The following is a 182,209-nucleotide window of genomic DNA, read 5'->3' as shown; positions in this document are numbered from 1 at the left end:
CTCGGGGGCATGCTGGCCGACACCGCGGACGTCACGCTGATCGGCCGCCCGGCGGCGATGGCCGCGATCGAACGGGACGGGCTGACGCTGACCGGCCCCGGCGACGCACGGCGGGAGGTGCGCGGGCTGACCGTCGCCACCGGCGCGGCCGCCGCCGGGACGGCGGACTTCGTGCTGGTGACGGTCAAGTCCGCCGACACCCGCGCGGCCGCGCTCGAGCTGGCCGGGCAGCTGGCACCCGACGCGGTGGTGATCAGCTTCCAGAACGGCCTGCACAACGCCGAGGAGCTGCGGGCGGGTCTGCCGGGCCACCGGGTGCTCGCCGGGATGGTGCCGTACAACGTGGTGCGCAGCGGTCCGGCCGCCGTGCACCAGGGCAGTGGCGGTGCGCTCATGGTCGAGGACGGGCCGGCGGTCGGCCCGTTCGCGGCGGCGGCCCGGGCGGGCGGGCTGAGTCTGGCGCTGCGCGCGGACATGCCCGCGGTGCAGGCGGCGAAGCTGCTGATGAACCTGAACAACGCGGTGAACGCGCTGTCCGGCCTGCCGCTGCGCGAGGAGCTGGGCACCCGGGCGTACCGGTCCTGTCTGGCCCGGTGCCAGCGGGAGGCGCTCGCGGCCTTCCGGGTGGCGGGCATCAGGCCCGCCCGGCTCGGCCCGGTGCCGCCGCAGTGGACGCCCCGGGTGCTCGGGCTGCCGGACGCGCTCTTCCGGCGGGTGGCCGCGGCCGCGCTGCGGATCGACGCCCGGGCCCGCTCGTCGATGTGGGAGGACCTGCAGCGCGGCCGTCCGACCGAGGTCGATTCGCTGCAGGGCGAGGTGATCGCGCTCGCCGCGCGCTGCGGGCTGTCGGCGCCGGCCAACGCGTGCCTGGTCGCGCTGGTCCGCGAGGCCGAGCGGGCCGGGCCGGGCGCCGCCCGGCGGTGGTCGGGCCCGGAGTTGCTGGCGGCGCTCGACGGGGCGGATGTTTGACAAACTCAACCTTTCAGGCCTAGCGTCGCCCGCGTTGTTTCATGCGATGAACCATTGGGCGGACACGCCGTCCCGAGGCGCCGCGAGACCCGCATTCCCGGAGAGGGCGTTCATGACCCCGCACGACCACGGCACGGCCGTCGCCGCCGAGACCGCCCGCTTCGTCGCCACCGTGCGGCACGCCGACCCGTCGCTCCCGGTGCCCGGCTGCCCGGGGTGGACCCTCGCCGAGCTCGTCCGGCACGCCGGCAGCGTGCAGCGCTGGTTCTCCGTCCTGCTCCGGCAGCGGATCCAGGAGCCCCCGCGCAGCCGCGACGTCGACCTGCAGCTGCCCGAGCTGCCGGAGGACTACCCGGCCTGGCTGGCCGAGTCCGCCGAGCAGGCCGCCGCCGTCTTCGCGCAGACCGACCTCGACACGCCGATGTGGGCCTGGGGCGCCGACCAGCACGCCCGGTTCTGGGTGCGCCGGATGCTGTTCGAGACCCTCGTCCACCGGATCGACGCCGAGGTCGCGCTCGGCCTCACCCCCACCGTCGACCCGGCCCTCGCGGCGGACGGCGTGGCCGAGTTCCTCACCAACCTGCCCTTCGCCACCCTCTTCGCGCCCAGGACGGCCGAGCTGCGCGGCGACGACCGGACCATCCGCTTCACCCGCACCGACGGCGCGGGCGACTGGCTGGTGCGCCTGCGCCCCGACGGCTTCGCCCTCGACCCGGACGGCGCCGGCGCGACCGCCGACGCCACCCTCCGGGCCACCGCCGCCGACCTGCTGCTCGTGCTCTACGGCCGGCTCGACCGCACCGCCGACGCCGTCGAGGTGTCCGGCGACGACGGGCTGCTGGCCCACTGGTTCGCCAACTCCGCCTTCTGACCGCGGCCGTGGCCGCGCCGCCCGCCGCCCCCGGTCAGGTGGGCGGCGCGGCGTCCGGGGGTCCGCCGTCCCCCGCCCAGGAGCGGTAGGCGGCGACCGCCGTCGACAGGGTGGGGAAGATCCGGTCCGCGCCCACGGACTCGCTCAGGCCGTACGCGTCGAGCTCGTCCCGCAGGTCCTGCTTGACCCGGGCCAGGGCGAACACGATGCCGCGGGCGGCCAGTTCGAGCCGCAGGGCGTCCAACGAGTCCAACGCGGTGATGTCCACCTCGACGTTCGCCTCGGTGTTGAGGACGAACCACCGTACCGGCTCAGGCTGTTCGGCCAGCGCGACCAGGGCGCGGCGGTGCAGGTTCTCCGCGTTGGCGAAGAACAGCGGGGAGTCGTAGCGGTAGATCAGCAGACCGGGGACGGTCCGCGCCTCGGGATAGTCGTCGACGTCGTGCATCCCGGCCACGCCCGGCACCAGGCCGAGCACCGCGTCGTGCGGTCGCGCGACCCGGCTGAGCAGCTCGATCACCGACAGTCCGACCGCCACCAGCACGCCGTAGAGGATGTCCAGGCTGAGCACGCCGATCATGCAGCCGAGCGCCAGCAGCAGTTCGCGGCTCCGGAAGGCGGCCAGCCTGCGGAAGCCGGCGAGGTCGATCATCCGCAGCGCGGCGAACACCACCAGGGCGCCCAGCACCGCGTCCGGCGTGTCGTGCAGCAGCGGGCTGAGGAACAACAGCACGGCGACCACGCCGAGGCCGGCCGTGAGCGCGTACGCCTGGCTGCGGCCGCCCGCGGACTCGGCCAGCGCGGTACGGCTGGCGCTGCTGCTCACCGGGAAGCCCTGGAAGAAGCCGGCGCCGAGGTTGACCGCACCGAGGCCCAGCAGTTCCTGGTTGGCGTCCAGCCGCCCCTCCCCGCCGGCCTTCTCGAAGGCGCGTGCGGTGAGGATGAAGTCGGTGTAGCCGACCAGCAGGATGCCCAGCGCGGGCAGTACCAGCCGGTTCAGCTGGGACAGGTCCGGCAGCTTGGGGACGGGCAGCCCGGCCGGGATCTCGCCGATCACCGCGATGCCGTGATCCTTGAGCGAGAACCCGGCCGAGATCGCGGTGCCGAGGACGACGGCCAGCAGCGGGCCGGGCAGGCGCGGCAGGAAGCGGGCCACCAGGAGGAGGAAGAGCAGGGTCGCGACGCTGAAGGCGACGGTCGGCAGGTGCGCCTCGGTGATGTCCGAGACGAACGACGTCAGCTGCGGGAAGAAGCCCTCGCCGCGCACGTCGATCCCGGTGAGCTTGGACAGCTGGTCGACGATCATGATCAGTGCCACGCCGGCGAGGTAGCCGATCAGCACCGGCCGGGAGAGCAAGTCGGCGACGAAGCCGAGCCGGGCCAGCCACGCCAGCACGCACAGCAGGCCGACCACCACGGCGAGGCTCGCGGCCAGGACGGCGTAGCGGCCGGTGTCGCCGCCGGCCATCGGGCCGACCACGGTGGCGGTCATCAGCGCCGTGGTCGACTCGGGCCCGACCGACAGCAGCCGGGACGAGCCGACGAGGGCGTACAGCACGATGGCGGGCAGGATGGCCCACAGCCCGGTGACGGGCGGCAGCCCCGCCACGCTCGCGTACGCCATGACCTGGGGCACGAGGTAGGCCACCACCGTGACACCGGCCAGCAGGTCGCCCCGCAGCCAGTCGCGCCGGTAGCCGCGGAGCACCGCGAGTCCCGGCAGGGTGGGCACGACGCGGCGCCATCCTGGGTCGGGTGCACCGGCAGCCATGGTTCTCCTCAGGGACTCCGGGACACCGTCACGGGCGGGTGGCGACCGGCGCCGCGGCGCGGGCGGTCGGCGATCTGCGCGCCAGCAACTTGCCCAGCTCCCACAGCAGCAGGAACGCGACGGCGGCCAGCAGCGCCCAGCCGAACTGCCGGGCGTTGATGTCGGTGGTCCCGAGGATGCGGTGGAACGCGTCCATCTGGGTGACCAGCACGGCCAGCACGAACTCGGCCAGGGCCGCCCGGTTCATCTGCTTGCTGTCGAAGGTGTCGGCGCTCAGCGCGGACGCCCGCTCGCTGCGGCACTCGAAGGCCGCCACGATCAGGCAGAGCGCGAAGGCGGTGAACGCGATCGAGTTGCCGACGTGCGCGCTGTGGTAGTGCGCCTCGCCCAGCTTGGTCAGCCCGAGCAGGGCGACCGTGACGGCCAGCCCGGCGAGCCCGACGGTGACCATCACGGACCCGGTCAGCACCGTCTCCCCGCGTGGGCGCGGGGTGCGCCGCATCAGACCGGGACTCTCCCGGTCGAAGCCGAGGGCGAAGCCGAACGGGGCGTTGACCACGAAGTGCACCCACAGGACCTGCGCCGGGGTGAACGGCTCGCCCGCGGCGATGTTGAGGATCGCGGCGCCGAGGAAGGTCAGCACGAAGGTCACCAGCAGCACCAGGACGAACCGGATGTACTTGGTGAGGTTGTCGTAGAGCTTCCGGCCCTCCTCCACGGCGTAGACGATGGTGGCGAAGTTGTCGTCGGAGAGGACCATCCGGCTGGCGTTCTTCGCCGCGTCGGTGCCGCTGCCCATGGCGATGCCGATGTCGGCGGCCTTGATGGCCGGCGCGTCGTTGACGCCGTCGCCGGTCATCGCGACCACGTCGCCCTTCTGCTTGAGCGTGGCGGCGAGCAGCACCTTGTGCTCGGGCGCGACCCGGCCGACCACGCCGATGCCGTCGATCCGGGCCAGTCGCTCGTGCTCCGGCAGGGCGGCGAAGTCGGCGCCGAGGACGGCCTCGCCGTCGATGCCCAGTTGACGCGCGATGGCCGCCCCGGTGGTGACGTCGTCGCCCGTCACCATACGGACCCGGATGTGCGCGGCCTGCGCGCTGGCCACCGCCGCCCGGGACTCCTCGCGCGGCGGGTCGACCATGGCCACCAGGCTGGTCATCCGCAGGCCGTCGACGAGCGCCAGCAGGTCGCCGTCCGGGTCGAACTCCGCCGGGTCCAGGTCGCGGACGGCCCCGGCCATCACCCGCAGTCCTTCGCCGCCCATCCGCTCGACCTGCGCCTGGGCGCGTCCGCCGAGGTCCGCGTCCCAGGGGACGACCGCGCCGTTCGAGAGCGCGGTCGCGGCGCGGGCCGTCACCGCGGGGGCCGCGCCCTTCACGAAGCACCGCACCACCGGCCGGCCGTCCGCGTCCTTGGCCTCGTTGAAGCTGGCCATCAGCTTGTAGCTCGGGTCGAACGGCAGTGTGGCGAGGCGGGGGAAGCGCTCCCGGGTGGCCTCGATGTCCAGCCCGGCCTTGTGGCCGAGGACGAGCAGGGCGCCCTCGGTCGGATCGCCGACGACCTGGCCCTCAACCAGCTTGGCGTCGTTGGCGACGAGGTAGGGCAGGACGGCCTCCTCGATGCTCGGGGCGGAGCCCGCAGCGTGGTGGATCCTCCCGTCGAGGCGGTAGCCGGTGCCGGAGACGGTGTAGCGGTCCGTCGGACTCAGCACCTCCACCACCGTCATCTGGTTCATCGTCAGGGTGCCGGTCTTGTCGGAGTTGATCGCCGAGGTGAAGCCGAGCGTCTCGACGGACGGCAGCTCCTTCACGATCGCGTTCCGCTTGGCCAGGTTGAGGCTGCCCACGGAGAGGATGACCTGGCTGACCGTCGGCAGCGCCTCCGGGATGGCCGCGATGGCCAGCGAGACCGCGCTGACGAAGAGGGCGTCCCACGCCTGGTCGCGGCTGCGGCCGAGCGCGAACATCACGATCATGGTCAGGCCGGCCGCCGCGGCGATCCACAGCGTCAGCGTGTTGAGCTCCCTGGTGAGCGGCGACTGCTCCTTCTCGGTGGCCGACAGCATCCCGGAGATCTTGCCCAGTTCGGTGCCCTCACCCGTGGCGGTGATGACGAGCAGTCCGCTGCCGTGGGTCACCGGGGTGTTCATGAAGGCCATGTTGGTCTGGTCCCCCGGGCCCAGCCGCTCGCCCGTCAGCGTGCCGGCGTCCTTCGCGGCGGGGACGCTCTCACCGGTCAGCGCCGACTCGTCGATCTGCAGCGCGCTGGCCTCGACGATCCGGCCGTCCGCCGGGACCTCGTCGCCCGCCCGGACGACCACCACGTCGCCCACGACCAGCTGCTCGGCCGGGATCTCCGCCTCCGTCCCGTCCCGCCGCACCCGCGCGGTGGCCTTCATCATCGACCGCAGCGCGTTCATCGCGCTCTCGGCCTTGCCCTCCTGCCGCAGCCCGACGACCGCGTTGAACAGGGTCAGGACGATCAGCAGGATCGCGGTGGTCCACTCCTTGATCGCCAGCGAGACCACCGCCGCCGCCACCAGGATGATCTGCATGTAGCTGCGGTACTGGTCGAGGAAACGCAGCCAGTCCGGCCTCGGCTTCTCCTCGGGCAGCGCGTTCGGCCCGTGCGCGGCGAGCAGCTCGGCCGCCCGGGCCGCCGTCAGCCCGGTCGCCGGGTCCACGCCGAGCACGGCCGCGACCTCCCGGGGAGGCCGCGCGTACCAGGGGTCCGGGGGCTCCTGCGGTCCGGGCAGGCCGGCCTGCTCCGCCATGGTCACTCCTCAAGGTCCGGGAACTCGACGTCGCGCCTCAGCCGGCGCGGTGCTCGGCCGCGTACGGGTCGCGCGCGGCGCCCCTGGGGGCCTCCCGCTCCAGGCGGCGCTTGGCGGCCAGGAGTTCCTTCCGGGCGTCGTCGTCGACCGTGGGGTACTGCGGATCGATCCCGATCAGCGTGTGGGCGAGCACCGCCGCCGCGCAGATGCGCGCGAACCACTTGCGGTCGGCCGGCACCACGTACCAGGGCGCCCACGGCGTGCTCGTGGCCGACAGCATCTCGGAGAACGCCTCCTGGTAGTCGTCCCACCGCTCGCGCTCGCGGATGTCGGCCGCGGAGAACTTCCAGTTCTTCTCCGGCAGGTCGATCCGCTTCAGGAAACGGGTGCGCTGCTCCTCCTTGGAGAGGTTCAGGAAGACCTTCACCACCTTGATCCCGTTGTCGGTGAGGTAGCGCTCCCAGTCGTTGATCTCCCGGTAGCGGCGGTGCCAGACCCCGTGGCCCTTGGCCTCCGCGGGCAGCTTCTGCCGGTCGAGGTTCTCCGGGTGGACCCGCACCACCAGGACCTCCTCGTAGTGCGACCGGTTGAAGATCCCGATGTCGCCGCGCGCCGGCAGCCGCCGCGCGTACCGCCACAGGAAGTCGTGGTCGAGCTCCTCCGCCGAGGGCACCTTGAAGCCGCTCACCGTGACGCCCTGCGGGTTCACCCCGCTCATGACGTGGCGGATCGTGCCGTCCTTGCCGCCGGCGTCGAGCGCCTGGAGGCAGAGCAGCACGCCGTAGGTGTCCTGGGCGGCCAGTCGCGACTGGTACTCCGAGAGCAGCGAGACGCCGCTGCGCAGCAGCTCCGCGCCCTGCCGCTTCTTCAGGCCCGCCTTGTACCGGGGGTCGAAGTCCTCCGCCAGGTCCACGCTCGAACCCGGCTTCACCCGCAGCGGCTTGACGAACTTCGCAATGCGCTTGGCCGTCCGTGCGTCCGACATCGCCCGTACCACGTCCTCTCGGGAGAGTGCTACGTGCCACGCTGCGGCCGTCGGGTGGATGCGGCAATCCGGCGGCATCCTTCCGGGTCGGCCTGCCCGTGCGGCCCGGCGCCGGCGCGGCGGCGGTGCGGCGGCGGTGCGGCGGCGGTGCGGCGGCGGCCCGGTGGCGGTGCGGCCGCCGTCCTCCGACGGCCCCGGGTCGCCCGTCCGGTGCCCGTGTGTGGCGGCACCGGAGAGCGGGGCCGACGATGGGCCTGTCGTGCGTACCCCCTCTGACCGGAGACCATGATGGCGACCCTGACGGTATGGCGCTTCCCCACCGCGGCCGGAGCCGACGAAGCCCTCGGAACACTGAAGAAGCTGCAGCACCAGGAGCTGATCAAGGTCCAGGACGGAGCCGTGGTCAGCTGGCCGGACAACGCCAGGAAGCCCAAGACCCGCCACCTGAGCGACATGACCGGCATGGGCGCCCTGGGCGGTGCCTTCTGGGGCTTCCTGCTCGGGCTGATCTTCTTCGTCCCGATCCTCGGCGCGGCGGTGGGCGCGGCCGGCGGCGCGCTGGGCGGCCACCTCGCCCACCTCGGCATCGACGAGGACTTCATCAAGCGGCTGCGGGACAAGGTGACGCCCGGCACCTCCGCGCTGTTCGTCCTCAGCACGGACGCCGTGCTCGACGCCGTCCGGTCCGCGTTCGCGGGCCTGCACGCCGAACTCCTGGAGACCAACCTCTCGGCGGAGGAGGAGGCCCGGCTGCGCGAGGCGTTCACCGAGGGCGAGTGACGCGAGGCGTTCGCCGAGGGCGAGTGAGGGGCCGGCCCGCCGAGGACCGTCATCCGGTCCGGGCGGCGGGTCCGCGGCGCGCCGTGACCGTGGACGGGCGGCGCGCGTCGTGATCGGGGGCGACCCGTCGGCACCCCGGGCGCACGAGATCGCCCGGCTCCGGGTGCGCGCCGTCGGGCGGACCGGTGCGCCGACGGCTGCGCCGGACGAGCGCCGGGAGGAATCCGGCCACGAACGGGGTTCCCGGGGGTGATCGTGTGCCACCGAACGGAACACACCGACCGGGTGACGATCGCGGCACCGCCGCCGGCCGCCGCGGTCCGGCGCTGCGGCCGGCGATCCGGCGCCGTTGATCACCGCCCGGGCCGCGCGACCTGCGTCCCCGTGGAACGGCCCTGCGACGGGGCGGAGTCACCCCTGCACCCGGAGCGATCACGGCTGGTGGGGGGCCATGCCATTCATCCCGATCAATATTCCGGTGGGATATTCGGCCAAACATCCCGGAGCCACTGGCGTCCGGCCGAACGCTGACCGCAGACTCTCCCCGGACCGCTCACCAGTTGCCCCGGCCTCCCACCCGAGGCCTTCACACGGGCGATCCGCCTCTCCCAGGTTTCTCCCCCGGCCCAGTGGTGCCGTGCGCCCGGACGACGGTGCGCGGCGACGCTGCTCGACGCCTCCTGGAGGATTCCGATGGACATGCGCTACGAGGCGTACTCCTACGCCGACCCGCTCTTCTACGACTCGCCGGTCCGCTGGGCCACCCTGGAGGAGTTCCCCGCGGCGGTCGAACCGGCCCCGGCCGGCTGGACGCGCAACGCCCGCGAGGTGTGGGTGGGATTCCAACCCGTCGACCTCCGGCTGCCCGAACAGGGCTGGAAGATCCACGTCTCGGCGTGCATGGACAACGCCCCACGGATCCTGGACGTCGTCCGCACCCACTGCTTCGCCCACCGCGTGGCGTTCAAGTTCCTGCGCAGCCCGGCCCTGGTCCAGACGCAGAACGCGAAGTACGCCCCGCGCGGCTCCAGCGGCAAGTTCATGACGCTCTACCCGGTCGGCGACGACGCGCTGGAGCGATGTCTCACCGACCTCGACGCCTCCCTCGCCGGCGAACCCGGACCGTACATCCTCAGCGACCTCCGCTGGCGGGAGGGACCGCTCTACCTGCGCTACGGCGGGTTCGTCGAGCAGTTCTGCCGCACCGAGACCGGCGAACTGGTCCTCGCCTTCCGCGAACCCTCCGGCGCGCTGCGCCCCGACGTCCGCCGGGCCGTCTTCGAGGTGCCCGAATGGGCACCGGTGCCCGCCGTCCTCGCCCCGGCCCTGGCCGACCCGGCGCGCACCGGCCCGGGCGACTTCCCGTACGCGGTGGAACGGGCCCTGCACTTCTCCAACGGCGGCGGCATCTACCTCGGCCGGCACAACGACGGCGGCCCGCAGGTGGTGCTGAAGGAGGCCCGGCCGCACGCCGGCCTGGACCAGCGCGGCGAGGACGCCGTCCGGCGGCTCGGCCGCGAACACGACGTGCTGCGCCGGCTGAGCGGCCTCGATGCCGTACCGGACGCCCTCGGGTACCTCACCACGTGGGAGCACCACTTCCTGGTCCAGGAGTACGTCGAAGGCGAACCGCTGCACCGCTGGTTCGGGCTGAACTACCCGCTGGTGCACCCGGAGGCGGACGACGCCGCCGTCGAGGACTACCGCGCCGCGGCGCTGCGCATCCTCGACGGCGTGACCGAGGGCCTGCGCGCCATCCACGACCGCGGCATCGTGTTCGGCGACCTCCACCCGCGCAACCTGATCGTCCGGCCGGACGGCAGCATCGCCTTCGTCGACTTCGAACTCGCCTCCCCCGTCGACGAGTTCCTCCGGCCCGCGCTCGGCGCGGCCGGCTTCGCGGCCCCGCCCGGACTGACCGGATTCGCGGTCGACGAGCACGCGCTGGCCGCCATCCGGCTCTGGCTCTTCCTGCCGCTCATGCCGCTGACCGTCCTCAGCCCCGGCAAGGCGGGCGCGCTCGTCCACGCCGCCCGGCAGCGGTTCGGGCTGTCCCCGCACCTGCTGCCCGACCCGCCGGCCCCCCGGGACGCGTCGGCCGCGTCGACCTCGGGATCATCGACCCCGGGCGCCGTCGGAGCTCCGGGCCACGCCTTCGAGGAACTGCTGGACGGCGGACCCGACAGCTGGCCCCGGCTGCGCGCGGAACTCACCGCCGCCATCACGGCCGCCGCCACACCGGACCGCACCGACCGGCTCTTCCCCGGCGACCCGGGCCAGTTCACCCACGACGGACTGGGCCTGTCGTACGGCGCGGCCGGGGTGCTCTGGGCCCTGCACACCACCGGCGCCGAGATCGACCCCGACCACGTCCGCTGGCTGACCGCGGCGGTGCACCGGGAACCCTGCCGGTCCGGCCTGTTCATCGGCGCACACGGCGTCGCCTACGTCCTGGACCTGCTCGGGCGGCGCACCGAGGCCCTCGACCTGCTGGAACGGCTGGGCAAGGACGACGCCGACGGCCTCGGCCCCGACCTGGCCGGCGGCCTGGCCGGAGTCGGCCTGACCCTGCGCCACTTCGCGCAGGCCACCGGCGACCGGGCCCTGCACGAGGCCGCCGTGGACGCCGCCGAACGCGCCGTCACCAAGCTCGGCCTCCACCTGCCGGACGGCGCGGCCACCGGAGCCGGACCCGCGACTGCGGCCCGGACCGGGTTGCTGCACGGCCCCACCGGAGCCGCCCTCCTGCTGCTGCACCTCTACGAGGACTCCGGCGACACGGCGCTGCTGGACCTCGCCCGGCGCGCCCTCGACCGCGACCTGGCCCGCTGCGTCCTCGCCGAGGACGGCACCCTCCAGGTCGACGACGGCACCCGGGTCCTGCCCTACCTGGAGTCCGGCAGCGCCGGCATCGCCGCCGTCCTCCACAGCTACCTGCGGCACCGCCCGGACGCCGAGCTCGCCGAGCGGCTGGAACAGATCCGCGGCGCCGCCCGGCCCGAGTTCATCGTCCAGTCCGGCCTGTTCAACGGACGGGCCGGCCTGATCGCCCTGCTCCGGCAGGCCCAGGGCGGGGGCACCGCGCACGCGGAGACGATCCGCCGCCACATCCGCCGGCTCGCCTGGCACGCCATCCCCTACCAAGGCCACCTCGCCTTCCCCGGCGAGCAGTTGCTGCGCCTCTCGATGGACCTGGCCACCGGCAGCGCCGGTGTGCTGACCGCGCTCGGGGCGGTGTTCGCGGACACTCCGGCCCTGCCGTTCTGGCCCGGCGCCGCGGGCCCGGACGGACCCCGCGCGAACCTCGCCTGACCAGCCCACCGCGCCGGACCGGCCGGACCGGACCGCCGTCCCGACCGACCCGACCGTTCCGACTGCTTCGCAGGGCACGCCGAGCGCCGCCTCCGGCCGGCTGCCCACCCTGCGGCGTCATCCGCCGCCCACGAGTTCCGGCGACAGCCGGGAGCACCGCACCACAACCCGATGGGAGTTCACCATGTCGATCCTGAACCTGCAGGCCCTGGAGACCGTCGAGGAGACCGTCGAGTACCGCTCGGTCCTCAGCTCGCTGAGCGCCGTCAACTGCACCAACAGCACGGTCAGCACCCTGCTCTGCCTCTGAGCAACCGCCGGCCGCGGGCGCGTCCCGCGGCCGGCGTCCGAGGCGGGCCGGCCCCGTGGGTCCGGGGCCCGGCCCGCCGAGGACGCCGCCGGGCCCCGGTCACGCGACCGGGGCCCGGTTCCCGTTCCAGGCCCCTTCCCGGCCTCTCCCCTCCCCTCCCCTCCCAGGCCCGGTCCCGGTTCCCAGGTCCGGCGAGGCACCCGTCCGGAGGTCACCCGTGCCGACCGAACCCTCCCCACCTGCGGCGCTCCGCACGGATCCCACCCACCCGGCGCCCGTGCCGCCGCCGCAGCCGAAGCCGCCGCCACCCGGCCCGGTACCGCACGGCGGTCCGCCCCGAGACGGGAAACAACGGACCACGGGGCTGCGGCAGGTACTCGGCCTCACGCACCGCCGGTCGGCCGTCATGGCCCTCGCCGTCGCCACCAGCACGGGCGCGACGCTGGCCCTCCCCGCCGTACTCGCCCACGCCGTCGACGCGGCGCTGTCCGGTGCGGGCGGCGGGGGCGTCCTGTCGCTGGCCGGGACGCTCGCCCTGCTGGCGGGCTCCGAGGCCGTCGGCCAGTGCGCCGGCCCCGCGATCTCCGCCGAGGCCACCGCGCGCCTGCGCGAGCACACGGTGCGCCGGGTGCTCGCCGGCAGCCCGCTCGGGGCGCAGCGGCTCCCGGTCGGCGACGTCGCGGCGCGACTGACCGCGAGCGCCCCGCAAGCCGCCCTCGCCGCTCCGGCCGTGGTCTACTCCGTGGCGCAACTCGCCATGGCAGCAGTGGCCCTGGCCGCCCTGGCGGTGCTCGCGCCGACCGCCGCGCTCGCCTTCCTCGGCACCGCCCCGCTCGGGTACGCGGCGATCCGCCGTCAGCTGCGCCGGACCACCCGGCTCGGCGAGGGCTACCAGCAGGCGCAGGCCGACATCGCGGTCCGGCTGCTCGACGCCGTCTCCGGCATCCGCAGCATCGCCGCCGCCCACGCGGTGGACCGTGAGATCGCGCGCGTCCTGCGCCCCGTCCCCGCGCTGTCCCGGCACGGGCGGGAGCTCTGGGACAGCCAGCGCCGGATCGCCTGGTGCTCCGCCCTGCTCGCCCCGGCGACCCAACTCGCCGTCCTGGCGGCCGCCGGAGCGGCGGTGGCCGCCCACGCCCTGTCCGTCGGCGGGCTGCTGGCCGCGCTCGGCTACACCGGCATCGGGCTCGGCGGGTTCGGCGCCGCCCAGAGCCTGCTCGACGTCTCCCGGGCCCGCGCCGGAACCGCCCGGCTCACCGAGGTGCTGGACGCCCCGGTCCGCGCCCCGGGCACCCGTCCGCTTCCGCCGGCCACGTGCGGTGGCGGGCGCCTGGAGCTGCGCGGGGTGGTCGTCCACGGGCCCGGCGGCCCCGTCCTCGACCGGCTCGACCTGACCGTCCCGGCCGGGAGTCGGATCGCCGTGGTCGGCGCCGACGACGCCGCCACGTCGGCGCTCGCCGCCGTCGCCGCCGGCCTGCTCGACCCGGACGAGGGGTCGGTGCTGCTGGACGGCGTCCCGCTGCCCGCCGTCCGCCCGGACGAGCTGCGCACGGCCGTCGCCTGCGCCTTCGCCGATCCCGTGCTGCCCGGCCGGACGGTCGCGGACGCCATCGGCCTGGGCCTGGTGCCCGGCCCGGCGGAACGCCTCCGGCGGGCCGCCCGGGCAGCCGGGGCCGACGTGTTCGTCCGTCGTCTCCCGGACGGCTACCGCACCCCGATGAGCCGGGCCCCGTTCTCCGGCGGGGAACGCCAACGGCTCGGAATCGCAAGGGCGTTGGCCCGCGACGCCCGGGTGCTCGTGCTGGACGACGCGACCTCCTCGCTGGACGCGGCCACCGAGAACCGGGTGCTGCGGGCCCTGCGGGACGAGGCCGGCGACCGCACCCGGCTGGTGGTCACCCGGCGGGCCGCGGTGGCCGCGCAGGCCGACACGGTGGCCTGGCTCCGCGCGGGCCGGGTCCATGCGCTGGCCACGCACGACGCGCTCTCCGCCGTGCCCGGCTACCGGGCCCTGTTCGGCGGCGGGCCGCAGGACTGACGCCGTCCGGCTTTCCGGCCCACCCGCGCCCGCCGTCGCCCGCCGTCGCCCGCGGCGCGTCACCCCACACCCGAGAAAGGTGCCTCGATGTCCCCGTCCGCCACGCACCGACCGGATCGACCGCACCGACCGGCCCTGCACCTGCTGCGCTCGGCCCTGGCCCGGAGCCGGCCGGCGGTGCTCCGGCTCCTCGCCCGGTCACTGCTCTCGGCTGCGCCGGCCCTGGTGTCGGGCAAGGCGCTGGCGCTGGCGGTCGACCGCGGCTTCATCGCCGGCCGGCCGGCCCAGGCGGCGGGCTGGCTCGCCCTGTTCGCCGTGGTCTCGCTGGCCGGCGCGTGGGCGTCCCGACAGGCGTACCCGTGGCTTGCCGAGGTGGTGGAGCCGATGCGCGACCGGCTGTTGGGCGGGGTGGTGTCCGGCATGCTGCACGACGCCGCCGCCACACCCGGCCGACCGGACGGTTCGGGGGCGGTCGCGGTCGCCCGGCTCACCCGCCAGGTCGAGGTGGTCCGGGACACCGTCGCGGGACAACTGCTGGTGGTGTCCCACTTCGCGCTGACGGCGGTCGCCGTGGTGGCCGGCAGCGCCGCCCTCGCCCCGGCCGCCGCCGCACTGATCGCGGGCCCGCTCCTGCTGTCGCTGATCGCGTTCGCGGCCCTCGCCCCGGTCACCGCCCGGCGCCAGCGCGAGGCCTTCGCGGCCGAGGAGGAGCTGGCCCGGTCCTGCGCCGACGTCCTGCGGGCACTGCGCGACCTGGTCGCGTGCGGCGCCCGGGACGAGGCCGAGCGCGAGGTGCTGGCCACCGTCGCGGCGAACGAGGCGGCCGGCCTGGCCCTCGCCCGGCTCGCGGGCGCGCGCCGGCTGGTCGTGTCCCTCGGCGCGCACCTCCCGCTGCTGCTGGTCGCCCTGTCGGCGCCGACCCTGGTCGGACGGGGGCTGACCCCGGGCGCCGTGGTCGGCGTGCTGGCGTACCTGACGGGCACGCTGGAACCGGCCCTGCGGCTGCTGGTGCAGGGCGCCGGCACCTCCTGGCTCCGGCTGGCGGTGGCCGCCGACCGCCTCGCCGGGGCGAGCCGTCCGGAGCCCGCCGCGGACGGAACGCCCGAGCGCGGTGCGGCGGTGCCCACCGGCGGCTCCCCGGACGGCACCGGCCCCCTCCCCGCGGACGGTTCCGTCGAACTCTCCGGCGTCTGCTTCGCCTACGGCGCCGACGCGGACCCGGTCCTCGACCGTCTCGACCTCGCCCTGCGCGACGGCGAGCACCTCGCCGTCGTCGGCCCGTCGGGCATCGGCAAGTCCACGCTCGCCGACGTCCTGGCCGGCGTCGTGGCCCCGGACCGCGGCCGGGTGCTGCTCGGTGGGGTCGCGCCCGCCCGGCTGACGGGCCCGGACCTCGCCCGGGCCCGGGTCCTCCTCCCCCAGGATCCGTACGTCTTCACCGGTACGGTCGCGGAGAACCTCCGGTGGCCGGCACCGCACGCCTCGACGGCGGCCGTGCTGAGGTCGGTCGACGCCGTCGGCGCGCGGTCCCTGGTGGAGCGGCTGGGCGGACCGGACGGGCAGCTCGCCCCGAGCGCCCTGTCACCCGGCGAACGCCAGCTGATCGCGCTGGCCCGCGCCCACCTCTGCGAGGCGCGCCTCGTCATCCTCGACGAGGCGACCCGCCACCTCGACGCGGCCGCGGAACGGCGGGTCGACCAGGCCTTCCGCACCCGGCCCGGCACGGTCGTCACCATCACGCACCGTCTCGGCCCGGCCGCTCGCGCGGACCGGGTCCTGTTCCTGGACGGGTCGCAGGCCCGGCTGGGCACGCACCGCAGCCTGCTGGCCGAGGTGCCCGCCTACCGTCGGCTGACCGGCGCCCCGGAGCCGGACGGCGTCACGGCGCCGCCCTCCGGCGGGAGCTGACGGGCCGAGCGCGGTCGCCGGCGGCCCGCCGACCCCGCCCGGTGCCCGCGCCCGTCGTTCAGCAGCCCGGCCGGATCGTCAGCTCGCTCAGCGTGCCGTCCGCGGGGAAGTCCAGCACGCCCACCACGGCCGCGGCCACGGACTCCGCGGCGAGGCAGATGCCCGGGTCGTACGGCAGACCGAGCGCGCCGTGCAGCCTGGCCTGCATGGGGGTGTCGACCTCGCCCGGGAAGACCGTCGTGACCCGCACGCCGTTGCGGTACTCCTCCGCCCGCAGCGACTCGGCCAGCGCCCGCAACGCGAACTTCGAGGCCGCGTAGCCCCCCAGGCCGGGCGGCGCGTGCAGCCCCGCCCCGGAGTTGACGAACACCACCCGGCCCGCGGCCGCCCGCAGCGCGGGCAGCACCACGCGCGTCAAGGCGGCCGGGGCCACGCAGTTGACCGCCAGCATCCCCTGCCACACCGCCGGGTCGAGGTCCGCCACCGTGCCGGGCTCCAGCGTGCCGGCGACGTGCATCAGCGAGTCCAGCCGCTCCGGCAGCTCCTGCTTCCCGAGCACGGCCGCCAGGGCCGTCGGCTCCGCGAGGTCCGCCGCCAGGGTGCGGCTCCCCGGGAAACGCGACCGCAGTTCCTCCGCCCGGGCCTCGTCCCTGGCCAGCAGCCAGAGGTCCTCGCCCCGCTCCGCCAGCACCCCGGCGACCGCGGCGCCGATTCCCGAGCCCGCACCGGTGATGAGATGAACGCCCATGCCGGCCCCCTTACCCACCGTGACCGCGTCGGAACGGCGATTTCCCGCCGTCCTGGCCAGCCGTGCCCCGGGGCACCGGAACCGTCGCGCCGTCAGCCCGTCGGCGCGTCGGCCGGTCAGCCGGTCAGGAGCCCGACCCCGGGGCCGCGCCGGGAAGTCAGCCCGCCACGGGCCGTTCGGCCGTCGGGGCGGCACCCGAACCTGCACCGGCACCTGCACCGGCACCGGCGCCGGCCAGGGTGACGGGCAGGCCGGCCTCGATGCGGTTCAGCAGCCGGCCGCCGTGGACGCCGGGCGCGTCGAAGCCGCGCAGGTCGTCGGGGTCGTCGTCGGCGCCGGCCAGGACGTCGGGCACGAGCACCGTCTCGGCGGGGCGGGCCGTTTCCGCGGCGGCGGGGGCGAGGTAGGCGGGGGCGAGGACGGGGCCGTGCAGGGTGCCTGCGACGAGGTCGGGGGCGAACTCGGCGGACAGCACCGTGACCCGGGCGTGCAGGTCGCCGTGGAGCATCACCAGCTTGTCGGTCATGTTGCCGACGAAGGCCTCGACGTGGACGTCGCCGCGGACGAGGAGTTTGGCGTCGCCCTCCAGGTAGACGGCGGCCGCCCTGAGGTCGCCGAGGACGACCAGGGCGGGGCAGCCGTCGTCGGTGTTGAGGACGGCGCCGGTGACGTCGAGGTCGCCGTCGACGATGTAGCCGGTGCCGTCCGGCTCGGCGGCGTCGAGGTCGAGGTGGCCCTCGATCGCGAGCGCGCCGGCATGGACGTCGTACTGCTCCTCGTAGAGGTTCCCGTAGGAGGAACGGGGCAGGCCGCGGCGCTCGAAGAGGGCGACGGCCTGGTCCCAACTGTGCGGTGTGGTGGTGAGGTTCATGCGCCGAACTGTGTCATGCGGCACTGTCAGCGGAGGCGCCGCGGAACGGATCCGCCCGGTGGCGGGTGCCACCGGGCGGATCGACCGGCCGCTGAGATCAGCCCGCGCGATCGGGCCCTGCGATCGGCCCGCGCGATCGGCCGGTGATCAGGCGGTCGGGGCGAGGGTGCCGTCGAAGGTGGCGGCCGCGAGGCCGAAGGACAGCGTCATGCCGATGCCGGAGGTGACGGAGATGGCGCGCACCCCCGGTGCCAGGTCGCGCACCAGCAGGGGCCCGCGGGGGCTGCTGGCGTAGATGCCCTGCCAGCGTTCGAGGACCCGCAGGCGCTCCACGCCCAGGACCCGGGCGACCGCGTCGGTCAGCAGCTCGTGGGTGCGCTCGTCGACGAACGGCGTGGTGGTGGCGTCGTAGTGGTGCGAGTCGCCGACCAGCACCGTGCCGTCCGGGAGCCGGGTGAACATCACGTTGGCGCCGATGTCCAGCAGTTCGCGGCTGTGGCCGAGGACCTCCTCCCGCAGCCGGGCCGCCGAGGGGCGGCTGGTGAAGGCGTCGTAGCGGAGCATGGACGTGGCCGTCAGCACCGCGGAGGAGGTGCGGAACCCGACCGGGGCGGCGGCCCGGGCCATGGTGAGGCGGCAGCGCTGGATCTCGTGGTCCTCGGCGATGTCGGGGAACAGGTAGTCGAGGTCGTGGCCGACGCAGATCAGGATCCGGTCACCGTGGACCGGCCCGCGCGTGGTGTGGACCGTCCCGGGCTCGACGCCGGTGACGGCGGTGCCCCACAGGACCCGGCCCCGCGGCTGCTCGGCCACCCAGCGGGCCAGGCCGGGCGCCGCCTCGCGCGGGTTGACGCGCAGGTCGGCGGGCAGGAACGCGCCGCCCACCAGGTCGTCGGCGGCACCGTCCGCGCGACCGAGCAGCTCGGCGGTCTGCGCGGCGGTGCGCAGCTCGACGGCGTCGCCGCCGCGCTCGTCGTGCAGTTCCTCCAGGACGGCCGCCTCGGTCGCGGAGCGGGCCACCACCAGGGTGCCGGCCTCCTCGGCCCAGATGCCGGCGGTTTCGGCGGCGCGCAGCCAGCCGGGCCGGGAGCGCTGGGCGAGGGCGAGCAGGTCGCCGTCCTGGGCGCTGATGCAGCAGTGGCCGAAGTTGCGGACCGAGGCGCCGACGGGCTGCCGGTCGCGGTCGACGACGGTGACGGACAGCCCGTTGCCCAGTGCCTCGAAGGCGTGGGCGAGGCCTATGATGCCGGCGCCGACGATCACCACGTCGCTGCGGCCGGGAGTGCCCGGTGTGCGCGTACGGGAGGAGGCGGGGGCGGTCGTGGGTGTGGTGCTGCTGCTCATGGCTCCAGGTTCCGGGTTCGTCGGCATCGCCGTCAAGACATGTATGTACAAGTTACCGTCTGTTCACCCACGCGACGGCCACCGGTGAAGACTGGCTGACAGCAGAAACGACCAGGTGGGCCCGCCTTGAGAAGTTCCGCCCTCGGGTGTCATAGTCGACTTGTGAAGACAAGTGACGAGCTTCCGCTCCACCAACGGCTCGGCGCCGAGTTCCAGCGCCGCATCGAGTCCGGCGAGTGGCCCGAGGGCCTGCCGGTGCCCAGCGAGTCGCAGCTCTGCGCCGAGTTCGGTACCTCCCGCGGCCCGGTCCGCCAGGCCCTGGCCATGCTGCGCCACGAGGGCAGCCTGGTCGGCGGCCGCGGGAAGCCGCCCGTCGCCCGCCGCACGGCGCCCTCCCAGCCGTTCGGCACGTTCCTGTCCTTCACCCAGTGGGCCCGCACCATCGGCCGCGAGCCCGGGCAGCGCACCATCGAGGTGGCCCGCCGCCGGGCGTCCCCGGAGGCCGCGGCCCGGCTCGGCCTCGCCGAGGGCGCACCCGTCGTCGAACTCGTCCGGCTGCGACTGCTGGACGACGTCCCGGCCATGCTGGAACGCTCCACCTTCGTCCACGAGGTCGGCCGCATCCTGTTCGACTTCGACCCGGACCGCGGATCCGTCTACGAGGAACTGCTGCGCCGCGAGGTCGATCTGCACCGCGCGCGGCACACCATCGACGCCGTCGCCGCCGAGCCGCCCGACGCCGAACTCCTCCGGGTCGCCGTCGGCGCCCCGCTGCTGCGCGTCCGGCGGCTCACCACGTCGAGCCTGGGCGTGCCGCTGGAGGACGCGGACGACCGCTACCTGCCCGCCATGGCCACCTTCACCATCGAGAACACCATCGAAGGCCGTACCGTCATCGGCCGCTACCGCACCGAAGAGGACTGACACCGTGATCGAGCTCGCCGCCCTGGACATGGCCGGAACCACCATCGACGAGGCGGGTGCCGTCTACCGGGCGCTGCGCACCGCCGTCGAGCGCACCGGAGTGGCCGTCACCGAGGCCGACCTCCAGACCTGGATGGGCACCGACAAGCGCGAGGCCATCGCCGCCCTGGTCCGCATAGGCGGAGGCACCCCCACCCCCGAGCTCGTCGAGGACGGCTACGCCGCCTTCACCGAGTTCCTGCGCGAGGCCTACCGGGCCACTCCCCCGCAGGCCGTCCCCGGTGTCGAGGACGCCCTGGCCGAGCTGCGCCGACGCGGCATCAAGGTCGCCCTGACCACCGGCTTCAGCGACGACGTCGCGTACCCGCTGCTGGAGTCGCTGGGCTGGTCCACCGGCGAGGGCGGCAACCTCGACGCCGTGGTCACCTCGGACGAGGTCCCGCGCGGGCGTCCGGCCCCGCACATGATCCACCGGGCGATGGAGAAGACCGGGGTGATCGACACCCGCCGGGTGCTGGCCGCCGGCGACACCGTCGTCGACGTCGAGGCCGGCGCCAATGCCGGGGCCGGCGTGGTCATCGGCGTGCTGACCGGGGAGCTCACCCGCGACGACTTCGAGGGGCACCCGCACACCTACGTGCTGGACAGCGTCGCCGACATCCCGTCGCTCCCCGAGGCCCGCCCGACGGCCTGACCCCACCGCCTGATGCCGGTGTCGGGCCGCTGGAGCCGTGAGCCGCCGGGGCGTACGCCCGGGCGGCTCATGCTTCTTCCACGGCTGCGGCCGGGGCGGCGGCCCGCCGGGGCCGCCGCGGCGGACGCCCCGTCAGGACGGACTGGTGGCCAGCAGCGCGGTGGTGGTCACCTTGTTGTCGCACTCGGCGAAGAGCCCGTCGTCCAGGGCCACCTGGTGCGCTCCCGCGCCCGGCAGGCCCAGCACGAGGGTGGGGTAGGCGACCGGCGTGGCCCCGGAGGCGCAGCTGCCGTCGCCCTCGCCCTGCACCTGGACGAAGGTGAGCTTCACCCAGGCCTTCCCGCCCGGGGCCACCCGGACCGGGGTGGCGGAACCGGTGTGGGTCACGGCGAGCGGGGCGTTGCGGTCCGGGGAGCCGTTGGCCGCCCCGGCCACGGTCGGGAAGCCCTGCAGCGTGCACGGGTGCGCCGAGGTGTTGGTGAACGCGACGATCGCCGCTCCCACCCCGGTGCCCGGGGGCCGCTGCTGCGCCTGGTGGGCGTCGACCTTCAGGTCACCGGCCGCGCAGGCCGGAGCCGCGCCCGCGGACGGCGATCCGGCGGTCGGCGTGGTTCCGGTGGCCGGTGCCCCGGACGCCGTGGTGCCCTTGGTGGGGGCCGGGTGCGTGGCACTCGGCACGGTCGAGGCGGTGGCCGCCGCCGTCGGCGCCGCGGTCGGCGCCGCAGCCGGCCCGGGCCCGTCGCCCCCCGGCCCGCAAGCCGTGATCAGCAGAGCTGCGGTGGCGGCCGAGACGACGGCGACCGCGGCTCTTCGGGTCTGCTTCCCGTACTGCGTGTCCTGCATGGTTCCCCCGAGGGATGGAGATGGAGCGGTGCCGGCCCGGTGCGGGCACCTGCCCCGTACACACCGCCGTCCCGGTTCCGGTTCCCCTGGCGCCCGGGTGTGACAGGACGGTGACGGAACCGGGAGGCAACCGTCGCATGGTGACGACCGGCCAGGCCGTCAGTCCCGGGGTTCGGGCAGCGCGGGGTACGGGACGAAGCTGCTGCTGTGCTCGTCGACCGCCAGCGGCCGGCCGATCGCGGGCGCGGCCCGCTGCGGGCAGGCGGGGCGGTCGCACACCTTGCAGCCGAGGCCGATCGGGGTGGCCGCCCGCTCGTCGCCCAGGTCCAGGCCCGCCGAGTAGACGAGCCGTCCGGCGTGCCGGATCTCGCAGCCGAGGCCGATGGCGAAGGTCTTGCCGGGGCGGCCCCAGCCGCCGGGTGAGCGGGTGACGGCGCGCGCGGTCCAGAGGTAGCGGCGGCCGTCGGGCATGGCGGCGACCTGGACGTGGACCCGGCCGGGCGCGGCGAAGGCCTCGTAGACGTTCCACAGCGGGCAGGTGCCGCCGGTGCGGGAGAAGTGGAAGTCGGTGGCGGACTGGCGCTTGGAGACGTTGCCCGCCCGGTCGACCCGGACGAAGGAGAACGGCACCCCGCGCAGCCGGGGCCGCTGCAGGGTGCTGAGCCGGTGGCAGACCGTCTCGTAGCCGACGCCGAAGTGGTCGGCCAGGTATTCGATGTCGTAGCGCGCGGACTCGGCCTCCGCGTGGAAGGCCGTGTAGGGCAGGACGAGGGCGGCGGCGAAGTGGTTCGCCAGGCCGATCCGGGTGAGCGACCACGCGGTGGAGCCCTCCGGGCTGTCCTCGGCCGCGAGTTCGGACAGCAGCGGGTCGTGTTCCAGGTAGCCGAGCTGGGTGGCCATCCGGAAGGCCTGCTGCCCCGGGCGCAGCCGGTCCGACAGGCTCAGCACCCTGGTGCGCGGGTCGTACCGGTGCAGGTGCTCGCCCCCGGCGGCGATCCGGACTCCGTGCGCGCCGGCCAGCCGGTCGGCCAGCGCCGCTCTCACCTCGCCCCGCCGGAGGTCGATGCTTCTCGCCAAGTCCTCGGCTGCGGTGTCGAGTTCGTCGACGTAGTTCCGGCGGCGGTAGAAGAACTCGCGGACCTGCTCGTGCGGGGTGAGGGCGTCGGCCGCCGGGCCGCGTTCCCCGGCGAGGACCGCGAGTTCCTCGGCGACCGCGCGGCGGCTGCGGCCGAGGTCCATCAGCAGCCGGGCCACGGTGGGCAGTCGGGCCGCGAGTTCGTCGAGCTCCCCGGGGGTGACCCGGCCTGCGGCGAGCTCCTCGCCGAGCGCGTCGCGCAGTTCGGCGGTGAGCCGGGCGCTGTCCGGCGGGGCGAAGTACCCGACCTCGACCCCGAAGGCCTCGGTGAGGCGCAGCAGGACCGGGACGGTGAGCGGGCGGGCGTCGTGCTCCAGCTGGTTGAGGTAGCTGGGCGAGAGGTCGAGCAGCCGGGCGAGGGCGGCCTGGCTGAGGCCCCGCTCCTCGCGCAGCCGGCGCAGCCTGGCGCCGGCGAAGGCCTTCCCCATGTCGCTCCCTCCACTGCGCGCCCTGGGCGGATGCGGCGGGGGCAGCCTATCCGCCGGGGCCGGGGCCGGATCGTCGCAACCTTCGCAGATTTGCTGCCGATCGTTCGCAGAAGTTGGCAACGGTCCACCGGTGACGGCGGTTCCGTGAGCTGCCAGAGTCGGTGGTGCGGCCGGGAGGTGCGCAGGACAGCAGCGGTACACCGGGTCGGTCGCGGCCGGGCGCGCTGTCCGGGCGTCCACGTCTCGCGGTGTTCCACCGCCGCCCGGCACCACCCGGCCGCCCACTCGCCCTCGCGGTGAGGTGTGTCACATCCTTCGCAACGAGCACCCTCGGGGAGCAGACCCATGACTCAGTCGGTTCGGCGGCAGCAGGAGCAGCAGGCGGCGGAGCTGGCCGCCCGGTGGGCGTCCGACCCGCGGTGGGCGGGCATCGAGCGCACGTACACGGCGGCCGACGTGGTCCGTCTGTCCGGCACGGTGCGCGAGGAGCACACCCTGGCCCGGCGCGGCGCCGAGCGCCTGTGGCGGCAGTTGCACGAGCAGGACTACGTCCACGCCCTCGGCGCGCTGACCGGCGGCCAGGCCGTCCAGATGGTGAAGGCCGGACTGCAGGCGGTCTACCTGTCCGGCTGGCAGGTCGCCGCCGACGCCAACCAGGCCGGGCAGACCTACCCCGACCAGAGCCTCTACCCCGCCAACTCCGTGCCCCAGGTGGTGCGCAGGATCAACAACGCGCTGCTGCGCGCCGACGGGATCGACGCCGCCGAGGGCAACGACGGCCCGGACTGGCTGGTGCCGATCGTCGCCGACGCGGAGGCCGGCTTCGGCGGCCCGCTGAACGCCTTCGAGCTCACCAAGGGCATGATCGCCGCCGGCGCCGCGGGCATCCACTACGAGGACCAGCTCGCCTCGGAGAAGAAGTGCGGCCACCTCGGCGGCAAGGTGCTCGTCCCCACCGCCCAGCACGTCCGCACGCTCAACTCGGCCCGCCTCGCGGCCGACATCGCCGACGTGCCGACCCTGGTCGTCGCCCGCACCGACGCGCTCGCCGCCAACCTGCTGACCAGCGACGTCGACGAGCGCGACGCCCGGTTCTGCACCGGCGAGCGCACCGCCGAGGGCTTCTACCGGGTCGAGCCGGGCATGGCACCGGTGATCTCCCGCGGCCTCGCCTTCGCCCCGTACGCGGACCTGATCTGGGTGGAGACCGGCACCCCGGACCTCGCCCAGGCCCGCGAGTTCGCCGAGGCGATCAAGGCCGAGTACCCGGACAAGATGCTGGCCTACAACTGCTCGCCGTCCTTCAACTGGAAGGCCGCGCTGGACGACGACCGGATCGCCAAGTTCCAGCGGGAGCTGGGCGCGATGGGCTACCGCTTCCAGTTCATCACCCTGGCCGGCTTCCACGCGCTCAACCACTCGATGTTCCAGCTGGCCCGCGGCTACGCCGAGCACGGCATGACGGCCTACGTCGACCTGCAGGAGGCCGAGTTCGCCGCCGTGCCGGACGGGTACACCGCGGTGAAGCACCAGCGCGAGGTCGGCACCGGCTACTTCGACCTGGTCTCCGCCGCGCTCAACCCGAACGCCGAGACCCTCGCGCTGACCGGCTCCACGGAGGCCGAGCAGTTCCACTGAGCCACCCCGGCGGGCTCGTCGGGGACGAGCCGCCGCCCACTCCGCCCGGGGCCTCGTCGAGGGACGAGGCCCCGGGCCCATCTTCCTGGAGAACCGGATGAGCCAGCCCAGCCGTATCGAGATCCTCGGCGAGCCCGAGGACCGCTTCGAGGAGGTCCTGACGCCCGAGGCGCTCGCCTTCCTCGCCCGTCTGCACGACGGGTTCGCCGCCCGTCGCACCGAGCTCCTCGCCGAACGCGCACGCCGCGCCGCCGCGCCGGCGGCCGGCGGCGCCCTGGACTTCCTCCCGGAGACCCGCGCCGTCCGGGAGGACCTCGGCTGGCGGGTGGCCGGTGCCGGGCCCGGCCTCGCCGACCGCCGGGTGGAGATCACCGGCCCGCCCGAACGCCGGATGGCCGTCAACGCCCTCAACTCCGGTGCCAGGGTGTGGCTCGCCGACTTCGAGGACGCCACCTCTCCCACCTGGCACAACCTCGTGACCGGCCAGCTCAACCTGATGGACGCGATCGACCGCCGGATCGACGACACCACCCCGGAGGGCAAGCGCTACTACATCGGGAACGACCCCGCCACCATCGTGGTCCGCCCCCGCGGGTGGCACCTGGACGAGCAGCACCTGCTGATCGACGGACGCCCCGCGATCGGCGCGCTGGTCGACTTCGGCCTGTACCTCTTCCACTGCGGCCGGCCGCAGATCGCGGCCGGATCCGGCCCGTACTTCTACCTCCCCAAGCTGGAGAACCACCTCGAAGCCAGGCTCTGGAACGACGTGTTCACCTACGCACAGGCCGAGTTGGGCATCCCGTACGGCACGATCCGGGCCACCGTCCTGATCGAGACCGTCACCGCCGCCTTCGAGATGGACGAGATCCTCCACGAGCTGCGCGACCACGCCGCCGGACTCAACGCCGGCCGCTGGGACTACCTGTTCAGCCTGATCAAGAACTTCGCCCACCACGGCCCGCGCTACGTCCTGCCCGACCGCGCCACCCTCACCATGACCCAGCCCTTCATGCGCGCCTACACCGACCTGCTGGTGCGCACCTGCCACCGGCGCGGCGCCCACGCCATCGGCGGCATGGCCGCCGCCATCCCCCAGCGCGACCCCGCCGCCAACGAGGCCGCCCTGACCAGGGTCCGGGCCGACAAGGAACGCGAGGCCGGCGACGGCTTCGACGGCTCCTGGGTCGCCCACCCCGGCCTGGTCGCCACCTGCCGCACCGCCTTCGACGCCGTCCTCGGCGACCACCCGCACCAGCTCGACCGCACCCGCGAGGACGTCGAGGTCACCGCCGCCGACCTGCTGGGCGTCCAGCGGCTCTCGGCCGGCCTGCCCACCGAGCAGGGCCTGCGCGCCAACGTCGCCGTCGCCCTGCGCTACCTGGTCGCCTGGCTGAACGGCTCCGGCGCGGTCGCCGTCTTCGGGCTGATGGAGGACGTCGCCACCGCCGAGATCGCCCGCTGCCAGATCTGGCAGTGGCAGCACCACTGCACCCGGCTGACCGGCGGCTCGCTCGCCACGCCGGACCTCGTACGGCGGCTGATCGACCGTGAGCGGGCCGCCCTGCTCGCCGAGGGCGCCGACCCGGCACCGGTGGACGACGCGGTGCGCATCCTGACGGACACCGCCCTCGGCGCGGAGCTGCCCGCCTTCCTCACCACCGACGCCTACGCCCGCCACCTCGTCCGCACCACCGCACCGGTCAGCTGAAGGGCATCCTCATGAACGACATCCGCCGCGTGGCCGTCGTCGGCGCCGGACAGATGGGCTCCGGCATCGCCGAGGTCTTCGCCCGCGCCGGGCTCGACACCGTCGTCTGCGAGAACGGCCGGGAGGCCCTGCGCGCCGCCCGGGCCCGGATCGACCGCTCCCTGCACCGCGCCGTCGACCGCGGCCGGATCAGCGAGCAGCAGCGCACCGACGCCTGGGCCCACCTGCTGTTCGCCGACGACCCGGAAGCGCTGGCCGACCGCCAACTCGTCGTCGAGGCCGTCGTCGAGGACAAGCGGGTCAAGACCGAGGTGCTCACCACCCTGGACAAGGTGCTCGTCGCCGAGGACGCCGTCCTCGCCACCAACACCTCCGCCATCCCCCTCACCCGCCTCGGCATCGCCACCGGCCGGGCCTCCCACGTCCTGGGCCTGCACTTCTTCAACCCCGCACCGGTCATGCCGCTGGTGGAGCTGGTCTCCTCGCTGCACACCGCCCCCGCCGTGGCCGCCCGGGTCGAGGGCTTCGCCCGGGACACCCTCGGCAAGCACGTCATCCGCTCCCGCGACCGGGCCGGCTTCGTCGTCAACGCCCTGCTCGTGCCCTACCTGCTCTCGGCGATCCGGATGGCCGAGGCCGGCCACGCCACCCCCGAGGACATCGACGCCGGCATGGTCCACGGCTGCGCCCACCCGATGGGCCCGCTCGCCCTCGCCGACCTCATCGGCCTGGACACCGTCGAGGCGATCGCCCGGTCGCTGTACGAGGAGTACAAGGAGCCGCTGTACGCCCCGCCTCCGCTGCTCTCCCGCATGGTGGAGGCCGGACTTCTCGGCCGCAAGAGCGGGCGCGGGTTCCACGTCCACCGGACGGCCTGACGGCCCCTCGGCACCAGCCGCAGTCCGCCGTCCGCCATTCGCCGTTCACCGACGGCGTTCGTGACCGACGGACCCGACCGAGCCCCGGAGTACGCGCCGACCGCGCGCCCTCCGGGGCTCCGTGCCGTCCGAACCGCCGGAGCGAACCGCCCGGGCGGGCGTGGAAGTCCCGCCACACGTCCGGATGGTGAGACTCCGTCACCGTTCGGCGCGCCCGCGCACGGCGCCGTCCGGGGCCGGGCCCCGAGCTGCGCCCGGCGGCTCCCCCGCAGGTCACCGCGGGGTCAAGGTCCGGTCAAGGATTTCGCCGGACCGGCGGCGGGGGCCTATCCTGGGGCCGATTCAACAGACACCTCGTTCGGTGAGGCGTCTTCACGGACACAGGCCACTGATCCCACCCGTCGAGAGACGCTCCGGATCAGGACAGGTCTCCCCGGCCCAAGGGGTGACCCCAAGTGGCTTCCCGTCGCTCACGACCAGCGACCAGGGACACGCCGTGGAGTGCCAAAGCTCTGACGAGTGGGGGTGCACCCGGCGGTGACGCCGGTCTCCCCCTGCCGTGCCGCCGCGACCCCGATGCGCGGCCGAGACCGGGAGGGAGGCGTGATGGACGGAAGTCCTGGCCATAGTCGGCCCATTCCCGTGTCGTCCTCGCCGTCCTTCCGCCGTCCGAGGCGCCCCCTCCTGCCCTGACCGACCCGGTCCGGCCCCGCCGTCCCGTCCCGCCCCGCGCGGGACGCCTCGGCGTGCGCCCGGAACGGCCCGCGCGGTCGGGGCACGCCGTGGCGCGCCGTCGGGCGGCCCGCATGCCCCGAACCGTCCGGGGCGAGGGGGTCTTCCTCATGGCTGCCACCACCCTGTTCACGTCCGCCACGGCCCGGCTGCGCGATCGCACCGTCGACGCCGAGCACCGCACCACGGTCTCCCGGGCCGTGCGTTCCTCGCTGGTCTCGCTCGCCGGGCTGATCGGCGGCCCGGTCGCCAACCAGGCCGGCGAGGAGATGGGCCGCGTCGTCGACGTGGTCGCCCGGCTCTACGGGCCGGAGCCGTACCCGCCCGTCACCGGTCTGATCATCCGGATAGGCCGCCGCCGCGCCTTCATCGCCGCCGACGCCGTCGACCGGATCCTGACCGGCCGGGTACGGCTGCGCACCGCCCGCGTGGACCTCCGGGAGTTCAACCGCAGGCCCGGTGAGGTGCTGCTCGCCCGCGACGTGCTGGACCATCAACTCGTCGACGTCGACGGCGTGCAGGTCACCCGCGCCGCCGACCTCTACCTGGCCCCGCTGGCCGCCCGCACCGTCCTGGTCGGCGTCGACGTCTCCCTGCCCACCCTGCTGCGCCGCCTCGGCCCGCGCCGCTGGCAGATCCGCCCGACCCCGGAGCGCGTCCTGGACTGGCAGTCCGTCGCACCGTTCGGCGAACAGGCCACCCACGGGCCCGCCGAGGTGCGGCTGCGCGCCTCCCGCTCCGCGCTGCACCGGCTGCGCCCGGCCGACCTCGCCGACATCCTGGAGGACCTCGGTCGCCACGAACGCCAGCAGCTGCTGGGCTGGTTGGAGCCCGAGCAGGCCGCGGACGCACTGGAGGAGATGGAGCCCGCCGAGCTGGAGAACCTGCTCCGCGAGGCCCCGCCCGAGCACGCCGCCCGGCTGGTCGACGAGATGGAGCCCGACGAGGCCGCCGACGCCCTGCGCGACCTCGACCCCGGCGAGCGCGAGACCCTGCTCGCCCGGATGACCGCGCCCGGGGCGGCCGAGCTGCGCGCCCTGCTCACCCACCGCGAGGGCACCGCGGGCGGCGCGATGACCACCCTGCTGGTCACCGCCCGCCCCGCGCACACCGTCGCCCGGGTCCGGGCGGAGCTCGCCGCGCAGGCCGACCATCGCACCGACATCGACGCGGTGGCCGTACTGGACGACGACGGCCGACTGCTCGGCGACCTCCCCCTGTTCGACCTGGCCGTGGCCGAGGACACCACGGTGGTCGCCGATCTGGTGGCCTGGCTGGCCCAGTTCGGGCCGCCGGTGACCGTCCCGCCCGACACCCGGCTCGCCGAGGCCGCCGATCGCCTGATCGCGGCCCGGGCCACCTCGCTGCTCGTGGTCGACGACACCGGCCGCCCGCTCGGCCGCGTCCTGGCCGACGACATCCTCGACACGCTGCTGCCCGAGCGCGGGCGCCTGCACTTCCGGAGGCTCCTCAAGTGACCCGCGACCTCGACACCCGCGGCCTCGACACCCGCGACCCCGACACCCGGCCGGGCCCCGACACCAGCCCGGACGTCGCGCACGCGGCCTCGGCGCCGTCCGCCCCGACCCGCCGCCGGGGCATCCGCCGGCTGGCCGCCGTCGCGATGATCGCCGGCCCCGGCCTGGTCGCCGCCAACGCCGGCAACGACGCCGCCGGCATCGCGACCTACGCCAGCGCCGGGTCCCAGTTCACGTACGGCACGCTGTTCTTCATGGTGCTGGTCACCGTCGCCCTGGTCATGGTGCAGGAGATGGCGGTCCGCCTCGGCGCCCACACCGGCAAGGGGCTGGGCGCGCTGATCCGCGAGCAGTTCAGCCTGCGCCTGACCGCCCTCGCGGTGTTCTGCCTGCTACTGGCCAACACCGGCCTGGTGGTCAGCGAGTTCGCCGGGATCGGCGCGGCGTTCGAGCTGCTCGGCGTGCCCAAGTGGGCGGTCGTCCCGCCGGCCGCCGTGCTGCTCTGGTCGCTGGTGCTGTTCGGCTCCTACAAGTGGGCCGAGCGCATCTTCCTGATCATGTCGCTGGCGTTCTTCGCCTACCCCGTCGCCATGGTGCTCGGCAGCCCCGACTGGGGCCGGGTGGGCGAGCACCTGGTCGTCCCGCACCTGGAGCCCGGCAAGGACTTCATCCTGCTCGCCGTCGCACTGATCGGCACCACCGTCAGCCCCTACATGCAGTTCTACGCCGCCGCGGGAGTCGTCGACCGGGGCGCCAAGCCCGCCGACTACAAGCTGATCCGGGCCGACGCCGTGCTCGGCGCCGTGTTCGCCTGCGTGATCAGCCTGACCATCATCATCGCCACCGCCTCGGCGATCGGCGGCAGCGGCCCCCTGGAGTCCGCCGCGCAGGCCGCCGAGGCGCTGAAGCCGGTGGCCGGGCACGGCGCCGAGCTGCTGTTCGCCTTCGGTCTGATCGGCGCCTCCGCACTGGCCGGCGCCGTGGTGCCGCTGTCGGCGAGCTACGCCGTCGGCGAGGCGGCCGGTGTCGAGCGCTCCGTCTCCCGCAGTTTCCGCGACGCGCCGCTGTTCCTCGGGGTGTTCACCGCCCAGATCGCCCTCGGCGCGGTGGTCGCGCTGACCCCGGTCGACGTCATCCAGCTGCTGATCGGCACCCAGGTCCTGCAGGGCCTGATCAGCCCGATCGTCCTGGTCTACCTGCTCGTGCTGACCAACCGCCGGGCCGTCCTGGGCGAGGCCGCCAACGGCCCGCGCTACCGCATCGCGGCCACCGCCGTGGTCGTCGGCGTGGCCGCCATGTCGACGATCCTGCTCGTCCAGACCGTCCTCGGCTGGTTCGGCCTCGGCTGAGCCGGCCCGTGCGGGCCCCGCCGGCAGCGGCCGGCGGGGCCCGCACCGTCGTCCGCGATGCGGGCAGCCGAACCCCCGCGCAGAGATTCTGACGGATTGTCATGACTGAAACACCGTCCGGCCGGGCATAACGAGGTCAGCCCACCGACGGGCCCAGCCGACGCTCCCCCACGAGCACGGCCGGGCCCTTGGCCGGCGCCCGGGCCTGGATGCGACTCCCCCCACGGAGTGGCAACCAGGCCCGCATGGTGTTCAACCAGCGATACGCAGCGTACATGCCACGTCCACTCAACGCTACCGCGCTGCACATCCGGACATCCGGCGATCCCGTCGACGCGTCCGATCGAGCGGGCGGACGACCCCTGACCACGGGTCGGATCGCCCCGACCGGGTCACGACGCGGGCACGACGCGGGCACGACGGGGCCACGACGCGGGCACGATGCCGCCACGACTCCACCGTGCGAGAACCGTCGGCGGGCCGCAACTCCCCTTGCCCGCCCGGCACTCCGCGTCCCGCGTTCCCGCGTCACGCCCCTTCCGGCCACCACCCTGGGAGAGCCATGTCGACCGTCGCACGCACCCGCCCCGTACGCCTCCTGCTCGCCGCCCTGGCCGCCCTCGCCCTGCTGCTCTCCGGCGCGGCCGGCGCGACCCCCGCGAGCGCCACCACCACCGGCCTGGACGGCGCCTGGGCCTGCACCGTCCCGTCCGGGTACGTCTACGACCAGGTGTCGATGAACCGCACCTGTAGTGGCGGCGGGAGTTGGAACTCGCCGCAGTTCCACCTGCGCACCCCCGTCGACGGCCTGACGGCCTGCGTCAGCGCGCCCGGCTTCGTCTATGACCAGATCACCTGGGGGCTCGCCTGCAGCCAGCAGACCGGCGTCCAGTCCAACCAGTACCACCTGCGCACCCCGGTCGACGGCCTCACCGCCTGCGTCGGCACCCCGGCCTTCACCTACGACCGGCTCACCTGGGGCCTCGCCTGCAGCCTCCAGCAGGGCGTGCAGTCCAACGCCTTCCACCTCCGCACGCCGGTCAACGGCCTCTGGGCCTGCGACGTCCCCAAGGGCTTCACGTACAGCATGACCACCCAGAACACCGACTGCAGCCTCTACCAGGGCGTCCCGTCCACCAAGTTCCTCCTGCTCGGCTGAGCGGGCCGCGACGCAGGACGGGAGCGGGAGGTCGGCCGGGCCGGCGTCCCGCTCCCGTCACCACGTGTGCCGACCGGCGGCGGGCTATTCCAGCAGCCGCCGCCGGATCCGCGCCATCACGTCCGCGCGGGCGTACCGGCCGTCGTCGGCGGCGTGCAGGTGGCTGCCGATGCGCAGGGTCACGGTGATCAGGCAGCGGGCCTCGACCTCCTCCTCGTCGGGGCAGAAGGAGGAGTACAGGGAACGGAGGTACTCCATGCGGCGGTTGTCCACCCGCCGCAGGCGCTCGGCGACGGCCGCGTCCCGGCGGGCCCACTCGCGGACCGCCAGGTCGGCGGTCATGCCCCGCACCGGCCCCTCGGAGGCGGCGACGACCGCGAACAGCCGGTCGAGCCGCGCCCTGGCGTCGCCCCCGCCGCCCTCGACCTCCTCGATCACACCCTCGGCGACCTCGTGCTCCCAGGTGTCGAGCATCTCCGAGAGCAGGGCGTCCCGGTTGCGGAAGTACCCGTAGAAGCCGCCCTTGGTGACCCCGAGGGCCTGCGCCAGGACCTCCACCCGGACGGCTTCGGGCCCGCCCGCGACAAGCGCCCGCAGGCCCTCCTCGATCCACTTCTGCCGTGGCGTGCGGATCGCGCCCATGCCGTGCTCCTCCTCGCGTCGGCAGCGAGTATACGGCAGCGTATAAAGGACCCTATGCTGGATCTATACGCCACCGTATAGATTGGGGTCCGCCCGTGAGACTTCCCCGAACCGCGCACACCGACCGCCCCTGGCGGATCCACGGGATCGCCGGCGACTTCAGGGTCGAGGACGTGTGGGTGCTGCCCACCCCCGGCGGACCGGACGACCTCGACCGGCTGGTGCGCCAGTTCGCCGAGGGGATGACCGGCGGGATGTTCGGCGACAGCGCCGCCTCCCGGGCGCTCTTCGCCGTCCGCCACAAGCTCGGCGCCCTGTTCGGCTGGGACGAGCCCCGCGCCGGCACCCGGCCGCCCTCCCTCCGCGACCGCCTGCCGGCGGACCTCCGGGACGGGCCCCGGGGCCCGGACCTCGGCACGTCCGGGTTCGTCTCCCTCTACCAGCTGGACGACGAGTGGGCCGCCGAACTGGCCAACCGGACCGTGCACGCCGTGCTGCACCTCGGCTGGGTGCCGGACGGAGCGGGCGGGTACCGCGGCCGGCTGGCCGTCCTGGTGAAGCCGAACGGGGCGCTCGGCACCCTCTACATGGCCGCCGTCAAGCCCTTCCGGCACCTCGTGGTGTACCCCGCCCTGCTGCGCTCCGTCGGCCGCACCTGGCAGGCGAACGCCCCGGGCACGAAAGCGGACTGACGGCGTGCCGACGGGCCCGACCGGCGACGCACGGCCGCCGGTCGGGCCCCTCCCCGCACGGATCAGGACAGGTAGTCCTCCAGCCCGCCGTCGCGCCGGATGTCCAGCGTGACGCAGTGGAAGCCACCGCCGAGCACCCGGGAGTGCCGCAGCCGGTGCGGCAGGACGGTGATCCCGGAGTGCTCCAGCAGCTTGATCAGGCTCTCCTGGCCGGACTCGACGATCGCCGTGTCCGGGGACACCATCAGCAGGTTCATGCTGATCCAGCTCTCGCTGAGCGCGTTCTCGGGCGTGTCACCGGTGGGCTCGGCCGGCGGGCACCACAGGATGTCCCAGCCCCGCAGCGGCTCCGGGACGGTCTCCGGGCTGATCCGCTCCGGGTTCAGCAGCACCAGCCCCGGCCGCAGCAGCGCGATGGTGCTGTCGATGTGGGTGTAGCCGTAGATGTCGCGCAGCGGGTGCAGCCGCAGGCCGCCGTCGCCGAGCAGGCCGAGGGTGGATTCGAGCCACTGCAGGCCGAGTTCGTTGCCGCTGCGGGAGACCTGGTAGAACACGTCCCGGCCGAGCCGCAGCACGTTCGCGGCGTCGAAGACCGGCTCGGCCTCGCCCAGCAGCGGGAGCCCGTCCGCGTCGAACTCGAAGAGCTCGTCGCCCAGCTGCGGCCGGGGGGCGGCCAGCCAGCGCGCGCCGCGGCGCAGGTAGTCCTGGAAGAGGCCGCGCAGCCCGAAGACCTCGAAGTAGCGCTGCCGCATCGGGCTCGCCACCTCGATCACCGTCTCGCCGACCACCAGGGTCAGGTCCCGCGGGCAGTAGGAGTGGAAGCCGCCGTCGGCCTTCCACAGCGGCGAGGCGAACTCGGCCGCGTGGTCGACCGCCTCGGGCTGGTGGACGGTGACGCCCAGGCCGCGCAGGGTCGCCACCAGCGCGTCCAGGTCCTCCTCGGTCTCCTCCACGACCTGCTGCGAGTAGGGGCCGACCTCAATCGAGGCGAGGTCGGCGGCACTGGTCTTCGGGAAGCAGGACAGCCAGGAGGACGGCTCGGTCTGCTCGGGCAGTCGGGCGCCGACGGCGGTGCCGACCACGACCTCCCGCAGTGTGGTGAACTCGTCCCAGCTGTGGACCGGACGGGCCGAATTGGACATGACTCCCCCTTGACACGGGTTTTAGGGACGGGCACTGCTCTGGCCCGGACGGGCACGGCAGGACGGTGCGGCCGGGCGGTGGGGCAGGACGGTGCGGCCGGGTGGGCGCCGAACAGCCGCGGACCCCCCGCGGGGCGAGGCCCCGGGAATGCGCGGAAACCGGCCGTGGACATCGGTGCGGATCGCCCGCCGAACCGTCTCCGGTCGAGCGCGGCGTACGGGAAATCACCGGCCGGGCAGCCGAATTCGCCTTTCGACGGGCCGGGATCGATCGTCAAGCTACCCGGCCGGAAGACGGCGGCGCAAGGACCGTGATCGGCACCGAACACGCCGCCGCGACGAACCACCGATTGATCCGTCCGTTGTTCAACTCCCTTGTCCCGGTGCCGATCAACGGCCGGTCGACGCTCCCCACCCGGGCGCCGGTCCGCATTCGGGCGACGGTCCGCATCCGGGCGACGGTCCGGACCCGGGCGACGGTCCGGACCCGGGCGACGGTCCGGACCCGGCTCGCGCGGGAGCGGCCGGGCGCCGCGGCGGGCGACCCGCCGCTCACCACCGCCAGGCCCGGCGGATCCGGCTCCCGCCCGCCAGGGCCAGCAGCGCCCCGCCCGCCGCGGCGACCGAGGCCACCGCCAGGTTCTGCCGCTGCGCCCGGCGCCGGTCGGCGGCGGCCGCCCGCTCCGAGGCCGCCAGGAAGGCCCGCTCCACCCCCGCCGCGGCCAGTTCGCCGGCGGCCACCCGCCGCCTGAGCTCCTCCAACCGGACACCCCGGTAGAGCAGTTCCGGATCGCGGTCGGCGGCCGCCCAGCCCCGCGCGGCCGCGGTGAGCCGGCGCTGCTCCCCCAGCGCCTGCTGGCCCTCCGCCAGCCACCCGCGCAGTCTCGGCCAGGCCTGCGGGAGGGCGTGGTGGGACAGCTCGACGGTGTCCCGGTCCACCACCACCAGCCGCGCCCGGACCAGCCGTTCCATCACCTCCGGTACACCGGGATCGTCGAACTCGGCCCGCCGGACGGGCTTGCGGGTGCCCTCGTCGGCTCCCGGCACCAGCTCGTCGCAGGGCGACAGCCCGTCGTCCGGCGCCATCGTGCCCGCGCCCTCGCCGGGACCGGGCAGCTCCCCGCCGAGCAACTCCCCGCCGAGCCGCAGGAACACCGCCCGCGCCCGCGCCCGGTCGGCCGCCTCCAGCCCGTTGTACAGCGTCTCCGCCGTCCGGGCCAGCGCTCCCTCGAAGCCTCCCGTGGCCTGGAACCCGGCCAGGGTGAGCGCGTTGCCGCTGCGCCGCCGCCAGGTCTCCAGCAGTGCCGCGGACAACAGCGGGAGTGCGCCCGGCTGTTGTGCGGCGGTCGAGATGAGGACGGCCAGCAGGGCGCCCTCGACGGTACAGCCGGCCCGTAACGCCGGTTCGGTGATCGCCCGCCGCAGCTCGTCCGGCGCCGGACGCCCGACCGCCAGCACGCCGTGCCGACCGGCGTCGGCCAGCCCCGGGTACGCGGCGAGCAGCGGCCCGCTGTGGTCCGAGCGGACCACCAGCACCACCCGGCAGCGGGCCGGCGCCCGCACCGGCAGCCCGGCCCAGGCCTCGACCGGACCACCCGCGGCCGTCGCCACCAGCGCGTCCAGGAAGCGCGCCCGCTCGGCGGCGTCCCGGCAACGGGTGAGCAGTTGCTCGCCCTGGTCCACCACCAGCACCGGGTCGCCGCCCGTCGGTCCGGACGCGTCGCGCGTCGCCTCCCCGGCTCGCTGCCCGAGCCGGGCGAGCGCGAGCGCGTACGCCTCCATCGGTCGTTCGCCGGGCGTCAGCAGCGCCACCGGGACACCGCCGCCCGGGGCCGGGGCCCTCCCCGGGCCGCCCCTGGCCCCGCTCCGCCCGGCGGCCCCGCTCCTCCCGGCTGCCGCAGCGACCGCGGGCGAGCCGCCGAGCCGGGCCAGCAGACCGGCTCTGACCAGCGAGGACTTGCCCGCCCCGGACGGTCCGGCGAGGATCACCAGACGCCGTTCGGCCAGCAGGGCGACCAGCCGGTCCAGCAGCGCCTCGCGGCCGAAGAACCGCTCGGCGTCGACCGCCTCGAACGCCGCACCGCCCGGGTAGGGGGCGCGTCCGGCGTCCTGGGCGCGCCGCCGGACGGCGGCCTCGGCGGCCAGTTCGGCGGCCAGTAACTGCCACCGGTGCCGCCACTCCCGCACGTCCCCGCCGCAGGCCTGCACGTAGGCGAGGGTGACGGCGAGGCTGGGCAGCCGCCGACCTCCCGCGGCCACCGACAGGCTGGCCGCCGAACAGTGCGCGCGGACGGCGAGTTGACGGTACGGCGGACTTCCGGCGCGCTCCCGCAGGGCCCGCAGATCGCCCGCGAACCGCAGCAGTGGCGCGTCCCCGGGGTCCAGAGGACTTTCCCGACGCGGCACGACGCCCCCCTTCTTCGGTGAAGTGGTGTCCTGAACCTTCGAGTGCTCACGAGTCGACGCGCGTCGCACGCGGCTCGTGTCCATCCCCCGGTGATTCATCATGCACAGGACGGTTGGCGTCAAACAATGGTGCGTACGGGTCGGTTGTTCCGAGTTGATGTTCAATGTCCAGCCGTACGGCGCCGAACAAAGCCGGTGGGATAGAACCGGGACCCGCAGCCTTCGCTGACTTCGGAGACATCCATGAAGTTCACGCGGTACTGCCGTTCCCTACTGTCCACACCCGCGATGGCGGTGGAGCGGTACACCAAGAGCCACCAGTCCGGGGCCGATATCGCCATGGTCGATCTGGAGGATTCGGTCCCACCCGCCCGGAAGGAGGAGGCCCGCCGGCTCGCCGAGGAGTTCTTCGCGCTCCCGTCGACCAAGCTCGCGCGCAGTGCGGTGCGCATCAACACCCTGTCCGGACCGGACGGTCTGCGCGACCTGATCGCCATCACCCGGTACCGCGTCAAGCCGGACCTCGTGCTGGTCCCGATGGTGGAGTCGCCCCGCGACATCGAGATCGCCGCCGGCGCGCTCGGCCCGGACTGCCCGGAGACGGAGTTCCTGGCCGTCGTGGAGACCCCGCTGGGCATCGAGCACGCACCCGCCGTCGCGGCCGCCGGGCACCGGCTGCGCGGGCTGGTCTTCGGCTCGGCCGACTACGCCTTCGCGGTCGGCGCCCGGCTCTCCTGGGAGGCGCTGGCCCACGCCCGCGCCCGGGTGGTCAACAGCGCCCGCGCCGCGGGGGTGGAGGCGATGGACGCGCCGTTCTTCGAGGTCACCGACCTCGCTGGGCTGCGCCGGGAGGCCGGGCTCGCCCGGGACTTCGGGTTCAGCGGCAAGATCGCCGTCCATCCGCGCCAACTCGCGCTGATCAACGAGACGTTCAGCCCGGACGAGGAGCTGCTGGCGCGCGCCCGCCGGGTGGTCGCGGCGGGTCTGGAGAACGGCCGCTCGGTCACCGTGGTGGACGGGGTGATGGTCGGCATGCCGTTCTTTGAAGCCTCGCAGCGCCTGATCGAGCAGTTCGACCCGCCGAGGCCCGACGGCCCGCCGAGGCCCGACGACTCTCCCCGGACGGCCGATTCGCCGCGGCCGGCCGGTCCGCAGCACCCGCCGGGCGACCAGCCGGGCGACCGGCAGGGCCACCACCCGGGCCACCCGCCCACCGACACCCCGAACCACGCGACGGAGAAGTGACGATGACCGAAGAATCCATCCTCGGCCCGCGCCTGTACCGCAACGCCGAGGCCATGCTGGCCAGCGCCGACCCGGTCTGGCAGGCGGCCGCCGCCAACGGCCTGATCGGCATCACGGTGGACTCGGAGTCCAACAACCGGCTGATCGTGCGCGAGACCGGCCACGAGTTCGCCAACATGGTCTCCTGTGCGTACCTGGGCCTGAACAACCACCCCTCGGTCGCGGCCGGCGCGGTGGACGCCCTCGCCGAGTCCCGCAGCACCTGGCTGGTCACCTCCACCACCCGGATCCGGCACAACCTGCTGGTGCGCCTGGAGGAGGAGCTGGGCGAGCTGTTCGGCGCGCACATCCTGCCCGGAGCGTCCTGCACCGCGCTCACCGCCGGCATCCTGCCGCTGATCGCCTCCGGCCACCTGGACGGCGACTGTCAGGGCGGCGGCGGACCCCGGGTGATGGTCTTCGACCGCTTCTGCCACTTCTGCATGGCGTACGTGAAGCCGATCTGCGCGGACGAGTCGCTGGTGCTGACCTGCCCGCACAACGACCTGAACTACCTGGAGGACATCTGCCGCAAGTACCCGCGGGTCGCCTACGTGGCCGACGGCGCGTACTCGATGGGCGGCGCGGCGGCCCTCGACGGACTGCTCGAACTCCAGGACCGTTACGGGCTGTTCCTCTACATCGACGACTCCCACTCGCTGTCCATCATGGGCGAGCGCGGCGAGGGCTTCGTCCGCTCCCGGCTGGAGATGAACCCGCTGACCGTCATCGTCGCCAGCCTCGGCAAGGGCTTCGGCACCGGCGGCGGCGTCGCGATGCTCGGCAACCGCGAGCAGTTCGAGTTCCTGCACCGGCACGCCGGCCCGGTCGGCTGGTCGCAGAACGTCGCGCTGCCGCTGGTCGGCGCCTCGCTGGGCAGCGCCGCCATCCACCGCTCGCCCGAACTGGCCGAACTCCAGGCGAAGTTGAACCAGAACATCGACCTCTTCGACGAGCTGCTGCCCACCACCTTCGCGGGCAACGGCCTGCCGGTGCGCCGGGTCGACGTCGGCGACGCCGAGCGGGCGGTCAAGCTGTCCGCCCAGCTCTTCGAGCGCGGCTTCTACAGCTCCGCGGTGTTCTTCCCGATCGTGCCCAAGGGCGAGGCCGGGCTCCGGCTGATGATGCGCGCCGACATGGACGAGCGGCTGATCCGCGAGTTCGCCGGCCACGTCAAGGAACTCACCGCCGATCTCTAGGACCTGGGGGAAGCCGCCATGGACGCAACCGAGCCCGCCGGCTACCGGCGGATCGGCGAGCGCCGCTACCGCGAGGTGGTCGGGCGCTACTACGAGGAGTTCGAGGTCGGCGAGGTGGTCGAGCACCGCCCCGGGCGGACCGTCACCGAGCTCGACAACGTGCTGATGAGCATGCTGAGCATGAACGACGCCCCGCTGCACATCGACGCCGCCTACAGCGCGCACACCCCCTGGGGGCGGCCGATCGTCTCCAGCCTGGTGACGCTCAGCATCGTCGGCGGGATGACCGCCCGCTCGACGAGCGGGCGCACCATCGCCAACCTGGGCTGGGAGAACATCCGGATGACCCACCCGGTGTTCACCGGCGACACCCTCTACGCGGAGACCGAGACCCTCGCCAAGCGGCTGTCCAAGAGCCGCGAGGGGCAGGGCATCGTGAGCTGCCGCACCACCGGGACGAAGTCCACCGGCGAGGCCGTGGTGGTGTTCGAACGCAGCTTCCTCGTCCCGCTGCGCGGCCACGGCCTGGACGAGGTCGCCGGGTACTGACCGCACGCGGGCCGTCCCCGCGGCACCGACCGTACGCGGGGCACCGACCACGCGCCGGGCCCGACAGAGCGCTGTCGGGCCCGGCGCGCATGCCGCCGCTCCGGGCTCGCCCGCCGCCGCTCAGTCCTCGCGGTGGACGTCCACCAGCACCTTGCCCATGGTCTCCCGCGCGGCCAGCGCCCGGTGCGCCCCGGCGATCCCGGACAGCGGTACGGTCCGGTCGATCCGCGCCACCAGCCGCCGCTCGGCGGCGAGCCGGAACAGGTGCTCGGCGATGCCGGCGAACAGCACCCGGTCCGCCAGGACGTGCTGGAGCCAGAAGCCCGCCAGCCCCGCCGAGCGGTCGGCCAGCTCGTCCACCGAGAAGCTCTCCTCCGGCCCGCCCCGGGCCCCGACCGACAGCAGCCGCCCGAACGGCGCCAGGGCGGCAAGCCCGGCGCGCAGCACCGGGCCGCCGACCAGGTCCACGAACAGGTCCACCCCGCCCGCCCTCGCCAGCCGCTCGGCGAGGTCGGGCTCCGCCGGGTCGAGGGCCGCGTCGGCGCCCAGCGAGCGCGCGAACTCCCGCTTCTCCGGCGTGGAGGCGAGGGCGGTCACCCGCCCCGCGCCCAGCTCCCGGGCCAGCTGCACCGCCAGGTGCCCGACCCCCCCGGCGGCGGAGGTCACCACGACGCTCTCGCCCGGCCGCAGCCGCCCCGCCAGGGTCAGCGCGCCGTACGCCGTCGCGCCCTGTTCCAGCAGTGCGAGCGCCTGTTCGTCGTCGACGCCGTCCGGCACCTCCACCGTGTGCGCCGCCTCGGCGCCGGCCACCCGGGCGTACCCGCCGCCGGCGCGCAGCAGCGCGGCGACCCGCCGCCCGTCCCCGCGCCGCCGCCCGACCACGTCGGCGCCGAGCACCGCCGGCAGCGGGTAGCGCGCGTACTCGCCGGTGCGGCAGTGCAGGTCGGCGTAGTTGAGCCCGGCCAGGGTGACGTCGATCAGCACCCGGCCCGGCCCGGCCTCCGGTTCCGGCACCGTCTCGGTGCGGAACTCCTCCGGCCCGCCGTAGCGGTGGATCACCGTCGCGCGCATCCCGTCCACGGCCGCCTCGGGTCTCATCCGGCGAACAGCGCGAGCAGCCGGGCCTCCAGGGCGCGTGTGGCTTCCGGGGTCCCGGCGACCACGCAGTACATCACCGAGCCGTCGGCGGGCGCGAAGTCGCAGCTGTAGAGCACGCCGGTGCCGGTCTCCGGGTCGAAGGCCAGCCCGGCCTCCTCGATCGCCGCCACGGCCGCCGCGAAGGACGGCACCTTGAGGCCGGCGAGCTCCAGGATGTAGCGCGAGTCGCGGTGCTCCTCGCGCAGCAGGCGGCCGAAGTAGGCGTCGTGCAGGTGGCTGGAGCCGGTGAGCCGCCCGTTGGTCTCGTGGAAGTAGATCTCGCCCTTGGGGGTCAGCACGGCGTCCGCGCTGACCGTGCCGCGGTAGCCGATCACCCGCAGCGCCTCGCACAACCTGGCGCCCTGCGCGACGAGTTCGGCCCGGACGTCGGTGTCCGGGGTGACCGGCGGGGTGATCTCCCCGACCACCACCGGCTGCATCACCATCTCGCCGCAGCCGGCGAGCACCACGGCCGCGTCGTCGATGAGGAACTGTGCGTACAGCGCCGTGGAGTCGGTGAAGTACCGCTCCACCACGACCCGTTGGCCGCGCCCGCCGGTCAGCCAGGTCCACCGCTCGGCCACGTACGCGGCCACCGCCGCGCGGTCCGGCAGCGGGACGACCCGTTCGGCGCCGGCCGCCACGTCCACCCGCTCGTCCCGGCAGAGGACCTCGTTGCCGAACCCGCCCGCCTGGAACTCGACCTTCACCATCACGCTGTGCCCCTGCGCCAGCAGGTCCTCGACGGCCGCCTCGACCTCGGCGGGCGAGCCCGCCACCCGCCCGGGCGGGATCGGCACGCCGGTACCGGCCGCCACCGCCCGGAACCCGGCCTTGCTGTTGACCAGCGCGTTGCCGCCCTGCGCGGCGAACGGCTGACCGGGCATGGCGTGCGCGATGCCGAGCGCGGCCGCCAGCTCGGCCACCGCGCCGTTCGGCGAGATCGCCAGCACCTCCTCGACGGTGTGCCCCGCCAGGACGCGGCGCAGCTCCGCCCGGAAGCCCGGGTCCGCCAGGCGGTCGGTGGTGAGCATCTGGTCGCCCTCGGCGCCCGGCGGCGGCACCACGAAGGTCAGACTGTCGGCCCGCACGCCGGTCAGCCCGGTGACGTACGCCAGGTACTCCGGGTCGGGGCCCCAGGGCAGCACCAGGACATCGCCGTCCTCGGCCCACCAGAGCATCCGCTGCGCCCCGCACCCGGCGAACCGCTGCTCCAGCGGCGTCATCCCGGTGAGGTCCCCGACCATCTCCTCGGTGCGGTTGTTCGCGATGCAGAGCGTCGTCATCTGGTGGACTCTCCCGGCGTTCGGCGCTGTTGCGGCCCTGGTCCCTCGCACGGCACGGGTGTGGCGTGCGCTACTGGTGTAGCGCACCGGGGTTGTTCTGGTTCGGCCCTCGGTCATTGAACAAAACGCCGAACAACCGGGGAGTCGGGCACCCCCGGAGGGCCTAAGCCCGGGTGCGGAGGCGGCCCGCGCTGCGGAGCCTGGTGCTTGACGCATCCCCACGCACCTGTCCCCAGGCACGCCCGGTCGGGCGGAGTCGGGCGGAGGAGGCTACCGATGAGCGCTGCGGACGTGCCCGCGGACGATTCCGGACGGTCGAGCGACACCCGGGCCGCGGAAGCGGCCCGGGCGGCGGTCGGTTCGCAGAAGATCACCTGGCTGACGCTGGCGCTGATGACCACCAGTTCGGTCGCGAGCCTGCGCGCCTCGCCCACCATGGCCGTGTACGGCCTGGCCTGCGTCTTCCTCTACCTGCTGCCGGCGGTCGTGTTCCTGATCCCGACCGCCCTGGTGTCGGCGGAGCTGGCGTCCGGGTGGAGCGGCGGGGTCTACAACTGGGTGGCGCAGGGTCTGTCGAAGCCGCTGGGATTCCTGGCCGTGTGGTGCCAGTTCGCCATGACGATCTTCTACTACCCCAGTCTGCTCGCCTACGTCGCGAGCACCATCGCGTACGTCATCAACCCGAGCCTGGCCAGCAACGGCGCCTACACGGCGATCGTCATCGTGGTGGTGTACTGGACCGGCGTCTGGGTCTCCTCCCGCGGCACCAACGCCGTCGCGGGGCTGGCCTCCTGGGGGCTGGTCATCGGCACGCTGATCCCCGGCACGCTGCTGGTCGTCCTCGGCTTCGTCTTCCTCGGGCAGGGCAACCCCTCGGCGGCGCCGATGGACGCCTCGCACTTCTTCCCGCAGTGGACGGGCATCGCCAGCCTGGTGCTGATCGTCAACAACTTCCTCAGCTACTCCGGCATGGAGATGAACGCCGTCCACGTGAACAAGCTGCGCGACCCGGCCAAGGAGTTCCCGAAGTCGATGTTCCTGGCCATGGGCATGGTGCTGTTGATCTTCATCCTGCCGGCCCTCGCCATCAGCTGGGTCATCCCGGCGGACCAGCTCAGCCTCACCGCCGGGGTCATGCAGGCCTTCGACGCCTTCTTCCAGTACTTCCACATCGGCTGGCTGGTGCCGATCGTCGCGGTCGGGCTGTGCGCCGCCTCGGTGGGCGGCATGCTCACCTGGCTGGCCGGGCCCTCCAAGGGCCTGCTGCTGATCTCCCGGCAGGAGGGCTACCTCCCGCCCTTCCTGCAGCGGCTCAACGCGCACGGCGTCCAGCAGAACATCCTGGTCACCCAGGGCCTGGTCACCACCGTGATCGCCCTGCTGTACGCGCTGATCCCCGACGTCTCCAGCGTGTACTGGATCTTCTCGGTGATCACCACCCAGGTGTACCTGATCATGTACCTCCTGATGTTCCTGGCCGCGATCCAGCTGCGCCGCAAGCAGCCCGACCACCCGCGCGGCTACCGGGCGCCGCTGCTCACCACGATCTGCGTCGTCGGGTTCATCGCCTCGGCGCTGGCCATGGCGATCGGCTTCGTACCCTCCTCGCAGTTCGGCGGCAGCAGCGTCTGGGCCTACGTCGCCATCGTCGGCGGCGGCCTGCTGCTGCTCGGCCTGGTCATCCCGTTCGCCTTCCTCAAGGCCCGCAAACCCTCGTGGCGCCGCCCCGACGCCTCCGACGCCCAGGTGGAAGGGGGTGCCGCATGAGCCCCACCCGGATGGCCTCGCAGCACCGGTGGATCTACATCGGCGCGATCGTGGTGCTGGTCGGTCTGGTGATCGCCGCGCTGCTCACCTACACCCAGCAGAAGGCCACCAACGAGGCCCACCGGAAGGCGAACCAGCTGAACGACGCCCTCGTCGCCAAGGGGTTCGCCTCCCGCAACACCGGCAACATCGCGGACACCCTCGGCACCGACGGCGGCGCGGCCTGCAACGACCCCGTCTCGGCCCTGAAGCGCGGCCTCTGGCTCGTCCAACTGTCCAACGGCGCGGGCGGACCGGGCATCCGTCCGATCATCGCCGACAAGATGGTCCTGGAGGCGGGCGCCGAGGTGATCAAGGTGTACTGCCCGGAGAAGCTGGCGGACTACCAGCACAGGATCGACGACCTCAAGACCTCGGACGTCATCAACGACTGAGGCCCCGAGCGCGGGACGTGCGGCCCCGGCCACCCGTGGTTTGCGGTGGCCGGGGCGACGCGTCCCGGATTCGGGAACTCAACGCCGTTGCAGGGAACGGACGTTGTCGCCGAAGGTCCAGCCCTTGGAGCCGTCCCAGTTGACCGACCAGGTCATCAGCCCCTTCAGTGCACCGCCGAAGGCGTTCCACGCCTGCCCGACCGAGCCCGGGTCCAGGTAGCCGCCGCCCGCACCGGGCTGGGCCGGCAGGCCGGGCACCTGCTTGTCGTAGGGCACCTTGACGGTCGTGCCCTGGATGGTCAGGCCGTTGTTCAGGCACGTGGTCTGCACGGTGAAGCCCTGGACGGTGCCGGCCTGGTAGGAGTCGCCGGAGCAGCCGTACATGCTGCCGTTGTAGTACTGCATGTTCAGCCACCACAGCTGCCCGTTGTCGGCGTACTTCTTGATGATCGGCAGGTAGGCGCCCCAGATCGAGCCGTAGGTGACGCTGCCGCCGGTGACGTACGCGGTCTCGGGGGCCATGGTGAGGCCGAAGCCGGCGGGCATCCGGGCGAGCACGCCGTCGATGATGCGCACCAGGTTGGCCTGGGAGGCGGACAGCGTGCCGATGCTGCCGCTGCCGGACAGGCCGGTCTCGATGTCGATGTCGATGCCGTCGAAGTTGTACTTCTCGAGGATCGGGACGACGGTCGCCACGAACCGGTCGGCGACGGCGCCGGAGCTCAGGTCGATGCCGGCGGCGGCACCGCCGATCGACATCAGGAGGGTCGCCCCGGCCGCCTTGGCCTGGCACATCTCGGCGGGGGTCGAGACCCTGACGTTGGCGTCCATGCCGTCCTGCCACAGGACGGTGCCGTCCGAGAGGATCACCGGGAAGGCGGCGTTGATGACGTTGTAGCCGTGCGCGGCGATCCGGCTGTCGGTGATGGGGACCCAGCCCATGCCGGGGTGGACGCCGTTGGCGGCGCCGTCCCAGTTCTCCCAGTAGCCCTGCAGGACCTTGCCCGACGGCCTGGGCTTCGTGGGGCAGGTGTCGCCGCCCGGCGGGGTGGTGGTGGGCGGCGGCGTGGTCGGGGGCGTCGTCGTGGGCGGCGGGGTGGTCGGCGGCGGCGTGGTGGGCGGGGTCCTCGTGGGCGTGGTGGCGGTCGGCGTGGGGCTGCTGCCGCCGGGGCCGGTGAGCGACACGTCGTCCGCGTAGTACGCGGGCTGCCCGTACCAGCCGTGCAGGTAGACGGTCACCGAGGTGGTGGTCGGCCCGGTGGTGAAGCCGACGCTGAGCTGACCGTACGAGGCGTTGTTCGGCGTCCAGGTGGACGCGGCGCCCGTGATCCCGGTGCCGGTGGCGCCCAGGTAGACGTAGCTGCCCTGGACGTAGGCGCTCAGCGTGTACGGGGAGTTGGGCTGCACGCTGACGGTCTGGGTGCACTGGGCGTCGTCCGAGCCGGCCGGCGTGGCCTTGAGCGCGGAGGCGCCGGAGTGGACCGGACTGCTGACGGCCGTACCGGAGCCGCCGGAGCAGGTCCAGTCGGAGAGACCGTTCTCGAACCCGGGGTTGGCCACCAGGTCGGTGGTGGCGGCCCCGGCCGTGACGGAGCCGGCCACGGCGATGCCGGCGCCGATGAGGGCTGCGGCGCTCGCCCCGGCGAGCGAGCGCCGGAGCAGGGTCGGCCCGTGCTCGGTGCGGCCGGACCGGTTCACCCGCGGTGCGCGGTGCACGGCCGCCCGCTGCGGGCGCGGCGCGCGGCGGGCCGGCTCGCTCCCGGCCCGGTCGCCGTCGGGGCGGCCGGGGTCCGGACAGGGGCGGGAACCGCCCGACGGGCGTGGCGTACGCGACCTCCGACGGAACATGCTGTGCTCCCTTCCCGCCGAGCGCCATGGACATGACCAGCGCGTGGGGGCGTGACGCCCGGCTCTGGGTGAGGTGGGGACATGTGGGGCTGTGCCGGACGGGATCGTAGGAGGGGCGGCATGACCCGTCAATAGGTCTGGACCAATTGAGGGGATCCCGCCGGACGGCGGCAGCCGGACCACCGGGGAGCGGAACCATCCCCGGAAGCGGAACCGGGCCCGGAAGCCGAACCGGGGCACGGGAACCCGACCCGGCCCGGGAACGGGACCGGGCCCGCCCCGACGTGGGGGCGGGCCCGGGGACCGTCGGACCGTCAGCCGGCGGCCACGGTGGCGGCGGTGGCCGCCGTGGCGACGGTCACCGCGGTGATGGCCGCGATGGCGACGTGCATGTTCCGGATCGCCTGGCCGACGGACTCGCCCGCCCAGTCACCCGCGGCGATCTCCCCGAAGCGCAGCTCGACCCGCGCACGCGGGAGGTCGGGGAACGCCAGACCGTGCAGCCGGGCGGCGTGCAGCAGGGCTATCAGGGTCGCGGTGCGGACGTCCGGCGTCACGTGGTGCCGGATCACGGCGGCCAGCCGCTCGCGGAGTTCACGCTCGACGGAGCCGTCCGCCTCCGGGTAGCGACGGACCGGGAAGAGGCCGAGGACCCGGTGGCGCTCCTCGACGACCAGACCGCGTTCGCACAGCCGCTGCACGGCGGATCGGACCGCCACGGGGTGATCCTTGGTCAGCCAGTCCGCCGCCTTCGCCTTGCCGGGGGCCTTGCGCTCGACCCACCCGGCGAGCCGCTCCAGGCAGTCGTCGAGCAGCGGGTCGCCGGTCGGGGTCCGGTCGGTGACGGCGAGCCGGCCCTCCTCGACCGCGATCCGCCCGGCCAGCGCGAGATCGGCGAGCAGGCCTCCCGCCGCCGCCCATCCGGCGCTCGAACCGTCCTTCGCCACGCCGGACTCGTCGTCCAGCGAGAGCAGCATCAGCTCCTCGGCGAGGGTGACGTGCATGTGCATTCCTTTCCCTGTGCGAACCGGTCACCCCGCAGCGGCTCGACGGCCGCCGCACCCGGGTGTCCTCAGCCAGGAACGCGCGCACCGGCAGCCCGGTTCCCACCCTCCCGGGCCGAGCCCCGCAGCCTACCTGGGAACGGCGATCTGCTGGTTGACGAAGATCAGGCCGCCGTCGTCGGTGACGACGTCCGGGCCCTGGTGCTCGCCCATCGGCACCGTGAAGTCGACCTTGCCCCGCTCGAACACCAGGCACATGCTCGACCCGCCGTAGCTGAAGTAGCCGAGCTCGTCGCCGCGTTCGACCCGGTCGCCCGGCCTGACGGCGATGGTGACCGAGGAGATCTCGGTGATGCCGACGGGGACGACACAGACCCGGCCCATCGACGACCCGGTGTCGATGACCACGATGCCCCGGGTGTTGACCGACGCCCCGTACCCCTGGGACAGCGTGCCGGAGCTCAGGTCCACCGTCGGGTTGTACAACTCGCTGAACGTCAGACCGGGGACGTTCTCCACGTACTCGACCACACCGGCCACGGGCGCGTGCCACCGGTGGTAGTCCGCGCCCGACAGGAACGACTGGAGGACGTCGCCGCCCACGAACCTCGCGGTGTCCGGGTAGTCGCTCAGCATCATCCTCAGCGAGTACGGCTGCGCCTTGACGGTGATGTCCGGCACCTCCTCCCGGACGTTCGGGTAGATCCGCACCACCGTGCCGTCGTTGGGGGAGATCACGGCCCGCGGGTCCTCGGCCATCGGGCGGAACTCCGGCTTGACGCGCCGGTGGAAGAAGTCGTTGAACGAGGTGAACCCGCCGTAGGGGTCGTCGCGGTCCACCTCGAACTCGTAGAGCTTGTACTGCTCGGAGGCGGCCCGGCCCAGCCAGCCGTCCGGGCCGGGCAGGACCTCGCGGCTGTCCTTGCTGTCGAGGAACCCGCACCAGTACGTCAGGATCCCGGTCAGGCGCCGGTTGAACTCCTCGTGCCGGAAGGTGTCCCAGCCCGAGGGCACCGCCATCATGTGGCAGAAGAGCGCCGACAGCGGGAAGAAGACCTGGTCCCCGAGGACGGGCGTGTACTCCGGCGCGCTCTCGCAGACCACGTCCAGGCAGTTCAGCAGGTCGTCGATGGTCCGCACCGTCCGGACGTCGCCGTCGGCGTCCACCGGGAACAGGTCGAGCACCTCCTTGATCGTCTGCGTGACGAGGGTCCTGAGGACCGGGTCCGCGTCCAGCAGGTCGGCGAGGTCCGCCACCGGGGGGAGGTGGGCCCCCGTCCGGCCCCTCGCCCGGTCCAGCAGTCTCCCGTGCCACCGGTCCACCGCGCTGCGGTTGCGCGGCAGGAAGCCGGCCGCCCGGCCGTAGGAGTTCTGGTACCGCGTTTCGAGTACTGCTTCGCTGATGGCCATGCCACGACTCCTCGTCGTCGGTCGATCCGCCGGCTCTCCGCCGGCGGCACGGGCCCGGTGGGTCCCGCCCTGCCCGTCGCGGGCCCGGGTCGGCATCGTGGTGCCCGGCCGGCCGCCTTCCGCGCCGCCGGTCCTCCTCGCCCCCGTGCCCGTGCCCACTCTCGGCGCGTCGGCCGGGGGTCGCGATCGGTCATGCTCCATTGCCGGGCGACGATCCATCCGAGCGGCGGATCCCGCGACCGGCCGGACCGCTGCCGGACCGCCGCCCGGCAGCCACCGGACCGCCGTGCGTCCCGTGTCGGCTCCGGACCCACCGCCTCCCGGCCGGCTCCCGGCTCCCGCCCGACGACCGCCTCCGGCCGCCGGTGAGCCCGGTGCGGCCCCGGGCGTACCGGTCCGTTTCGGCGCCCCGGCACCCCGCGATCTAGCATGAAACGAGACATTCGGCTCGATACCCGGCACCAACGGGTGAGGAGGCCGCCATGGCGCAGTACGGCAGCGGCGGATTCGGGGAGCTGAGCGGTTCCCGGTACCCGCCGATCTCCGAGCACGGCCTGATCGGTGACCTCCGTACGGCCGCGCTGGTCGCCACCGACGGCACCATCGACTGGTACTGCTGCCCGCGCTTCGACGCGCCCAGCGTCTTCGCGTCCGTCCTCGACGCCGACCGGGGCGGCAGCTTCGAACTGTCCGCGGACACGCCCTCCCGCACCCGCCAGTTCTACTTCCCCGACACCAACGTCCTGATCACGCGGTTCTTCGCCGCGGACGGCGTGGCGGAGATCCAGGACTTCATGCCGGTCGTCGACGAGTCCCGCGAGGCGGACCGCCACCGGCTGATCCGGCGGGTGATCTGTGTCCGCGGGGTGCTGCCGTTCCGGGCGAAGGTCGCCCCGCGCTTCGGCTACGGGACGGAGCCGCACACGGTCGAACTCGGGGACGGCCACGCGGTGTTCCGCTCCCCCTCGTTGTCCTTGGCGCTGACCGCCACCGTGCCGATCGAGTCCGACGGCACGGACGTGTCCTCGCACTTCAAGCTGCTGGAAGGCGAGTCCGCGGTCTTCACCCTCGACCGGGTGAGCGTCGAACTGGGCCCGCGCGCCTGCCCCGCCTGGGAGGCGGAGCAGCAGTTCGAGGCCACCGTCCGGTTCTGGCGCCACTGGCTGCACCAGTCGCGCTACCACGGACGGTGGCGGGAGATGGTCCACCGCTCGGCGCTGGTCCTGAAGCTGCTCACCTACGCGCCCACCGGCGCGATCGTCGCCGCGCCGACCACCAGCCTGCCCGAGCAGGTCGGCGGCGAGCGCAACTGGGACTACCGCTACGTCTGGGTGCGCGACGCGGCCTTCTGCATCTACGCCATGCTCCGCTTGGGCTTCACCTCGGAGGCCGAGGCGTTCATGGGCTTCATCTCCGAGCACGGGATCATGCGGGGCACCAAGGACACCGGCCCGCTGCAGATCATGTACGGCATCGACGGGCGCTGCGAGCTGCCCGAGCGGGAGCTGTCCCACTTCGAGGGCCACCTCGGCTCCGCGCCGGTGCGGGTGGGGAACGCCGCCACCGGTCAGCTCCAACTGGACATCTACGGCGCCCTGATCGACTCCGTCTACCTCTACGACAAGTGGGGGCAGCCGATCAGCAGCGGCCACTGGGACGAGGTCGGCGGCGTGGTGGACTGGCTCTGCGAGCACTGGGACCAGCCCGACGAGGGGATCTGGGAGACCAGAGCCGGCCGGCACGACTTCGTGTACTCGCGGCTGATGTGCTGGGTCGCGCTGGAGCGGGCGATCCGGATGGCGAACCGGCGCGGCCTCCCCGCCGACCTGCCCCGCTGGCGCCAGGCCCGCGACGCGATCTACCGGCAGATCATGGACCGGGGCTGGTCGGACGAACGCGGCGCGTTCGTCCAGGGGCTGGACGACCGGGTCCTCGACGCGTCCCTGCTGATGATGCCGATGGCCAAGTTCATCTCACCCACCGACCCCAAGTGGCTCGCCACCCTGGAGGTGCTCACCTCGGACCTGGTCTCCGACTCCCTGGTGTACCGCTACGACCCGGCCGCCAGTCCGGACGGCCTCCAGGGCGCCGAGGGCACGTTCTCGATCTGCTCCTTCTGGTACGTCGAGGCGCTGGCCCGGGCGGGTCGGCTGGAGGAGGCCCGGCTGGCCTTCGAGAAGATGCTCACCTACGCCAACCACGTCGGCCTGTTCGCGGAGGAGATCGGCCGCACCGGCGAACAACTCGGCAACTTCCCGCAGGCGTTCACCCACCTCTCGCTGATCAGCGCCGCCTTCAACCTGGACCGCGCACTGGGCTGACGGCCGCCTCGCGGGAGCCGGCACCGGTGTCACACGAGTCGTCCGCCGTCACACGAACCACACCCGACCCGCGCAGAAGCCTCGCGCCGCGCGGGTGTCGCGGACCGGCCCGATCTGCGTACGCTCGCATCCGATCCGGCCCGGCCTGCGGGCGGCGTGGCAGTCACCACCGGGATCCAGGTCATGCCGCACCTACCGAAGAGATCCCATGAGTTACTGCACGCCCTGCCGACGCCACCTCAACGGCGCGCTCTCCTGCCCCGGCTGCGGCCGGGCCGCCGAGCCCACGACCGGGGAGGCCGCGGGCCGGCCCACGCCGCCGGGCGAGACCCCCGCCGACGCGTCCGCACCGCCACGCCGGTCGGCGCGGCGCTCGGCTCAGCAGTCGGGTCGGCGCTCGGCACGGCGGTCGGCCCGGCGGCGGGGCGGCCCGCCGCGGGGAACGGTGCTGGCCGTGTCGGCGGCCGGGGTGGTGGTCTGCGGGCTGGCCGCCGTCCTGCTGACCGGCGGCAACTCGGACGGTGCGGTGGCCCCGGCGTCCGCGGGCGCCGAATCACCCTCGCAGAACACCGCCGCCACCCCCGGCGCCCCGGCCTCACCGGCGCCGGCCACCACGACGGCCACGGCCACGGCCCGCCCCCAGCCGTCGGCCACCACCACCCGGCCCAAACCGTCCGGCAGTACCGCCCCGGCCACGGCGTCCCCCTCGGGCCCGGCCGGGTCCGCCGCGCCGGTTCCGGCGGACGCACCCGCGAAGCCCGCCCCGAGCACGACCACACCGGCCACCGGCTCCGTCCCGCCGCCCTCCCCCACCCAGCACCCGACCGGCCCGACGGCCACACCGAGCTGCACCCGTCTCCTGTTCTGGTGCACCTGAGCCCCGTGGGCTCCGGTGTCCGGCCGTACTGGCGTCCCAGCGTCGTTCAGCCCGGCCCGGCGAGGTCGGCGTGGACGGCGAGGACGGCCAGGTAGCGGCGGTGGACGTCGTCGCGGTCGGCCGGTTCGCTCACCGACTCGCGACTGAGGCGTTCGATCATCTCGGCCTGGGCGAGGAGCACCTCCCGCTGCTGCTCGGTCGTCGTCTCCGACATGATCTCCACGAGGGCGTCGAGCTGGCGGATCAGCACCGCCGGCATGCCGACGGCGGCCTGGCGGATCTTCTCGAAGGCGCGCTGGACCAGCCGCTCGTAGCTCACGGGGGCGGTCATCACCCGGATGTGCCCGCTCTCGTCCCGGTGGACCGGGTTCGGGTGCCAGCCGGCGGCGACCCGGCACAGGCCCTCGCCGAGCCAGTCGACGCAGGTCAGGGTGGTGAAAGTGTCGTTGACGGCATTGGACAGCGCCCGGATGGCGATCTCCACCAGCTGGTCGACGGCGAAGGCGATGTCCTGGGCGAGCGTCCGGGTCGAGCCGGTGACGTGGGCACGGGCGAAACTCCGGGCCACCTCGGGCGCCGCCTCGGCGGGCCAGACCGTGGCGAGCTGGTGCCCCTGCACCAGGAAGTGCCCGGGCCGGTGGTCCAACCGGATGACGGCATCGAGCTCCGCCGCCATCCGCACCAGCGTCCGGTGCCGGACGAACTGCAGGTAGCCGCTGGCCGGCGCCGGGACGGCCGCGCCCGAGCTGTCGAGCCGGGCATGCAGTTCGTCCGCGGACGGCCCGGTGGTGACCACGCCGACCCGCTCCGGTTCGCCCGCCCCCGCCTCGATCGCCTCGGACAGCTCCGCCGCGATGCCGGCGATGACCCGGGGCAGCTGGATGGACGTGGCGATGTGGTGGATGAAGTAGATCAGCACGGCCAGGTCGGCCATCACCAGCGCCATGCAGACGGTGATGGACAGGTGCGGCACGAGGTCGCCGTGCGAGGCCGGTCCGATGACGACCAACGACAGCATCACGTACACGAACGTACCGACGAAGGTGCCCAGGGTCAGCTGGGTGGTGCGGTCCCGGATGAAGGTCCGCAGCATGCGCGGGCCGAACTGGGTGGAGGCCAGGGTCAGCGTCACGATCATGATCGAGAACACCACGCCCACGACGGTGATCAGGGCCGCCGCCATGGCCGCGAGGATCTGGCGGGCGGCATCGGCGGCGCCGCCGATGACCCAGGACGGCAGTTCCAGGTCCCCCCGGTAGGCGGCCCGGTCCAGGGACCAGGTGACGACGAACAGCAGCACGGCGAGCCCGACCTCCAGGATCGGCACGACCCACAGGTTCGTCCGCAGCGCCTCCCGACGCCACTGCGCCTCCAGGTGGACCCCACGGATCACGCCGCCACCTCCCGTCCCTCCGGCCCGGCGCCGGCCGGACGAATCCACCCTAAGCACTCGGACGCGCAGGTGACGGGAGAGCGAGGGTGGAGACCTGGGCGCGGCAGGTGCCGGGGGCGGGACGGAGGCCCGGGTGGTGTCAGGCGGACGGGGCGCGGCGGGCGATCAGCATGTCCTGGGTGTGGCCGATGGCGTAGGTGCCGTCGGGGCGGGCGAAGTGGTCCTGGACGTAGGCGGTCAGGGCGGCGCGGGAGGGGCGGGGGTCGAGGGTGGCGAGGTCGGCGACGTTGACCATGAACTCGGCGACGTCCACGGCCTCGGCGAGGTGGGGCGTGCGGTAGTGGAGGTCGAGGGTCTCCAGGGTGACGTCGTCCGCCGGGTGCCGTTCGCGCAGGAGGTCGACGAGGGGGCTGAGGTCGTAGCGGACACCGGTGAAGTGGGCGGCCATCCTCATGCACGGGCTCTCGGGGTTCTGCAGGACGACCAGCAGGGTCCCGCCGGGGGCCGTCCAGTCGAGGGCGCGGGTGACGGTGGCGGGCCAGTCCGGCTCGGGCACGTAGTAGAGCACGTGCGAGAGGTGGACGAGGTCGGCCGGCTCGGGCGGCCGGACCCGGTCGAGCCGGTCCGGGAGGACGAGGGCGTCGGGGCAGGTGGTGCGGAGCTTCTCGCGCATCGCGGCGCTGGGCTCGACGGCCACCGTCCGGTCGAAGGACCGGGCCAGGTGGGCGGTGGTGCGGCCGTCGCCCGCGCCGAGGTCGAGCAGGACCCGGCGGTGCGGCAGGGCGGCGACGAGTTCGCTCAGCCGGGCGTGGGTGAGGGGCTTCTCGTCTGTCCCGGCGAGGAACAGCTCGAACACCCTGCGGTAGTCGGCGCTCGCCACGTCCAGCACGCGGACCGGATCCGCGTCCCTCGTCCTCGTCTCCACCGGGCGGCCTCCCTCTGACAGCGTACGGGCGCGCTCATTGCACCCCGGGCCACGGCCGCGCGGGTGCAGGGACGTTCCTGCCCGCGTGTCGCGGGACGGCGCCGGAGGGTGGGTCTGCGGTTCCCTGGGAGCAACGGTCCCTTCCCGCGCCCGGCGCGCCCGCCGACGATCTACGGCATGACCACCACCACCCCGGACCGCACCCGGCCCGCACCCGCACGACCGCGGCCCGACGGGCAGCACTTCCGACCGACCGTCATCGCCGTCGCCACCGCCTCCCTGATGCTGCCGTTCTCGGTGACCGGGGCCGCGGTGGCCCTGCCGAGCATGGCGTCCCAGCTCGGCGCGTCGGTCGGCGGCGCGCAGTGGATGCTCAACGCCTTCAACATCGGGTTCGCCGCGCTGCCGCTCGCCGCGGGCGGCGTCGCCGACCGGTACGGACGGCGACGGGTGCTGCTGGGCGGGATCATCCTGGTCGGGACGATGTCGCTGCTGGTCGCGCTCGCGCCGTCGATGGCGGTGGTGGACGCGGCCCGCGCCCTCCAGGGCTGCGGGGCGGCCGCGGTGCTGGCCGCGGGGGCGGCGGTGCTGGCACACGGCACCTCGGGCCCGCGCCGGCGGCTGGCCTTCGGGATCCTGGGCACCTCCTTCGGTACGGGGCTGGCGGCCGGGCCGCCGCTCGCCGGGGCGCTGGTGGAGGGGCTGGGTTGGCGGTCCGTGTTCCTGCTGGTCGCCGCGATCTCGCTGCCCGCCGGCCTCTGCGCGACCCGCGCGCCGGAGTCCCGCACACCGCGGGCCCCCGGTGCCGGCCGACCTCCCGGCGACCTGGCCGGGCCGGTCCTGTTCACCGCCGGGCTCGCCGCGCTCGCCTTCGGGTTCGCCCGGGCGACCACCGACGGGTGGGCGGCGCCCGCGCCCCTGGGCCTGTTCGCGGGCGCCGTCCTGCTGGTGCTGCTGTTCGCCGCCGTGGAACTCCGGCGCGGCGACCGGGCCCTGTTCGACGTCCGCCTCTTCGGCCGACCGGAGTTCCTCGCCGCGGTCTGCCAGCCCTTCACCGTCACCCTCGGCTTCGTCGTCCTGCTCGTCTACCTGCCCACCTATCTGCAGGGCACGGCGGGCCGCAGCACCCTGGACAGCGGCCTGCTCCTGCTGCCACTGACCGCGCCCGTGCTGCTGCTCCCGCTGGTCGCCGGCTGGCTGGCCGACCGCACCTCGGTGCGGGCCGTCCTCACCGCCGCCTCGTCGCTCATCGCGCTCGGCGCCCTGTTGCTGACCACGCTGGACGACGGCGCCTCCTGGGCGGGGCTCGCGCTGCCGCTGCTGCCGTTCGGCGCGGGTGTCGGGCTGGCCTTCGGCGTGATGGACGACGCGGCCGTCGGCACCGTGCCGGTGGAACGGGCCGGGGCCGCCGCGGGCATCTTCAACACCCTGCGGATCACCGGGGAGTCGGTCGCCGTCGCGGGCGCCGCGGCCCTGCTCACCTCGCTCACCGCGGCCCGGCTGCGCGCGGGCGGTCTCGGCGGCGCCACGGCGGCCGACCTCGCCGGGCGGGCCGTCGTCCAGGGCCAGGTGGACCCCGGCCGGCGGGACGCCGTGGCCGCGGGCTTCACCGGCGCGCTCCACACCGCCGGCCTGCTGCTCGCCGTGCTGTCCACCGTCGGGGCCCTGCTCACCTGGCGGGCGCTCAGGCCGGGTTCGCGGCCGTGACGTCGGCCCGGTCGGCCTCGGCGCGCCCGGCGATGTCGGCGATGCCTGCGCTCCCGGCGAGCCCAGCCGCCCCGGCGATGCCGGCGGCCCCGGCGAGCTGCCGCAGCGCCTGTTCCGCCGGGCTGCCGGGGGCGGCCGTGTAGACCACCAGGAGGTGCCGGCCGGGGCCGGGCGCCTGGAAGGTCTCGTAGCCCAACTCCACCTCGCCGACCGCCGGGTGGTGGAGGAGCTTGCGGCCGTGGGACTTCTCGTGCACGTGCCTGCTCGCCCACAGCGTGCGGAACTCGGCGCTGCCCAGGGAGAGTTCGCCGATCAGCCGAACCAGCTCCGGGTCGTGCGGCCGGCGCCCCGCGGCCATCCGCAGGACGCCGACCGTGGTGCGCGCGGCCTCGTCCCAGTCCGGGTGGACCTCCCGGGCGCGCGGGTCGAGGAAGATCCGTCGGGCCATGTTCCGTTCGTGCGGCGGGAGTCGGGGGAAGTCGGCGAGCAGCGCGGCCGCGAGCGCGTTCCACGCCAGGACGTCGTTGCGGTCGTTCATGATGACGGCCGGGGTCAGCGGCATCGCCTCGACGACCAGCCACAGGGCCTGGCGCAGCGCCCCTTCCCTTCGTTCCTCCCCCGGCCCCTTCCCGGAGTCCCTCCCGGCTTCCTGCCCGGCTTTCCTCCCGGCCTCCCTCCCGTCGCGCACCGCCGTGCGGCGCTGCGGCCGGGCGAGGTCGCGCAGGTGGGCACGTTCGGCGGGGCCGAGCAGCAGGGCCCGGCCGAGCGCCGCGAGGACCTCCTCCGACGGGCGCTCGGCGCGTCCCTGCTCCAGGCGCACGTAGTAGTCCGTGCTCAGGCCGACCAGTTCGGCGACCTCCTCGCGACGCAGTCCGGGCACCCGTCGGCGGCCGGTCGGGGGCAGGCCCACGTCCCCGGGCGACACCAGGGCCCGCCGGGCCCGCAGGTAGTCGCCGAGGCTGTTCGCGGTCATGATCGAGTCGGCCATGCGTGTCAGTATCGCCGCACGTCCCGGTGGTGCGGGGCCCGGAGGGTGGCCCCGTCACACCCACCCTCGCCCGTACCCTCGCGCCCGCGCCCCCGCCCGTCCGCTCCCCCGCGCTAATTCGTTGGCCCGCGCGCGACGGCCGCTCCTACAGTGTCCGCCGGATCAACCACTCTCACAGGAGCCCCGGCCATGCGCGTGCACTACCCCCGGACTCCACATCTGCCCTGGTCGCCAGGGGCGGCGGCGGACGACGTACGGACCGGGGACCTCACCGCGCTGGCCGGTACGGAGGTCGTCGTCACCGAGAAGCTCGACGGCGAGAACACCACCCTCTACCCCGACGGCCTGCACGCCCGCTCGCTGGACTCGGCCCACCACCCCTCCCGCGCCTGGGTGAAGGGCCTGCAGGGCCGGATCGGCGGGCGGATCCCGGACGGCTGGCGGATCTGCGGCGAGAACCTGTTCGCCCGGCACTCGATCCCGTACACCGACCTGGAGAGCTGGTTCTACGGCTTCTCGGTCTGGACGGACCGTGACCACTGCCTGGACTGGGACGACACCGTCCGCTTCCTGCGCCGCCTCGGCGTCCCGGCGCCCCGGGTGCTGTGGCGCGGCCGCTACGACGAACGGGCCCTGCGCGCCCTGAGGTTGGACCTGAACCGGCAGGAGGGCTACGTCGTCCGGACCGTCCGGGGCTTCGACCGGGCGGAGTTCGGTGAGCGGGTCGCCAAGTGGGTCCGCCCGCACCACGTGCGCACCGACACCCACTGGATGCACGCCGCCGTGGTGGAGAACGGGCTCGGCCCCAGTGCCGCGCTGTGGTCCGTACGGTCCGGCGCGCTGCCCGAACTGCCCGCCCTGGCCGCCGCGTTGGGGGTTCCCGAGCTGTCCTGCCCACCGGCGGAGCTGGCGGAGGTGTCGGCCCGGCTGGACGAGCTCGGCCGCGGCGGGGACGCCCGGCTGGCCGGGGTGCTCGCCACCGCGCTGCGTGCCGGACGCCGGCAGTCCCCGGCGGCGCAGCTGGCCCGGCCGCTCGGCCTGCCGCTGGCCCGGCGGGTCGCCGACCTGGTCGCGCTGCACCCGGGCCTGCACCAGCCGTACCCGGACGAGGACCGCCGCACCGGGCTGGTCCGGCTGTCCTGCGCCGCCGACCTCGGAGTGCTGCACGCCGTCGCCGCGGCGGCCGCCCCGGGCGCGGCGGAGCGCGAGCAGGTCGCCTGGTCCGCGCTGCACGCCGAGGACGCCGGGCTGCTCGACGGCGACGGCGGGCCGCTCGCCCGGCTGCGCGGCGGTCTGCGCGAGGCCCTGGCCGGCCTCGACCGGGACTCCGCCGACCGCTGCTGGGCGCAGGCCCGCGAGGCGTACGCGCGCGGCCGGATCTCCACCGCGGAGGAGGCCGTCGCGGCCACCTGGCGCCTGCGGGACGGCCGCTTCCCCCGGCTGCTGCACCTGTGCGGCCCGTCCGGCAGCGGCAAGAGCACCTTCGCCGCCGGGCTGACCGGCGTCGGCGCCCGGATCAGCCTGGACGACCTGCGCGCCGCCCGGGGCTCGCGCGCCGACCAGCGCGACAACGCCGTGGTGCTGCGCGAGGGCCTGGCCCGGCTGGACGCCGCCCTCGCCGCACTCACCGCCCCGGGCGCCGACGGCGCGGGCCCCACCGTCGTCTGGGACGCCACCTCCCTCAACCGGCAGCAGCGCTCGCACGTCCACGCCGTCGCCCAGCGCCGCGACGCCCTGGTCACCCAGGTGGTGCTGGTGGTCGACGAGGACGAACTGCTGCGCCGCAACGCCGTACGGCCGCACCCGGTGCCGGCCGACGTACTCACCGCACAGCTGCGCCGCTTCAGCCCGCCGCACGCCGGCCAGGCGCACCGCACCTGGTACGTCGGCGCCGGTGGCACCGTGGAAGACACGGCGGGCACGCTCGACGCCGAGGAGGACTGATGCGTCCCATCGAACAGATCTGCCAGCGCATCCGCTGGGACGCCCGCTTCGACCCCGCCCGGTTCACCCTGGGCGTGCGCCAGCGCGACGACCGCACCGAACGCGTCCCGCTGGAGGCGTTCGCCGCCTCCGGTGACATCCCCTGGCACCGGGTGCACCGGGTCGAGGCCGACGGCGTGGTGGTCTGGGACCGCGCGTCCGGCGTGGACGTGCTCGACACCACCGAGGCCGGGCGCCGCACCGATCCGCGCCGCCTGCGCTCGCCCTTCTTCGCGGCCACCACCCCGTACGCCTGGCGGCCGGACGACGGTCGGCGGTCGGGCGCCGACCGCGGGCGGGAGGACCAGCGCCGGCCGAGCGCCGACCGGCGGTCCGACCCCGACCGGCGGCCGGACGACGGCTGGCGGGCCGCCCCCGCGGAGGCCGCCCACGCTGCCGCCCACACCGCGGCCCACGCTGCCGCCCCGGGTGCCGCCCACTCCGCGGCCCCGGCGGTCACCAGCCTGCGCGCGGTCACCTGGAACACCCTGTGGGACCGCTACGACACCGACCGGATCGCCACCGCCCGCCGCCGTCCGCTGCTGCTCGCCGCACTCGAAGCCGCCGACGCCGACGTCATCGCCCTGCAGGAGGTCGAACCGGCCCTGGTCGCCCTGCTGCTGGCGGCACCCTGGGTCCGCGCCGGGTACACCCTGAACACCGACCCGCTCGGACGGGACGTCGACGAACACGGCCTGCTGCTGCTCAGCCGGCTACCGGTCCTGGAGGCCGGGCAGCACACCCTGGGCCCGCACAAGGCCGTCACCGCGATCACCGTACGGACCGCCGGCGAACCCCTGACGATCGCCGCCGTCCACCTCAGCAGCGACCACTCGCCGGACGGCGCGGCCCGCCGCGAGGCCGAACTCGCCGAGCTGGCCGAGGGCCTGGGCGGCGTAGAGGGCGAACTGCTGCTGCTCGGGGACTTCAACGACGCCCGCTCCGGCACCTCCGGCCCGGCCGCCGCACTGGGCCTGCGGGACGCCTGGACACAGGTGCACGGACCGTCCGACGACACCCCCACCTTCGACCCGACGGTCAACCCGCTCGCCGCCGTCTCCTCGCTGACCGGCCGCCCGGGCCGGATCGACCGCGTCCTGCACCGCTCCGACAGCACCCGCGTCACCGCCGCCGGACTGCTCGGCGACCGCCCGACCGCCGACGGGCTGCACCCCTCCGACCACTACGGCGTCCTCGTGGACCTCGCCCTCGGCGGAGCGGGCGGGGCCGACGGTGGGACGAGCGGAGCCGACGGCAGGGCGCCGGACTTCCTCGCCGCCACGCCCACCGCCCGCACCGCCGTCGCCTGGCTGCCGCCCGAGGACCTGTGGCCGCCGATCCAGCGGCTGCGCACCGCGCACGACCCACAGCTGCACCGCTGGCCGCCGCACGTCAACCTGCTCTTCGGCTTCGTCCCGGAGGCCGAGTTCGACCGCGCCCTGCCACTGCTGGGGGCGGCCGCCGCCGAGGTGGCCCCGTTCACGGCGCGGCTGGAGGGCGTGCACACCTTCGGTCACCGCGAGGACGCCACCGTCTGGCTCGACCCGGCCGCCGCCTCCGCCGAGCCCTGGGCGGCACTGCGGCACGCGCTGGAACGCCGCTTCCCCCGCTGCCGCGGCCGTGCGGAGGGGTTCACGCCGCACCTGACCCTCGGGCGCAGCACCGACCCGCAGCGGGTGGCCGCCGACTGCGCGGCCGGGCTCGGCGGGGTCTCGGCCCGGGTCGGCGAGCTGGTGGTGCTCTCGCGCCGGGGCGCCGAGCCGATGCGGCCGCGCGCGATGATCGCACTGGGGACGGGCGAGGTGCGCCCGGTGCCCGAGGAGGGGACCGTCTCGCCGCAGCCGGAGCCACCCCGACGGGCTGCCACCGCCGGGGCGTTGGCCCGGCGCATCGCGGCGGCGCTGCCCGAGGGCGCGGTCCACGTCGTCGGCTCGCGGCGGCTGGGCTGTCAGCTGGACGGGGCCGACCTCGACCTGGTGGCGGCGCTGCCCGGCCCGGCCGACCTGTCCGGCGTCCGCGCCCGGGTCGCGGCCGCGCTGCCGGACGCCAGGCAGCTGCGCGAGGTGCGCGGCGCCCGGGTGCCTGGGCTGCGGCTGGCGGCGGACGGCCTGGACGTCGATCTCGTCGTCGTCTTCACCGGCTCGCTGGATCCGGCCCGCGCCGTCGACCGGCGGGCGGAGCTGGGCGAGGCGGAGGCCGTCGCGCTGAGCGCGGTCACCGATGCCGAGGCGATCCTGGCGGCACTCGGCGACCGGCACGACCGCTTCGTCCGGCTGGCCCGCCAGGTCAAGGCGTGGGCTCGGGCCCGCGGCCTGGACTCGGCCCCGTTCGGCCAACTGCCTTCGCTCGCCTGGTCGGTGCTCGCCGCGCGCACCGTCCTGGACGCGGAGGACGCGGAGGACGCCAAGGACGCGGACACCGGGGACACCGCGGACACCAGGGACACCGGGGACCCGGACGGCGACCTCTTCCGGCGGTTCACCGAGACCTGGGCGAGCTGGGACTGGGCCCGACCCGTCTCCCTGGCAGGCGACCTGACCGACCGGCAGCAGAGCCCGGTCACCATCCTCACCCCCTCCTCCCCCGTCCGCAGCTGCACCACCCAGGTCGGCGCGGACACCCGCGACCTGCTCGCCGAGGAGCTGTACGGCGCCTGGGAGCTCACCACGGAGAGCGCCGACCCCTGGCCGGCCCTGCTCGCCCCGCCCCCGCTCCACCGCCGGCACGCCGCCTGGGCCGTGGTCACCGCCGAGGAGGAGTCCGTCGGGCTGGTCCGCGGCCGGCTCCGGACGCTCCTGGCCGCGCTGGAGGAGGCCGGCGGCACTCACCTCCACGCCTGGCCGCAGCCCTACCGGACGTCCGACGGCCTCACCCACTTCCCCATCGGACTCGGCCCCGCCACCACCGCACTCACCGCCGACCGGCTCGCCCCGCTCGCCACCGCCTGGTGCCGCCACCTCCCCGGCGTCCGCGTCAAGCAGGTCGAGGGCGGTGCGGTCCCCACCCTCACCCGCTGAACCACCGTCAGCCCGCCGCCGGGCCCTCGGTCCGCTTGACGATTTCGCCCGAGACACCGTCAGGAGGGCGCCCAGAGGGCGCTGTTAGCCTGTTTGGCATGATCGGGAAAGGCAACAGGGTTCGGATACCCGGCTTGTCGGCGCCGAGCGGTCCGCAGCGCGCCCTCATCGTGGCGAGCTTCGTCAGCCGGGTGGGCAACGGGCTGTTCAACACCGCTTCGGTGCTCTACTTCACACTGGTGGTGCACCTGCCCGCCGCCCAGGTCGGGGTCGGCCTCACGATCGCCGGACTGGTCGGGCTGCTGGCCGGGGTCCCGGCCGGGAACCTGGCCGACCGGTACGGTCCACGGACGGTCTGGCTGACGGCCCTCGCGATGCTGACGGCGACGATGGCCGCCTTCGTCCTCATCCACGACTGGGTCACCTTCACACTCGTCGCCACCCTGGACCGACTGGCAGCGACGGCGGCCGGCGCCGCGGGCGGCGCGCTCGTCGCCCGGGCCGACGGTGAGCGCCCCGCGGCCTTCCGGGCGAGACTCCGCACCTTCGTCAACCTCGGCGTGATCCTGGGCAACCTCGGCGCCGCCTTCGCCGTCTCGGTCGGCACCCGCCCGGCGTACACCGCACTCATCCTCGCGAATGCCGCCAGCTTCGCCTGTGCCGGCCTGATCGCCCTGCGCGGCGTCCCGAACTACCGGCCGCTGCCCCGGCCCGAGGAACACCACCGCGCGGCCGTCCTGTCCGACCGCCCGTTCGTGTCCTTCGTCGCGCTCCACGGCGCGATGGGCCTGCACTACCAGGCCGTCTCCCTGCTGCTGCCGATCTGGCTCTCCGCGCACACCGACGCGCCCCGCTGGACGGTGGCGGCGGTCTCCGCGGTCAGCAGCGGGGTGTGCGTGCTGCTCCAGAGCAGGATCGGCTCCCGGGTGGAGACCCCGCGCCAGGGCGGTCGGGCGTTCCGCCTCGCGGGGTTGGCCTTCCTGGTCAGCTGCCCCTTGATGGCCCTGACCGCGGACGTCCCGGCCTGGGTCGCGCCGGGGCTCGCCGTCCTCGCCGTCGGCGTGCACAGCCTCGGCGAGGTGTGGGAGTCCTCGGGCGGCTACGCGCTCGGCTTCGGCCTCGCCCCCGACCACGCCCAGGGGCAGTACCAGGGCCTCCTCGGCGTCGGCTTCAACGCCGGTCAGGCCCTGGCCCCGGTGGTCCTCACGACGGCCGTCCTCGGACTCGGGCACACGGGCTGGCTGCTGCTCGGCGCGTTCTTCGCGGCCCTCGGCGCAGCCGCCCCGCCGGTGGCCGCCTGGGCGGAACGCACCCGCCGCCCGAGCCCCGGCACGGCCTGCACGACACCCGGCCGCCCCGACGAGACCCGGCTGCCCGACCCCGCCTAGCTTTCCCCGCCGCAACGCCGGACGGATCAGCGCCGCACGGAGCCGCACGAGCAGATCCGAAATTTTTATTGCGCAACTTTCCTTTCGGACCTACCGTGGGCGCATGTCACCGAAGCCGGAGACCAACCGGATCACCGACCTGTCCCGCCTGAAGGCGTTCACCAACCCGCTGCGGATACAGCTCTACCGCCTGCTGTACGCCGCGGGCAGCGCCACCGCCTCGCAGCTCGCCGACCAGGTCGACCAGGCCCCGTCGCTGGTCAGCTACCACCTGCGCAAGCTCGCCGAGCACGGCTTCGTCGCGGAGGCGAGCGGCCGGAGCACCGACGGCCGGGAGCGGTGGTGGCGGGTCGCCTCCGAGGAGGGCTGGGGCTTCCGGGAGTCCGATCTCTCCGGGACGCCCGAGGGCGCCGCCGTCGCCGGCACGGTGGCCCGCGGCCTGGTGGACTCCCGCGCCGCCCAGTACCGCGCGTACCTGGACCAGAGCGCCGCCTGGGGGAAGGAGTGGACGGACGCGGCCTTCGGGTCGGAATGGCTGCTCGACCTCAACGCGGCCGAAGTCGCCGAGCTGAGCGAGGAGTTGCAGGACCTGTCCCGGCGCTGGCGGGAGCGCGGCAAGGCCGCCAGGGCGGCCGGCGACACCGAGGGCCGGGAGCACGTGTCCGTCCACCTGTACGGGTTCCCGTTCCGTCCCTGACACGCCCCCCGGCTCGGACCACCTCACCGCCCCATCGTCCCGCCTCGCCCCCGCCACGACGAACCGGAGCCCACCATGGCCGTCGCGGAAGCGACCCACCCTGTCCAGGCTGCCGCGCCGCCCGCCCACCGCGACGCCAACGTGCTGCGCTGGCTGGCCGCCCACACCGCCTCGCTGGTCGGCGACAGCGTCTACTTCGTCGCCCTCGGCTGGTTCGCCCAGCGGGCCGCCGGCCCCGCCGAGGTCGGCCTGGTGATGGCCGCCGGGGCGCTCCCCCGCGCGGTGCTCATGCTCGGCGGCGGCGTGCTGGCCGACCGGCTGGACCCCCGACGGGTACTCCTCGGCAGCGACGCCGTGCGCTGTCTGCTCATCCTCTCCGTGGCGGCCGCCATCGCCCTGACCACGCCCGCGCTGTGGCTCCTGGTCGCGGTGGCGCTCGTCTTCGGCGCCGTGGACGCGCTGTTCGTCCCCGCCGTCGGCGCCCTCCCGCCCCGGATCACCGGCCCCGACCAGCTGGCCCGGGTCACCGGGATGCGCTCGCTGTCGATGCGCCTCGGCCAGATCGCGGGTCCGCCGATCGGCGGCCTGGCCATGGGCCTGGGCGGTCCGGCCGCCGCGTTCGGCGTCGCCGGGCTGCTCTTCGCGCTCTCGCTGCCGCTGCTGCTGTCGCTCCGGGTCCGGCCGCTCGAAGCACCGCCCACCGACACACCAGCCGCCGACGCACCGCCCACCGGAGCGCCATCCGCCGCAGCGCCGTCCCGGCCCGGCACCGCGCGGGCGGACCTCCTCGACGGGCTGCGCTACCTCCGTCGGCATCGCCTGATCGGCCGGCTGGTCGCCGTCTGCGCCGTCTGCGAGCTCGGCCTCGCCGGCACCCTCAGCGTCGGCCTGGTGCTGCTCAACGCCGAACGCGGCTGGGGCCCGTCCGGCTTCGGCTGGATCGTCGCCTGCTTCGGCGCCGGGGCCACCGCCGGCGCCGCGCTGCTCGCCGTCGTCGGGCGGCTGCCCCGGGCCGGCCTGACCATGACGGGCGCCCTGTTCGTGGCCGGTACGGGCGCGGCCGCGACGGCCCTGGTCCCGAGCCTGTGGACCACTGCCGCGCTGGCCGCGCTGGTCGGCGTGTGCGCGGGCGTCGTCAGTGGCCTGGGCGGCGCGCTCGTTCAGACCACGACGGACCCCGCCTTCCTCGGCCGGGTCACCTCCGTCGTGACGGTCGCCACGCTCGGTCTCGCTCCGCTCGGTTACCCGCTGGTCGGCGCCGGCATCGGCGCCTGGGGAGCAGCGCCGGTCTTCGTCGCCTGCGGGGGCCTCTGTTGTCTGGGCGCAGCCGTCGCGCTGGCCTCCGAGCCGGTCCGGCGTGCCGAGCTGCCCGGGCGGCAGAAGTCCGACGATCGGACCGCGCGATAGGGTCCGCCCCATGTGGGAGGGACTGGACACCATCGACTGGGCCGGGCTGCGGCACAACTACGGCTCCGCCGACGACGTGCCCGCGCTGCTCCGGCGCTGCGCGGGCCCGGACCGGGAGGACGCCTGGGACGCCGCGGGCGACCTGCACAACCTCCTTTTCCACCAGGGCGGTTGGGTTTGTTCCGCCGCCTCGGCCGCGCTGCCGTACCTGGTCCGGCTGGCCGCCCGGCCGGAGGTCCCGGCCCGGCGTGAACGGCTGGAGCTGCTGGACCTGTTGACGAGGCTGAGCGGTGAGGCCGTGCTCGTCACCGAGGCGCAGGTCGATCCGGCCTGGGGCCCGGCCTGGGAACGGGCGCTGCCCGAGGTCCTGGGGCTGCTGTCCGATCCGGACCCCGCGATCCGCCGGGCCGTCGCCGATCTGCTCGGCAGCTGCGGCAGCCCCGGGGCGCGAACGCTGCCCGCCCTCCTGACGCGGTGGGAGGCGGAGGAGGATCCCGCCACCCGCCTCGACCTGGTGATCGCCCTCGGCCACGCCGCCCGCCGGGAGCCGACCGCAGGGCTGTCCGACCGGACCACCGCCCTGCTGCGCGGGCTGCTCGACGGGCCGGAACCGCAACTGCGGCTGGCGGCCGTGCACGCGCTGGCCCCGGCCGATCCCGGGCTCGCCACCCGGCACCTCGGCCTCGTCCTGGACGCGGTCCGTGACCCGAGCGTGGAGCTCTGGCGGCAGACCAGCACGGCGGACTGCGGAGTCGTCGGCGTCCAGGGCTGGACGGCCGACCTGCTCCCGGGCGCCTCACCCTCGTACGTCCTCGGCCTGCTCGCCGACCACCCCGACCCGGAGCAGCGCGCCGGTGCACTGGGCCAGGCCGGCGGGCTGCTCTCCCGGTGGCGCTCGGCGGTGCCCGCCGTGCTGCCCGCCGTCGCGGCGCGCCTGGACGATCCGGACACCGAAGTCCGCTACCGCTCGGTCGAGTTGATCGCCTGCCTCGGCAGCGCCGGGGCCGACCACGCCGACGCGGTGGCCGCGCTGCTCGACGACACCGCCACCCGGAGCACCCGGACGGGCGAAGCCGTCCGCGAGGCGGCGGTGTGGGCCCTGGCCCGGCTCGGCGACCCGCGCTGCGTCCCCGCCGTCGTCGACCTGGTCGCCGCGGGCGGCCGCGCCACCGCCTTCGGCACCGCCGCCGTGCACCACACCCGGTACGGCACCCACCACTACTCGGAACTCCCCGGCATCCATGAGCTGCTGACCCCGCTCCGGGAGCACGCCGACGCGCTCCTGCCGTCGATCCGCGCCCACCTGCGCAGCGCCCACCTGCGCAGCGCCCGCCTGCACAGTGCCCGCCCCACGCTGGCCCGGCCGCTCTGCGAGGTGCTCGCGGCCTGGGGGCCGGCCGCCTCGCCCGCCGTGCCGGAGCTGCTCGACCTGCTCGCGGACGCCGCGACCTGGGCTCCGGCCGCGACCGCGCTGGCCGGGATCCGGCAGCCGGCCGGCGAGGAAGCCCTCGCCCTGCTGCGCGCCCGCACCACCGCCGCCGCAGGCGCCACCGCCACCGGGACGGACGCGGAACTCGCCGCCTGGGCCTACTGGCAGCTCGGTGGCGAGCCCGAACCCGCACTCGCGGTGCTGGGCCCGGCCGCGACCGACGGCAGCTTCGTGAGCCCCGCGCTGCGCAAGCTCGCCGACCTCGGCCCGCACGCCGCCCCGTACGCGGACCGGCTCCGCGCCCTGGTCGCCGACCCGTACGACTGGGTCAGCGTCGAGGCCGCCCACGCCCTGTGGGCCGCCACCGGCGACACCGACACCGCCGTGCCCGCCCTGCTCGACGCCTGCCGGAGCCTCCCCACCGGCACCTACTACCCGGCCATGCTGCAGGCCGTCCGCCACCTGACCCGCATCGGCGCGGCCGCCCGCCCCGCCGCCACCGTCCTGGCCGAGGCGCTGCCCCGCGACGAACGCTTCGGCACCTCCGGCGCCTGGCGCGCCTTCGTGGACGACGAGACCATCCGCGCCGCCGTCACCGAGCTGTGCCGGGTCACAGCCGCAACGCCCCCGCCGGCGGCCGCATCCGGCGCCCGTACGGGGTGAGCGCCAGCACACCGGCTCCGCGCACCGGCGTTCCGGGCCCGAGCGACCGCGGGTCGAGGCTCAACTCGCCCGCCAGGCGGGGCGCCAGCTCCAACAGCTCCCACATCCACTCGTCCTCGTCCTCGTCCACGTCCACGTCCACCGCCGTCTCCACCTCCGTCTCCGCCTCCGGCGGGCCCTCCGCGAGCGGGGGCAGGCCGAGTTCGGCCCGGCGCCTGCGCTCGTACCCGAGCGGAGCGCCGAGCTCCAGGTGCCCGGTGTCCTCACCCGGGATGTAGGCGAACCGCCGTACGGCTGCGCCGCGTTCGGCGACCAGCACTGCCGATCCGTCGTTCTGCGCGCTCCACCAGTACGCCTGGGCCCGCCCGTAGCGGGCGCTCAACCGCTCGCAGGCCACCAGGACGTCGGCCGCGCGCTCGGCGTCGCTCGGATCGCAGCGGCACCGCGCTCGCCGTGCGAGCTGCCCGCGTCCCCGCACGCGTGCAGGGCCCGCACCGCCGCGCGCCGCACCTCCGCGTCCGCGGAAGCGAGGTCCGGTACCGCCTGCCGAGTGTCCATGGCCCGCCACGCTAGCCCGTCGCACCGACAACTCCCCGTCCCGACCAGGCCACCCGGATCGGATTGGCCCGGGACGCCGCCCCCACTGCCCACTACCCTCGGCCACACAGTCGATCAGTCGATCAACGGAGAACCCGATGCACCCCGAACTCGCCGCCGACCTCGCGAGGTTGCCCGAGCTCCTGGAGGAGACCCGGCAGCAGGCCCTCGCCTTCCTCGACGGCCTCGACGAGCGGCCCGTCGTCCCGCAGCCGGCCCGGCCCGGCACCGGCGCCCCGGCGGCGCTCGCCGAGGCAGGCGGCGGCCTGCCCGCGGCGGGTGGCGGGTTGCCCGCGGCGCTCGCGGAGTTCACCGAGCGGTGGGAGCCGCGGCTGTCGGCGAGCGCCGGGCCGCGGTACTTCGGCTTCGTGACCGGTGGTGCGACCCCGGCGGCCCTGGCCGGCGACTGGCTGACCGCCACCGTCGACCAGAACTCCAACTCCTCGCTGGACCCGGCCGGTCAGCAGCTGGAGCGCGAGACGGTCGGCTGGCTGCGCGAGCTGCTCGGCCTGTCCCGGGCACACCACGGCACCTTCGTGAGCGGCGCGACCATGTCGAACACGGTCGGGCTGGCCATCGCCCGCGAGTGGCTGGGCGAGCGGCTCGGCGTGGACGTCGCCGAGGACGGGGTCGGCGCCCTGGGCCGCGTCCGTGTGCTGTCGGGCGGGGCGCACTCGTCCGTCTCCAAGGCGCTGTCGGTGCTGGGCCTGGGCCGGACGGCGCTGCGCGGTGTCCCCCTCCTGCCCGGCCGGGAGGCGGTGGACGTGGCCGCGCTGGAGCGGGTGCTGGCCGAGGCCGAAGGGCCGTGCGTCGTGGTGGCCAACGCCGGCACGGTCAACACCGTCGACTTCGACGATCTGCGGGCGATCGCGGACCTCCGCGAGCGGTACGGGTTCTGGCTGCACGTGGACGCCGCGTTCGGCGCCTTCGCCGCGCTGTCGCCGCAGCACGCGCACCTGGTGGCCGGCCTGGATCTCGCCGACTCGGTCTGCGTCGACCTGCACAAGTGGCTCAACGTGCCGTACGACAGCGCCGTCCAGTTCACCCGCCGCCCCGACCTGCAGGCCCGGGTGTTCCGGAACGCCGCCGCCTACCTCGGCCCTCCGCCGGCCTCCGGCCCGGGGTACCCCCATGGCGACCACCCCGACCTGGTCCACCTCACTCCGGAGAACTCGCACCGGCTGCGTGCCCTGGCCGCCTGGTTCACACTGCGCGCGTACGGCCGCTCCGGCCACCGGGAGGTCGTGGAGCGCAACGTCGCGGGCGCCCGCGCGCTCGGCGATGCGGTCGAGCGGATCGACGGGCTGTGCCTGCTCGCCCCGGTCCGGCTGAACGTCGTCTGCTTCACCCTGGCGACGGATCCCACGCCCGAGCGTCTCGCCGACCTCGCCGCCGAGGTGGCCGACGAGGCCTTCCTCACCCCCACCCGCTACGCCGACCGCCCCGCCCTGCGCGCGGCGTTCAGCAACTGGCGCACCACCGGGGCGGACGTCCGGCGGACGGCGGAGGCACTGGCCCGGGCCGTCGGGAAGCTCGCCCCCGACCCGAACCAGAGCTGACCGGAACCAGAGCCGACCGGAACAGGCCTGACCGGGCGGGCCGGGCGGGCCGGTGCCCCGGCTCAGCTCCGGTTGTGGTCTCCCGTCCCGCCGTCGATCAGCTCCCGCAGGATGTCCACGTGCCCGGCGTGCCGCGCGACCTCCGTCGTCATGTGGATCAGCACCCACCGCAGCGAGACGGTGTTGCCCGACCACGACGTCCCGAGGTCGTCCAGCGCGAGCTCCCGGATCGTCTCGTCCGCATCGGCCCGCGCCCGCGCGTAGAACTCCAGGATGTCGGCCGTCGACTCGTGCGGCTCCACCCGCATGTCGGACGTCTCGTCGGCGTCGATGTCGAACGGCAGCGGCCCGGTATCCCGGCCGAACGTCTCCCGGAACCAGCCGAGTTCGGCACCACCGAGGTGCTTCACCAGCCCCAGCAGGTTCGTCCCCGACGGCGTCATCGGCCGGCGCAGCTGCTCGTCGTCCAAGCCCTCCAGCTTCCACAGCACCGCATCGCGGTGCCGGTCCAGCGCCACGTGAAGGCTTTCCTTCTCCTCACCCGTGAAGGGCACTCGCTTGTCCATGATCGGACCGTACCAGCCGGCACCGACAACCCGGCTCCCCGATCACCGCCCCGGCGCGGGCCCCCGGCGCCGCCCCGGTCCGGCGGGGATCACGGGTGCGCCCCGTCCCCGTACACGCCGCCCGCCCGGTCGGTCAGGCCCGCCATGAACTCCGCGTGCGCGAGGTTCATGAACGGCAGCGGCCGCCATCGGCTGCGGTGGTCGGGGTGGTCGCGGAACCGGTCCGCCGTCTTGCACAGCCGCGCCCACCACAGGACGGCGTCCTGCCGCATCCGTTGCGTCCACCCGGGCTCATCGCCGCGGCCCTCCATCAGCACGTCCTCCCAGGCGCCGAGGACGTCCGACAGGAAGATGCAGTCGGACTTCGTGACGTCCGCCAGGCGCTGGGCGGCGTACCGGGCGTCGGTGCCCTCGGGTTGGGCCTCGACCAGTTCGCTCAGACGGGCGTTGAGGAAGGCCCGCAGCGGCGTGACGTCCTCGTAGTGGAGGTCGTCGGAGAACTCCAGCAGTTCAACGGGCCTGCGTTCGCGTGCCATCGTGCGGTGTCCCCTCGGTGTCGGGCGTCGTCAGGTGCTGTCGGGCGGCGCAGTCGTCGACGGTCCGTCACGGACCTCCGACGGAACGTCACACCCTTTCGCCCCGACCATAGCCCCGCGCCGACGGCCGTCGCACCGGATTCCCGAACCTCCCCGCCGGTCCGCGGCGCGTGCCATCATGAGCGCCGCCCGCGCAACACGCCCGGCACGCCTTGACCTTCACACCGGTGCGAAGGTCGATGATGCTGCCATGACCGCCACCCCGTTCGACCCGTACGCGCTCCTCGCGCAGAGCCGCCTCGGCATCCTCGCCACCATCAAGGCGGACGGCCGGCCCCAACTCTCCCCCGTCATGCCGTTCTACGACCGGGAGACGAACGCGATCCTGGTCTCCACCCGGGACGGGCTGGCCAAGACCGTCAACCTGCGCCGCGACCCCCGGGTCAGCCTGGAGGTGACCGGGCCGGACGGGAGGTCCTGGGCCACCGCCGAGGGGGTCGCCACCCTCACCGGCCCGGGCACCGACCCCGACGGGCCCGAGGTCGAGGCGCTGGTCCACTACTACCGCCGCGCCGCCGGCGAGCACCCCGACTGGAAGGAGTACCGCGAGGTGATGGTCGCCGACCGCCGGGTGCTGCTCACCATCCCGGTCGACCACGTGTACGGCACCCACCTCTGACCGGTCCGGACCGGCCACCGGACCAGCCACCGGACCAGCCACCAGCCCGGCGACGGGGGCGGCCCGGCGGCGGCGACAGGCCCGCCCCGGGCCGCGGCTCACCGCGGCGTCGCGGTGACCACCGTGGCGTCCAGGTCCTCGTGCCGGCTCTCCACCGCCGCCAGCCCGGCCGCCCGCGCCACCGCGAGGGCAGCCGCCACCTGCCGTTCACTGGTCTCGAACAGCAGCGCGCCGTCCGCCGCCAGCCACCGCGGTGCCTCCGCGACCACCCTGCGCAGCACGTCCAGGCCGTCCGCTCCCCCGTCGAGCGCTGGCCGGGCCTCGTGCAGTCGCGCCTCGGGCGGCAGCAGCGCGAGGTCGCCCGTCGGGACGTACGGGACGTTGGCGATCAGCACGTCCACCCGGCCGTGCAGCGTCGGGGGCAGGGCGGCGAACAGGTCGCCCCGGTGGACCAGCGCCCCGGTACCGGCCAGGTTGCGGCGGGCGCAGCGGACGGCGTCCGGGTCGATGTCCGCCGCGTACAGCTCGACCGGGTGCGCGGCCCCGGCCGCCACGGCGGCGCCCAGCGCACCGCTGCCGCAGCACAGGTCGAGCACCACCGCGCCGGGGCGCCGGGGCGGGCCGGTCAGCGCGGTGGCGGCGGCGGCCAGGAACTCGCTGCGCCGGCGCGGGACGAAGACACCCGGGTCGACGGCGATCCGCAGACCGGCGAACTCGGCCCAGCCGACGACGTGTTCGAGCGGACGGCCCTCGGCGCGGGCGCGGACCATGGCGGCCAGGTCGGCGGGCGAGGCGGCGGCCGAGAGCAGGACGCGTGCCTCGTCCTCGGCGAACACGCAACCGGCTGCGCGCAGTCGGGAGACCACCGAGGAACGGAGAGCGGTGGAGGAGAAGACCGGCAAGAGAACCCCTTCGGGGAAGACGGGAGGAGGGTGAACGGAGGAGAAGGACTCCGTCAGGGCTCCCGCCAGGGCCGACACCGTCGGCGCGCCATCGACGCTACACGCGCGCGGCGCCCGCTCGGCCGCGCTCCGGGAGCACCCGCTCGGACATTCCGGTAATGGGTCTCACCTCCCTGAGTCGCGGTCATACTCGGCACCGACCACCTTACCGCACGACCCGCCGAGGATGATCAAACGCTCTGCGGCCCTTGGCCCTTGCCGTCCCTCGTCCCGGCCCTTGCTGCCCCTCGGCGCGGCCCTGCCGCCGTTCCCGGTGCGGCCCCGCCGCCGTTCCCGGTGCCCGCCGTACACCGGGAACGGGCTTCCGCCCTGCGGCTCGCGACGCGGCTTGCGCGCCGCCGAGCGGGACCGCACTCCGGTCGGACACGACCGCGCTCCGGCCGGACCGGTCCGCGCGCCGGCCGCGCGCCGGTCAGACGGGCTGCGGCGCCGGCGGCCTGGTCCGGTATCCGTCGGCCATGCCCGGCGGCACCAGGCAGGGCAGCAACCAGTCCCAGAGGGCACCGACCCGGCGGGCGCGCTCCTCGGCGGGGCAGCCGTCGGCGAACACCACCTCCAGACCGCAGGCGGCCGTCACCACCAGGGTCTCCGGGCCGAGCCCGCCCGGGCGGTCGCGCAGTTCGCCGGCACGGCGGGCTCCGGCCAGCAGGTCCCGGACGACGCCGGCCCAGACGCTGTGGAAGCCGCGCACGCCCGCGAAGGCCTGCCGGGGATCCGCCGCCCCGGCCGCACCGGGCCGGCACCCTCCGGACCTGAGCCCTGCCGCTCCGGTCCCACCCGCGGAGGTCCCACCCGCTCCGGTCCCTCCCGCCGTGGACTCACCCGCCGCGGACTCACCCGCCGTGGACTCGCCCGCCGCGTGGTCCGTCTGCCAGCCGCCCGCGCGGCCGAGGCGGAACGCCGCCCGGACCACCGGGTCCGCCCCCAGGGCGTCCACCAGCCAGTACCCGGCGTCGATCAGCGCCTGGAGCGGGGAGTCGACGGCGCGCTGGTCGCCGCAGGCCGAACGCAGCGAACGCTCGGCCTGCTCGAAGACCGCTCTGGCCAGATCCTCCTTGGAGGCGAAGTGGAAGTAGAGCGCTCCCTTCGTCACCCCTGCGGCTGCGGCGATCTCACCGAGGGTGGCACCGGCGTAGCCACAGCGGTCGAACAGCCCCGCCCCCGCCTCCACCAGCCGCCCGCGCGTCCGTTCCGACCTCTCCTGGACCACTCGTCCCACAACCCCTCACGACGACAAGCACGTTCCGACCAGACCCCGGCGAACACCCCGGCGAACCCCGGCGAACACCCCGGCGAATCCCGGCGGGCGCCCTGGCGAACACCCCGGCGGGCGCCGGGTCCTCCGACCGACCTCTCAGCCGACCCGGCTGAGTCTTGCCGCCGCATCCGGCAACCCGGCGGCGGCGGCGACGGGTTCGCGCTCGGTCCGCCCCGCCGCGGCCGCCCGGTCCGACGCGGCGGGTCGCTCCGGCGCGGCGGTTCGCTCCGGCGCGGCAAGCAGGATGGAGCGCTGCAGACGGCGCAGTCCGACCGAGGGCTCCATGCCCAACTCCCGTACCAGGGTGTTCCGCAGGCGCTGGTAGGCCTCCAGGGCCTCGCCGCGCCGCCCGGAGCGGTGCAGGGCGATCATGTACTGGCCGTGCAGGCTCTCGTGGGTGCGGTAGCGGTCGACCAGGACGGTGAGCTCGGCGAGCAGCACTCGGTGCCGCCCGAGCCGCAGGTCCGCCTCGATCCGCTGGTCCAGCGCACAGAGCCGGGTCTCCTCCAACCGCTTGGCCTCGACGGCGAGTTGGCCGCCGACCGGGATGTCCGCGAAGGCCGGTCCGCGCCACAGCGCGAGCGCCTCGCCGAGCATCCGGGCGGCCAGCGGATGGTCCTCGCCGTCCATCGCCCGGTAGCCCGTGCCGGCCAGCCGCTCGAACTCCCGGACGTCCGTCAGCCCGCCGCCGCTGTTCAGCATGTAGCCGCCGGGCGAGGTCACCAGGACGTCCTTGGCGCAGGACACCCCCGCCGCCGGGCCGACCTGGGCGAGCGCCCGGTCGATCAGGTCGCGCAGCTGGAGGACGTACGTCTGCACGGTGGTGCGCGCACTGCGCGGCGGACGGCCGGACCACAGCTCGTCGGCCAGCACCCCCGCCGGCACCACCTGGTCCGCACGGAGCGCCAGGACTCCCAGCACCTGGCGCGGCTTCGGTGCCGACGGCACCACCGACACCCCGCACACCCGGACGTCCAACGCCCCGAGCACCCGGATTTCCACGATGACCACCCCAATCACACGGAACGCCGCAGGCTCTTCCGCCGCGGCCGGCACCCGGGTCGACAGCCCAGGGGGCAACTGTCACCAGTGAAAAACAGGACGCGCGGTTTGTCAATACAAAACCGAACGTGCTGTTTGTTTTCGACGGAACGCCACCCGCCCACCCGGCGGAGCCGTTCCACCACCCTCCGTGGCGGCCGCGGGGCAAGACAAAGGCGGCGCAGGACCCCCGCATCCCGCCACCGCCACCGTCACCGCCACCGCGCCCTCGCGCGCCCACCTCCCGTGGACGGGAGGTCGGTTGATCCCGCGTCAGCCCACGCCGACCCCCGCCTGCTCCCCGACCGGCACTCCGCCGCCCCCGTCCCCGCCACCCTCGCCCCCGCCGTCTTCCGGCGTACGGGCGGCAGCGATCTCGGCGACCACCTGGGCGCCCCGGTCCGGCCCCATCCGCAGCGAACCGAGCACGCCCGGCACCGCGATGCTCGGCATCAGGTGCTGGAACAGCCCGGACACCCGAAGCTCCAGGTCAGCGCGCCCGGAGAGCTTCTGGGACTGGATCTGAACCCCCGTCCACGCGGCGATGACCAGCCACGCGGTGTCCGCCGCGACGACGTGCGGCAGCAGCTCGCCGCGCTCGCCGGCCGTGAGCAGCAGCGCCTCCATCCGGTCGATCCACCCGGGGATTGCTCCCCCGCCGAGGTCGTCGAACACGTCCTGCCCGAGCGAGAGCCGGGCACCCGCGCTCAGCAGCGGGTCACGCGGCATCAGATGCGCCACGACCATCCCGGTGTCCACGAACTCCTGGAGCTTGCACGTCCGTTCGGGAACACCGTCCTGGGAGAACTGCTCCTCGACCACACCCTGGGCGAGATCCCGCTTCGACGCGAAATGGAAATAGACCGCACCGCGCGTCACCCCGGCCCGGGACACCACCTCTCCGATGGTCGCCCCCTCGTACCCGAACTCGTCGAAGACCGATGCCGCCGCCTCCAGGATCAGCCGACGCGTCCGGAGCGCCCGCTCCTGCCGTACCACCGCAACCACCCCGCCCTGAGATCCCGGAAAACAAAACCAAACACCCCGTATCTTAGCTACGCCCCACCCGCAACCGACAAGACGATGTCGGACAATCCCCCAACCACTCGCTCTTCCCCACAGCCCACCGAGCCCCGCCCGACGGTCCGTCACCACGCACCCCGCCTGCCACTGCAGCGCGACTTCCCCGGAGAAATCATTTCGCTCACAAAAACCGAACGATTGGTTTCCTTTGGACACAGCCTGCCTTCCCGCGAGGGTGTCACTGCGCAACCACCGCCCCCAAGTTCGGCGTCGTACGGGCGAGTCGACCGTGCGATCGAAACGGTCGGAACACGGGGGAAACGTGAAGCTCGGCTTGCGGCGGCACCGTGCCGCCCTCACGACCGCCACCGGACTGGCACTCGCCGCCGTGGCCTCCTGCAGCGGCGCCCCGCCGGCCGGCCCCGGCGCCACCGCCACCATCCCGCCGAGCGCGGTCCGACTGCTGCTCGCACAGGAGGTCGCGGCCGGCCTGGAACGCATCCGTGCCGCGACCGACAACCCGCCCGGGGAGCAGTGGGGACACTACCGGGACGAGGGCGGCACGATCTGGTACTTCTGGCCCCTCCCCGACGGACGGTTCTGCCACGGCAAGGAGTTCCGGATCGACGAACAGGACATCCGGGAGGTCGGCTGCACGAGCGCGCCCCTCCCGGACGACGGCACGCCCGCCGTGCAGGCCCTGCACGGCCCGGCAAGTGTGGACGGCGGCCGGTGGGTGAGCTTCCTCTACGCGGACCAGGAGGAGGTCCAGGACGTCGCCTGCGGCGACCGGCACTTCGCCGTCCGGACCGTCGCCCGCTTCCCCGGCGCCCACGGCCCGCGCACCGTCTACGCCGTCAGCACCCCGTGGGCCGCGCTGGGCGTCCTGCGGGCCCTGGTCCGCCACGCGGACGGCACCGTCGTCCCCGACCGGGCGCAGTTCCCGGACGGGAAGGCGTCGGCGCACGTCTCCGGCGAGCGCGTCTGCGAGTGAGACGGCCGGGGCCGCCGTGTCACGACCGGGCCGACGGCGGGCTCTCCGGCTCCACCGCGACGGCTCACCCCAGCGCCTCCTCCCTGACCGGGGCCGGGTTCGGAATCACCGCGCCGGCTTGGCACAGCGGTGCGATGCCGGTTCGAGCGGCTTTCGGCCCGGCCCGGCGTCAGGTCGCCCAGGGCAGCCGCAGTGCCTCCAACTCGGCGTCGCCCAGCAGGGCTTCGATGAGGGCAGGCGGTCCGGCGACCTTGGTGGCCCAGAGGTCGTAGTCGGTGCACAGCACCCAGGAGCGGTCGGCGGCCCAGAGGTTGGAGGGGCTGTGGTCCGCGTCGTCGGTGTCGTAGAGGAGTTCGGCGTCGCCGAGGCGGCCCTCGCGCACGTGGTGCTCCTCGAAGTCGACGGCCGCCATCATCAGCGGGTTGTAGTAGGCCAGGCAACGGGTGTCCGGTCCGGCCGGACTGTACTCGGTGAGGACGGCGATCAGGCGGTTCCAGGTCTCCCGGTCGAGGCTCCCCTCGGTGGGCGGGACGATCCCGAGCGGCCAGCTGCCGTCCTTCCTCGCGGACGGGAAGCAGTGGAGGCAGGGCAGCCGCCCCTCGGGCACGACCGGGTCGCCGGTCCGCTCGGCGAGCTCGGCCCAGCGCAGCCGCCGCCAGCCCGGTCCGGGGTGCTCTGCGCGGCCGAGGTCACCGCCCGTGACCACGCCCACGACGTCGAGGTCGACGCCCACGAGGACGAGGGGCTGCGCACTCCCGTCCGCCAGCAGGGCCAGGCGGTGCTCCTGGTGCGAGAGCTCGCCCGGCCCCTGCTCGTGCTCGTACATGGCGTTGAGCACCCAGGCGGCGTCGGGCATCGCCGGCGGCATGAACCCGAGCACGCCGTCGCCGCACAGCTCCGTCAGCCAGTCGGCCGCACGGGAGGGCGCGAGCGGCCACCGGCCGCGCAGCGGGTCGGTCGACGGTTCGGGTTCCTGAGGCATCCGACCATGATCCCACAGCGGTGCATCAGGGCCGCCGGGCGAGCGGTGCGGTCCTCGCGGTGGAGCATTCGCAACCGGGCGGTTGAATACGCAGACGGGGCGGCGTAGCGTTGTTCTCAACCAATCGGTTGAGGAAGAGCAGGAGTGCATGGTGGCTGTCGACCAGCTGTCCCGGGCGTTCGTGGCCCTGGCGGATCCGACGCGGCGCGACATCGTGGCCCGACTGTCGGTCCGGGACGCGACCGTCGGCGAGTTGGCCGAGTCCTACGCGATGTCCATGCAGGCCGTCTCCAAGCACCTGAAGGTGCTGGAGGAGGCCGGACTGGTGAGTCGCAGCCGGGACGGGCAGCGACGGCCGTGCCACCTGGAGCCGCAGGTGTTCGACTTGATGACGAGCTGGATCGAGCGGTACCGGCGCCAGGCCGAGGAGCGCTTCGGCCGCCTGGACGCCCTCCTCGCGGAGATGGCGGACGACGGTGCCCGCACCGAGCCCACCGGCTCCACCGACGGCAACCACGAAGAGGACCGACCCCAGCAGAGCGAAGGAGCCCCGTCATGACCTCCACCACCGGCCCCGAGACCCGCATCGAGGCGGACCCGCAGCTGCCCACCATCCGGATCGTCCGCGAGTTCGACGCCCCGCAGGAGCGGGTGTTCCGGGCCTGGATCGAGCCCGAGCTGGTCGCCCAGTGGCTCGGCCCGAAGGACCTCGAGATGAAGATCGACACCTGGGAGGCCCGGACGGGCGGGCACTACCGCTACACGATGCACCGCGACGGCCGGGAGATCGCCGCCTTCTACGGCTCCTTCCACGAGGTCCGGCCGACCGCCCGGCTCGTCCAGACCTTCACGTTCGAGGGCGTGCCGGACGGCGTCTCACTGGACACCGCCACCTTCGAGCCCGCCGGGGAGGGCCGCACCCGCGTCACCGTGCTGTCGGTGGTCGACAACCTGGTGGCCCGGGACGCCATCCTGGCCAGCGGCATGGAGCACGGCGTGGTCGAGGGCTACCGACAGCTGGACGCCCTGCTCGCCGCGGGGCTCGCCACGAGCTGACCGACCGACAGGCGGGCCGACGTACTGCCGTGATCGCCCGGGCCGCCCGGCTCCCCCACTCCCGGGGCCGCCGGGCCGCCGGGGCCCCAGACCCCCGGGCCCCCGGACTCCCGGGTGATCAGGGCAGCACAGCCACCGCCTCCACCTCCACCAGCTGGTCGTGGTACCCCAGCACCGACACGCCGAGCAGGGTGCTGGGCGCATCGTGCTCCCCCATGTAGGCGCGGTAGACGTCCCACACCTTCACCAGGTCCGCCTGGTCGCCGGAGGCCACGTACACGGTCGTCCGGGCGATGTCGGTGAGGCCGGCGCCCGCGTCCTCCAGCACGGTCATCAGGTTGCGCATCACCTGGTGGGCCTGCGCCTCGTAGTCCCCGACGGCGACCGTCCGGCCCTCCTCGTCGAGCGGGCAGGCCCCGGCCAGCCACAACGAGCGCGCCGGGGCGTCGACCACCGCGCCGTAGGCGTAGTCGACGGCCTGCGTCAGACGCGTGCTGCGGATCAGTTTGACGGCGCTGCTCATGAGGTCCTCCAACGGCCCGACCGAACGTTCGCGCCCATCGTTGGCCCCACTTGAACGACCGTCAAACGATTTACGGCCCGACTTCCCGCCGTAGCAAGGCCGGTGCGCCCACGATTCACCGGTGCGGGTGATGGCGGGCGACCTCACCGGAACGCGATCCTGGTGTCCACACGCATGCCTCCACCCGCAACCGCCGCCCGGGAGCCGCCTCATGGAACCCCAACCGTCCGACCGCGACCAGGAAGCCGGCGTCGGACGGCGCCACGTGCTCGGCCTCGCTCTCGGGGCCGGCCTCGTCCCGGCGCTGGCGCCGCCGCTCGCCGCGGCGGCGCACGCGACATCCGCCGCACCGCCGGTACGGGACACCGAGCCCGTCGGCGCGCTGGGCCTGCGGGTCGCCGCGGTGGCCGCCGCCCAGCTCGGGGTGCCGTACGCCTGGGGCGGCGGCGACCGCCTCGGCGCGAGCCTCGGCTTCTGCGACGAGGAGAACGGCTACCTCAACGGCGTGTGCCTGGGCGAGAAGACGGTGGGCTTCGACTGCAGCGGCCTCTCGCTCTACTGCTGGTACCGGGGCAGCGACGGCGCCGTCGAGCTGGGGCACTACACCATCGCCCAGTTCAACCGCAGCGCCCCGGTGGAGCGCGACGCGCTCGCCCCGGGCGACCTGCTGTTCTTCTCCCGCCCCGACGCGCCCCTGCACCACGTCGGGATCCACGTCGGGGACGGCGCGATGATCCACGCCGAGCGCACCGGGACGCTGGTCGCCCGCGTCGAGCACGTGCTCGACGTCCCGCGCTGGGCTGGCGAGTTCGCCGGCGCCCGCCGCCCCGGGCCGCCCGCCGGCTGACCCACCGACCGGCGACTGACCGGCCGACCGGCCGCCGCACGGACGCCCCCGGTCACGGACCGGTGCGGCGCTCCCCCGTTCCCCGGTGGACCCGGAGCAGCAGCGACTGCAGCACCTGCCGCTCCCCCGCGTCCAGCGGCGCCAGCACCTCGTCCTGCACCGCCCGCGCCTGCCCGTCGAGTTCGGCGAGCAGCGCCCGCCCGGCGTCGGTGATCGAGACCGAGACCCGCCGCCGGTCGGCGCGGTCCCGGGCGCGCTCGACGTACCCGGCGGCGGCGAGTTGGTCGGCGACCTTGGCCAGGTCGCTCGGGTCGAGGCCCAGCCGCCTTACCAGGTCCCGCTGGGCCTGCGGACCGAAGTCGACGAGCGAGGCGAGCACCGCCATGTCCCAGAGCCGCAGGCCGCGTTCGGCCAGCCGCTCCGCGAGCCGGGCACGGGCCGTCTTGCCGACCCGGGAGAGCAGATAGGTGCTCAGATCCAGCAGGGTCGGGGGCAGTTCGAACCCTGGGAGGTCGGGCGAGGGCTTCTCGGGCTCAGGAAGCGCGGACGCGGTGGGTGGGTTCTCGGAGGCCATGGCGCCAGTCTAGGGTCCATCCCTATAGTGGGTCCCGACCCACTAATATCGAGCCCGAGTCGCTCTCAGCCGACCTGAACCGGCCCGAGCCGGACCTGAACCGACCCGAGCCGACCGAACCCAGGAGTTCGCCCGTGGACGCCCTGTACCCCCGCCTGCTCGTCACCCGTTTCGCCGACTGCTTCGCCTTCTACCGCGCGGTCCTGCCGCCGCTCACCGGCGCCGCCCTGGTCAAGGGCGCCCCCGAGGGCCCGTACGCCAACTGGGACGTCGCCGACCAGGCCGTCCTGGTGCTCTTCGACCGTTCCATGATGGCCGCCACCCTTGGCACCACCGAGCTGCCCGCCCACCCCGCCGCACCCGCGCAGGACTCCGCGATGCTGGTCCTCCGGGTGGACGACGTGGACGCCGCCGTCGACCTCTGCCTGCGCCACGGCGGCACCCTGGCCGTCAAGGCGACCGACCGACCGGAGTGGGGACCGAACCTCCGCAGCGCCCATCTGCGGGACCCGGACGGCCACCTGATCGAGCTTCAGTCCTACTAGATGACCGGTTGCGGCCTCGGTCCGCGGTACGTTCGGCGGCCAGGTCTGCCACCACCGGGCCGCGCGGGCCAGGGTACGGGCTACCCCAGGAGCCGCCGGCCGGTCGACTTCCGCGGACGGCGCACGACGACGCGGCCGAAGCTCTTCTTGCCGACCAGCTCCACGCGCAGCCTGACCGGCACGTCGGGGCCCGGCGCCTGGCGGTCCCTGACCCTGCTGTGCTCCAGAGCCAGGCCGTCGGCATCGACCACCATGCCCGGCGCGACGATCAGCGTCAGGGTCTTGCCCCGCATGTCCAGGGCGATCTGAACGGTGTCCTGCGTGATCACCGCCTGCGTGAAGTCCAGTGTCACCTTGCAGAAATCCGCGGACAGCTCCAGCCGTCGCGGCACCACCCAGCGCCCCGACCGCTCGATCGTGCTGAACCGCTGATCGATCCGGACCACGTCCTTGACCTCGGCCAGGGTCCCGGCGCCCGGGACCGACACGGCCGGCAGGTCGACGGTGAGTTCGGCCAGCTCGCCGACCGTCCGCGCCGACAGGGCCGCTTCCACCCGCTCGTCCAGTTCGTCGGCGGTCAGCCGGCCGTCGCCCGCCGCGACCTGCAGCAGGTCGACCACCCGGTCCCGGTCCGCGTGAGAGGCGCGCATCGCGGGCCGCGAACCGTGCCCGGAGTGCGTTCCGGCGGGCTTGACGATCGACTTTGCGGTGGGCTTCCCGATGGGCGAGCTCTCTCCCGGCATGCATCCCGTCCTGAGCTTGACGAAGGGCTATCGCGCGATGGGTCGGCGTGTGCGAACGGGAACACGATATATCGCGATACCCGTTCTCGCCAGGGCCGGCCGGCGAGCGGCCCGAGGGCATCGGAGCCGGGCCGCAGGGGCCATCGGGCCACCACCGGCGCCGCGCCCCGACCTGCGACCATGGGCCCCTCGGCGGATCGACCGCCGACCTGCCGACCCGACGACCGGCCCGCGACCACCGACCCGCGACCACCGACCGGCCGGCCACCGGCATTTCGAGCAGGGGGATCGCATGGAGCTACGGCAGCTGCGCTGCTTCGTCGCCGTGGCCGAGGAACTGCACTTCGGCCGGGCCGCCGAGAAGCTGCTGCTCGGCCAGCCCGCCGTGAGCCAGCAGGTCCGGCGCCTGGAACGGGAGTTGAAGGTCGAGCTGTTCGACCGCTCGCCCCGGCACGTCCGGCTGACCCAGGCCGGCGAGCGCTTCCTGCCCGCCGCGAGGGACGTCCTGGCCGCCGAGGACGCCGCCCGCGCCCTCGCCGCCGATCTGGCCGCACCGGCCGTCCTCCGGCTCGGCACCATCACCGGGCTCGGCGAGAGGCTCGACCTGATCCTGGACACCTACCAGCGGCGGGCCCCCGAGGTGCGCGTCGAACTCCACTCCGCCCCGGTACGGGAACGGCTCGCCCGACTGGCGGCCGGCCGCCTCGACGCCGCGTTCGTGCGCGGTGCCATCGCCGACAGGAGCCCCGACCTCCGCTTCCTGCCCGTCTGGCAGGACGAGTTGGTGCTCGCGCTGCCCGCCCGGCACGCCCTCGCCGACCGGCCCGAGGTCGACCTCGCGGACCTCGCCGACCTGCCGCTGCGGCTCACCGAACGCCGCAACAACCCGGCTCTGGTGGACCTGGTGACGGACGCCTGCGCCCGGGCCGGCTTCCGGCCGGCCCTCGGCCCGGCCCACGACGGCACCCTGCAGGACACCCTGGCCTCGATCGGCACCGGCACCCCGATGTGGACGGTGGTGTACGCCGCCAACGCCCGGATGACGAACGCCCACCGGATCGCCTTCCGCCCCTGCCGCACCCCACTCGCCGTACCGACCTCGATCGCCGTACGGCGCACCGCCCCGCTCCCCCGACTCCTCCTGGAAGCCTGCCGACGGACCACTCCGACCTGGGACGATCAGGATTCGTGATCGCTGCCGGAGCGATTCGGGTCTGGGTGCCGACGGCCCGATCGGGTGGACTGTTCCCAGCCGGAGAAACCGGCAGGAGAACCCCGCCGGAAGGCCCGGCGGGAACACCCGGTCAGGAGCCGAACATGCCGATCGTCACCATTCAGCAGGGCCCGCGCGAGGTCGAGCAGAAGCGCGAGCTGGTCGAGAGGATCACCGAGGCCTTCGTGGCGACCCTGGAGGTGCCCGCCGAGAGCGTGTCCGTGTGGATCCAGGAGTACCCGGCGGAGAACTGGGGCGCCGCCGGCCGGCTCACCGCGGACCGGTAGCCCGCCGGGAGCCGACTGCCGGGCATCTCCCGGCGGTCGGCGGCCGAGCGGGACGGCCGTCTCGCGGGACAGCGGTCGAAGCCGGTCGGCGGTCGAGCCGGACGGGGACGGATGGGCCGGCGGGCCCGTCCTGCTACTCCTTCACCACCAGCAGCGCGCGGTCGGCCGGTTGCTCCGCCGTGCGGGTCAGGCCGTCGGCCCGGGCGAGCGCGTCGGCGAGGGTGTCCGGCGAGCAGGCCCGCCCGACGACCGGCGAGGCCACGTCCGCACCCGGGACGTGCCCGAGCACGGCGGCACAGTACCGGACGTCGGGGACGGGCAGCGGGCGGAGTTGGGCCGAGCCGGCCGGGGTGGCGGCGACGGCCGCGGCGAGGGCGAGACAGCCGGTGAGGGCGGGGGCGGCGAGCCTGCGCGGGATGCGCATGGGAGACCTCCGGTGCGGATGGGGACAGCGGCAGCCGTGGACTCGGCCGCCGCGCCCATTCGACGGGCGGCCGCCGCCCGCGGCCCGGCCGACACACCGCGAGCCGCACTAGTCGTACGTTTGCCACGGCCTGACGGGCTCCGCGTCCTCGTCGGCCCACTCACCGCGCGGAGCTCACCCGCACGGTGCCGCCCTCCCACAGCTCGGCGCCGCAGGCCGCGACCAGCGCGCCGATCCGCGCCCACGCCTCCTCCGCCGGCAGCGGCTCCAGCCGCCGACCGTCCCGCAGCCGCAGCGCGACCCGGTCGTCCACGACCTCCTTGGCGCCGATCACCGCCTGGTACGGCACCAGCCGCGCCTCCCGGATCCGGGCGCCGAGGCTGCCGTTCTCGGGCCCGGCGACCTCGGCCCGCAGTCCGAGGTCGAGGCAGCGCTGTCGGAGCCGTTCGGCCTGCGGGAGTTCGGCGTCGGAGATCGGCAGCAGCACGACCTGGACGGGCGCCAGCCAGGCCGGGAACGCGCCGCCGCACAGCTCGATCAGGTGGGCGACCACGCGTTCCACGCTGCCGATCACACTGCGGTGGACCATCACCGGGCGGCGCTTGGCGCCGTCCGGGCCGATGTAGTGCAGGTTGAACCGCTCGGGCTGGTGGAAGTCGATCTGGACGGTGGAGAGGGTGAACTCCCGCCCGGCGCCGTCGGCGATCTGCACGTCGATCTTCGGCCCGTAGAACGCGGCCTCGCCCTCCGCCGCCACGAACGGCACCCCGGCACGCTCCAGCACGTCGGCGAGCAGCGCGGTGGCACGCTCCCAAAGCACAGGATCGGCAACGTACTTGCCGCCGGCGCCGGGCAGCGAGAGGCGGTAGCGGACCGGCACGATGCCGAGCGCCCGGTGCGCCTCGCGGATCAACTCCAGTGCGGCGACGGCCTCGTCGGCGGCCTGCTCCGGGGTGCAGAACACATGGGCGTCGTTCAGCTGGATCGCCCGGACCCTGGTCAGCCCGCCCAGCACCCCGGACGGCTCGGAGCGGTACATGCCGCCCAACTCGGCCATCCGCAGTGGGAGTTCCCGGTAGCTGTGGGAGCGGGAGCGGTAGATCAGGGCATGGTGCGGGCAGAGGCTGGGCCGCAGCACCACTTCCTCCGAGCCCAGCTCCATGGGTGGGAACATGTCCTCGCGGTAGTGCGCCCAGTGACCGGAGATCTCGTACAGCTCGCGCTTGCCGAGCACCGGGGAGTATACGTGGCGGTAGCCGGCCCGGCGCTCGCGGCCGCGGATGAACTCCTCCAGGGTGTGCCGGATCGCGGCGCCGTCGGGCAGCCAGTACGGCAGGCCGGAGCCCATCAGCGGGTCGGTGTCGAACAGGTCGAGCTCACGGCCGAGCTTGCGGTGGTCGTGCGCCGGGTTGCCGTGCGCAGGGCTGGCGTGTGCGAGGTCGGCGTGTACCAGGTCGGCGTGTGCGGGGTGCGCGTTCATGGCGGTGGTCTCCACTCTGGGGCTGCGGGCGAGTGGAGCCGGGAACGACGAAGCCCCGGGGCACTCGCCCCGGGGCTTCGGACTAGGTCAGCAGTCAGCGCGCCGGGACTCTCTCCGGCGTCGTCGTGACGAGTGCAGCGCGCTTCATGTCATCCACCGTAGCAGGCCGGTGGCCGAGCGCAAGATCTTTTCCGGCGGCTCCGACGGGCGGCCCCGCTCAGTGGAGGACGACGCACCCGCGCCCGGCGAGCGCGTCCAGCACCCGCGCCGACGGCTGTACGTCGTTCCACCGCAGGTCCAGCTTCTCCAGCGCGGGCAGCACGGGCATCCCGGGCGGCACGGACGACCCGGGCGCCGCGGTCGACCCCGGCAGCGCGCCCGGTTCCGTCAGCCAACGCGGCAGTTCGGTGATCCGGTTGCCGCGCAGGTCGAGGCGGCGCAGCAGCGGCAGCCCGGCGAGCGCGGCCGGGATCTCGGTGAGGGCGTTCTCCCGCAGCTCCAGCTCGCGCAGCTCGGTGAGCCCGGCCACGGAGTCCGGCAGGGCGGTCAACTCGTTGCCCCTGAGCCAGAGTTCACGCAGCGCGCCGAGCCTGCCGACGGTCTCGGGCAGGGTGCCGAGCCGGTTGTGCTGCGCGCGGAGCTCGACCAGGGAGGCCATCTCGCCGATGGCGGAGGGGAGTTCGGTGAGCCGGTTCTCGCCGACGTTGAGGTAGCGCAGTGCAGTGAGCCGACCGAGGGTGTCCGGCAGGGCGGTCAGCGCGTTGTCGTGCAGGTAGAGGAAGTCGCCGAGAGCGGTGAGGTCCCCCAGCTCCGCGGGCAGCGCGGTGAGCGCGTTGTGCCCGAGGTCGAGGGTGCGCAGCGCGGTCAACCGCCCGATCTCCGAGGGGAGTTCGGAGATCCCGGTGTCGGCGAGGATGAGCACCGTCAGGTCGCTGCGGTCCCACAGCCCGTCGGGCACCCGGTCGAGCTGCTGCTTCCAGAGGTTGAGCGTCGTGTCTGTCACACCGGTCATTCTCCGCCACCGGGAGCCGGATCCGTCGGGGCCCCGCCCGGTACGGGGGTGCCCCACCCGGGCCGGGCTCACCGGGTGCCGCAGAAGGCCTGCTCCAGGAAGCCGTACCCCGCCACCGCCTGCGCCTGGAGTTGGGTCTCGTCGCCGCGCGGGGTGACGGACATCGCGACCTGCCGGTCCCCCGAGTTCCACAGCTGCGAGCTGTAGCCGGCCACCCCGCCGTCGTGCCCGTAGACGACCCCGCAGGACAGCTGCCACCGGGCCAGCCCCAGCCCGTAACTCAGGCCCGTGGGTTGGCCGTCGACCTCGATCGGGATCGTCGTGGTCATCTCCTTCATGAGCTGGGGCGGGAGCAGCCGACCGCCGGTCAGGGCCTGCTCGAATCGGTTCAGGTCGCCCAGGGTGGAGATGAGTTCGCCCGCCGAGTTCGCCCAGGAGACGCTCGCCACGGTCACGTCCCGCTCGCTGCGGTCCGCCGGGCCGGGGCCCTCGACGAGCGTCAGGTAGCCGTGTGCGTGCGGGCCGCGGATGTCGGTGGCCGTCCCCGGGAAGTACGTCCCGGTCAGGCCGAGCGGGCGCAGGAGGCGCGTGGTGATCTCCTGGGCGTAGCCGTGCCCGGTGACCCGCTCGATGATCATGCCGAGCAGGGTGTAGTTGACGTTGGAGTAGCCCCACGAGGTGCCCGGCGGGAAGGCCGGCGCGTGCGCCACCGAGGCCGCGACCACCTGCGCCGGGGTGATCGTCCGGGTCAGGCCGCCCTGGTCGAGCCAGTTCCGGACGGCCGCCGGGTCGGTCGGGTCGGGGAAGAGCCCGCCCTTCTCGTTGGTCGGGTCCCACAGGCCGGAGCTGTGGTTGAGCAGCCGGCGCACGGTGATGTGCGCGCCGCCGGGGACCACGCCCGGCAGGTGGCGCTCGACCGGGTCGTCCAGGCCGATCCGGCCCTCCGCCACCAGCTGGAGCACGGTGGTGGCGGTGAACATTTTGGTGACGCTGCCGGCCCGGAACCGCCCGTCGGTGCGGACCGGCGCGCCGCTGGCCAGGTCGGAGACGCCCGATCCGCCGCGCCAGACCCCGTTCCGGTCCCTGACCTCGGCGATCGCGGAGACCGCGCCCGCCCCGGTCACCGCCCGCAGCGCCGCCGCCCGCCGGTCGGCGGTCTCCCGGCCTCCGCCGCCGTTCCGCTGCCCGTCGACCTGCTGCCCGTCGACCTGCCGCTCGCCGGTCCGCTGCCCGCCGGCCGGCTCGGCGGCACCCGCCGAGGCGACCGGCGCGGCCAGCGCCAGACAGACCGTCGCCACCAGCGCGGAAACCGTACGCCGCGCCGCCCGACCCCCACGCCGTGCCGAGCGCCCCCCACCCTGTGCCATTGCGTCCCCACCCTCGCTCGCGGCGAGCACTCCCTCGCCCTCGACACGAAGCCTCGCCGCCGCCCTGACGGTCCGTCATCCTCCGCCGGGAGGAACCGGTCGTACACCCGCCTCAGGAGGAACTACGCCGAAAGACGGAGGCACCGGCTGCGGCTGCGGCTGAGACTGCGGCTGCAACGGCGACGGCCGGCGGCTGCGATCGATCTCCGGATCGTCGGCTACCGCGCCGGGGCCGGGCGGACCGGGTGCTTGCTCATGATGGAGACCCGGTTGAACGAGTTGATGGTGATCGCCACCCACACCACCGCCGAGATCTCCGCCTCGCTCAGCACCTCGCGCGCAACGCCGTACGCGGCCTCCTGCACGACCGCGTCCGCCGGGCTGGTGGTCGCCTCGGCCAGGGCGAGCGCGGCACGCTCCCGCGCGTCGAACACCTCGGTGTCGCGCCACGCCGGGAGCACGCCCAGCCGCTGGGTCGTCTCGCCCTCGCGCAGCGCGGCCCTGGTGTGGACGTTCAGGCAGTAGGCGCAGCCGTTGATCTGCGACACCCGCAGGTTGACGAGTTCCACCAGTCGACGGTCCAGCCCGGCCTCCGCCGCCACCTCGCGCGCCGCCTCGGCGGCCGCGACCAGCGCCTTGTACGCCTGCGGGCTCTGCTTGTCGATGAACACCCGCCGGTCCGTCGGGACCACCGTCACGTCACTCACCTGAACTCCTTGGGCTGATCATTGTCACCCGTCACTCTGCCATGGCATGATAGTTGAATCTAGAACTACTTGCACCTGGGAGGGACCCCGACCGTGAGCACCACCGCGACCGACCTCATCGACCCGCACGCCGCCGACCCGCGGGTCGAGGTGCTGCCCCCGCGGGACGTCCCGCTCGGCGGTCCGCGCGCGATGACGGTGCGTCGGACGCTGCCGCAGCGCTCCCGCACCCTGATCGGCGCCTGGTGCTTCGTCGACCACTACGGCCCCGACGACGTCGCGAACACCGGCGGCATGGACGTCGCCCCGCACCCGCACACCGGCCTGCAGACCGTCAGCTGGCTGTTCACCGGCGAGATCGAGCACCGGGACAGCCTCGGCATCCACGCGTACGTCCGACCCGGCGAGGTGAACCTGATGACCTCCGGCCACGGCATCGCCCACTCCGAGGTCTCCACCCCGGCCACCACCACCCTGCACGGCGTCCAGCTGTGGGTCGCCCTGCCCGAGGAGCACCGGCACACCGGCCGCGCCTTCCACCACCACGCGCCCGCCCCGGTCACCCTGGACGGCGGCGAGGCCCGGGTCTTCCTCGGCTCCCTCGCCGGAGACACCTCCCCCGTCCCCACCTTCACCCCCCTGCTCGGCGCCGAGATCACCCTGCGCCCGCACGCCACCGTCACCCTCGACGTCGACCCCGCCTTCGAGCACGGCCTCCTGATCGACCGCGGCGAGGTCCGCTTCGCCGGCACCCCCCTGCACCCCGCCGACCTCGGCTACCTCGCCCCCGGCGCCACCACCGTCACCCTCACCAACACCGGCGACACCGACGCCCGGACCGTCCTGCTCGGCGGCGCGCCCTTCGAGGAGCAGATCGTCATGTGGTGGAACTTCATCGGGCGGTCTCACGAGGACATCGTCCGGGCCCGCGAGGAGTGGCAGGCCGCCGCCGACCGCTACGGCGCCGTCGACGGCTACCCCGGCGACCGCCTCCCGGCCCCCGAGCTCCCCGGCCTCCCCCTCAAGCCCCGCGGAAACGTGCGCTGACCTGGGTGTTTGCCAATCGTGGGTGCGGCGGCCGGGTCCGCCGCACCCACGAGCCGGAGTCCCCTGTGCCACCGGAGCGGCGCGGGCCGGAGAAGACAGTCACCATGCCGTCCGTCTCCCACCGACGATCTCACCGATCCGGCTGACTGGCCCGACCTCGCCCGCACGACCAGCGCCCGGGAGCAGATCGCTCCCCTCGTCCTGGGGCACGGGAGCAACGTGATCGCGGCGGACGCCGGCCACCCCGGCACCGTCGTGGTCGTGAGGACCCGCGGCATCACCTCGACGAAGCTCGACGACACCGCGGTGGCCGTCACCGTGCAGGCCGGACACCCGCTCACCGACCTCGTCCAGTGGGCCGCTGCCGAGCGACTGGCCGGTCTCGAGTGCCCGGCCGGCATACCCCCGGCACCGTCGGTGCGGCCCCGGTCCAGAAACCTGGGCAGTGTGGCTATTTGCTGTCCCTCGCGCCTCGTCCACTTCACCGATAGCGTCCAACACCACGGCGCGGACGAAGAAGCCGCCGATGCTGTCGGTCTTCCGTCAGGGGGCGCGGGCAATGTCCACTGGTGGGTCTTGGCCGTGGATCGGACCTCGACATCGTGCTACCCCCGATTTTCGTCCAAGGGTTGTCCCGTAACTGATCTTTGGCAGCACGAGAGTGGTTGGCCGGGATCGCATTTCAGGTTCCCTTTGGGGAGGGGCTGACCTCGGTTCACCCCTGCGACCGCACGACACGGCAGCGGGCAGCAGGTGCCTCCTTCCGACAACGTGCGGACCTCCCGACCTGCGGAGATGAGCAGGGCCCCTGTTATTGTGCGCCGATGTCAACGATCAAGCAGTTCCAAGTGACCTTCGACTGCGCGGAGCCTGCGCGCCTCGCCGCATTCTGGTGTGAGGTGCTGGGGTACGTCGTGCCGACGGTCCCGGAGGGCTTTGCCACGTGGGGGGAGTATCACCGCTCGCTGCCGCCCGAGGACGAGATCTACTTCGCGTGTACTGATCCCTCGGGTGTGGCCCCGCGCCTGCTCTTCCAGCGAGTTCCCGAGGGCAAGGTCGTCAAGAACCGGGTGCATCTCTGTGTGCGGGCCGGCGCCGGACTCGTAGGTGACGAGCGCCTGGCCACACTCGAGGCCGAATGCGCACGCCTCATGGCGCTCGGCGCGAAACACGTGTTGACGCAGCGCGCCGATGGCGTCAACGAGTCGTGCATCACGATGCAGGACATCGAGGGCAACGAGTTCTGCCTCGCCTGATCCTCCTCCGAGACTGCGACGTGGGGAGCCGTCTCCCCCGGGACCTCTCAGGTCCCGCATGCGGCGGGAGTCATCCCGTGAGAGCGAGGTTGTGCAGGCGGGTGACGCCGTGCATCGCGTGGCGCACACCGTCGCCTCTCAGGCGGCAGTCGCGCAGGATCTTCCAGGTCTTCATCCGGGCGAAGGCCTGCTCGACGCGGGCGCGAACCCGTTTGTGGTCGTGGTTGTGTTCGGCCTGCCAGTCGGTCGGTTCGCCGCCTCGGGGTCGGCGGTGCGGGATGACGAGGCCGGTTCCGGGGTGGCCGCCGTCGGCGATCGTGGTTGTCCGGCCGACGGCGGCCTTGGCCCCGGGTTCCTCCCATGCCCTGCAGTCGTTGCGGTTGCCGGGCAGGGGCCGGCCGACCACCACAAACCAGGCGGGTGTCGGCGTCGATGACCTCGGCGGTGGACTTCGACACTCCGAAGAGTGGGGCGAGTTGGCGCAGGGTCAAGTTGGTGTGCCAGTACGCGGCCACCAGGAGCACCCGGTCCTCCAAGGACAGCCTCCACGGCCGGCCCCGGCGCGGAGCGTCGCCGCCCTCGCGGCGCAGCTGCGTCATCAACTTGCCGAAGGCACGCGGGCTCAGTCCGGCGAACGGGGCTATCCGGACACCTCACGGTGCCAAGCCGTCAAGTCGGGGCCTGTGGGCGCGGACACGGCGTTCGAACGTCTCGCCGGCAATCAGGGGGTGTCCGTGGTGTGGCGACGGGCGAAGTCCCACGGGGAGGGCGCATTCGCGGCCTCATACTCCGAGGCGATGCCAAAGATGCTTTCACAACCCGGGCACTCCGCCTGGCCGAACAGATGCGTGAGGCCCCAGGCGAGCCGTGTCTGTCCGTCCCGTTCAGCCAGCTCGTGCAGCATCGTTCCGACACCGGTCAGCGCGTCTGCCGTGGCCGGCCGCAGGGGGATCCGCTGGACGTCCCCCAGGTCCCAGTCCCGGATCGAGGAGTAGCAGCCGTATTCGCCGATCGCGATCGTCACGGCTGCGCGGCAGTGCGGGCAGGCGGTGGTGTAGAAGGAGTCGGTGAAGTCGTCCAGAGTCTCGGCCCATAGGGGCTGGCGATCGAAGGCGAGTATCGCCTGCAGCAAGCCGAGGTAGGTTCGAGGGTCCTGGCCGGGTGCCAGGCGCGCGGTGGCCAGGTCCCGCAGCCGTGCCAGGGTCGGCTCCTGGCGGGCCACCTCCTCGTCGGCGCCGTGGTGGTCTTGGAGCAGGCCGCCCGCAATGGCGCCGGCCAAGTCGAGCGCCCAGTCTCCAGAGACGGTGTTCTCGGCGATGTCCGCCAGCTGCGGCAGCGCAGCAATGCTCGCCGAGGAAATCGTCCCCTGATGGCACAAGCGCCCGCAGAGTCGGTCGATCGCGTCCTGATCACGATCGGCTGCCCTTTCCAGCAACGCGGGTATCGCAGCAGCCGAGCCGTAAACATCGTGCAGAGTGGACCAGTCGATCATCCGACGATCCAAGCACGCTGCCGAAGGCCACCGTGGATCCGGCTACGCTGCTGCTGCGAGCTCCTGCGGGACCGGGAAGGCGATCTGCTCGTCGAACAGCCGGCGGGTCTTGAGGCAGTGGTAGAGCTGGCCGAGCATTCGATTGAACAGGTTGCGCTGGGCGGCGGCGTGCCAGTCGCCGGCGTTGTCGCGACGGCGCCGGTATTGGGCCTTGGCGCCGGGCGATGCGGTGAGGGCAGCGAAGCCCAGAGGTAGTCGGCGTGGTTGAGCCGGTCGTTCTTCACCCATCGCCTGGTGATGCCGGACTTCTTGCCAGAGGCCCGGGTGACGGGTGAGGCGCCCGCGTAGGCCTTGAGGCCGCGGGCGTCGGCGAAGCGGGTGCGGTCGTCTCCGATTTCGGCCAGCACCCGTGCGGCGAGCTGGATGCCGAGACCGGGGAAGCTGAGGATGATCTCGGAGTCCGGGTGCTGAGGGAACGCCTCCTCAACAGCCTTGGCCGGTGTCGGCACGAGCATCATCAGCTCGTGGGCCTCCGGTCGGCACAGGCCGTTGTCCCACTTGGCGAACGCGGCCAGAGCCGGCCGCGTCGTCGGTGATGTGCCGCTTGGCCAGCAGCTGGCCGCTGCCGTCGACCAAGGCGACGTCGTGCGTCCTCTCGGCCCGGTCGATACCGCAGTAGATCAAGGTTTCCTCTCCGTGGGCGCGGTGTTTGCACTGGTTGCGAGCGCATGCGGGCCACGCAGCGACCTGATTCGGTCGGTCCGCCACCTCACTAGCCGTTCGTGGCACCAGCGCACCCCACGGGCCTCGGTCTCTACGGGAGCTCTGACGGCTCTGGAGTATCGGGAGGTCACCGCACGGCGGGCTCAGACCACGAACACCAACGAGTGATCAAGCGGGCAGTGTTGACGGTGGTGGCGGCCTCGAAGACACCGAGCGCCGCCGCTCTGGATAGAGGGATCGAGTGCCAGACGGCTCCAGACGTACGTTCGGTGCCTGTGAGGCTGCCACCACCCGCACTGCGGTGGCAGCGGTGAGGCGCCGGACGGCGCCGCTCTTGATGTGGGCCTCACAGGGCCCGGAATCCAGAAGGCATCCGTCCAACGCACACACGACCGCCACCACCACGAGTGTCTGCCCGGAACCGATGCCGGCGCCCGCGCGGGCGAGGTCGCAGACGTCCATGGTGATGACCGCGCCCGGGGCGGTCGTCCAGGAAGGGTTCCAGAACGTCGACTCCTCGTACATCCCGCGTTGCGCGGTGAACGCGTGCAGGACCGGAGCGGGGATGTCGGGGGTGTAGCTGTTCGACGTCGAGCGCAGGCCCAGGGGCCGGTGGATGCGCTGTTCCAGGAGGTGGTCGAGCCGGGTGTCGGTGATGCGTTCCAGCGCCTCGCCCAGCAGCAGGAAGTTGGTGTGCGAGTAGTTCCAGTTCGTGCCGGGCCGGTAGAGCAGGTCGTCCGGGTGCGCGACGGCGAGGAGCTCCTGGGGCGACCACTGCTTGAACGGTTGCGCGTTGATCGCGTCCGCGAAGCCGGGGGCGGTGACGTAGTCCCGGATGCCCGAGGTGGTGTCGGCCAGCATCCGGAGCGTGATCTCGTCCGAGTGCGGGATCTCCGGCATCCAGCGCGAGAGCGGGTCGTCGAGGCCGACGCGCCCCTCGTCGACCAGCTGCAGCAGGACCGTGCCCATGAAGGCGATGCCCACGTTGCCCACGCGGAAGCGCATGTCCGGGCGGGCCGGTACGTCGGTCATCGACGGTCCGACCGCTCCCGTCCACACCTCGCGGCCGTTCCGGGTCACCCGGGCGATGACCGCCCGCAGCTTCAGGTCCTGCTGGTCCCTCTCGACGATGTCGAGCAGGGCACGGCCCTGACTGCCGGCCGGGGTGGGAGAGGAGACGCACTCCGGCCCGTGCTGCCCGGTGGCACCGGCCGGCTCGGTCCCCGCGAGCTGCGGAGTGCAAAACAGCAGGACGGTGGCGGCGCACAGCAGTGCGATCCGGTGACGGGTCATGCATCACCATGAGCACCGGTGGTTCCGAAACCCGTGCAGGGCAACCGCGCTGACACTCCGACGGCGGACAGCGGGGCGGGCCCCGGGGTGCCGGCAGAATCCGTTGGCCGCTGTCGAGCCCCCGTGAGAGCATCGAGGTTCGGCGGTCCGGCTCCTTTCGTTCGCGTGTCGCCACGCGAAGGAAAGAGTGCGGGCCGTTGCCGTGTCCACGGTTCGGAGAAATCCACCGACATCCGCGATGGCAGGTGCCCTTTGACGTCCACGACAGAGCCGACCGAAGCCTGCATCGAGGATGCGGACAACATCCTGGTCGCACCCGCGGCGTTGCGGGACGACGACGCGATCAGGGACTTCTTCGGATCCACCGTCACGCCGGAGGAGCTTGCGTCCGGCTCGCTCGACCTCGCGCGGAAGACCGTCTACCTGTGCGGCGACGTGTCCGGGATCAGCGCCCGCCGACTGCGAGCCGCTGCCAGGGTGTTCGTCGTCCGGGAGCTGTCGCACGGTTACGGCGAGGCCGTCGACGAACCGTGGACCCTCGTCGACCTCGGCCGGGTTCCCCTCCGCATGCACGGCGTCGGCGTCTACTACCGCCGCTTCTTCGGACTCGACGCCGACCACTTCGGACGGATCCGTGCGGAGCACGCGTTCCAGTCACTGACCGAGTCCACCAAGCCCGGAGCGGCCCACCGCACCGGTATCTACCTCACACCCGTCACGCGGAACGGTGACGAACTGCACTTCCGCCTGCTCCGGTGCTCCACGAATCTCTCGGGGCCGACCGAGGGCTTCCGCCCGACCGACACCGACATCGTCGAGGCGCTGAACCGCGAGGCCGCCGCCGTCTTCCGGGACCAGGCACCGCTGAACCACGTCCTCGCGCAGATCTACCACAACACCCTCGCCACAGCCGAGCGCAAGCAGTCCAAGGCCAAGATCTCGGCCCACGCCGACAAGACCAAGGACATGCCCGTCAACGGCGTCATGGCCTTCTGCACCTTCTACGACCGACTCGACGACCTGCAGCCCCTGGCCGAGGACGCCTTCGACTACGGCGTGAAGGGTGCCAGCGGGCTGACCAGGCTCCGCTTTCGCCTCAAGGATCCGACGACCGGAGAACGTGACGGTGTCGCGCTCCCCCCGCAGTTCACCGTGACCCTCCATCCCGGCTCGGTGTTCTTCATGCCGCTGTCCACCAATCGCCTGTACACGCATGAGATCCGGCCCTCGGCCCTGGACGCCGAGTTGCTCCCGACCCGGCTGGGATACGTGGTGCGCTGCTCGAACGCCGAAGCCGTCCACAAGAACGGCCGGACGTTCCTCAAGGTGGCCGGGGACCTGGTGGAGCTGGGACCGCCCACACCGGACGGCATGAACGAGCTGCGCCGGCTGTACGCCGAGGAGAACAGGACCTCGTCCTTCGTCGACTACGGCGACGAAATCCTCTTCAGCATGAACACCGGAGACTACGTTGCCCCCCACGCCTAGGATCTCGGACGAGATCCTCTCCTACGCATTGCCGACCGGGGAGAACCCCTTCGCGGAGCTGTCCGCGTCAACCCGCTGGGAGGACGTGGGGAAAGGCCGGAGCGGCGCCGTGCTCGCCAGGATCGACGAGGCGGGTGAGGTGCCCCTCGTGCGTACCACCACCCGGTACGGCGAACCGGCGCAGCGTTTCCGGGCCGTGCACGAACGGCTGGCGCAGCGGATCCGGGAATGTGCGGGGTTCTCGGTCGACTTCAACAACGCGCTCACCGAGCGTTACACGAACGCCTACCGAACCATGGGCGGTCACTCCGACCAGGCCCTCGATCTGGCCGACGAGTCCTTCATCGCCGTCTTCTCCTGCTATCAACGTCCTGAGGCGGGCCCGCCGAGGAAGCTGATCTTCGAATCAAAGGGGTCCGGTGACGAGAAGTTCGAGATCCCGCTCGCTCACAACGGTGTCGTGGCGTTTTCCGTCGAATCGAATCGGCGGCTCAGGCACAGGATCGTCCTGGATGCTCCCGGCCAGGCGGCGGACAACCAATGGTTGGGCGTGACGTTTCGAACGTCGAAGACCTTGGTTCGGTTTCGTGACGGTCAGGCGTACCTCCCGCAGGGTGCGCGCCTCATGTCGGCGGACGATGAGCAGAAGCACGAGTTCTACCGGCTGCGGCGCCGTGAGAACAACGAAACGGACTTCGTCTACCCCCTGCTGACGTACACCATCAGCGAGAGCGATCTGCTGCCGCCCGTCTGACCCGGCAGGCCCGTCAACGCCGTCAAGCCGTCAACGCCGTGCTCGGCGGCCCGCAGTCGAACTGTCCAACGCTCGGACACCGACGGTTCGTTCCCGATGCGGGTGTGACGTTCCGCGCTGCTTCCCGACCTGTCGCCGGGCCCTGCGGCCGCTCCATACTCCAGGACGGCCTGATGACCCGACAGCAGAGGAGCACGATGAGTTCGGCAGCGGACGCGGGGACGTGGAAGCTCGGGGACCTGGAGGTGAACCGGGTCGGCTACGGCACGATGCGGCTGACCGGCAACGGCATGCTGGGCAACTCCGACGGCCCGCCGATCGACCGCCGCGCCGCGGTCGGCCTGCTGCACCGCGCGTTCGAGCAGGGCGTGAACCACGTCGACACGGCCGCCTTCTACTTCTCCCCGCTGCGCTCCGCGAACGAGCTCGTCAGCCGGGCCCTCGGCACCTGGCGCGGCGACGTGGTCGTGGCGACGAAGGTCGGACCGTGGCGCGATCCGTCCGGCGAATGGCACACGGCCCGCCCGGAGCAGCTGCGCGGCCACGTGGAGGAGAACCTGCGCCAGCTCGGCCGGGACTGCCTGGACGTGCTGTACCTGCGCCACAACGGCCCCGGGACGGCCTCGATCGCGGAGCACTTCGGTGCCCTCGCCGAGCTGCGCGAGGCCGGGCTCGTCCGGCACCTCGGGCTCTCCAACGTCCGGCCGGCCCACGTGGCCGAGGCCCGGGCGATCGCACCCGTGGTGTGTGTGCAGAACTCCTACGGGCTGGACTCGCGCCGCGCGGACGAGAGCGGGCTGGTGGACCTCTGTGGGGAGCAGGGCATCGCCTTCGTCCCGTTCTTCGCCGTCTCCGGCCTGCGGCGGGAGGCCGGCGCGGGCCTGGAGCAGGACGCGCGGGTTCGCGCGATCGCCCGCGCGCACGGCGCGACGCCGGCTCAGGTCCGGCTCGCCTGGACCCTCCACCGCGGCCCGCACGTCCTGGCCATCCCCGGCACCGCGAACCCCGCGCACCTCGCCGAGAACATCGCCGCCGGTGCGTTGCGCCTGACCCCGGAGGAGCTGGCCCTCCTCGGCGACCCCCGCGCAGACGCCGCGTGAGTCCGGAAGCGGAGCCCGACGCCCCCGCCCGGCATCCGTGAGCCGGGCAGGGCTCGCCGCCCGGGCAGGGCTCGCCGCCGAGAGCGGGGGCTCGCCGCCGGGGCGGGGGCCGGCCGGCGTCAGTCCTGCGTCAGGCCGGTCGCCCGGGCCGGGGACTCCAGGCCGTAGCGGGCGACGTGCTCCGGGTTGGCCGGGTCGATCGTCCGGACGCCCTCGGCGGCCAGCCGCTCGTTGATCTCCTCCAGGTGGTCCCGGACGAGCTGCTTCTCGGCGTCGGTGGTGCGGCCCTTGTGCGGCCGGCCGGCGTTGGCCAGGGTCGCGTAGTTGACCCGCTCCTTCGCGGCGCGGGTCGACGCGGCTGCCTGGCCCGGGATCGACCGGGCGACCGGCTTGGCGCCGTGCAGCACCTCGGCCATCGGCGCCGCCGTGGCCAGCCGGTCGAAGGCCTCGGCCTCCAGCACGACCGTCCGCGGCTCGTCCGAACCCGGGTGGTGCAGCTCGATCGTCACCAGGTCGAGCGCCAGTTCCTCCACCGCGGCCACCTCACCGGCGAGCGCCTCGATCTCCACCGGCCCGTCCGCCAGGTCGGGGTGCCGGCGGACCACGATGCGCACCAGGTCGTCGTCGTCCTCCACGTGCTCGCCGGTCAGGTCCGAGAACCGGATGATCTTCTGGCCCATGTCTGCCTCGCTTCTCCTGCCTTGTCGTCCGCGAAGAGCCTAAACCCGGATGATCTTCGTCCGGGCCGGCGCCCGCCGTTCGCCTCATTCGGGGCGACGACCGCCGGGGACCTTCCACCAGAGGAGCCAGACACCGGTGGAGACGATCAGCGAGTTCACGCCGATCGGGATCGGCCACGGGCTGAAGCCGTCCCGGCCCAGCCACCAGAAGGCCTCGCTGTGCGTCAGGGCGTAGAAGAGCGCCGCGTCGAAGACGAAGAAGAGGGCCCACGCCGGCGCCGGGTGCAGGCGGGTCCGGGGCGCGGCGTGCGCGAGCGAGATCACGGCCGTGGTGGCGATCGCGGCCGGATAGTAGGAGAACGGCAGCCACCGCAGGTAGTTCCACGGCAGCACCAGGCCGATGGTCCACAACAGCACCATGCTGCCGAGGAAGCGCGTCAACCGGGCCACGGCCGGCCTGCCCCCGGGAGTCCCGGGGACCCCGTCGCGGGCCCCGTCGCGGGCCCCGTCGGTGGCCGGCGCCACGGTCGGCGCCACGGTCGGCGGGTAGGGCGCGGGCTGCGGGTAGGCCGCAGGCTGCTGCTGGGGCACCCAGGCACCGCCGGGCGTCGACACCTGCGGCGGGATCGGACCGAGCACCGACCGCAGCGGTTTCGCCGGCGACTCCGGCATCCGGTAGACCGGCGGCGGCCCGAACCCGGCGGGCCCCGACCCGTCGACCCGCGTCGACGGCGGGACGAACGACGGGGCCTCTCCGCCCCGCGCCACCGACTCCAGCGCCGCGAGCGCCTGTTCCGCCGTCAGCCGCTGCGCCGGGTCCTTGGTGAGCAGCCCGGCGAGCACCGGCGTGAGCGCGTCGGCCCGCAGGGTCGGGCGCGGCGGCTGGGTGACGACGGCGATGCACAGCGCGCTGAACGTCTCCGCGTGGAACGGCGCCTGACCCTCCACCGCGGCGTACAGCGTCGCACCGAGCGACCACAGGTCGTTGGCGGCCGTCGGCGGCTTGCCCTCCAGCTGCTCGGGGGCCATGTACGCGGGGGTGCCGATGACGGCTCCGGTGCGGGTGAGCGCGGTGGTCGCGTCGGCCATGTGGGCGATGCCGAAGTCGGTGATGATGACCCGCTCGTCCATCAACAGGACGTTGTCGGGCTTGAGATCGCGGTGGACGATCCCCGCCGCGTGCGCCTGCTGCAGCGCCTTGAGCATCGCGATGCCGATCTCGGCCACCCGCCGGACCGGGAGGGCGCCCTCCCGGCCGAGCACCGCGGCCAGCGAGGCGCCGGTCACGTACTCCATGACGATCACGGGCGCGCCCTCGTGCTCGACCACGTCGTGCACGGTGACGATGCCCGGGTGGTTGAGCCGCGCGGCGGCGAGGGCCTCGCGCAGCGTCCGCTGGAGGAGGTGCTCACGCTCGTCGTCGCCGACGCCCGCCGGCAGGAGCACCTCCTTCACGGCGACGTCCCGCCCGAGGGTCTCGTCCCACCCCCGCCACACGCGGCCCATGCCGCCCTGCCCGATGAGGTCGTGAAGGCGGTAACGGCCCCCGACCACTGCCCCGTTCGTTGCTGTCACGGGCCAATACCCTAGTGCCGCGGCCCGCCGCCGGAACACGCCACGGCCGGACTCGTCGGGAACCGGCCCGCACCGGATTCGGTCCCATCGCGGCGCGCGCCCGCCACCGCCGCCATCGGCGATCGGCTGACCGGTGGACATTCGGGCCACACGCCGTCAGCGCGCCGGGGTCTACCGGGAAGTACGCCGTCCGCGTTCCTACGATCCGCCCCATGAGCAGCCGGTCCGCGCCAGTTCGTGCCGGGCCTGCCGAACCCCTGAGATGACGGGACGCACAGATGAGACGAACGATCCGCGGCCGCCTTCCGGCCTGGGCCGCCGCCGGCGCCACGCTGGCCGCCCTGGCGGGCACGATCGCCGCGCCCCCGGCAACGGCGCACGAGGACGACCTCGGGCCCGCCATCGAGGCGATCATGCACAAGCCCGGTTACGAGCACGCGCAGTGGGGCGTGCTGGAGACGGATCCCACGACCGGTCAGGTGTTCCACTCGCGGTTCGCGAACCAGTTCTTCGTCCCCGGCTCGACGGCCAAGCTCGTGACCATCTCGGGCGCCTGGCACGCGCTCGGCCCCGACCACCGCTTCACCACCCCGGTCCTGGCCACCGGCACCCGCACCGGCTCGACCCTCGACGGCAACCTCGCGCTGGTCGCCCAGGGCGACCTCACGATGGGCGGCCGGACCCGGCCGGACGGAACGGTCGACTACACCACCATCGACCACACCAGCGCCAACGACCTGCCCGGCGCCACGCTCACCCCCGAGAACCCGCTCGCCGGGCTGGACATGATCGCCCATCAGGTCCGGAACGCCGGCATCACCCGGGTCGACGGCGACGTCATCGTCGACCCGAGGCTGTTCGCACCCCCGCCGCTGGACCCGCAGCCCACCCCGCTGATCATCAACGACAACGTCATCGACCTGCTCACCACCGCCACCGCTCCCGGCCAGGCCGCCCAGCTCATGTGGCGCCCGCAGGTCGCCCCCTACCAGGTCACCTCCACGGTGCAGACGGTGGCGGCCGGCGGCCCGACGGACATCCAGGTCTCCGCCTCCCCCGACGGCACCCGGATCACCCTCAGCGGCACCATCGCCGCCGACGCGCAGCCCACCCTGCGCATCTCCGGCGTCAAGGACCCGAACGCCTTCGGCCGCACCGCCCTGATCGAGGCACTCGCCCGCGCCGGCGTCACCGTCACCGCCGACCCGACCGGCCCGAACCCGGACGGCAAGCTGCCGGCCTCCTACGACGGCGACCCGCAGGTGGCCGCGTACGTCTCCCCGCCGTACAGCCAGTACGCCAAGCTGATCCTCAAGGTCAGCCACAACCTGGGCGCCAACCTGGCCCTGTGCAACATGGCCGTGACGCGCGGGAGCAAGGACTGCTTCGACGGCTTCGGCGTCGAACACGACTTCCTCACCGACGTGGCGCACGTCGACCCGACGCAGTTCCAGCTCGCCGACGGACGCGGCGGCGTCTTCCAGGACCGCGCCACGCCCATCGGCCTCGACCAGCTCCTCGCCTACTGGCTGCGCACCCCCGACGCGGACGCCTTCCGGCACGCCCTGCCGATCCTCGGCGTCGACGGCTCGCTGGCGATCTCCTGCACCACCGACTGCCCGGCCAAGGGCAAGGTGTTCGCCAAGCCCGGCACCATCGTCGGCGAGGACGACCTGAACCAGCGGATCGCCTACAACGCCCAGAATCTGGCGGGCTACCTGGAGACGGACGACGGCTGCCTGCACCTCTTCTTCGTCGGCGTGAACGGCGCTTCGGCCACCGACATCAACGACGTCATCCGCATCTTCGACGACGTCAACCAGATCGCCGCCCTGCTCCAGGAGCAGGCGTCGGCCGGGCACCGCGCCCCGGCGGGCGGGAACGCCTCCTGATCCTGCCGGGTGCCGGCGCCCGCGGAGGCGCGTGGTCGACACGGACCGCGCGCCTCCCGGGCCGTCCCGGGCCTCCCGGAACCGGTCAGGCGGTCAACCGGTCTGCGGGTCAGGGGCAGTGCTTCCAGGCGAGGTGGTAGACGGTGTTGATGTTCCCGTCCGTCGAGTCCATCGTCATGAAACTGGTGGTCCGGGTCGGGTCCGAACTGCCGGCCGAGACCCGCAGTTCGGTGTTGATGTTGAAGTTGCGCTCCTCGCCGCAGGGGGCCCAGACCAGGGCGGCGACGTCGACGGTGTCGGTCGCCTGCCAGCTGTCGTCGTGCGGACCGTTGAACCGGTGGGCCTGGTAGGCGGTCTGGGCCTGGCCCTGGAAGTAGTAGTTGGCCCGCTCGGTCCCGCTCGCGCCCTTCTCCAGGTGGGCGAAGCCGCGGTAGTCGGCGGAGGCGATCGCGTAGGTGAAGCCCTGGGGAACGTGCACGCGCAGGTCGAGCTGGCAGTTCTTCCGGAAGTCGGTCGGCTTCGACCCCACGCCGACCTGGGCGAGGTACGCGCTGTAGGTGACGGTGAAGGCGGTGTTGTCCGGGGAGACGGCCACGGCGGCGGTTCCGGCCGGACAGCCGGAGCCGTTGACCGTCGCGACGTCGATGACGATCCGGTCGGGCGGGGTCGGGAGCGAGTCGACGCCGAAGGCGGACGGGCCGGACAGCGAGGCGGCGACGGCGGTCGCGGCGGCCAGTACACGGAGCAGCATGGGCTTCCCCTTCGATCGGGCACGGAGTCGGAGTCGGAGTCGAGGGCGGAGTCGGCGCGGTAGGGTCCGGGCGCCGACGCCATCCGGTCGACTTGACGTGCATATGTCAGCACATCCGGCGGCCACTGCCCAGGGGCCCGACGGCGGAAGCCGCATCGACCTGCTCCCAAGCGCCACGCGGGCGAACTCCGACCCCAGAAGCCCGAACCGATCGCCGCAGAGCGGGGGAGGCGAGAGCGGGAGCACGGCGGGGGCGAGAGTGGGAGCAAGGGCGGAGGCCGGGCCAGGGGCGGCTGCGACCGGGAACACGGAGCGGCCAATGCTTGACAAACTCAACCTTTCATCCTTAGGGTCGCAATTGCTTCATGTGGTGAAAGTTCCATGTGCCAAGCACCCCCGACGCCTCAAGACCGCGAGATCCCCATGCACGAGAGCATTCCTTCGGTGGTCGCCCGACTGCGGGCCGAATTCACCACCGGCCGGACCAGGCCGCTCGCCTGGCGGCTGGACAAGCTGGCCGCCCTGCGCAGCCTGCTCACCGAGCAGACCGAGGCGCTCCAGCAGGCCCTGCATGCCGACCTCGGAAAGGGCGCCGCGGAGGCGTACCGCACCGAGATCGGCTTCACGATCAACGAACTCGACCACACCGTGGCGCACTTGGCGCAGTGGCTGCAGCCGAGGCCGGCCGCGGTGCCGGAGTTCTTCCGCCCCGCCGAGGCCCGGATCGTGCGCGATCCGCTGGGTGTGGTGCTGATCATCGCGCCCTGGAACTACCCGCTCCAGCTCGCCCTGGCGCCGCTGGTCGGCGCGCTGGCCGCCGGGAACACCGCCCTGGTCAAGCCCAGCGAGCTCGCCCCCGCAACCTCCGCGGCCATCGCCGAGCTGCTGCCGCGCTACCTCGGCGAGGAGGCGGTCGCGGTCGCCGAAGGGGCCGTGCCGGAGACCACCGCCCTGCTGGAGGAGCGCTTCGACCACATCTTCTACACCGGCAACGGCGCGGTCGGCCGGATCGTCATGGCCGCCGCCGCCAAGCACCTGACCCCGGTCACCCTGGAACTCGGCGGCAAGAGCCCGGTCGTGGTCGAGCCCGGCGCCGACCTCGCCGTCACCGCCCGGCGGATCGCCCGCGGCAAGTTCCTCAACGCCGGCCAGACCTGCGTCGCCCCCGACTACGTCCTCGCCATCGGCGGCACCGCAGCCGGCCTGGAGGCGGAACTGGCGGCTGCGGTACGGGAGTTGTTCGGCGACGACCCGGCCGAGAGCGCGGACTACGGCCGGATCGTCAACGAGCGCCACTTCGACCGGCTCACCGCACTGCTCGACGACGGACGGACCGTCATCGGCGGCGACCACGACCGCGCCGCACGCTACCTCGCCCCGACCGTCCTCGCCGACGTCCCGGCGACCGCCCCGGTGATGCAGGCCGAGATCTTCGGCCCGGTCCTGCCCGTCCTGACCGTCCCCGACCTCGACGCGGCGATCGCGTTCATCAACGAGCGCGACAAGCCGCTCGCCCTGTACGCCTTCACCGAATCCACGGACACCAAGCGGCGGCTGGCCGAGGAGACCTCTTCCGGCGCGCTCAGCTTCGGACTGCCGGTCTCGCACCTGGCGATGCCCGAGCTGCCGTTCGGCGGGGTCGGCGAGAGCGGCATGGGCCGCTACCACGGCGAGTACTCGATCGACACGTTCAGCCACACCAAGGCCGTCGTCGACAAGCCGCTCGCCTGAGACCGAGGACGCCCGCCCCCGCCCCCTCGCGTGACATCCGGACGCGAGGGGGGGCGGATATCCCGGGGGCCCAAGGGCCGAGGAGATTCCCGCGGGCGAAATACCCGGAGCGGCATTCCGACCGTTACAGCAGACCGATCGCCGTACGGAGCGGTAGGTTCACCGCATTCGGCGGGCCGGAAAATTTCATTCCGGGGGCTGTCCGAAAATCGCCCATGGGCCTAGGCTGCGGCGCGTGTCGCTCTTCCGAAGAAACCGCGCCTCCGGCCCTGGCCTGCGCCCCGAGCTCGGCGACGTCGAGCTCGGCCGCGTACGGCGGCAGCTCAAGTCCCCTGGCCTGCCCGGCCAGAACGCCATCCAGGTCGACCAGGTCGAACGGCTGCTACGGGAGACCGGCACCGACTGGGACCGGCGCGGGCACCGTTTCGCCGTGCTCGCCGAAACGGCCGCCCCCTCCTCCCTGGCGCGAAACTGGCGGTTGCGCCGCGCCCAGAATCCGGACGCGCTGATATTCGAGGCGTGGGTCGAACTCGTCCGCGGCCGCTTCGCCGGAAAGATGGACGATGCCCGCGCGGCCGCGGACAACTGCTACACCGCGGCCGACCTCGCACCCGAGGACCCGACGCCGTGGGTGGTGCTGCTCGGCATCCTGCGCCTGATGCGCGCCGACTCGCGCGAGCTGGTCGCCGTCTGGCACGAGGTCGCCCAGCGCGACCAGTGGAACCGCGAGGCCCATCTGCAGATGCTGCGCTACCTCTCGCCGGAGGAGTGCGGATCGCGCAGCGCCCAGCTCAACTTCGTGGACACCATCCGGAGTTCGGCGCCGCCGACCGCGCCGACCGCCGGTGTGGAACTGACGGCGCTGGTGGACGAACACGCCCGCACGACCGCCGGGGGCGGCGTCGAGGCGCTGCTGGTCCGCCGCCAGTGGACGCACAACCGGGCGGTCAACGCGCTCGACACCGCCCTGCACGGGTGGTCCCGCCTCGGCGGCCTGCACCACGCGGCGGCCGCGGCCGACCTCAACCTGCTGGCCTTCTCCCTGATCCAGGCGGGCCGCGCGGGCGAGAGCGGTGACACGTTCCGTCGGATCGACAACGCGGTCACCGCCTGGCCCTGGACGCTCATCGGCGATCCGCTCCAGGAGTTCACCTACTGGCAGTCGCGCGCGACGGCCTGACACCGGACGACGGGCCACCGGGCCGTGACAACCCTGTCGTCACGGCCCGGTGGCATGCCCGACGGACCGCCGGGCGGGAGGACGTCAGGCCGACGCCCGGGGTGCCCGCCGCCCGGAGACGCTCAGCCACCCCACCGCCGCCAGGATGACCACCGCGAGGACGAGGCTGACCGGACCGGTGCCGAGGCCGAGCCCGCCCCGTTCGTGGCTGACGCCGGCCCAGTCGGCGAAGCAGGCACCGAGCGGCCGGGTCAGGACGTACGCCCACCAGAAGGTCAGCACCGGCGACAGGGCCGAGAACCGGTGGACGAGCGCGGGCACCGCGATCAGGGCGGCGAACAGCAGCCCTGATGGCAGGTAGCCCCAGCCCAGGGTGGCCGCGGTCAGATCACCGACGGCCGTGCCGAGGGCGAAGGTGGCCATCACCGCGCACCAGTAGAAGACCTCGCGGCGCCCGCCCGCGACCGCCTCCACCGCGAGCGTCCCCTCCGTCCGCCGCCAGACGGCGAACACCAGGGCGAGCAGCGCGGCGAACGCGAGCGCGGAGGCGGCGTACGGCACCCCGAGGGCGACGTGCGCGACGTCGGCCGCCATGGTGCCGAACACGCTCACCATGATCACCGCCGTCCAGTACACCGCCGGGACGTAGCGCCGGGCCCGGGCCTGCGCGGCCAGCGCGGCGACGAGCAGCAGCCCGGCCGAGCCGACCGCCGGGACCGGCCCCAGGACGGTGGCGAGGTAGTCGGAGGTGGTCTCGCCCATCCCGGTGGTGAGGATCTTGACGACCCAGAACACCGCCGTGACCTGCGGGACCTTGCTCAGGACAGACCCCGCGGAGGCGGCCGGGCCGCCGTGGGCCGCGCGGGGGTTCGTCGCGGCAGGAGTTGACGTGGCGCCCATGACGGACGGCACTCCCTTCTCTACGTCTCTGCGTCTCTGCGTCCTACGGCACGGCGTGCGCCGCGCCCGGTCGATGCGTCAGCCGCCCAGCACGGTGTTGCCGGTGACCGTGGCGGTGGCACCGTCCACGGTCACGGCGTGCCGTACGCCGTCGGGGCCGACCACCACGGCCCGCCAGGCCCGGCCACCGCCCTGTTCGGCCACCGCGGTCAGGGACTCGACCTTGCCCCCCGTGACGACCGACGCGGCCTTCGCCAGCGCGTCGGCGGCGTCGGTCGACGGCAGCGGCGCGGGCGCGCCGGGCCCGCCCGGGCCGTCCCCGTTCCCGTGTCCGAATCCGGATCCGGTTCCGTATCCGGGCGCCTTGTGGCCCTCGTGACCCCGGTGACCCCCGCCGTCCCGACCGTCACCGCGACCGCCGCCGTGACCCTCACCGTGACCGTCGTACCGGTCCTGCTCACCCGCCGCCCACCGGCCGTCGCCGTGGCCCTCGTGCTCGTGGTGGAGCGCCACCGCGGCCGCGCCGCCGCCTATCACCACCACGGCCGCGCCGGCCGCGACCCAGCGCACCGACCGGCCGCGCACCCAGCGCCGGGCCCGCCCGAGGCCGGCCCGCGCCCTGTTCGGGCGGCTCGCCGCGTCGTTCTGCTGGGGCTGCACGCCTTCTCCGGACTCGCTCACGTTCCGCACCACTCCTCGCCGCAGCCCGGGCCGTCCCCGGGCGACCGCGCCAGGATGGCCGGGCGTTGCTGAAGATCGGCTGAAGACCGGGGGGCACCGTCGGCCACCCCCTCCGGCGACCTGCGACCCTGGTGGGCATGCGTGTACTGGTGGTGGAGGACGAACGCCGGCTGGCCCTGGCCCTGCAGCACGGGCTGACGGCCGAAGGGTTCACCGTGGACACGGCCCACGACGGCCCGTCCGGCCTCGCCAAGGCCATGGACCACGCCTACGACGTCGTCGTGCTCGACATCATGCTGCCCGGCCTCAACGGCTACCGGGTGTGCTCGCGGCTGCGGGCCTCCGGCAGCGACGTCGGCATCCTGATGCTCACCGCGAAGGACGGCGAGTGGGACGAGGCCGAGGCGCTGGACACCGGCGCCGACGACTACCTGTCCAAGCCGTTCTCGTTCGTCGTGCTGGTGGCCCGGCTCAGGGCGCTGGCCCGGCGGATCGGCAGCCGCGCGCCCCGGCGCACCGTCCTGGGGGACCTGGTGGTCGACTCCGCCGCCCGCACCTGCACCCGGGCCGGCACGGCCGTCGCCCTCACCCCCCGCGAGTTCGCCATCCTCGACCACCTCGCCCGCCGGGCCGGCGAGGCCGTGTCCAAACGGGAGATCCTCGACGCGGTCTGGGACGACGGCCCCGACAGTGATCCGAACACCGTCGAGGTCCACGTCAGCGCGCTCCGACGCAAGATCGACTCCCCGTTCGGACGGGCCGCGGTGCAGACCGTGCGCGGTACCGGCTACCGCCTGGCGGCCGACGGTGGCTGACCCGACCGCCGACCGCGGCATCCGCACGACACCGGCCGACCGCGGGATCCGCGCGGCACTGCACCGACGCCTTGCCCGCCACCCCCGGGCCGCGGCCCTCGCCGACCGTCTGACCCCGCGCTCGGTCCGGGCCCGCACCACCCTCGCCGCCTGCCTCAGCGTCGCCGTCGTCCTCGGCACCGCCTCGGCCGCCGTCGCCGTGCTGCTGCACGCCAACCTGGAACGCACCGTCGAGGCCGGCGCCCGCGAGCAGGCCCAGGCCGTCGCCCGCCTCGCCGAGGACGGGCGTCTGCCCGGCCTGCTTCCCCTCGACCACGGCACCGACTTCATCCAGGTCGTCGACGCGAACGGCGCGGTGGTCGCCGCCAGCCAGAACCTGACCGGCCACCCCTCGATCGCGCCCACCGGTCACCGGGACGGCCACACCACCTTCGACCTCCGCACCCTGGGCGACCAGCACCACCAGCGCGTCACCACGATCACCACCGCCACCCCGGCCGGGCCCGTCACCGTCCACGTCGGTGCGTCCCTGCGCACCGTCGACGCCGCCGAGGACCTCACCACCGCCGCGTTCGCCGCGCTGAGCACCGTCCTGCTGATCACGGTCGGGGTCCTCACCTGGCGTGCGACCGGCCGGGCCCTGCGGCCCGTCGAGGCCATCCGCGCCGAGGTCGCCGCCATCGGCGACCGCGACCTCGACCGCCGCGTCCCCGAGCCCCGCAGCGACGACGAGATCGCCCGGCTCGCCGGCACCATGAACGCCATGCTCGAACGCCTCGAAGCCGCGGGCACCCGACAGCGCCGCTTCATCGCCGACGCCTCCCACGAGCTGCGCAGCCCACTCACCGTGCTGCGCACCCAGCTCGAGGTCGCCCTCGCCCACCCCGACCACGAGGTGCGCGCCGACCTGGTGGCCGGCGCGCTGGAGGACACCGAGCGCCTCCAGGCCCTCGCCGCCGACCTCCTGTTGCTCGCCCGCCTCGACGCCGCCGGGCGCGACCGGCCCGCCGAGGCCGTCGACCTCGCCGAGCTGGTGCACACCACGGTCGCGGCCCGCGGCACCGGCGCCCACCCCGTCGCCGTGCACACGGACCGCGCCGTCACGGTGGTCGGCAACCGCCTGTGGCTGGGCCGGCTCCTCACCAACCTGCTCGACAACGCCCACCGGCACGCCCGGCACCGGGTCACCGTCCGGCTCGGCACGGACCGGGCCACCGGCCACGCGATCCTCGACGTGGCCAACGACGGGCCCACGATCGAACCCGCCGACCGCGAGCGGATCTTCGAACGCTTCACCCGCCTCGACGACGCCCGCAGCCGCGACGACGGCGGCGCCGGGCTGGGCCTGCCGATCGCCCGCGACATCGCCGCCATCCACGGCGGCAGCCTCGCGGTCCTCGCCGCGCCCGGCCCGACCACCTTCCGCACCCGGCTGCCGGCCGACCCGGACCACTCGGCCGACTCAGCCCACCCGGTCTCCTGAAGGCCGGGGCGGGGAGCGGGAGTTCAGCCGGCGGCCCGGCGGGCGGCCAGGTCGTCCAGGATGGTGGCGGTGGCGGTCGCCCCGAAGCGTTCGGCGCCGGCGGCCACGAACTCCAGCATCCGGTCGAGGGTGCGCACCCCTCCCGCGGCCTTGACCCTCATGTGCGCGGGGACGTTCGCGCGCATCAGCCGGACGTCCGCCAGGGTCGCTCCCCCGGGCGCGAAGCCGGTCGAGGTCTTCACGAAGTCCGCGCCCGCCAGCGTGCTGAGACGACAGGCGCGCAGCTTCTCCTCGTCGTCGAGGTAGGCGTTCTCGAAGATCACCTTGGTGAGGGCGGCGCCCCTCGCGGCGTCGACCACCGCCGCGATGTCCGCCCGCACCGCGTCGTCCTCCCCGCTGCGCAGCAGGCCGATGTTGAGCACCATGTCGAGTTCGGTCGCACCCGCCGCCAGCGCGTCCGCGGCCTCGCCCGCCTTGGCCGCCGTGGTGGAGCCGCCGTGCGGGAAGCCGATGACGGTGCCGACCGCGACCGCGGTGCCGGCGAGTGCCTTGACCGCGAGGGCGGTGTCGGCGGGGCGCACGCAGACGGAGGCGACGTCGTAGGCCGCGGCGAGCTCACAGCCGCGCAGGACCTCGGTGGTGGTCAGTTCGGGCCGCAGCAGCGAGTGGTCGATCATCTTGGCGAGCTGCCGGACGGCGAGGCCGGTGGGGTCGTCGATGCCGGAGAGATCGTCGATTCCGGTGAGAGCGTCGAGGCCGGCGGGGCCGTGGATGCCGGTGGGGTCCATGAGCCTGTCCTTGGGGTGAGGCGTTCCGCGTCCCACCGATCGGGGTGCGACGCGCGGACAGCCCGACCATAACCTCCACCCGTCTAGCCGTCTATACAGCTATCCCGCCCGCCGACCGGGGCCAGGTGTGACGGGGATCACCGTGCACGCCTCTTGCCCTTGGTGCACTTCGCCGGGAAATGTCCCGCTCTGCACTGGTCTACGCTGGTTGACTAGACAGCTGGACGGCGTAGTCTCAATTTCGGAGGCCCCCTTTTGGAAACGGATTTCGCGCCCAGGTACCACCGGATCGAACAGGCACTGAGAAACCGGATCGCCAAGCACCGGCCGCACGACCCCCTCCCGTCGGAGGCGGAGTTGTGCGAGGAATTCGGGGTGAGCCGCATGACCGCCCGGGCGGCCGTTCAACGACTCGTCACGGAAGGTCTGGTGTACCGGGTGTCCGGGCGCGGGACATTCGTCGCGGAACCGCCGACCCACCGTCGCGCGGAAAACCTTGTCAGATTCAGCGAGGAAATGCGCAGACAGGGCCGGAAGCCCTCGTCGCAATTGATTTCGGCGAGCCTCCGGGCCGCGCTGCCGGAGGAGGTCCACCGGCTCCGGCTGCGGAGGTCCGCCCAGGTCGTGGAGGTCGCCCGGGTGCGGTCGGCCGACGGGATCCCCACCGCGCTGGAACGGGCGGTGTTCCCCGAGGACCTCTCCGCCCTGCTGGAGGTCGACTTCCGGACGGCGTCGATGCACGAGACGCTCACCGGGCTCGGCCGGACACCGACCCGCGGACACTCGTCCATCAGGGCCGCCACGGCCGGCGAGCGGGAGGCGGAGCTGCTGGCGGTGGCTCCGGGGACCGCCCTGCTCGTCGAGGAGCGCCTCATCATGGACCAGGACGAGCGCCCCCTGGAGCTCACCGAAACCCGGTACGTGGGCGACAGGTACGCGCTGGACGTCGCCTTCGAAGTCGATTCCTGAGAGCGAACGGCGCCGACCGAACCACGCAGGATGAATTTCCGGCGGGGGACTGCACGATCGGCGGGCGACACCGCCCGCCGATTCCGGTAGTGGAATGACACACAGGCGTGGAGGGAACAACCGTGTACGCGTACCTGATGACCTCTCCCGGGGAGATAAACCGCACCCTGGTGCCCGACCCGGAATGCCGCGAGGACGAAATCCTGCTGCAGACCGAAGCGGTTTCCATCTGCTCGACCGACGTCTCCTACTTCCGCGGCCACCTCTTTCCGGAGGACTGGCCGATCATTCCCGGGCACGAATACGTGGGAAGGGTCGTCGAAGTCGGCAAGCGGCTCCGGGACGACGTCCGGCCCGGCGACCGGGTGACCTACTGGGGACAGACCGACTTCGGCGGGATGGCCGAGTACCGGGCGCTCCGGCCGCTCTTCCCGGGCCGGCTCGGCGTCGAGACCGCCTGGTACACCGGCCGCAACTTCTACGACGCCGACCAGGCCGCGGCCGTCGTCCTGCCGCCGCACGTGCCCTCGGACCTGGCCTCCGTCATCGAACCGCTGACCTCGGTCCTGCGGTCGTTACTGCTCAACCCCCCGAAACCGGGTGACACCTGCGTCGTCCTCGGCTGCGGTCCCAGCGCCCAGCTGGCCGTCCAGGTGCTGCACCGCCACCTCGGCGCCGGCTCGATCACCGTGCTGGACCGCAACAGCGACCGGATGGCCGTCGCGCTGCGCCACGGCGCCTCCCGCGCCTTCAACACCGACACCCAGGCGGCGGAGCTCGAAGCGTACGTGCGCGAACACCACGACCAGTACGCGGACTACGTGTTCGACGCACTGCCCCACATCGCGGCACCGGGGCGCCCCGCCGGGCAGGCCGACGGGCCGGGCAAGGACATCCGGGAGATCGCGATGGGCCTGCTGCGCCCCGGCGGCTCGTACGTCATCTACGGCGCGACGGCCGTCCCGCAGCGGCTCAACACCTGGATGATCCTGGCCAAGGGCCTGAAGCTGCTCTCCACCCCCTTCGACGTCCGCTCCTTCCCGATGGCCCGCTCCGCGCACGTCACCGCCGTGGCCCTGCGGCTGGTCGAGTCCGGCCTGGTCGACCCGGCCCCGCTGATCACCACCCGGGCCTGCCTCGACGACGAGGACGCCGTCCGCGAGGCGTTCACCGGCTACGGGCGGGGCGCCTCGATGAAGACCTCGCTGCTCGCCCCGTCCGTCCTGCTCGACCACGTACGCCGCACGGCTGCGGAGGCCGCCGCGGCGCCCTCGCTCGTCCCCTCCCGCGCCTCCGCTGTCCCCACCGCCCTCCCCGCCGCCCTCCCCACCGACGGAGCCTTCGCCGAGCAGGCCGGGATACCGGGGTGACCGGCACGTCGGTGCCGGTCGGTGCGGATCACCGCGCCCCCGTCTTCGTCCGGGACCGCCTGACCGCCACCGCGTACGGCGGACTGGCCGTCTACGCCTACCTCCTGTACGCACTCGGCCCGCTGCTGCCGCTCCTGCGCCGGGACCTGAAGCTGTCCTACGCCCTGATGAGCCTGCACTCGACGGCCTTCGCAGCCGGCGCGATGCTCACCAACCTGCTGTTCCGCCGCCTCCGCAGCCGGCTGGGCCACCGGGTGCTCTTCTGGTCCGCGCTCGCCGCCCTGGCCGCGGGCTCACTCCTCCTGGCGACCGGACTGTCGGCCGCCGTCACCCTCGGCGCGGCGGTCCTCGGGGGCGTCGGCGGGGCGCTGCTGCAGACGACGGCACTGGCGGTGCTGGCCGAACACCACGGCGCGCACGAGTCCCTCCGGGCGCGCGCCCTGGTCGAGGCCAACGCGGCCGCGAGCCTCAGCGCCCTCGCCGCGCCCCTGGTCATCAGCGGCCTGGAGGGTGCCGGGGCGTCCTGGAACTGGTCCCTGGTGCTGCCCGCCCTCGCGCTCGCGGCGATGTACCCGGCGCTCCGCCACGAGCCGCTGCGCCCACGCCCCGCCGCCTCCGCCGCGATCGCCTCCCGCGCGAAGGCCGCCGGGGACGCGGCGCAGGCCGGCCGCCCGCCCGGCTCGTTCCCGTTGCGCGCCGCCCTGTGCGGCCTCGTCGTGGGCTTCGAGTTCTGCCTCGCCTACTACGCCGCCCCCCTGCTCACCAGCGCCTTCGACCTGACGGACAGTCAGGCATCGGTGGCACTGGCCCTGTTCTACGGCGGCGAGCTGATCGGCCGCCTGGCGGGCAGCCGGCTCACGGCCGGCACCCGCCCCACCCGCTCGGCCGCGCTGGTGGCCGGCGCCCTGACCGTCGCCGCCGTCGGCTTCCTCGCCCTGTGGCTCGCCTCCACCACCTGGCTCGCCCTGCTGGGCCTGACCCTCGGCGGGCTCGGAGTCGCCAACCTCTTCCCGCTGACTCTCTCGCTCGCGGTGAGCGCGGCGCCCGGCCGCACCGACCAGGCCACGGCCCGCGTCCAACTCGCCGTCAGCACCTGCATCATGCTCGCGCCCCTGTTGCTCGGCACCCTGTCCGACCACCTCGGCGTCCGCTCGGCCTTCGGCCTCGCCGGCTGCCTGCTGCCCCTCGCCGCGCTACTGCTCGCCGCCGGGCGAAGCCGCCCGGCCGGCGCCGACGCGTCCTCCTCGGGAGTCACCCCGCATGTCCGTCACTGAGAGCTCCGCCAAGGCCCGCGACACGCTGGCCCGCAACCACCGCACGGGCTTCTCCCGGGCGGCGCAGCGCAGCTACGACTTCACCTGCCCCTCCCCCGACAGCTACCCCTTCCAGTGGGCCTGGGACAGCAGCTTCCACGCCATCGCCCTCACCCACGTCGACACGCGGCGGGCCCGGGACGAACTGCGCTCCCTGCTCGGCGCGGTCACGCCGACCGGCTTCCTGCCGCACATGGTCCTCTGGCAGGACGACCTCAGGCCGCGCGCCACCGCCGACTTCCGGATCGACCTCTGGGAGGGGTGGCGGTCCGTCACCATCGCGCCGCCCGTGATCGCCCGAGCCGTCGAGCGGGTGTACCGGGCCACCGGCGACGACCTCTGGCTGCGCCGCGTCCTGCCGCCGACGCTCGCCTTCTTCCGCTGGCTCAGGGACCACCGCACCAGCCCCGGCACCGGGCTGCTGGAGATCTACCAGCCCGACGAGTCCGGACTCGACAGCAGCCCCAAGTACGACGCCGCGCTCGGCATCCAGGCGGCCCCCGAGGGTGCCGTGCACACCGCCTGGCACCACGCCATGCGGTCGCTGATCACCGCCTACGCCTCCCCCTCCCGCACGCCCGAGGCCCCGCTCCGCGACCGGAAGCTGTTCGTCTGGAACGACGTGCTCGTCAACACCGTCTACGCCGACGGGCTGGCCTGCCTGGCACGCCTCGCCCGGACGGCCGGACCGAACGGGCGCACGGCGGAGCGGCTGGCCGAGGAGTCCCGCGCGATCGGCGCCGCGCTGATGCGGCACTGCTGGGACGAGGCGACCGGCGCCTTCCACGACCTCGACCTCGTCGCCGGGCGGCGCAGCGACGTCCTCACGGCGAGTGCGCTCCTGCCCGTCCTCCTCGACTCCGTGCCGGACTCCGCCGCACACCGCGTCATCGAACAACACCTGTTGAACGAGCGGGAGTTCTGGCTCCCCCACCCCGTCCCCAGCGTCGCCGCCACCGAGCCGTCGTACGACCCCTCGTTCCGCACCGGGGCCATCTTCCGCGGCTCCAGCTGGGTCAACCTGAACTGGTACCTGCACTGGGGCCTTCGCCGCCGCGGCTACCACGCGGAGGCCGACACGCTCGCGACGCGCACCTGCGCCCTCGTCGCGGCCTCGGGCACCCGGGAGTGCTACGGCCCGGAGGACGCCGCCGGGCACGGCGCACGGTCCTTCGGCTGGAGCTCGCTCGTCCTGGACCTGGCCGCCGCAACGACGACGACGACGGAGTCGACGGCAACGACGGCAACGACCGAGCCGACGGGAACGGAAGAGGACTGACCATGGCCAACTGGGGTTTCCTGGGCGCCGGTTCGATCGCCGCCTCCAGCCTCGCACCCGCCGTCCACGCGGCCGATGGCCCGCGCCTGCACGCCGTCGCCGCGACCGACGCCCGGCGCGCCCGCGCCCTCGACCCGGCCCGGGTGTACACCCGCTACCAGGAACTGCTGGACGATCCCGACGTCGACATCGTCTACGTCGCGCTCCACAACAGCGCCCACCGTCCCTGGGTGGAGCGCGCCCTGCGCGCGGGCAAGCACGTCCTGTGCGAGAAGCCGCTCGGGCTGACCGCCGCCGAGGTCGGCGCCATGACCGCCACCGCCCGCGCCACCGGACGACTGCTCGTCGAGGCGGCCTGGAACCGCTGGCATCCGCGCACCCGGGACCTCGAATCCATGATCACCCGTGGCGCGATCGGCACCGTCCACACCGTCACCGCCCGGTTCGACGGCCTCGCCCCCGCTCCCGGCAACTACCGCCTCGACCCCGCCCTCGGCGGCGGCGCCCTCTACGACGTCGGCTACTACGCCGTCGCCGCCGCGCTCGCCGCCTTCGGCTGGCGGAGCCCGGGGGTCGTCCGGGCCGAACAGGACCACTGGCACCCCGGCTCCGCCGACTCCGCCACCCGCTTCCTGCTCGACTTCCCCGGCCGGGGCACGGCCGAGATCGGCTGCTCGCTCATCGGCGGCATGTCCGAGACCTTCACCACCACCGGTACGGACGGCTCCCTCACCCTCACCCCGCCGGCCTTCTGCGCCGGCTCGGCCCCCAGCACGCTCACCACCGGCACGCTCAGCACCGACACGCTCACCCCCGCCGACGACGGCCGTCACCGCCACTACCCGCCCCAGGACCCCTACCGCCTCATGGTCGAGTCGGTGGACGCCGCGGCCCACGGCGACACCGCGGCCCACCTCGTCCCGCTCGCGCAGTCGCTCCTCATCGCCGCCACCCTGGACTCCGTCCGCAGCCGCCTCGCCCGGCGGGCCGCCTGACGCTCGTCCGCCCGCACGGGCCCCACACCCGGTGCGCCCCGCGGCCGCCCGGGGAGGCGGTGCGGGGCACCGGGCGTTCAGAGCGTGCGGCGCACGCCCGCCTGGCGTTCCAGGTTGCGGAGCTGGACGGCCAGATCGCCGTGGACGGCGGCGCGGGCGGGGCCGCTGCGGCCGATGGGCAGCACCTCCTCGCTCCGCATGTCCTCCAGCATCAGGGCGAACGCCGCGTACATCGCGACGAGCGCCACCAGGAGGCCGAGCGCCCCGGACGTGCGCGTCAGCCACTCGGCGCCGGTGAGGCCGGAGAGCCCGGTCGCCGCCCAGCGGGGCAGGGAGGCCGCCAGCACGAACCAGAGCGCCCGCTTGGGCCGGGTCACGGCGGTCATCAGCGCCCCGAAGCAGAGGAACGCCAGGTTGAACACGCCCAGCACCCGCAGCCCGTCGGCCGCACCGGTGAACATGACGAGCGAGTAGGCCAGCCAGCTGCCCGCGAACACGCCCATCAGTGTCGCCGCGATCACGTCGCGGGCGCCGAACGCCAGCACGCTGACCAGGAGTTGCAGGGCGAAGGCGGGCAGCACGCACAGGGCGACGGCGCCGCGGGCCTCGGGCCCGAAGATCCCGAGCTGGAGGCAGCCCGTCATCACGGAGGCGATCGCCACCGTGAAGAAGCCCAGCGGCATGGGTGAGGCGATGGGTCGCAGGTTGATCCGGGTCATCGACCGGAGGTCCGGTTCGAAGCGGCGTTCCTGAGGAGCGCCCGACCGGTCGGCCGGTGCTCCGTCGGGTGAGGCTGTGGTCATCGTGCGGATCCTCGTTCGGTGGTCGTCGCGGGGGCCGAGGAATCCGCCGCCCCGGCGGCTCGGCACTCCCCGACGCTACGACCGCCCGGCCCGACCCGCTGTACGCCCCGCGCCCGGAGGCTGCCACGACAGCGCACGACAGCACACGGCTGCACACGGCTGCACACGGCTGCACGCGACGGCCCACAGCACACAGCTGCGCAGGACGGCCCACCAGCGGCACCCCGTGCGCGGGCTCAGCCTGTGAGCCGGAGTCACAGGATCACCGCCTGTCTGGCTGGCCGCCCGGGCGGTCCGCAGGATGGGCCGCATCGGACGCCCTGTCAGCCGTCGCGCGGCCGCTTCCGCCCGCCGTCCGAGGGCCCGGCCGCGCGCCCGTACGAGAAGGTGGTACTTCACCGTGAGCAGCATCTCCGACCCGCCCCGGCCCGACCGGGCCGAGGACGCCCTGCCGTCGGACACGTCGGCACGGGGCTTCGACCGGTGGCGCTACGCCGGGGTGTTCCTCCTGCTGTTCCTGTTCGGCACGGAGACCTTCCTGGTCTCGCCGCTGCTGCCGACCATCGCCGACTCGGTCCACACCAGCGAGGCGGCCGCCGCGTCCAGCGTCACCGCGTACGTGCTGGTGTACGCCGTGGCCGCGCCCTTCCTCGGGCTGCTGAGCGACCGGTTCGGCCGCCGCCGCACCCTCGTCGTGGGCAGCGCGCTGTTCGTCCTGTCCAACGCCGCGGCGGCGCTGTCCACCGGGCTGACCCTGCTGGTGGTCTCCCGCGCGGTGGCCGGGCTCGCGGCGGCCGCCGCCGGGCCGGCGATCTGGGCGCACATCGCCGAGACCGCGCCTGAGGCGGTGCGCGGGCGCGCGCTGGGCCTCGGGATGGCGCTGTTCTCCTGCGGCCAGGTGATCGGCGTGCCGCTCGGCGGCTTCCTGGCCGGGCTGGCCGGCTGGCGCTCGGCGTTCTGGGCGCTCACCGTCGGCACCGCCGCGGCCGTGCCGCTGCTGCTGCGCCAGGTCCGGGGCCGTACCGCACCGGCGCAGGCACAAGCCCAGGCACAGGCGCCGCGGGTGGGCGCCGTACGGGCCATCCTGGCCGGCTGGGCCGACCCGACCCTGCGGCGCGCCCTGCTGGTCAACACGGTCTTCAACACGGCCAACCTGGGCGCCTACACCTTCCTCGGCGCGGTGCTGGTGCAGCGCTTCGACCTGTCGGTGGAGGCACTCGGTCTGGTGGGTGTGCTGGTCGGTGCCGGCAGCATGGCCGGCTCGCTGCTGGGCGGCCGGCTCGGCGACCGGGCCAGGACCGCCGGGCGCTCCGACCTGCCGCTGCTGCCGCTGTGGGGCGTCCTGCTGGCGGTGGGGATCACGGTCGCGGCCAAGGGCCCGGGCCTGGCGCTCGCCCTGGCCGGGGTGACCGTGTGGTTCCTGGCCTCGGGCGGCTTCGTGACGGACCAGCAGACGCTGGCGGGCACCATCGCCCCGGAGCTGCGCGCGACCTCCAGCGCGTGGCTGACGTCGACCATGTACGCGGGCACCGGGGTCGGCGCCTGGGCGGTGGGCGCGTTCGGGGACGTCGTGGACGGCACGCTGCTGGTCGGCGGCGGGCTGGCGGTGCTGGCCGCGCTCGGCGCGGCGGCGGTCAGCCTGGGGCTGCGCAGGGCGAGTGCGGCGAGCACGGCCGCCGGCGCCACCCCCGCCGCCACCACCCCCACCGGCGCCACGGCCACGGAGAAGGTCTGAGGCCCCGACCGGCTCAGCCGACCCGGCGCTCCTGCTCCACGCCGCCGACCGCGCGCAACGGATGCTCGACCAGTTCGGTCATCCGCGCCCGGTCGGCGTCGCCGCTCGGGGTGAACAGCAGCACCGTCGCCGAGGGGTCGTCCACCGGGTGGAAGGAGGACAGGGTCAGCCGGACCGGGCCGAGGCCGGCCGGCTCGACGGTGACGGTACGGACGGTCAGCTCCGCCACCGAGTGGCACCCCCACCAGTGGCGGAGCTCCGGCGCGTCCTCGTCCAGGTGCCGGTAGACCTCCCGGGTACGGGGGTCGGCGAGAGCGGGGCCGGCCTGGGCGCGGAAGTGCTGGAAGACGTTCATCGCGAGCGGTTCCCAGTCCCGCAGCACCGCGCGCACCCGCCGGTGGGCGGCCATCACCCACATCAGGTTGCGCCGGTCCGCGGGCACGCACTCGGGCGAGCCCCAGAGCGCCCCCCACGCGGCGTTCCAGCCGCGCAGGTCGAAGTGCCGGTCGAGCAGGACGGCCGGGCTGGCGGACCAGGAGTCCAGGACGGGCTGGATGGCCTCGGCGATCCGGTCGGTGCCCTCCGGGCCCGCGGTCGGCGCGGGCTCGTGGTAGCCGGCCAGGCGCAGGGCGTGCCGAAGGCCGGCGTCGTCCAGCCGGAGCACGCGGGCGATCGCCTCCAGCACCTGCCGGGAGGCGGCGACCCTGCCCTGTTCGACCCAGGTGTACCAGGCCAGGCCGACCCCGGAGAGGGAGGCGACCTCCTCGCGGCGCAGGCCGGGGGTGCGGCGGCGGGTGGTGGCGGTGAGCCCGACGTCGGCGGGCTTGAGGAGTTCGCGGTGGGCGCGCAGGAAGGCGCCGAGTTCCCGTCCGGCGGGGGGAGTTGACACGGGGGGCTCCTCGGCGATGCAGGTGGGTCCGGTGCTGACAGCCTCAGCGTAGGCGCAGCCCGCCGCTCCTCCCAGGGGTGAGCGGCGGGCTACACATGCTGTTAACGATCCGGGCTAACGGGGGGTCAGGGTCCAGAGTCGGACGGCCATGTGGCTGACGTGTCCCAGCTCCCGCTGCCGCCTCCAGGCGCTCTCGCCGACGGCGCGGAAGAACGCGGCCCGCTGCTCCTCCGGCACCAGGCGGCTGTAGTAGTCGCCGAAGGTGGCGGCGTGGAAGTGCTCGTACTGCGCGGCGCTGTCGACGGTGACGACGGCGTCGCGCTCCCGGTGGCCGGCGACCGCGAGGTGCGGGGCGATCACCGCCGTGAGGTCCTCGACGGTCCTGGTACGGGTCGCGATCGGCAGCACCCCGCCGCGTGCGAAGGCGCCGGGCACCTCGTCGTCCGGGGTGCCGAGGGCGACGAGGGCGTCGCGGACGAGGTCGTCCTCGCCGCCGAGGCCGTGCTCGTCCCGGGCGGGGTGGTAGGTGGTGAGCAGGAACCGGCCGCCGGGGGCGAGGTGGGCGGCGGCCCAGGCGAAGATCCGTTCCTCGTCGGGGTACAGCCAGTGCAGCACCGAGGTCTGGGTGATCACGTCGGCGCGGAAGGGCAGCGGCTCGGGGGCGGTGAGGTCGGCCCGGTGCAGGGCGGCCCGCTCGCCGTACGGCCGGAGCCGGGCGGCGGCCTCGGCGATGCGGTGCTCGGAGCGTTCCAGGCCGACGGCGCGGCGCAGGGTGGGGAAGCGTTCCAGCGCGGCCTGCAGCAGCTGGCCGATCCCGCTGCCGAGGTCGATCAGGGTCTCGGGGGCGCCGGTGACCTCGCCGAGCACCCAGTCGCGGTCCTGGACCTGGCGCAGTCGGCTGGCGTCGGCGTACCCGGCGAGGGTGCGGGCCTGGATCTCGACGGCGGACGTGCTCACTTCTCGTTCTCCTCGGTGCCGGTGGGCCGGTCGACCAGGTCCAGCAGGCGCCCGCGGGCCTCGCTCTGGTCGTACCGCTTGAAGATGTTGATCCGGTTGCGCGCGAGGTCGCCGCGGTGCACGTGCTCGTAGAGGTCCTGGCGCTGGCCGAAGCCGTCGCCGGTGAGCTCCCAGGCGATCCGGAACAGGCGGGACTTGCGTTCGGCGTCGATGCCGCGCCCGCGCATGTAGCGGTCCAGGTGCGGGCGCAGCCGGGGGTGGGCGAGGTCGGCGGCGGTGGGCTGGATGAGCAGGCCCGAGGCGCCGATCCGGCGGACGATCTCGACGGCGCTGCCGGCCACCTCGGCCGACCAGACCCGGGAGGCGGCGGTGTCGCCGGGGGCGAACAGGCCGCCGTCGGTGGGGCCGCCGCGGGCTTCGGCGGCGTCCAGGAAGTACTCGGTGAGTTCGGCGTAGCCGGCGAGGCGGCCGAGGTCCTCCTGGATGGTGCGGAAGCCGTCCACGCCGATCGCCTCGGCGACGAGGGTGGCGGTGGCGAGCAGGGTGCGCAGCCGCTCGCGGTAGCGGACGTGGCCGATGTAGGCGCTCCAGGCGTTGATCCGGCCGAGGCCGAGCCGGGCGAGGCCCGCGTCGCGCAGCAGGAAGACGCGGTCCCAGGGCACCAGGACGTCGTCGAAGAAGAGCATCGCGTCCTGCTCGTCGTACCGCGCGCCGAGGGGGTGGTCGTGGCCCCAGGGGGCGCTGCCGAGCGGTTCGCGGGCGAGGGTGATCAGCCCGGGGGTGTTGAGCGGCAGGGCGAACCAGGTGACGAACTGCTCGCCGCGGCCTTCGGTGAAGGAGGCGGAGAGGTAGACCAGCACCTCGTGGGCGAGCGGGGCGAGGGTGGTGAGCTGCTTGGCGCCGCGCACCACGATGCCCCGGTCGTTCTCCTCGATGACGCGCAGGGCGAGGTCCGGGTCGTCGAGCGGGTCGGCGGAGCGGTCGATCTGGGGGTCGCCGAGGGCGTGTGAGAGCACGAGGTCGTTGGTGGCGCAGTACCGGTACCAGGCTTCGGCGTTGGCGCCGAAGCGCGGGTCGGCCTCGGCGAGCCGGTGCCGGAAGTCGTAGACGCCGACGGCGATGGAGGCCATGAAGGCGGGCGAGCGGCCCTGCTGCCCGAGTGCTTCGGCGTGCCAGAACTCGGCGCTGCGGCGCTGGAGTCGGAGGTCGTCGAGGGTACGCGGGGGCTGGTAGGCGCGGGCGAGGCGCAGGCCGCTGTCCGGGTCCTGCCAGGTGAGCAGCTCGCGGTGGTCGGGGTCGTGCTGGAGGTCGAGCAGGCGGGCGAGCTCGTCCACGGCCGGTCGGAAGGCCGGGTGGTCGGCGGGGTCGGCGATCCGGCGGCCGTCGAGGTAGAGCTCGCGTCCGTCGTCGAGTTCGGCCCGGTAGCGGTCGCCGGTGAGCAGGCCCCGGGCGGTGGCGGGCGCGCCGCGACCGGTGGTGGTTTCCAGCAGTGTCATGCGCGGACTCCGGTGGTGGTGAGGGGGTGCGGGGCCAGGAGGCGGTACTGGCCGTCGTGGTAGAGGAGGGGTTCGCCGTCGGCGCGGTCCGCGGCGGCGACCCGGCCGATCAGGATGGTGTGGTCGCCGCCGGGGAGGGCCGTGTGCAGCCGGCAGTCGAACCAGGCCAGGGCGGACTCGACGAGCGGCGCGCCGGTGGCGGCCGTCCGCATCGGTACGGCGGTGAAGGCGCCGAGCGCGCGCCCGGCCCCGGGGGTGGCGAACCGCCGGGCGACGTCCGTCTGGTGGGCCGTCAGGACGGAGAGGCCGAAGCGTCCGGAGGCCCGGACGGCGGTCACCAGCGGGCTGTGCCGGCCGACCGCGACGGTGACCAGCAGCGGGTCGAGGGAGAGGGTGCCGAACGAGGAGACCGTCTTGGCGAAAACCTCCTCGTCGGCGGCGGTGGTGACGACGGCGACCCCGGTGGTCCAGCCGCGGGAGGCGGCCCGGAAGTCCTGCTCGGTGGCGTTCCCCGTGGACCGGGTCAGGGCTCCGCTCATCGCAGCCCCACCCGGTAGGCGCGCAGCCATTCGTCGACCTGGACCAGGTGGTCGAGGCCGCCGACCGGGTTGGGCGCGGTGCGCGGGCTGGGCAGCGGCCGGCCCTCGGCGAGCAGTCGGCGGACCAGGTCGCGGTCCACCAGCTCGAAGACCGGCGCGTTCGGGTCGGCCAGCAGCTCCTGCGCCCGGGCCGTGAGCACCTCGGTGTAGCGGACGGCGGGGGTGGAGGGGTAGCCGCTCTTGGGCCGGTCGGCGACCTGCGGCGGGAGGAGGTCCCGGACGGCGTCGCGCAGCAGGCCCTTGGCCCGGCCGTCCGGCGCCTTGAGCGCCCACGGGACGTTCCACAGGTACTCCACCAGCCGGTGGTCGCAGAACGGCACCCGGACCTCCAGGCCGACCGACATCGAGACCCGGTCCACCCGGTCCAGCAGCGGGGGAAGCCAGCGGGTGAGCGCGAGGTGGAAGACCTCGCGGATCCGCGCGTCGCGGGCCGGTTCGCCGGGCAGGCGCGGCACTTCGCCGAGCGAGCGGTGGTACGCGGCGGCGGTGTACTCCTGGGGGCGCACCTCGGCCCGGACGTCCGCGCGCAGCAGGTCCGCCGGGGTGGCCTTGCCGTGCAGCCACGGGAAGGTCGCCGCGCCGATCGCGTCGGCGTCGTGGAAGTAGGGGTAGCCGCCGAAGATCTCGTCCGCGGCCTCGCCGGAGAGCGCGACGGTGGAGCGCCGCCGCACCTCGCGGAAGAGCAGGTGCAGGGAGGCGTCCATCTCGCCCCACCCCGGGCGGTCGCGGGCCCGCAGGACGGCGTCGCGGGCGTCCAGCAGGTCGTCGTCGGGCACCAGGACGGTGGTGTGCAGGGTGCCGATGTGCTCGGCGGCGGCCTCCACGTAGGGGGCGTCGCGGGTGGTCCGCCAGGCGTCGGGGGTGCGGTCGGCGCTGCCGGGGAAGTCGACGGAGAAGCTGGTGATCTTGCCCTGGCCGGCGCGTTCGCGGGCGGCGGCGGCCAGCGCGGTGACGGCGCTGGAGTCGACGCCGCCGGAGAGCAGGGTGCACAGCGGCACGTCGCTGATCAGCTGCCGTTCGACGGCGTCGGCGAGCAGTTCCCGGACGGTCCGCCGGGTGGTCGCGGCGTCGTCCCGGTGCTCGGCGGACTCCGGCCGCCAGTACCGGACTTCGCGGGTGGCGGCGCGGGTGACGACCACCAGGTGGCCGGGCCGGACCTCGTGCAGGCCGCGGAAGATCCCGTGGCCGGCGCTCGGCGCGGCGGGCAGCGCGAACAGCTCGGCGATGCCCTCGGCGTCCAGTTCGGCGCGGAACAGCGGGTTGGCGAGCACCGCCTTCGGCTCGGAGCCGAACAGCACGCCGCTGCGGTGGGCGTGCCAGTACAGCGGCTTGATGCCGAGGTGGTCGCGGACGAGCAGCAGCTCCTCGCGGCGGGTGTCCCACAGGGCGTAGGCGTAGATGCCGTTGAACCTGGTCGGCGCGGACCTGCCCCACTGGAGGTGGGCGCGCAGGACCACCTCGGTGTCGGAGCGGGTCCGGAAGACGTGGCCGAGGGCCTCCAGTTCGGTGCGCAGCTCGCGGTGGTTGTAGAGCTCGCCGTTGTAGGTGAGGACGGCTGCCGGGTCCGGTCCGGGGCGGTCGGCGAGGGGCTGGGCGCCGCCGTCCGGGTCGATCACGGACAGCCGGCGGTGGCCGAGGGCGGCGTGCCGGAAGAGCCGGACGCCGTCCGCGTCCGGGCCCCGGCAGGCCAGGGTGGCGGTCATCTCCCGGACGGTCCGGGCCTGGTGGAGCAGGTCGGTGTCCCAGTCGATCCAGCCGGTGATTCCGCACATCTCAGGACTCCCCGGGTTCGTCGGTGGCGGCGGCCTCGGTCGTTCCGGCGGACGAGGCGGACCCGGCCGCGGTCGCGGTCGCCGTCGCGGACCCGGTCGCGGTCGCGGACCCGGTCGCGGTCTCGGTCTCGGCCGCGGTCGCGGTCGCGGTCGCGGACTCCCAGCGGCAGCCGTGGCCGGTCGGGCCGTGGGTCAGCCGGTGCGCCGGCCGGTAGCCCTTGGCACGGATGTTGGCGGACAGCGCCTCGGTGCAGTAGGTGCAGGGCGAGGCGAGGGTCAGCCGGACGCCCGAGCGCCGGGCCTTCTCGCGGTAGTCCCAGATCGCGCAGTGCGTGATGGTGAGCGCCGCGTGCTCGGGGCCGGGCTGCGCGTCGTCGTCGAACTCGTAGTGCGAGCCGTACAGTTCGGCCTGCCGGGCGATCCGGTGGATCGGGTCGGCGGCGCCCCGGCCGTGGTCGGGCTCGACCTCGCGGTGCACCTCGGCGTTGGACCTGGCCCAGTCGCCGAGCACCTGCTCGCCGTAGCGCAGGACGAGGAAGCGTTCCATCAGCGCCTGGTCACGGAAGAACACCCGCTGCCACTCGACGGCCGGCGCGTCCGGCGCGGGCAGGTCGGCGAAGAGCTCGGACTGCAGGACGAACCAGTCGGTGAGGTGCAGTTCGTCCCCGCGTGACACCAGGTACCGCGTCAGACCGGCCTCGGCCTCGTGCAGCCGCTGCCGCCAGAGCGCGGACCGCTCGGCGTCCGGCATCCCCCGGTACGGGGACCTCGGCGCCTCCGCACCGGGGTGTCGTTGGCTCGCGGCTGCCAGGACCGCCGTGCGCGGGCCGGCCTCGCCGCCCGCCCGGGCAGCGGAGCCGGTCGCGGCTCCGGTCCCGTCGGACACACCCCCCATCGGGCCATCTCCCTTCGGCTGAACGATCCTTCGGACCGTCGTGTGGTCGTCGTTCCCGCCACGCTACGAAGCGGCCCGGGCGCCCCGGTAGCCCCGAACGGCGCCGGTCAGGGCGCCGATCGTCGCCGTACGGATGCTCCGAAGGTCGCCCGGCCGAGCCCTGCACCAGCTCTCCCCCGGACACGACGGGCCCCGGGCACGACGGGCCCCGGGCACGACGAAGGGCGGGCCCCGGGCACGACGGGCCCCGGGCACGACGAAGGGCGGGCCCCGCGTACCGGCGGGACCCGCCCTCGGGCGGTACCTGTGTGTCTCCGTGTGTGGGCGGCCGGACTACCCGGCGAGCCCGTGACGGTGGGCGTAGAGCGCGGCGCGCAGCCGGTCGGGCTGCCCGATCTTGCGCATGGCCTGGGTGAGGTGCTTCTTCACGGTGGCCTCGGCCAGGGCGAGTTCACGCCCGATCTCGGCGTTGCTCAGCCCGTGCCCCAGCTTGACCAGCACCTCCCGCTCGCGCTCGGTCAGTCCGGCCCGCTGCGGCGGCAGCTCGCCGAGGTGCCGCGCGGGGGCCGCCGCGTGGATCCGGGCAGGGGGCGGCGCCGGCAGGAACACCGACCCGCCGGCCGCGGCGAGTTGGACCGCACCGATGATCCGCTCCCCGGCCAGGTCGAGCGGGAAGCACCCGCTGGCTCCGGCCAGCAGCATCCGGCTCGCCTCGGCGGTCGACTCGGCCCGGCGCAGCAGCAGGACCCGCGCGTCGGGCGCCCCGTCCGGTCCGCGCAGTGCCACCACGGCCGCCAGGTCCTCCTCCAGGCTCGCGCCGCGGCCGAGCAGCACGACGTCGGGGGCGATGCGGCGCACGGCCGCCACCGCGCGCAGCGGGTCGCCGGTGGAGCCGACCACCGTCAGGCCGGGCGCGGCCGCCAGCACGCTGCGCAGCCCGGCGCTGGCCACGGAGTGCCGCTCGACCAGGAGCACCCGGGCGAGCGCGGTGCGGTCGCGGGCCTCGTCCACGCACATCGGGTGGCCGCAGCCGCAGCCGGCGGCCGCCCGGCTCCCGGCGGGCGGCGCCGGTTCGGCCAGCAGCTGGTGACCGGCGATCAGGTCGAGCGGGTTGTCGGTCTCGGCGTGCGGCCGGGCCTGCCCGGTGGCGGGGGCGTCCCCCGCACCGGTGCCGCCGCCGCAGGCGCCGCGGCGGGCGGGAAGCCGCCGGCCGCGCGGGCCGGTCGGGAGGCTCGGGCCGGCCGGGGCGGTCGGTCCGGTCAGGCCCGTCGGTGCGGTGAAGGTGCTCACTGCCGCCATCGGGCACCTCCGGGGACGGAGGCTGGACGTCTGTGGTGTGGCATGGCGATGCGGTCCCCCTAGCTGGTGGCCGGTCGGCCCCCATGGACGCGGTGTGCTGCGACAGGGATCCGTCGGGGACGCGACGGGCGTCGGGCGCGGATCCGGGAGAGGAGGGGGCGCCGACCGCGGCGGGTGTGGACCGGGGCGGTCAGCGCGCGGCGCGCGGTCGACAGAGCTCGTCGAAGGACCTGCGGTGCCACGAGCCGCCGATCCCCACCAGGGTGAAGTCGGTCCGCCGGATAGCCATGCCGGGAACCCTAGGTCCGGTTCCTTGTGCAGGTCAAGGACGGGACCGGGCTCCGGCAGCCCGGGCAGTGACGCTCCCGCCACCACGGATCCTGTGACCACGGGTAACAGCATCAGGAACTGACTGGCTGTCCGGGCCGTCCGTCCGCAACGCTCCTCCAAGCGGCCTCGGCCGTCGCGACGGCGCCCCGACGGCCGGCGACGACCCCCGCCCCATCTGGCCGAACACCCGTGCCCTGCAGCCGAACTGACGGCCAATCACCCATGACTCCAAGGAGCAGCACCGCCATGCCCGCCCCGCCCCACCGGCCCGCCGCAGGCCCGCCCGGCGCCCCGTCCCGGAGGGCCGACGGGTGACCGGGTTCCTGCTGCGCCGGCTCCTGCCGGCCGTCCCCACGCTGCTCGGCGTCACCGTCGTCGTCTTCGCGACCGTCGCGCTCGTCCCCGGCGATCCGGTCGCCGCCTTCCTCGGCCCGGGCGCGCCGCCCGAGGCCCGCCGGGCGCTCGCCGAACGGCTGGGCCTGGACCAGCCGTTGCCCGTCCGCTACGCCGACTGGCTCGGCCACGCGCTCACCGGCGACCTCGGCACCTCCGTCTCGGGCCAGCGCCCGGTCGCCGACCTGCTGCTCCCCGCCCTCGGCCAGACGCTCACCCTGACCGCGGCCGCGTTCCTGCTGGTGCTGGTCGGCGGGGTGGCGCTCGGCGCCCTCGGTGCGCTGCGCCCGCGCGGCCCCGCCGGCCGGATCTCCGGCGCGCTGTCCACCCTCGCGGTGTCCGCCCCGCAGTACTCGGTGGCGCTGCTGCTGATCGCGGTCTTCGCGGTCGGACTGCGCTGGCTGCCGGCCGGCGGCACCCACGACGTGTTCGGCTCCGGCGGCCCGGCCGACCTGGCCCGGCACCTGGTCCTGCCGGCGGTCGCCGCCGCGCTCGTGCCGCTCGGGCTGACCGCGCGGGTGTTCCGGGCGTCGCTGGGCACCGTCCTGGCCGGTGAGCTGGCCGACTCGCTTCGTGCCCGCGGCCTGCGCCCGGCCGCCGTGCTGCGGCACTGCGTGCACAACGCCTCGCCCGCGCTGCTGACCATCGGCGGCCTGCAACTCGCCTACCTGCTGGAGGGGGTGGTCTTCGTGGAGACCCTGTTCGCCTGGCCCGGCATCGGCCGGCTGCTGTACGACGCGCTCACCGCCCGCGACCTGCCCCTGGTGCAGGGCGGGGTGCTGGTGGTGGCGGTCGCGTTCGTCGGCGTCAACGTCCTGGTGGACGCGGCGCACGCGGCGATCGACCCGCGGGTGAGGATCTGACGTGTCGGTTCCGTGGCTCAGACGCAACCTCGGCCCGGCCGTACCCGGCGCCCTCGCCGTGCTGCTCGTCCTGCTCGCCCTCGCCGCGCCGCTGGTCGCCCCGTACGACCCGGCCGCCGGACGGCTCGCGGACCGGCTGCTCGACCCCGGCAGCCCCGGGCACCCGCTCGGCACCGACGGGCAGGGCCGCGACCTGCTGAGCCGGCTGATCTGGGCCGGGCGCGCCTCGCTCACCGGCGGGCTCGTGCCGGTCACCGTCGCCACCGTCGCCGGCACGCTGCTCGGCATCACGGCCGGGCTCGGGGGCCGCTTCACCGAGCAGGCCCTGCTGCGCACGCTGGACGTGCTCTACGCCTTCCCCGGGGTGCTGCTGGCGATCGCCGTCGCCTCGCTGCTCACCCCCGGCCTGGGCGCGACCGTGCTCGCGCTGTCCGTGGTGCTCACCCCCGCCGTGGCCCGGGTCGCGTTCACCGAGACCCGGCGGATCCACGCCTCCGAGTACCTGGAGGCCGCCCGGGTCAGCGGCGCCGGCCGGGGCGCGCTGGTGCTGCGCCAGGTCGCCCCCGTGGTGGCACCGGTGGTGCTGGTGTACGCCTCCTCGCTGGTGGGGCTGGCCGTCGTGTACGCCGCCGGGCTGTCCTTCCTCGGGCTCGGGGTCGCCCCGCCGACGGCCGAGTGGGGCGCGATGCTGGACGAGCTGCGGCCCTCGCTGCTCACCCACCCCTGGGTGGCGGTGCTGCCGGCCCTCGTCATCCTCGCCGTCTCGGTGGTGTTCAACACCCTCGGCGAGGCGCTGCGCACCCGCATCGGCGACGGGGCCGCCCACCTGCCGCGGGCCACCCGGCCCGGGCCGGCCCGCACGGCCGAGCAGGTGGTCCGATGAGTGCCCTGCTGGAGATCGACGGTCTGTCGGTCGTGTACCCGGGAGGTGTCCGGGCCGTCGACGGGGTCTCCCTCGCCCTGCCGGCCGGCGGCGCCCTGGTGCTGCTCGGCGAGTCCGGCAGCGGCAAGACCACCGTCGCCCGCACGGTGCTCGGGCTGCCCGGGCGCGGCGCCGCCGTCACCGGGGCCGTCCGCCTCGCCGGGACGGACCTGCGGGCGCTCGACGAGCGCGCCCTGTGCGACGTCCGCGGCCGGCGGATCGGCTACGTGCCGCAGGACCCGGGCGCCTCGCTCGACCCGCTGCGCCGGATCGGCCCGCAGCTCGCCGAGGTGCTGCGCCGGCACGGGATCGCCGACGGTCGGCGGGCCGCCCGCGCCGCGGTCCCCGGGCTGCTCGCCACCGCCGGCGTCCCGGATCCGGAGCGGGTCGCCCGGGCGTACCCGCACGAGCTGTCCGGCGGCCTGCGCCAGCGCGCCGCGATCGCCCTCGCGATCTGCTGCGGCCCGGAGCTGCTGGTCGCGGACGAGCCGACCACCGCGCTGGACGCCCTGGTCCGCGGCCGGATCCTGGACCTCTTCGGGACGCTGCGCGCCGACTGCGGCATCGCGCTGCTGCTGGTCACCCACGACCTCGCGGTGGCCCGCCGGATCGGCGGCACGGTCGCGGTCATGCGGGCCGGCCGGGTCGTCGAGCTCGGCCCGGCCGAGCGGGTGCTCCACCGGCCCGACCACGCCTTCACCGCCGCCCTGGTGGCCGCCGAACCGGGAGCCCGCCGATGAACCGGGACACCACACCTCCCCTGCTCGCCCTGGACGACGTCGGAAAGCGCTACGGCGGCCGGGCCGCCCTGCAGGGCGTCAGCCTCACCGTCGCCCCCGCCGAGACCGTCGGCCTGGTCGGCGAGTCCGGCTCCGGGAAGTCGACCCTGGCCCGCCTCGCCCTCGGCCTGCTCGCCCCCGACTCCGGCACCGTCCGCTTCGCAGGCCGCGACCCGTACCGGCTGCGCGGCCGGGCCGACCGCGCGCTGCGGGGCCGGCTGCAGTTCGTCCCGCAGCACCCGCGCGGCTCGCTCAACCCGAGCCTGCGGGCCGGGGAGGCGGTCGCCTTCGCGCTGCGGCTGCACGGCACCCCGCGGGCCGAGCGCGCCGCGGCCGTCGCCCGGCTGTTCGCGCAGGTCGGTCTGGAGCCCGCGCTCGCCGCCCGCTTCCCGCGCGAGCTGTCCGGCGGGCAGCTGCAACGGGTGGCCGTCGCCCGGGCCCTGGCGACCGGGCCCGACCTGCTGGTCTGCGACGAGCCGACCTCCGCCCTGGACCGCAGCGCGCAGGCCCGCCTGCTCGACCTGCTCACCGAGCTGCGCGAACGCACCGGCCTGGCCTACCTGTTCATCTCCCACGACCTCGCCGTCGTACGCCGCCTCGCCCACCGGGTGCTGGTGCTGCGGCACGGCCTGGTGGTCGAGGAGGGCCCCGCCGACCGCCTCTGGGACTCCCCCGCACACCCGTACACCCGGGCCCTGCTGGACGCCGCCACCGGCACCGCCCCGCCCGCGCTACGACCGCCCGACACGACGAACCACCGCTCCACCGACCGTATCTGACGAGGAATCACCATGACGCGCACCGCCCGTACCTGCTCCAGAGCCGTCGCCCTGCCGGCCGCCGTCGCCCTGCTCGCCGCGGCGGCCGGCTGCGCCGGGCCCGGCGGCTCCGGCGACGGCTCCACCGGGGCGGGCGGCGGCGCCGGCCGCGGCGGGACCCTGGTCATCGGCGCCACCGGCAAGCTGCCCAACACCGACACCGTGATCGGCGGCGCGGGCTTCGAGGGCAAGCGGCTGGTCTCCTTCCAGCTGTACGAGGGCCTCACCCGCTACGAGCTGCTGAAGGACACCGACAAGCCGCCGGCGGTCACCGGCGCCCTCGCCACCGACTGGCAGGTCGCGGCCGACCGCACGACCTGGACCTTCACCCTCCGCAAGGGCGTGAAGTTCCAGGACGGCACCCCCTTCGACGCCGACGCCGTGGTCTTCAACCTGGCTCGCTACCTCGACAAGGGCAGCCCCGAGTACACCGACGCCCTCGGCGCCGCCGCCGCGGAGTACGCGGGCGACATCGTCTCCTACCGCAAGACCGACGCCGACCACGTCGAACTGGTCACCAAGGAGCCCAACGGCCACTTCCCGGAGGACCTCGCACACGTCCTGATCGCCAGCCCCACCGCCGTCCGCAAGTCCGGCTCGGCGGACTTCGCCCGGCACCCGGTCGGCACCGGCCCGTTCTCCTTCGTCTCGCAGACCGAGGGCCAGCAGATCGAGCTCGCCGCCAACAAGGACTACTGGCGCGGGGCCCCGAAGCTCGACCGGCTCGTGGTCAAGGCGCTGCCGGACGCCGCCGCCCGCACCGCGGCCCTGCGCTCCGGCGGCGCGAACTGGATCGAGTACCCGAATCCGGACGACATCGACAGCCTCGAGTCCGACGGCGTCACCATCGCCACCAACAGCTACGACCACCTCTGGTACTGGATCCTGGACACCTCCAAGGCCCCCTGGGACGACCCGCGGGTGCGCCGGGCCGCCAACTACGCCATCGACCGCGAGGCCATCGCCCAGAAACTGCTGCACGGCACCGCCGACCCCGCCTACCAGGCCGCGCCGCGCGCCACCGCGGCCTACGACCCCGCCGGGGACGCCTACTCCCACGACCCGGCCAAGGCCCGGCAGTTGCTGGCCGAGGCCGGCGTCCCGAACGGCTTCACCACCTCCGTCACCGTGCCCACCGGCGGCAGCGGCAACCTGCTGCCGGTGCCGATCGCCGAGGCCGTCCAGCGGGACCTCGCCGCCGTCGGCATCAAGGTCGAACTGCGCACCACCGACTGGACCACCCTGGTCGGCGCCGAGGCCAAGGGCCGGGTGGCGCTCGGCTCCGACGCCGTCGCGCAGTCCACCACGCTGTTCCAGTCCGAGGCGCTGCTGCCGCTGTTCATCGGCTCCACGAGCCCGTTCTGGACCGGCCACTACACGAACCCGCAGGTCGACCACCTGCTCGCCGCCTCGGCCGCCGATGCCGACCAGGCCGCCCGACAGGCCGGCTACCGCAAGGCCCTCGCGCTCGTCACCCAGGACGCACCCTGGCTGTTCGTGGTCAACGACCGTAATCCGCGGGCCCTTTCACCGAAGGTGCACGGGCTCGTCCAGCCACAGTCCTGGTTCCTCGACCTGACCACGGTCTGGGTCGGCTGACCAACCCCCCGGCCCTACAGAACGGACACCCGCCCGATGACCACCCCGCACCCCCCGCACCACCACACCGAGACCGAGCCGCCCAAGTGGGGCATCACCCTGCCCCTGCCGGGTCTGACGATCGACCGGCACCGCTTCCTGGTGGAACGGCTGCCCGACCTGGGCTACACCGACGTGTGGAGCGCCGAGGGCGGCGGCACCGACGCCTTCACCCCGCTGGCCGCCACCGCGGCGTGGTCCCCCTCGCTGCGGATCGCCACCGGCATCGTCCCGGTGCACACCCGCGGCCCGGCGGTGCTCGCCCAGACCGCCGCGACACTCGCCCAACTCGCGCCCGGACGCCTCCTGTTGGGCATCGGCGCCTCCGTCCCCGCGCACGTCACCGACATCAACGGCATCCCCTTCGACGAGCCGTTCAAGCGCACCCGGGACGTGCTGCGCTTCGTCACCCGGGCCCTGCGCGGCGAGTACGTCACCGGCGGGTTCGACACCTTCGACATCACCGGCTACCGGCTGCCGCACCCGCCCGCCGAGCCGGTCAAGGTGATCCTGGGCGCGCTGCGGCCCACCATGCTCAAGCTCGGCTTCACCGAGGGGGACGGCGCCATCACCAACCTGCTGTTCCCGCACGACGTGCCGAAGATCCTGGACACCGTCGGCCCGCAGCCGCCCGGCAAGGAACTGGTGGTGAAGGTCTTCGTCTGCCCCACCGAGGACACCGACTACGCCCACCGCGCCACCCGGCCGTTCCTGGCCTGGATCCTCAACCGCGAGCCGTACCGGAAGTTCCACGAGTGGCTGGGCCACGGCGAGTTGCTCGCCGAGACGCACCGCCTGTGGGCCTCGGGGGACCCGGAGGGCGCCCAGAAGGCGCTGCCGGACGAAGTCGTCGACGGGCTCTTCGTCAGCGGCTCCCCGGAGGAGTGCCGCGAGCGCATCCTCGCCTACCACCGCCCGGGCGTCACCACCATCCAGCTGTACGTCTCGCTGCCGCCCGAGGTGTTCGTCAGCCGGGCGAGGCTGCTCGACACCCTGGCCCGGCTCGGCCCGGCCGCCCGCTGACCCGCCCCGCCCCCTTCACGTCCCTTCCCTTCCCGTCCGAGTTCCCGTCCGTTCCCGTCCGTTCCCGTCCGAGTTCCCACCGAGGAGCGCCCATGCCCCTGGAGATCCGCGGCGGGGTCCGCGCCGCCCCCGTCCCCGGCAGCACCCCGCAGGAGCGCCAGGCCCTGCGCTGGGCTCCCGACGGCCGCGACCGCACCGCAGACCCCGTGTACGTCGCCCGCACCGCGCGCGAGAACGAGGAGGACGGACTGGACAGCGCCCTGGTGGTGCAGTCCAGTTCGTGGCCCGACCCCTGGCTGGTGGCGTCCTGGGCACTGGCCGCCACCAGCCGGCTGCGCATCGCCGTCGCCCACCGGGTCGGCACCACCGCCCCCACCGTGGCCGCCCGCTCGCTGGCGACCCTGGACCGCCTCTCCGGCGGACGGGCGGCCGCGCACGTCGTCATCGGCTCCAGCGACCGCGACACGGCCCGCGACGGCGACCTCCTCGACAAGGCCGAGCGCTACCGCCGGGCCGAGGAGTACCTCGACCTGTTCACCCGCTACCTGGCCGCCGACCGGGACATCGACCACAAGGGCGAGTTCTACACCGTGGCCGCCGCGCGCCCCGGCCTGCACCCCGGACCGGGCGGCGAGTTGCTCTCCTTCGGCGGCTCCTCGCCGCAGGGCCTCGACCTCGCCGCCCGCTACGCGCAGGTGTACGCCGTCGGCCCGCTGCCCCTGCCCGACACCCGGCGGCGGATCGCCGAGGCCCGCGCCGCGGCCGCCGTCCACGGCCGCTCACTGCGGATCTGGCGGCACGTCACCGTCGTCCTCGCCGACACCGACGAGGAGGCCCGCGACCGTGTCCGCCGACTGCGCCGGGACGCCCTGCGCCTCACCTCCGGCGGCGCCGGCGGCCGCTGGCGCGAGGCCGTGCAGCTCGACCGCGACCGCGAGCGCGGCCGCTCCGACCCCGACCACGGCGACGAGCAGGTGGCCGCCTACATCCGCCGCTCCCTCACCGCCGCCTACGCCGGCTCCCCGGCCACCGTCGCGGCCCGCATCGGTTTGCTCCGCTCGGCGGGCGTGGACATCGTCCAGCTCGACCTCTCCGTCGAGACCGAGCACGACCGGGAGCTGCGCCGCGCCCTCGTCCGCCACCTGCGCGCCGGCCTCGGCACCCCGGCCGACCGCCGCGACTGGTGAACCCGCCCGCGCCCGGTCCCGAGGGCGTCAGCCGTACAGCGCCACCCGGGGCTGGATCGTGCCCGGCGAGGCCTTCAGCACGGTGAGCCGGTAGTGCTGCGTCAGGGTGTGGTGGCCGTGCAGGACCAGCTTCGCCGAGGTCAGGCTGGTGAACAGCGTGCCGGTCTGGCTGCCCAGCGGCACGGTCCTCCAGTGGCCGCCGCTCAGCACCTCCAGCTTGACGTTCGCCGGGCTGAGGAAGGGCCCGTCGTCGGGTGATTCGACGAGGATCTGCGGGGCGACGGTCTGGTCCGCCGCCGTCGGGTTGCGGTACGTGACGGTGATCCGGTGGGGCGCGTGGTCGGTCGGCAGCGGGCGGCTGGGCAGGTCGACGAAGGACGTCGGTACGGCAACCGCCACCGCCTGCGGGCCGGAGACGGCGGGGGCCACCGCGGCGACCGCCGGCGTCGGCAGCGTGAACGCGGCGGCCGGCAGGGCGGCGAGGGCGGTCAGGGCCAGAGCCCGGCCGAGGAGCTTCCTGGTCGGCATGGGGGTCTCCTTCGATCGTTCTCGGCTCCCCCGGACGTCCACCGGTGGCCGGACCTACCCGTCCACCCTGCACTCCGACGGCGCAACGCGCATCCCGCACCGGACCGCGCCGGACCGGGCCGGACCGGGCCGCCCGATCAGGCCCGCCCCGCGAGGTCCGGGAGCCGCCCGGTGCCCGGGCGCCGACGCCGCGACCGTCCGACGCCGTTCGCGGTGGCCGGGCTCGACCTCCGGGGCGACCCTGGAGGGGGCAACTTACTGCCCTGCGCCGAGCCGAGGAGGCCGACCCGTGAGGTTCATCCAGATCATCGAGTACCGGACGAGTCGCATCGACGAGTTCAACGCCCTGCTCGACAGCTGGGTCGAGAAGAACGCGGGCCACCGTCTGGCGACCCGGTCCCTGCAGACCCGAGACCGCGACGGAAACGACGTGTACCTGAACATCGTGGAGTTCCCCTCCCACGAGGTGGCGATGGAGAACTCCGCCCGCCCGGAGACCGCCGAGTTCGCCGCCCGGGTCGCGGCGCTGTGCGACGGCCCGCCGACCTTCCGCAACCTCGACCTGCTGGACGAACGGACCTTCCAGGACTGAGGCTCCGGCCCCGCGCACACCCGCCGGAAGCCCCCGGCCGGGCGGCCGCCCGCCCGGCCGGTAGATTCGCTCCCCCACCACCGACCGAGGGAGCGCCGTGCCCGACCGCCCCAGCCTGCTGTACGTGACCGACCTCGCCTACCCGGCCCGCGGCCGCCGCTACGGCGACGAGGACGTCTTCCTCACCTCCCGGCTGCGGGAGTGGTTCGACCTCGCCCTGTGCCACCCGCTCGACGCCCGGTCCCTGATGGGCCGCTTCGACGCGGTCGTGGTGCGCAACAGCGGGCCGGTGCTGCACTACCGCGAGGAGTACGCCCGCTTCCGCGCCGAGGCCGTGGCAGCCGGCGTACGGGTCTACAACCCGCTGACCGGCCGGGGCGACATGGCCGGCAAGCGCTACCTGCTCGACCTCACCGCGGCGGGCCTCCCGGTCATCCCCACCGTCGACCGGCCGCAGGACCTCGCCCGGCTGCCCGTCGCCGAACGCTACGCGGTCAAGCCCGAGGAGGGCGCCGACAGCATAGGTCTGCGCTTCCTCACCCGCGGGGAACTGGACGGCGTCGAGTGGGGCGGGCTGCTGGTGCAGCCGCGGATCGACTTCCGCTACGAGGTCTCCTTCTACTTCGTGGACGACACCTTCCAGTACGCCCTCCACGCGCCCGACCCGGACCGCCGCTGGGTGCTGGAGCCGTACGAGCCGAGCGCGGCCGACCTCGACTTCGCCCGGAGCTTCGTCGACTGGAACACGCTCGACCACGGGATCCAGCGGGTGGACGCCTGCCGGGCGCCGGACGGGCGCCTGCTGCTGGTCGAGCTGGAGGACCTCAACCCGTACCTGTCCCTCGACCTGGTGCCCGAGGAGACCCGGGAGCGCTTCGTCCATGCGATGGCGGACTCCCTGCACCGCTTCCTGGGCTGACCGCGGAGCGCTCCGCCGCCCGCCCGGGGCCTCACTGCTTGGGGACGCCCCCGACGAAGTCCTTCAGGGCGTCCATCCGGGTCCGCCGGCCGGGCGGGTAGCGGCGCAGCGCGCGCTCGGCCCGGCGCGAATCCGGCCGGTAGCGCCAGCGGGCCCACGGCGAGTCCGGCTTGGCCAGGCGCAGACAGGCGACCACCGACACCAGGGGCACCAGCAGCCCGATCACCCCGGTCGCCGTCTTGCCCTTGAGGATCGCCCCGACGGAGAACAACAGGTCGACCAGCAGCAGCGCGGCGAAGGCCGCGTTGGCGGCGGCGCCCCGGCCGGAGTCGGAGAACGGGTTGAAGCCGGCCACCAGCAGCAGGCCGACCGCCACCGCGAGGAAGGCCGCGTCGACGGACTTGCGGCCCTCGTGGCTCCAGTAGACGTCCTCCAGGTGCAGCCACAGCGCGTACTCGTCGAGGGTGAGGGCGGCGCCGGCGCCGAACAGCGCGGCCAGGATCTGTGCCCCGGGGGTGTCCGGGCGGTAGGCGAACTCCATCGCGCCGGCCACCAGCATCGCGATGATCCCGTACACCTGGTGGTGCACGTGGGTGCCGCCGACCTCGACGTTGCGGAAGGGCCCGCGGCCGGCCCGGATCAGCCGGGTGATCACGCGGGTGCCCACGAAGGTGACGACGAACGCGCCGACCATCCACAGGCCGATGCCGTGGTTGGGCACGGTGATGACGATCTCGACTTCGGCGTCGGCGGCGCGCACGGTCGTGGTGTCCCGTCAGTCGCCGTGCGCGGGCGGCGCACCGAGCCGGGCGTGCGGTCCGGACCGCCGGACACCGCACCGCCGCGGCCTGCTGTCCTCCGGCACCACGCACCTCCGCACCATGCCGCGCCGCGCCGCACCGTGCCGCGCCGCTCCGGCCGCCGTCCGTCCGTCAGGGCGGGCCCGGGGCCTCCGTGCTCAGCGTATCCGGGTTCGGCCGACGGAGCCGGGTTCGACGGACCCAGCCGGGTTCGACGGACCCAGCCGGGTTCGACGGACCCAGCCGGGTTCGACGGACCCAGCCGGGTTCGACGGACCGAGCCGGGCGAGCCCGCCGTACGACCGCCGCCCCGGAGGCGGTTCCCCCGGGGCGGCGGTGCGCACGCGCCGTCAGCAGATCCGCGGCAGCTGTTCGCCCATCGGCAGGTCCACCACCCGGGTGCCGCCGAAGCCCGTCCGGGCGACGACCATGCCGGGGTGGTCCTCGACGCACTCGCCGATCACCACCGCCTGTGCGCCGAGCGGGTGGGCGCGCATGGCGGCGAGGACGGCGTCCGCCTGCCCGCGCGGCACGAAGGCGACGAGCTTGCCCTCGTTGGCGACGTACATCGGGTCCAGCCCCAGCAGGGCGCAGGCGTTGGCCACCGCGTCCGGGACGGGGACGGCCCGCTCGCTCAGCGTCACGCCCACCCCGGCGGCGGTCGCGATCTCGTTGAGCGCCGCCGCCAGCCCGCCCCGGGTGGGGTCGCGCAGCACGTGCAGGTCCGGGGTGACGGCCAGCATCGCCTCGACCAGGCCGCCGAGCGCGGCGCAGTCGCTGCGCACCTCGACGCCGAACTCCAGGCCCTCCCGGACGCTCATGATCGCGACGCCGTGCAGGCCGATCGGCCCGCTGACGATCACCACGTCGCCGGGGACGGCCCGCTGCGGCCGGATGTCGACCCCGGCGGGTACCAGCCCGATCCCGGCGGTGTTCAGGTAGACGCCGTCGCCCCGCCCGGCCTCGACCACCTTGGTGTCCCCGGTGGCCACCTCGACCCCGGCCGTCCGGGCCGCGGCGCCGAGGGCCCGGGCCACCCGGTCGACCACGGACATCTCCACGCCCTCCTCCAGGATGAACCCGCAGGAGAGGTAGGCCGGCCGGGCGCCGCTCATCGCCAGGTCGTTGACCGTCCCGTTGACGGCGAGGTCGCCGATGCTGCCGCCCGGGAAGAACAGCGGCCGCACGACGTAGGAGTCGGTGGAGAAGGCGAGCCGGGCGCCGCCGAGCTCCAGCACGGCGGAGTCACCGAGCCCGGCGAGGGCCGGTCCGCCGAAGGCCGGGGCGAAGAGGTGCTCCACCAGTTCGGCGGACATCGCCCCGCCGCCGCCGTGCCCCATCACCACCCGGGGGTGGTCGCGCAGCGGCAGCGGGCAGCTCCAGCCGGAGAAGTCGGGCGCGGGCGGGGCCTCGGGGGCCGCGCCGGTGAGGATCTCGGTGTCAGCCAACGGTGCTCACCGCCTCCGCGGCGATCGGCGTGCCCTGCGGCGTGCCCTGCGGCGTGCCCAGCGGAGTGCCCTGCGGCATGCTCAGCCGCCGGTAGAGGTAGTACGCCGCACAGGCGCCCTCGCTGGAGACCATGGTCGCGCCGAGCGGGGTGCGCGGGGTGCACAGCGTGCCGAAGGCCTCGCACTGGTGCGGCTTCAGCAGGCCCTGCAGCACCTCGCCGCTGCGACACGCCGCGGGTTCGCGGGTGGTGATCCCCGTGACGTCGAAGCGGTGTTCGGCGTCGTGGTCGCGGTAGCGCGGCGAGAGCCGCCAGCCGCTGAGCGGGATCACGCCGATGCCCCGCCAGGCGCGGTCGGTCACCTCGAAGACGTCCTCCAGCATGGCGCGTGCCGCCGGGTTGCCCTCCGGTCGGACGGCCCGCTGGTAGGCGTTGTCGACCCGGTGCTCGCCGCGCTCCAACTGCCGTACGGTGCGCCGGATCCCCTCCAGGATGTCCAGCGGTTCGAAGCCGGTGACCACGATCGGCACCCGGTGGCGCTCGGCGAGCGCCGGGTACTCGTCGGTGCCCATCACGCTGCACACGTGCCCGGCGGCGAGGAAGCCCTGGACCCGGCAGTCCGGCGACCCCATGATGGCGTCGATCGCCGGTGGCACCCGGACGTGCGAGACCAGCATGCTGAAGTTCCGCAGACCCTGCTTGCGGGCCAGGTGGACGGCCATGGCGTTCGGCGGCGCGGTGGTCTCGAAGCCGATGCCGAAGAAGACCACCTCCCGGTCCGGGTTCTCCCGCGCGATCCGCAGCGCGTCGAGCGGCGAGTAGACCACCCGGACGTCTCCGCCCTCGCTGCGGACCCGGAACAGGTCGCGGTCGGTGCCGGGCACCCGCAGCATGTCCCCGAAGGAGCAGAAGACGACCCCGGGCCTGGCGGCGATCGCCAGCGCGCGGTCGATCACCTCCAGCGGCGTGACGCACACCGGACACCCCGGTCCGTGGATCAACTCCACCTCGTCGGGCAGGAGTTGGTCGATGGCATGCCGGATGATGCTGTGCGTCTGGCCGCCGCACACCTCCATCAGCGCCCACGGCCGGGTGACCGTGGCCCTGATGTCCGCGAGCAGGCCCTCGGCCAGCTCCGGGTTCCGGAACTCCTCCAGGTACTTCACCGTCCGGCCTCCTCAGCCGCTCGTGCCGCGTTCGGCTCGCCCGTCGCCTGCTGCTCCCCCGGCGCCTGCCACTGCCCCGCCGCCTCCCACGGGTCGCCGAACTCCTCCTGCAGCAGCCCGAGTTCCTCGAACAGCGCGAGGGTGCGCCGGGCCGACTCCTCGTCCAGCCGCTGCAGCGCGAAGCCCACGTGGACGATCGCGTAGTCACCCACCGCCAGGTCGGGCAGGTACTCCAGGCACACGTCCTTGACCACCCCGCCGAAGTCCATGACCGCCATCCGGGTCCCGTCGCGCTCGCCGATCTCCGTCACCCTGCCGGGCACTGCCAGGCACATCCGCTCTCACTCCTCCCGGGTGGCCGCCGAGCGGGCGGCCACCATCAGCTGGCCGAGCGCCAGCCCTCCGTCGTTGGGCGGCACCCGGCGGTGCCGCAGCACGGTGAAGCCGTCCTCGCCGAGGCCGCGCGCGCAGGCCGAGGAGAGCAGGGCGTTGGCGAAGACGCCGCCGCTGAGCGCCACCGTGGTCGTGCCGTACCGCTCCCTGGCGGCCGCGCAGATCCGTCGGGACAGCTCGGCCACCGCGGTGTGGAAGCGCGCGGCGACGAGTCCGGCGGTCCTGCCCGCGACCACGTCCGCGACCACCGCGGCCAGCACCGGCCCGGGGTCGGCGATCCACCCGTCCGCCCGGGCGAGCAGACCGAACCGGTAGCCCGGCGCCGGTCCGAACCCGGCGGCCGCTCCCTCCAGTTCGATCGCCGCCTGGGCCTCGTACCCGGCCCGCTGGCAGACCCCGGCGAGCGAGGAGACCGCGTCGAAGAGCCGGCCCATGCCGGAGGTCGGCACGGTGTTCAGGCCGCGCTCCAACTGCTGTTCCAGCAGCCGCAGTTCCTCCGGCAGGCAGGCCAGGACCGGGGGCAGCCCGGCCGTCCAGGGCAGCCCGGCGGCCCGCAGGTGCGCCAGCGCCGTCCGGTACGGGCGCTCGATCGCCGCGTCCCCGCCGGGCAGCGGCACATAGGCGAGGTGGGCGAGCCGGCGGAAGCCGTCGTAGTCGGCCAGCAGCACCTCGCTGCCCCAGATCGCGCCGTCCTCGCCGTAGCCGGTGCCGTCGAAGGCCAGGCCGAGCACCGGCCGGCTGCCGTCCAGCCCGTGCTCGGCCATCACGGCGGCGATGTGCGCGTGGTGGTGCTGCACCCGGTGCACCGGCCGGCCGGCGGCGGTCCGGTCGGCGTGCCGCACCGAGCGGTAGCCGGGGTGCCGGTCGGTGACCAGCAGTTCGGGCCGCACTCCGCTGACCGTGCCGAGCTGCTCGACCGCGCGGTCGAAGGCGCGCAGCGTGGCCAGGTCGTCCATGTCCCCGATGTGGCCGGAGAGCCAGGCGTAGCCGTCCCGGGCCAGTGCGAAGGTGTTCTTGAGGTCGCCGCCGACCGCCAGCACCGGGCGCACGGGCACCGGCAGGGGAAGCGGCAGTGGCGCGTACCCGCGCGAGCGGCGCAGCGGGAGCTGTTCGCCGTCGACCACCCGCACCACCGAGTCCTCGCACGGCACGTGGATCGGCCGGTCGTGGGTGAGCCAGCCGTCGACCAGCGGGGCGAGCTTCTCCAGCGCCTCGCGGTCGTCGGTGACGATCGGCTCGCCGGAGAGGTTGGCGCTGGTCATCACCAGCAGGTCCGGGCCGGGCGCGGCGAGCAGCAGGTGGTGCAGCGGGGTGTACGGGAGCATCACCCCGAGGTCGGGGCTGCGCGGGGCCACCGCGTCGAACCCGGGTAGCGCCGCGCCGGTGCGGCGCAGCAGGACGATCGGCCGGACCGCCCCGGTGAGCAGTTCCCGCTCGACGGGGCCGAGCGGCAGCAGGCCCTCGACGGTGGCGAGGTCACGGGCCATCAGCGCGAACGGCTTGTCGCCGCGCCGTTTGCGTCGGCGCAGCAGGGCGACGGCCGCGGTGTCCCGGGCGTCGCAGGCCAGGTGGTAGCCGCCGATGCCCTTGACGGCGAGGACCGCCCCGGCGGCGAGCAGTCGGCGGGCCTCGGTGAGCGCGTCCTCGTCGGCGAGGTCGGCGTGCCCGGCCACGGTCAGGGCGAGCCTCGGCCCGCAGGCGTGGCAGGCGACCGGTTGCGCGTGGAAGCGGCGGTCGGCCGGGTCGGTGTACTCCCGGGCGCAGTCCGCACACATCGGGAAGCCGGCCATCGTGGTGTTGGCGCGGTCGTACGGCAGGCCGGTGACGATGGTGTGCCGGGGTCCGCAGTTGGTGCAGCTGATGAACGGGTGCCGGTGGCGGCGGTCGGCCGGGTCGGCGAGTTCGGCGAGGCAGTCGGCGCAGACGGCGACGTCGGGCGGGATCAGGGTGGCCCGGGGTCCGTCGGTGCGGGACGGGGTGATGGCGAAGCCCGTCGCGCCGGTGACGGCCAGCGGGGTGTGCTCGACGGAGGCCACGTGCGCGAGCGGCGGCGCGTCGCCGGCGACCCGCCGGCAGAACGCCTCGACCGCCTCGCGGCTGCCCTCGACCTCGGCGAGCACGCCCTCGCCGGTGTTGGTGACGCTGCCGGCCAGGCCGAGTTCACCGGCCAGGGTGAAGACGAAGGGCCGGAAGCCGACCCCTTGGACCAGGCCGCGGACGGCGACCCTCCGCCGCTCGCGGTCGAGTGCCCGGTGACCGGCCGTCACGCGGTCTCCCCGACCGCCGCCGACCCGTGCCCGTGCCCGTGCGTGTGTCCGTCCCCGTCCCCGTGCTCATGCTCGTGTCCGTGCGTGTGGGGCGCCGCCGCCATCACCGGCCGGTGCGGCTCGGCGCCGCCCAGCACCGCCAGGGCCCGCTCCAGCAGCGCCCCGACTCCGTCTCCGGTGCGGGCCGAGGTGTGCACCACCTCCACCCCGGGGTTGACCCGGCGGACGTTCGCCGTGAACGCGGCCTCGTCGAACTCGGCCGGCCCGGCGAGGTCGGCCTTGGTCACCAGTACCAGGTTGGCCAGCCCGAAGGCGGTCGGGTACTTGAGCGGCTTGTCCTCGCCCTCGGTCACCGAGGCCAGCACCACCCGCAGCGACTCGCCGAGGTCGTAGGAGGCCGGGCAGACCAGGTTGCCGACGTTCTCCACGAAGAGCAGCCGGCACTCCTGCGGCAGCCAGCCGTCCAGGTGCCCGGCGAGCATCCGCGCCTCCAGGTGGCAGAGCCCGTCGGTGAGCACCTGCTTGACCGGCGCGCCCGAACGGGCCAGCCGGAGCGCGTCGTTCTCGGTGGCGAGGTCGGCGGTCAGGGCGGCGACCGGCACCCCGCGCCGGCGGGCCAACCCGAGCTCGGCCTCCAGCAGGGCGGTCTTGCCGCTGCCGGGGCTGGACAGCAGGTTCACCGCGACCGTGCCCCGGGCGGTCAGTGCCGCCCGCAGCTCGCGGGCGCTGTCGTCGTTGCGGGCGAGGACCGCCTGGCGGAGGTCGACCGTGCGGCACATCGGCATCAGCCTTTCTGTTCGGCCGGGACGTCGGGGCGCTCGGCCCACTCAACGTCGAGGATCTGGAGCTCGCGCCCGGACAGCAGCTCGACGCCGCCGCCGGTGCAGCTCGGGCAGCAGAGGTCCGGCGGCATGCCGACGGCCCACTCGGTGTCGCAGGGCCGGCACCGGGCCCGCGCCGTGACCGGCTCGGTGTGCAGCACCGCGCCCTCCACCAGCGTTCCGGCGCAGGCCAGTTCGAAGCAGAAGTCGAGGGCCTGCGGGACGACGCCCGCCAGCTCGCCCACCTGCAGCCGGACCCGCGCCACCCCGGGGGCCCCGTGTTCGCGCGCGGCCGCGTCGACCTGCTCGACGACGGCGGCGGCGATCGACATCTCGTGCATCGGTCCCCTTCCCATGGTGGGCGGCATCGAGCCCGACGACCGGGCGGGCCCCGATGCCGAGGCGCGCCCCATTACAAGGCGCGATGGCGGCGACGGCTCGAAGCCGCGCCGCCACCGCTCCCGGGGCTGCACCGTTCGCAGCAATCGCGGCTCACATCCGCGAGATCTGCAGGTACCGCTTGATGTCCGGCAGGCTCTGCCAGACCAGTGCGCCGATCCCGGCCAGCAGGGCCAGGCAGAACAGTTTCCTCAGCATGGTGTTGTCTCCCTCTCCGGCTGCGTGGCCTCGTCCACGACCCGCAGGACCACTCGGACCGCCTCCTCGACGGCGGCGGCGACGGGGGCGCTCAGCCCGATGCCCTCCTCCAGCGACGCCGGCTCGCAGCCGACCACCAGCACCCGCCCGGGCGGCTCGCCGCCGGTTCCGGCCGCGAGCGTGGCCAGTAGTGCGAGCACGGCGTCCGGCCCCATCCGGTGCCCGTCCAGCAGCGGCGCCTCCAGCGGCTCGTCGGCCGCCTCGATGAGGTAGACCGTGCCGGGTGCCCCGCCGCGGCAGGTGGCGTCCACCAGGACGGCGGTCCGGTAGCCGTCGAGCAGCCGGTACGCCAGGTCGACGCCGCGCACGCCGACGTCGACCGCCTCGACGCCCTCCGGCAGCGGGTGCGCGGCGAGCCGCCGGACGGTCTCCACGCCGAACCCGTCGTCGCCGAGGAAGATGTTCCCCACCCCGGCGACCAGCACCTGACGGCCGCTCACGACCCCTCCGCCGCGTCGTCGCCGTCCGGCGGGGTGCCGTCCAGCGGGGTGACCTCGTCGGGCTGGAAGTAGCGGAACCGCCCCTGGGCCCGCCACAGGTCGGCGCCCGGGTCGTCCTCCACCGTCACGGCCAGGTGCACCGAGCCGTCGACGTCGTGCAGCACCGCCTCCACCACGCCGGTGCGCCCGTCCAGGAAGAGGTCCTGGGCGTCGGTGCGCCGTCGTCCGGGCCGCAGCAGGACCCGACTGCCGGCGCCGACGGCGTGTCCGCCGACCTGCACCCGGTCCCGCTCGGGGTCGACCGCCGGGTCGTTGCCCGGGTCCCACCAGGGCTGTTCCCCGTCGGCGGCGCCGGCGGTGACGTCGCGCAGCCCGCGGATGGCGCCGTGCAGGCGTTCCAGCACCTCGGGCGGCATGGAGTCGGCGAGGTCGATCACGGCTGCGGCCCGCTCGTCGGTGCCCCGGGCCTCCCGCTTCTCCTCCTCGGTCAGGGCCGCCGTCCGCAGCGCCAGGATCTCGTCGATCTCGGTGGCGTCGTACAGGGTGCCTAGGCTCTCCGGCGCGACCTTGGGGTGGTCCTCCAGGATGATCGGCGAGGACAGCAGCACCCCGCGCTCGCCCTCCGGCCCGGCCAGCACGGGCCAGGTGTGCCGGCTGCGGCACCGCTCGACCTCCTGGCGGGCCCACTCGGGCGGGTCGGTGGCCGACACGAAGCGGCCCTGCTCCAGCCCCAGCAGCAGGTGGGCGGAGACCAGCGAGCGGGGCAGCGCCTCCTCCCGGCTCGCCCGCCGGGGCGGCGTCCAGGCGGACACGTTCTCCACCACCACCGTCAGCCGCTGTGCCCGGAACCGACCGGGCAGTTCCTCGACGGTCAGCCGAACCAGGCCGTCGACCTGTTCGCGGCGGCGCACCAGCCGTCCGGCGGCGGTGCCGTGCGCGCGCAGCAGCTCGGTCTCGCCGACGCCCGGCAGCCGGAACGCACGCTCCACCCCGGCATTGCTCAACTCCTCGACCGGAAAGAGGAGTTCGATGCGTTCCTCGACACCCTCGTCCCATTCCACGAACACCCGGTCGGCCAGCTCCAGCCGCTCCACCGGCTCGAACCCGCCGGCGGCGGTGGCCCGTTCGACGGTGCGCCGCTGCACCCGCAGGAAGCGCAGCTCGACCGCCAGCCGGTCCCCGGCGCGTGCCTCCATGACGCACTCGGTGCGCTGGTGCGAGTGCTCGCCGCCCTGCGTGGTGTACTCGGGCGGCACGAGGACGCCGAACTGCCAGCGCAGCCGGTTCTTGGCCGCCGAGGCGCGGTACGGGTAGAGCACGTAACCCTCCAGCAGCACCGCGTCGGCGATCTGCCGGGCGGCCGCGAAGCCGCGCTCGATCCCGGGCGGGAAGGCGTTCACCGGGCCACCTCCTCGATCGCGGCCGCGTCCAGCAGTTCACGCACCGTCGCCTCCCAGGAGGGCTGGGCCCGCCGGGAGCGGTAGGCCAGCAACCGGTCCATCAGGTCGTCGGGCAGGCGCAGCCAGCCGCAGCCGGGGAAGTGCTGGTCGATCGCCTCCCGCCAGACCCGCACCGGCATCCGCACCGCGGCCTCCTGGTCCCAGGGCACCGGGGTGACCCGGAAGCCGCCGGGTCCGGCGAAGGCGGTGCCGGAGAAGAGCAGCAGCAGCGGCACCTCGCCGCCGTCGAGCGCCCGGAAGTAGCGGGCGGAGGCCACCTCCAGGTCGTAGCTGCACGGCACCACGAGGTCGGTCTCGGTCTCGCCGGTGAACCCGGGCACCAGCAGCGGCACGGTGGCGAACTGGATCGGGTTGAGCGTGCTCGCCCAGCGCTCCCGTTCGCCGAACAGGTCGGCCAGCCGCTCGCCCTCCGGCTCGGCGTACGACCGCCGGCCCGGTTCGATCCGCAGCTGGCAGCGGAGCGCGAGGGCGTGCACCCGGGTGTCGGCCGGCCCGGTGATCCGCAGCCGGAAGACCAGGGTCGGTACGGCCGCGTACGGGTCGGACCGCACGCCGGTGCAGGCGAAGGCGAGCGTCGTCACGCCGTCACCGCCGTGGGCAGCGGGCGGGCCCGAACGGCCAACCGCTCGAAGAACGCGTCGAGTTCGGCGCGCGCCTCGGCGCCGCCGTCGAAGCCGTGCCAGCACCGCCGCAGTCGGCCGACCAGCTCGTAGCAGACGTCGATCGGCACCAGGAAGCACTCGACGCGGTGGTCGCGGCGGCGCAGCAGCAGGGCCTCCACGTCGGGCTCCAGGGCGGCGGCCAGCCGGCTGCCGCCGAGGGCGCGGTCCCAGGCCTCCTCGTCCACCTCGCTCTCGGTGGCGCCGGCCGGGCCGGGGTAGAACGCGAGCAGCCGGTCCAGCAGGGCGTTTCGGAACAGGAACGCGGTGCCGACCGGGATGCCCAGCACCGACCAGGCCCGCTCGTCCAACCCGCCGTCCGGGTCGGCGAGGTAGCGGTCCGGTACGGTGCGGAAGCGGCCGCCGGCCGCACCGGGCTGCTGGAACAGCAGGCCGCAGGCGGTGCAGGTGCAGGCCAGCGCCCGTTCCTCGACGTCCACCAGGTGGCGGTGGCCGGCCGGGATGTCCCGGCCGCAGAAGCCGCACTGCTCGGGCCGCGGCGGCGCCGGCTCGCGCAGCCGGTGCAGCAGGGCGGTCCCGTCGCGGGAGACCCGGCGGGTGTTCATCGCACCTCCGCGGTCTGCGGCGGGCGGGTGCCGATCTGCAGCAGCTTCGGGGTGCGCTCCAGCTCCAGGGCCGTCACCTCGGGTACGTGGCAGGCGAGGACGGCCTCGACGTCCCCTTCCGCGCAGCCGCAGCCGGCGGCGGTCCGGCGCAGCCGCAGGACGCCGGTGCCCGGGTCGAAGCCGATCAGCTCGACCCGCTCGGGCAGGGCCGCGAGCGCCCGGTCGATCCGGGCGGTGACGTCCTCCGGGTGCAGGTCGTGCAGGAGCAGCAGCCCGGCCACCGCCGGGTCGTCCAGCATCCTCTCCAGGGCGGGCGGTGGCAGCGCCGGGACGATCCGGGCCAGCCCCTCGCCGTAGAAGTCCATCAGGTCGCGGACCAGTTGCTCGCCCGCGCGTTCGGCGCCGCTGCCGGCCAGGGCGTCCAGGGCCTCCTGGATGCGCAGCCCGGTCTGCTCGGCCGTCATGCGGTGAGCCCGCTGAGGCCGGTGGGCACGTGCATGGTCTGCACGGTGCGCCCGCCGACGTACATGTGCACGCCGCAGGGCAGGCAGGGGTCGAAGCTGCGCACCGCGCGCATGATGTCGATGCCCTTGAAGTTCTCCGGGGAGTTCTCCTCGAAGATCGGGGTGTTCTGCACCGCGTCCTCGTACGGGCCGGGCGTGCCGTAGCTGTCGCGGACGCTGGCGTTCCACGGGGTGGGCGGGTACGGGTGGTAGTTGGCGATCTTGCCGTCGCGGATCACCATGTGGTGCGAGAGCACGCCGCGCACGGCCTCGGTGAAGCCGCAGCCGATCGACTCGTCCGGCACCTCGAAGCGCTCCCAGGTCTGACTGCGCCCGGCCCGGACCTCGTCGAGCGCCTTCTCGGCGAAGTGCAGGGCGGCGGCGGCCGCGTACGCCTGGAAGTAGGTGCGGGCGCGGTTGCGTTCGAGCGCGTTGCTCCACTGCGGGATCTTCCACTCGAAGGTGACCTCGGGCTTGGTCATCGAGCGGGGCAGGTTGATCTGCACGCTGTGCCCGGTGGCCTTGATGTAGCCGATGTCGACCAGCCCGGACAGCGCGGTGGACCACAGCCGGGCGATCGGGCCGCCACCGGTGTCCAGGGCGAGGTGCTCCTTGCCGTCGAACCAGCGCGGGGACATCACCCAGCTGTACTTGTCGTCGAAGTTGCGCTTCTGCGGCTGCGGGATGGTGTGCTGGTTCCACGGGTGCCGGGGGTCGACCGGGTTGCCCAGCGGGTCGTGGGTGACGAACAGCTCCTTGCCCTGCCAGTCCTCGTAGTAGGAACTGCCGAGCAGGATCCGGATGCCGAGGTTGATCTCGGTGAGGTCGTTGGTGACGAGCTTGCCGTCCACGACGACGCCGGGGGTGACGAACATCCGCCGGCCCCAGTCCGTCATGTTGCGGTACGTGAAGTCGCAGTGGTCCGGGTCGTTGAGGCTGCCCCAGCAGCCGAGCAGGACCCGCCGCCGGCCGACCTCCTCGTAGCCGGGCAGGGCCTGGTAGAAGAAGTCGAAGAGGTCGTCGTGCAGCGGCACGACCTTCTTCATGAACTCGACGTAGCGCATCAGCCGGGTCAGGTAGTCGGTGAAGAGCTGCACCGTGGCGACGGTGCCGACGCCGCCCGGGTAGAGCGTGGAGGGGTGCACGTGGCGGCCCTCCATCAGGCAGAACATCTCCCGGGTGTACCGGCTGACCTGCAGCGCCTCGCGGTAGAACTCGCCCTCGATCGGGTTGAGCGAGCGCATGATGTCCGCGATGGTCTTGTACCCGTGGTCGCCGGCGTGCGGGGCCTCGGTGCGCTCGGCGAGGTCCAGCACGCCCGGGTTGGTCTCGCGGACCATCTTCTCGCAGTAGTCGACCCCGACCAGGTTCTCCTGGAAGATGTTGTGGTCGAACATGTACTCGGCGGCCTCGCCGAGGTTGATGATCCACTCGCCGAGGTGCGGGGGCTTCACCCCGTACGCCATGTTCTGGGTGTAGACCGAACAGGTGGCGTGGTTGTCGCCGCAGATCCCGCAGATCCGGCTGGTGATGAAGTGCGCGTCGCGCGGGTCCTTGCCGCGCATGAAGACGCTGTAGCCGCGGAAGACCGAGGAGGTGCTGTAGCACTCCGCGACGCGCTTCTGCTTGAAGTCGATCTTCGTGTGGATGCCGAGGCTTCCCACGATCCGGGTGATCGGGTCCCAGGACATCTCGGTCAGGCCGCTGCCGTCGCCGGCCGCCCTCGTCGTCGGTGTCGCCATCGTGTTGTCGTGTCCTTCTCTGAACGGGGGCAGGGGGCGGGGCGGCGGCGAGGGGCCGCACGCCGCGGGGGCGTGCGGCCCTCCGGCGTCACCAGGGCGGGCGGTAACCCGTGGTCAGGTGGCGGCCGGTGTGGCGCCACTTCGGTTCCTTGTCGACGGTCGCCAGCGTGATCGCGCGCAGCCGGCGGATCAGCGAGCCGTACGCGCCGCTGACGCCGCTGGAGACGCGGGAGCCGGGCGGCGGGTCCATGAAGGGCATGAACTTGTCCGGGAAGCCCGGCATGGTGCAGGCGATGCAGATGCCGCCCACGTTCGGGCAGCCGCCGATGCCGTTGGTCCAGCCGCGTTTGGTGACGTTGCACTTGACGACCGGTCCCCAGCAGCCGAGCCGCACCAGGCACTCGGGCGTGCCGTAGTCGGTGGCGAACTGGCCCTGCTCGTAGTAGCCGCCGCGGTCGCAGCCCTCGTGGACGGTGGCGCCGAACAGCCAGGCCGGCCGCAGCTTGTCGTCCAGCGGGATCATCGGCGCGGAGCCGGCCAGCTGGTACAGCAGGTAGGTGAGCGTCTCGGCGAAGTTGTCGGGCTGGATCGGGCAGCCCGGCACGCAGACGATCGGCAGCCCGGCCTTGGACTTCCAGTCCCAGCCCAGGTAGTCCGGCACGCCCATCGCACCGGTGGGGTTGCCGGCCATCGCGTGGATGCCGCCGTACGTGGCGCACGTGCCGATCGCGACCACGGCGGTCGCCTTGGGGGCGAGCCGGTCCAGCCACTCACTGGTGGTGATGGGCTGGCCGGTGGCGGGGTCGTCGCCGAAGCCGCACCAGTAGCCCTCCTTCTTGATCTTCTCGTTGGGGATGGACCCCTCGACGACCAGGACGAACGGCTCGATCTCGCCGCGGTCGGCCTTGAAGAACCACTCGACGAAGTTGTCCGCGCCCTGGACCGGGCCGCACTCGAAGTCGATCAGCGGCCAGTGCACCGCGACCTTGGGCAGGCCGGGCAGCGCGCCGGTGACGATCTCCTCGATGCTGGGCTGCATCGCGGCGGTCAGCGAGACGGAGTCGCCGTCACAGCTGAGGCCGGCGTTGATCCAGAGAATGTGCACCACGTCGGTGTCGGTTGTTGCAGCACCCATGAGGATGCCTCCTCGGGGATGGGAGCCGGACGTAATGGCTCAAACACAGTCATAGCAACAGTCCGCTCGGGACGCCGGTCGGGGCGGGCGTCGGGGCCACCCGGGGGACGCAAGCCGGCGGGGCCGTTCGGGTCACGTCCCGGCGAGGAGCCCTGCAGGCGCGGGGCGCTTGCGGACGAAGGCGGACCGCAGCGCGTGGTACGGCGATTCGGGGGTGAAGAACTGCCGGTGCATCACCGCCAGCTCCTCCTCCCGGTAGGCGGCGAGCGGTTTGGCCTGTTCGTCGGCCTCCCGCGCGGCCTTCTTCGCCGCGATCCGCCGCCGGGCGAGGGGCGAGGCGGCGAGCAGCCCGGCCAGGTGGGCCGCGGCCGGCCCGAACTCCTGCGGCCCGCAGTCGAGGACGCGGTCGACCAGGCCGATCCGCTCCGCCGAGGCGGCGGACACCGGCACGGCCTGCCGGATGAGCCGCTCGGCCTGCGCCGGGCCCACCCGGCGCGGCAGGGTGTACGTCCAGTACTCCGAGCCGTACAGCCCCATCAGCCGGTAGTGCGGGTTGAGCACGGAGCCCCGGCGGCACCACACCTCGTCCGCCGCCAGGGCCAGCATCACCCCGCCGGCCGCCGCGTTCCCGGCCACCGCGGCGACCACCAGGCGGTCGGTGGTGGTCAGCACCTCGGCGACCAGGTCGTCCATCGCCGTGATGTTGGCCCAGGACTCCGCGGCCGGGTCCGACGCGGCCTCGATGACGTTGAGGTGGATGCCGTTGGAGAAGAAGTCCCGGCTCCCGCCGAGCACCAGCACCGAGGTCGGCCGGCCCAGGGCGAAGCGGTACGCCGCCAGCAGGCGGCGGCAGTGGTCGGTGGACATCGCGCCGCCCGGGAAGGAGAAGCGCAGGAACCCGACCGGGCCCTCCTCGCGGTACTCGACGTCCGACCAGGCGGGCCGCCCGTCCCGGTCCGCCATCAGCGGCGCCGGGACCTCCGGAACCGGGGGCAGCAGGGCGCCGAGCGCGGTCACCGCCGGGAGCTTGAAGGTCGCGAGCCCGCCGGGCGCGCGCCGGCGCCGGAGTTCGGGGATCCACACCGCGCCGTCCGCGGTGGCCCGGCACACCGCACCGGCGCGGGTGGCGATCAGCTCGCCCGGGCGCCCGCGCAGCAGCGGCTCCGGGTGTCCGCCGTGCAGGTACCACTCGCCGGCCCCGAGCGTGTCGAGCACCCCGGGCTGGGAGTCGGCCGCCCGGAGCCTGCGCAGGACCGTCGCGGTGGAGTCGGCCGCCCAGTCGATCCGGCGCTCCGCCTGGCGCAGGAAGGGGCGGCTGCGCACCGGCTCCCGCCACGAGGGGCCGTGCTGCGACTGCGGCGCGTACGAGCCGGAGGCGAAACGCTCGACGGCCCGCAGCGCGGCCAGGACGGCGGCGTCGGCGACCTCGTTGCGGTACAGGTCGCTCTTCCCGAGGGCGGGCAGGCGGCAGGGCTCCCAGGCCCAGACCGGTCCGGCGTCCATCTCCGCCTCGGCCTGGAGCACCGTCACGCCCCAGTCGGCGGCGCCCTCCTGGACCGCCCGGTCCAGCGACGAGGGGCCCCGGTCGCCGGGCGGGCCGGGGTGGACGACCAGGCAGGTGAGCGCCGACCAGACGTCCGCGGGGATCGCGGTGCGCAGCATGGGCGCCAGCAGCAGGTCCGGCGACAGCCGGCGGATCGACTCCCGCAGGTCCTCGTCGTCCCCCGCGAGCCGGACGTCCACGGTGTGCCGCCGGTCCCGCAGTTCGGCGTGGAGGCGCTGGCTGAGGCTGTTGAAGGCGCTGGCGAGGAGCAGGATCCGCATGTCTGCCTCCGGGGTGCGGGCGGCCGGGAACCCGGTGATCATCACCCCCGGTCCGGCGGCGCCCCGGCCGGTGCGGCGTGCCGCGCCGCCCGTTCACCCGGGTGGCGGCCCCACGGGCGGGTCGGTGCGGGCGGAGCTCAGCGTGCGGGGGGCGAGGCTCGGCAGGCGCTCCGAGATCGCGGCGACGGCGGCGAAGCCGTGGCGAGCATCCGCGGCTCGTACTGCCCTGCGGCGTACGGGAGTTCGGCCGCTACGCGCTGGACGCCGGCGTGCGGGCGCGGAACCGCGGCGGCCGCGGCGGATGCTGCCCGTAGCATGGCGGCTTCCGGACGAGCGGTGCGAGGAGAGGAACGGGACGTGCGCGGGGGCGAGCTGGTGGGCGGACTGGGACGGCTGGTCGGGGCGGCGGCGGGCGCGGCGGCGGGGGCCGCGGCCGGGTTGGGCGAGGCCGGGCGGCAGGCCGTACGGCGGGGCGGGCGGGGAGCGGCGGCGGGCGGGCGGTGGGCGTACACGGCCCTGACCTCCGTCATGCCGCCGACGGTGCCGGCCACCGAGCCGTGGAAGCTGTCGGTGGGCACCCTGATCGGCCGTCACCCGCTGACGCCGGCCGTGGTGCACAAGCTGCTCGGGCTGCTCGACGGTCTCGGCGCCGTCCACCTGGGCCCGTCGGAGGTCGGCTTCGACGGCGAGGAGATCGAGTGGGACAAGGTCGTCGAGATCCGCACCCGCAACGCCTTCGAGGTGCTGACCACCACCGCGCTGGAGCAGGAGGTGGACCGGATCCGGGAGTTCCTGCCACCGGTGCCCGGCCGCAAGTGGGTCGTCACCAAGGCCGGCGAGGCACTGGCCACCGTCGTCCTCGCCGCCCTCGAACGCGGCTCGGACGACCAGCGCCTGGACGAGCTGACCGTCCCGGCCCGCATCGTGTACCGCGGCCTGCTCGGCCGCCGGCGCACCCTGGACGCGGGCGCGTTCGCCACCGCGACGCTCGTCCTCGCCGACCGGGCCGGCGAGAGCCTGATCGCCACCGCCCGCAAGCGCGGGATCCCGGTCCTGCCCGTCGACGAGCTCGCCGAGCCGACCGACGCCGCCCGGGTCGCGGTGCTGCGCGAGCGCACCGACTCCGTCGCCCGGCTGCTCGACCGCATCGAGCGCAGCGACCCCGAGGCTGCGCAGGCCGCGGCAGTGCAGCCTCCGTTGTCGCTCGACAAGGGTGCGAGCGACAACGGCCGGTAACCACAGATGAGTTGAGCAACCACCCCACGGCGGGGGCGGTCAGTGGCCGCCGCGCGGCGCCTCGCAGCCGGTGCCGTCCGGGTAGCCCGCGAACGCCTCCGCCGTGGTGACGGCGCTGCCCATCGTGCCCTCCAGGCACAACCCGTCGGCGTCGATCAGGAAGCCGACGCCGGTCGGGCCGTTCTGGGTGACCTTCACCTTGGCCGCCTGGTAGCCCAGACCGGTGAGCAGTCCGCGGGTGTTGTCCGGGGTGAAGTCGCCCCGGACGCGCAGGGGTTCGAGGGCGCCCTTGATCCGCTGCACGGCGTCCAGGCCGTCGCAGCGGCGCCGGCCGTGCAGCGGGATGGGCACCCTGAAGCCGTGGTTCTCGGCGTAGTGGTCGACGGGCGGCCCGGTCGGGGTCGCGCTGCTCGCGGTCGGCGTCGGGGTCCTGGTCGGCGTCTCGCCGGGGCAGGGGAAGTCCCCCTGGGCGGTCGGCACCGCTGAGGCCGTCGGCGGTGCCGTCACGGCCGCCGTGGGCGCCCCCGCGCCGCCGGGTGCGCCCACGTGTGTCGTCCCGCACCCCGCCGCCAGTACGGCCAGGGCCGCCACCGCCGGTGTCCGGAGGCGCCCCCACCTGGTCCTGATCATCGTCATCCGGCGATGATGCCCCGGCGGCGGGGTCCGCGTCATCCCGCCCGCCCACTCGGGACCGGACGGATAATCTGCGCGGCGCGGGCCCGCTCTCGGGTAGCCTCCAGGCCCATGACCTGGTTGCCTGCCGATTTCGTCCACCCCGTCCACGTGCCGCTCCCCGGTGGCGGTTACCACCTGCGCCCCATCGCGGGGACGGACATCGAGCTCGACTACCCCGCCGTGATGGGCTCGCGGGAGCGCCTGTTTTCCATCTACGGCGAGGCCTGGGGCTGGCCCGCGGCCACCCTGACCTACCAGGCGGACCTCGACGATCTGATCCGGCACGAGCGGGAGATCGTCGCCCACGAGTCGTTCAACTACGCGTTGTTCGACGAGGCGGAGTCGGCCCTGCTCGGCTGCGTCTACATCGACCCGCCACAGAAGGCCGGCGCCGACGCGGAGATCTCCTGGTGGGTGGTGGACGACCGGGTCGGCACCGAGCTGGAGCGGGCCATGGACGCCCTCGTGCCGCGCTGGATCGCCGAGGCGTGGCCGTTCACCCAGCCCTGCCTCATCGGCCACGAGGTCTCCTGGGCGCAGTGGATGGCCCGCCCCGCGGCCGCCGACGCCTGACCCGACGACGGAGCGGACCCGACCCCGCGCGCCTCCAAAGCGCCTCCAACGCGCCTCACTCGGAGCCGAGTTCGGGTTTCAGGAAGGTCAGCACGCGGAGTTCTGGACGGGCCCGACACGGCGCCGGAGGATGAGTCCATGACGGACGACGAATCGGCGCAGCCGCCCGCGTCGGGCACCGGGTGGGCCCGCCGCCTGGACTGGGGCGCAGTCGGCGCGATCGCGGGCGCGGTTGCCGCGCTGATCGCGGTGGTCGCCTACCTGGTACCACCGGACGCGCCACAGCCCCCGGTCGGCCCGGTGGCCACCACCTCGGCCCCGCAACCGCCGGAGACGCTGCCCGCTGCCTCCCCCACGCCCACCCCCACGCCGGTCCCGTCGCCCGTAGCGACTCCCACGCCGACACCGACGGCGACCCCCGAGCCCGATCCGCCCTCCCCGGAGCCGAGCCCGTCGCCGATCCGGACCCGGACCGCCACCCCGGCACCGGAACCGCCGCTCCCGGCGGTCCGGCCCGGCGGCTGCGACAAGGCCGAGAGGGCGCTGGCCACGTACCGGAGCAACGCCGGCAGCACCCGCGCCGGCCAGGCGGACGCGGCCGGCCAGGCCTACCAGGACCTGATGGACGCCGGCCTGGACGCACAGGGCGCGGTCGGCTCGACGATCCGCCGACTGGCCGCCGAGTTCTCGGAGTTGCGCTTCCGCCTGAACGGCATGGTGCTGGCCGATCCCAACCAGGTGATCGCGGACATCAACGCGGACGGCGCCCAACTCAGCCGGCTCTGCGGATCCTGACACCCGCCGCGGGCACTGCCGCCGCCGCTGCCGCTGCCGGGTGGCGCACTCCCGCACGCAAGGACGTTGTGGAGGTTCGACGGAGGCCGACTGACCGGATCCGCACCGGGTAGGCACCGGACAGGAGCGTCGGCCCGCCCGGGGCGGCGCTCGTGACCGTAGGAGGGTCGTTCGATGCAGATGCCCGCCCACTCGATGCCCGTCACCTTCCCCGACAGTCCGCTGCCCGACGTCCCGGTCGTCGCAGAACTGCGGTTCGACCCGGACCTCCCGTACGCGGCCTGCCTGGCGTTCCCGCTCACCCCGTGCGAGTGCGTGAGCGCGGACGCCCACGTGTGCTGGTACTTCAGTCGCGAGCTGTTGAACGAGGGCCGGCACGCCCCCACCGGCAGCGGTGACGTCCGGGTGAGCCCGGGGCCCGCGGGCGAGGTGCTGATCACCCTGTGCGGGCCCACCGGCAAGGCCGTGCTCAGCGCACCGGCGGAGGACGTCACGGCCTTCCTCTCGGACTCCTTCACCCTGGTGCCCGCCGGATCGGAGTCCGAGCACCTCGACGTGGACGCCGCGCTGGCCCGGCTGCTGTCCGACGACTGACCGCGCGCCGCCGGAAGCTTCCGGAGGAGCCCCCGGAAGAGCCCCCGGGTGCCGCCATCCGGGTGTTCTGCCGACGGCCGCCACGGGACCCGCCCCGCTCGGCCGACCCGCGTGGAGCGCCGCGCACTAGGTTGCCTGCGTGGAGGCAACCAAGGCTACGAACGGACGCGAGCCGTCCGCCGGTGAACGCGTCACGACCTGGCTGGACAGGCGGTTGCCGGTCACGGAGGCGGGCCGGGAGCTGCTGCGCAAGGTGTTCCCGGACCACTGGTCGTTCCTGCTGGGCGAGCTCGCGCTGTACAGCTTCGTCGTCCTGCTGCTCACCGGCGTCTACCTGACGTTCTTCTTCGTCCCGAACATGAGCGAGGTCGTCTACGACGGCGCCTACCTGCCGCTGCGCGGGGTGCGGGTGTCCGAGGCCTACGCCTCGACGCTGGACATCAGCTTCGAGGTGCGCGGCGGGCTGATGGTTCGTCAGATCCACCACTGGTCGGCGCTGTTGTTCCTCTCGGCGATCGGAGCGCACCTGCTGCGGGTGTTCTTCACCGGGGCCTTCCGCCGCCCGCGCGAGCTCAACTGGGTGATCGGGGTGACGCTGTTCAACCTGGCGCTGCTCGAAGGGTTCTCCGGCTACTCGCTGCCGGACGACACCCTCTCCGGCACCGGGCTGCGGATCGCCGAGGGCGTGCTGCTCTCGGTGCCGCTGGTCGGCACCTACCTGACCTTCTTCGCTTTCGGCGGCCAGTTCCCCGGCCACGACGTCATCCCCCGGCTGTTCACCGTGCACATCCTCCTGGTGCCCGGCCTGCTGCTGGCCCTGATCGGGGCCCACCTGACGCTGGTCGTGGTGCTGAAGCACACCCAGTGGGCCGCCCCCGGCCGCACCAACCGCAACGTCGTCGGGATGCCCTTCTTCCCGCAGTTCCTGACCCGTACGCTCGGCCTGACCTTCGCGGTGGCCGGCATCATGGCGCTGTCCGCCTTCCTCGCCGAGGTCAACCCGATCTGGCGCTACGCCTCCTACCGGCCCGACGTGGCCGCGGCCGGCGCCCAGCCGGACTGGTACATCGGGTTCATCGAGGGCGCGCTGCGGCTGATGCCCGCCGCGGAGACCGACCTGTTCGGGCACACGGTGTCGTGGAACGTCCTCCTCCCGGCCCTGGTGGTGCCCGGCCTGCTGTTCGCGGTGCTGTACGCCTACCCCTTCGCCGAGCGCTGGCTCGACCCCGACCGCGGCGAACAGCACCTGTGCGACCGCCCGCGCAACAAGCCCACCCGCACCGGCCTGGGCGTCGCGGGGATCACCGCGTACGCCGTGCTGCTGATCGCCGGCGGCAACGACGTGATCGCGTACGTCTTCGGCCTCTCGGTCAACGCGCTGACCGTCGTGCTGCGGACGGCGCTGATCGTGCTGCCGCCCGCGGCCTTCCTGCTCACCCGGCGGCTCTGCCTGGCCCTGCAGGCCAGGGACCGCGACCGGCTGCTGAAGGGCGACGAGACCGGCCGGATCGACCAGGGCCACGACGGCGGCTTCACCGGCCACCACCGCCCCCTGCCCGCCGACGAGCGGTTCGTCCTGCTCGCGCGGGCCACGCCGGACCCGCTCCCGGCACCGGACCTCGCGCCGCGGCGCGAGCGGGCCCGGGCCGCAGCGGGTGCCTGGTTCTACCGCGACCGGGTCGAACTCCCGGCCACCGATGGGGAGTCGGAGTTCATCGCGGGTGTCCTCACCAGCCCCGCCCACCCTGAGGCGCCCTCCGACCGGCCCACCGGGCCGACCGGCGCCGGCCCGGTCCGCCGGCTGCTCCGCCGCCTCACCCGTCGTGGTCGCGGTACTGGAAGATGAACCCGGACACGGCGAACGCCAGCACCACGGCACCGACGACGATCAGCCAGCGGGCGAAGACCAGGCCGAGGGCGAAGACCGTCAGGCCGACCGCCGTCAGCACCGGGTAGCCGCTGCGGGCCGGGAAGAACCCCACCGGGCCGACGGCCTCCGCGATCTCGGCGTCCTTGCGGTCCTGCGGCCGGCCGCCGCCCCGCCGCCGGTACTGGACGAACCAGAACAGCGCGATCAGCCCCGACATCAGGAACGCCACCGTCAGGATCGCCTTGCCGGCCGGCTCCTGGGCCCAGAACCCGTAGATCAGCCCGGTCACGGCGAAGAACACCGTCATGACGGCGAACAGCCAGCCCTCCGCCTTCATCGCCCGCTCCCCCGCTCGCCCGTACGGTCGGCCGCCCCGCTCACCGGCTCCTCCGGCGGCACCTCCGGATGGTGCAGGTCGAAGGCCGGCGACTCGGAGCGGATCCTCGGCAGCGCCTCGAAGTTGTGGTGCGGCGGCGGGCAGGAGGTGGCCCACTCCAGCGAGCGGCCCCAGCCCCACGGATCGTCCTCGGTGACCCGGGTGCCGTACCGCGTGGTGGTCCAGACGTTGTAGAAGAACGGCAGGTTGGAGATGCCGAGCAGGAACGAGCCGATCGAGGCGCACACGTTGAGGGCGGTGAAGTCGTCCACCGCCAGGTAGGTCGCGTAGCGGCGCGGCATGCCCTGGGCCCCCAGCCAGTGCATCACCAGGAAGGTGGTCTGGAAGCCGACGAACAGGATCCAGAAGTGGACCTTCCCCAGCCGCTCGTCGAGCAGCTTCCCGGTCAGCTTCGGCCACCAGAAGTAGAAGCCGCCGAAGGTGGCGAACACCACCGTGCCGAACACCACGTAGTGCAGGTGGGCCACCACGAAGTAGCTGTCGGAGACGTGGAAGTCGATCGGCGGCGCGGCCAGCAGCACCCCGCTCAGCCCGCCGAACAGGAAGGTCACCAGGAAGCCGAGCGACCACAGCATCGGCGTCTCGAAGGACAGCGAGCCGTTCCACATCGTGCCGATCCAGTTGAAGAACTTCACCCCGGTGGGCACCGCGATGAGGAAGGACATCATCGAGAAGAACGGCAGCAAAACCTGACCGGTGACGAACATGTGGTGCGCCCACACCGTCATCGACAGCGCGGTGATGGCGATGGTCGCGCCGATCATCCCGTAGTAGCCGAACAGCGGTTTGCGGCTGAACACCGGGATGATCTCGCTGATGATGCCGAAGAACGGCACCGCGACGATGTAGACCTCCGGGTGGCCGAAGAACCAGAAGAGGTGCTGCCACAGGATCGCCCCGCCGTTCGCCGGATCGAAGACGTGCGCGCCGAACTTCCGGTCCGCCTCCAGGCAGAGCAGCGCCGCCGTCAGCACCGGGAAGGCCAGCAGCACCATGATCGAGGTGAACAGCACGTTCCAGGTGAAGATCGGCATCCGGAAGAGCGTCATGCCGGGCGCCCGCAGGCAGGTGATGGTGGTGACGAAGTTGACCGCGCCGAGGATCGTCCCGAGGCCGGCCACCACCAGGCCGAACGCCCAGAGGTCCCCGCCCTGCCCCGGGGAGTACACCGGCCCGTTCAGCGGCGCGTAGGCGAACCAGCCGAAGGCCGGCGCCCCCGTGGAGGTGAGGAAGCCGCTCAGGACCATCAGCCCGCCGAGCAGGAACGCCCAGTAGGTGAAGGCGTTCAGCCGGGGGAACGCGACGTCCGGCGACCCGATCTGCAGCGGCATGATCGCGTTGGCGAACCCGGCGAAGGTCGGGGTGGCGAACAGCAGCAGCATGATCGTGCCGTGCATGGTGAACATCTGGTTGTAGCGCTCGTTCGACAGGATCCCGGTGTCGGGCCCCATCAGTTGAGCGCGCATCAGCAGCGCCAGCACGCCGCCGACCAGGAAGAACCCGAACGCGGTCGCCAGGTACAGGTTCCCGATGACCTTGTGGTCCGTGGTGAACAGCCAGCGCAGCAACGTGCTGCCCTGCTGGAGACGGGCCTCGGTACGACGCGACGTGGTGGACGTGGCGCTCATGGAACCTCCGCAGCGGAGCCGACGAGCCCCCCTCGCGGCGCCGCCGATCCCCTCCCCCCGCACGGCGGGAGGGCCCACCCTCGCGCGCCATCGCCGACCCTAGCGGCGGCCGTCCGGCCCGCCGGGGCGCCACGCGGTGCGGCGCCCCGGCCGGGCGGCGTGCGGGGGCGGGCGGCGTGCGGGGGCGGGCGGCGTCCGGGGGCGGGCGGCGTCCGGCCGGGGCGGCGTCCGGGGCCGGGCGGCTCAGCGCTGCTCCCGGCCCGGGCGGCTCAGCGCTGCTCCCGGCCCGGGCGGCTCAGCGCTCCAGCAGGTCGGGGACGACCTCGCGCAGCCGCTCGGCGCCGATCGCGCCCGCGCGCAGCAGGACGGGCACCTCGCCGGTCACGTCCACGATCGAGGACGGCACCGCGGCAGCGGTCCGGCCCCCGTCGAGGTAGACGGCCACCGAGTCGCCCAGCATGCCCTGGGCGGCGTCGCAGTCCTGCGGGGACTCCTGCCCGGTCAGGTTGGCGCTGGAGACCGCCAACGGGCCTGTGGCGTTGAGGAGTTCGATGGCGACCGGGTGCGCGGGCATCCGCACCGCGACCGTTCCGCCGGTCTCGCCGAGGTCCAGCTCGACCGACTTCAGGTGACGGGCGACCACCGTCAGCCCGCCCGGCCAGAACGCCGCCACCAGGGCCCGCGCGCGCTCCGTCACCTCGACCAGGCCGTCCAGGCCCTCCGGGGAGCCGACCAGCACCGGCGAGGGCATGTTGCGGCCGCGGCCCTTGGCCGCCAGCAGGCGGGCGACCGCCTCCGGCGCGAAGGCGTCCGCGCCCACCCCGTACACCGTGTCCGTGGGCAGCACGACGAGTTCACCGCGGCGCACCGCGGCGACGGCCTCGCGAAGCCCGGCTGCGCGCTCGGACGCGTCCGAGCAGTCAAAACGACGAGTCATCAAGGTTCTCCACCGGCGGGCCGCCGGCCCGCACCGCTCATCCGGCCCGGCCGCCTCGCCGGCCGGGCACGACCCGGTCAGACTACCGGGCGGGCTCCCGCCGCCCGGCACCGCCGGGGCTCCGGGACACCGGGCCCTGCGCCGCTCGGGTGGATCACGCGCCCGCCGGGCCGCCACCGGCGGGGGCGGCGGCGCCGGTCGGACGTAGGTTGCGGACATGACCAGTGACGAGACGATCCCGGCCGTGGGGGTGCGCCCGCTGGACGAGGTGTTCACCGCGATCGACACGGCCAACCGGCGCCCCCGGCCGTGGACCGGCTTCGAGCACGGCGTGCTGGGGGCGTACCGGTGGGCCGCCGGGGCCCAGGTCGCGGCACCGGTCACCGCCACCGCCGCGGTCGGCACGGCCGAGCCGTGCCGGGCGCAGCTGCTGGCGGAGTGCCAGGCGGCCGCCGTGCGCCTGCGCCGGGCCTTCGTGCAGGGCACCGACCACGCCTACGTCCTCGGCGCCCACCAGGCGCTGGCCTGGCTCTGCGGGCTGCACGAGGAGTGCCCCTGAGGGGTGCGGCCGGTGTCGGGGCGGGCCCGGCGGCCATATCCTGGGGCCGTGCAAACCGGCCCGGCCACGGCGCGGCAGTGGACCTTCCTGACGAACCACGCCCGCGTCCTCGTCCAGATCGCGCGCGACCCCGGCATCCGGGTGCGCGACATCGCCGCGCGGTGCCTGCTCACCGAACGCGCCGTCCAGCGGATCATCGCCGACCTGGAGGAAGCGGGCTACCTCACGCACGAGCGGCGCGGCCGCGCCAACCACTACAGCGTGATGACCGCCAAGCAGCTGCGGCACCCGGCCGACGCCGGTCCGACCATCGCCGAGCTGCTCGCCGTACTGCTGCGCTGACGACGGCCGGCCGGCGCGACGTCGAGCGCCGCCACCGACCGGCGTGGCATTGAACGGGATCGGATCACCGGCTTCGTCAGTAGTAGTGGCGGCGGCCGCCGACGGCGTGGCCGAGGGCGCCGGCGACCCACAGGACCAGGCCGACCAGGAGCAGCACGATGCCGATGGTCCACAGGATCGAGAAGCCGGTGACGAAGCCGATGATGAGCAGGATGACGCCGAGCACGATCACGGGAGCCTCCCGGGTTGACGAGGGGGGACGGGTGTCGAACGGGCGGCCTCTCGACGCCGCCCGCTCTCGGCCCGCTTCACAGCTGCGCGTCTACCGCGCCGGCCGCCCGCCAAACCGCCCGGCCGCCACCGGTTCGATTGCCCGTCACCGGCGGTGGCGGCCACCGCCCCGGCGGGCGGGCGGGACGGCGCGCGGGGCGGGCAGGAACAGCCGGGCCAGCTCGCGGCCCAGGTTCACGCCGATCGCGAGGGCCATCGACATCGCGACGGCGCGCCCGATGCCGCTCAGCCCGACCTCCGGCCGGCCCCGGACGAACGCGAGCATCCCGAAGTACAGCACCGACCCGGGCAGCAGCGGCCCCAGCGCCGCCGTGACGTGCGGCAGCACCGGGCCGCCCCGGTAGCGCGCCATCAGCTGGCCGGACAGGCCCACCAGCCCCGCGGCGAGGCCGGTGGCCAGCATCGGCTCCGCGCCCGCGTTGGCCAGCACCCCGTACGTGGTCCAGCCGGCCGCACTGTTGAGCATGACCGCGGGCAGCGCGCCCGGCTCGGTGTTCAACAGCACCGCGAAGGTCAGGGTGAGCAGCACCGCCGCGGCGAGCTGCAGCGGCGGGTTCACCGCTCCGGCCGGAACGTCCTGGGAGGCGAGGTCCGCGCCGTTGTTGACGCCGACGTAGAGCACCGTCATCACCCCGATCACCACACCGGCCATCAGGTACAGCGCCTCCAGCAAACGGGCGGCGGCGGTCAGGTAGAAGCCCGCCAGGCCGTCCTGGGCCGCCGCCACCATGGGCCAGCCCGGCAGCAGCGCGAACAGTCCGCCGGTGATCACCACCGATCCGCGCAGGTGCAGGCCGTTGAACGACAGCAGGATGCCGATCACGGCCGCCGGGGTCGCCGCCACCACGAAGCGGTAGAAGGCCGGGAGGTCGTGGCGCGCCACCAGGGCCGAGAGCCGGTCGCCCGCCAGCGCGGCGGCGACGGCGCTGGCGAACACCAGCCAGGCCCGGGCGTCGGTGCGACCGCCGACCAGCAGGGTCGCGGCTCCGGCCAGCAGGCCGCAGCACAGGAGGAGCAGCCAGCCGGGGTAGCGGCGGCCGCGCCGGTGCACGGCCACGAGCCGCTCGTACGCCTCGTGGACCGGGACGCCGCCGGCCGTGATCACGGTGACCAGCCGGAAAACGGCGGCCAGCCGCGCGTAGTCGCCGGCGGGGCTGCGCACGGAGCACTCCGCCGTCAGCGACGGCTCGGGCGCGCCCGGCTGGTAGGAGATCGCCACCCGGGTGAAGGTCACCTGCGGGTCGCACGGGTGGACGCGGTAGGCCCGGACGACGGCGAGCATGGCCGCTTCGACGTCCTCCGCCGCCTCACCGCTGGCCAGCAGCAGCTCCCCCACCAGCAGCGCGAGGTCCAGGACCCGGGCCGGCTCGGCCGCGCCCGGCCGCCCCGCTCCGGAGGCCTCCCCCGCCAACCTGCGCTCGGCCGCCGGGGTGCGCAGCAGCGGCAGCATCCGGTCGGGCCAGGGGTCCGCGGGGTCGGCGCCCGCCTCGGAGCCCGTGGAGTCGCTGCCCGCGGGATCCACCGGGGCGTGCCCGGCGTCGCTCGCGGACGGTGGCAGCTGCGGCGGCACCCTGCCGGACTGCGCGCCGGACTGCACCGGAGGCCCTTCCGAACCGGCACGCGTGCCGAGCGGATCGTGTTCCGACATCGTGACTCCCTGGACCACCCCCCTGGCACTCTTTGCACCTGATCAACTACCCGGAGTGACAGACTCGCGAACACTCCGACGCCCGGCGCGCGCTCCCCGGCGGAGCGCGACGGACCGTACACGCCCCATCGTCGCGGGTGTGCCGTTCGCGGCCGGGGTGACGGGGCCGGGGTGGCGCGGGGTCGCGGCAGACGGCCCGGTCCGCAGGCGGGGGCCCGGGGAGCGGCCGTAGCATCCTGACCATGGCCGAGAGTGACGAGGCGCAGGTCGCCGATCTGATCCGGAGCTGGGCTGCCGCGGTCCACGCGGGCGACCTCGACGGGGTCGGCGCCGACCACGCGGCGGACATCGTGATGTTCGACGTGCCGCCGCCGTACGAGGGCGTGCGCGGGCTCGACGCGTACCGGGAGACCTGGCCGCCGTTCTTCGAGTGGCAGGCGCAGGGCGCCTCGTTCGAGATCGAGTCGCTGGCGGTGACCGCCGGTGCGGACGTCGCCTTCGCGCACGCCCTGCTGCGCTGCGGCACCCCGCAGGACTTCGCCGACCGCCCGGCCCAGCGACTGCGGTTGACCGTCGGGCTGCGCAAGGAGGACGGGCGCTGGCTGGTCGCGCACGAGCACCACTCCTTCCCCGACCCGGGCGAGGCCTCGTAGGACCGCCACACAGGGGCGCCGCCAGGACAACGACTCGGGGGCGCCGTCAGGACAGGGGCGCCGTCAGGCCGTCCAGTTCGGCTTCGAAGAGCAGCTCGGGGTGGAACCCCATGCCGGTGAAGTGCCCGGCGAGTTCCAGGGACAGGACTCCGTGCAGACGGGTCCAGAAGGCCAGGAAGCGGTGCAGCGCCGCGGGCGTGGCGGGATGGTCGCCGACCCAGTCCCGGTGGGTCGCCAGGTGGTCGGCGAACGGCGTTCCGGGCGTGCCGGCCGGAGCCGGGGCGAGCGCGGCGCAGGCGCCGAGCAGGGTGCGCATGATCTCGTCGGCGATGGCGGTGGTGTCCTCGGGCGCGTGGTAGCCGGGGACGGGGGTGCCGTAAAGCAGGAAGTACCGCTGCGGGTCCGCCAGGGCCCAGCCGCGCAGGGTGCGGGCGAGCCCGGCGAGGTCGGCGCCGTCGGCGGCGGCCGTGTCCAGCGTGTCGGCGAGGCTGCGGTAGGCGTCCCGGACCAGCTCGGTGATCAGCTCGTCGCGGCCGGCGAAGTAGCGGTAGAGCGCGGGGCCGCTCAGGCCCATCTGCTTGGCGATCGCATTGAGGGAGAGCGCGGAGGCGCCCGCCGTGGCGATCTGCTGCCAGGCATGCTGCTTGACCTCCTCGCGCAGCTGGGCGCGGTAGCGCTCGCGCGGGGTGTCCGCGCCCGTCTTCGCCATGGCCTGCCCGCTCCCCGATGGTCTGACTACATGCTCACGCTTTCGTTAGAGGTTATCACGGAAGCTCTTGACGCCCCGGGTGCTGGAGCGTTAGAACTTCTAACGAACGCATGAGCATCTAGCTCAGAGCGACCGCGCCGTCCCTCCCGACGGCCCGTCAGCGAAGGGGAGTCCCATGTCCGCGATCCGCAGCACCGGTGTCCGCGCCGCCCTCGTCACCGTCCCGCTCGTCCTCGGCCTGCTCGGCACCGCCGCGGCGCCCGCCGGGGCCACCGCCTCCCGCCACGACACGCCCCTCACCTGCCGCGGGGCCGGCGTCGACCCCGACGCACAGGTCCGGTACCGGACCGAGGCGGTCGTCCACGCGCCGCTGCGCACCGTCTGGAAGGTGCAGACCGACATCGCGCGCTGGCCCGCCTGGCAGGCCACCGTGTCGACCGCCGAGCGCCTCGACCACGGACCGCTGCGCCCGGGCTCCGCGTTCCGGTGGAGCACCCCGCTGCCCCCGAACCCGGCCACCACCGCCACCAGCCTGGACATCACCTCGACCGTGCGGCAGCTGCGGCCCGGCTCCTGCATCCGCTGGACCGGCCCGGCCGACGCCGCGGGGCTGCACATCGACGGGGTCCACGTGTGGAACTTCACCGAGGTCGACGGCGGCGTCCTGGTGCGCACCGAGGAGACCCACACCGGCCCCCAGGTCGACGCGAACGTCCCCGCCGCCACCGCGCTCCTGCGCCAGGGCCTTGACGGCTGGCTGCACGACCTGAAGGCCGCCGCCGAGTCCGACGCGCGGGCGAACTGACCGCGCTCCGGCGCATGGAACCCGGCCACCCGGGCAGACGCCGCCCGGGGCGGACCTCGCCCCGTCGACGAGAGGAGCACCTGCCATGGGCACCGAGGACAAGATGCGCAACATGGCGGAGAAGGCCGGCGGCAAGGCCAAGGAAGCCGTCGGCAGGGCCACCGGCGACCGTTCGACCGAGCTCAAGGGCAAGGGCGAACAGGTGAAGAGCGACCTGAAGCAGGCCGGCGAGAAGATCAAGGACGCGGGGAAGCACTGACCCGGCGAGCGGGGACCGTCCTCGGACGGTCCCCGCCCGCTGCGGTCCGCACCGCGGTACCGGCCGCACTCACCGCGCGGCTGTGACCGAGGCGCCGGTCACCACCCGCTCTCGACCAGCACGCAGCCGTCCGGGGTGATGTGGTGGGTCTGCCCCGAGCCGCCGACGACCCGGCTGTGGCTCTTCACCGTGAGCCGGGGAGCGGTCCCGACGTCCTCCAGCCGGACGGCGAAGCCGCCGTACATGCCGGGCACCGGGAACCACAGGGCGGCGTCGGGCAGTTCGGTCAGCACGGCGACCTGCGGCAGCAGCAGCGCGGAGCTGATGCGGTCCGCCTCGGTGCGCACCCGGATCAGCGCGTGCAGGTAGTGCTCCACCGCTCGCAGCACGCCCTCCGGCACCGGGTGCACCGGCGCCGGCTCCAACAGCGGCACCAGCGTGTCGCGGCCGAGCCGGATCGCGACGTCCACCGGTCGCTCCCCGTCCGTCGACCGCAGGGTGCGCCAGGCGCCGGCCGCGACCAGCCGCTCGACGACCTCGGCCGGGGCGTCGTGCCAGGCTGCCTGGTGCAGCGGCGCCCACCCGCTCCTCCCGCCGATCCGGCGGGCGTTGGCGAGCCCGGACGACGTGGCCGGCAGCTGTGGCCCGGCCACCGCCGCCAGTACCGCCGGCCACGCGCCGCGGTGCACGGCATCGGAGAGACGGTCCAACTCGGCCTGGTACTGCTCCCGGTAGACGCCGCGCTCGGCGACGCCGTCCCACTCGGCCATGTGTCCTCCCCCGGTCCGGCCATGGATCCCTCCATCATCGGGCCGGGTGCCGGGCGCTGTGTCACCGGGGTACGGCCGGTGCCGGGGTCAGGGCCGGGACCCGGCGCGGGCCGCCGTGGTGCCTCCCCGGGCCGGGGGCCGGGGAGGCGTCGCGCGGCCGGTCAGCCGGCGAGGAGGCCGTGGCGGGCCGCGTAGTCGGCGAGGCCGTCGGGGGTGCTTCCGGCCCAGCCGAGGTAGCCGTCGGGGCGGACGAGGAAGACGCCGGTGCCGTACGCCTCGTAGGCCGGGATGCGGACGACGGGGGCGGTGACGGCGGGCAGCGGGTCGTCGGTGCCGACGGTGAGCAGGGTCCAGTGCGGGCCGCGGAAGGCGTCGAACAGGCGGGTGCCGCCCCGGCGGCCGTCGGGGGCCCGGTCGCCGGCACGCAGCGCGCCCTCCGGGAGGTCCGGGCGGGTGTCCACGGCGAGCGAGGACTCCCGGTAGCCGAGGCCGAGTTGCTGGGTGGCCCGGCCGCGGCGCTCCTCGCCGCGGTGGACACGGGTCGACAGGGCGAGCATCGCCGCCGCGTTGGCCCGGCGCTCCTCCTCGTAGGTGTCGAGCAGCGACGCGTCGGCCCGGCCCGCCAGGACGGCGGCGAGCTTCCAGGCCAGGTTGTACGCGTCCTGGACGCTGGTGTTGAGGCCCTGCCCGCCGGCCGGCGAGTGGACGTGCGCGGCGTCGCCGGCGAGGAAGACCCGGCCGGCGCGGAAGCGGTCGGCGAGGGCCGCGCGCGGGCGGAACTCGGAGGCCCAGCGCAGCTCGGTGACCTGTTCGGCGGTCAGGTGGGAGCGGGCGGCGACCACCGTGCGCAGACCGTCGAGGGTGCCGTCCACGGCCGTCCCCTCAGGGAACTGGGCGATGAGCTGGTAGTCCTCGGTGCCGCCGAGCGGGCAGATGGCCAGCAGGCCCTCGTCGGACTGGAACACGTGCCAGTACTCGCGGTCCAGCCCGGTGACCCGCACGTCCGCGACCAGCATCGGGGCCGGGTCGACCGTCTCCCCGGTCATCCCGATGCCGAGCAGCCGCCGGACGGTCGAGCGCCCGCCGTCGGCCGCGACGAGGTAGCGGGCCCGGACCGGGGCGCCGGTGGCGAACTCGGCGGTCACGCCCGCCTCGTCCTGGGTGAGGGCGACCAGCTCGCGGCCGAACGCGACCTCGCCGCCCAGTTCGCGCAGCCGCCCGTACAGGACCTGCTGGGTGCGCCACTGAGGCAGCATCAGCGTCTCGGTGTACGGCTCGGACTCGGACGGCTCGGTCGGGTCGTACATGCTGCGCCCGCCCTGCGGTTCACCGTCCTTCCAGAACAGGTTGGGCGGGTAGTGGCCCGCCACCGCGCGGACCCGGTCGAGCACGCCGAAGTCGTCGAGGACCTCCAGCGTGCGCGGCTGCAGGCCCTTGCCGCGCGAACCGGGGAAGAGCTCCGTGCCGCGCTCGACCGGCAGCGCGGTGACGCCGTGCCGGGCGAGGTCGAGTGCGAGGGCGAGGCCGGTGGGCCCGGCGCCGATGATCAGGACGTCCGTGTGCATGCCGCGAGCAGGCACGGCAACCCCCTTAACGTTGTTAAGTAGCCGATGTCGGAAGCGTGCACTTAACGGCGTTAAACTGTCAAGCGTGACCCCGCAGAAGACCCCCAAGCTGGACCGCAAGCAGGTCGTCGACGCCGCCCTGAGGCTGCTCAACGAGGTCGGCCTCGACGGCCTCACCCTGCGCGCCATCGCCGCCGGACTCGACGTCAAGGCACCCGCGCTGTACTGGCACTTCAAGGACAAGCAGGCGCTGCTGGACGAGATGGCGACCGAGATCATGCGCCGCATGACGGCGCGGACCGCCGAGGCGGGCGGCGGCACGCCCGCCGGCGACTGGCGGGGCACGTACCTCACGACGATGCGCACCCTGCGCGCCGAGCTGCTGCGCTACCGCGACGGCGCGAAGGTGTACAGCGGAGCCCGGTTCACCGACACCTCGTACGCGGCCGGCCTGGACGCCTCGCTGCGCGTGCTCATCGACGCCGGCTTCACCCTCGCCACCGCCACCCGGGCCTGGTACACGGCGTACAGCTACACCATCGGCTACGTCATCGAGGAACAGGCCATGGCCCCCAATCCCTTCGACGGCGACGAGGGCTACGACGTCGAGGCCCGCGCCGACCGGCTGGCCGAGCACCCGCTCGCGGCCGAGGCCGGCCGGGCGATGTTCGTGGACTTCGACGAGGGCTTCGAGCAGGGGCTGGCCCTGGTGCTGGCCGGGGTCGAGTCCGTGCTGGCCGGCTGACGGCCGGTCGACCGCCACGACCGGACCGATGGTTGACGAACCGTCGGCCGCCCGACGTACCCGAACCGATTCGAGGCCCGAAAGCTCCCCCTCGGCCCACCCCGGTTCATCCCGGGTTCACATGCACATGTAAATTGCGTTCACCTCGCCCGTCTACCTTCATGGCGCTCCACCGCTCCAAGATCCACACGAAGATCCACGCGGCGGGGCCCCTACTCCGAAAATGACATGACGTTCGAGGTACCAACCATGCACGCAGTTCCCACCCGCTCACGGTGGCTCCGGCACGGCGCCGGCCTGGTCGGCGCGCTCTCGCTGGCGACCTTCGGCGGCGCGCCCGCGGCCTTCGCGGCCGACGCTCCGCAGACCGCCACCCCGATCAAGCACCTGGTGGTGATCTTCCAGGAGAACGTCTCCTTCGACCACTACTTCGGCACCTACCCGAACGCGGCCAACACCGCCGACGACAAGGTGAAGTTCACCGCCAAGCCCGGCACCCCGAAGGTCGACGGCCTCTCCGACGACCTGCTCCACCACAACCCGAACGGGACCAACCCGAAGCGGCTGAGCCCGACCCAGGCCGTCACCTGCGACCAGGACCACACCTACAAGGATGAGCAACTCGCCTTCGACGGCGGCAAGATGGACAAGTTCGTCGAGCACACGGACGTCGAGAGCTGCAAGGCTCCGATGTTCACCCAGCCCGGCCTGGTGATGGACTACTACGACGGCAACACCGTCACCGGCCTGTGGAACTACGCCCAGCGCTTCGCGATGAGCGACAGCTTCTTCGGCACCAACTACGGCCCGTCCACCCCCGGCGCGCTCAACCTGGTCACCGGCCAGACCCACGGCGGCTACCCGGTCGACCCGAAGACCGGCCAGAAGACCACCGACGCCTACGTGGTCGCCTCCCCGGACGCCAACGGCGTCGGCACCGTCATCAACGACCCGGACCCGGGCTTCGACGAGTGCTCCAACCCGCAGCACAACCAGCTGGTCATGACCGGCAAGAACATCGGCGACCTGCTGAACGACAAGGGCGTCACCTGGGGCTGGTTCCAGGGCGGCTTCAAGCCGACCGGCGAGAAGGACGGCAAGGCCGTCTGCGGGGCCGCCCACGACAACATCGTGGGCGCGTCGCAGACCGACTACAACCCGCACCACGAGCCGTTCCAGTACTACAAGTCCACCGCGAACCCGAAGCACCTCGCGCCCAAGGACGTGGACGAGGTGGGGCACAACGGCCAGGCCAACCACCAGTACGACCTGACCGACTTCGACGCCGCCCTGCAGCACGGCAACCTGCCGGCCGTCAGCTACCTCAAGGCCGCCAACTACCAGGACGGCCACGCAGGTTACTCCGACCCGCTGGACGAGCAGCACTTCGTCGTGGACACCCTGAACAAGCTGCAGAAGTCCAAGGACTGGGCCTCCACCGCCGTCGTCATCGCGTACGACGACTCGGACGGCTGGTACGACCACAAGTTCGCCGAGCCCGTCAACGGCTCCCGGGACGCCGCCAACGACGGCCTCAACGGCCCCGGCCAGTGCGGCAAGGACGGCGGCGCGGGCGGCTACGCCGACCGCTGCGGCTTCGGCCCGCGCCTGCCGCTGCTGGTGGCCTCCCCCTTCGCCAAGGCCAACTTCGTCGACCACACGCAGACCGACCAGACCTCGGTCCTGCGCTTCGTCGAGGACAACTGGAAGACCGGCCGGATCGGCGACGCCTCCTTCGACGAGCACGCCGGCTCCATCGAGGGCATGTTCGACTTCAAGAACCCGCAGTCGGCGACCCTCCTGCTCGACCCGGCCACCGGCCAGCCGGCCGGCGCGGCCACCCCGACCGGCGGGCCCACCGGCGGCGCTTCGACCTCCGCCCCGACCGGCCCGACGGACGGCTCCGGCAGCGGCACCGCCGTCGCGGCGCCCACCAGCGGCGCGTCCGGCCCCGCGCTGGCCACCACCGGTGCGGACTCCAACACCCTGCCGATCGCGGCCACGGCCGTGGCGCTGCTGGCACTCGGCGGCGGCGCGGTCTACGTCACCCGCCGCCGGCGCGGCCGCCGCGCCTGACGACCCGTCCGGCGCGCGGCGACTCCGGTACGGGGTGACGCGCGGCGACATCAGCAGCGGCAGCGACACGACCCGACTCCGGTAGGCGCCGACACCGACACCGCCGGGCCCTCGACGGGCCCGGCGGTGTTCGCGCGTCCGGGGCGGGCAGGAGGGCGTCCGGGGCGGGCAGGAGCCCGTCCGGGGCGGGGACGAGGCCGTGCACCCGCCCACCGGCTCGGCAGCGCGCCCCGGCCGGTGCCTCGCTATGGTCGGGGGCATGGGACGAGGCCGGACGGCACTGCTCGACATCGACGGCGTGCTCACGGTCGGCTGGAAGCCGCTCCCGGGCGCCGTGGAGGCCCTCCGACGGCTCGACGGCGACGGCGTCCGGTACGTCCTGCTGACCAACACCACCTCCCGCACCCGGCGTTCGATCGCCGACACGCTCGCGGCGCACGGCTTCCCGGTCGGCATCGAGCAGGTGCTCACCGCGCCCGCCGCCACCGCCGAACGCCTCGCCGGCACCCGGTGCCTGCTGCTCAACAGCGGCGACATCCACGACGACCTGGCCCCGCTGCGGCTGGTGGACGACCCGGCGGACGCCGAGGTGGTGCTGATCGGCGGCGCCGGGCCCGAGTTCGGGTACCGGGAGCTCGACCGGGCCTTCGCCGCCCTCCGCGGCGGGGCACGCCTGGTCGCCATGCACCGCAACGCCTACTGGCGGACCCCGGCGGGCCTCCGGCTGGACAGCGGCGCGTTCGTCGCGGGGCTGGAGTACGCGACCGGACTGCGGGCCGAGGTGGTCGGCAAACCGGCCGGGGCCTTCTTCGCCGCGGCGCTGGCCCACCTGGGGGTCGCGGCGGCCGACGCCGTGATGGTCGGGGACGACATCGAGTCCGACGTGCTCGGGGCGCAGCGCCACGGGATCGGCGGCGTGCTGGTCCGCACCGGCAAGGCGGCCCCGGGCGCGCCGGAGCGGGGGGACGGCGCGCCGGACCACGTGCTCGACTCGGTGGCGGACCTGCCGGAGCTGCTGGCCCGGCTGCGCACGGGCTGAGGCCGCGGCTGCCGGGGTGCGCGAGCCGCGCCGCCGGTCGTAGAACGGAAGGGAACGAACCCGACCCGGGAGGAGGCGCGGCCATGGGCCTGCCCCTGGCGGCCGGACACGTGCTCGTCCGGCTGGGCGACGGCCCGCAGCGGGTGGCGGAGGCGGTGCTCGACGCGCTGGAGGCCGCCTTCCCCACGCACACCGGGCGCGGGCGGACCAGGATCGGCAACGCGTGGGAGGACCCGGCCACCGTGACCTCGGAGGGCACCCGGGTGGTGGCCGGAACCCAGTCCGGCGGCGTTTCGGTGCGCCTCTCCCAGGCCTTCGACGCGCACGATCCGCACGGTGCACACGATCCGCACGGTGCGCCGGACCACCCGATCGCTCCGGCGGGCGGGATCGGCGCGGAGCTGCTCGGCGCGCCCGAGGACGTCGGACGGGTGCTGGACGTGCTCGCCGGGCTCTGCGCGACGGAGGAGGAGTCCCGCGAGGAAAAGGGCCCCCAGCTGGCCGTACGGCTGCACCTCGGGCGGCCTCGCGGGTAGGGCCCCGGCCGCGCGTCTGCCGCCGTCGTAGCAGGGTGGACGCGGACGGCAGCAGACCGGTGACGCACGTTGTGCGGACCGGCGGCGCAGACCGGCTGCTCCGTCCGGGGGCCACCATGGTCGTGGACCGCCTCCGCTCGCGCCCCCGGGCGCAACCATCCCACCGGGTCTTGCCCGGTGGCCGTTCGGCAGACCCCCGGCGAGCATGGACTGACCGAGCCCCCGCGATCCGGAGGTAGTGCCGTGTACGAGATGTGGGCCGAGCACGACCCGGCGGTGTCCCCGCCCGCCGTGGTGTGGCACGTGGTGGCGAAGGACGACGCGTCGTCCTCGCTGTGCGGACGGTTCCTCGAACCGTCCCAGCGCGTCGTCCCGGCGGGGGACGGCACCGGCTCGGCCGGGCCGGACCGGTACTGCGATCCCTGCCTGGTCACCGTGCGTGAGGCCTTGGCGGCCAGCGCCCGGTAGCGGCCCCCGTCACGGCAGCCGTCACACCCGACGCTCGTCCCGGTTCCCGTCCCGGATCTCGAGACGGCGTTCGTGTCAGCGCTGGTGCCGGACCCCGGTCCGGCCCCCGTTCCGGCTCGTGTCACGCGTTCCGGCACGTGTCACGGCGAACGCCGCGGCCTCGGTCGCGACGTCCGCCCTCCGTCCTTCGTCGGCCGCGGTGCCCCGTGGTCGCGGCCCTCGTTCGTCACGGCAGTGGCACGGCCAGCAGACAGGGGTGTCGGCTGCCGGCTCCCTGGGCGGCGAGGACCGTGGCCACCTCGCCGCTGATCTCCACCCGGAGTCCACCGTCCGTGCTCTCCCAGACGATGCCTCCGTCGGGCCCGACGGCCTGCGTCTCGTGAACGACGACGACGGCCGGTGGAGCGTGCCCGCCGATCGGGCCGGGGAGCGTCACCGCGTAGCGGTGCGTGAGGCTTCCCATGACGGCCTCCTTCTCCCCCCACCCTGTGTCAATGATTCTCCTCCCGCACCGGGCCGGTTGTACACGGACCGCCCTTCTCTTCCGGCCGTCCGCGGTGCCCGGCCGCCTCGGGTGGATTCGGCTCGGCGTTTGCCCGGTCCGGGCCCGGCTACACGCACCGGTGGAGCTGGACTCGGAGGCGATCCCATGACCACGACGCCGGACACCGACCGGAACGGTCCCGCGGGCCGTCGCACCGGCGGACGAACCGGCCGGCGCGAGTCGCCCGAGGAACGGGCGGACCGGCGCTGGGTCGACCTGCTCCAGGAAGTGCGGGTCGCCCAGACCGGCTCCCAGGTGCTCTTCGGCTTCCTGCTGAGCGTGGCCTTCATGCCCCGCTTCGCCGAACTCGGCGACTTCGACCAGGGCCTGTACGTGGCCACCGTCGTCCTCGGCGCACTCGCCACCGGCTCCCTCGCCGCCCCGGTCGCCTACCACCGGATCTTCGCCGGACACCGCCTCAAACCCCAACTGGTGATCGCGGCAGCCCGGTTGGTGGCGACCGGCCTGGTCCTGCTGGCACTGACCATCAGCTCCGCACTGCTGCTCCTGCTCCGGGTCGCGACCGGCGACTCGGCCTTCTCCGGCTGGATCGCCGGTGCCGTCATGCTCTGGTTCCTGTGCGCCTGGCTGCTCCTCCCGGTCCTCCACCTGCGCCGGCACGACGGACAGCCCTCCTCGCCGCCCGCCGGAGCCGGGACCGACCCGCCGGCCGGAGCCGGGACCGCGCCTCCCGCGCGCGATCCGCCGACGTCCGCCCCGCCGACGTCCGGCGAGCAGCCGTGACGCGGGCACCGGACGCGGCGTGCGGGCCGCACGCGGCAGGTGCGGGACGGCCCCGGCCGGAGAAACTGGGTGCAGGACTTCCATCCGGGAGGCTTCCATGGACAGCAGAGTCGCCACCGCGGGCCGCGAGCGGGCCGCATGACCGGGCCCTCGGAATGAGGCGCCGGTGAGCCCCCGCCCGGAACGCGAGCCGCCCGGTTCCACCGGACCGGGCCGACGGGCGGTGCCGCTCGGCAGCCGCCGCCCCCGGGTGACGCGGCGCCGCGACGGCTCGACGGCGCCACCCGGAGGCCGGGCGCCCGCCACCGAACGGGTGCCCGCCGGACTGCGGACCGCCGCCGGGTACGCCTGGCGCCTAGGGCTGCTCGGCGTCGGCGCCTACCTGATCGTGGACGTCCTGGCCCGGCTCGAACTGCCGCTGATCGCGCTGTTCCTGGCCCTGGTCATCACCTCGGTGCTGCGCCCGCTGGTCGACCTGCTGGCCAAGGCGATGCCCCGCTCGTTGGCCGTCCTGCTCGCCTTCGTCTGCACCATCGTGGTGATCGGCGGGGTCCTGACGCTGGTGGGCACCACCGTCGCCGACGAGTGGAGCCGGCTCGGCAACGAGCTGCGCGGCGGCCTCGGCCGGATCGACCGCTGGCTGACCGGCTCCCCCTTCCACCTGCGGCCCGGCACCGTCACCGACCTCCGGGCCAAGATCGGCGACTTCATCTCCGCCCACCGCTCGACGCTGGTCAGCACCGCGCTCAGCGGCGCCGGGCGGGCCGTCGAACTGCTCACCGGGCTCGCGCTCGCGGTGTTCTGCTCGGTGTTCTTCCTGCACTCCGGCGACCGGATGTGGTCCTGGGCCCAGCAGCAGCTGCCCGCCCGCAGCAGTACGGTCTGGGACCGGGCCGGGCGGGCGGCCTGGCGCACCTTCGCCGGCTACACCCGCGGCGTGCTGATCGTGGCGGCGACCAACGCGGTGCTGGTCGGCATCGCCCTGTCGATCCTCGGGGTGCCGCTGGTCCTGCCGCTGACCGTGCTCGAGTTCGTGGCGGCGCTCATCCCGCTGATCGGCTCCCCGATCGCCCTGGCCATCGCCTCCGTGGTCGCCCTGGCGGCCCGCGGCCCGGTGATCGCGCTGCTGGTGCTCGCCCTCATCGTGGTCATCGGCCAGATCGAGGGCCACCTGCTGCACCCGCTGGTGCTCGGCTGGTCGGTCCGGATCCACCCGGTGGTCATCGCCCTGTCGGTGATCGGCGGCGCCGTCCTGGGCGGTGTCCTGGGCGCGGTGGTGGCGGTGCCGGTGGTGTCGGTCGCCTGGGCGGTGATCGGCGAACTCCGCGACGTGCGGGCCCACCGTGCCCCGGCCGGACGCTCACGGCCCGACCCCCCGGCGGACGGCCGACCGGCGGACGACCGACCGCGTGGCCGGAAGGACCGGCGTCGGCGCCCGGATCAGGCCGAAGACGGCCAGGACGGCCGCTGAGTGCGCCTCGGCGCTGACCGGCAGCAGGCCGGCCGACACGGCGAGCAGCACCGACAGCCCGGATGCCGGCACCCGGCCGGCGGCTCTCGGCACGCGGTCCGGCCCTTCCCCGTGTGGCCGGCCTTTCGGTGCAGGTCAATGCCCGGCGGGCCCATGAGCTGGGGTCGTTGGGCCCTGGCCGGGGGCTCGGGGGGTCGGGATTCTGGTCGGCGGATGCGCCGGACGGGAGTGGAAGGGCCTGGGTGATGGGCGAGTTGGTGGCGGTGAGGGCGTTCGAGGGGTTGACGGGCGAGGTCCTGGCCGAGGCACGGGCCCGGGTCGCCGCTGCGGCGGTGGCTCCCGGTGTGGGGACGCTGGTGGAGGCGCTGCGGGTCAGGCTGGCGTCCGTGGCCGACGGTGTGCTGGTGCAGGTGAACGCGGAGGTGGACGGTCGGCGGATCCGCGTGCAGGAGCTTGCGGCCGAACCGGGCGACTCCCTCGACCGGGTCGCCGACGCGCTGCGCGGCAGGATCCGGGCCGTCACCGGCGTGTGGGCACCGCGCCCGTGGCCCGCTCACCGGACGGCTGCCCTCGCCGCTGCGCCCGTACCGGCCGTACCGGCCGTACCGCCCGTCGAGGCCGCCGGCCTGGGCGCAGGCTCCCGGATCGTCCGGCGCAAGGAGCCCGCGCTGGTGTGGTGTTCGCCGGAGGCGGCCGCCCGGACGATGGACGCGATGGACTACGACATCCACCTCTTCACCGATCCGGCGACCGAGACCGATGCCGTCGTCTACCGCGTCGGGCCGACCGGCTACCGCCTCGCCCGTACCGTCGCCGCCGGGCCGCCCGGCCGCCGCACCGCGCCGATCACCCTGAGCCCGCACGGCGCGCCCCGGCTGACCGAGGCGCAGGCCGTCGAGCGGCTGGAGGGCGCCGAGTTGCCGTTCCTGTTCTTCGCGCATCCCGCCGACGGGCGCGGCCGCGTGCTCTACCGGCGGTTCGACGGCCGGCTCGGCCTGATCGCGGGCCGGGCCTGAGGACCCGGCCCCGGGGACCGCGGGCCCGAACGCGCCGTGCCCCGTCGCGCAGGAGCTCGGCGGGGCACGGCGGGGCACGGCGGCGGTCAGGACGGGTGCGTCACATGTTGATCATGTGGCCGGCGAGGCCGTGGATGGCCTCCTTGACCGCCTCGCCCAGGGTCGGGTGGGCGTGCACGTTGCGGGCGACCTCGTGGACGGTCAGGTCCCACTGCTGGGCCAGCGTCAGCTCGGGCAGCAGCTCGGTGACCTCGGGGCCGATCAGGTGGGCGCCGAGCAGCTCGCCGTGCGTGTTGTCGCTGATGACCTTGACGAAGCCGATCGGGTGGCCGAGGCCGTGCGCCTTGCCGTTGGCGGTGAACGGGAACTTGGCGACCTTGACGTCGTAGCCCAGCTCGCGGGCCTGCGCCTCGGTGTAGCCGAAGGAGGCGATCTGCGGCTGGCAGTAGGTGGCGCGCGGGATCATGACGAAGTCGACCTCCATCGTCTCCGCCCCGCCGATCGTCTCGGCGGCGATCACGGCCATCGTCTCGGCGGCGTGCGCGAGCATCAGCTTGGCGGTGACGTCACCGATGGCGAAGATGTGCTCGACGCTGGTGCGGCCGCGGCCGTCCACGGCGATGGCGTTGCGGTCGGTCAGCTTGACGCCGGTGTTCTCCAGGCCGTAGCCGTTGACGCGCGGCGCGAAGCCGATCGCCTGGAGCACCTTGTCGGCCTCCAGCACCTTCTGCTCGCCGTCCTTGGTGACGGTGACGCGGACCTTGGCGTTGGCGTCGCTGTCGTCGATCGACTCGACCCGGGTGGAGGTCAGCACCTCGATGCCCAGCTTGCGGTACTGCTTGGCGAGTTCGGTGGAGACCTCGACGTCCTCCAGCGGCACCACGCGGTCGAGGAACTCGACGATGGTGACCTTCACGCCGTAGTTGTGCAGCACGTACGCGAACTCGACGCCGATCGCACCGGCGCCCGCGATGATGATGCTCTCCGGCAGCTGCTCGGTGAGGATCTGCTCCTCGTAGGTGACCACGCGGTCGCTCAGGCTGGTGCCGGGCAGCAGGCGGGTGGTGGCGCCGGCCGCGATGACGCAGTGGTCGAAGGTGACGACGTCGAAGCCGCCGCCGCTGAGCGCGACCTGGATGGTGTGGTCGTCGACGAAGGTGCCCCAGCCGTCGTACTCGGTGATGCCGTTCTTCTTCATCAGGTAGTGGACGCCCTTGACCCGGCCGTCGGCCACCGTGCGGCTGCGGCGGAACGCCTCGCCGAAGTCGAAGGTCACCTGGCCCTCGACCTTGATGCCGAAGGTCTTGGCCTCCTTGGTGAAGATGTGGGCGAGCTCGGCGTTGCGCAGCAGGGCCTTGGAGGGGATGCAGCCGACGTTGAGGCAGACGCCGCCCCAGTACTTGGCCTCTATGACCGCGACCTTCAGGCCGAGCTGGGCCGAGCGGACGGCGGCGGTGTAGCCGCCGGGGCCCGCGCCGAGGACGACGACGTCGTAGTGCGTGCTCATGTTGCTGACTCCTCCGAGGGTGTCACGGTGTCGTGATCTCGGTCCCATGGTGGCAGGACCGGGCCCGGCGCACCCACCGGGTCTCGGCGGATGCGCTCCGCGCGGCACCGTACCGTCCCGGGGGCCGGATTGTCAGTGGTCTCCGCTACGGTGACCGCACCGGCGCCCACCAGGGGCGATGACGGAGGGGAGGGAGCGGATGGCGAGGAAGCGCACGGTGTGCGCGGTGCGAGCGGCGCGAGCGGTGTGTACGGCGGGCGGGTGGGCCCGCCGCCCGAGGACGGCAGCGGGCCCACCCGGGCGTCAGGCCGCCACTTCGTCGGCGCAGCCGCTCACGCCGCCGGTGCCTGCGGCACTCGGGGCGGCCGCGGCGGCCGCGGCCTTGTCGGACGGGGACTGCGCCGGTACGGGCCGTTGCAGCGAGGAGAGGTCCCAGGCGTAGGTGCCGACGGCATGGGCGATCACGTCGATGTTGACGTCGAAGGCGTCCATGTCGAGGTTGCCCAGGTTGTCGCAGGCCTTGTGGTAGCAGGAGTCGTACGCGGCGCCCGCCGTGCCGCCGTAACGCTCCGCCTGCTCCGGGGACTTGATCTTCTCGGCGCCGGTGTCGGTGCCGCCGGCCGGGATGCCGGCGTCGATGAACGGACCGTAGTCGGAGCGGCCGTCGAAGGCGGTCGGGTCGTGCGGCAGGCCGAGGCCGTCCAGGTAGCCGGTGATGTCCCGTTCGATCTGCGCCGAGCCCTCGGGTCCGGCGCCGCCGCCGGCGCTGCCGGAGCCGTTGTAGACGAACTGCGCGTGGTTGGGGGATGCGATCATGTCGAAGTTGAGGTAGAGCCGGATCTTCTTCTGATCCGCCTCGGAGAGTGACTTCACGTACGCCTCGGAGCCCTTGAGGCCGAACTCCTCGGCGGACCACCAGGCGAATCTGACCTTGTTCTTCACCGGGTGGACGTTGAGGTTCTCCGCGACCTCCAGGATGCCCGCCGAGCCGGAACCGTTGTCGTTGATGCCCGGCCCGGCCGGGACGGAGTCGAGGTGCGCCCCGACCATCACGGTGTTGTTCGGATCGCCGCCGCGGGTCTCGGCGATGACGTTCCAGGTCTTGCGCGGTTCCATCGTGGTGCGGATGTCGAGGGTCACCCGGACGGGCCCGGCGGCCGCCTCGGCGGCCAGGGCCTCGCCCGCCGCCCTGGTGATCCCGCCGGTCGGGACCTTCCCGGCCGTCGGGTCCCCGAGGGTCCCGTTGAGGTCGCCCTCGGCGTTGTTGTAGATGAGCGCCCCGGCCGCGCCCGCGGCCGCCGCGGCCGCCTGCTTCTGGGCGAAGCTGCACCCGCCGCGCCGGATCAGGGCGATCCGCCCGGTGAACCCGCCGGCCGGGTAGTCGGTGGGCGCGCACCCGGTGGTGGCGCTGACCGGGGCGACGGCCAACTCGGCGGTCAGGCCCGTCTCCGGGCCGCCCACCGAGTACGTCATGGCGATCACCGGCACGGACTCGGCCTTCGGGGACACCACGTCCAGGCGCTGCGTGCGGGCCTCGAAGAAGGTGTACTCGAACTCCTGCTTGGACACCTTGAGCCCGGCGCGCCGTGCCCGCTCGTAGACGTACTGCGCGGACTGGTCGTGGCCCTTCGAACCGGCCACCCGGGTACCGCCGTTGCGGTCGGCGAACCGCTGCAGCGCGGCCAGGGTGTCGTGGGCGGACTCGGCGTCGGCTGCCTCGACCAGCCGGGCGGCCAGCTTGGCGCCCTTGCGCGCCGGGTCCGGGTCGGCCGCCGCGCTCCCGGCACCGGTCAGCAGCAGCGGGGTGACCAGGGCGGCGACGGTCAGGGCGGCACCCGCGCGGCGCCGGGCGACGGCGGTACGGGGGTGCCGTAACGGGGTGGCGGTGTCGGGCCGGGTGGTGTGGTCGTGCCGGGTGGAACGGTCGAGCGGGGCGGTCGAGCGACGGGTGCGCAGCTTCAAGGCGACTCCTTCCGACGGGCCGTGAACTCACGATTTGACAGGACCGGAATCGCCTTGCCAAGCCCGCCGCGCACCCCGGCGGGATGCGCGCGGGGGGATGCGCGGTGATATTGGAGGAGTGGGGCCGTCTCATCCGGGAGTGTGACCACATGTCCATGATGGATAAGCTCAAGAGCCTGCTGAAGGGCCACGAGGACCAGGCCGACAAGGCCGTCGACAAGGCAGGCGACGCCGTCGACGAACACACGCAGGGCAAGTACAGCGGCCAGGTGGACTCTACCCAGGAGCAGATGAAGAACCAGTTCCGCGACGAGCCGCCGCAGTAGCAGGCCGTGGCGGACGCGCGGAGCGGGCCGTAGCCCTCCGTGTCCGCCGCCCCGGTCCGGCCCCCGGCCGGGCCGGGGTTCGGGTTTCCCGGGGTTCGGGTTTCCCGGGGTTCGGGTTTCCCGGGGGCTCCGGTTTCCCGGGGGTTCCGTTTCTCCGGGGGTCGGCTTCTCGGGGGCTCGGCTTCTCCGCGGGTTCGGCGCTCTCGGGTTTCAGGTCGAACGGCGCGCCGCGTCCCCGGGTGCCCCGGCCTCGCGCGACGATTCGTCCGCGCGCGGGGCGCCGTCCTCGACCGCGCCGCAGTGCTCGCACGGTGCCGGGCCGGGCCGCTCGCGCAGCCGTCCGCACTCCGGGCACACCCGCTCCAGCCAGCAGGCCGACTCGCCGCCTTCGTCCATGCCCCGATTCTGCCCCGATTCTGCCCCGGGGCCTCCCGGGAGGGCGAGTAGACACTGTCTACGTGCTCCTGGTAGACAGTGTCCATGACTGATCAGGACCGTGACCTCCGCGCCCGACTGGTGGCCGCCGGCGTCGAACTGGTGGCCACCGGGGGCGTCCAGGCGCTCGGCCTGCGCGAGATCGCCCGCCACGCCGGGGTCTCGCACGGGGCACCCCGCCGCTACTTCCCCACCCACCGCGAACTGCTCGCCGCCATCGCCCGGGACGGCTTCGGCAGGCTCACCGACGCCCTCGCCGGTGCCGACGCGCTCGCCGTCGGCACCGGTGCCGGCGCCCGCGGCCGCCTCGACGCGCTCGCCCGCGCCTACCTCGGCTTCGCGGCCGCCGACCCGGGCATGTTCGAGCTGATGTTCCGTCACGACCTGCTGGAGGGCAGCGGTGCGGAGCTGCGCCGCACCACCGTGCCGCTGTTCCGCACCTTCGTCGGCCTGGTCGCCGAGCTGCACCCGGGCTCCGACGACCCGGCCGTCGCCACCGCCGCCCTCTGGTCCAACCTGCACGGCCTCGCCCAGCTGCGCGCCTGGGGCAGCCTGCGGCTCATCACCGGCAGCGAGGACGTCGATCCGCTGCTGCGCGCCGCGCTGGACGCCCACCTCGGCCCGGCCGCCCGGTGACGCCGCGGCTGCACCGGCGGCTCACCCTGGCCGCGAGCATCACCGGTGCCGTCCTGGTCGCCCTCGACGGCACCGCGCTGACCGTCGCCCGGCCCGTCCTCCAGCACGACCTGCACGCCTCCGTCGCCGCCGCGCAGTGGGCCGGGACGGGCTACCTCGTCACCGTCGCCGCCCTGCTGGTCTTCGCGGGCCGGCTCGGCGACCGCTACGGACACCGACGGGTCTTCGCCGTCGGCGTGACGGGCTTCGCCGCCACCTCGGCCGGGATCGCCCTCGCACCCGGCATCGGGTGGGTCATCGCCCTGCG

At 74.1% G+C, this 182,209-nt stretch carries 167 protein-coding genes, 2 pseudogenes and 1 riboswitch (1 of these 170 cut by a window edge); of the genes and pseudogenes, 85 read left to right on the top strand and 84 right to left on the bottom strand.

Annotation, left to right across the window (positions count from 1 at the left end; genetic code table 11):
• On the top strand, nt 1-969 hold a 969-nt coding region (locus ABTY56_RS02695), incomplete at its 5' end, for a 2-dehydropantoate 2-reductase (protein WP_350625764.1).
• 112 nt (nt 970-1,081) lie between these two features.
• On the top strand, nt 1,082-1,840 hold the full coding sequence (locus ABTY56_RS02690; RefSeq protein WP_350625762.1) for a maleylpyruvate isomerase family mycothiol-dependent enzyme: 759 nt from the start codon (nt 1,082-1,084) through the stop codon (nt 1,838-1,840).
• A gap of 34 nt (nt 1,841-1,874) precedes the next feature.
• Here ABTY56_RS02690 and ABTY56_RS02685 read toward each other — a convergent pair whose 3' ends face one another.
• Genes ABTY56_RS02685 through ABTY56_RS02675 form a run of 3 tightly spaced genes read right to left on the bottom strand, consistent with a single transcriptional unit; the run spans nt 1,875 to nt 7,369 of the window.
• Complete coding sequence (locus ABTY56_RS02685; RefSeq protein ID WP_350625760.1) at nt 1,875-3,611, bottom strand: SulP family inorganic anion transporter; 1,737 nt, start codon at nt 3,609-3,611, stop codon at nt 1,875-1,877.
• Between the two features lie 28 nt (nt 3,612-3,639).
• The gene (locus ABTY56_RS02680; protein ID WP_350625759.1) at nt 3,640-6,384 is read right to left on the bottom strand and encodes a cation-translocating P-type ATPase; all 2,745 of its coding nucleotides are present in this window, start codon (nt 6,382-6,384) and stop codon (nt 3,640-3,642) included.
• 37 nt (nt 6,385-6,421) lie between these two features.
• Entirely contained in the window at nt 6,422-7,369 is a 948-nt protein-coding gene (locus ABTY56_RS02675; RefSeq protein WP_350625757.1) for a polyphosphate kinase 2 family protein, read from the bottom strand.
• 288 nt (nt 7,370-7,657) lie between these two features.
• On the opposite strand from ABTY56_RS02675, the gene ABTY56_RS02670 reads away from it, so the two are divergent.
• From ABTY56_RS02670 to ABTY56_RS02650, 5 genes are all read left to right on the top strand, one after another.
• Nucleotides 7,658-8,149, top strand: coding sequence for a DUF1269 domain-containing protein (locus tag ABTY56_RS02670; protein ID WP_350625755.1), 492 nt, complete (start codon nt 7,658-7,660; stop codon nt 8,147-8,149).
• A 693-nt stretch (nt 8,150-8,842) separates the two neighbouring features.
• Nucleotides 8,843-11,461 carry a class III lanthionine synthetase LanKC gene (gene lanKC, locus ABTY56_RS02665; protein ID WP_350625753.1) on the top strand — a complete coding sequence of 873 codons (2,619 nt, stop codon included), beginning with the start codon at nt 8,843-8,845 and terminating at the stop codon, nt 11,459-11,461.
• A gap of 184 nt (nt 11,462-11,645) precedes the next feature.
• Nucleotides 11,646-11,771, top strand: a complete 126-nt coding sequence (locus tag ABTY56_RS02660; protein ID WP_350522840.1) for a SapB/AmfS family lanthipeptide — start codon at nt 11,646-11,648, stop codon at nt 11,769-11,771.
• A 406-nt stretch (nt 11,772-12,177) separates the two neighbouring features.
• The gene (locus ABTY56_RS02655; protein ID WP_350625750.1) at nt 12,178-13,809 is read left to right on the top strand and encodes an ATP-binding cassette domain-containing protein; all 1,632 of its coding nucleotides are present in this window, start codon (nt 12,178-12,180) and stop codon (nt 13,807-13,809) included.
• An 87-nt stretch (nt 13,810-13,896) separates the two neighbouring features.
• Complete coding sequence (locus tag ABTY56_RS02650; RefSeq protein WP_350625748.1) at nt 13,897-15,717, top strand: ATP-binding cassette domain-containing protein; 1,821 nt, start codon at nt 13,897-13,899, stop codon at nt 15,715-15,717.
• Nucleotides 15,718-15,775: 58 nt separating this feature from the next.
• Here ABTY56_RS02650 and ABTY56_RS02645 read toward each other — a convergent pair whose 3' ends face one another.
• The 3 genes from ABTY56_RS02645 to ABTY56_RS02635 all read right to left on the bottom strand — a co-directional run bounded on the left by ABTY56_RS02645 (nt 15,776) and on the right by ABTY56_RS02635 (nt 18,680).
• Nucleotides 15,776-16,465: an SDR family oxidoreductase gene (locus ABTY56_RS02645; protein ID WP_350625746.1), complete on the bottom strand. Its 690-nt coding sequence runs from the start codon at nt 16,463-16,465 to the stop codon at nt 15,776-15,778.
• A gap of 157 nt (nt 16,466-16,622) precedes the next feature.
• Entirely contained in the window at nt 16,623-17,336 is a 714-nt protein-coding gene (locus tag ABTY56_RS02640; RefSeq protein ID WP_350625744.1) for a hypothetical protein, read from the bottom strand.
• A gap of 147 nt (nt 17,337-17,483) precedes the next feature.
• Entirely contained in the window at nt 17,484-18,680 is a 1,197-nt protein-coding gene (locus tag ABTY56_RS02635) for a TIGR03364 family FAD-dependent oxidoreductase (protein WP_350625742.1), read from the bottom strand.
• Between the two features lie 162 nt (nt 18,681-18,842).
• Between ABTY56_RS02635 and ABTY56_RS02630 the strand changes: the two genes are divergently transcribed.
• Entirely contained in the window at nt 18,843-19,604 is a 762-nt protein-coding gene (locus tag ABTY56_RS02630; RefSeq protein ID WP_350625740.1) for a GntR family transcriptional regulator, read from the top strand.
• 4 nt (nt 19,605-19,608) lie between these two features.
• A complete protein-coding gene (locus ABTY56_RS02625; protein WP_350625738.1) occupies nt 19,609-20,298 on the top strand; it encodes a phosphonatase-like hydrolase in 690 nt (229 codons plus the stop codon).
• Between the two features lie 132 nt (nt 20,299-20,430).
• Here the strand turns inward: ABTY56_RS02625 and ABTY56_RS02620 are convergent, their stop codons facing one another.
• A complete protein-coding gene (locus tag ABTY56_RS02620; RefSeq protein ID WP_350625736.1) occupies nt 20,431-21,141 on the bottom strand; it encodes a DUF4232 domain-containing protein in 711 nt (236 codons plus the stop codon).
• Between the two features lie 159 nt (nt 21,142-21,300).
• Entirely contained in the window at nt 21,301-22,704 is a 1,404-nt protein-coding gene (locus tag ABTY56_RS02615) for a short-chain fatty acyl-CoA regulator family protein (RefSeq protein WP_350625734.1), read from the bottom strand.
• Between the two features lie 345 nt (nt 22,705-23,049).
• On the opposite strand from ABTY56_RS02615, the gene aceA reads away from it, so the two are divergent.
• From aceA to ABTY56_RS02585, 6 genes are all read left to right on the top strand, one after another.
• Nucleotides 23,050-24,342, top strand: a complete 1,293-nt coding sequence (aceA, locus tag ABTY56_RS02610; RefSeq protein WP_350625732.1) for an isocitrate lyase — start codon at nt 23,050-23,052, stop codon at nt 24,340-24,342.
• A 97-nt stretch (nt 24,343-24,439) separates the two neighbouring features.
• Nucleotides 24,440-26,053 carry a malate synthase A gene (gene aceB, locus ABTY56_RS02605; protein WP_350625730.1) on the top strand — a complete coding sequence of 538 codons (1,614 nt, stop codon included), beginning with the start codon at nt 24,440-24,442 and terminating at the stop codon, nt 26,051-26,053.
• Nucleotides 26,054-26,064: 11 nt separating this feature from the next.
• Complete coding sequence (locus tag ABTY56_RS02600) at nt 26,065-26,931, top strand: 3-hydroxybutyryl-CoA dehydrogenase (protein WP_350625728.1); 867 nt, start codon at nt 26,065-26,067, stop codon at nt 26,929-26,931.
• A 346-nt stretch (nt 26,932-27,277) separates the two neighbouring features.
• A riboswitch (M-box (ykoK) riboswitch) is annotated at nt 27,278-27,463 on the top strand.
• Between the two features lie 310 nt (nt 27,464-27,773).
• The gene (locus ABTY56_RS02595) at nt 27,774-29,141 is read left to right on the top strand and encodes a magnesium transporter MgtE N-terminal domain-containing protein (protein ID WP_350625726.1); all 1,368 of its coding nucleotides are present in this window, start codon (nt 27,774-27,776) and stop codon (nt 29,139-29,141) included.
• A complete protein-coding gene (locus tag ABTY56_RS02590) occupies nt 29,138-30,490 on the top strand; it encodes an NRAMP family divalent metal transporter (protein WP_350625724.1) in 1,353 nt (450 codons plus the stop codon). The genes ABTY56_RS02595 and ABTY56_RS02590 overlap by 4 nt, the downstream gene beginning before the upstream one ends.
• Before the next feature lie 562 nt (nt 30,491-31,052).
• Nucleotides 31,053-31,649, top strand: a complete 597-nt coding sequence (locus ABTY56_RS02585; RefSeq protein ID WP_350625722.1) for a hypothetical protein — start codon at nt 31,053-31,055, stop codon at nt 31,647-31,649.
• An 84-nt stretch (nt 31,650-31,733) separates the two neighbouring features.
• On the opposite strand, the gene ABTY56_RS02580 is transcribed toward ABTY56_RS02585, so the two are convergent.
• Nucleotides 31,734-32,291, bottom strand: coding sequence for a TetR/AcrR family transcriptional regulator (locus ABTY56_RS02580; RefSeq protein WP_350625720.1), 558 nt, complete (start codon nt 32,289-32,291; stop codon nt 31,734-31,736).
• Nucleotides 32,292-32,386: 95 nt separating this feature from the next.
• Here ABTY56_RS02580 and ABTY56_RS02575 point away from each other — a divergent pair, with 95 nt between their 5' ends.
• A complete protein-coding gene (locus tag ABTY56_RS02575) occupies nt 32,387-32,983 on the top strand; it encodes a DUF2867 domain-containing protein (RefSeq protein ID WP_350625718.1) in 597 nt (198 codons plus the stop codon).
• Nucleotides 32,984-33,045: 62 nt separating this feature from the next.
• On the opposite strand, the gene ABTY56_RS02570 is transcribed toward ABTY56_RS02575, so the two are convergent.
• Together ABTY56_RS02570 and ABTY56_RS02565 are read right to left on the bottom strand one after the other, a co-directional pair.
• Nucleotides 33,046-34,125, bottom strand: coding sequence for an inosamine-phosphate amidinotransferase 1 (locus ABTY56_RS02570; protein ID WP_350625716.1), 1,080 nt, complete (start codon nt 34,123-34,125; stop codon nt 33,046-33,048).
• Between the two features lie 552 nt (nt 34,126-34,677).
• Nucleotides 34,678-36,531, bottom strand: a complete 1,854-nt coding sequence (locus ABTY56_RS02565) for an nSTAND1 domain-containing NTPase (protein WP_350625714.1) — start codon at nt 36,529-36,531, stop codon at nt 34,678-34,680.
• Nucleotides 36,532-36,774: 243 nt separating this feature from the next.
• Here ABTY56_RS02565 and ABTY56_RS02560 point away from each other — a divergent pair, with 243 nt between their 5' ends.
• The 3 genes from ABTY56_RS02560 to ABTY56_RS02550 are packed head-to-tail and all read left to right on the top strand — an operon-like array spanning nt 36,775 to nt 39,563.
• Nucleotides 36,775-37,776 carry an HpcH/HpaI aldolase/citrate lyase family protein gene (locus tag ABTY56_RS02560; protein ID WP_350625712.1) on the top strand — a complete coding sequence of 334 codons (1,002 nt, stop codon included), beginning with the start codon at nt 36,775-36,777 and terminating at the stop codon, nt 37,774-37,776.
• Between the two features lie 2 nt (nt 37,777-37,778).
• Nucleotides 37,779-39,014 carry an 8-amino-7-oxononanoate synthase family protein gene (locus ABTY56_RS02555; RefSeq protein ID WP_350625710.1) on the top strand — a complete coding sequence of 412 codons (1,236 nt, stop codon included), beginning with the start codon at nt 37,779-37,781 and terminating at the stop codon, nt 39,012-39,014.
• Nucleotides 39,015-39,032: 18 nt separating this feature from the next.
• Entirely contained in the window at nt 39,033-39,563 is a 531-nt protein-coding gene (locus ABTY56_RS02550) for a MaoC family dehydratase (RefSeq protein WP_350625708.1), read from the top strand.
• A gap of 120 nt (nt 39,564-39,683) precedes the next feature.
• Here the strand turns inward: ABTY56_RS02550 and ABTY56_RS02545 are convergent, their stop codons facing one another.
• The gene (locus ABTY56_RS02545) at nt 39,684-40,661 is read right to left on the bottom strand and encodes a quinone oxidoreductase family protein (protein WP_350625706.1); all 978 of its coding nucleotides are present in this window, start codon (nt 40,659-40,661) and stop codon (nt 39,684-39,686) included.
• Nucleotides 40,658-41,986 (bottom strand): preATP grasp domain-containing protein, encoded by a 1,329-nt coding sequence (locus ABTY56_RS02540; RefSeq protein ID WP_350625704.1) that lies wholly within the window; start codon nt 41,984-41,986, stop codon nt 40,658-40,660. Before ABTY56_RS02540 ends, ABTY56_RS02545 begins: the two co-directional genes overlap by 4 nt.
• 276 nt (nt 41,987-42,262) lie before the next feature.
• Here ABTY56_RS02540 and gadC point away from each other — a divergent pair, with 276 nt between their 5' ends.
• Nucleotides 42,263-43,753: a glutamate/gamma-aminobutyrate antiporter GadC gene (gene gadC, locus ABTY56_RS02535; RefSeq protein ID WP_350625702.1), complete on the top strand. Its 1,491-nt coding sequence runs from the start codon at nt 42,263-42,265 to the stop codon at nt 43,751-43,753.
• Complete coding sequence (locus tag ABTY56_RS02530) at nt 43,750-44,187, top strand: hypothetical protein (protein WP_350625700.1); 438 nt, start codon at nt 43,750-43,752, stop codon at nt 44,185-44,187. The genes gadC and ABTY56_RS02530 overlap by 4 nt, the downstream gene beginning before the upstream one ends.
• 78 nt (nt 44,188-44,265) lie before the next feature.
• Here ABTY56_RS02530 and ABTY56_RS02525 read toward each other — a convergent pair whose 3' ends face one another.
• The 3 genes from ABTY56_RS02525 to ABTY56_RS02515 all read right to left on the bottom strand — a co-directional run bounded on the left by ABTY56_RS02525 (nt 44,266) and on the right by ABTY56_RS02515 (nt 48,449).
• Complete coding sequence (locus tag ABTY56_RS02525) at nt 44,266-45,903, bottom strand: carbohydrate binding domain-containing protein (RefSeq protein ID WP_350625698.1); 1,638 nt, start codon at nt 45,901-45,903, stop codon at nt 44,266-44,268.
• A 446-nt stretch (nt 45,904-46,349) separates the two neighbouring features.
• Nucleotides 46,350-47,039: a GOLPH3/VPS74 family protein gene (locus tag ABTY56_RS02520; RefSeq protein ID WP_350625696.1), complete on the bottom strand. Its 690-nt coding sequence runs from the start codon at nt 47,037-47,039 to the stop codon at nt 46,350-46,352.
• A gap of 129 nt (nt 47,040-47,168) precedes the next feature.
• Nucleotides 47,169-48,449 (bottom strand): phophatidylserine decarboxylase associated domain-containing protein, encoded by a 1,281-nt coding sequence (locus tag ABTY56_RS02515; RefSeq protein ID WP_350625694.1) that lies wholly within the window; start codon nt 48,447-48,449, stop codon nt 47,169-47,171.
• Nucleotides 48,450-48,931: 482 nt separating this feature from the next.
• On the opposite strand from ABTY56_RS02515, the gene ABTY56_RS02510 reads away from it, so the two are divergent.
• Nucleotides 48,932-50,770, top strand: a complete 1,839-nt coding sequence (locus ABTY56_RS02510) for a glycoside hydrolase family 15 protein (RefSeq protein ID WP_350625692.1) — start codon at nt 48,932-48,934, stop codon at nt 50,768-50,770.
• 378 nt (nt 50,771-51,148) lie between these two features.
• Here ABTY56_RS02510 and ABTY56_RS02505 read toward each other — a convergent pair whose 3' ends face one another.
• From ABTY56_RS02505 to ABTY56_RS02495, 3 genes are all read right to left on the bottom strand, one after another.
• Nucleotides 51,149-51,622, bottom strand: a complete 474-nt coding sequence (locus ABTY56_RS02505) for a hypothetical protein (protein ID WP_350625690.1) — start codon at nt 51,620-51,622, stop codon at nt 51,149-51,151.
• Between the two features lie 71 nt (nt 51,623-51,693).
• Complete coding sequence (locus ABTY56_RS02500; RefSeq protein WP_350625688.1) at nt 51,694-53,040, bottom strand: DUF2254 domain-containing protein; 1,347 nt, start codon at nt 53,038-53,040, stop codon at nt 51,694-51,696.
• Between the two features lie 139 nt (nt 53,041-53,179).
• Nucleotides 53,180-53,965 (bottom strand): class I SAM-dependent methyltransferase, encoded by a 786-nt coding sequence (locus ABTY56_RS02495; RefSeq protein ID WP_350625686.1) that lies wholly within the window; start codon nt 53,963-53,965, stop codon nt 53,180-53,182.
• 177 nt (nt 53,966-54,142) lie between these two features.
• Here ABTY56_RS02495 and ABTY56_RS02490 point away from each other — a divergent pair, with 177 nt between their 5' ends.
• The gene (locus ABTY56_RS02490; RefSeq protein ID WP_350625684.1) at nt 54,143-55,672 is read left to right on the top strand and encodes an MFS transporter; all 1,530 of its coding nucleotides are present in this window, start codon (nt 54,143-54,145) and stop codon (nt 55,670-55,672) included.
• Here the strand turns inward: ABTY56_RS02490 and ABTY56_RS02485 are convergent.
• Nucleotides 55,650-56,660, bottom strand: a complete 1,011-nt coding sequence (locus ABTY56_RS02485; RefSeq protein ID WP_350625682.1) for a helix-turn-helix transcriptional regulator — start codon at nt 56,658-56,660, stop codon at nt 55,650-55,652. The genes ABTY56_RS02490 and ABTY56_RS02485 overlap by 23 nt on opposite strands.
• Nucleotides 56,661-56,849: 189 nt before the next feature.
• Here ABTY56_RS02485 and ABTY56_RS02480 point away from each other — a divergent pair, with 189 nt between their 5' ends.
• The 6 genes from ABTY56_RS02480 (at nt 56,850) to ABTY56_RS02455 (ending at nt 67,244) form a co-directional block, all read left to right on the top strand.
• Nucleotides 56,850-58,604 (top strand): RNA ligase family protein, encoded by a 1,755-nt coding sequence (locus ABTY56_RS02480; RefSeq protein WP_350625680.1) that lies wholly within the window; start codon nt 56,850-56,852, stop codon nt 58,602-58,604.
• Nucleotides 58,604-61,660 carry an RNA repair domain-containing protein gene (locus ABTY56_RS02475; protein ID WP_350625678.1) on the top strand — a complete coding sequence of 1,019 codons (3,057 nt, stop codon included), beginning with the start codon at nt 58,604-58,606 and terminating at the stop codon, nt 61,658-61,660. Before ABTY56_RS02480 ends, ABTY56_RS02475 begins: the two co-directional genes overlap by 1 nt.
• Before the next feature lie 98 nt (nt 61,661-61,758).
• Nucleotides 61,759-63,048, top strand: a complete 1,290-nt coding sequence (locus ABTY56_RS02470) for an MFS transporter (protein WP_350625676.1) — start codon at nt 61,759-61,761, stop codon at nt 63,046-63,048.
• 103 nt (nt 63,049-63,151) lie between these two features.
• Nucleotides 63,152-63,745, top strand: a complete 594-nt coding sequence (locus ABTY56_RS02465; RefSeq protein ID WP_350625674.1) for an ArsR/SmtB family transcription factor — start codon at nt 63,152-63,154, stop codon at nt 63,743-63,745.
• 75 nt (nt 63,746-63,820) lie between these two features.
• The gene (locus tag ABTY56_RS02460) at nt 63,821-65,152 is read left to right on the top strand and encodes an MFS transporter (RefSeq protein WP_350625673.1); all 1,332 of its coding nucleotides are present in this window, start codon (nt 63,821-63,823) and stop codon (nt 65,150-65,152) included.
• Between the two features lie 10 nt (nt 65,153-65,162).
• Nucleotides 65,163-67,244, top strand: a complete 2,082-nt coding sequence (locus tag ABTY56_RS02455) for a HEAT repeat domain-containing protein (RefSeq protein ID WP_350625671.1) — start codon at nt 65,163-65,165, stop codon at nt 67,242-67,244.
• On the opposite strand, the gene ABTY56_RS02450 is transcribed toward ABTY56_RS02455, so the two are convergent.
• Entirely contained in the window at nt 67,192-67,722 is a 531-nt protein-coding gene (locus ABTY56_RS02450) for a hypothetical protein (RefSeq protein ID WP_350625669.1), read from the bottom strand. The genes ABTY56_RS02455 and ABTY56_RS02450 overlap by 53 nt on opposite strands.
• 217 nt (nt 67,723-67,939) lie before the next feature.
• On the opposite strand from ABTY56_RS02450, the gene ABTY56_RS02445 reads away from it, so the two are divergent.
• The gene (locus ABTY56_RS02445) at nt 67,940-69,400 is read left to right on the top strand and encodes a pyridoxal phosphate-dependent decarboxylase family protein (RefSeq protein ID WP_350625667.1); all 1,461 of its coding nucleotides are present in this window, start codon (nt 67,940-67,942) and stop codon (nt 69,398-69,400) included.
• 62 nt (nt 69,401-69,462) lie between these two features.
• Here the strand turns inward: ABTY56_RS02445 and ABTY56_RS02440 are convergent, their stop codons facing one another.
• Nucleotides 69,463-69,966 (bottom strand): DinB family protein, encoded by a 504-nt coding sequence (locus ABTY56_RS02440; RefSeq protein WP_350625665.1) that lies wholly within the window; start codon nt 69,964-69,966, stop codon nt 69,463-69,465.
• Nucleotides 69,967-70,055: 89 nt separating this feature from the next.
• A complete protein-coding gene (locus ABTY56_RS02435) occupies nt 70,056-70,502 on the bottom strand; it encodes a hypothetical protein (RefSeq protein WP_350625663.1) in 447 nt (148 codons plus the stop codon).
• 250 nt (nt 70,503-70,752) lie between these two features.
• Here ABTY56_RS02435 and ABTY56_RS02430 point away from each other — a divergent pair, with 250 nt between their 5' ends.
• Nucleotides 70,753-71,181 carry a PPOX class F420-dependent oxidoreductase gene (locus ABTY56_RS02430; protein WP_350625661.1) on the top strand — a complete coding sequence of 143 codons (429 nt, stop codon included), beginning with the start codon at nt 70,753-70,755 and terminating at the stop codon, nt 71,179-71,181.
• A gap of 98 nt (nt 71,182-71,279) precedes the next feature.
• Here ABTY56_RS02430 and ABTY56_RS02425 read toward each other — a convergent pair whose 3' ends face one another.
• The 4 genes from ABTY56_RS02425 to ABTY56_RS02410 all read right to left on the bottom strand — a co-directional run bounded on the left by ABTY56_RS02425 (nt 71,280) and on the right by ABTY56_RS02410 (nt 75,441).
• Nucleotides 71,280-72,083: a putative protein N(5)-glutamine methyltransferase gene (locus ABTY56_RS02425; protein ID WP_350625659.1), complete on the bottom strand. Its 804-nt coding sequence runs from the start codon at nt 72,081-72,083 to the stop codon at nt 71,280-71,282.
• 472 nt (nt 72,084-72,555) lie between these two features.
• On the bottom strand, nt 72,556-73,353 hold the full coding sequence (locus ABTY56_RS02420) for a TetR family transcriptional regulator (RefSeq protein WP_350625657.1): 798 nt from the start codon (nt 73,351-73,353) through the stop codon (nt 72,556-72,558).
• Nucleotides 73,354-73,497: 144 nt separating this feature from the next.
• Complete coding sequence (locus tag ABTY56_RS02415; RefSeq protein ID WP_350625655.1) at nt 73,498-74,403, bottom strand: AfsR/SARP family transcriptional regulator; 906 nt, start codon at nt 74,401-74,403, stop codon at nt 73,498-73,500.
• A 312-nt stretch (nt 74,404-74,715) separates the two neighbouring features.
• Nucleotides 74,716-75,441 carry a ScbR family autoregulator-binding transcription factor gene (locus ABTY56_RS02410; RefSeq protein WP_350625653.1) on the bottom strand — a complete coding sequence of 242 codons (726 nt, stop codon included), beginning with the start codon at nt 75,439-75,441 and terminating at the stop codon, nt 74,716-74,718.
• Between the two features lie 346 nt (nt 75,442-75,787).
• Here ABTY56_RS02410 and ABTY56_RS02405 point away from each other — a divergent pair, with 346 nt between their 5' ends.
• A complete protein-coding gene (locus ABTY56_RS02405; protein ID WP_350625651.1) occupies nt 75,788-76,459 on the top strand; it encodes a hypothetical protein in 672 nt (223 codons plus the stop codon).
• A gap of 169 nt (nt 76,460-76,628) precedes the next feature.
• Here ABTY56_RS02405 and ABTY56_RS02400 read toward each other — a convergent pair whose 3' ends face one another.
• Nucleotides 76,629-77,441, bottom strand: coding sequence for a hypothetical protein (locus tag ABTY56_RS02400; RefSeq protein WP_350625649.1), 813 nt, complete (start codon nt 77,439-77,441; stop codon nt 76,629-76,631).
• Nucleotides 77,442-77,589: 148 nt separating this feature from the next.
• Between ABTY56_RS02400 and ABTY56_RS02395 the strand changes: the two genes are divergently transcribed.
• Entirely contained in the window at nt 77,590-78,000 is a 411-nt protein-coding gene (locus tag ABTY56_RS02395) for an ArsR/SmtB family transcription factor (protein ID WP_350625647.1), read from the top strand.
• Nucleotides 77,997-78,497 (top strand): SRPBCC family protein, encoded by a 501-nt coding sequence (locus tag ABTY56_RS02390; protein ID WP_350625645.1) that lies wholly within the window; start codon nt 77,997-77,999, stop codon nt 78,495-78,497. The genes ABTY56_RS02395 and ABTY56_RS02390 overlap by 4 nt, the downstream gene beginning before the upstream one ends.
• A 118-nt stretch (nt 78,498-78,615) precedes the next feature.
• Here ABTY56_RS02390 and ABTY56_RS02385 read toward each other — a convergent pair whose 3' ends face one another.
• Nucleotides 78,616-79,020 (bottom strand): RidA family protein, encoded by a 405-nt coding sequence (locus ABTY56_RS02385; protein WP_350625643.1) that lies wholly within the window; start codon nt 79,018-79,020, stop codon nt 78,616-78,618.
• A 211-nt stretch (nt 79,021-79,231) separates the two neighbouring features.
• On the opposite strand from ABTY56_RS02385, the gene ABTY56_RS02380 reads away from it, so the two are divergent.
• Complete coding sequence (locus ABTY56_RS02380; RefSeq protein ID WP_350625641.1) at nt 79,232-79,867, top strand: C40 family peptidase; 636 nt, start codon at nt 79,232-79,234, stop codon at nt 79,865-79,867.
• Between the two features lie 52 nt (nt 79,868-79,919).
• Here ABTY56_RS02380 and ABTY56_RS02375 read toward each other — a convergent pair whose 3' ends face one another.
• The gene (locus ABTY56_RS02375; protein ID WP_350625639.1) at nt 79,920-80,441 is read right to left on the bottom strand and encodes a MarR family winged helix-turn-helix transcriptional regulator; all 522 of its coding nucleotides are present in this window, start codon (nt 80,439-80,441) and stop codon (nt 79,920-79,922) included.
• Nucleotides 80,442-80,575: 134 nt separating this feature from the next.
• On the opposite strand from ABTY56_RS02375, the gene ABTY56_RS02370 reads away from it, so the two are divergent.
• Nucleotides 80,576-80,986, top strand: coding sequence for a VOC family protein (locus ABTY56_RS02370; RefSeq protein ID WP_350625637.1), 411 nt, complete (start codon nt 80,576-80,578; stop codon nt 80,984-80,986).
• An 80-nt stretch (nt 80,987-81,066) separates the two neighbouring features.
• Here ABTY56_RS02370 and ABTY56_RS02365 read toward each other — a convergent pair whose 3' ends face one another.
• A complete protein-coding gene (locus ABTY56_RS02365; protein WP_350625635.1) occupies nt 81,067-81,636 on the bottom strand; it encodes a DUF1707 SHOCT-like domain-containing protein in 570 nt (189 codons plus the stop codon).
• Nucleotides 81,637-82,021: 385 nt separating this feature from the next.
• Between ABTY56_RS02365 and ABTY56_RS02360 the strand changes: the two genes are divergently transcribed.
• Together ABTY56_RS02360 and dmpI are read left to right on the top strand one after the other, a co-directional pair.
• Nucleotides 82,022-82,921 (top strand): LysR family transcriptional regulator, encoded by a 900-nt coding sequence (locus ABTY56_RS02360; protein WP_350625633.1) that lies wholly within the window; start codon nt 82,022-82,024, stop codon nt 82,919-82,921.
• A gap of 125 nt (nt 82,922-83,046) precedes the next feature.
• Nucleotides 83,047-83,229: a 4-oxalocrotonate tautomerase DmpI gene (gene dmpI / locus ABTY56_RS02355; protein ID WP_350625631.1), complete on the top strand. Its 183-nt coding sequence runs from the start codon at nt 83,047-83,049 to the stop codon at nt 83,227-83,229.
• A gap of 133 nt (nt 83,230-83,362) precedes the next feature.
• Here dmpI and ABTY56_RS02350 read toward each other — a convergent pair whose 3' ends face one another.
• From ABTY56_RS02350 to ABTY56_RS02330, 5 genes are all read right to left on the bottom strand, one after another.
• Nucleotides 83,363-83,653 carry a hypothetical protein gene (locus ABTY56_RS02350; RefSeq protein ID WP_350625629.1) on the bottom strand — a complete coding sequence of 97 codons (291 nt, stop codon included), beginning with the start codon at nt 83,651-83,653 and terminating at the stop codon, nt 83,363-83,365.
• A 160-nt stretch (nt 83,654-83,813) separates the two neighbouring features.
• Nucleotides 83,814-85,133, bottom strand: coding sequence for a threonine--tRNA ligase (gene thrS, locus ABTY56_RS02345; RefSeq protein ID WP_350625627.1), 1,320 nt, complete (start codon nt 85,131-85,133; stop codon nt 83,814-83,816).
• A 217-nt stretch (nt 85,134-85,350) separates the two neighbouring features.
• A complete protein-coding gene (locus tag ABTY56_RS02340; protein ID WP_350625625.1) occupies nt 85,351-86,145 on the bottom strand; it encodes a leucine-rich repeat domain-containing protein in 795 nt (264 codons plus the stop codon).
• Nucleotides 86,146-86,213: 68 nt separating this feature from the next.
• On the bottom strand, nt 86,214-87,443 hold the full coding sequence (locus ABTY56_RS02335; protein ID WP_350625623.1) for a serine hydrolase domain-containing protein: 1,230 nt from the start codon (nt 87,441-87,443) through the stop codon (nt 86,214-86,216).
• A 287-nt stretch (nt 87,444-87,730) separates the two neighbouring features.
• On the bottom strand, nt 87,731-88,219 hold the full coding sequence (locus ABTY56_RS02330) for a carboxymuconolactone decarboxylase family protein (protein ID WP_350625621.1): 489 nt from the start codon (nt 88,217-88,219) through the stop codon (nt 87,731-87,733).
• 93 nt (nt 88,220-88,312) lie between these two features.
• Here ABTY56_RS02330 and ABTY56_RS02325 point away from each other — a divergent pair, with 93 nt between their 5' ends.
• From ABTY56_RS02325 to ABTY56_RS02315, 3 genes are all read left to right on the top strand, one after another.
• The gene (locus ABTY56_RS02325; RefSeq protein ID WP_350625619.1) at nt 88,313-89,266 is read left to right on the top strand and encodes a pirin family protein; all 954 of its coding nucleotides are present in this window, start codon (nt 88,313-88,315) and stop codon (nt 89,264-89,266) included.
• A gap of 18 nt (nt 89,267-89,284) precedes the next feature.
• Nucleotides 89,285-89,974, top strand: a complete 690-nt coding sequence (locus ABTY56_RS02320) for an FAD-binding protein (RefSeq protein WP_350625617.1) — start codon at nt 89,285-89,287, stop codon at nt 89,972-89,974.
• A gap of 116 nt (nt 89,975-90,090) precedes the next feature.
• On the top strand, nt 90,091-90,522 hold the full coding sequence (locus tag ABTY56_RS02315; protein ID WP_350625615.1) for a VOC family protein: 432 nt from the start codon (nt 90,091-90,093) through the stop codon (nt 90,520-90,522).
• 70 nt (nt 90,523-90,592) lie between these two features.
• On the opposite strand, the pseudogene ABTY56_RS02310 reads toward ABTY56_RS02315, so the two are convergent.
• The 4 genes and pseudogenes from ABTY56_RS02310 to ABTY56_RS02290 all read right to left on the bottom strand — a co-directional run bounded on the left by ABTY56_RS02310 (nt 90,593) and on the right by ABTY56_RS02290 (nt 94,030).
• Nucleotides 90,593-91,166: pseudogene (locus tag ABTY56_RS02310) on the bottom strand (transposase family protein).
• A 77-nt stretch (nt 91,167-91,243) separates the two neighbouring features.
• Nucleotides 91,244-92,014, bottom strand: a complete 771-nt coding sequence (locus ABTY56_RS02305; protein ID WP_350625613.1) for a hypothetical protein — start codon at nt 92,012-92,014, stop codon at nt 91,244-91,246.
• A gap of 42 nt (nt 92,015-92,056) precedes the next feature.
• A pseudogene (locus ABTY56_RS38790) lies at nt 92,057-92,511 on the bottom strand (IS110 family transposase); the annotation flags it as partial.
• A gap of 394 nt (nt 92,512-92,905) precedes the next feature.
• Complete coding sequence (locus ABTY56_RS02290; RefSeq protein ID WP_350625611.1) at nt 92,906-94,030, bottom strand: serine hydrolase domain-containing protein; 1,125 nt, start codon at nt 94,028-94,030, stop codon at nt 92,906-92,908.
• 252 nt (nt 94,031-94,282) lie between these two features.
• Here ABTY56_RS02290 and ABTY56_RS02285 point away from each other — a divergent pair, with 252 nt between their 5' ends.
• The 3 genes from ABTY56_RS02285 (at nt 94,283) to ABTY56_RS02275 (ending at nt 97,372) form a co-directional block, all read left to right on the top strand.
• On the top strand, nt 94,283-95,518 hold the full coding sequence (locus ABTY56_RS02285; RefSeq protein ID WP_350625609.1) for a hypothetical protein: 1,236 nt from the start codon (nt 94,283-94,285) through the stop codon (nt 95,516-95,518).
• A complete protein-coding gene (locus ABTY56_RS02280; protein WP_350625607.1) occupies nt 95,502-96,272 on the top strand; it encodes an alpha-ketoglutarate-dependent dioxygenase AlkB in 771 nt (256 codons plus the stop codon). Before ABTY56_RS02285 ends, ABTY56_RS02280 begins: the two co-directional genes overlap by 17 nt.
• A gap of 197 nt (nt 96,273-96,469) precedes the next feature.
• Complete coding sequence (locus ABTY56_RS02275; RefSeq protein WP_350625605.1) at nt 96,470-97,372, top strand: aldo/keto reductase; 903 nt, start codon at nt 96,470-96,472, stop codon at nt 97,370-97,372.
• Nucleotides 97,373-97,491: 119 nt separating this feature from the next.
• On the opposite strand, the gene ABTY56_RS02270 is transcribed toward ABTY56_RS02275, so the two are convergent.
• Both ABTY56_RS02270 and ABTY56_RS02265 read right to left on the bottom strand, forming a co-directional pair.
• The gene (locus tag ABTY56_RS02270; protein WP_350625603.1) at nt 97,492-98,052 is read right to left on the bottom strand and encodes a hypothetical protein; all 561 of its coding nucleotides are present in this window, start codon (nt 98,050-98,052) and stop codon (nt 97,492-97,494) included.
• 84 nt (nt 98,053-98,136) lie between these two features.
• Nucleotides 98,137-99,627 carry a serine/threonine-protein kinase gene (locus ABTY56_RS02265; RefSeq protein ID WP_350625601.1) on the bottom strand — a complete coding sequence of 497 codons (1,491 nt, stop codon included), beginning with the start codon at nt 99,625-99,627 and terminating at the stop codon, nt 98,137-98,139.
• Between the two features lie 278 nt (nt 99,628-99,905).
• On the opposite strand from ABTY56_RS02265, the gene dacB reads away from it, so the two are divergent.
• The gene (dacB, locus tag ABTY56_RS02260) at nt 99,906-101,519 is read left to right on the top strand and encodes a D-alanyl-D-alanine carboxypeptidase/D-alanyl-D-alanine endopeptidase (RefSeq protein WP_350625599.1); all 1,614 of its coding nucleotides are present in this window, start codon (nt 99,906-99,908) and stop codon (nt 101,517-101,519) included.
• Between the two features lie 109 nt (nt 101,520-101,628).
• On the opposite strand, the gene ABTY56_RS02255 is transcribed toward dacB, so the two are convergent.
• Nucleotides 101,629-102,270 carry a DUF4360 domain-containing protein gene (locus tag ABTY56_RS02255; RefSeq protein ID WP_350625597.1) on the bottom strand — a complete coding sequence of 214 codons (642 nt, stop codon included), beginning with the start codon at nt 102,268-102,270 and terminating at the stop codon, nt 101,629-101,631.
• A gap of 423 nt (nt 102,271-102,693) precedes the next feature.
• On the opposite strand from ABTY56_RS02255, the gene ABTY56_RS02250 reads away from it, so the two are divergent.
• Nucleotides 102,694-104,001, top strand: coding sequence for an aldehyde dehydrogenase family protein (locus ABTY56_RS02250; RefSeq protein ID WP_350625595.1), 1,308 nt, complete (start codon nt 102,694-102,696; stop codon nt 103,999-104,001).
• 235 nt (nt 104,002-104,236) lie between these two features.
• Nucleotides 104,237-105,181 carry a hypothetical protein gene (locus tag ABTY56_RS02245; protein WP_350625593.1) on the top strand — a complete coding sequence of 315 codons (945 nt, stop codon included), beginning with the start codon at nt 104,237-104,239 and terminating at the stop codon, nt 105,179-105,181.
• An 84-nt stretch (nt 105,182-105,265) separates the two neighbouring features.
• Here the strand turns inward: ABTY56_RS02245 and ABTY56_RS02240 are convergent, their stop codons facing one another.
• Both ABTY56_RS02240 and ABTY56_RS02235 read right to left on the bottom strand, forming a co-directional pair.
• Nucleotides 105,266-106,081: a COG4705 family protein gene (locus tag ABTY56_RS02240; protein ID WP_350625591.1), complete on the bottom strand. Its 816-nt coding sequence runs from the start codon at nt 106,079-106,081 to the stop codon at nt 105,266-105,268.
• A 78-nt stretch (nt 106,082-106,159) separates the two neighbouring features.
• Nucleotides 106,160-106,762, bottom strand: a complete 603-nt coding sequence (locus ABTY56_RS02235) for a hypothetical protein (protein ID WP_350625589.1) — start codon at nt 106,760-106,762, stop codon at nt 106,160-106,162.
• 137 nt (nt 106,763-106,899) lie between these two features.
• On the opposite strand from ABTY56_RS02235, the gene ABTY56_RS02230 reads away from it, so the two are divergent.
• Both ABTY56_RS02230 and ABTY56_RS02225 read left to right on the top strand, forming a co-directional pair.
• Nucleotides 106,900-107,577 (top strand): response regulator transcription factor, encoded by a 678-nt coding sequence (locus ABTY56_RS02230; protein ID WP_350625587.1) that lies wholly within the window; start codon nt 106,900-106,902, stop codon nt 107,575-107,577.
• Complete coding sequence (locus tag ABTY56_RS02225) at nt 107,570-109,060, top strand: ATP-binding protein (protein ID WP_350625585.1); 1,491 nt, start codon at nt 107,570-107,572, stop codon at nt 109,058-109,060. The genes ABTY56_RS02230 and ABTY56_RS02225 overlap by 8 nt, the downstream gene beginning before the upstream one ends.
• A gap of 23 nt (nt 109,061-109,083) precedes the next feature.
• Here the strand turns inward: ABTY56_RS02225 and deoC are convergent, their stop codons facing one another.
• The gene (deoC, locus tag ABTY56_RS02220) at nt 109,084-109,848 is read right to left on the bottom strand and encodes a deoxyribose-phosphate aldolase (protein WP_350625583.1); all 765 of its coding nucleotides are present in this window, start codon (nt 109,846-109,848) and stop codon (nt 109,084-109,086) included.
• Nucleotides 109,849-110,103: 255 nt separating this feature from the next.
• Here deoC and ABTY56_RS02215 point away from each other — a divergent pair, with 255 nt between their 5' ends.
• The 5 genes from ABTY56_RS02215 (at nt 110,104) to ABTY56_RS02195 (ending at nt 115,774) form a co-directional block, all read left to right on the top strand.
• Nucleotides 110,104-110,817 (top strand): GntR family transcriptional regulator, encoded by a 714-nt coding sequence (locus tag ABTY56_RS02215; RefSeq protein ID WP_350625581.1) that lies wholly within the window; start codon nt 110,104-110,106, stop codon nt 110,815-110,817.
• A gap of 107 nt (nt 110,818-110,924) precedes the next feature.
• Nucleotides 110,925-112,187 (top strand): zinc-dependent alcohol dehydrogenase, encoded by a 1,263-nt coding sequence (locus ABTY56_RS02210; protein ID WP_350625579.1) that lies wholly within the window; start codon nt 110,925-110,927, stop codon nt 112,185-112,187.
• Nucleotides 112,184-113,461: an MFS transporter gene (locus ABTY56_RS02205; RefSeq protein WP_350625577.1), complete on the top strand. Its 1,278-nt coding sequence runs from the start codon at nt 112,184-112,186 to the stop codon at nt 113,459-113,461. The genes ABTY56_RS02210 and ABTY56_RS02205 overlap by 4 nt, the downstream gene beginning before the upstream one ends.
• Complete coding sequence (locus ABTY56_RS02200) at nt 113,448-114,779, top strand: amylo-alpha-1,6-glucosidase (protein WP_350625575.1); 1,332 nt, start codon at nt 113,448-113,450, stop codon at nt 114,777-114,779. Before ABTY56_RS02205 ends, ABTY56_RS02200 begins: the two co-directional genes overlap by 14 nt.
• A 2-nt stretch (nt 114,780-114,781) precedes the next feature.
• The gene (locus ABTY56_RS02195) at nt 114,782-115,774 is read left to right on the top strand and encodes a Gfo/Idh/MocA family protein (protein ID WP_350625573.1); all 993 of its coding nucleotides are present in this window, start codon (nt 114,782-114,784) and stop codon (nt 115,772-115,774) included.
• 77 nt (nt 115,775-115,851) lie between these two features.
• Here ABTY56_RS02195 and ABTY56_RS02190 read toward each other — a convergent pair whose 3' ends face one another.
• Entirely contained in the window at nt 115,852-116,577 is a 726-nt protein-coding gene (locus tag ABTY56_RS02190) for an acetate uptake transporter family protein (protein WP_350625571.1), read from the bottom strand.
• Between the two features lie 400 nt (nt 116,578-116,977).
• On the opposite strand from ABTY56_RS02190, the gene ABTY56_RS02185 reads away from it, so the two are divergent.
• The gene (locus ABTY56_RS02185) at nt 116,978-118,312 is read left to right on the top strand and encodes an MFS transporter (RefSeq protein ID WP_350625569.1); all 1,335 of its coding nucleotides are present in this window, start codon (nt 116,978-116,980) and stop codon (nt 118,310-118,312) included.
• 13 nt (nt 118,313-118,325) lie between these two features.
• On the opposite strand, the gene ABTY56_RS02180 is transcribed toward ABTY56_RS02185, so the two are convergent.
• From ABTY56_RS02180 to ABTY56_RS02150, 7 genes are all read right to left on the bottom strand, one after another.
• Nucleotides 118,326-119,201 carry a helix-turn-helix transcriptional regulator gene (locus ABTY56_RS02180; protein WP_350625567.1) on the bottom strand — a complete coding sequence of 292 codons (876 nt, stop codon included), beginning with the start codon at nt 119,199-119,201 and terminating at the stop codon, nt 118,326-118,328.
• A 114-nt stretch (nt 119,202-119,315) separates the two neighbouring features.
• Entirely contained in the window at nt 119,316-120,158 is an 843-nt protein-coding gene (locus ABTY56_RS02175; protein WP_350625565.1) for a class I SAM-dependent methyltransferase, read from the bottom strand.
• Nucleotides 120,155-121,654 carry a 4-hydroxyphenylacetate 3-hydroxylase family protein gene (locus tag ABTY56_RS02170; RefSeq protein ID WP_350625563.1) on the bottom strand — a complete coding sequence of 500 codons (1,500 nt, stop codon included), beginning with the start codon at nt 121,652-121,654 and terminating at the stop codon, nt 120,155-120,157. The genes ABTY56_RS02175 and ABTY56_RS02170 overlap by 4 nt, the downstream gene beginning before the upstream one ends.
• The gene (locus tag ABTY56_RS02165; protein ID WP_350625561.1) at nt 121,651-122,193 is read right to left on the bottom strand and encodes a flavin reductase family protein; all 543 of its coding nucleotides are present in this window, start codon (nt 122,191-122,193) and stop codon (nt 121,651-121,653) included. Before ABTY56_RS02165 ends, ABTY56_RS02170 begins: the two co-directional genes overlap by 4 nt.
• On the bottom strand, nt 122,190-124,025 hold the full coding sequence (gene asnB, locus ABTY56_RS02160; RefSeq protein WP_350625559.1) for an asparagine synthase (glutamine-hydrolyzing): 1,836 nt from the start codon (nt 124,023-124,025) through the stop codon (nt 122,190-122,192). The genes ABTY56_RS02165 and asnB overlap by 4 nt, the downstream gene beginning before the upstream one ends.
• A 1-nt stretch (nt 124,026) precedes the next feature.
• Nucleotides 124,027-124,920, bottom strand: a complete 894-nt coding sequence (locus ABTY56_RS02155) for a hypothetical protein (protein WP_350625557.1) — start codon at nt 124,918-124,920, stop codon at nt 124,027-124,029.
• Nucleotides 124,921-125,253: 333 nt separating this feature from the next.
• The gene (locus ABTY56_RS02150) at nt 125,254-126,219 is read right to left on the bottom strand and encodes a LuxR C-terminal-related transcriptional regulator (RefSeq protein WP_350625555.1); all 966 of its coding nucleotides are present in this window, start codon (nt 126,217-126,219) and stop codon (nt 125,254-125,256) included.
• Between the two features lie 641 nt (nt 126,220-126,860).
• Between ABTY56_RS02150 and ABTY56_RS02145 the strand changes: the two genes are divergently transcribed.
• From ABTY56_RS02145 to ABTY56_RS02115, 7 genes are all read left to right on the top strand, one after another.
• Nucleotides 126,861-127,805 carry an ABC transporter permease gene (locus ABTY56_RS02145; RefSeq protein ID WP_350625553.1) on the top strand — a complete coding sequence of 315 codons (945 nt, stop codon included), beginning with the start codon at nt 126,861-126,863 and terminating at the stop codon, nt 127,803-127,805.
• A 1-nt stretch (nt 127,806) separates the two neighbouring features.
• The gene (locus ABTY56_RS02140) at nt 127,807-128,688 is read left to right on the top strand and encodes an ABC transporter permease (protein WP_350625551.1); all 882 of its coding nucleotides are present in this window, start codon (nt 127,807-127,809) and stop codon (nt 128,686-128,688) included.
• Nucleotides 128,685-129,467: an ABC transporter ATP-binding protein gene (locus ABTY56_RS02135; RefSeq protein WP_350625549.1), complete on the top strand. Its 783-nt coding sequence runs from the start codon at nt 128,685-128,687 to the stop codon at nt 129,465-129,467. Before ABTY56_RS02140 ends, ABTY56_RS02135 begins: the two co-directional genes overlap by 4 nt.
• On the top strand, nt 129,464-130,285 hold the full coding sequence (locus tag ABTY56_RS02130; protein WP_350625547.1) for an ABC transporter ATP-binding protein: 822 nt from the start codon (nt 129,464-129,466) through the stop codon (nt 130,283-130,285). The genes ABTY56_RS02135 and ABTY56_RS02130 overlap by 4 nt, the downstream gene beginning before the upstream one ends.
• A gap of 12 nt (nt 130,286-130,297) precedes the next feature.
• Nucleotides 130,298-131,923 (top strand): ABC transporter substrate-binding protein, encoded by a 1,626-nt coding sequence (locus ABTY56_RS02125; protein ID WP_350625546.1) that lies wholly within the window; start codon nt 130,298-130,300, stop codon nt 131,921-131,923.
• A 36-nt stretch (nt 131,924-131,959) separates the two neighbouring features.
• Nucleotides 131,960-132,985 carry an LLM class F420-dependent oxidoreductase gene (locus ABTY56_RS02120; protein WP_350625544.1) on the top strand — a complete coding sequence of 342 codons (1,026 nt, stop codon included), beginning with the start codon at nt 131,960-131,962 and terminating at the stop codon, nt 132,983-132,985.
• Between the two features lie 92 nt (nt 132,986-133,077).
• Nucleotides 133,078-134,172 (top strand): LLM class flavin-dependent oxidoreductase, encoded by a 1,095-nt coding sequence (locus tag ABTY56_RS02115; RefSeq protein WP_350625542.1) that lies wholly within the window; start codon nt 133,078-133,080, stop codon nt 134,170-134,172.
• Nucleotides 134,173-134,199: 27 nt separating this feature from the next.
• On the opposite strand, the gene ABTY56_RS02110 is transcribed toward ABTY56_RS02115, so the two are convergent.
• Nucleotides 134,200-134,700 (bottom strand): signal peptide protein, encoded by a 501-nt coding sequence (locus ABTY56_RS02110; protein ID WP_350625540.1) that lies wholly within the window; start codon nt 134,698-134,700, stop codon nt 134,200-134,202.
• A 289-nt stretch (nt 134,701-134,989) separates the two neighbouring features.
• On the opposite strand from ABTY56_RS02110, the gene ABTY56_RS02105 reads away from it, so the two are divergent.
• Together ABTY56_RS02105 and ABTY56_RS02100 are read left to right on the top strand one after the other, a co-directional pair.
• Nucleotides 134,990-135,292 (top strand): hypothetical protein, encoded by a 303-nt coding sequence (locus ABTY56_RS02105; protein ID WP_350625538.1) that lies wholly within the window; start codon nt 134,990-134,992, stop codon nt 135,290-135,292.
• 97 nt (nt 135,293-135,389) lie between these two features.
• Nucleotides 135,390-136,211: an ATP-grasp domain-containing protein gene (locus ABTY56_RS02100; RefSeq protein WP_350625536.1), complete on the top strand. Its 822-nt coding sequence runs from the start codon at nt 135,390-135,392 to the stop codon at nt 136,209-136,211.
• A 31-nt stretch (nt 136,212-136,242) separates the two neighbouring features.
• Here ABTY56_RS02100 and ABTY56_RS02095 read toward each other — a convergent pair whose 3' ends face one another.
• The 16 genes from ABTY56_RS02095 to ABTY56_RS02025 all read right to left on the bottom strand — a co-directional run bounded on the left by ABTY56_RS02095 (nt 136,243) and on the right by ABTY56_RS02025 (nt 152,091).
• Entirely contained in the window at nt 136,243-136,971 is a 729-nt protein-coding gene (locus tag ABTY56_RS02095; RefSeq protein WP_350625534.1) for a hypothetical protein, read from the bottom strand.
• A gap of 390 nt (nt 136,972-137,361) precedes the next feature.
• Nucleotides 137,362-138,351 carry a hydrogenase expression/formation protein HypE gene (gene hypE, locus ABTY56_RS02090; RefSeq protein WP_350625782.1) on the bottom strand — a complete coding sequence of 330 codons (990 nt, stop codon included), beginning with the start codon at nt 138,349-138,351 and terminating at the stop codon, nt 137,362-137,364.
• 100 nt (nt 138,352-138,451) lie between these two features.
• Nucleotides 138,452-139,624: a hydrogenase formation protein HypD gene (gene hypD, locus ABTY56_RS02085; protein WP_350625532.1), complete on the bottom strand. Its 1,173-nt coding sequence runs from the start codon at nt 139,622-139,624 to the stop codon at nt 138,452-138,454.
• Nucleotides 139,621-139,959 (bottom strand): HypC/HybG/HupF family hydrogenase formation chaperone, encoded by a 339-nt coding sequence (locus tag ABTY56_RS02080; RefSeq protein WP_350625530.1) that lies wholly within the window; start codon nt 139,957-139,959, stop codon nt 139,621-139,623. The genes hypD and ABTY56_RS02080 overlap by 4 nt, the downstream gene beginning before the upstream one ends.
• 6 nt (nt 139,960-139,965) lie before the next feature.
• Entirely contained in the window at nt 139,966-142,284 is a 2,319-nt protein-coding gene (gene hypF / locus ABTY56_RS02075; RefSeq protein WP_350625528.1) for a carbamoyltransferase HypF, read from the bottom strand.
• Complete coding sequence (hypB, locus tag ABTY56_RS02070; RefSeq protein ID WP_350625526.1) at nt 142,281-143,063, bottom strand: hydrogenase nickel incorporation protein HypB; 783 nt, start codon at nt 143,061-143,063, stop codon at nt 142,281-142,283. The genes hypF and hypB overlap by 4 nt, the downstream gene beginning before the upstream one ends.
• 5 nt (nt 143,064-143,068) lie before the next feature.
• Entirely contained in the window at nt 143,069-143,446 is a 378-nt protein-coding gene (gene hypA, locus ABTY56_RS02065) for a hydrogenase maturation nickel metallochaperone HypA (protein WP_350625524.1), read from the bottom strand.
• A 151-nt stretch (nt 143,447-143,597) separates the two neighbouring features.
• Nucleotides 143,598-143,702: a DUF6893 family small protein gene (locus ABTY56_RS38785; RefSeq protein WP_502893008.1), complete on the bottom strand. Its 105-nt coding sequence runs from the start codon at nt 143,700-143,702 to the stop codon at nt 143,598-143,600.
• Nucleotides 143,696-144,202, bottom strand: coding sequence for a hydrogenase maturation protease (locus tag ABTY56_RS02060; protein ID WP_350625522.1), 507 nt, complete (start codon nt 144,200-144,202; stop codon nt 143,696-143,698). The genes ABTY56_RS38785 and ABTY56_RS02060 overlap by 7 nt, the downstream gene beginning before the upstream one ends.
• Nucleotides 144,199-145,602 (bottom strand): hypothetical protein, encoded by a 1,404-nt coding sequence (locus tag ABTY56_RS02055; protein WP_350625520.1) that lies wholly within the window; start codon nt 145,600-145,602, stop codon nt 144,199-144,201. Before ABTY56_RS02055 ends, ABTY56_RS02060 begins: the two co-directional genes overlap by 4 nt.
• Complete coding sequence (locus tag ABTY56_RS02050; RefSeq protein WP_350625518.1) at nt 145,599-146,243, bottom strand: DUF6084 family protein; 645 nt, start codon at nt 146,241-146,243, stop codon at nt 145,599-145,601. The genes ABTY56_RS02055 and ABTY56_RS02050 overlap by 4 nt, the downstream gene beginning before the upstream one ends.
• The gene (locus tag ABTY56_RS02045; RefSeq protein ID WP_350625515.1) at nt 146,240-146,887 is read right to left on the bottom strand and encodes a DUF5947 family protein; all 648 of its coding nucleotides are present in this window, start codon (nt 146,885-146,887) and stop codon (nt 146,240-146,242) included. Before ABTY56_RS02045 ends, ABTY56_RS02050 begins: the two co-directional genes overlap by 4 nt.
• Nucleotides 146,884-147,351: a NifU-related iron-sulfur-binding protein gene (locus ABTY56_RS02040; protein WP_350625513.1), complete on the bottom strand. Its 468-nt coding sequence runs from the start codon at nt 147,349-147,351 to the stop codon at nt 146,884-146,886. Before ABTY56_RS02040 ends, ABTY56_RS02045 begins: the two co-directional genes overlap by 4 nt.
• The gene (locus tag ABTY56_RS02035; RefSeq protein WP_350625511.1) at nt 147,348-149,132 is read right to left on the bottom strand and encodes a nickel-dependent hydrogenase large subunit; all 1,785 of its coding nucleotides are present in this window, start codon (nt 149,130-149,132) and stop codon (nt 147,348-147,350) included. The genes ABTY56_RS02040 and ABTY56_RS02035 overlap by 4 nt, the downstream gene beginning before the upstream one ends.
• Nucleotides 149,133-149,220: 88 nt before the next feature.
• Nucleotides 149,221-150,267, bottom strand: coding sequence for an NADH-quinone oxidoreductase subunit B family protein (locus ABTY56_RS02030; RefSeq protein ID WP_350625509.1), 1,047 nt, complete (start codon nt 150,265-150,267; stop codon nt 149,221-149,223).
• A gap of 132 nt (nt 150,268-150,399) precedes the next feature.
• Entirely contained in the window at nt 150,400-152,091 is a 1,692-nt protein-coding gene (locus ABTY56_RS02025; protein WP_350625507.1) for an enoyl-CoA hydratase-related protein, read from the bottom strand.
• 357 nt (nt 152,092-152,448) lie between these two features.
• Between ABTY56_RS02025 and ABTY56_RS02020 the strand changes: the two genes are divergently transcribed.
• Nucleotides 152,449-153,327, top strand: coding sequence for a hypothetical protein (locus tag ABTY56_RS02020; protein WP_350625505.1), 879 nt, complete (start codon nt 152,449-152,451; stop codon nt 153,325-153,327).
• 39 nt (nt 153,328-153,366) lie between these two features.
• On the opposite strand, the gene ABTY56_RS02015 is transcribed toward ABTY56_RS02020, so the two are convergent.
• Complete coding sequence (locus ABTY56_RS02015) at nt 153,367-153,963, bottom strand: hypothetical protein (RefSeq protein WP_350625503.1); 597 nt, start codon at nt 153,961-153,963, stop codon at nt 153,367-153,369.
• Between the two features lie 108 nt (nt 153,964-154,071).
• Here ABTY56_RS02015 and ABTY56_RS02010 point away from each other — a divergent pair, with 108 nt between their 5' ends.
• The 4 genes from ABTY56_RS02010 (at nt 154,072) to qcrB (ending at nt 157,810) form a co-directional block, all read left to right on the top strand.
• Nucleotides 154,072-154,575, top strand: coding sequence for an N-acetyltransferase (locus ABTY56_RS02010; RefSeq protein ID WP_350625501.1), 504 nt, complete (start codon nt 154,072-154,074; stop codon nt 154,573-154,575).
• Nucleotides 154,576-154,713: 138 nt separating this feature from the next.
• The gene (locus tag ABTY56_RS02005; protein WP_350625499.1) at nt 154,714-155,370 is read left to right on the top strand and encodes a hypothetical protein; all 657 of its coding nucleotides are present in this window, start codon (nt 154,714-154,716) and stop codon (nt 155,368-155,370) included.
• A 174-nt stretch (nt 155,371-155,544) separates the two neighbouring features.
• Entirely contained in the window at nt 155,545-155,964 is a 420-nt protein-coding gene (locus tag ABTY56_RS02000; protein WP_350625497.1) for an SsgA family sporulation/cell division regulator, read from the top strand.
• Nucleotides 155,965-156,103: 139 nt separating this feature from the next.
• Entirely contained in the window at nt 156,104-157,810 is a 1,707-nt protein-coding gene (gene qcrB / locus ABTY56_RS01995; protein WP_502893007.1) for a cytochrome bc1 complex cytochrome b subunit, read from the top strand.
• Here qcrB and ctaF read toward each other — a convergent pair.
• The 3 genes from ctaF to ABTY56_RS01980 form a co-directional block, all read right to left on the bottom strand.
• A complete protein-coding gene (ctaF, locus tag ABTY56_RS01990) occupies nt 157,779-158,171 on the bottom strand; it encodes an aa3-type cytochrome oxidase subunit IV (RefSeq protein ID WP_350625495.1) in 393 nt (130 codons plus the stop codon). The two genes, qcrB and ctaF, sit on opposite strands and share 32 nt — an antisense overlap.
• Nucleotides 158,168-159,859, bottom strand: coding sequence for an aa3-type cytochrome oxidase subunit I (gene ctaD / locus ABTY56_RS01985; protein ID WP_350625493.1), 1,692 nt, complete (start codon nt 159,857-159,859; stop codon nt 158,168-158,170). The genes ctaF and ctaD overlap by 4 nt, the downstream gene beginning before the upstream one ends.
• Nucleotides 159,860-160,154: 295 nt before the next feature.
• Complete coding sequence (locus ABTY56_RS01980; RefSeq protein ID WP_350625491.1) at nt 160,155-160,796, bottom strand: L-threonylcarbamoyladenylate synthase; 642 nt, start codon at nt 160,794-160,796, stop codon at nt 160,155-160,157.
• A 217-nt stretch (nt 160,797-161,013) separates the two neighbouring features.
• Here ABTY56_RS01980 and ABTY56_RS01975 point away from each other — a divergent pair, with 217 nt between their 5' ends.
• Nucleotides 161,014-161,355, top strand: coding sequence for a hypothetical protein (locus ABTY56_RS01975; RefSeq protein WP_350625489.1), 342 nt, complete (start codon nt 161,014-161,016; stop codon nt 161,353-161,355).
• A gap of 48 nt (nt 161,356-161,403) precedes the next feature.
• Nucleotides 161,404-161,697: a helix-turn-helix transcriptional regulator gene (locus ABTY56_RS01970; RefSeq protein ID WP_350625487.1), complete on the top strand. Its 294-nt coding sequence runs from the start codon at nt 161,404-161,406 to the stop codon at nt 161,695-161,697.
• Nucleotides 161,698-161,773: 76 nt separating this feature from the next.
• Here the strand turns inward: ABTY56_RS01970 and ABTY56_RS01965 are convergent, their stop codons facing one another.
• Both ABTY56_RS01965 and ABTY56_RS01960 read right to left on the bottom strand, forming a co-directional pair.
• Nucleotides 161,774-161,929, bottom strand: a complete 156-nt coding sequence (locus ABTY56_RS01965; protein WP_350625485.1) for a DUF6131 family protein — start codon at nt 161,927-161,929, stop codon at nt 161,774-161,776.
• A gap of 144 nt (nt 161,930-162,073) precedes the next feature.
• Nucleotides 162,074-163,636, bottom strand: a complete 1,563-nt coding sequence (locus ABTY56_RS01960; protein ID WP_350625483.1) for a threonine/serine exporter family protein — start codon at nt 163,634-163,636, stop codon at nt 162,074-162,076.
• 242 nt (nt 163,637-163,878) lie between these two features.
• Here ABTY56_RS01960 and ABTY56_RS01955 point away from each other — a divergent pair, with 242 nt between their 5' ends.
• The gene (locus ABTY56_RS01955) at nt 163,879-164,289 is read left to right on the top strand and encodes a nuclear transport factor 2 family protein (protein WP_350625481.1); all 411 of its coding nucleotides are present in this window, start codon (nt 163,879-163,881) and stop codon (nt 164,287-164,289) included.
• A 46-nt stretch (nt 164,290-164,335) separates the two neighbouring features.
• Here ABTY56_RS01955 and ABTY56_RS01950 read toward each other — a convergent pair whose 3' ends face one another.
• Nucleotides 164,336-164,998, bottom strand: coding sequence for a TetR/AcrR family transcriptional regulator (locus tag ABTY56_RS01950; protein WP_350625479.1), 663 nt, complete (start codon nt 164,996-164,998; stop codon nt 164,336-164,338).
• Between the two features lie 175 nt (nt 164,999-165,173).
• On the opposite strand from ABTY56_RS01950, the gene ABTY56_RS01945 reads away from it, so the two are divergent.
• Together ABTY56_RS01945 and ABTY56_RS01940 are read left to right on the top strand one after the other, a co-directional pair.
• Complete coding sequence (locus tag ABTY56_RS01945; RefSeq protein ID WP_350625477.1) at nt 165,174-165,803, top strand: SRPBCC family protein; 630 nt, start codon at nt 165,174-165,176, stop codon at nt 165,801-165,803.
• Between the two features lie 85 nt (nt 165,804-165,888).
• Nucleotides 165,889-166,062, top strand: coding sequence for a CsbD family protein (locus ABTY56_RS01940; protein WP_350625475.1), 174 nt, complete (start codon nt 165,889-165,891; stop codon nt 166,060-166,062).
• A 98-nt stretch (nt 166,063-166,160) separates the two neighbouring features.
• Here the strand turns inward: ABTY56_RS01940 and ABTY56_RS01935 are convergent, their stop codons facing one another.
• Nucleotides 166,161-166,832, bottom strand: coding sequence for an ankyrin repeat domain-containing protein (locus tag ABTY56_RS01935; protein ID WP_350625473.1), 672 nt, complete (start codon nt 166,830-166,832; stop codon nt 166,161-166,163).
• Nucleotides 166,833-166,993: 161 nt separating this feature from the next.
• A complete protein-coding gene (locus ABTY56_RS01930; RefSeq protein ID WP_350625471.1) occupies nt 166,994-168,397 on the bottom strand; it encodes an FAD-dependent monooxygenase in 1,404 nt (467 codons plus the stop codon).
• A gap of 85 nt (nt 168,398-168,482) precedes the next feature.
• Here ABTY56_RS01930 and ABTY56_RS01925 point away from each other — a divergent pair, with 85 nt between their 5' ends.
• The 5 genes from ABTY56_RS01925 to ABTY56_RS01905 all read left to right on the top strand — a co-directional run bounded on the left by ABTY56_RS01925 (nt 168,483) and on the right by ABTY56_RS01905 (nt 173,261).
• The gene (locus tag ABTY56_RS01925) at nt 168,483-169,142 is read left to right on the top strand and encodes a TetR/AcrR family transcriptional regulator C-terminal domain-containing protein (RefSeq protein WP_350625469.1); all 660 of its coding nucleotides are present in this window, start codon (nt 168,483-168,485) and stop codon (nt 169,140-169,142) included.
• A gap of 249 nt (nt 169,143-169,391) precedes the next feature.
• A complete protein-coding gene (locus ABTY56_RS01920) occupies nt 169,392-171,218 on the top strand; it encodes a phospholipase C (protein WP_350625467.1) in 1,827 nt (608 codons plus the stop codon).
• A 259-nt stretch (nt 171,219-171,477) separates the two neighbouring features.
• Nucleotides 171,478-172,257, top strand: coding sequence for an HAD-IIA family hydrolase (locus ABTY56_RS01915; RefSeq protein WP_350625465.1), 780 nt, complete (start codon nt 171,478-171,480; stop codon nt 172,255-172,257).
• An 83-nt stretch (nt 172,258-172,340) separates the two neighbouring features.
• Nucleotides 172,341-172,793: a hypothetical protein gene (locus ABTY56_RS01910; protein ID WP_350625463.1), complete on the top strand. Its 453-nt coding sequence runs from the start codon at nt 172,341-172,343 to the stop codon at nt 172,791-172,793.
• Nucleotides 172,794-173,036: 243 nt separating this feature from the next.
• Nucleotides 173,037-173,261 carry a hypothetical protein gene (locus ABTY56_RS01905; RefSeq protein ID WP_350625461.1) on the top strand — a complete coding sequence of 75 codons (225 nt, stop codon included), beginning with the start codon at nt 173,037-173,039 and terminating at the stop codon, nt 173,259-173,261.
• 226 nt (nt 173,262-173,487) lie between these two features.
• Here ABTY56_RS01905 and ABTY56_RS01900 read toward each other — a convergent pair whose 3' ends face one another.
• Nucleotides 173,488-173,724, bottom strand: coding sequence for a DUF6296 family protein (locus tag ABTY56_RS01900; protein ID WP_350625459.1), 237 nt, complete (start codon nt 173,722-173,724; stop codon nt 173,488-173,490).
• A 186-nt stretch (nt 173,725-173,910) separates the two neighbouring features.
• Between ABTY56_RS01900 and ABTY56_RS01895 the strand changes: the two genes are divergently transcribed.
• From ABTY56_RS01895 to ABTY56_RS01885, 3 genes are all read left to right on the top strand, one after another.
• Nucleotides 173,911-174,549: a DUF6328 family protein gene (locus tag ABTY56_RS01895; RefSeq protein WP_350625457.1), complete on the top strand. Its 639-nt coding sequence runs from the start codon at nt 173,911-173,913 to the stop codon at nt 174,547-174,549.
• 166 nt (nt 174,550-174,715) lie between these two features.
• A complete protein-coding gene (locus ABTY56_RS01890; RefSeq protein WP_502893006.1) occupies nt 174,716-176,020 on the top strand; it encodes an AI-2E family transporter in 1,305 nt (434 codons plus the stop codon).
• 245 nt (nt 176,021-176,265) lie between these two features.
• Nucleotides 176,266-177,036 (top strand): sigma 54 modulation/S30EA ribosomal C-terminal domain-containing protein, encoded by a 771-nt coding sequence (locus tag ABTY56_RS01885; protein WP_350625455.1) that lies wholly within the window; start codon nt 176,266-176,268, stop codon nt 177,034-177,036.
• 100 nt (nt 177,037-177,136) lie between these two features.
• Here the strand turns inward: ABTY56_RS01885 and lpdA are convergent, their stop codons facing one another.
• The gene (gene lpdA, locus ABTY56_RS01880) at nt 177,137-178,543 is read right to left on the bottom strand and encodes a dihydrolipoyl dehydrogenase (RefSeq protein WP_350625453.1); all 1,407 of its coding nucleotides are present in this window, start codon (nt 178,541-178,543) and stop codon (nt 177,137-177,139) included.
• A gap of 303 nt (nt 178,544-178,846) precedes the next feature.
• A complete protein-coding gene (locus tag ABTY56_RS01875) occupies nt 178,847-180,370 on the bottom strand; it encodes a M28 family metallopeptidase (protein WP_502893009.1) in 1,524 nt (507 codons plus the stop codon).
• Between the two features lie 284 nt (nt 180,371-180,654).
• Between ABTY56_RS01875 and ABTY56_RS01870 the strand changes: the two genes are divergently transcribed.
• The gene (locus ABTY56_RS01870) at nt 180,655-180,831 is read left to right on the top strand and encodes an antitoxin (RefSeq protein WP_350625451.1); all 177 of its coding nucleotides are present in this window, start codon (nt 180,655-180,657) and stop codon (nt 180,829-180,831) included.
• A 210-nt stretch (nt 180,832-181,041) separates the two neighbouring features.
• Here the strand turns inward: ABTY56_RS01870 and ABTY56_RS01865 are convergent, their stop codons facing one another.
• The gene (locus ABTY56_RS01865) at nt 181,042-181,227 is read right to left on the bottom strand and encodes a hypothetical protein (protein ID WP_350625449.1); all 186 of its coding nucleotides are present in this window, start codon (nt 181,225-181,227) and stop codon (nt 181,042-181,044) included.
• A gap of 84 nt (nt 181,228-181,311) precedes the next feature.
• Between ABTY56_RS01865 and ABTY56_RS01860 the strand changes: the two genes are divergently transcribed.
• Both ABTY56_RS01860 and ABTY56_RS01855 read left to right on the top strand, forming a co-directional pair.
• Complete coding sequence (locus tag ABTY56_RS01860) at nt 181,312-181,902, top strand: TetR/AcrR family transcriptional regulator (RefSeq protein ID WP_350625447.1); 591 nt, start codon at nt 181,312-181,314, stop codon at nt 181,900-181,902.
• Nucleotides 181,899-182,209, top strand: partial view of an MFS transporter gene (locus ABTY56_RS01855; protein ID WP_350625445.1) — the 5' end (the start) only. The gene runs 1,072 nt beyond the window's last position; the window shows 311 of its 1,383 coding nt (coding positions 1-311); its start codon is at nt 181,899-181,901; its stop codon lies off the right edge, out of view. Before ABTY56_RS01860 ends, ABTY56_RS01855 begins: the two co-directional genes overlap by 4 nt.

The organism is Kitasatospora sp. NPDC097691, assembly GCF_040302665.1.
Lineage (GTDB): Bacteria > Actinomycetota > Actinomycetes > Streptomycetales > Streptomycetaceae > Kitasatospora.
Note: the sequence above shows the minus strand (reverse complement) of the source record. Positions and strands in the feature narration are given on the sequence as shown.

What these genes read in the sequence shown, in the direction of transcription:
- ABTY56_RS01865 (WP_350625449.1), bottom strand. Translation starts at nt 181,227, where the DNA reads ATGGACGAAGGCGGCGAGTCGGCCTGCTGGCTGGAGCGGGTGTGCCCG.
- ABTY56_RS02255 (WP_350625597.1), bottom strand. Translation starts at nt 102,270, where the DNA reads ATGCTGCTCCGTGTACTGGCCGCCGCGACCGCCGTCGCCGCCTCGCTG.
- ABTY56_RS02465 (WP_350625674.1), top strand. Translation starts at nt 63,152, where the DNA reads ATGTCACCGAAGCCGGAGACCAACCGGATCACCGACCTGTCCCGCCTG.
- ABTY56_RS01910 (WP_350625463.1), top strand. Translation starts at nt 172,341, where the DNA reads ATGGGCCTGCCCCTGGCGGCCGGACACGTGCTCGTCCGGCTGGGCGAC.
- ABTY56_RS02135 (WP_350625549.1), top strand. Translation starts at nt 128,685, where the DNA reads ATGAGTGCCCTGCTGGAGATCGACGGTCTGTCGGTCGTGTACCCGGGA.
- ABTY56_RS02130 (WP_350625547.1), top strand. Translation starts at nt 129,464, where the DNA reads ATGAACCGGGACACCACACCTCCCCTGCTCGCCCTGGACGACGTCGGA.
- ABTY56_RS02560 (WP_350625712.1), top strand. Translation starts at nt 36,775, where the DNA reads ATGAAGTTCACGCGGTACTGCCGTTCCCTACTGTCCACACCCGCGATG.
- ABTY56_RS02685 (WP_350625760.1), bottom strand. Translation starts at nt 3,611, where the DNA reads ATGGCTGCCGGTGCACCCGACCCAGGATGGCGCCGCGTCGTGCCCACC.
- ABTY56_RS02395 (WP_350625647.1), top strand. Translation starts at nt 77,590, where the DNA reads ATGGTGGCTGTCGACCAGCTGTCCCGGGCGTTCGTGGCCCTGGCGGAT.
- ABTY56_RS02240 (WP_350625591.1), bottom strand. Translation starts at nt 106,081, where the DNA reads ATGGGCGCCACGTCAACTCCTGCCGCGACGAACCCCCGCGCGGCCCAC.
- ABTY56_RS02475 (WP_350625678.1), top strand. Translation starts at nt 58,604, where the DNA reads ATGCGTCCCATCGAACAGATCTGCCAGCGCATCCGCTGGGACGCCCGC.
- ABTY56_RS02010 (WP_350625501.1), top strand. Translation starts at nt 154,072, where the DNA reads ATGACCTGGTTGCCTGCCGATTTCGTCCACCCCGTCCACGTGCCGCTC.
- ABTY56_RS02530 (WP_350625700.1), top strand. Translation starts at nt 43,750, where the DNA reads ATGAGCCCCACCCGGATGGCCTCGCAGCACCGGTGGATCTACATCGGC.
- ABTY56_RS02455 (WP_350625671.1), top strand. Translation starts at nt 65,163, where the DNA reads ATGTGGGAGGGACTGGACACCATCGACTGGGCCGGGCTGCGGCACAAC.
- ABTY56_RS02110 (WP_350625540.1), bottom strand. Translation starts at nt 134,700, where the DNA reads ATGCCGACCAGGAAGCTCCTCGGCCGGGCTCTGGCCCTGACCGCCCTC.
- ABTY56_RS02115 (WP_350625542.1), top strand. Translation starts at nt 133,078, where the DNA reads ATGCCCCTGGAGATCCGCGGCGGGGTCCGCGCCGCCCCCGTCCCCGGC.
- ABTY56_RS02375 (WP_350625639.1), bottom strand. Translation starts at nt 80,441, where the DNA reads ATGGCCTCCGAGAACCCACCCACCGCGTCCGCGCTTCCTGAGCCCGAG.
- ABTY56_RS02675 (WP_350625757.1), bottom strand. Translation starts at nt 7,369, where the DNA reads ATGTCGGACGCACGGACGGCCAAGCGCATTGCGAAGTTCGTCAAGCCG.
- ABTY56_RS02040 (WP_350625513.1), bottom strand. Translation starts at nt 147,351, where the DNA reads ATGACGGCCGAGCAGACCGGGCTGCGCATCCAGGAGGCCCTGGACGCC.
- asnB (WP_350625559.1), bottom strand. Translation starts at nt 124,025, where the DNA reads ATGTGCGGAATCACCGGCTGGATCGACTGGGACACCGACCTGCTCCAC.
- ABTY56_RS01955 (WP_350625481.1), top strand. Translation starts at nt 163,879, where the DNA reads ATGGCCGAGAGTGACGAGGCGCAGGTCGCCGATCTGATCCGGAGCTGG.
- ABTY56_RS02640 (WP_350625744.1), bottom strand. Translation starts at nt 17,336, where the DNA reads ATGAACCTCACCACCACACCGCACAGTTGGGACCAGGCCGTCGCCCTC.
- ABTY56_RS02470 (WP_350625676.1), top strand. Translation starts at nt 61,759, where the DNA reads ATGATCGGGAAAGGCAACAGGGTTCGGATACCCGGCTTGTCGGCGCCG.
- ABTY56_RS02015 (WP_350625503.1), bottom strand. Translation starts at nt 153,963, where the DNA reads ATGACGATGATCAGGACCAGGTGGGGGCGCCTCCGGACACCGGCGGTG.
- hypB (WP_350625526.1), bottom strand. Translation starts at nt 143,063, where the DNA reads ATGTGCCGCACGGTCGACCTCCGCCAGGCGGTCCTCGCCCGCAACGAC.
- ABTY56_RS02155 (WP_350625557.1), bottom strand. Translation starts at nt 124,920, where the DNA reads ATGGGGGGTGTGTCCGACGGGACCGGAGCCGCGACCGGCTCCGCTGCC.
- ABTY56_RS02540 (WP_350625704.1), bottom strand. Translation starts at nt 41,986, where the DNA reads ATGACGACGCTCTGCATCGCGAACAACCGCACCGAGGAGATGGTCGGG.
- ABTY56_RS02380 (WP_350625641.1), top strand. Translation starts at nt 79,232, where the DNA reads ATGGAACCCCAACCGTCCGACCGCGACCAGGAAGCCGGCGTCGGACGG.
- ABTY56_RS02595 (WP_350625726.1), top strand. Translation starts at nt 27,774, where the DNA reads ATGGCTGCCACCACCCTGTTCACGTCCGCCACGGCCCGGCTGCGCGAT.
- ABTY56_RS02080 (WP_350625530.1), bottom strand. Translation starts at nt 139,959, where the DNA reads ATGTGCCTGGCAGTGCCCGGCAGGGTGACGGAGATCGGCGAGCGCGAC.
- ABTY56_RS02350 (WP_350625629.1), bottom strand. Translation starts at nt 83,653, where the DNA reads ATGCGCATCCCGCGCAGGCTCGCCGCCCCCGCCCTCACCGGCTGTCTC.
- ABTY56_RS02585 (WP_350625722.1), top strand. Translation starts at nt 31,053, where the DNA reads ATGTCGACCGTCGCACGCACCCGCCCCGTACGCCTCCTGCTCGCCGCC.
- ABTY56_RS02680 (WP_350625759.1), bottom strand. Translation starts at nt 6,384, where the DNA reads ATGGCGGAGCAGGCCGGCCTGCCCGGACCGCAGGAGCCCCCGGACCCC.
- ABTY56_RS01895 (WP_350625457.1), top strand. Translation starts at nt 173,911, where the DNA reads ATGACCACGACGCCGGACACCGACCGGAACGGTCCCGCGGGCCGTCGC.
- gadC (WP_350625702.1), top strand. Translation starts at nt 42,263, where the DNA reads ATGAGCGCTGCGGACGTGCCCGCGGACGATTCCGGACGGTCGAGCGAC.
- ABTY56_RS02550 (WP_350625708.1), top strand. Translation starts at nt 39,033, where the DNA reads ATGGACGCAACCGAGCCCGCCGGCTACCGGCGGATCGGCGAGCGCCGC.
- aceB (WP_350625730.1), top strand. Translation starts at nt 24,440, where the DNA reads ATGAGCCAGCCCAGCCGTATCGAGATCCTCGGCGAGCCCGAGGACCGC.
- dmpI (WP_350625631.1), top strand. Translation starts at nt 83,047, where the DNA reads ATGCCGATCGTCACCATTCAGCAGGGCCCGCGCGAGGTCGAGCAGAAG.
- ABTY56_RS01885 (WP_350625455.1), top strand. Translation starts at nt 176,266, where the DNA reads ATGGGCGAGTTGGTGGCGGTGAGGGCGTTCGAGGGGTTGACGGGCGAG.
- ABTY56_RS02480 (WP_350625680.1), top strand. Translation starts at nt 56,850, where the DNA reads ATGCGCGTGCACTACCCCCGGACTCCACATCTGCCCTGGTCGCCAGGG.
- ABTY56_RS02650 (WP_350625748.1), top strand. Translation starts at nt 13,897, where the DNA reads ATGTCCCCGTCCGCCACGCACCGACCGGATCGACCGCACCGACCGGCC.
- aceA (WP_350625732.1), top strand. Translation starts at nt 23,050, where the DNA reads ATGACTCAGTCGGTTCGGCGGCAGCAGGAGCAGCAGGCGGCGGAGCTG.
- ABTY56_RS01950 (WP_350625479.1), bottom strand. Translation starts at nt 164,998, where the DNA reads ATGGCGAAGACGGGCGCGGACACCCCGCGCGAGCGCTACCGCGCCCAG.
- ABTY56_RS01930 (WP_350625471.1), bottom strand. Translation starts at nt 168,397, where the DNA reads ATGCACACGGACGTCCTGATCATCGGCGCCGGGCCCACCGGCCTCGCC.
- ABTY56_RS02275 (WP_350625605.1), top strand. Translation starts at nt 96,470, where the DNA reads ATGAGTTCGGCAGCGGACGCGGGGACGTGGAAGCTCGGGGACCTGGAG.
- ABTY56_RS02600 (WP_350625728.1), top strand. Translation starts at nt 26,065, where the DNA reads ATGAACGACATCCGCCGCGTGGCCGTCGTCGGCGCCGGACAGATGGGC.
- ABTY56_RS01940 (WP_350625475.1), top strand. Translation starts at nt 165,889, where the DNA reads ATGGGCACCGAGGACAAGATGCGCAACATGGCGGAGAAGGCCGGCGGC.
- ABTY56_RS02545 (WP_350625706.1), bottom strand. Translation starts at nt 40,661, where the DNA reads ATGAGACCCGAGGCGGCCGTGGACGGGATGCGCGCGACGGTGATCCAC.
- ABTY56_RS02030 (WP_350625509.1), bottom strand. Translation starts at nt 150,267, where the DNA reads ATGGGTGCTGCAACAACCGACACCGACGTGGTGCACATTCTCTGGATC.
- ABTY56_RS02200 (WP_350625575.1), top strand. Translation starts at nt 113,448, where the DNA reads ATGTCCGTCACTGAGAGCTCCGCCAAGGCCCGCGACACGCTGGCCCGC.
- ABTY56_RS02170 (WP_350625563.1), bottom strand. Translation starts at nt 121,654, where the DNA reads ATGACACTGCTGGAAACCACCACCGGTCGCGGCGCGCCCGCCACCGCC.
- ABTY56_RS02430 (WP_350625661.1), top strand. Translation starts at nt 70,753, where the DNA reads ATGACCGCCACCCCGTTCGACCCGTACGCGCTCCTCGCGCAGAGCCGC.
- ABTY56_RS02365 (WP_350625635.1), bottom strand. Translation starts at nt 81,636, where the DNA reads ATGCGCGCCTCTCACGCGGACCGGGACCGGGTGGTCGACCTGCTGCAG.
- ABTY56_RS02485 (WP_350625682.1), bottom strand. Translation starts at nt 56,660, where the DNA reads ATGGCCGACTCGATCATGACCGCGAACAGCCTCGGCGACTACCTGCGG.
- ABTY56_RS02270 (WP_350625603.1), bottom strand. Translation starts at nt 98,052, where the DNA reads ATGGGCCAGAAGATCATCCGGTTCTCGGACCTGACCGGCGAGCACGTG.
- lanKC (WP_350625753.1), top strand. Translation starts at nt 8,843, where the DNA reads ATGGACATGCGCTACGAGGCGTACTCCTACGCCGACCCGCTCTTCTAC.
- ABTY56_RS02125 (WP_350625546.1), top strand. Translation starts at nt 130,298, where the DNA reads ATGACGCGCACCGCCCGTACCTGCTCCAGAGCCGTCGCCCTGCCGGCC.
- ABTY56_RS02305 (WP_350625613.1), bottom strand. Translation starts at nt 92,014, where the DNA reads ATGATCGACTGGTCCACTCTGCACGATGTTTACGGCTCGGCTGCTGCG.
- ABTY56_RS01920 (WP_350625467.1), top strand. Translation starts at nt 169,392, where the DNA reads ATGCACGCAGTTCCCACCCGCTCACGGTGGCTCCGGCACGGCGCCGGC.
- ABTY56_RS01915 (WP_350625465.1), top strand. Translation starts at nt 171,478, where the DNA reads ATGGGACGAGGCCGGACGGCACTGCTCGACATCGACGGCGTGCTCACG.
- ABTY56_RS02195 (WP_350625573.1), top strand. Translation starts at nt 114,782, where the DNA reads ATGGCCAACTGGGGTTTCCTGGGCGCCGGTTCGATCGCCGCCTCCAGC.
- ABTY56_RS02120 (WP_350625544.1), top strand. Translation starts at nt 131,960, where the DNA reads ATGACCACCCCGCACCCCCCGCACCACCACACCGAGACCGAGCCGCCC.
- ABTY56_RS01945 (WP_350625477.1), top strand. Translation starts at nt 165,174, where the DNA reads ATGTCCGCGATCCGCAGCACCGGTGTCCGCGCCGCCCTCGTCACCGTC.
- ABTY56_RS01935 (WP_350625473.1), bottom strand. Translation starts at nt 166,832, where the DNA reads ATGGCCGAGTGGGACGGCGTCGCCGAGCGCGGCGTCTACCGGGAGCAG.
- ABTY56_RS02360 (WP_350625633.1), top strand. Translation starts at nt 82,022, where the DNA reads ATGGAGCTACGGCAGCTGCGCTGCTTCGTCGCCGTGGCCGAGGAACTG.
- ABTY56_RS02150 (WP_350625555.1), bottom strand. Translation starts at nt 126,219, where the DNA reads ATGGCGGCAGTGAGCACCTTCACCGCACCGACGGGCCTGACCGGACCG.
- ABTY56_RS02025 (WP_350625507.1), bottom strand. Translation starts at nt 152,091, where the DNA reads ATGCGGATCCTGCTCCTCGCCAGCGCCTTCAACAGCCTCAGCCAGCGC.
- ABTY56_RS02035 (WP_350625511.1), bottom strand. Translation starts at nt 149,132, where the DNA reads ATGGCGACACCGACGACGAGGGCGGCCGGCGACGGCAGCGGCCTGACC.
- ABTY56_RS02445 (WP_350625667.1), top strand. Translation starts at nt 67,940, where the DNA reads ATGCACCCCGAACTCGCCGCCGACCTCGCGAGGTTGCCCGAGCTCCTG.
- ABTY56_RS01870 (WP_350625451.1), top strand. Translation starts at nt 180,655, where the DNA reads ATGTCCATGATGGATAAGCTCAAGAGCCTGCTGAAGGGCCACGAGGAC.
- ABTY56_RS02165 (WP_350625561.1), bottom strand. Translation starts at nt 122,193, where the DNA reads ATGAGCGGAGCCCTGACCCGGTCCACGGGGAACGCCACCGAGCAGGAC.
- ctaD (WP_350625493.1), bottom strand. Translation starts at nt 159,859, where the DNA reads ATGAGCGCCACGTCCACCACGTCGCGTCGTACCGAGGCCCGTCTCCAG.
- ABTY56_RS02230 (WP_350625587.1), top strand. Translation starts at nt 106,900, where the DNA reads ATGCGTGTACTGGTGGTGGAGGACGAACGCCGGCTGGCCCTGGCCCTG.
- ABTY56_RS02440 (WP_350625665.1), bottom strand. Translation starts at nt 69,966, where the DNA reads ATGGACAAGCGAGTGCCCTTCACGGGTGAGGAGAAGGAAAGCCTTCAC.
- ABTY56_RS02670 (WP_350625755.1), top strand. Translation starts at nt 7,658, where the DNA reads ATGGCGACCCTGACGGTATGGCGCTTCCCCACCGCGGCCGGAGCCGAC.
- ABTY56_RS01900 (WP_350625459.1), bottom strand. Translation starts at nt 173,724, where the DNA reads ATGGGAAGCCTCACGCACCGCTACGCGGTGACGCTCCCCGGCCCGATC.
- ABTY56_RS01960 (WP_350625483.1), bottom strand. Translation starts at nt 163,636, where the DNA reads ATGTCGGAACACGATCCGCTCGGCACGCGTGCCGGTTCGGAAGGGCCT.
- ABTY56_RS02490 (WP_350625684.1), top strand. Translation starts at nt 54,143, where the DNA reads ATGACCACCACCACCCCGGACCGCACCCGGCCCGCACCCGCACGACCG.
- ABTY56_RS02615 (WP_350625734.1), bottom strand. Translation starts at nt 22,704, where the DNA reads ATGGGGAAGGCCTTCGCCGGCGCCAGGCTGCGCCGGCTGCGCGAGGAG.
- ABTY56_RS02645 (WP_350625746.1), bottom strand. Translation starts at nt 16,465, where the DNA reads ATGGGCGTTCATCTCATCACCGGTGCGGGCTCGGGAATCGGCGCCGCG.
- ABTY56_RS02000 (WP_350625497.1), top strand. Translation starts at nt 155,545, where the DNA reads ATGCAGATGCCCGCCCACTCGATGCCCGTCACCTTCCCCGACAGTCCG.
- ABTY56_RS02390 (WP_350625645.1), top strand. Translation starts at nt 77,997, where the DNA reads ATGACCTCCACCACCGGCCCCGAGACCCGCATCGAGGCGGACCCGCAG.
- ABTY56_RS02435 (WP_350625663.1), bottom strand. Translation starts at nt 70,502, where the DNA reads ATGGCACGCGAACGCAGGCCCGTTGAACTGCTGGAGTTCTCCGACGAC.
- ABTY56_RS02290 (WP_350625611.1), bottom strand. Translation starts at nt 94,030, where the DNA reads ATGACCCGTCACCGGATCGCACTGCTGTGCGCCGCCACCGTCCTGCTG.
- ctaF (WP_350625495.1), bottom strand. Translation starts at nt 158,171, where the DNA reads ATGAAGGCGGAGGGCTGGCTGTTCGCCGTCATGACGGTGTTCTTCGCC.
- ABTY56_RS02045 (WP_350625515.1), bottom strand. Translation starts at nt 146,887, where the DNA reads ATGAACACCCGCCGGGTCTCCCGCGACGGGACCGCCCTGCTGCACCGG.
- hypE (WP_350625782.1), bottom strand. Translation starts at nt 138,351, where the DNA reads ATGGGGCACGGCGGCGGCGGGGCGATGTCCGCCGAACTGGTGGAGCAC.
- ABTY56_RS02250 (WP_350625595.1), top strand. Translation starts at nt 102,694, where the DNA reads ATGCACGAGAGCATTCCTTCGGTGGTCGCCCGACTGCGGGCCGAATTC.
- lpdA (WP_350625453.1), bottom strand. Translation starts at nt 178,543, where the DNA reads ATGAGCACGCACTACGACGTCGTCGTCCTCGGCGCGGGCCCCGGCGGC.
- ABTY56_RS02400 (WP_350625649.1), bottom strand. Translation starts at nt 77,441, where the DNA reads ATGCCTCAGGAACCCGAACCGTCGACCGACCCGCTGCGCGGCCGGTGG.
- thrS (WP_350625627.1), bottom strand. Translation starts at nt 85,133, where the DNA reads ATGAACGCGCACCCCGCACACGCCGACCTGGTACACGCCGACCTCGCA.
- ABTY56_RS01860 (WP_350625447.1), top strand. Translation starts at nt 181,312, where the DNA reads ATGACTGATCAGGACCGTGACCTCCGCGCCCGACTGGTGGCCGCCGGC.
- ABTY56_RS02570 (WP_350625716.1), bottom strand. Translation starts at nt 34,125, where the DNA reads ATGTCCAATTCGGCCCGTCCGGTCCACAGCTGGGACGAGTTCACCACA.
- dacB (WP_350625599.1), top strand. Translation starts at nt 99,906, where the DNA reads ATGAGACGAACGATCCGCGGCCGCCTTCCGGCCTGGGCCGCCGCCGGC.
- ABTY56_RS02520 (WP_350625696.1), bottom strand. Translation starts at nt 47,039, where the DNA reads ATGCACGTCACCCTCGCCGAGGAGCTGATGCTGCTCTCGCTGGACGAC.
- ABTY56_RS02385 (WP_350625643.1), bottom strand. Translation starts at nt 79,020, where the DNA reads ATGAGCAGCGCCGTCAAACTGATCCGCAGCACGCGTCTGACGCAGGCC.
- ABTY56_RS38785 (WP_502893008.1), bottom strand. Translation starts at nt 143,702, where the DNA reads ATGCTGAGGAAACTGTTCTGCCTGGCCCTGCTGGCCGGGATCGGCGCA.
- ABTY56_RS01980 (WP_350625491.1), bottom strand. Translation starts at nt 160,796, where the DNA reads ATGACTCGTCGTTTTGACTGCTCGGACGCGTCCGAGCGCGCAGCCGGG.
- ABTY56_RS02510 (WP_350625692.1), top strand. Translation starts at nt 48,932, where the DNA reads ATGGCGCAGTACGGCAGCGGCGGATTCGGGGAGCTGAGCGGTTCCCGG.
- ABTY56_RS02555 (WP_350625710.1), top strand. Translation starts at nt 37,779, where the DNA reads ATGACCGAAGAATCCATCCTCGGCCCGCGCCTGTACCGCAACGCCGAG.
- ABTY56_RS02635 (WP_350625742.1), bottom strand. Translation starts at nt 18,680, where the DNA reads ATGAGCAGCAGCACCACACCCACGACCGCCCCCGCCTCCTCCCGTACG.
- ABTY56_RS02005 (WP_350625499.1), top strand. Translation starts at nt 154,714, where the DNA reads ATGACGGACGACGAATCGGCGCAGCCGCCCGCGTCGGGCACCGGGTGG.
- ABTY56_RS02460 (WP_350625673.1), top strand. Translation starts at nt 63,821, where the DNA reads ATGGCCGTCGCGGAAGCGACCCACCCTGTCCAGGCTGCCGCGCCGCCC.
- ABTY56_RS02620 (WP_350625736.1), bottom strand. Translation starts at nt 21,141, where the DNA reads ATGCAGGACACGCAGTACGGGAAGCAGACCCGAAGAGCCGCGGTCGCC.
- hypA (WP_350625524.1), bottom strand. Translation starts at nt 143,446, where the DNA reads ATGCACGAGATGTCGATCGCCGCCGCCGTCGTCGAGCAGGTCGACGCG.
- deoC (WP_350625583.1), bottom strand. Translation starts at nt 109,848, where the DNA reads ATGGACCCCACCGGCATCCACGGCCCCGCCGGCCTCGACGCTCTCACC.
- ABTY56_RS02340 (WP_350625625.1), bottom strand. Translation starts at nt 86,145, where the DNA reads ATGACCGGTGTGACAGACACGACGCTCAACCTCTGGAAGCAGCAGCTC.
- ABTY56_RS02315 (WP_350625615.1), top strand. Translation starts at nt 90,091, where the DNA reads ATGTCAACGATCAAGCAGTTCCAAGTGACCTTCGACTGCGCGGAGCCT.
- ABTY56_RS02660 (WP_350522840.1), top strand. Translation starts at nt 11,646, where the DNA reads ATGTCGATCCTGAACCTGCAGGCCCTGGAGACCGTCGAGGAGACCGTC.
- ABTY56_RS02580 (WP_350625720.1), bottom strand. Translation starts at nt 32,291, where the DNA reads ATGGGCGCGATCCGCACGCCACGGCAGAAGTGGATCGAGGAGGGCCTG.
- ABTY56_RS02655 (WP_350625750.1), top strand. Translation starts at nt 12,178, where the DNA reads ATGGCCCTCGCCGTCGCCACCAGCACGGGCGCGACGCTGGCCCTCCCC.
- ABTY56_RS02690 (WP_350625762.1), top strand. Translation starts at nt 1,082, where the DNA reads ATGACCCCGCACGACCACGGCACGGCCGTCGCCGCCGAGACCGCCCGC.
- ABTY56_RS02190 (WP_350625571.1), bottom strand. Translation starts at nt 116,577, where the DNA reads ATGACCACAGCCTCACCCGACGGAGCACCGGCCGACCGGTCGGGCGCT.
- ABTY56_RS01975 (WP_350625489.1), top strand. Translation starts at nt 161,014, where the DNA reads ATGACCAGTGACGAGACGATCCCGGCCGTGGGGGTGCGCCCGCTGGAC.
- ABTY56_RS02515 (WP_350625694.1), bottom strand. Translation starts at nt 48,449, where the DNA reads ATGGCCATCAGCGAAGCAGTACTCGAAACGCGGTACCAGAACTCCTAC.